Source organism: Bifidobacterium stellenboschense, from assembly GCF_000741785.1.
Lineage (GTDB): Bacteria > Actinomycetota > Actinomycetes > Actinomycetales > Bifidobacteriaceae > Bifidobacterium > Bifidobacterium stellenboschense.
On the sequence record NZ_JGZP01000014.1, the window covers coordinates 1 to 230,686 of the forward strand.

The following is a 230,686-nucleotide window of genomic DNA, read 5'->3' on the forward strand; positions in this document are numbered from 1 at the left end:
TCCATATCGACGGGATGGTTTGGCACCTCGATGTCGGCTCGTCGCATCCTGGGGCTGGAGCAGGTCCCAAGGGTTCGGCTGTTCGCCGATCAAAGCGGCACGCGAGCTGGGTTCAGAACGTCGTGAGACAGTTTGGTCTCTATCCTCTGCGCTCGTCGGAATACTGAGGAGACCTGACCCATAGTACGAGAGGACCTGGGTGGACGAACCTCCGGTACGCCGGTTGTCACGCCAGTGGCACCGCCGGTTGGCTGCGTTCGGAAGGGATAACCGCTGAAAGCATCTAAGCGGGAAGCCCGCTCCAAGATAAGTATTCCCAGGGCCCTTCGGGGCCTGAGACCCCCCATGCAGAACACGTGGTCGATAGGCCGGACGTGGAAGCCCCGCAAGGGGTGGAGCCGACCGGTACTAACGGGGAAGCGCGACACACACATCCCAACCATGTTGGGACGGCATCGACCTCTTTCTGCGAATACACGCGACACGGAGCAACACGAACCGTGGTCACAACAGAACCAATCAACAGCGTCCACCATCCGGTCCCCGAACCACCAGCGTTCAAAGGGGATTCCCTTTGATAATTGAAGATTTGCGGCGGTCATAGCCCAGGAGAGACGCCCGGTCCCATTCCGAACCCGGAAGCTAAGACCTGGCACGGCGATGGTACTGCACCCGAGAGGATGTGGGAGAGTAGCACGCCGCCGCACCACAACGAACAGGACCCCCGGTCGAGCCACACGGCTCCCGGGGGTTTTCGCATACCCGAACCCACCCACCACACGCGCCCCCGCCGGCACGCCGGCGGACCACCCTCCGACGCGCGTGCCGCGCGCCACCTCCCGCCAGCGGGAGGACAACACGCCCCGCCGGCGGGGGCTCCCGGCGAAGCGGGCGGGGGTGGACCGGCACGGACGACCACCACCCGCCACGCGCCCCGGACCACCCTCCGGCGCGCTGCGCGCGCCACCTCCCGCCAGCGGGAGGAACACCACACGCCACGGGCGCGCACACGCACGGCACCTCCGGCGGAGGTGGGAACGAATCTAGCGATCCAGACGGAAGCCTTGGGCGGCGGCCTTGGGGAGGAGTGATTTGCCGCTCACGTCCTGCGTGCCGACCTTGGCGATCTGGTCGCTGAACGCGTCCACCGGGCGGTCTGTGTTGCGCAGGTCGTAGTATTTGTGCACGGTCGCGTCGAAATCATCAATGCCGGACAGCACGGCGGCATCGGAACCAGCCGCCGAATCATCAGCCGGGTACGTGTTTTCGAAGAACTGCATCGTGCGCGGCATGCGCGGCTTCAACGCCGGCTCCTGATCCGGCTTGCCGATTGCGATCGCCAGCACCGGGTACGTGTATTCCGGCAGCTTGCACACCTCGATCAGACCGGGGATGTCGTTGAGCACGGAGCCCAGAATCACGCAGCCGAGGCCCAGCGAGTTCGCGGCGGTCTCCATCGCGTGCAGGGCGAGTACGGCATCGTTTTGCGCCTGCGTGAAACGGTAGCTGGAGGTCAGCGTCCACGCGTCACTGTGCGTGTCGACGCCTTTGCGCTCGGCGATCAGCGCGTTGCGATGTTCGTCGATGATGAACAGATAGAGCAGCGGCGCCTGCGCGATATACGGCTGATGACCGAACTCGGCGAACTTCGCCTTGATCGCCGGATCGGAGATGCGGATCGCCGACCAGTCGTTGAGATACTGGCTGGAGGCGGCGCGCTGCGCGACCGTTTCCAGCGTGATTCGGGTATCGTCGTCGATCGCCTCGTCCTTGAAGGCGCGGATCGAACGGCGGTTCAACAGGGTTTCGATAGTGCTGTTAGTGACCATGGCTCCCATTGTCGTACCGCCGCTGGCCAAGTACAAGTATGACGGGCTCGGGTATGCCGTCAGCTGTAACCCCCCCTCAGTCCGACTGCGTCGGACAGCTCCCCTATCAGGGGAGCAGGCAGGATAAGGCATCTGAACTGCGCCCCCTTCAGGGGGAGCTGGCGCGCGGAGCGCGACTGAGGGAGCTCCTTCCGTCAGTGACGATGCAACCGGTCGACGATCGCTTCAGAGCCGCGGTTCGAGACGTGGGAGACGAACGCGCCAAACGCTGCGGACAGTGCGGTGAACAGCAGTTGCATGAGGAATCCCTGCGGCGCGTCGGCGGCACGGCCGCGACGCATGTTGCGACGGGAGATGCCGTGATTCCAGATGGTCTGGAACAGTTTGCCGCCGACGAATCCCGCGATGGACGGCAACGCCCATTTCACGATCTTGTCGCCCAGGGAGTCGGGGTCGTTCAACCGGTGTTCGCGCATCGCGTCGACCTTCTCGTCGATGCGATGGAACGCGTCGACCATCCGGTCGGCCGACGACGGTCCCGCATGCGCTCCGATACGCTTCTCATCACTCATGCCTACCAGTCTACCGGCGGTTGTCGGCGGCGCCTCGACGAAACGAGCGTACGCTGCAGGATACGCTGCCGGATACGGCCGGATACGCTGCCGGATATGACGGCGTGATGCAACGGTGCACCGCGAAATCGACCATCAATCGAACAGTCGGCGGCGATCCGGTGGAGTCGGGAGCGTTCACGGGCTACAGTGGGAGGCATGAACAATCATCTTTCGGACGGCACTGTGGCCGTCGACGCGTCCCGCGGCGGCACCGGATACCTGGTGCTCCTGCGCCACGGGCAGACCGCATGGAGCCAATCGGGGCAGCACACCGGACGTACCGACATTCCACTGACCGAGGTCGGCAGGCAGCAGGCCGTGGACGCGGGCAAGCGTCTCAAGGCCGCGTTCCCCGGCGGATTCGACGAGGGGTGCGTGTTCTCCAGCCCGCTCGTGCGCGCGCATGAGACGGCCGTGCTGGCCGGTTTCGAGCATCCCGGCACGTTGGACGGCATCGCCGAGTGGGATTACGGATGCGCGGAAGGCCGCACGCGTCAGCGGATCAGCGAACTGGCCGGATTCCAGTGGGACGTGTGGCGTGACGGTCCGCGGTCGCTGCCGGAGTCGATGCAGGGCGACTGGACGGAGACGCTGCCGGACGGTCGGCAGGTGCCGGTGCATGAAGGCCCGGGCGAGACCGTGGAGGAGGCGGCTGCGCGTGCGCGTGGCGCTATCGAAGAGGTGCTGCCGCTGCTCGAGTCGGGGCACAACGTGCTGTTCGTCGCGCACGCGCATATCCTGCGCATCCTCACGTCGCAATGGCTAGGTGTCGAACCGCGGTTCGCGCGCCTGCTGCGGCTCGACACGGCGCACTACTGCGTGCTCAGCAAGTACAAGGGCGACAACGTCATCGAACGCTGGAACTGCTAGCGCCGTCCTGTACTGGATCGGACGACGAGTTGGGCGGACAGCGTGCGGAACCGGTCGTTCGGCGTCCGATCGTGGATGAGGTCGAGCGCCATGCGGGCGGCGATGTGCGCGGTTTCGACCGGGTCCTGCCGGATCGTCGTCAGTCCGATGTCGTCGGCGTAGAAGCTGTCGTCGTAGCCGATGACGGACACGTCGCCGGGCACGGCGAACCCGTTGCGTTCCAGCTGGAAGATGAGCGGCAGTGCGATGCCGTCCTCCTGACAGGCGATGGCGGTGGGCATCGTCGGCAGGCTCATCAGCTGCGTGACCACGTTGCCGATCTCGTAATGGCCGTCCTCGTCGACCTGACATTCGATGGCGCGCGGTTCGACGCCGTTCCTGCGGCAGTAGTCCATGAACCTGTCGAAACGGCCGCGCACGGAGAAGCTAAGAGAGACGTCACGGTTCGTCGTGATGTACGCGATGTCGCGGTGTCCGAGCGTGAGCAGGTGACGTGCGGCGAGCGTCGCGCCCTGCGCGTCGTCGATGGTGACGGATGCGGCGAACCCGTGCTGTTCGGAGTCGGCGGAGTTGATGCCGATGATCGGCACGTCGATCGACGTGAGCTGCGCGGTTTCGGTGGCGTCGATGTCGAACGAGACGACGATGACCGCGTCGGCGTTGCGGCGCACCGGCAGCATCTCGAAGAACTCGCGCCGCTCCTCGATGCTGGAGATCTGGAAGATCGAGATGTCGTAGCCTTCCGCGTGGAGCACGTCGTTGAGCCCTTCGATCACGGAGGCGGTGAACCACATGCGGATGTGGCCGCTCATCAGCACGGCGATGCGCAGCGACCTTCCGGATTTCAGTGCGGCGGCGGAACGTGACAGGGAGAAGTTGAGTTCGTCGGCGAACCTGAGCACGCGTTCGCGGGTTTTCGCCGACACCAGATCGGGTCTGGTGAACGACCGCGACACCGTCGAGATGGAGACGCCCGCCGCCTTGGCGACATCCTGGATGCTGCTGTTCATGCGAACCCCCTTGTCAACGGTTCTTTGCCAACAAATCCGGTGTTAATGGAAACAATCGAAACGTGTCCAGCTTACACGCATGGATCGGGCGAAAACGGGGAACGACGCCCCGCCGTCACCCGATCCATACGTCGCCGGACGCTGCCGGAACATCGCCGGACCGTCAGGACAGGATCCAGACGCTCACGTCCCGCGGCAGCCTGCCGTCGTCGGTCAGGTCAGCGGAGGCGAGCACGATCTCGCCGTCCGGCAGCGTGACCGGTTCGGCGCCGAAGTTCGTGATCGAGATGAGCGTGCGCGTGGCGCCGGCCGCCGTCGCGCCGTCGTCCGCGCTCGCGGCCGGACGGCGGTAGGCGATCACGTCGGCGCCCATGTCCACCCAGTCGAAGGTGGACGTGTCGCCGGTGGCGGTGAGCAGCTTGGCGCGCAGTGCGAGGATCGTGCGGTACAGGCTGAGCATCGACGTGTCGTCATGCTCCTCGACGTCCGCGGCGAAGTCGCGGAACCACAGGGGCTGCGGCAGGTGCGGCGCCGCGGCGGGCGTGCCGTCGGCCTTCTCGCGCGGCGAGAAGCCGAACGACGTGCCCGCGGCGAACCGGTCGCTCCATTCGGCGTGTGCGGCGGGCGTGCCGTCGCCGGACTCGTCCGCGACCCACGGCAGCGGCACGCGGCAGCCGTCGCGGCCCTTGTCGGTGGCGGCGCGGCGCGTGTTGAACGCGGTTGGATCCTCGAGACGATCCCACGGGATGTCCGCGACCTCGAACAGGCCGAGCTCCTCGCCCTGATAGACGTAGATGCCGCCGGGCAGGCCGAACTCCATGAGCGCGGCCGCACGGGCGCGCTTCGTGCCGAGCGCGCGGTCCTCGACATACGTGGAGCCGTCGCGCACCAGCCAGTCGTGTGCGAGCTGGTGGTAGGGCGCGTTCGGCACCTGCGGCAGACCGTAGCGGGTGGGGCTGCGCGGCACGTCATGATTGTTCATCACCCACGTGGTGGTCGAACCGTGCGTGGCCGCGGCCGCGCCGAGACCGCCTTCGATGGCGGCGCGAATCTCGTCCGGCAGCCATGCGGCCTTCGCGAAATCGAAGTTGAAGCATTGGCCGAGCTCGTCGGTGGAGGCGTACAGGTGCTGGTGTTCGTTCACTACCCACGCCTCGGCGACGGCGAAGCGTGGCGGATCGTAGCGGTCGAAGACCTCGCGGCGCCACTCGCGGTAGATTTCGTGCACTTCGCGACGGTCCCACAGCGGGCTGGTGAAGTCGTGGCACAGCTGGTTCTGCACGTCGTTGGCGGCCATGTCCGCGAGGGGCGTGGATTCGAGGTCCTTGGCGAGGCCGTGCGCCACGTCGATGCGGAAGCCGTCGGTGCCGTGGTCGGCCCAGAAGCGCAGGGTCTTGATGAACTCGGCGTGGATGTCCGGATTGTTCCAGTTGACGTCCGGCTGCTCCTTGGCGAACAGGTGGAGGTACCACTGTCCGTCGGGCACACGGGTCCAGGCGGGGCCGCCGAACATGGACTGCCAGTCGTTCGGGGGCAGTTCGCCGTTCGCCCCGCGGCCTTCGCGGAAGATGTAGAGGTCGCGCGCGGGCGAGCCGGGTGCGGAGGCGAGGGCTTCCTGGAAGAAGACGTGCTTGTCGGCGGTGTGGTTCGGCACGATGTCGACGATCACCTTGATGCCGGCGTCGTGCGCGGCGGCGACCATCGTGTCGAAGTCGTCCATGGTGCCGAGGCGCGGGTCGACGTTGCGGTAGTCGATGACGTCGTAGCCGCCGTCGGCGAGGTCGGAGGGGTAGAAGGGGCTGAGCCAGATCGCGTCCACGCCGAGCTTCTCCAGATAGCCGACCTTCTCGGTGACGCCGGCGATGTCGCCGAGACCGTCGCCGTTGACGTCCTTGAAGCTGCGCGGGTAGACCTGGTAGACGACGGCCTGCTTCCACCAGTCGTCGTTGAGATTGTTGGCTGTCATGCGGTGTTCGGGTTCCTTTCCTTGCCGGGTGTGGGCCGGGTGCGGCCTGCGGCGGCGCATCCGCCCGGTGTGGCGGCGCTTGGCGCTGGTCGTGCCGGTTCCTACGGTACGTGCGTGGTGCGTGCGGTGCGTGCGGGCGCGTCACTGCGTTGCGGCGCCGCAAGTACTGCAAACGTTTGCAATACGTAATCATACACCACAGTTCACCCGAGTCGCCATTCGTACACACCGAGTTCGTGTTGATGACGCCGTGCCGTGTCTTTGCGGGCATAGATTGCCGGTGGACCCGATGGGAATCATCGGGGAGGAAGGGAACAATCAACATGAACATGAAGCACATCATCAAGGCCGCCGCCGCGGCGGTGACCTCGGTCGCCGCCCTCGGCGCGCTGACCGTGCCCGCGCTCGCCCAGGACGGCAAGGGCGTGGCCGATCTCTCCCAGCACGGCGCCGCGCAGCGCATCGCCACCATCGGCTCGGTCAACGCCAAGAACGTCATCCTGTTCATCGGCGACGGCATGGGCGATTCCGAGATCACCGTCGCCCGCGACTACCTGCACGGTGCGAACGGCTCGTTCGACGGCCTCGACAAGATCGGCCAGCCGGGCGCGCTCGGCGACGCCGCCGCCGGCACCGGTCAGTACACCACCTTCTCCCTGGGCTACAGCTCCGACAACGGCAAGTACCCGAAGGCCGGCGGCGTGAACAACAACCCCGGCGTCATCACCCCCGTCACCGACTCCTCCGCCTCCGGCTCCAGCTGGGCCACCGGCACCAAGACCTACAACAACGCCGTCGACGTCGACATCTACGGCAACCCGCAGCTCAACCTGTTCGAGCTCGCCAAGGCCAAGGGCATGACCACCGGCAACGTCACCACCTCCGAAATCCAGGACGCCACCCCGGCCGTGCTCGAATCCCACTCCACCGAGCGTTCCTGCTACGGCCCGCAGGGCAAGACCGACGGCAGCAGCAACAACGCCGCCAAGCAGTGCCGCGCCGAGCAGCTCAAAGAGAACGGCGGCATCGGCTCCATCTCCGAGCAGCTGCTCGACACCCGCGCCGATGTGACCATCGGCGGCGGCGCCAAGTACTTCCGCCAGACCGCCCAGGCCGGCGAATACCAGGGCAAGACCCTGTGGGATCAGGCCAAGGCCCGCGGCTTCCAGACCGTCGAGAACAACGTCGACGAGTTCTCCAAGCTCCAGTACCAGGAGAACAAGCCGGTGCTCGCCCTGCTCGGCGACGGCAACCTGCCCACCGAGTTCAACGCCACCCCGGCCCTCGACCAGGCGGCCACCATCAAGCGCGGCGCCCTGCAGTGCAGCGTGAACGAAGCCTGGCTTGGCAACAAGACCGCCGCCGGCAACTCCGCCTCCCTCGCCGACATGACCAACAAAGCCCTCGACGTGCTCCAGGCGAACCCGAAGACCAACGAGAACGGCTTCTTCCTGCAGGTCGAAGGCGCGTCCATCGACAAGCAGGACCACGCCGCCAACGCCTGCGGCCAGATTGGTGAGACCGACGACCTCGACAAGGCCATCTCCGCCGCCCTCAACCACGTCGACCTGTCCAACACGCTCATCATCGTGACCGCCGACCACGCGCACACCAGCCAGATCGTCAACGAGCCTCCGGCCTACGCGCTGAGCACCATCCTCAAGTCCCCGGTCGACGGCGCTGAGATCGTCGTCTCCTACGGCACCGCCACCGCGGTCGACCCGGACGCCACCGATGCCAGCAAGGGCTACAACGACGGCGGCATGGAGCACACCGGCACCCAGCTGCGCATCGCCGCCTCCGGCCCCGGCGCGCAGCGCGTCATCGGCCTGACCGACCAGACCGACAACTTCTACACCATCGGCAAGGCCCTCGGCCTCGCCACCGAGACCGGCGACCAGAAGAACCTGTCCGCCGACGCGAAGGTGAACGTCGTCGCCCGCGACGGCAAGTACTACGCCGACCTCACCGGTTTCAACGGTGATGCGGTCGTCTCCTATGAGCTGCGCGACGGCGCCACCAACCAGGTGATCGCCGCCTCCAACAACAGCACCCCGGTCTCCGGCGTGCGCATCGCCCCCGGCCAGACCACCGAAATCCCGCTCGACCTCGTCGAAGGCAAGAACTACCGCCTGACCGTCACCGGCCGCCAGTCCGGCGCCGTGGCCGCGCCCGCGTTCACCGCTCCGGCCGCCAGTGCCGCCGACAAGGGCAACGGCAACAACAACGGCAACAACAACGGTGGCGTCATCGCCCAGGGCCAGGCCAAGCTCGACAAGGGCGACTCCGCCAACGGCCTGCTCGGCAACACCGGCTCCGCGATCATCGGCGCCGTGCTGTTCATCCTCGCCGTGGGTGCCGCCGCGCTCGCCGTGAAGTTCGCCAAGGCCCGCCGCTGAACCCGGTTCAGTCGGCTCGGCTGATTCGCTCGGCTGAACCGATCGGTTCCGTCTGAACAAGCAGAAGGTGGTCTCCGTCCGGAGAGGACGGAGACCACCCTCGTTTTGTCGTGTGTCGTCCCGCTGTCGCGTCGCGCGGAGTCGGTTCCGGAAGCTTTTGAGTAGCTTGATATCGCACATTATGACATATGTGTCAGGTCTGACACATATGTCATAATGTCGAATATGAGCATTGATAGGGCGGATTTCAAGCGACTGGTCAATCGGATGTCCGGCATGTTCCGAGATTCATTGGGAGGTGGCATCTTGGAACGCTTCGAGGACGTCTCGAAGCTTCTGTTCATCAGGATGTATGCAGAGGAACATGGCCTTGAAGGTCAACTTACGGCTAAACGCAACGAGTCGAGGCGGACCGTTTACGAGCGGGCCCGGGCGCTATGGGAACAAGTGCTGTCCACAGAGAAGGGTCAGGCTCTTCGCGGGACAAGAGGGACCTTCCCGGAGGACGTAGCGGCGGTGGTGCGTTGTCTGTCGCTGTTCGATGACGTTCGGTTGACGAATGTCGACGCGGACGTAAAAGGTGCCGCATATGAAGAACTGCTGCGGGACACGTTCGAGAAGAATGAAAACCAGCAATATTTCACGCCTCGACATCTGATGGAATTCGTTGTGGAAATGGCTTCTCCTGCGCAGGATGATGTGGTGTTGGACCCGGCTTGCGGCTCGGGTGGATTTCTCATTGGCGCGTTGAACCATGCCGATTGCGATGTGCTGGGTTTGGATGTGGACGACCGTATGACATGGGTGGCGCGTATCAATGTGCTACTGCATAATGGCGACCCCTACCATATCGAATGCTTGAAAGGGGCGGGTTCGTTAAGTGATATCGATGTGGTGAATCATGCGCTTCGTGACCGCAAGCCTACGATGATTTTGACCAATCCGCCATTTGGCAGTGATTTGGCTGATGAAGATGTACTGGATACATTCCAAACCGGTAAAGGAAGGAAGACCCGTCGCCGTGGCATTCTCTTCATTGAGCGGTGCATCGACCTGTTGGACGAGGGTGGCGTATTGGCTGTTGTCATCGACGACAGTGTGCTCAACCTGCCGGCCAATCATGATATCCGGGAACTGATGGAAGACCGGTGTGTCATTGATGCGGTCGTCAGCTTGCCGGATGTGACGTTCATGCCGTATTCCACGGCGAAATCGTCGGTGGTGCTCTTGCACCGAAAGCATGAAGGCGAAGTGCAGGGGCGTGTGTTCATGGCGGATGCGGAGAATGTGGGCAATCGCCCGAACGGCGATCCTCTCTACGAGGAGTTCGACGATGCCGAAGGGCGACGTGTGCTGAAAACGGATTTGCCTACAATCCTCGAGGCCTGGAGGCGCTTCAAGCAAGAAGGAGCTGTGCCACGGTCTTATCTGCCATTGGCGTTTGATACTGTGCTGAATAGTTCTATGGGGCTTCGACTGGATGTCAATAGTCATCATCCGTCATCGAAATTGGCTCAGACCATGCTCCAACGGTCGCAGGAGCCGGTGCGGCGCTTGTGTGATTTGGTGGAATTCGCCGCTCGCGATATCGATATGTCGGCCGAGGAAGATGCTGATGCGGTGATTCCGTGGATCGGGCTGGGCGACATCGAAGCGAATACGGGTGATTACGAGGTTTCCAGAATTCCTCGCAAACGCATCAAATCGGCGCCTCATACGTTCAAGGGCGGAGACGTGCTGATTTCACGTCTTCGTCCGAAGCTGAGGAAAGTCATCCGCATACCCGAGGATGCGGATTCCGGGTATTGCTCAGCCGAATTGATTGTGCTGCGACAGTTGCCTGAAGCGGAAGCATTGGTCGATATGGATTATCTTTCGGTCATGCTGCGCTCGGATGTGGTATTCGGGCAGATGGTTCCTCATATCACTGGAATCGGCCGTCCGCGAGTGGGCGTTCCTATGTTGAAGAACGTCCGCATCCCTGTACCGGCTTTAAGCCGGCAGCGTGAGATCGTGGCCCGTTTCCGGGAAGAAGAGCGGAAGAGGCAGGACCTAAAAGCGGAAATCGCGCGTATGCGAATTCGTGAAGAGCAGATGCGCATACACGCATATGAGGATTCGCTTAGCGCGGCGTTCGCGGCATAGGCGTGCCGATTCCTTGCGACATGCGCAGCAAATGCGCGATGTCTGGATCAAGGTCGGGCGCGTTCTCCCGCGTCTTGTGGACGATGCGCCTGACCTTGCCGAAGTTGGTGTCTTTGTTGCCGTTGTTGGTAAGGGGAAGGCCGTTCTCATCGAAGCTGCCGCCGGCAAGCGTCTGTCGCCGGTCCCTTTCGCGGGCGACGGTTATGCCGCGTAGGAAAACTCCATCCAACAGCTGCGGGCAACGCAACCTCAGTCCGGCAAACTCACATGGTCTGAAATCCCAGACAAGATACAACAGCCAATCTTTATCTCGGTCGATTTGCCCGATTGGGGTATCGTAGCGGGCTGAAGCCTCGTCGCTGGCAACATGAGTGGTTTTGATGTCGATGCGTTTATCAAGCTGCCACGTCGCTCCATCGCGGATGAAGCAATCGGCGAATTGATTGACGGTATTGAAAGTGACGCGTTGGTCGCCTTCCGTATCGACAGTTAGGTATTCCGCCAGCAATTCGATGACGGAATATTCGATGAGCAAACTGATTCTTGATCTGAATCCGGTCAGAGCGGAAGGCGCGGTCGGTAGCTCTTCGTTTGGCAATGTGCTCAGCAGCCGTGGCGATACGTCGGAGTTGAATCGGATTTGCAAGGCTTCGAACAGTCCGTTGAGCCTTCGTGCTTCATCATCGTTGATTTGAGTCATGTCTACCAGTATGGCACTGGGGCGAGCGAATTCGCAGGACACTCGGTAGATGCTGTTCAACGCTGACGGCAACGGGTCCGGACTGTATCTGTTCATACTGCCATTCCTGGCCGCGCTGCTCGGCGGAAGCGTGTACGCGGACGAGCGGCTCAGCGGCCGTGTCCGGGCGGTGCTGCCCCGTGAGGGGCGTTCCACGGTGCTGCGCACGTCGATGCTGACCGGAGTGTCGTGGCTGATGGAGCAGATCGTGATGATGGCCGTTTCCGTGGGGTTGGCGGTGCTGCTGCTCGTGAACTGCGGATTGTCCTTCGGGCAAGTGGCGCCGCCCGTGATCGCATTCTTCGCGTTGGCGAAATGGCTCGTCGAGCCTTTTGCCGGCAATTGGACCCGTTACGTGTACTACTTCTGGTATCCGATCAGTCCATCGTGGCACATGGTGCTCGTCCAACAGATCGTTCCGTTCTGCGGATACTGCCTGCTCCTGTTCTGCGCCAACGCCATAGCGTTCTCCCGCACCGACCGACTGGAGGCATAAACCATGCACGCCTTTCGCGCTGCCGTCCCGCACCTCACCGGCCACATTGGACCGCGGCTCCTCCTCATTGCCATCTACGCGGCGGTCTTCTACCAGTTCTTCTGGAGCGTGCCCCACGCGGGCGTGTTCATCGGCATGGTGCGTCCGCTCAACCCCGGCGAGACGATGGACATCTCCGCATGCGTCTACCCGATCGCCTACATGCTCTTCGGCCTGGGACTGCAACTGGAACAGCCGTCGCGGTACCTGTGCGTCCCCGACTACCTCGTCTACGTGCGCAAGCCGCGAGGGCTGGCCCACTATCTTCGCTACCTCGCCGTCATAACCGCATACTGCATCGCGTACACGCTGCCGCAGACGCTCATCACCGCATGGCTCCTCCCGGAAGTGGACCGGGGCGAACTGACACGCACCTCCATCGGTGCCGCGCTGATTCTCATCGCTTTGACGCTCATCGTCAACCTTGCCTACTTGGCGGACATGCGCGGCATCGGCTACGGCATGGCGTGCCTCGTCTATCTGCTTTCCATCGCCTTGCCTCCGGTCAGACAGGCGCTCGGCCACGCCACTGCCGGCGGGTTCGGCGCAGCGGCATGCCTCATCGGCGTACTGGTCTGTGCGAACTGGCTCGCGTTCGAGCACGTGCCCATACGCTGACCGAGCCTCCGGAACGCGACCGAGATCAAATAACCATCATCGTTTTTCATTCATCGACACAGCAAAGGAGCGACGACATGACCACCCACGTGACCGTCACCGACTACAGCAAGACCATCAAAGGCAAGCCCGTACTGCGCGGCGTCAACGCGGCGTTCGAGCACGGCCGCATCTACGGCATCGTCGGCCCCAACGGATCAGGCAAGACCATGCTGCTGCGCGCCATCTGCGGATTCATCCGACCGGATCGCGGGCATGTGGAAATCAACGGGCAGCGCGTGGAATTCAACCGGCGACTGCCGGAACCCGTGGGCGTGGTCATCGAGAACCCCGGATTCGTGAACAGTGAAACCGCCATGCAGAACCTGCGCTATCTCGCGGGCATCAACCACGCGTACGACGGACGGGAAACGCAACGGCTGCTCCGGGTCTTCGGCTTGGAGGAACACCGCGACGAGAAAGTCGGCTCCTACTCGCTGGGCATGCGGCAGAAGCTCGGCGTGATCCAAGCGCTTATGGAACACCAGCCGCTCGTGCTTCTTGACGAGCCGACCAACGGTTTGGACGAACGTTCCGTGGAGGTGTTCCTGGAGGAGATGCTGCGCCAGCGCGAGCAGGGGCGCACCATCATCATCGCCAGTCACCACAGCGACGAACTTAATCGGATCGCCGACGTGCTGTACGCCATGGGCGACGGTGAGCTGCGGCCGAAAGCGTAGAGAACCGGGGTGCCAGCGGGGTGCCGGCGGGGCGGTGAGGGGCGGTGGCTGGAAGTTGAGCGAGGGCAGCTCAAGATTTGTGACGATGTCGGGAATAAAACTTGCGTGATGGAAGTTGAGTGGTGTAGGCTCAAGTTTTGGAAAGGCTGAAGGGCCGGTCCGGAACCGACGGAAGGAATCCGCGGCTGCGGCGTCCGGAACCTGAGCGAAGAACGTAAGAACGAAACAGAACAAAGGAGCACACATTATGGCACGTGCAGTTGGCATCGATCTGGGAACCACGAATTCCTGCATCGCCACGCTTGAAGGCGGCGAGCCCACCGTCATCGTCAACGCCGAAGGCGCGCGCACCACGCCGTCCGTGGTCGCGTTCTCCAAGTCCGGCGAGATCCTCGTCGGCGAGGTCGCGAAGCGTCAGGCCGTCACCAACGTGGAGCGCACCATCTCCTCCGTCAAGCGTCACATGGGCACCGACTGGACCGTCGAGATCGACGGCAAGAAGTGGACCCCGCAGGAGATTTCCGCGCAGATTCTGATGAAGCTGAAGAGGGATGCCGAAGCCTACCTCGGCGAGCCGGTCACCGACGCCGTCATCACCTGCCCGGCGTACTTCAACGACGCCCAGCGTCAGGCCACCAAGGATGCCGGCAAGATCGCCGGCCTGAATGTCCTGCGCATCATCAACGAGCCGACCGCGGCCGCGCTGGCCTACGGCCTTGAGAAGGGCAAGGAGGACGAGCGCATCCTGGTCTTCGACCTCGGCGGTGGCACCTTCGATGTCTCCCTGCTGGAGATCGGCAAGGACGAGGACGGCTTCTCCACCATCCAGGTGCAGGCCACCAACGGCGACAACCACCTCGGCGGCGACGATTGGGATCAGAAGATCATCGACTGGCTGGTCACGGAAGTCAAGAACAAGTACGGCATCGACCTGAGCAAGGACAAGATCGCCCTGCAGCGTCTGAAGGAAGCCGCGGAGCAGGCCAAGAAGGAGCTCTCCTCCTCGACCTCCACCTCCATCTCCATGCAGTACCTCGCCATGACGCCCGACGGCACCCCGGTCCACCTCGACGAGACGCTGACCCGCGCCCACTTTGAGGAGATGACCTCCGACCTGCTCGGCCGCTGCCGCACGCCGTTCAACAACGTGCTGCGCGACGCGAACATCTCCGTCGGTCAGATCGACCACGTGGTGCTCGTCGGTGGTTCCACCCGTATGCCGGCCGTCAAGGAGCTCGTCAAGGAGCTCACCGGCGGCAAGGAAGCGAACCAGTCCGTCAACCCGGATGAGGTCGTCGCCGTCGGCGCCGCCGTGCAGTCCGGTGTCATCAAGGGCGACCGCAAGGACGTCCTGCTCATCGACGTGACCCCGCTCTCCCTCGGCATCGAGACCAAGGGCGGCATCATGACCAAGCTCATCGACCGCAACACCGCCATCCCGACCAAGCGTTCCGAGGTGTTCTCCACCGCCGAGGACAACCAGCCGTCCGTGCTGATTCAGGTCTACCAGGGCGAGCGTGAGTTCGCGCGCGACAACAAGCCGCTGGGCACCTTCGAGCTGACCGGCATCGCGCCGGCCCCGCGTGGCGTCCCGCAGATCGAGGTCACCTTCGATATCGACGCCAACGGCATCGTGCACGTGTCCGCCAAGGACAAGGGCACCGGCAAGGAGCAGTCGATGACCATCACCGGCGGTTCCGGCCTGCCGAAGGACGAGATCGACCGCATGGTCAAGGAGGCCGAAGCCCACGAGGCCGAGGACAAGAAGCGCAAGGAGGACGCCGAGACCCGCAACCAGGCCGAGTCGTTCGCCTACCAGACCGAGAAGCTCGTCGCCGACAACAAGGACAAGCTCTCCGATGAGGTCGCGAACGAGGTCACCGAGAAGGTCAACGCCCTCAAGGAAGCCCTCAAGGGCGACGACATCGAGAAGGTCAAGACCGCTCAGACCGAGCTGATGACCTCCGCCCAGAAGATCGGCCAGGCCCTCTACGCCCAGCAGGGCGCGGCGGATGCCGCCGGTGCGGCCGGCGCTGCCGGTGCCGCGGGCGCCGGTCCCGCCTCCAACGGCGGTGACGACGACGTGGTGGACGCCGAGGTCGTGGACGACGACGACAAGGACAACAAGTAAGGTCCCGTCCGATGGCTGAGTTCAACAAGGACGACTACCTGAACGACCTGCCCGACGCCGACGACGCCCGCGAGGCTGGCTCGTCGGCTCCGGCCGACACCCCCGCCGACGCGGCCGCCGCCCAGAGCGGCACCGCCCCGGCGGGCGATGCCGCCAAGACCGACGCATCGCAGACCGAAGGCCAGACCGGCGACGCCAAGGCCGAAACCGCCTCCGCGGATGACGCGAAGGATGGCAAGTCCGGCGACAAGGACTCCTCCGACACCCTGACCCCGCTGGGCCAGGCCAAGAAGGAGGCCGCCGACTACCTCGAGGCGCTGCAGCGCGAGCGCGCGGAGTTCATCAACTACCGCAACCGCGCCAAGAAGGAGCAGGAACGCTTCCGCCAGCACGGCATCATCGACGTGCTCACCGCGCTGCTGCCCGCGCTCGACGACATCGACCGCATCCGCGCCAACAGCGAGATGGACGACTCCTTCAAGGCCGTCGCCGCGAAGATCGACAAGGCGTTCGAGAAGTTCGGTGTCGAGAAGTTCGGCGAGGCCGGCGAGGAGTTCGACCCGACCAAGCACGACGCCATCCTCCACAAGCCGGACGCCACGGCCGAGAAGGACACCGTCGACACCGTGGTGGAGGCCGGCTACCGCATCGGAGACCGCGTGATCCGCGCTGCCCGCGTCGTCGTCGCCTCCCCGCACAACTGATTGCGGACGCCCTGCGGAGCGACGGTGTTCTCGTCGTCTCTCCACAGGGCGGACGGCGTTTCCCGCTGCTCCCGCTGGCGGGAGCTGGCAGCCGAAGGCTGACTGAGGGTGGTTCCGGTTGAAAGACCACCCTCAGTCTCGCTTCGCTCGACAGCTCCCGCCAGCGGGAGCGGTAATATCGAGCCTTTATACAGACTTCAATACGTACATACAAGACTTCAACACGAAAGGAGACATGAATGGCTGAGAACGAATGGCTGAGCAAAGACTTCTACAAGGTCCTTGGTGTCTCCAAGGACGCCACCGACGCCGAAATCACCAAGGCGTACCGCAAGCTGGCGCGCAAATACCACCCCGACCTCAACAAGACCAAGGAGGCCGAGGAGAAGTTCAAGGACATCTCCGAAGCCTACGACGTGCTGAGCAACAAGGACTCGCGCCAGAAGTACGATGCGATCCGCCAGTTCGGCATGGGCGGCGCCCGCTTCGCCGGCGGCTCCGGCCAGGGCGGCTTCGACGCCTCCGGATTCTCCGACATCTTCGGTTCGATGTTCGGCGGCGGCGCGGGCATGGGCGGCAACGGCTCCCGCATCCGCTTCTCCACGTCCGGCGGCGGCAACCCGAACCTCAACGACATCTTCTCGATGTTCGGCGGCGCAGCCGGCGCCGGCGCGCAGGGCGGCTCGCCCTACGGCGCGTACGGTGACTCCGGCGCGTACGGCGGCTACGAGGAGACCCCGCAGCCCAAGCAGGGCAAGGACCGCAACTCGAAGATCAGCCTGACGCTGCGTCAGGCCGCCAAGGGCGCGACCGTGTCCCTGTCCGTGGACGGCTCCAAGTTCAAGACGCACATCCCCGCCGGCGTGAAGGACGGTCAGAAGATCCGTCTGGCCGGCAAGGGCCATGCAGGCGTCAACGGAGGCAAGCACGGCGACCTGTACCTGCAGGTCAACGTGAAGCCCGACTCCAAGTTCACGATGCGCGGCCACGACCTCGTCATGGACCTGCCCGTGAGCGTCGCCGAAGCCGTCGCCGGCGCGAAGGTCGAGGCGAAGGACATCGACGGCGAGACCGTCACGTTCAAGGTGCCCGCCGGCTCGTCCAGCGGCGCCGAAGTGCGGGTCTCCGGCAAGGGCGTGCAGTCCGGCAACACCCCGGGCGACCTCGTCGGCCGTGTGATGATTCAGGTGCCCGCCAAGCCGGGCCTTGGAGTCAAGCACGCCGCCAAGGAGTTCGACAAGGCCGCCGGCGACTACATCCCGCGGTGAGCCGGTTGTCAGGAGGTGAATGATGGCGAGGATCGCCCGTGAGGTGCGCCAGTTGTATGCGATGTGCGCGGCGGCGATCGTGCTCGGCCGCGCCGATCTCGACGGTGCCGACGACGCCGGCTTCGACCTCGATCTGGCGGTGTTCACCGTCGGTCAGGCGGCGGAGATCGCCGACATCCACCCGCAGACCCTGCGCCAGTACGACCGCGTCGGCCTGGTCACGCCGCAGCGCACGGAGGGCGGTGCCCGCCGCTACTGCCTGCGCGACATCGACCGCCTCGTGCAGGCGCAGCGGCTGAGCCAGTCGGAGGGCATCAACCTGGCCGGCATCACCCGCATCCTCACGTTGCAGGAGGAGAACCGCCAGCTGCGCCGTCAGGTCAGGCGGCTTCAGTCGGCCGGCGAGGAGAGCGTGTTCGCGGCCGGCCGCGACGGCGACATCATCGAAATGCAGCGGTCCAACAGCGCACGCATGTGGCGTCGCGCGATCCGCACGCAGACGCGCGAACTGCCCGGTCGCCCGCATCGTCGCGTCGACGCCGACCCCGATTCCAAATCGATCGTGCTGTGGCGCTGAAACGCGCACGAAACGGCCTCGCGCCACGTCAGTCGACGTGACGCGAGGCCGTTTGCGTCTGCCGCGTTTCACGCCGCGGCAGACGCGCGTTTCACGTGAAACGCTGTGAAACATGGCAGTTGCGTGTGCGGTTCCGTTACTTTCGTGGACGATTCTGTGATGATTCGTGTCGTGTCTGTCGTGTCGATTTGGTGAGATGGAGACCGGAACGACGACCGGCAGCGACACCTGCCGAAACCTCGTCGAATGGTCGAAACGGACGGAGGAATCATGCAGCTCAAAGCCGTGTTCTGGGATCTCGACGGCACGCTCATCGACTCGGAGCCGCTGTGGCATGACGGCGAATTGGAGATCGCCGCGGCGAACAACGGTCACTGGACCGAGGAACTCGGCTGGGAGTGCTCCGGCACGCCGGTGCCCGACGTGGCGCGCCGGATGATCGAACATGGATGCACGCTGAGCGTCGAGGAGATCGACAAGCAGCTCAAGGCCTACGTGTTCGAGCACGAGAAAATGCACATGCCGTGGATCGACGGCGTGCTCGACACCTTGCGCTCGCTCAAGGAGGCCGGAATCCCGACCATGCTGGTGAGCACCTCGCCGCGCCCGATCGTCGAGAACGTGCTCGACGCCGCGCCCGGACTGTTCTCCGGCTACGTGTGCGGCGACGACGACGCCAAGCACAAGCCGTCGCCCGAACCGTACCTGCTCGCCGCCAAGAAGCTCGGCATCGCGCCCGAGAACATGGCCGAATGCGCGGTGTTCGAGGACACGCCCGTCGGCCTCGCCGCGGGTGCCGCGTCCGGCGCGACCGTCATCGCGCAGACCTGCACGATCCGCACCGACACGTCGAACGGTCCGCAGTTCACGTCGGTCGACGGATATGACGGCATCGACGCGGAGGCGATCGACGCGATCGTTCGCCGTCGTCTCGCCGCCCTCGCCGCCGAAGCGTGACACGACGCGCCCTTCCCGCGAAGGCGGGTGGGGGAGAGGTGGAGGTCTTGCGGTGCAGTGCGGTGCGGTGCAGCGGTGCGGTGCGGTGACGCGGTGACGCGGTGATGTACGGTGACGCGCGGTGCGGTGGCGCAGCGCGGTGTGGCACGGTGATGCGGTGTGGCGCAGCGCGGTGTGGTGACGCGGTGACGCGGCCGGAGGCCCGGTTTCCTAGTCGTTTCTTATAGGGGCTGCTGGTATGGTGATGGACGGCTGATTCGCGGCCGTCCGTCCGATACCGGCGGCCCCTTACATATGCAATAGGAAACGCCGCAGCAACTGCGGCACCCGCAATAGGAAACACGGAAATACATGGGTTTTGTACATTTCATCATCGAACTGCTGAAGGATCCGCGCGCGGCCATCGCCGGTTGGATCGCGATGGGCGTTGCGCCCACGCTGGGCTTCATCTTCCTCATCATCTTCATCGAAACCGGCGTGGTGTTCTTCCCGTTCCTGCCCGGTGACTCCCTGCTCTTCGCCGCCGGCGTGTTCGCCGCGCCCGATGCCGCAACCGGCCAGGTCGCGCTGCCGCTGCACTACCTGCTGCCCGTCGTGTGGTGCGCGCCGATCATCGGCGACCAGTGCAACTACTTCATCGGCCACTTCTTCGGCCGTCGCATCATCGCCTCCGGCAAGGTCAAGGCCATGACGCCGGAACGCATCGCGAAGACCGAAGCGATGATTGAGAAGTGGGGTCCGCTCGCCGTGTTCCTCGGCCGCTTCTTCCCGTTCATCCGCACGTTCATGCCGTTCATCTCCGGTATCTCCGGCATGCGCTGGCGTCGATTCACGCCGTTCTCCATGCTCGGCGGTCTCGTCTGGTCGTCCTTGTTCACGCTGCTCGGCTACTTCTTCGGCAACATTCCCGCCGTGCAGAAGCACTTCGAGCTCGTGATTGTGCTCATCCTCGCCGTCTCGCTGATCCCGACGATCGTCGGCCTCATCAAGGCGAAGTTCGGCAAGAAGAAGGGAGCGTCCGACGATGATGCGTCCGCCGGTTCCTCGACCGACGGCCTTCACGTGCCCCACCACGTCGCCGCGGCCGAGTGATCGTCGGGGTGATTGCGACTTCCCGGGCGTGTCGAGTTGCGAAATCCTGAACTCGGGATAGTATTGGTCGAGTTGTCCTGCGGAGCAAGACAACAAACCAAGGGGCTGTAGCTCAGTTGGTAGAGCGCTTCGTTCGCATCGAAGAGGTCGTGGTTTCGATTACCATCAGCTCCACAAACCCTCCGGATTCCACCCCGGAGGGTTTTTCTTTTTGTAATCTTGCCCGCTTATCTGTTGGCAGTTGTCGGCTTCGCCGACCCAAGCTACAAACGGTCCACTGGACCGTATGCTTCACGGCTTGGCCCCGGAGGGTTTTTCTTCACGGCTTGGCCCCGGAGGGTTTTTCTTTTTCGTGATTCCCGGGCCGTTGGCTGCCGGTCGCTGTGCTCTCCCTCCCGCTGGCGGGAGGTGGCGCGCAGCGCCGGAGGGTGGTCGCGGCTGGAGACGCCGTGGTGTCGGAGGGTGGTCGCGGGCCACAATCCGACGCGTCCGCCAGTGCCGGGCTGGTTGGTGCGGGCGAGCCGGTCGGTGCGGGCGCGGGGCCGGCCGTTTTCAGACGTGGGCCGGCCGGTCGTTCAGACATGGGCCGGCCGTTTCAGGATGCAGGCGGCGGGCGCGTGCAGTGCGCGGCTCCCCATACCCCGCTCTCCGCTCTCCGCTTCCTATGCCCCATACTCCGCGTCCTACGTCCCGTGTCCCGGTCGGGTCTGCTCCACAACACGTGCCGGAGAGCCTGTTGTGGAGCGGCATCCCGCCGCGACCCCCGCGAAAACCCCTGTTTCCAGCGTTCCCGGCCCGTAAACCGCGCCACAACTCCCCGGAATCCTGGGTTCCGCTCCTGTTGTGGAGCGGGCCTGCTCCACAACAGCCGCCGGTATCGTTCCCGCCGCGAGTTGTGGAGCAGAAGGGCCCTCATAACGCGCCACAACTCCCGGGACCGCCTCTTGCGACCATGTTGTGGCGCACCGCTGCTCCACAACACCATTCCCGCACAGCGTTGTGGAGCACAGGGACATCCCCAGGTTCAAAGGCCGGCCTCCCGCATCACCCCGGGAGGTCGCTCCCTGTCCGGCCGCTCCTCCCTGGCGTCAGAAATCCCGGATGAAGCCGTTGTTCTCCAGGATTTATGACGCTGGGGGGACTGAGCGTCAGAAATCCCGGACGACGGGGCCGTTCTCCCGAATCCGGGACGCTGAGAAGTGCTCAGCATCCCAAAATCCGGACGAAGCCACTCATCTCCGGGATATATGACGCTGGGAATGACTCAGCGTCAGGAATCCCGGATGAAGCCGCTCGTTTCCCGAATCTGGGACGCTGGGAATGGCTCAGCATCCCAGATTCCGGACGATGCCGCTTATCTTCGGGATTGCTGGCGCCGGGGCGCATATATCGACGTATGTCGTCCTGCTGGTGGCGGAGGTTGTGGCATCCACCCTCGGGGAGGGGGTGCCCGGTGTCTGCCCGCCCGCGGCCACCCTCCGGCGCTGCGCGCCACCTCCCGCCAGCGGGAGGAAGGATATACCGTTGCCCGCGTCATCTCGCTGCGCGCCACCTCCCGCCGGCGGGAGGAGGGTGAGGGATGCGACTCGCGTGGTCTGCCCGCTCGTGACCATCCTCCGGCGCTGCGCGCCGCCTCCCGCCAGCGGGAGGGAGATGGCAGTGTCGGCTCGTGTGTGCAGCTTCGCTGCCGGCGGGAGGCGATAAAGAGAGCGCTCGCTGTCGCTGGTATCCATTCGCACAACGGGACGCGACCTGGCGAGGACGCGAACTGGCGGTGACGTGACCTGGCGGATACGTTTCGGCGGGGACGAGCCCGTGGCTCGCATCCATCCGTACAACGGGACGTGGTGCCGCACCGTAGGGGCCGTAGGGTAGGCTTGTTCCCCGGCGGAATCATGCGGAAATCATGCAAATGCGGAGGTGCATCATGCCCGGAATCGTTCTGATCGGCGCCCAGTGGGGCGACGAAGGCAAAGGCAAGGCCACGGATCTCATCGGCACGAAGGTCGATTACGTCGCCCGTTTCAACGGCGGCAACAACGCGGGCCACAGCGTCGTCGTCGGCGACGAATCGTACGCGCTGCACCTGCTGCCCTCCGGCATCATCAATCCGAACCTCACCCCGGTCATCGGCAACGGCGTCGTCGTCGACCCGGAGGTCCTGTTCGAGGAGATCGACGGTCTTGAGGCCCGCGGCATCGACTGCTCGCACCTGCTCGTCTCCGAAGCGGCGCACATCATCGCGCCGTACCACCGCACGCTCGACAAGGTGACCGAACGCTTCCTCGGCAAGCACAAGATCGGCACCACCGGCCGCGGCATCGGCCCCGCCTACGCGGACAAGATCAACCGCGTCGGCATCCGCGTGCATGACCTGTTCAACGCCGACCACCTGCACGACAAGGTCGAGGCCAGCCTGCACCAGAAGAACCAGATCCTCGTCAAGCTGTACAACCGTCGCGCCATCGACGTGGACCAGACCACCGACGAGCTTTTGAAGCTCGGCGAGCGTCTCAAGCCGTACGTCGCCAACACGGGCCTCATCCTCAACAAGGCGCTCGACGAGGGCAAGACCGTCCTGTTCGAGGGCGCCCAGGCCACGATGCTCGACGTGGACCACGGCACCTACCCGTTCGTCACCTCCTCCAACCCGACCGCCGGCGGCGCCTGCACGGGCACCGGCGTCGGCCCCACGAAGATCACCCGCGTGATCGGCGTCGCCAAGGCGTATGTGACCCGCGTGGGCGAGGGCCCGTTCCCGACCGAGCTGTTCGACGAGTCCGGCGAATGGCTGCGCCAGCAGGGCCACGAGTTCGGCGTGACCACCGGCCGCCCGCGCCGCTGCGGCTGGTTCGACGCGGTCGTCAACCGTTACGCGAGCCAGGTGAACGGTCTGACCGACATCGTGCTCACGAAGCTTGACGTGCTCACCGGCTTGAAGGAGATTCCGATCTGCGTCGCCTACGACGTGGACGGCGAACGCCACGACGACATGCCGACCGACCAGGCCGCCTTCGCCGCCGCGAAGCCGATCTACGAGACCATGCCCGGCTGGGACGAAGACATCTCCGGCTGCCACAGCTTCGACGAGCTGCCCGCCACCTGCCAGGCGTACGTGAAGCGTCTTGAGGAGCTGAGCAACTGCCGCATCTCCGCGATCGGCACCGGCCCGCAGCGCGACCACATCATCTCTGTCCACTCGCTCATCGACTGACGCCGGCCCGTCCGCCGAGCCGATATGGCCGTCACGACCGAACAGCCCGAGTATTTCGCCGAGCCCGATCCGGCGACGCAGGAGATGACCGCCGCGCACGCCCGCTCGTACGCGGCGGGCGTGCCGCATCCGAAGGGCGCCGCCGCCGCGGCCGACCCTCCCGCGATTCCGCTCGCCCCCGCCAAGCGCGTGCAGGCGCAGTTCAACCCGCTCGCCGACGGCATGATCTATCTCGTCGTGTTCGTCGGCGGCTGCGTGGGCACCGCCATGCGCTACGCCCTGTCGCTGCTGCTTCCCGCGCCCGCCGCCGCGCACGGCTTCTTCAGCGCGTTCCACACGGCCACGTTCCTCGCGAACATGATCGCGTGCCTCATCTTCGCGTTCGTCTCCACCTACATGTCGCAGGCCGCGTGGATCCGCAAACGCGTGCGACAGCTCGCCTCGCGCGGCATCGGCATGGGCATGTGCGGCGGTTTCTCCACCCTGTCCGCGATGGTCATCGAGGAGCTCACCTCCATTCACGCCGATCAAATCGGCGGCTTCCTCTTCTATATGTTCGCCAGTTTCGCGGGCGGTCTCATCGTCGCCGCGACGGGCGTGCGTCTCGCGCTGGCGGCGTCCTCGCGCCGCTCCGCGCGCGTCGTCGCCGATGCGCTCGCCGCCGCTTCCGGCGCGGCGGGTCCCGCGCACGCCGCGCCGAAGCGTGACGTCGACGACGTCGCGCTCGCCGACAAGCCGATCATGGTCGGTGTTTCCGATGATTCCGGCGTTCCGGGCGATTCCGGCGACGGTTCCGCGATTCCGTCGTTCGAACCGGCGCCGATCACCGATGAGATTCCGATGGTCGGCGATCCCGTCACCGGCGACGCGCATGGGGAGGCGACGCGATGACGTTCCTGCTCGTCTGCCTGTGCGGCGGTCTCGGCGCGGTGACGCGCTTCATCGTGAACACGTCGGTGCAACGCTGGTGGAACCGCGCGTTCCCGCTGTCCACGTTCATCATCAACGTGATCGCCACGTTCTGCGCGGGCATCGCCGCCGGCGCCTACGCGTCCGCCACCGTCGACCATCACGCGTACCTGCTGTTCGTGACCGGATTCCTCGGCGGATTCTCGACGTTCTCCACCGCGATCAACGAGATGGTATCGCTCACCCGCGCCGGCCGCTACCGCATGGCCGCGTTCTACTGCGCGATGACGATCCTCGTGCCGATCCTGTGCGTGGCCGCCGGCTGGTGGGTCGCCTCCCTCGGCTCGTGACTATCTTGGCCCCCTCTGCGGAGGGGGCTGTCCGCGTCAGCGGACTGGGGGAGAGACAGCGGCCGTAGGCCGCGGGAAAATTGAATCGGCCTTCGGCCGATGACGGATCTCCCGCGGACTGCGGCCGCTTTTTTCTCTCCCTCCGTCATCGCTTCGCGATGACACCTCCCTCGTCAGAGGGAGGCACCCGATTCTGTAACGTGGGCGACATGATGTAATGCCCGCGAAACCAAACGCGGGGCCGCGTCATACTCGGGTAATATGCGGCCCTCACGGTAACTCGCGGGAAACCGGAGCATAACGGCGTGCGCGGTTTGCCTCTCTAGGTTGTGAAGCACATCCAGAGAGGACATCCACATGACAGCCGTGAACATCATCGAACGGCGTCGTCGGATGGGATTGTTGCGCTCGTCGCTCTGCGCGGCGGCATTGACCCTACTGATGGCGTTCTGTTTCACACCACCCAACCAAGCCCAGGCGGCCGAAGCCGTCCCCACCTGCAACCCGTCCGCCACGAACGGATGCGTCAACGGCATCCTGCAGGACGCGTCCAAGAAGCCGATCGCCGGCGTCGAACTGAAGCTCAGCGGCGCGGAAAGCGCCACGACCACGACCGACGCGAACGGCAACTGGGCGTTCAGCGTCGGCAAGGACGGCTCGTACACCGTCACGATGGACGAGTCCGTCGCCAAGGAGCACGGCCTCAAGGCCGCGACCGCCACCGTCAAGGTCGAGAAGAACAGCTTCGACGCGGCCCGCCAGGTGGTCCGCTTCGACAAGCCCGCGCCCGCCGCGAGCGGGTCGGGCGGTTCCGGCTCCGCGTCCGGCAAGTCCGGTTCGAGCGCGTCCGGTTCGACCTCCTCGACCACCGCCTCGTCCGACGCCGGCGGTGCCGGCGCGAACATCGGCGCACGATTCTGGCAGCAGCTCTACTCCGGCGTGATCTTCGGCCTCATGCTCGGCCTCATGTCCGTCGGCATGAACCTCGTCTACGGCACCACCGGACTGAGCTCCTTCTCGCACGGCGAGCAGGTCACGCTCGGCGGTCTCATGGCGTTCGTCGGCACGCAGATCCTGCACTGGCCGCTCGTGCCCGCCGCAATCGCCGCGATCGCGATCGGCGGTCTCACCGGCTGGATCCAGAACGAGATCGTGTGGGCGCCGCTGCGCCGCAAGCACGTCGGCACCATGCAGCAGATGATCGTCACGATCGGCCTGTCGATGGCGTTGCAATACCTGTTCCAGTTCTTCTTCGGCGGCGACATCAAAGGCATCGTCAAATCCGTGCCGAACAGCTTCCAGGTCGGCCCGGTCACCACCGATTCGCCGACGCTCATCTCGGCGGGCATCGCGATCGTCGCGATCGTCGGTGTGAGCCTGTTCCTCTACCGGACGCGACTCGGCCGCGCGACCCGCGCCGTCTCCGACAACGCCGCGCTCGCCGCCGCATCCGGCATCAACGTCGAACAGGTCGTGCGCATCGTGTGGATCATCTCCTGCGCGATGGCCGCACTGTCCGGCGTGCTGCTCGGCGTCTACCTGAACGGCATCTCGTGGAACACTGGCGCGACGCTGCTGCTCCTCATGTTCGCCGCCGTCACGCTCGGCGGCCTCGGCACCGCGAACGGCGCGCTCGTCGGCTCGCTGATCATCGGCGTCGTCGCGGACATGAGCTCGCTCGTCATCCCCAACGACATGCGATACGCCAGCGCGCTGGCGATCCTCATCATCGTCCTGCTGGTGCGTCCGCAGGGCATCTTCGGCAAACAGCAAAGGGTGGGCTGAGACATGGACATCATGACCATCATCACCAACACGCTGGGCGAGCTCATCGCGCCCACCACGGCGGCGTACGCGCTCGCCGCCATCGGATTGAACATCCACTTCGGCATGACCGGACTGATGAACATGGGCCAGGCGGGTTTCATGCTGCTCGGCGCGTACGGTTTCGCGATCACGCAGTCGATGGGCGCGAACCTGTTCACCTCCGTGTGCGCGGCGATCGTGCTCGCCGTGATCTACGCGCTGCTGCTCGGCATTCCGACGCTGAAGCTCGGACCCGACTATCTCGCCATGGTCACGCTGGCCGCGGCCGAGATCATCCGCATCATCGGCCGTTCCACCGCGATGACGAAGCTCACCGGCGGCTCGGCCGGCATCTCGCCGCAGGACTTCACCACGAAGTTCGAGAACCTGTCGCCCCTGCCGGACGATTCGACCACGTTCCTGTTCTGGACGTATTCGAACAACATCGCGAACTCGTGGTGGCTGCGCATCGTCGCCTGGGTGCTCGTCGCGATCGCCGCCGTGCTGTGCTGGCGCTGGTTCCGCTCCCCGTGGGGCCGCGTGCTCAAGGGCATCCGCGAGGACGAGAACGCGATCCGCTCGCTCGGCAAGAACGTGACCGTCTACAAGATGCAGGCGCTCATCATCGGCGGCATCTTCGGCGCGCTCGGCGGCATCATCTTCGTCCTGCCGCGTTCCGTGCAGCCCGATTCGCTGGGACGCGCGGTCACGTTCTACGCGTGGACGATCCTGCTGCTCGGCGGCGCGGCCACGATCTTCGGGCCGATCATCGGCTCCTGCCTGCTGTGGGTGCTGCTCACGTTCGTCAAGGAGCTGATGCGCGGCGCGATTCCCGAAACCGTCATTTCCTCCAACCAGGTCGAATCGCTCGGATGGGTGATCGTCGGCGTCGCGCTGATGTGCCTGGTGATCTTCAGACCGCAGGGTCTGCTGGGAGACCGAAAGGAGCTGGCCTTCAATGTCTGAGAAAACGTCTAAGAGCACGTCCGGAGCGCCCGTGTCCGTGCCGGCGAAGGGCATCCAACCCGGCAAGCCGTTCCACGACCTCGCCAAATGGGCCACCAAGGCCCCGGAGGGCGAGCACCTCATCTCCACCGCGTTCGGCGACAAGGTGAAGGAGGATCTCAAGTTCGTGCACAACGAGCCCGGCGTGCACAAGCCCGATCCGATCCTCGTGGCCGACAACGTGACGCGCCGGTTCGGCGGCATGACCGCCGTCAACGTCAAGCACTTCGAGATCGAACGGCACGGCATCACCGCGCTCATCGGCCCGAACGGCGCCGGCAAGACCACGTTCTTCAACCTGATGACCGGCTTCGACGCCCCGAACACGGGCGCATGGCGGTTCGACGGCAAGGACCTCGCGCACGTGCACCCCGAGCAGGTGGCGCGCATGGGCATGGTCCGCACGTTCCAGCTGACCAAGGTGATGAGCCGCCTCACCGTGCTCGACAACATGCTGCTCGGCGCGCCCGTCCAGCCCGGCGAAGGCCTGTTCCGCGCACTCGTGCCCGGCCTGTGGAAGAAACAGGAGAAGGCGAACGTCGAGAAGGCGGAGGCGCTGCTCGAACGTTTCCTGCTCATCAAGAAGAAGGACGATTTCGCCGGTTCGCTCTCCGGCGGCCAGAGGAAGCTCCTCGAAATGGCGCGCGCGCTGATGAGCGACCCGCAGCTCGTCATGCTCGACGAGCCGATGGCCGGCGTCAACCCGGCGTTGAAGCAGTCGCTGCTCGACCACATCCTGTCGCTGCGCGAGGAGGGCACCACCGTGCTGTTCGTCGAACACGACATCAACATGGTCCGCCACATCGCCGACTGGGTGACCGTCATGGCCGAAGGCAAGATCGTCGCCGAAGGCCAGCCGAAGAGCGTGATGAACGACCCCGCCGTCATCGACGCGTACCTCGGCGCCCACGCCAACATCGACCTCGGCGACGACTCGGTGATGGACCTCAAGGAAAGCGAGGAACACTGACATGACCGCTACAGCATCGGCACCCGCCGCGTCCGCGACCGACACGCGCCCGCGCTCCGAAATCCACGTGGGCGAGCCGGAAGGCGAACCCCTCCTCGACGCCGTCGACCTCGTCGCCGGATACATTCCCGGTGTGAACATCCTCAACGGCGCATCCCTCACCCTCCACGAAGGCGAGATCGTCGGCATCATCGGCCCCAACGGCGCCGGCAAATCCACGCTCCTCAAATCACTGTTCGGACTCGTCCACATCCACTCCGGGCACCTGATCCTGAAAGGCGAGGACATCACCAACCTGCGCGCCGACAAGCTCGTCTCGCTCGGCGTCGGATTCGTGCCGCAGACCGAGAACGTGTTCCCGAGCCTCACCATCGCGGAGAACATGCACATGGGCGCCTACCAGGCGCCGAAGAAGTTCAACGAACGCTTCGACTACGTGTGCTCAATCTTCCCCAGACTGGGGGAGCGCAAGGACCAGCTCGCCGGCTCCCTGTCCGGCGGCGAACGCCAGATGGTCGCCATGGCCCGCGCCCTGATGATGAACCCGTCCGTGCTGCTCCTCGACGAGCCGTCCGCCGGCCTGTCGCCGATGCTCCAGGACGAGACCTTCATCCGCGTGCGCCAGGTCAACAAGGCCGGCGTCTCCGTCATCATCGTCGAACAGAACGCCCGCCGCTGCCTGCAGATCTGCGACCGCGGCTACGTCCTCGACCAAGGCCGCAACGCCTACTCCGGTCGCGGCCGAGACCTGTTGGAAGACCCCAAGGTCATCTCGTTGTATCTCGGCAACCTCGAACAAGAGGTCGAGGCCGAGGGCCAGTGACCCCGTATCCGGCCCCCTCTGACGAGGGGGCTGTCGGCGAAGCCGACTGGGGGAGAGACCCCCGATCGATTCCCCACCGGCCATCGCTCCGCATCACACGTTCATATTCGCTTGAATAGAGAGGAAGCAATCATGAACAGCAAGAAGAAGATCCTATTCACCGCCACGGCGGCCGTCGCAGCCGCCATCATGGCGCTCGCCGGCTGCGGCTCGTCCAGTTCGTCGTCCGGCGCCTCCGGCTCCGGCTCGTCCGGCAAGAAGGACGCGTTCGTGCTCGGCGGCCTGTGGCCCGACACCGGCTCGCTCGCCTACCTGGGGCCGGTGGAGCACGGTGCCGAGAAGCTCGCCGTCAGCGACATCAACGCGGCCGGCGGCGTCCTCGGCAAGGACGTGACCACCACCGACGCCGACACCTCCGACGCGGACCACGCCGATCAGAACACGTCCGCCGTGCAGTCCGTACTGTCGAAGAACCCGTCGTTCGTGATCGGCCCGGCCTCCAGCGCCGTCGTCAAGAACGTGTACAAGACCATCACCGAACAGAAGATCCCGATGCTCTCCATGGGTGCCACCAGCTCCGACTTCTCCGGCCTGAGCCCGTACTTCTTCCGCACTGTCCCTCCGGACACCGTGCAGGGCACCGTGCTCGGCCAGGTCATCGCGCAGGACGGCGTGAAGAACCTCGCCGTCGCGGTGTTCAACGACGAGTACGGCACCGGTCTGCGCGACACGGTCGTCAAGACCGTCAAGGACGCGGGCGTGAACGTCGTCTACGGCGAGAAGGACGCGTTCGACCCGACCGAGACGAACTTCTCGTCAATCGCCACCGCGATCAAGGCGAGCAACCCGGACGCCGTCGCCGTGATCGCGTTCGACCAGACCAAGCCGCTCGTCAAGGCGTTGAAGAGCGCCGGCGTCGACACGCACAAGCTGTACTTCGTGGACGGCAACACGTCCGACTATTCGAAGGTGTTCGACGCGGGGCTGCTTGAAGGCTCGAAGGGTACCATTCCGGGCGTCCAGGCCTCCGACGACTTCCAGAAGCAGCTCGTCGACGCGTACGGCAAGGACATCGACAACTTCACCTACGGCGCCGAAACGTATGACGGCATCATCCTCGCAGCGCTCGCCGCGCAGAAGGGTGGCAGCGCCGACGGCGAAACCATCCAGAAGAACATGGCTGCCGTCTCCGGCGCGAACGGCGGCACCGAATGCACGTCCTACAAGGAGTGCCTCGCCGCGTTGAAGTCCGGCAAGGACATCCACTACAAGGGCGTGACCGGCATCGGACCGTTCAACTCCAGCAACGATCCGAGCTCCGCCAACATCGGCGTGTACAAGTTCGACGCCAAGAACGTGCCGAACTTCGACCACGCGCAGGAAGGCAAGGTTCCGACCAAGTGAGGCCGGTCGGGCAAGCCTGAACAGACGGGCCGAGCTACGAGGCCGGTCGATGCGCTCCGTGCGCACCGACCGGCCTCGCGTCTCTCCGGGCTCTCCGGTCTTTTTCCCCCGGTCGATTCCCGCCTGTTCAGCCTCAGCCGCGGTTGTCGAACATCTGCAGCAGCATCTTGCTCGGCTCGAGCGCGTATACCGTGTGCGGCAGGCGCGCGCTCAGGTAGACGATGCCGCCCGCCGTGAGCTCGACCTCGCGCTCGCCGCCGCCGATGCGCAGCCGTCCTTCGAGCACCTGGATCGTCACGGGCATGGCCGCGGTGTGCTCGCTCAGCGCCTGGTCCTTGTCGAAGGCGAACAGCACGGCGCGCAGCCCGTCCTCGCGCAGCACCGTGCGCGACACGGTCGCCTCCTCCTGGATGTCGATCAGCGAGGCCAGGTCGGCGACGTAGCCCAGATGCGGTTCGACGGTGATGGCGTGCCCTTCGGCATCGCGGCGGCATGTTCCGTGCCCGCCTCCGCACTTGCACTGGTGTCGTGCGGGCTGCGGCTGTGCGGGCTGCTTGGTCTCGCTGGTGGTCTGGGTGGTCTCATCTGCCATGATGCGCTCCCGTTCATCGGTCCTGTCGGACGTATGGTTGTTTCGTCACCGTCCATTATCGGGGCTTCCGATGGCGGAGGCCGGCTGAGGGCGGGGGAAAATACAAAAAGACCGGATCTTTCGATTCCGGCCTTGTCTGTGCCCCCGCAGGGATTCGAACCCTGGACACGCTGATTAAGAGTCAGCTGCTCTAACCAACTGAGCTACAGGGGCGTAGTTGGTTCCTTTCGGAGAGCCCCGAGTGAGAATTGGACTCACGACCTCTTCCTTACCAAGGAAGTGCTCTACCACTGAGCTATCGGGGCGTGGCGGATAGTGGATTCGAACCACTGAAGCACGAAGCGGCTGATTTACAGTCAGCTCCCTTTGACCGCTTGGGAAATCCGCCGATCCGTTCCCTCCGCGGCCAGACCTTTCGGCCCGACCCCATAAAGGCAACCTGAACATAATGGCACGTCATCGTGTATTGCGCAAGTCGGCACGTCGCACGGTCCGTCATGTCGCGCTGGTTCCGTCGTGCCGTCACAGTCGCGTCGTGCCGTCACGGCCACAGCGCCCGTCATCATCGCATTCACGATGATGACGGCATGAGTTCACCTGCACGTGGTCGAACACACATCCTGCGGAAACGAGCGCGGAGTACACCGGATACCGATAACGATGAGGTCCGGCCCCAAGGGGCGGAAGGAACAAAGGAGCGGTCATGCAGAACAGCAACCATTATGATGCGTATCACTACAACACGGCGCACACCGACGACAACCAGTACGACGCCTACATGTACGACGAGTACGGCATCGAACGCTAATCCTCGCCTATTCCTGCGGCATTGTCCGTGGCCAGATCGTCACGGCCGGCCCGCACGTCGTCCACCCACATGACGAACGCCTCGGAAGGCGCGATGCCATGCTGTTCGTCGCAGACGATGGGATCATAGGCATAATGGGCACGGTAGCCGCCGGAGGCCGCATGGTAGCGACCTCGGATCTGGGTCGGACAGTCGTGGTCGTTCGCGAAGCACAGGTCGCGCAGCTTTCCCAAGTCGCCGGTGCCCAACTCCAACACCTGCAATCTGATTGACTGGTCGTCGACCACATCCCGCAGGTATCGGACCTCCCCGTCCACGCGGAAGAACACGTTGAAGGCCGTCATACAACCCTCGATGGATCCGTATATGTACACATCCTCCACGTTGGCGTCGCCGACGGCCTCCAAGGCAAGCGCGACCAGACCTGCCTGGATGTCCATGAAATCGTCTTCGAATACGGCCATGCTGCCCTCCTTGCGGATACCAGCTACAGGTTACAGCAGCATGCCGAGAGTTTGGTGGGCAAGTAGACGGGCTCGGTGACGGGCCTTCGCGGTGTGTGTGGGGCGTGGAATGCGCGTGAACTCGCTGCGCCGGATCATCGGTACGTACCAGTCCAGCGACCGTAATCTGCTGGAGCTCACTGACGAGGAGCTGGAGCAAGCCCTGCAGCTGACGGTGACCGTCGACGGCAAGATCATGCCGACATTGACCGGATTGCTGCTGCTGGGCAAGGAGGAGTCGCTGAAACGTTTCAGCCCGACCCATAGGGCGTTCCGTGAGGCGCTGGTGAACGCGTTCGGCCATCGTGACCATACTCTGCTCGGGCGTGTGCGCGTGCAATTGGACGATGCCTGACCGACCATCGCCAATCCCGGTGGATTCGTGGAAGGCATCAACATCCACAACCTGCTTACCGCCGAGCCTCATGGACGTAAACCTTGCCTGATGGACGCGCTCAAGCGTACGGGGCTGGCCGAAGAACAGGCGTGTGGGCAGGACCATCGAATACGTGCGTCAGGCGGACATCGACCGTGTGAGGTGGCCGGAACTCATCGTGAAATTGGCTGCGGAGCAGCATGGCATCACGCGTGCGGATGTCATGGAGCTGCTGCATATCGATGCCAATCGGGCGTATTGCCAGTTGTCCAAACTTATTAAGGCCGGGAGGCTGAAAGTCGTCGGTCGTGGCCGGTGGGCACGCTATACAGGCATGTAGCGGTGCCGGTTGGCGTCAATGCGGTAGCTCGTCATCGCCGCCAACGCGGCGAGTGTCATATCGGCCATCAGTCGGGCAGGATGGTGCCGATGGAGAACAGCGCCGCGCCGCCGCCGAGGCTGACGCGGCCGTCGCCGACCGTGGCGTGGATGACGCCGCCGCGCGCCGAGGCCTGATACGCGGTGAGCGCGGTCTTGCCGAGGTGTTTGCTCCAGTATGGCAGGATGTGGCAATGGCCGGAGCCACAGACCGGGTCCTCGGGGACGTTAAGCTTCGGTGCGAATGCGCGGGACACGCAGTCGAAGCCCGACCCCGCATCGCCGGCCGCCGTGACGTTGGCCAGCAGGCCGGGCAGGTCCTCAAGCAGCCCCTGGTCGGGATCGAGTCCGCGCACGGTCCGCTCGTCGGGCATCACGCACAGCAGGTCGCGGCCGAGCCACGCCTCGATGGGGCGCACGCCCAACGCCCGTTCCATCGCGTCGGTGACCGGCGTGGGCTTCAGGTCGAAGGCGGGGAAGTCCATCGTGAACACGTCGCCGGCGTGGTCGTCGCCATCATGCCCGTCGCTCCGCCGCCGGGTCACGGTCAGCACGCCGCTCATCGTGCGGAACCGCACCACGTCGGCATCCGGTTCCACGAACCGCAGTACCACATACGCGGAGGCGAGCGTCGCATGACCGCACAGGTCGATCTCGCCGCCCGGCGTGAACCAGCGCAGGTGCCATCCTTCCGGTTCGCGCACGATGAACGCGGTCTCGGAGAACCGGTTCTCCATCGCGATATCCGCCATCAGTTCGTCAGAGGGCCATGATTCCGGCAGACACACCGCCGCCGGATTGCCCTTGAACACCCTGTCCGTGAACGCATCCACCACATACTGCCGCATAGTCATACTTGTCTCCCATTGCTTTCGTCGTCTACCGTCGTCGTCTGCCGTCGGATGTCCGTCGCCATGAATCCCCCAACGGGGCAGGAAGCCGCAAACCCGTCACGCGAACACCAGCTGGACGAGCATCATGTACACGATGGTTCCTCCGGCGACGGACACCAGCATGCTGTGGCGCCACCGATGCAGCAGCACGATGATGAGGACCGCGATCGCCTCGGGCGCTCCATGGGATCCGGAGAGCGGCGACACGTCCTTGAGCGCGTACACCACGAGCAGACCGGTCATCGCATGTGGCAGAACCCTGCCGAGGTAGGTCACGGTTCTGGGCGGTCGGCGTGAATCGGGGAACAGCGTGAACGGCAGGAAGCGGGTGAACATGGTGCCCAACGAGACCGCCGCGATGGTCACGACGGCTTGCCATGTGGTCATGGTCATCATTGTTCCTCTCCGTTCCGGGTGCCGTGCTCGTCGCCCGCGTCTTCCAATCTCGTACGCAATATCAGGAACGTCACCAGCATCAGCGCCATGGCCGGAATCATGAACCGGTCCGGGCCGAACAGCGCCAGACAGATCGCGGAGACCGACAGACCGACCAGCGCAGGCGCATGAGGCCGAGCCGAATCCGCGAGATTCGCGACCGCCGGGTGTGGGCGCGGGTCGCTGTCGTCGCCCTCCTTCCGGTTTCGGTCGTCATCCCACTGTTCGAGGAGAATCGACAGGAACAGGGCGGCGAGCACGAACTCGATGCCCTTGGTGTCGAACGGAAGCACGCCGCCGGCCAGCCAACCCAACGCTATTCCACCGAACCAGTAGGAGCGGCAGAGGACGGAGACGAACACCATGAACCATCCCCGGTCGACCGATGCCGGAATATGAACGCTGGAATCGATGGCGAATGTCTCGTCAATCATCGTGAAGATCAGATACGGTTTTCTCCAGCCCAATCCACGAAATGTGTCCAGCATCGACAGACCGTAGAACAGATGACGCGCGTTGACCATGATCGCCAGCAGGAACGCGGCCCACGGGTCGAACGCGGACAACAGCAGATTCACGGTGACGAACTCCATGGAACCGGCGAAGATGACGTAGCCCATGGCCAGCGGGTACACGATTGGGAATCCCTTGGCATGCATGAGTAGTCCGTAGGATCCGCCGAAAAACAGGAAGCCGGCGGCGATTGGCAGCGTGGGCGGCAACGCGGCCCGGAACGCCGTACGCAACAACGCCATATCGGGGGGATCCTTTCCTTCATTGATGTTCCCGTGCATGTGTCGAACGATCCAGCTGCGCTGGACGTGTCCGATGGCGGCCATCGTATGACGTGCATATACGATAAGTACAATCAAATCCGCTAATGGACACGTAAGCGATGCTTATGCAACGTCTATGATGAACGATTATGGACAACCGGTATCTCGCCCTGCGGCACATCGTCGAATACGGCAGCTTCTCCGCGGCCGCCGACGAGCTGCGATGCAGCCAGTCGGCCGTCAGCCAGATGATCGCATCGCTGGAGAAGGAACTCGACGTCACCCTGCTCAACCGGCAGCGCGGCGGATGCACGCTCACCGAGGAGGGACGCCAGCTCTACCCGCTCATCGAACGCTACGTGGAGGACGGTCTGCGCATCCGCGAACGGACCGACGAGATCCTCGGCCTCGACACCGGCGTGATCCGCATGGGCACCATCGCCAGCATCTCCGCCCACTGGCTGCCCGGGCTCATCAGCGGCTTCCAACAGCGTCACCCGAACGTGCGGTTCGTCCTGCACCAAGGCGACTACACCACCATCCAGGAGTGGATCCACAACGGCACCATCGACTTCGGATTCATCAACCCCGCCGCCGCGCGCGACGTGCAGACCATCACCATCAAACGGGGTGCCATGCTCGCCGTCCTGCCGCAAGGTCATCCGCTCGCAGCACTTGACCGGGTGCCATTGGCCGCGCTCGCCAAGGAACCCATGATCCTGCTGGAGGAGGGGCATTATTCCGAGCCGTTGGAGGCGTTCGCGTCGATCGGGCTCAAGCCGAATGTGCGGTTGCGCATCCACGACGACTACTCGATCATGACCATGGTCGAGGCCGGATTGGGCTTCAGCATCCTCGCCGAACTCATCCTCCACCGCACCAGCACCAACTACCGGATCGTCCTTCGACCCACCGACCCGCCCGTGGACCGCACCATCGCCATCGCCTACGCCGACCGCGACAGGCTCCCTCTCGCGGCCAGGCGATTCATCGAGCACCTGCGAAGCAACATCGACGCGCTGCCGTGAAGGGGTTGCCGGGTTGCCTCTGTTGCCCTCTGTTGCCCGGTTGCGGGGGTTGCTGGAAAACGAAAAACCCCAGAACCACGTGGTTCCGGGGTGATGGCGGAGGATACGAGATTCACAACTTCAGGCCGGCTCCGCCCTACTGCCGCTTGGGGTTTTCGGGATTCGCGCGCTCGCCGTACCACCTCTGTTACCACGTCCACGGCGTGTCGTGACGGGCCCTCACGTCATTCACGGGATGGTTGCGATGGGGTGAGGATGCGCCATGTGCCGCGTCTGTCTGAGCCTTCGCGAGTAATGAGCCCGTTTCCCTTCATCGTCTGAAGCGCACGCCATATCGTGTTATAAGACACGCCCAGCGCGGATGCTGCTTGCCGGTAAGTGAGCGACGGATTGTCTCCAATCAGGTTCAGAAGCGACCGCTCCCTTTCCGTCAACCCATTTACAGTCCCATTTACAGTCCCATTTACAGTCCCATTTACAGTCCCATTTACAGTCCCATTTACAGTCCCATCGGGATCATTTATCTGCTCACTTGGGTCGTTTGCAGTCTCATCTTGGTTATGTTCGTCCTTGCTGTGAACAGATAAATCACCCGCAGCGACGTCGCCTTCCACCCAGCGTACGGGGACGAACGCCTCGAACACGTCGCCGTCGTCGAGCACGGGGTCCTTGCCGGAGTAGGGTTTCGAGTACTTGTACAGGTTGCGCATGCCGCTGCCGAGTTCGTCGGCCAGACCGATGTTGCGGAAGAACTTCGCGATGAACGGGTTCTTGGACACCGGTTTGAAGCTGGTGATGGCGAGCTGGCCTTGGAAGATGGCCTTGGAGGCGTTCTCCGTGTGGATGCCGTCGTTGAGGATGAGGAACTTGGCCGGGTATGGGCTGACGAACTCGCGGTGGATCATCAGGTTCGAGACCAGCTCGCGGATGATGATGTCGCGGGGGCTGACGGTCTGGTCACCCTCCAGCATGAACCGGTCGGGCAGGTAGCGCTTCGCGAATTCGGAGATCTGCGCCTGCGCCTCGATCAGGTTCGTGGTCACGATGAGCCGGTCGTCGTAGCGGTCTAGGTTCTCGCGGCGCACGATCACGTCGGTCTTGTACGCGGGCGCGATGCGTGAGATGACCTCGTCCTTGCCGAGCAGCATCACGGCGGCGAGGTTGAAGCCCTCCTCGCCGGTGTCGTAGTTGACGCCGTACAGGTCGGCGCTGCGCATCAGCTCCATGTCGTCCATCTCGGCCCACGGGTGGCCGGGCGTCTTCAACGCGGCCAGCTTGCGCACGCGTGGCAGCAGGTCGAATCGGAAGTCGGATGGCTTGAGGTACCGGTACACGCGCTGTTCACTGAAGTGGTTCTGCTTGCGGATGTGCATCTGCGCGATCTGCGTCTCGCTGGTGATGCGCCGATCCACGTCGGCAACCCGGTCGTAGATCACGTGCTTGAAGCTGACGACGGCAGGGCCTGCAGGGACCCAGACGCGGATCACGAGCCTGCCGTCGTATTCGATGCGTTCGGTCTCGATGGCGGGCGCGACGTTGAACAGTTTGGGATTGCCGACCACGTTCACCAGATTGCGCTCGATGGCTGTGGCCTGCGACCGATTGACGCCTTCGACGGTGCCGTCGTCGAGCACGCCGAGGTAGATCGATCCGCCGAACCGGTTGTTGAACGAGCACACCGTCTCGAATGCGTCCGCCTCGGGCTGGACGCCGCAACGCTTGAACTCGACAGAGATGTTCTCGCCATGCTCAAGCACGGCGGCAAGTTCCGAAGCATCCATGTCGTCTCCCCGAATCGTCCGTCCGTCCAGTGTATCGCGGGGCTGTCCGTTTATCCCATTAGAACGATGCGCATGCCATGCCGCAAGGCTTAACATGCCGATAGAAGCTATTTTCGGGGGTATCGGCAACAAAAAGGGTTTCCAGATTTCTCTGAAAACCCTGTTGGCGGGGGATATGAGATTCGCAACTTCAGGCCGTAAAATTGGCGGAATCGCAACGGAAACCGGCGTGCCGCTTAACTTGCCGCTCTTCTTCGGCGTGTCGTGGAGGTCCGTAAGTTGGAGTCTGACAGGTGTCAACTTATGTGCCGTTCACTCATCGGACGGCCTTGGCTGCTGTAAAGACTATGGTTGAGGCGCCTTTCTCCCCCTCGGATTGTGGGCTCACTACCCGTTATGCTTAAGAGTAGTTGTCTGCTCAACTGAGGGAGAAGAACAATGGCGTTGAATACCACACAGCTGGAACGCTACTACAATGCGCCCATTGGAGAAGTATATGGGGCGGTGAAACACTATCTGGAATCGGGGCAGTCTCGTTTTGCCTTGAAGAACGTCGATGACCTGTCCTGTTCATGCACGTTCTCATCGGGTATCAGCATGACTACATGGGGTGAGAATCTGACGGCATCGGCTGTGCCCAGCGGGGAGGGCACCATCGTCAGACTCACCGTGGCCGGGAAGCTGGGGTCGACGGCGGCCGGCTTCCAGAACTCGCACAACATCACCATCGCCGACGAATTCTTCTCAGGAGTGTCCGAAACTCTTTCTGCGAATAGGTCAGTAGAAGCGTCGAAGAATCCTGAGCCGCAGATGACGCCTAAAGCAGATGTGACATTATTCGCAGATTCTGCAGAACGTCAGCAGCAGTCTCTGTCGCAGGAGAATCCTATGGCTTCAGAAAGAGAGGTTGACGCCACGGGATCCCTTACTTCGGCAGCGACGCCAGTGGCTGCCGAGCCTGACGCTCCTGTCAATCAGGAGAATCATTCGGCTAAGGTCAGAACAATATGGGAGAAGCACAAGGTCCAAATAATAATTGCTGCAATTGTAGTTGCGGCTCTCGTGTTGATTTCCGTAATTGTGTCTGTTGTATCTCGGAGCCTGCGAAGTGAGGAGCGTCTCTCGGTTATTCAAGAAGTGGTCGCGGCTTGTAATCGAAATAACAAAATCAAAGTTCTATCCGATGGGGATTACTCCGATAATCCTGCTCTACAAATGGTGTGGAGCAGTATTCCCGATAGGGAAATTCTTGAATGCATAGCTGCTAATACTGGAATGAGTGAGAAGACCATAGATACGATAGGGTATTCATCTTCTTCAAAAGATAATTCGTCGGCTCAGTGGAATGACTGGAAAGCCGTATGGACGCTTGACGACGATACAATGTATGCCACGATTACGGTCCAATATCTTGGCGATGATGGAAGCTCATTCAAGAAGAAAGCAACGATAGCTGAGTTTACCAATAATGAAGATCAAGAGACCGGTACAACGAAGGAAGAGTCGGAGCCTCAGCCTTTTACCATTAGTTTAGTGTGCTATGTCACGTCAGGTGATATGGATTTGTCGACGCATACAGAACGTATTGACGGTGTCACGAGCCAGAACTATAGAGACACGGTATGGAAGTCAGGTAAGTCGGTTAGCTGCAATACTGATGATAAAGATTCAGAGGCTGCTGGCGAAAAGAGCACCACTGATTATGAAGCTCTGAAGGCGGCATATGGAGACAGAGCAGATAATACTGAGTATGGTATGGGTGTTCTGTATAGTGAGTGTGCTTCTACCTCGTTCATTCAGATGGGTATGCAGACAATGAGCGAAGGGCAAGCCAAAGAACTGTTGGGTGCACTTGTGTTGTGTCCTGATCATCCAAGAGCGGAAGAAATTAGGCAGAAAGCCGGTGCTGACACAGCAAGACTGACGGAAATTCAGTCTAAGCGTCAGCAAGGTCTTATCAAGGATGATGGAACATATAAGGTTCCTTCTGAAATGTCTACTGGCACGTGGAAGACCATGAGTGAAAAGGTCACGAATTGCTACTGGGAAATGCAGGATGCAAACGGTCAGATTTATGACAATAATTTTGTATCTTCCGGAATCGCTCAGACAATCACGATTCCTAATGGCGTAGCCGGGTTCAGTTCTCAAGGCTGCGGCGCTTGGGAGAAACAGTAGAGGTATAGATTCCTGTAAGTGTGCGAGTAGCGCGAGAGCCGGCCCCCAAGATGCTCGGGGAGTCCGGCTCTCGCTTCCATTTCCCCGGCGGGGTTGGCTTTGCTCGTAACCGTAATCAATGGTGTGGAAGAACAGAAGGGGGCTGGTGCATCAGCTCCTCTTAGACATCGTCCGAAGGCTTCATTCGCAATTGCTGGTCCACTCTGGCGCCTGCCAGTGTGCTGCGAGAGTCGCTTGGGCTACTGAGATGGGAGGAGATGCTTGCGCACTTTCTTCAGGTAGTTCTTTCTGAAGGCACCTACCGGTCCGAAGAAGCGTTCGTCGGTGGTGGTCTGCTCGTGGTTCTCGTATTTGCGGGCGGTCAGTTCGATGGTGCAGATGAGATCGGCTACCTGCGCCAATCGATAATCGATCGGAGAACCTTTCCTGTATACGATGGCTTGCTTCGAGAGCGCGTACTCCACCGCGCCGCGAATGGCTTGCGTGACGAGACTCTGACCGCCGTCGTAGTACACCTTGACGGTATCGAAACGTTGAAACAGTTCGAGATGGTCGAACACGGTGTTGACGATGTCTCGTTTGATGCGCATCCCGAGTTGTTCCAAGGTCGCGTAATCGGCCTTCCGGTAAATAAGCGTCACGTATTGCACCGGCAGCTTGTGGAGCATCGACATGAAATAGGCGAGGAGTCGCTTGCGTTGGCTAATGGCAAGGTGCTGGTAGTCATCGTGTCCATTCAGCAGAGGAGAGGCATGCATGGGGATGTCCGGCAATCCGGCATTGCGGAGCAACTGTTCGTAATCCTCGAAAACGGGGATGACCGGATTGGACTGGTTATGGAATACCAGCGTTAGTGCGTAGTACTCGGACTGGAAGCCCTGCTCGCCGGATTCGTCCGCGAAGATTGAGCCGTCCGCCATCACGCCTCCCCTGAAACGAAAAATGCCGGGGGATTCCCCCGGCTCATGGAAGTCTCACATTGCTGCGGACCTGTGTACTGGATACAGTATCAAATTTTGGCGAGCGCCGCAAAACGCGGTTTTGCTGTGGAAAAATCGAGGGAGAGAGTGGCGCTATGCCTCGAATTCCGCCGTTTTGGCAATGAAAAAGCCCTTTTCCTTTGGGTGGGAAAAGGGCGATGGCGGAGGACACGAGACATCGACCTTTAGGCCGGCTTCGCCTTACTGCCGCTTGGAGTTTGCGGGATTCGCGCGCTCGCCGTACCGCCTTCATTACCACGTCCACGGCGTGTCGTGACGGGGCTTCACGGTGTTGTGAGGCGTGGAATGCGCGTGAACTCGCTGCGTCGATGGCTGTGTTGCGGCATCGCTTTCGCTGAATTCTGCGCTGAATACACTGAATTCAGTTATTCAACACTGAATTCAGCGTGGAGATTCAGAGTATCGCTCTCAGCCGATTGCGGAAGCGCACCTAGTGGGGGCCTGCGGTTTCCTTTCTCGGGTTGCTTGTGAGGCTTTACGATACCCGCACATTAAGCTGCATACCTAGGAACTTGACCGTGAAACCTAGGAAGTCTACTGTGGAACCTAGGAAGTTGCGGGGTTTGGGTTCCTGGGTTGCTTCTCGGACATCGCAGAATGACCGAGCAGGAGGGGACTTCCTACTCACGGGACAACATGCGTCAGGCGATCCTCTCGTATCTGGCAGAGCGGAACAGCGCCAGCACATCCGAACCGGCCAATGCGGCGGGGCGTGTCGTCGAAGACCATTCGTGACTACCTGTCCGGTTTGATGGACGAGAACCTCGTCGAAGGCATCGGGTCCAAGTACAGTCCCAAGCGCCGGTACCGGCTGGTGACGTCCGAGTAGGAGCCGAGACCGTGCCGAATGTTTCTGAACCTGAACCTAGGAAGTTACCTAGGAACCTAGGAAGTGGGTGTGGGTAAGGTTCCTAGGTTCGGTTTGTGGGGATGCCTGCGGGGTGCGGAGTTCTGGCTGTGCGTCTTGGCCTGTTGGCTCTCGTCGAGGTCACTGGTTCTTGTCGCCGGCCTCGTCGAGTTGTTTGTTTCCCGCCTTCCGATTTCCCACACCAACGTGAGGCGGTCCGGCAAGGAAGCGGTCATGGGGGTGGGGAAGGTGCCCCACCCGTGCCACCGGGCGCACCCCGGTGTCATAGCGCCGCTCTCTCCCTCGATTTTTCCCGCAACGTTGATTGCGGTGTTTTTGGCTTCGTCATGTATGGGCGTGGATTGCGTACCGATAAGGCGAGTTCATTGATGCGGGTGACGAATGTGCGAATTGCGGGGCTCGGGTCGGTCGGATAGAGCAGCCCGTAGTGCATGACTATCGGTTCGGGCCAGTCCACAGCTACGTTGACAAGCTGTGGGTGAACGCCGGCCCACATGGGTTTGGAGATGAGTAGGTCGCCGGATTCGGCGCAGTCGTTGAACGTGTCGAGATCGTAGTGGTCGATGTCGATCAGCTCGATGGCAGAGTGGTGTTCCAAGAGATCCCGGACTGTGTCGTTGGCACCACGGTGGCGTTTGAGGATGCGGATGCGCGTGCCTTCCAGATCATCCAGGGTGAGCCGCGCCCGTCTCGCCAGCGCGTGGTCGCGCGGAACGGCTACACACAGCGGTTCGGAGTCAAGGGCGAGGGTGTTGCATGCGCCGTCCCAGTAGCCGGCGTCGAACGCCGTGGAGATCAGGTCGATGTCCTCGCCGAGATGGGCGATGATGTCGTTGATGGCTTCGGAGTCGTCGGGCATCGACACCAGTTCCAGACGGATGTCGGTGTGTTTGCCGGCGTCGCGTTGCCATAGGTCGAGGATGCGGCATCCGGGTCGCAGCATCGAGACGCCGAGACGCACGGAAGCGGAGTTCGTGGCCCCCCGCCTCTGCGCCCGGCGTAGGATCTCCTCGCACTGGCGCACGATCATCTGCTCGTCCTCGACGAACTCCTGGCCGGCCTTGGTTGGTGTGACGCCGCTGCGCGAACGCTCGAACAGCGTCAGGCCGTGTTCCTTTTCGAAGGTGTTGACCTGCTTGACCACCGCCGGTGTGGAGATATGCAGCCGGCGACCCGCCCGGGCGAAGCTGCCGGTCTGCGCGGCGGCAATCACCGCATCCAGACGTCTGTCGTACATCACGACCTCCATGAACCATAAGCGTATATAAACCGCTGTTTTACAAACATTTCAAAGAATACCATAGCTACTGCAACAACCAAACGGAAACATATAAACCAATGGGATATAGGTGAGTATGACATCAATCAACGAATCCGCGATCTTCGACCTCGCATGCGAGGACGATGGCACCGAACGTGAGACCCGACGAGCATTGCATCGTGCGGTTCGCTATAGCGCCGGCCTGACCACGTTCGTCACGTCGCAGGCGTTCTTCCTGACCGGCATGGACACCATGATCGTCAACGTGGCCTTGCCGACCATCACCGCCGACCTCGGCGGCGACATGGCGCTGCAGCAGTGGATGATCGACGGTTACACGCTGCTGTTCGCCTCGCTGCTGCTGCTCGCCGGCAGTCTGTCCGACAAGTTCGGCGCCAAGCGCATGTTCTTCTTCGGCACGGCGTTGTTCGGTGCGGCCTCGCTGCTGAGCACCTTCGCATGGACCATGCTGGTGCTCATCGTAGGTAGGTGTCTGATGGGCGTGGCTGCGGCGCTGATCCTGCCGGCCTCGATGGCGCTGATCAACGAGGCCAACCCCGATCCGCGCCGCCGCGCGTTCGCGCTTGGCCTGTGGGGTGCCGGATCGGCGTCCGCATCCGCGTTCGGCCCGCTGTTCGGCGGCCTGCTCACACCGATCCACTGGAGCCTGATCTTCGCGGTCAACGTGCCGTTCTGCCTGATCGTGCTCGCCCTCGCCCCGAAGGTCGCACCGTCGCCTACCCGCGCCATCTCGTTCGGCCGGATCGGCCAGACGCTCGCGCTGATCGGCCTCGCCGCGCTGGTGGCGGGCGTCATCGAAATCGGCTCCCTGGGCATTTCCTCGCCGGTGACGATCGCACTGCTTGCCGTCGGCCTCGCTGCGCTCGTGCTGTTCGTGCTCGCCCAGGCCAAGGTCAGGCATCCGATGGTGCCGCTAAGCCTGTTCCGCAACGACGGCATGCGCATCTCGCTGATCGTCGGATTCATCATGATCTTCAACTGGTTCGGTATGGTCTTCATCTCCACCCTGTTCCTGCAAGGCGAGCAGGGCATGAGCCCGTTCGCCGCCGGACTGGTGTTCGTTCCCTCGGCGGTGGTGATGGTGCTCACCAACGTGTTCAGCGGGCAGGTCATCAATGCGATGGGCACCCGATTCGCCGTCTCCCTCGGTCTGATCGCCATGGCCGTCGGCTTCCTCGCCGCAGTGTTGGTACCCGCGCCGATGCCCGCATGGGTGATCGCCGCGGCCCTGAGCGTCGTCGGCCTCGGCGGCGCATTGGTTACGCCGGCCCTGTCCGGACTTGTTTTGGTGAGCGTGGACCAGCGACAGGCCGGCATCGCCAGCGCCGTGTTCAACACGTTCCGTCAGGTCGGCGGCGCGATCGGTGTGGCTGTGTTCGGCGTGGTCGCCACCTTCATGTCCTCGCTGGACGGCTCGCTGCGTGCTGTGTTCATCGCGGCCGCCGTATTGCTTGTCATCTCGTTCGCCTACGCCCGTCTGCGTTGGTGCGAACGATGATTCGTGCAGGGGAAGCGGTAGCGATCGGCTCTTAGGGGATGGTCGATTCTCGCATGAGGCCCGACCGTCCCCAAGAGCATCGTATCGCCCGTATTACGCGGCTCGTTCCATAGCGTGCCTGTGTTCGTCGGCTTCACGACGGGCGAGTTCAGCAGATGTCTCACGGGATTGTGCTTGAGCAGTGTCTGGCCGCTCGCGTCGAGCGGACGTTCGTACGCCTCATTGAAGATGCCGCGCAGCAGCTCGAACACGCGGCGCCTGGCCACGGCGCCTTCGCCGGCCTTGCCGACCTTCATGCTCGCGGCCCAGTGGTCGATGTCGTCGTCCGTGACGTCGCCCATCGCCTTGGCTCCCAGCACCGGCAGCAGATGATCCCGCAGATACTGGCGGTACTTCTCCTTCGTGGTCTCCTCGATGGGGTCGCCGTTCGCCTTCACGCGCGTCTCCACGTAATCCGTCGCGTACTCGGCGAACGTGACGCGTCCGGCCTTGCCCTTGTTCTCGTTGAACTTAGGCGACTCCCATGTCCCCTGAACGGCCGCGCGGTAGTTGTCGTCGAGCCATTTGGTCGCCTCGGTCTCGAATCCGATCGGGAACAGCTTGACCAGACCGTCCTTCTGCAGTACGCCCGGCCACTTCGAGAATGCCCACACCGGGACGGGGAAACGTGCCTCGATGCGTTTGGGATGCTTCTTGTTCGGCTTGTACACCCAGCTGCCGCTGCCGGGCCTGCGCCGTCTGCCGCTCGCCATGTTCGTCTGCCGCCTTCCGATGGTCGAATCGAGTTGCCTAGGTGGGCTTCTGAGATGCTCTGGGATGAATGAAGGTGGTACAACTTCGACGTCGGGATTTTCTACTACCCCCGTTACCACCTACGATAGCGGTTCTCAGGGTGTTTCACGGCGGAAGAAGGAATGGGAGAAAGCGGCGAAAACAAGCCAAAATCGTTGAAATTCCGCCGTTTTCGGTATGAAAAAGGGCTTTCAGATTTCTCTGAAAGCCCTGATGGCGGAGGATACGAGACCCTAACCTTCACGCCCTCTCGTTCCTACTGCTGACTGGTGTTTCGCGTTTCGACGGTCCCGCGGACTCATCTTCGCGCTCATTCGACGTGAATGGGTGGGAGCCCGTTTCCGCATCTGGGGCGCTGTGGCGGGGCTTTCGCGGTGTTGTGGCATTGCCTTCGCTGAATTTAGCGTTGATTCAGTGTATCGCTCTCAGCCGATTGCGGAAGTGCTCCTAGTGGGGGTGTGGCTTTCTTTTCTTGGGTTGCTTGTGAAGCTTCAAGATGCCTGCACATTAAGCTGCATACCTAGGAACTTGACCGTGGAACCTAGGAAGTTACCTAGGAACCTAGGAAGTGGGTGTGGGCAAGGTTCCTAGGTTCAGGTGGAGGCTGAGTTCCGTCGGGAGTCCGCGGTTCCCGTCTCCGTCATTGTGCCCACGCCATGTCGGCGCGAGTCTTCGCATTACTTGCGGGATGGCTGCGATGGGGTGAGGATGCGCCATGTGCCGCGTCTGTCCGAGCCAGTGCGTTCGATGAAACCGGCCTCTTGCATTGCGCGGAGAGTTCTCCACACGGTGGTGTACGACACGCTTAGTGCGTTAGCCGCCTGTCGATATGTGATTGATGGATTGTTGCGCAGTAGCTCCAAAAGACGTTGCTCTCTGGTTACAGTTTCATTTACAGTTTCATTTACAGTTTCATTTACAGTTTCATTTGGATTTTTTTCCTGCTCATGGGGATCATGTACAGTCCCGGCCGGGTCGTGCTCGGTCTCATCGTGAGCAGGTAGACCGTCTTCGGCGGTGGTGCCTTCCACCCAACGCACGGGGACGAACGCCTCGAACACGTCGCCGTCGTCGAGCACGGGGTCCTTGCCGGAGTAGGGCTTCGAGTACTTGTACAGGTTGCGCATGCCGCTGCCGAGCTCGTCGGCCAGGCCGATGTTGCGGAAGAACTTCGCGATGAACGGGTTCTTGGACACCGGTTTGAAGCTCGTGATGGCGAGCTGCCCTTGGAAGATGGCCTTGGAAGCGTTCTCCGTGTGGACGCCGTCGCCCAGAATAAGGAACTTGGCCGGGTACGGGCTGACGAACTCGCGGTGGATCATCAGGTTCGAGACCAGCTCGCGGATGATGATGTCCCTGGGACTGACGGTCTGGTCGCCCTCCAGCATGAACCGGTCAGGTAGGTATCGCTTCGCGAACTCGGCGACCTGTGCCTGCGCCTCGATCAGGTTCGTGGTCACGATGAGCCGGTCGTCGTAGCGGTCCAGGTTCTCGCGGCGTACGATCACGTCGGTTTTGTAGGCGGGCGCGATGCGTGAGATGACCTCGTCCTTGCCGAGCAGCATCACGGCGGCGAGGTTGAAGCCCTCCTCGCCGGTGTCGTAGTTCACGCCGTACAGGTCGGCGCTGCGCATCAGCTCCATGTCGTCCATCTCGGCCCACGGATGACCGGGCGTCTTCAACGCGGCCAGTTTGCGTACGCGCGGCAGCAGGTCGAACCTGAAATCGGACGGCTTCAGGTACCGGTACACGCGCTGCTCGCTGAAGTGGTTCTGCTTGCGGATGTGCATCTGCGCGATCTGCGTCTCGCTGGTGATGCGTCGATCCACGTCGGCCACCCGGTCGTAGATCACATGCTTGAAGCTCACAACGGCAGGGCCGGCGGGAACCCACACGCGGATTACGAGCTTGCCGTCGTATTCGATGCGTTCGGTTTCGATTGCCGGTGCGACGTTGAACAGTTTGGGGTTGCCGATCACGTTCACGAGATTACGTTCGATGGCCGTGGCCTGTGAACGGCTGACGCCCTCGACGGTGCCGTCGTCGAGCACTCCGAGATATATTGACCCGCCGAACCGGTTGTTGAACGAGCATACCGTCTCGAATGTGTCCGCCTCGGGCTGGACGCCGCAGCGCTTGAACTCGACAGAGATGTTCTCGCCGTGCCCAAGCACGGTCGTAAGTTCCGCAGTGTCCATGTCGTCTCCCCGAATCGTCCGTCCACCCAGTGTATCGCGGGGTGTTTCGGTGTTTCGATTACTCCATCACGGCGATGCGTATACCACATTGCAGGACTCAACACGCCGATGAGAGCCGTTTTTGTCCAGGCCTCATGGTGTAATATAAGTAAGCCGTGTTGAAACAGCCGCAGGTATGTTTCAACACGGCTTACTTATATTACACCTAAGTCCCGCTTACAGCGGGCCCGGGGTAGAGGATGAAGCAATAACAGCGGCGGTACTTCTCTCGGGTGCTCTTTGAGAGTTGATGACAGTAAAACCCTTCCGCAACGAGGTGGAGGGTGAATTAAAACAATCAACGCAAGACGGAAGGAAAAGCGCGCCGGTCGGGCGCGCCTATGGAAGAAACGAGGGGGATGCGGCCGAACTCCCGGCTGTCGCGATAGCGGCGGTCGGGAGCCTGGGCCAATTCCCCCTCCATACGACACGAGGAAAGGAGGGGGAGAACGGCCGGGCCAGAAGGGTTCCATTGGAACCCTTGGTATGAGCCGTAGGCTAGGCGGCCCAATCGGGGCCGCCGCCGGTCACGGCGAACACCGCAAGGATGCGGAGCCGAACCAGACGCCACTGCCGCGTCGATTCCCGCACCGCCGGCCCCGGCGTCATGACGCACCGGAGCGTCATCCCGCCGGCTTCCGTGCTTGGAAACACGTGTTTGTGATACCACGACCTGTTCGTATATAGCGGCCTCCCTAGTCCGGATGGTTCGTTCGTCGGAGGCGCAGCCGGCGGCATGCCGCCGGCGACAGCGGCAACGCACACGTGCCGCGACTGACCGCAATCGCGCATTGACCTTGAGACCTGAGAAAGGGCCGCGCCTGCGCGCGGCCCCAGTTGGGGAAATGCAAGAGACGAGAACCGTGACTGATCCGTTGAGAGACGGGTGTGACGGCGATCGATCCTGTGAGGAGAAAGGGCCGCGCCTGCGCGCAGCCCCGATTCCGGAAACGCGAGAGAAAGCCGTGACTGATCCGTTGAGAGACAGGCACGATGACAGTCGATTCTGTGGAAAAGAAAAAGGCCGCGCCAGCGCGGCCCGGCTTCGGGAATGCAGGAAAGACAAAACCGTGTCAGGTCCGTTGAGAGACGGGTGTGACGGCGATCGATCCAGCGCAAGAAAAGTAGCCGTCAGGCTAGAAACGTCCGCATCGGCCCGACCGATGCGGCATGAATCCGCGCAGAGAGGCCGGTCGGCGGCGAAACGCCGATCGCCGAGCCCGCGGAAGAAAGGGAACTGCAATGACAGGCAATAGCGAATGGTCGCAATGTCAGCAGCCGAAAAACACGAAACGCAGCAAATGGCATGACGCCGCCTACTGGGCCGCAGTGAACGGGCTCATCGCCGGGAACCCGGCTCAGACGGCAAGCCAGGACGAACAGGGCGCCGACGCCGCGGCGCGATACGTGAGAGCAGAGAGGACAACGCTGTGAGCAATACGAACGACATGCAGGACGACATCGACGAGGCGGAGGCGATGTTCGATCGCCAGCTGGGCGAGCCGGATCTCGTCGCCGGTGCCCCGGATTCCGTCAAGAAGCCGGTCTCGGCTGACGTCATCATCCGCGAGGAGACCGACGCCGCCATCGAGGCGAGCCGGTCGGATATCCGCGAGGACAGTGTGCTGGAGGATGTCGCACGACAGACGGCGATGGACGCGATGCGTCGCATCACCGAAAGGGTCGAGAGGACCGTGAAGTCCGACGGCGGGCGTGGTCGACGCCGCGTTGTGGCCCCGCCGAACCCTTGGACGGCGGCGCAGTGCGCGGCACGGATCATGCCGCTCGGCAAGCTGCTCCTCGACGGCGTCTCCGAGGAGGACTACGTCAAGCTGGTCTCCTACAACAAGGCGAGCGGTCTGTACGAGCCGCTCAACGTCGACAGGCTGGCGGTCTCGTTCAACGCGACCGCCAACGGCAGCTGGCGGCGGGACTTCGAGTGCAACCTGAAGGTGGCCTGCCGGCAGGTGCGCAGGGAGAGCGACCCCGACCTGATCGCCGTCAACAACGGCATCGTCCGGTACTCCACCGGCGAGTTCATGCCCTTCGGTCCGGAGCATGTGTTCACCGGCAAGTCCACAGCCGATTGGACGGACCCCGCCACGCCGCCCTCGGAACCCGTGTTCGACGTGACCACCAACGGGGGCCAGCGCAAGCGGCTCGCCGTGTCGGACGTGTTCAACGGGTTCTCGACGGATCCGGACGTCGTGCGATTCCTGTGGGACGTCGTCGTCATGACGCTGACGCCGCTCAAGCACTGGGACATCGCGCCGATCCTGTACGGCGAGGGAAGCTCCGGGAAGTCGACGTTCATCGACATGGTCACGGGTCTCGTCGGCGTGGAGAACTCCACGCGCGCGCAGCTGAGCACGCTGACCACGCGGTTCGGGATGATGCACATCCTCGACAAGACGCTGGTCGCGAGCGACGACGAGAGCGGGACTTATATCGACGACTCCGGTCCGTTGAAGTCCGCCGTCACCCACGGCGAGGTGAACATCGACCGCAAGAACAAGATGCCCGTCTCGTACAGGCTCGGCTGCATGTTCGTCGTCGGTACGAACTCGTATCCGAAGTTCCGTGACCGGTCCACCGGCATCTGGCGACGCTTCCCGGTGGTGCCGTTCGACCGCGTGGTGCTGCCCAAGGACCGTGTGCCGGAGCTCGGCCGGCTCCTCGCCCGGCAGGACGTCCGCGATTGGATGATGTTCCACATGCTCTACGAGCGGCCGCGGGTGACTGGCGTGTCGCTGCCGGAGGCCGTGGCTAAGGCGAACGCCGAGTTCCGGGAGGCCATCGATCCGGTGGCGGCGTTCTGGGGCGAGTACCGCGACGCGTTCACGCGCGACTTCCTGCCGCTGCCGATGCTGTGGAGCGCGTTCAAGCAGTGGTATTCGCGGGAGTTCGGTGGCCGCGGGCAGCTCAAGAGCTCTCGCAACTTCTACGCCGAACTGCGGTCGCTGGTCTCGCGCGAGATGCAGGATCCGGCGTTGCCGGACAGTGCGAAGTGGGTGGAGACGGCCGACAAGGTGAGCGTCGCCGCGTGGGCCGCGGGCACCGAAGAGGCGATCGGCGACCTGTATCGGGACGAGGGCTTCCACAAGCCGCGCGTCGACCGGGTGATCCTGTCTCCGTCCACCGACCAGCTGGCCTTCTGGCTCTCACCCGTTGACGAGCTGTGGAAGAAGACCCGATGCAAGGGGTTTGTCCGCAAGTCGTTCCTCGTGGCGTACGAGGATCCCGATTCGCCGCTGCACGGCAAGACGCCGCGCGCCGTCTCCGAGGAGCAGAGCAAGGCACGGTCGGCGTCCTACCCGAGCAACGGCCGCGGCTGACCTCACGTCGAGAACCGGGTGTGGCGCACCGCGAGCGCCGCACCCCCACACCGATCAGACAGTGCCCGGCGCACGCCACCGCGCCGGGCTCCGTTCGCACCAACAAACCACACATGCCGGCGGTAAGATGCCGGCGGAAAGACAGCGACATGTCCAAGAACACCACCATCTACGATGCACAGATCAAAGCTGCGATGCGCAAGCTGGAACAGTTGAAACAACAACAGGCACAGGAACAGCACCTGCTCGACATCGCCCCCGAGGTCGTCAAGCGGCTTCGAGGCTCCGAGGTCCACTACGAAGGCACCGGCGACGAGATTCTTAAGAAGGTGATCGCCGATATCGAACGCCTGCGCGAGCTGAAGCGTGAGGAACGCAGCGAACGCGCCAGAGCGGCCGCGGCCCGTCGCGCGGCGAAGAAGAACCAAGCGCCCGACTGGCTCAAGTCGGATGCCGTCAACGTCGTGGTGGACGGGTGCTCGGACGACGATGACCCGCACGCAGACGACTACGCCGACATGCAGGCCATGCTGCACGAGGAGGCGGTTCAGGCCGCCGCCGCGGCTGAAGCAGCCGCGTCTGATGGCGATGATGCCGACAGGCCGATGAGCTGGGACGACATCGTCGGCGACTGATGTCGCAGGTGCAAGCCGGGTCCGAGTCGTCGGACCCGGCCAGCGCAGCTGGGGCGACCGCGCCTTGGCGGAGTCGTCCGCCGGGGCGCGGTTTTTGCTTTCCGCGGGAGAGCAAACCGCGGTGCGGCGGAAAGGGGTCGAGGGGAATCCCCTCGCGAGAGTGATATAGCGGTCAATTCCATTGGCCGCTATATCGCCTGCTCGCCATCCATTAGCATGCGCACTTGCATGCGCAAGAGTATAATGAGAATCGTTATATATAGGCGCATGGGTCAGCTCACGCAAGGGAGCATGGCGCATGCGGTAATGCTCGGAAAGGAGGAGCACTATGGTTCGTTCGATGGCTGCGCAGCGGTCAAGCGCCGGCACGCGGCGCGAGCCCGCGGACCGCCGGCTGACGGTGCGCTTCCCACGCCGTCGGTTCGAGCAGATCGACGTGCTCTCCGCGGGCATCCCGCGCGCCCGGTTCGTGCGCCAATGCGTTGAGGCGAGGCTCGACGAGCTCATGGGCGCACCCCATGAGCCGGTGGCGCAGCCGGCCGATTGGAGTCCGTTCAATGATCGTGAACTCGCCCGGCTCGCGCTGGCGGTGAACCGGATCGGCGTCAACTGGAACCAGTTGGTACGCGCCACCAACGCCGGCAAACCACTGCCGTCCGGCGCGTTCACAGCCGACGACGTGGCGCGCTTCGGTGAAGTGTGGCGCGACATGCGCCGTGTGTTCGCTGATGCCGGCATGCCGATGGGGTATGGCGAGTCGGCCGGGCACCGCAGGAGGCGAGAACGATGAGCTACACGTCGGTCCGTCCCGTGCGCAATATGCCGGCGCTGCTGTCGTATCTGCTGTACGGCTCTAAGGGCTCGGAGAAGTACAAGCGGCATCGCGCCGAGCACACCGATCGTGCGGCGTTCATCTTAAACGACGCCGGCAGCATTCGAGCATTCCGAGAGGAGTCCGACCGGCTGCTACGCAAGCACGGGCGCGACGTTGCAGCATACAGCTACGTGATGTCTTTTGCGCCGGACGAACTCGACGTACACAGCAAGGACGACTTGCGTCGATGCGGTGAACTCGCCTATGAACTCGGGAAGACGATGCACCCGGACTCGGAGAGCCTCGTCGTCGTCCATGACGACGGTGAGGGCGGCTGTGCGCACGCGCACCTCATCATTCTCAACCACGACCACCGGACCGGCCATGCGCTGAGCAAGTACAGGAACGCGCGGACGCTGCACGCGATCAACGACAAGACGATGGACGCGTTCGGCATGGAAACGATGAGCGGGCGCGACTCGTGGTCAGTGCGACGTGAGCGGGTCAAGGAGGGCTCATTCGACAGGTTGCTCGGCGACAGACTCATGCAGGCCGCACAGGCCGCTGATTCGTTCGACGAGTATGTCGCGAAGTGCACGGCGGTGGGCATCACCGTGGACGTCAACTCCGACGACAGCCGCGGCATCACGTACAGGATGACGTACGACGACGGGCGACGCGTGCGCAAGCGACGCCGACGAGCAAGCAGCTTGGCACAAGATTTCACGTTCGATGAATTGGCGGCACTGTTCGCCGCAAGGAAACACAACGAAGACAAGGAAAAGGAGAACACGATGGTGACACAACCAGAGGTCTACGTGGGCAAGTCCAAGAACGCAAGCGTCAACAATCCGGGCAGCGTGAAGCCCGAGGTGTTCGTCGCGTCGAGGATGGCCGATGACGATGACGACAGCACGCCGATCATGGAAATCAGCCGCGGGTGGCTTGAGGAGACATACGACGATCTCATCGGCGCGCGCAACAGGGTGTGTCGCGAACGGATGCGCACACTATCCGACGACGCGGTCTTGAAACGACTCAACGAGCATCGTACTAACGAGGATCTGCTGCGGCGAGACCTTGAGGACGCGAACCTGCGGATGGAGTGGGCGCGCAACCGATTCCGCCAGCTGAAGGCATCACAGCCGGAAAAGGTCCAAGGCCACGATGCTGTCGTTTGGATGCTTGACCTGCTCGTTGACAACAGCCTTCAACGCCGTGACTGGTTCGTACTGGCGGTCACCATGCTGCTGCGTGAGCAGTACGCGCAGCACATCGTTCGCGTGAATCGGCAGATCCGCACGCGGCATGATGCCGAGGTGTATGAGGCTCGTGCAGGGATGTGGTCGGCAGAGAAGCGCGCAAAGGCCGCCCGCGAGGCGCTTGATCAGGCCATGTCGGATACCCTCGTGCGCCGGAATGGCTCCGGCAAGTCGATCCTCAGGATCGCGCCGGTCCTCACGGAGGAGCCGCCACAGGATGATGAACCGCAATTCTGACAATCGCATGACGGCGGCACGTTCGGGGGAAGCCGTCGCGGAGCGCCGGCCGGCCTGTAAGGCGAGGGCGGCGCGGGAATCGGAGTCGACGGAAGGCAATCGAACGAAAGGAATGAAATGAGACCGAGATGATGAAGCTCCCCGGGCGGCAACGCCGTCATGCGGGAGCATGACGAACAATGAGGACCGTGAATCCGCAACATGCGGATTCACGGTCCTCATTTTTTTCTTAACAGCGTAGCTGTCTGCGTTTTTCCCCGATCGGCGGGGACGTTTCCCATGGTGATGTCGGCATGAGAGGAGGCCGACGGTCGGGCGAGACGCCGACCATCTCCGGACGCCCCTCCGGTGGTTCCCGTTTGCTGTCGTACGTTCCCGTCCGTGTGTTCGGGAACGGATTTCGGAACCATGACAAACGGCTTGGTCGCAACGTTTCCAGCCGCATGGTTCCTGAGTTCTTCTTCTTTTCCCACCTAACTTCATAAGGAGAAAAAAAAGATTAAGACATATGCCCAATGCGGAAGGTTGGCCGATCGGGGAACTTGGGAACCAATCTGGGGTTGATGTCCGATAATCGTTGGGATTCCGGCGGTTATGGAGGGTTCCATAATGGCGATTCCTTGGGAGCGAGGGGAACGTATCCGGTTTTCGGGGACCGCGTCCTTCCGTGATCACGTGGTCCCACCTCCACCACGTTGCCATTGTGCGGACCGATGCGCCGATGGCCGTCACGTTGACGGGGTTCATTCCGAATACGGTCTGTTCGGATGGGATGCCGCCCATTCCCGGCATCATCAGGTCTGCGGTGTTGGGGGCCGACACCCGCATCAGCCTGCCAGAGAACGGAACGGGGTATCGTCGTGAAAGGATTCGGCGACCGGCGCAAGTCGCAGGGGATCTGCCGTCGCGTGTCGTCGAACACGTGTGACGCCTACGTGGAGAACAGGGAGGCATGCCGCGATGAACGGAACGACTCATTCGAACGACGACGACCGTCCTGTGGCGGGTATGACGCTGTATCTGCACACACTCGACCATATCGTCGTCGATGCCGATGAGGGTCCCGAAGTCTACGACCGGGCTGCAAGCCACGGTGTGCCGTCCGTGTGGATCTGCACGCAGGGCGGTGACGTCGAGGGGCATGGCTTCACCGATATGACCCTCTCCATCCGTCTGAACAAGTTTGCCGCCACCGGATACCGGGTGCATGCCTACTACGGCGTGCAGGAGCGTCATGCAATGGACTGTCTCGACCGTGCCTGGGATGAGAATATCCCCGTGGAATTCGCGTTGTGAAAAGAGTGGAGGCTCCCTCGTGTTTGGCACGGTCTTCGTTGTTTTTGCATCATGACCGGTCGGAGGGAGCCTCCGGGCCACCCCTCGCGGGATGGAGTCATGCCCTTTTGCGCGGCCTTCGAGTTGTCTCGTTGGGACGATGTTGCGGGCATGGCATACGGTTCCGTCTTTTAGGGCGTTCTTGCGTTGTTTTTGCTATGACGACGTCCACGGAACCATATGCAACTATACGCTCGGAAGGGGGTCGTGTTGCTCGGCGATTCGCCGTGCGGACGTGCAGGTGCATAGGTCTGCTGGTTCTTTGGCATGCGGCCGCGGGGCCATGAGTATATGCGGGCGTCGGTGCTGTGGTGTTCGGGTTGTTGCCGTGCTGGTTTCGTGAGACACACCATTTGGCTCCCCCTCCCTGTGGTATGCTTACAACCAGTTATCAATGCAAACGGAGTGTTAGCGGACGCCGGTGATGTGTTGTCGGCGCATTTCCTGCGTTGGCGTTCCGTGGGTTGAGACGAGAGACATACGCCTGTTGGCAGGCGGGAAGGAAAAGGGAACCATGGTGGCTAAGCATGCGAGTGGCATCCGCAAGCGGGAGTCGCATCGTCCGGTCCACAAGATCATGACGGCGGGCCTGTCCGCGATCATCGCGGCCGGGCTCCTGAGCTCGACGGCCGTGGCGTTCGGCGCGACCGCGAACCCGGACGGTTCGATCACCGTCGAATCCGGCGACACCCTCAGCCAGATCGCCGAGCAGTTCGGCGGCGACTGGCACGACTACACCGGCTACCGGTCCGGCGACCCGAACCTGATCTTCCCCGGCGAACACGTCCGCGACTCCAAGAAGGCCACCACCGAGTGCAAGGTCACGATCGACTGGGCCGCCGAGGCGCAGAGGACGTACAACGGCGACTACGGCGTCGACCCGGTGCGTCATGACACGCTGGCCGGCAGGTACGGCGCCGAGGCGGCCGACAAGGTGCAGGACCTGGTGAACCTGATGGTCGCGGGCTCGTGGGCTCCGGGCCAGCCGCTGCCCGCGGGCTACGAGTCCAACGAGTGCCTTGTCTCCCAGACGACCGACGGCGACGATTCCGGTGCGAACACCGCGAACCCGTCCTCGACGCAGCCCGACACCGCCACGCAGCAGCATCATGCCACCAAGGTGTGGATCGTCGACCGCAACGGCCACTTCGAGCCGGTCTTCCGCGACGTGCTCGTGCACCACCAGGCGGTCACGCAGACCAGGGACCATGCGGCGGTCACCCGCACCGAGAAGGTCAAGGTGCGTGACGCCTGGGACGAGCAGGTGAACCATCCGGCCGAATACAGGACCGTGTACCATCCGGCGCAGACCCACGTCGAGAAGGTGCTCGTCTCCCCGGAGCATACGGTGCATCACGATGCCGAGTACCAGGACAGGGTTGTGGTGGACAAGCCGGCCTGGGATGAAAAGATCGAGACGAAGCCGGCCTGGACGGAGACCGTCCATCATCCGGCGCAGTACGAGGACCGCGTGGTCGTCGACAAAGAGGCGTGGGATGAACAGGTCGTGGATGTGCCCGAGCATACCGAGACCAAGCATCACGAGGCCGAGTACCGGACGGTGCATCACGAGGCCGTTACCCACGAGGTGAACCACCCGGCGGTCACCAAGACCGAGAGGAAGCTCGTCTCGCCTGAACAGCAGATCGAGCACAAGGCCGAGTACAAAACCGTCGTGGACAGGCCCGCGTATGACGAGACCGTCACGGTCAAGGATGCATGGACGGAAACCGTCAAGCATCCCGCCGAGTACAAGGACGAGCCTGTCTACGAGACCCAGACCAAGGTGGTCACGCCTGAACAGACCAAGGTCGTACACCACGAAGCCGAGTATCAGGACCAACCGGTCTACGAAACACAGACAAAGCTAGTCAAGCCTGCTTGGACGGAAACCGTACGTCATTATAAGGTATATGATGCTGATGATCCGTCTTGGGTTCGTTATTTTACCAACAAGGCCGATGTTGATGATTGTCAGTATTCTGAACTTCTAAAAGGTCATGCTACCAGCGTGACATGGTGGGACGAAACCGTTAACCACCCCGCTGAGTATCAGCAAGTCCAGGTCCAGACCGGCACCAAGAAGGTTCTCGTCAAAGCCGCTTACGACGAGACCGTCACGATTCCTGCTGTGACTCAGCAGGTACAGGTTCAGGTCGGCACGAAGAAGGTGCTCGTCAAGGCCGCCTGGACGGAAAACGTCCAGCATCCCGCCGAGACCAAGGTCGTCCACCATGACGCCGTCACCCATCAGGAGCTCGTCAAGGCCGCCTGGACGGAGACCATCCCCGCCAAGTACGAGGAGGTCACCGTCACCGTCAAGCCGGCATGGACCGAGACCGTGGTGGACAAGCCGGCCTATGATGAGCAGGTTCTCGTCAAGGAGGCTTGGACCGAGACCGTCACCGTTCCCGCGACCTATAAGACCGTCCATCATCCGGCGGTGACTCATAAGGAGTCCGTGCTTGTCAAGCCCGCCTATGAGGAGAAGGTCGAGCATCCGGCCGAGTACCGGACGGTGCATCACGACGCGGTCACGCATACCGAGAAGGTCAAGATTAAGGACGCGTGGGATGAGACGATCCCCGCCAGGTACGAGGAGAAGACCGTCACGGACCGCGAGGCCTGGGACGAGCAGGTCCTCGTCAAGGACGCTTGGGTCCAGACCGTCCATCACGCCGCCGAGTACGTGGACAGGACAGTCGTCGTCAAGCCCGCGTGGCGCGAGACGGTCGTGGTGCGCCCGGCGTGGAGCGAGACGGTCCGCCGCGAGTCGGGTCGTCGCTGGGTCGAGCCGACCGGCCACTGGGAGTGGCGCTGAGCCGCAAGGTCAGACATCGCTGATGAAACGGAGTCCCCGTCGAGATAATCCCGACGGGGGCTCCGTTTTCGTGCGATAAGAACGCAACGGGGACGTACTCGATACAGGCGAGGTCGAGGAGAGCCGTCGTATGCCGTTCCTGCTTTGCATCTACAGTAGACGCGTCGAAGCGCTACTGGAGTCCGTCGAACAGGTCTTCGACCTTGATATCGAGTGCGTCTGCGATGTAGTAGAGCGTTGAGATTTTGGGCATGCGCCGCGCCTGCTCGATATAACCGATTGAGACGCGGTCCATGCCGACCAGTTCGGCGAGTTTCTCCTGCGAGTATCCACGCTCGCGGCGCAGGTTCTGTACGCGTCGGCCGAGACGCGTCAGATAGGCTTGGAAACCGTCAGTTTGCATATTGTCGATTGCATGACGTCGGCGGTCGCGAAGCCACTAACTCATAGTTAGCAGTTGCCTGTCTGTGGTGCCCGCTCTCGTGTGTAGAGGCCGCCGAGGGCCTGTCGCTCCTCACGCGTGGGCTTGTATCCGAGCGCAGAGAGCGCGTTGGCCAGCGGAATCGCCTCGCGTTCGATTGCTTCGCCGTCGAGCCACACGTACCAATCGATGGCGTCCTCGGCGTCCGCGTACAGCAGCGACAGCAGCGCCATGAGCGGGTTCGTGCGGATCATGGCGTGGAGCTCCCTGTCGAAACGCGCGCGGGAGACGCCTTCGTCGTCGTTGCCGGTGATGCGCAGCCACAGGCCCGTGGCGTCACCCATAGGGTCGGTGTACCGGTCCTCGAACCGGTTCGTGACGAATCTTGATGCCAGTAAGGCGACCGCGGCCTCAAGACTTTGCGGATGACGCTCCGACGCGATGATGCGCGTGATGAAATCGATGTGCCGTGCGCGGATGCGTTCGGCGATGATCTGGATATTGGCCATGAGGTCGGTCCCTTTCGTTCGGTTCGACGGGTGATGTGCCCGTCCTGTCGAACGTTGGGCCGTCGCGGCGTCGCCGCGGTTTTCCGCTGCTATGGGGGTGGTGGGTGTTGCCTTGTTTTCCATAAGGGTCCACGTGGGGGAAGCGGGGCCTTACGAGGCCGACGATATGAAGGCATGCAATGCGGGGTATTGCGGCATGGTGCCTGTTTCTGGGATCTCGTTCCTTTACGACGTATGGTTTCGCGATGTAGGGAACCGGTCATAAACGTTGTGATTCCAACGATTGTGGCACAGTGGCATGCTGACGGTTCCCTGGTCCTCCAGAATGGACGCCTCCCGCATATCACATATGCATATGTTGTGTTTTCTCTTTCTTATACAACAGAGGAAGTGGTAGAGGAACTCGGGAACCTGGATGCCTGCGCCCTTGATATTCCAACGGTTCCATTGGTTCCGCAACAGGTTCCGGAGTCCTTGTACAGGAACGCCGCCGCCCGATGTGTAACTACCTCTCGCCGTCCGCCGCCACGATGCCGCTCCTCGTGGACGGTGGACAATCGTCGTCTTCCAACGCGCGCCTGATCGTGGAGATGCCGACATGGTAGCTGTCGGCGAGTGGTTGCAGAGTGCGGCCGCGTGACCGCAGCAGGCGTACGTCCTCACGCTGCTGCGCCGTGAGCTTCGGCTTTCGACCACCTTTGCCAGAGGCGTGCGCTGCGGCCAGACCAGCCTTGGTGCGCTCGATGACGAGTGAGCGCTCGAACTCGGCCAACGCCGCCATGAGGGTGAAGACGAGCTTGCCGTTCGCCGAGCTCGTGTCGATTTGCTCGTGCAGGCTCTTTAGTTCAGCGCCCTTCGAGTGGATGCGATCGACGAGATCGAGCAGATTTCTTGTGTTGCGTCCGAGCCTGTCGAGCCGCCACACGACCAGCGTGTCGCCTTCGCGCAGGTGGTCAAGCGCCGCGTCGAGCTGCGGCCTGTGAGCTTTTGAGCCGGAGACGCCTTCATCGGTGAAGATCCTGTCGCATCCGGCGGCGTGCAGCGCGTCGAGTTGGAGCTGTGGGTTTTGGTCAAGCGTCGAGACTCGCGCGTAGCCGATTTTCATATCTTCCTCCTTGCAGCGCAGCGTTATTGATAACCATTCTCATTTTACTCTCGATGTTCTTGCCATCCCATGCTTGGGGTCTGTGGCGCGATTGCCGTTTTTGCCGTTGCATGGCTGCATTTCGGCACATTCAATTCCGGCAACGAGAAACGGCAAGCTTCATGCCCATTTCCGACGGCCTTTCGCGAGTGGGCGGCTTCTCTGCCGCTACACGAACGTATTCCGGCAACATCAGACTCTTTGAACAAGCATCAGAAAAAGGAACTCCGCCCCATCGGGGCGGAGTTCTAGTGTGCTCAGCTTTCATTTACGCATGCCGGGGTAATCCCGCGACTGACCACGCTCATCACGATAGCTGCGAGCGTGCAGTCCTGATCGATGAGCAGCGCTGTCATCGCATGACGAACCGGTTCGGCCGTGTCGCGACCTGCGAGCCAAGCAAGGTACGCGATGGCTGCATGCGGCTGAACGGCGTACATTCTCGGCCATCCGGCCATCGTGTCCAACGTCTTCAGTGCGCATTCAAGTCGGGCGTTGTCGATGCGCGCATCCGGGTCTTTGAACGCACGTGTGAGCAGCGCGGTCATGCCCTCGCGGGCGCGTTCCGACCTCGGGTCGGTCGCGTAGGCGAGCATGTCGTCCACGTTCAGTGTGTCGTCGATGACCGTGGCGATTAGTGCGTCGCGCACTGCGAGTTGCATGCGGATCGCAGTCGCAAGGCGGATCGTGTCGTGCTTGGTGACGATGCCCGCGCGCTGCTCGCGCAGCGCCGCCAACCAGTCCGTGAATGCGGGGCGCAGGTACTTGGCAAGGGCTTCAGCCCGCCCTTCAGCGGTCAGCCGCTCGCCGAGCATCTGCATCTCCTCGTCCAGTTTCTCTTGCGTCGGCGCTCCCTTCGCGGTCTCGGTGATGTCGCTTTTCTCGATGGTTATGACGGTCATGGCTTCTCCTTGTCGAAATGACTTTTATTGGTCACATCAACATTCGCGCCGGCTTGCCGGCGTTTTGGGAAAAGCCATAACCGCGGGTGTTCAGCCCAGTCCGGCAGCGTCGAGCACCTCGTAGCGGTCGTACTTGTCCGCGTCCGGCACCGGTTGCGAGGTGTCCAGCCAGCCGTAGTCGCCAAGCTCCACGTAGCCCGACGCAACATCATCGCGACCGTATTTTGCAAAATCGAAATATATGTCGAGACTACCGTCGAGTATCGCGTGACGCACGTCGGGATCGCGGTTGATTTTGTCGTATCCGTAGCGTTCTTCACGGTCTGGCGTGTTCTCGATGGTGACGTTATTCGGTAGATCGTAGGGCGAATACGCCATGTCATCCAGTTGAAGAATCGCGTTGCACAGCATCAGCGCGTCCGACGCGCCCGGAAGACAATAGTCGATTGCCAGTTCAAGCCGGTCCCAGTCCTCGTCGGTTGCCAAATGCTCCTTCGCCAACGTGGCCAGAGCGTTAAGCTCGTCGAGGTCTTGGTATTCGTAAACCGTCCAATCAAGACGTTTCAGAAGGCCGTCTTTTTCGAAGTCGTGAATCGCGTATTCGTCGTCGGCACCGTGCCATTGGAACACACGCTCGTCCAGAAAACCGTCGAGCTCGTCCTGCGACACTGGCAACGTAATCCAATCGCCACGCATGAAGCCTGCGTTGTACGCGGCGAGATTAGCGACATAGACACGAATCTCATAAGGGGCGATGTGGGACGGAACGATGGACGTCGGGTTTGATTGCATGATGGTTCCTTTCGTGAGATGGAGGTGCCTCGGAAAGGCCATCGGCGGCCGGCAGGCCGTTTCGCCCGCGCGACCGCCGATGTCCGCTTATCGTCGCCGTGTCAACCTTCGACGTACTCTTTCAGGGAGCGGTAGGAGATCAGGAAGATGTGCCCCGACTTGCGGGCCTTGATCCTGCCCTCTCGGATGAGCCGATACACGCTCTTGCAGTTCCTGAATCCGAGCAGCCGTGTGGCCTCGGCCACGGTCACGGACAGTGGTTCCAGTCCCGGATACAGGGTCCGTCTTCTGCCGGTCGTCGTGCTGTCGTCTTGCCTGTATGCTTCCAGTGTTCCTCGGGTCATGGGTGTTCCTCTCCATATGGTGTTCTATGTGTCTGTTCATGCCGGCTCAGCCGGTCGAACCGTTCGCCGCGTCCAGCAGTGCGATCGTGATCTCCGTCTGGACCGGTGGGGGCAGGCGGTTCAGGAGCTTGGGCCGCTGCTCCGGCTTGAGCCCTCTGATGACGGCGAGTCGTGCCGCGGGTTCCATGCCGGTGACGAGGGTCGCCAGCTGGGAGAATGCGTCGTCAGTGTTCGTCGCGCCGCCGGCGCGGTCTTTGGGCGCTGGCTCGTGCGCCGGTTCGGTCTCGCTGTGCGGGGCGAGTCCGGCCGATTCGGCTTCGGCGTTCATTCCCGCCAGAATCTTGCCGGTTTCGTCACTGGTGAGGTGTTGATAGTGCATCGCCGTCCTCACCTGCGTGTGGCCACCCTGCGCCATCACCGCGCGGATGCTGTTCGTGTACGAGGCCGTGCGCGTCAGCGCCCGGTGGCGCAGGTTGTACAACGGCGGGGCCAGGGCGTCCACGCGCGGTACGGCTCTGCGTGCCCTGTAGTAGGCGTTGCGCAGCGTCTGTGATTTGACGTAGGTGTGGCTGCGCTGCCCCGTGAACAGCAGGGCCGCGGGCCTGTCGTCCACGAACCTGTCGAGATGCGCTTGGATGACCGGCACGAGCCACGCCGGGATGCGTTCGTCTCGTATGCTGCCGCGGGTCTTGGGTTTGCCGGCGATGACGATCTTGCTGCCGTCGCGGCTGACCTCTTTCGCGTTCTTGGTGACGTGCACCGTGCCGCCTTGACCGTCCGCATCGAGTGCGATGTCCCGTCGTTGCAGGGCCAACGCCTCGCCGGGGCGCAGCGCGAGCTGTCCGCACAGGTAGATGGTCAGCGCGAGGCGCGGCGGCATCGCGTCGTGGATGGCTTTAAGCTCGTCCATGTCGATGTCGACGTATTCGCGGTCGCTGTCCGGTCTGGGCACTCGGATCCGTATCGGGTTGCGTTCGAGCAGCGTCTGTCCGCTCGCGTCGAGCGGCTTCTCGCACGCCTCGGCGAATATGCCCGACAGAAGCTCGAACACGCGGCGTTTGATGACCGCGCCCTCGCCTGCCTTGCCGATCCTCATGCTGGCCGCCCATCGTTCGATGTCGTCGGGCGTGATGGAGGCCATCGGCAGCGAGCCCAACACGGGCAGCAGATGATCCCGCAGATACTGGCGGTACTTCTCTCGCGTGGTCTCCTCGATGGGTTCGCCGTCTCGTTTGACCCGGTGCTCCACGTAGTCCGTGGCGTACTGGGCGAACGTGACGCGCCGCGCGAGCCCTTCGTTGCGGGCGACCTCGGGCGGCTTCCAGATGCCCTGCTGGATGGCCCGTTCGGCGTCGTTGAGCCATTTCTCGGCCTCGGTCTCGAAGCCCTCGGCGAAGCGCTTCGTGTAGTACTCGGGCAGCATGCCCGGCCACTTGTAGTATGCCTCCACGGGAGGCTTGTATTTCGCTTCGATGTACTTCCGGCCGGATCTGCGGCTCGTCTTCAGTGAGACTGTGCCGAACCGTCTTCTTGCTCTCGCCATTGTCCGCCGCCTTCGTGTGGAACGTATCGTGGATCGTCTGTGGGGGACCGTGGCTCGTCAGTGAATGACGTAAGGTCCGCGGTCCATCTCCCCAAAACCTCGACCGCCGGCTCCCACGGAGCCGGTTCTCCATGCGGGGTATTCGACGGGACGATGGCGAACGGTCATATCCCTTCTGGGGATGTGGCTTATCGGAGAAACGACGTGAAGCATGGCGATGCCATACGAATGTGATGGAATTGTGATGGCGTGAGTGCGCCCGGGCGACGTGAAAAACGCTCACGTATGCGCTCACGTATGGCGAGGGGAAAACGGTCCCGCATGGCCGTTGGCGGAACGGCGACGCCGCCCGCCCAACAGTCCGAAAACGTTGCAATTCCGCCGTTTTCTCGGCATTCCGGCAACAAAAAAGGGCTTCCAGATTTCTCTGAAAACCCTGTTGGCGGAGAATACGAGATTCACAACCATATAGCCCAGAAACGGCGTAATAACGCCGATAACAGGCTTACCGCCTAAGTGCCTTACCGCTTAAATTACCGCTCTAGCGCCTGTTCACGGGTTGGAACCGCGCGGCCTCCACCACCGCCCTCAATGCCTCCAACACTAGCAGCAGCGTACACCGCGACATGGCAAGAAGAAGGCCCGGCGCTCGCAAGCAAGCCACCGGGCCAACCCCTCAGCCGAAGGGATTCACGCCGCCCTAGCCGCGCACCTTCTCCACCGGGATACCCTCATACAGGGCGGTGAGATAGGCGGTAACGGCTCCAAGATCGTCAAGCCATTGTTGCAGCGCGTCCGTCTTGTCGGCGAGCGCTTCCGGTTCCTCGGCGTCCTCGAACAGCCAATAGGCCGTGTCGCCCGGCTGCATGGTCAGCGACAAGAGCGGTCGCGGGTCGCCTTCCGTCATACAGCTTACGGACGCGGTGAACGCGAGATTGAACGGCTCGCAAGCGGTCTCGAACAGCAGCACGTCGCCGTGCGGTTCATCCACGCGGACAACCCAGCCGGGCGCGTGGGCCAATTGCAGCGGGGGGGGGGGGCGATGGTTCCGGCCTTCTCGATGATCTCGCGCGGGGTCATGCCGTCACCTCCACAAGCCAAGCGGCGAGACGCCGCGCCTGAGCGGGGTCGAGGTCGGCCACCACGTCGGTGATGCCCATGCAGCCCATGCGGACTTCCAGCCTTCCGGCGCTCGCGGTCAGCTTCAAGGGGCGTCCGGGGTCGGTCGGGTTGTCGAACGCGAGCGCTTGAACAGTGTGTTTCATCATGGTTCCTTCCAGCCGGACGGCAACCACGATAGAATCGGTATTGCTTCCGGCTAATGCTCTGTTAGGGATTGTGTTATCTGTGAAGCGTCCGGCCCTATGGTGTTCCAGCACCGTGGGGCCATTCTTCTACTTGTTGGCTAGGTTCCTCAGATCGTCGCACTTGAGGGCGTCGGCGAGCGCTATAGCGCGTTCCAGCGGCATGTTTCGCCAATCCTTCGCGCCGCGCTCATAGGCGCTGATAACCGGCTGGGGGACGCCGCTTGCTTCGGCTAGCTGCTCTTGCGTTAATCCGGCTGCTTGTCTGAGTTCCTTCAGGGTCATGGGCTTCACCTCCCTTTTATCTAGTTACATATCTATTATAGATAGTTAGCTATATATCCGCAAGTGGTGGGGTGAGTGTCCCTCCCGCCCCGGTCAGGCGCTCCACAGGGCATAGCGCCCATATCCCCCCGCGATTTTTACCCAAACCGCGAGCAGCCGCACCGGCTCACACGTCATCCAAGCCCATAGACGTATCCGCCTCCACGTCCGCCCCGGTCTCGGCGAGCAGATCACCACCGCTCTCACGTTCCCGCAAGTCCTCCAAGTCCTTCGCGGTCTGAATGAAGATGCGACTGATAGGCGCGATGTCCCTAGCCTGAGTGGTCTCGTCGTCCAAGATGCGCCGCAACCGACGCAACACAAGCCTTAGAGCATCCTCATACGATGGCAGCGGGTCGAGCATGTCCATAAACTCGCCCTCGCTCAAATCGGTTTTCGTATCATGCCGCGTGGCGTTATCCGGCTCCACGCCGTCCGCCTCGGCTTCCGCCTTGCGCTCGCGGTACGCCTTGAACCTACAGGCGTTAGAACAGTACTTGCGCGGCCTACCGCCACCCTTCGCCACGAACTCGCGGCCACATTCAACGCATTTCACAACAAATCCCTTCGTATCAACCTTGTGGAAAATTCGGGCGGGGAGAAAACGGCCCTATGCCCGAGGGGGCCGCGCCGGGGTAGGGGAGGGGCAACCCCCCCTACCCCTTGGCGGTCGTCTACCATTCGCCGCTAGTGCTCAGATCAAGCGTGGTGAACGGCAGCGAGGTCAACGGCGGTTGCGGCTTGTGTTCGAGTTGGGCGCGCGCGTAGGCGTCCGTCTTGTTGCTCTTGAGCCTGTTGCAGCGCCTATGCACAAGACGGCAGTTGCTGAAGGCGAGCGGGTCGCCGCCGCGCGACACCGGCACAAGCTCGTCAACCTCGGCGCTCATAGGGTGAGGCGTCTTCAGCGTCTTGTCTACAGGCTTGCCGCAGATCGCGCACACGTCGTATGCGGCCAACACTCGCTTACGCAGTTGCGAGCGCCGCCAACCGTTGCGCCTTCTCGGATTGCTGCTAGCCATAATCATTAGTCCTTGTCTACTAGATCTAGTCAGTGGCGGGTCGCGAGCGCCGGGGTGGTTCCTCGTCTGCGAGCGCTCGCCGTCTTGAATGGGGCGGGTTACTGTTCGTCGCCGGTGAGCTTGCCCAGTTGGGTGATGATCGCCGCTAGTTGGGCTTGCTGGGTGGCCGCGCGGGCTTCGTCCAATCGGCCCATTGCGGCTAGCCGCATGTTCAACTGTTCGAGGTTGTCGGCGATGCGGCACATGGCTTCCGTCTTGAGTTGGTCTCGGTGGCGCTCGCTGTCCTTGTACAGGCCGTGAACGTCGCCCGCGTGCTGGTATTGGTGAAGCATGGTGTCGGTGCTCATAGGTTCACGCCTCGCTTCTCCAGTTCCGTGGCGGTCTTGTTGAGCCACAAGCCGGTGTTCTTGACCTTGCGGACGGCGAGCAGTTGCCCGGTGGTCAGCTTGGCCCAGTCCTTCACGTCGCCGGTGGTGGTCAGGCTCGCGGCCCACCGCTCCGAGTCGGGCGTCACTTCCGTGGAAGGCGCGGGCGCTTCCGAAGCGGGGGACATGTTGGACGCCATACCCTCATATGAAGTGTCCAATGTGTCCTTTCCGTCCAAAGCGTCCAGCAAATCGGGTTGCGAACCTTCTCCCATACCCTCTCTAGAAGTGTCCAACGTGTCCAAAGCGTCCAATGTGTCCAGCTTCGGCGGTTCCAGCTTCAGCGTCTCCCATATCTTCAGCGTCTTCCACGCTTGGGAGAACGCCGTGAACCGATAGCCGCGTTTGGTGTGGTCGCGGTTGCGGCTCGCCTCCACACCGGCCTTCTTCAGCATCGAAGCCAAGCGTTTCGAGGTCAGGCGTCCGAAGTCGCCCGCCTGTTCGTCGCCCCATTGCTTCGGGTCGCTGTAGGCGAGCGCGTCGCACATCTGCTGAGAGCCGACGAACGGCAGCGTGGCCCACTGGGTAGCCCACAATTCCGCGATGTCCTTCAACAGGACGATGTGCGGTGAATCGTTGGCAAGCCCCATTTCGGCGTCCGTCTTGGCCTGTTCTACGAACTCGGCAGACAGACGGCGCACGGTGTCCAGCCATTCGCCGGACTGGGTTTGAGCGATGCGGGCCAACGGCAACCACACTTCCTTGTACCGGCCCTTGACCGATTCAGGCAGCACCGGGCGCGGCTTGATGGACGCCTTCGCGCTCGCCGCCCATTCGGGTAGGTCGCGTTTCAGGTCGAGATATTCCGCGTCGTCCTCCTCGATCATCTCCCAGTCGGATTCCTCCACCTCATCGGTCGGGTAGAGGAACACCGGGATACACCGTTGCCTTGTGTCGGCTGGAAGGTCGGGGTTGTTGCCCGCGAACACGGCGGGCGCGTGCGTGCTCTTGCGCACCACCTTCCAACCGTGCTTCTTGTCCGGTTCCTGAATCGTGCGGCTGCCGCCCTTCTTATAGCCGGTGTTCACCACGGCGATGAAGTCGGCGGTAAGGGGGTTGTCCTTGCGTAGGCTCCTGTCCGCCTCGTCAACGAGCAGCACATAACCCTGATCGGCCAAGTTGGCGAGCAGCGACGCCGAACTGATCGCGCTCAGCGTCTCGGACTTCGCCCCAAGGTGGGCAATCCATTCCAGCATTGTGGTCTTGCCCGCGCCCGGCATGATGCTTGTCACCAACAGGCGGGGCGTCGTGTACAGATCGCGGTAAACCCACGTGTGCATAATCCACAAGGTGAGCATCCTCAGATCGTCGTCGGTCGCCCCCACATACCTTTTCAGCAAGTGGAACATGCGGTTAGCAAGCTCGCTGGGGTCGAAACCATACCCGCCCTCACTGGACGGTTCGGACGGATAGGACACATTGGACGGATTATTAGGGGTGGGGTCGAACTGGTCGGCCTCCGGCTCCATGTTCACGGTCGCTTTCTCGATCATGCCGCCGCCTTCCACTCGTCGGCGAGCGCCGCCACGGTCTTATCCCAAGACGCGCCCGCCTGAGAGGCGATGAACTCTAGGACGTTCCCGCCCCTGTAGTCCAAGCGTCGGGCGCTCGCGGCCATGCGCTGCCGCATGTAATGGAGGTCTTGCCGGTTGCGGGTCGGCAGCAAGCCGAGCGCAAGCACGCTGTCAATCATCGTGTCGGTCTTGCCGGTGCGGATGATCTTGTGGCCGCGCTTCGGGAACGGCCCGGTGGTGAGCGTCGTCCGGGCGTCGGCGCACAGCAGCGTGGCGGCTTGCAGCATCCTCAGGGCGGGCAAATCGTCGTTCTTGGCGGTGAACGCTATCGAGGTCGGCGCAATCCAAGAGGCATAGGCGCACATGGTCAGGCAGCGGGCCGTGTCGATGGCGTCGTGGGTGACGGTCAGCTTGTAAAGGCCATAGGCGGTCTCCAGCAGATAGTCGGTGGTGGCCTGAAGCACGTAGCCGGGCGTATTGGGGTCGAAACTCTCGCCTAGAATGGTGATTGAATCCTTGGCCCCGACATTCCCGGTGTTGGGGTTCTTTTTTGCTTGCATGGCTTATTCCTCCCCCGCGAACTTGCGCACGCTAGAGAGGTTCACAAGGAACGTGTTGCCGACCTTGCGCGCTCTGATCTTGCCGGTGCGGATAAGCCCGTACACGGTCTTCGTGTCCTTGTAGCCGAGCATGGCCGCGACTTCGGCGGGCTTGGCCGTCAACTGCTGGTATTGAGTACTGGTACTCATTGGAAGTTTCCTTACTTCCGGGGCAAGGTGAAGTAACCGTTTCCAGTCCCTCACGGTGCCTGTTGCATCGTTCAACGAGTTTCGACGCCACCATGTGATGTCAGGCCCTTCGGCACTTATCGGTTTCGGCCTTTTCGGCCCAGCCCCTCGGCTGTAAATCTTCTACCGGCTTCCGCCGCCCTCGGCTTTCCGCTTCGGGGTTCGGGCCGTGCGGCCCGGACTGTTGACTACCAATATAACACCACGAAACGGATTATCTAGTACCGGAACGGAACGTAACGCCGTCCTGTTGGGCCTTGAGCATGACGGGTATCGTATGCCCCTTCATGTTCTGCACCTTGTATTCCTCGGCGTGGTTGGCGTGCGTGGCCGCTACCGTTCTCCAGCCCTTCACCATGTCAGGTGTCGGCGTCTCGCCGTGCCGCTTGGCCTGATCGTATCGTTTGAACGTGTACCCGGTCGCATACGCGCACCGTGCGAGCATGGACATAACCGCCTTGCTGTCGGTCTCTTCCACGCCCTCGATAATCCGGTCTCTGAAGTAGATGAACCGCGAGCGCTCGCGGGTGTCGATGATCTCGCCGCTAATCAGGTACGTGGAACCGTCTCCGGTCGGCCTCCATTCGCCCTTCCACCACGCAAGCATGAAGTCGTGGTAGATGTCCACGAACGACAGCGTGGCCGATTCCCTCAACGTGTGCGTCTCTGGTTCCTCATCCTCGCCGGTCGGCTGTAATGCCGACATGCTGATGTCATCGAACACGGCCCCGATCTCGCGCCATAAGGGCGGTTGCCCTTGAGTGCGCCACTTCAGCGTAGTATCAAACCGCTTCAGGCAGTCATACACCACGTCAAGTGTCTTGTTCAGGTTCTTGGCCTTGTCGTATTCGGGCTTCATGTCGTTGAACTCTTTACGCCCGCCCCTGAGCATGTCGAGCCACACGGTGAGCGCCAACGCCTCGAAACCGGTCAGCAGCTCCAAGGACTGCACGCGGTCGAGCAGTCGCGCCGCCTTCCGCCTGTTCTTGCTGTCGTCCGTCACTATGCCACCGCCTTGATTAGTCCCTGTATGGTGTCAACCTGAACCGTGGAAGGCAGCAAGGCGAGCACTTGGCCCCGCTGCTCATCGTCCAAGCCCCTGAGCACCGTCAACCTCGGTTCCAAGTCCAGCCCGGCCAAGGCGTCGGCGAGCGCCCGCGCCTTCTCGTCACTGGACGGATTGGACGCTTCGGACACGTTGGACGGATTATGAGAGGGTGTGGGGTTGTCGGTCTTGGCGGTGTCGGCGCTCGCCGACGTGCCGCCCATAGAGGCTTCCACCTTCTCCAACAGTCGCCGGTCGGCGTCCTTGCTTGACTGCTGATAGGTCGCCACGGTCTTGATGTTCGTATGCCCGCCCAATCGCATGAGTTGGCCCACGGTCGCGCCCTCTTCCGCGTAATGCGTCAAACCGGTGTGCCTCAGGTCGTGGAAGTCCATGCCCTTCAACGCCGGGATATTCACCGCGTCTATGGCCTTGCTGAAGGCGTTGCGCATGGATTGGCCCCGGACTATGCCGCGAGTGCGCACGCCCGTGAACAACAGGGCCGTGGGCCGCTTATCCACGTAGGTATCCATGTGCCGCCTGATCTCGGCGACCAACGGGGCGGGTAGTTCGATGTCTCTCTTGCTGCTCGGCGTCTTCGTCTCGCCCAACACCGCTACCTTATGTCCGTTCTCGCTGATCTCCTTGGCACTTCGGCGCACATGCAGCAGCGCGGGCGTCTTGTCCAGTTCGAGGTCTCGGCGCTGCAAGCCCAACACCTCGCCTTGCCTCAATCCCAGCGTTCCCGCCAACAGGACGCCAAGACGGAGGTTCGAGGGCATGGCGTCGGCGAGCGCCTGAACCTGTTCGCGCGTGGCAATCACGTACACGTGCTTAGTGGCGGGGCGCGGCACCTTGAACTGAACCGGGTTCACCTTGATAAGCGTCGTGCCCAATTCATCCAAGGGGGCGGTGGCCGCTTCGGCCATGATCGCGTCCAGCAGCTCGAACACGTGGCGGCGGATGCTCTCGCCGCGTCCGTCCTTCGTGACGTTCATGCTGTCGTACCATTCGCGGATATTCGCGGGCTTGATACTGTTCATGGGCAGATCGCCTAGAACCGGGTTCAGGTAGTCGCGTAGGTATTGCGCGTACTTGTCCTTCGTGGTCTGCCGTATCGGCCTGTTGTCGCCCTTGCGCCGGTTCTCCACGTACGCTTGCGCGTAATCTCTGAACAGCACCGTACCGCCCGCGTTCCTAGCCTCCAACACTTCGGGCGGCTCCCACGCGCCAAGGTCGATAAGGCGTTTCGCCTCGCTCAGCCATGCGTCGGCCTGAAGCTCATAGCCTTCATCGAAGTTCCGGTGAATACGCGCCGGAAGATGCGGGTAGCGTTCGCGGGCTTCCACCGGTGGGATGTATGAAGCGTCATAGTAGGTTTGCCCGTGCCTGTTGGTCTTCGTCTCTACCTTGCCGAACTTGCGGCGGCGATTCTTCACCGGCTTCGCCATGACGCGCCTCCCTGATCGTCGGTAAGCCCTTGAGAGCGGTAGAGCGGTAAGCCTGAAACCCTACCGCTCAATTTACCGACCATCTTACCCCGGAAAACGGATTAAAACGGGTCATAACGGCGAGCGCCCGAAATGGCGGAACCCGGCAAAAACGTTGAAATACCGCCGTTTTGGCAATGAAAAAGCCCTTTTCCTTTGGGTGGGAAAAGGGCGATGGCGGAGGATACGAGATTCGAACTCGTGAGGCTGTTACACCAACACGCTTTCCAAGCGTGCGCCATAGACCACTAGGCGAATCCTCCATGTGTTTCCCTGAACTCCTGAACAAGCAAGCTCAGCACACAATTGAGAGAGAATAGCATGGGATTCTCTGATGTGTCCAATCTTGTGCATCGTCGGCGTGTCGCGAGAGCAGCATGAGGGTGTTGCAAGGGTTTGTCGGTGCCGCGCGGCTGTTGCGCGTGGTCGTAGGGGTGATGATTCGATAGGGCGGAATGTGCAATCGGCGTACCGGTGCATCGCCTGTCATCGCCGTTGATGTTTGTTTCCTGTGTGTTCCCGCACCTTCGATCGGAGCGTCAGAAGCCTTCCCATTAACCATCATAGAGTGTGAAGGTTAACGGAATGTGGCGGGCCGTCGGCTGGCCGTCAATCGCGTCTGCGCCGCCGTTCGCCGGGTAGTGAGAGAATAAAGCGCATGACCGAAGTGAAGACGACCGCAAACGCCGCGAAGACCGCGAAAACCGCGAAGAAGGACCCCAAGACCATCGACAAGCTCGCCATGGTCATCACCACCTACAAGCGCCAGAACCTGCTCGCCACCCTGTTCGAGTCGATTCTCGCGCTCGAGCAGGCGCCGTGGCGCGTCGTCGTCGTCGACAACGAGCACTCCGACGAGACCAAGTCCATGGTCGAGGACTTCGCCGCCAAGGTCGCCGCGCAGTGGGGCAAGACCGTCGCCGACCGTTCCGGCAACCAGTCGCGTGTCGTCTACGCGCCGCAGACCGAGAATCTGGGCGGCGCGGGTGGCTTCTCCGCCGGCGTGAAGAAGGCGTACCAGCTCGGCGCGGAATGGTTCTGGGTGATGGACGACGACGTCGCCGTCCTGCCCGACGGCATCGCCAAGCTCGCCCCGTGGACCCGCCGCCACGAGGTCATCCAAGGCAGCCGCTTCGACTACGATGGCGGCCCGTTCTACTGGCAGTACGATTTCCGCATCGGTCTCGGCATCCCGAACCCGATCGCGCCGGCCGCGTTCGGTCGCGCCGGATTCCGCACGATGAACACGCTGTGCTTCGAAGGTGGCCTGTTCAACCGCCGCGTCGTCAAGGAAATCGGCCTGCCCGACCCGCGCTTCTTCATCTACTGGGACGACACGATTTACGGCTACCGTGCAAGCAAGGTCACCGTGCCGATCGTCATCCCCGACGTCGTGCTGCGCCGCACGCGCGAGATCGGCAACTGGGACATCGCCGGCCTGCGCCAGCTCAACTCCACGTCCGACATGAACCGTTACCACATCATGCGCAACCGCGGCTACATGGCCCGCTACTTCATGGTGTACGGCGACTACCGTCCGTTCCTCTTCGGCCTCGGCACGATCGCCACCGCTGCGAAGGAGCTCATCCGCCTCGTCATGGTGGATCGCGAGCATCTGCGGACCGGCGTCGTCCAGATCGCGAAGGGCTGGTGGGATTCCCGCAAGCTCCTGCACGACAATGCCTGGCGTCCGATGCCGTGCCCGCTTCCCGATGTGCTCGACGACTGATTCGAGGCCGATTCAGCGCTGATTGATGCGCGGTGGATGCGGCCAATGTCGGGTCTGATGTCGGGGCGGCTGCGCGATTGGTGATGGCGCTTGATGGCGGTCAGCCGTTAGAAGGGGGTTATGGGGGGTACTCCCCCATAACCCCCTTCTTATAGTTTGTCCTCTTGAATTATGCGACCGTTTGTTGAATTTTCCGGATTTCGTGGCTGGTTGCGCTGTGTGATGTGAACAGTGCGTTGGGTTGGAGTGCGTGGGGTCAGAGCATGCGTGAGGCGGGTGTTAGGGGGTATTAAGGGGGTATCTGACGGGGGTGTAACCATGCACCCGGGACGCGGTTCAACCATGCCCCGAGACATGCGTCAACCATCCGCTGAGACTGGGCGGACGGGGGTGTAACACCTTGCGGAGATACGCCTTGCGGAAATGGATGGCCGTGTTGCGGAGTCCTCGAATCGCGCGGTTTTCTGCGTTTGCCAAGCTCTGGGCAAGCAGGGAATTTGACGAATTGGTGGTTCGCCGGTAGCTATGGAATAGGGGGTACTCGCCTTAATGGGGGGGGTATTGCACGGGGGTAAAACCGAGAAAAGGTTCCACCGTTTGTCTGCCGGGACGTTGTGACTTTAAGGCTTCGTGCATCCTTGCCGCTGCCTGTTCTACACCCCCGTTTTACCCCCCGTTGCATACCCTCGTTCTTACGTCATACCCCCGTTGCCCACGACTCCATAGGCGGACGAATACCATCAATGACGACGCAATGGAACGGGCGTAGGCACGTTGCCTCTTCGTTCCAGCCGTGGTCGCGTTCTCCACGCTTTGCGCGTGCATCGCACATGCTGCAGGTCGGTTACCATCCACAGGGCATGAGCGTGTGAGGAATTCAGGAACGTCGAAACGCGGGAACGTGCGAACCTGGGAATTCGGGAACCTGCGAACTCGGGAATTTGGGAACCCAGGAACCCAGGAACCTAGAGGGGGCTTGGAACGTGTATGGTTTGCGGTGCTTTGTGCATGGTCGAGCGCGTAATGTGCATGGTCGGAAGGGCAATGTGCATGGTCGGGCGGGTAACGTGTAGGCGAAAAGAGCCGACCTGCATGGTGTGGTGCTGAAGGCGCGTTGTCCGGGGTCGTTCACGTCGTGCGACTTCCGCGGAATTCCAAGGGTCGTGGTCCTGCCGATAATCGGCGGAAAGGCTCCCTTCAGAGGCACACCCTACAGGTTCGAGCTGATGGGCTACAGGTTCGCTCCGTTGCTCTACAGGTTCTTGTCTGGACTATACAGGTATCCGTCCGAACCGTACAGGAATGTGCTCAAACTATACAGGTTCGGAAACGGGCGCTATCGCCCGCTGCTTCCAGGACATACTCGCACGTGATTGGCCGGCGTGGCGGGTATGCCGGGGAGGGAAAAGAGCGGAGATGGGGTTGTGCTGTCTTTCTACACGCTGGTGTGACCGGAATCGTGGGATGGACTACTTTGTGAGGCGAGTCCTCACGCGACGTTCTCTCTCGTATATTCCTTCGGGCAAGTATATTCCTTCCGACAATCGACTCCGGTTATCCACCGTCTTATGCACGCTCATCCACCAAGGGCCGGCCCGATTTCACGCCCGCATCCCCAATCGCCTACGCTAAGGCCATGAACGCTGCGACATTATCGACACCATCGACCTCCCTGGGCATTGCGATGAGGCAATTGGCCCTGAACCGGCTCGATGAGCTGCGCAAAGCCATGGATCTGGCGAATAACCATGGCGTCACATTCGAGTGTGGTCTGATTTCGGCCCTCCGGCTGCATGGCGTCGAGCTGCCGCTACTGCCACGCAGGGCCCTTGACCTGGAGAAGCTGCACATTGTCGTGGACGACCCCGCGAAGCGGCGCATTTGGAACGGCGCGCAATGCCATCTGCTGACCAAGCCCGCGTGGCGTTCCATCCCCCAAGAGCATCGGCGCGAGTATTCACCCACCCAGATCATCGAGGGCGTGCATGCCACGCATCCGCTGCTGGTCTGGGCTCAGATGGCGCGGATTCTCGACGAGGATGAGCTGACGGTGCTCGCCGACTCGATGATGCGCCGCAACCAGTCCGACCCGCATTTCACCCCGGATGATTTCAACGCGCTGCTCGAGATCCTGCCGCCCCGGTTCAAAGGCCGCGCGAAATGCCGGAACGCCATGCGACGCATGCGTGAGAACACCGACTCCTCGATGGAGACCCGGTTACGCCTCAGATTGGAGGCCGAACCGTTGCCCGAGCTTCGTACATTGCAGGTCAATCATAAAGTAGCGGTCAATGAGACCGGTGCATCCGTGTACCTGGACATGGCGCTGCCCGATCTGCGTATCGGCATCGAATACGCGGGCCGGCACCACGCCGATCAGTGGAGCGACGACGTGTCCCGCCAATCCGCGCTCACCGCGGTCGGTTGGGAGGTGCTGACCGCGCACAATGACACGTTGAAGGATGCCGAACAGTGGCGTGAGTTCCTGATCCGGCTGACCGCGCTGGTGCTGAGCCAGCGTCAGCGCCAACGATGAACGCCATGTGACCGTCCCGCCGCCGCCGGCTCCGCATGCGCCTATCGTGTCTTGCGTATCCCAAACCAAGCCAAAACCAAACCTCAGGTAGGCCAAATCCATGTTGTTCCAATCCGGCGCGCTGCTGCTCGCCATCATCGGCCCGTACGCGCTCAAGCATCTGCACGTGTTCGGCGACCGCGACTACAAGGTGGCGCAGGGCCTCGTGTTCAACCTGACCCTGCCGTGCGCGATCATCCTTTCGTTCGCCACGAACAAGCATGACATGCGCATGCTGTGGATCGTGCTGTTCGGCTTCTTCGCGTGCGCCGTCCCGCTGTTCGTCGTCTACGCGGGTTCGCGCGGCGACGAGCGCAACTACCGTGCGTTCCAGATGCTCAACGCGTCCGGCCTGAATCTGGGCGCGTTCTGCCTGCCTGTGGTGCAGACGTTCATGGGCGCGTCGGCGGGTCTGCCGGTCATCATGCTGGACATCGGTAACGCGACGGTCGCGACGGCCGGTTCGCTCACGATCACGCGCACGCTGCTGCACATGGACGACAATTTCAAGAGCCTGCCGATGATCCTGCGTCTGCGCAACATCGCGCGTGATTTCCTCGGTTCGATCAGTTTCGACATCTACATGCTGATGCTCGTGTTCATGTTCCTGCACATCACCATCCCGCGGCCGATCGTCACGCTGATCACGCCGTTCGCCAATGCGAACGCGTTCTGCGCGATGGCGATGATCGGCCTGATGATGGAGATTCCGGACAATCGCAAGGACAAGATTGAGCTCGCCAAGGTGATTTCCTGGCGCGCGCTGTTCGGCGTGCTGATTGCGCTCGCCGCCTGGTTCCTGCTTCCGTTCGACATGCGTATCCGCGAGATCATCGTGCTTGGCGCGTTCGCCCCGATCACGATTTTCTCGACGAAGTTCACGGACTCCCTGACCGGCAATGCGAAGCTCGCCGGTTTCTCCCTGACCGTCACCGCCGTCATCTCCCTAATCGTGATGACCGCCCTTCATGCCGCCCTCCCAGGCGCGTGAGTGCGGAACGTGAGCGCGGTCACTCACGTTCCACATTTGTGCCTTCACGTTCCGTGCCTGATTGCGTCGCCTACTCCAGCAGCCAGTCGATGATGTTGATCTGCTTGATGCCGGCGTGATTCCCGTTCCCGATGCGGTCCATGGTGAGTAGGGTCTTGGGATGATTGTCGTTGATGGACTGCAATGGTCTGAGTTCTCGGGAGAGCGTGGATTCGTCCATCACGCTCAACGAGACCTGGTAATAACGGTCGCCTTGCGGGTCCGGCGTGTAGAAGTCCACTTCGGTGGTGCCTACTTTGCCGATGTGGACGGTTCGGTAGCGTCGGAGCAGTTCGAGATAGATGACGTTCTCGATGCGGTGGCCGAGGTCGCCGCCGGTCTTGCCGAGGAACCAGAACCGGAACCCGGGGTCTCCCAGATAGTATTTCTCAAGGGTTTTCAGATAGCTCTTGCCTTTGATGTCGTATCTGTCGGCTCGGAACAGCAGGTAGTTCTCGCGTAGTGCCACGATGTATTCGCCTACCGTTGTGGGGGAGATGCCGCGATGGGTTTGTTTCATGGCGTCTGCGATGCCTTTTATGGAGGTGATGTTGCCGACGTTGTCCGCGAGGAATGAGGCGACTTCGTCGAATGCGATGGTGTCGATGCGAGGATGACGTTGCGCGATGTCCTTGACCAGGATGGTGTTGAACACGCCGCCCAGATAGTCGGCGATATCTTGGTCGTGTTCGAGCGTGGCCGCGTATGGCAGTCCGCCGTACAGCAGATACCGGTTGAAGGACTGTTCGGGGGATTCCGATTGGGGACGGGTGCTGCGGTATTCCTTGAACGACAGGGGGAGCATGCGGAGTTCCACGTATCTGCCGGTGAGTCGTGTGGCCAGTTCGCTGGAGAGCAGGTCCGCGTTCGACCCGGTGAGGTAGAGGTCCACGTCGTCGCGCACGTAGAGGCCGTCGGCGGTGCGCTCGAATTCGTGTACGTGTTGGATTTCATCCAGGAACACGTAGTTCACGACGCCCGGTGCCAGACGGGAGACGATGTAATCGTAGAGGGGTTTTGCCTCGGTGGGATAGTCCTCCTCCAGGCTTTCGAAGTTGATGGCGATGATGCGATTCGGGGCCACTCCTTTGGCGAGGAGCCGTTCTCGGAAGAGTCTGAGCACGGTGGATTTGCCGCAGCGGCGCAGCCCGGTGATGACTTTGATGACATCTTTGTCTCGCCAACGTTCCAGCCAGTCCATGTATGCCGGTCGTTCGATCATGATGCGGTCGTCCTTCCCCTTATGGATGTCGTCCACTGTGGCCTTCGCCAAAACCTATCAGTTTTCTGATAATTATATAGGTTTTTGTGAAGTTCTACCGCTTCAGATAGTAGAACTTTCCTCCCTGCACATCGCCATCCCGCCGTCCTGACCGTCACCCCGCCGTCACCGCCGTCTTCGCCCTGGTCGTGATGGCCCCCTTCGCGCCGCTCTGCCGGGGGACGTAGTGCGCGAGCACATGAGTGCGTGAGCGCGCGTAGGGCGTAGAGCGAGTAGCGCGTATACCCTCCGCGAAAGGTGGCCGGTATATGCCCGTTATTTGCTCCGTAATTGCCTTTTCGGAGCGTCAGGCCCAAGAATCGTTGGAATTCCGCCAAAATTTTATTTGCCTGGTATTTGCTTCCGTTCGCCGCTTGGAGTGTACGGAGGCCCAGAGGGCGCCGAGAGCCGCCGGGCTCCACTCAGAGCACCTTTACCGTCTCGTCTCCCTCCCACCTTATCCGCCTCGCCGGTTAGACTGAACCACGGTTGAAAACGTTGCGATTGCGCCGGTTTGCGTACGAGTCCCGCAGGATCCCGATTGGTCTGTGATGGTTCGGCGAGCGGGCGTCGACGTGTGGTGTGCGGCGGACGGCAACGCCGCCACACGCCGGTCGACGCGATGATCGGCACGGCAAAGGGTGCGTCAAGGAGTCTGCACATGGTGGGAAAGAAACGGTTCGGTGCGCTGGCACATGCGGTGGACGCGCTGGAGCAGGTGCGGGAGCATAGCCCCGCGGAACATGGTCCGGCGGAGCCGCGTATGTCACGTATGGCGCGTGCGGTGCGTGTGACGGTCGCGTCCGTCGCTGCTGCGGCGATGCTGGGTGCGGTGTGCGTCGCGCCGGCCAGCGCGCTCGCCGACGTGAACGCGGATGCCGCGACCACCGCTACCGGCGTGGCATCCGGCGCGACTGCGTCCACCATAAACGGCGCGCAGTCGACGACCGATGCGTCCGTCGCCGGCGCGACCGTCTCCGCCTTTAAGACGCAGACGGTCGCCGATGCCTCCGATGACGCCGACGCGATGCCGGAGAATCCGAACGCCGCCCTGCCGGATAAGGTGTCGTCGGAGATTTCCGATGATGCGACGGTCGTGTCGGAGCAGTATGCGGCGACGCCCGAGGGCGAGTTGAAGGACATCGAGACGGGTGAAACCGTCACCGATCCGAAGATCGTGGGTACGGAGAGTAAGCAGCCGGATCCGTTGGCGAAGACGGATGGCGAGTCGTTCATCCCGGTGAGCGCCGCGGACGTGAAGGAGAAGGTCGCCGCGAACGGCGGTGACGTGAACGCCGACGCCGATGCCACTGACGATGCGAATGGCGCGAATGATGCGGATGGTGCCGGCAATGCGGATGGCAACGGCAATGCGGATGCCGGCGCGTCCGGCAACGCCGATGGCGACGCGACGATGCAGCAGGATGATTCCGCCTCGCAGCAGTCCGTCGACCCGTCCGCACAGCGCCGGAGCGGTGCCGCCGATGGCGCCGCCGGCTCTCGTTCCTCGGTGAAGTTGGCCGCGCTCCAGAACAACGAGTATGGCGCGCACTGGGGGTCGTACAACGGGACGCAGGCGTTCTTCGACGCGCATAATAACCTGTTCGCCCAGCAGGCGAAGGGCGTGATCGACGTGTCGACGTGGCAGGGGACGATCGACTGGCAGGCCGCGAAGAACGCGGGCGTCGAGGGCGCGATCATTCGTCTGAGCTTCGGTTGGGGTAATGGGTTCGACGCGCAGGCGCGCCGCAACATCTCCGAGTGCAAGCGTCTGGGGATCCCGTTCGGCGTGTACGTGTTCTCGTATGCGGAGAGCGCTGCGGACGGCGCGTCCGAGGGCGCGGACGTGGTGAACCTGCTGCGTCAGGCGGGCGTGAATCCGGGCGACTTGAGCTATCCGGTGTTCTACGACTTGGAGACGTGGACGTATACGGGGCATAAGAACCCGACGAATCCGAACGTGTACGACGGCATGGTGAACGCCTGGTATGCGAAGCTGCAGGCCGCCGGCTACAGCAATCTGAGCGTCTACTCGTACACCAGCTTCCTGAACAACGAGCTCAACAGTGCGAGCATCCACGCGAAGACCCGTTGGGTCGCCCAGTACGGTTCGACGATGCAGTACACCGCGTTCCCCACGAACGATCGCGGTTGGCAGTACACCAGCGGCGGCACCATCAACGGCATCAGCGGCCGCGTGGACCTGAACGCGTTCGGCAACTATCAATTCACTCCTGCAGTTCAAATGACTTGGGTTTATCGCTCTGAGGATATTGCTGTCGGAGCGTCGGCCGATTATTCCTCATCGAATATCGATTACAAATGGCAAGCGTACAATTTATCCACTAAACGTTGGAAAACAATTGCCGATTGGACGGGTGCGAATTGGGCGAGTTGGGTCGACTCGTTGGGAGACTATTGGCTTCATCTGGAAGCCCGTGACTCTCGAACTCACAAGATTATCGGATCGCAGACGATCGCTTTCAGGTATGCACCAGGTACCACACGTGTGGCGGCAACATATGCGGGGTGGCAGAACGGCCATGTGCTGCTGGGAGAAAGCTCGAATAATGCGTCCGCCCATTACGAAATGAAAATCTACGATGTGAAACGTAGTAAATGGGTGCAAGGTTTCAAAGGACAGTGGGCGATTTGGAAGCCTAAGAAGGGTATATATTGGACCCATTATGAGGTATATACTTCCGACGGAAGACTTGCGGATACCAAGACGTATGCGTTCGGTGTGTAGATAGAGTTCCCGGCGAAGGCATCCACGCCACTTCAAGTCATGTGCGAGTCGTTCATTAGATGGCAAGGTTCACCGGCATCTGTTGTGGCGTGGCTGACGATGCTGGTGGACCTAACTATGGAATCGTATGCTTTTCAGGAACACTTGCTCATTGTCTGCGATTGCTTTGTTGAAGTCGGCGTACGTCCATTCGCCAGCGTTACCTGGTTGTTGGGGAATGACGATGCCTCGTATATGCACTTGTTGCGTGTGGGATGACGTGTCGGATTCGCCGTGTTCGCCATAGAGGTTCACTCCGGAGGCCAATGTGTAGTCCTTTCGCGTTGTTATATCAGCATCGGTCAGCGGGTGGATGAATACGCCATGAGGAGCGTCGAAGCGGAGCATGTAGGCCAGTATCTGGAATCGGTCATTGCGATTGATATGGGATTTGCCGGACGAAAACTTGGGTGCCCTTTTGTATTTGGCATCGGCGATAATCCGCGGGTTGCCATCTCGTGAGATGAAGTCAGGGTACACGATGTCGTTGCCGTCTTCAAAGAGATGCTGTGTGCCGTAATTGGCCGTATTATTTGGATGAAAGAACCGGTCACGCAACAGTGTCGCGACGTATTCCTCCCATAGCCAGGAACCGTCGAATACCAGTCCGTAGATATGATTCCGTTTCCCTTCGCCGATGGAGATGCGGTGATGCGTGAGAATGTCGAGGCATAGTCGCTGCAGATCCTGGTATCCGGTGTACAACGGGTGTCTCAGCGGATGCGTCGCATTCCACGCGATGATATTCCGTCGGTCCTGCAGCCGGTATTGTGGCGTTGATTGGCGAAGATCGCTGACGTGACGTCTGATGTGGGTCACATCGTCAATGGCCGATGATTCGAGGATGCCGGCAAGCGGGTGCTGCCGAATATATTCGATGGTGTGCCGAATGAGCTCATTCACCGGATTATCCACGTCGAAGTCGCGGACGGTATAGGCGATGTCGCCCGTGAATGGGGTATTGAGCCGGATATGACGGGCGATATCGATGGTGCCGCGGACCCGTGAATCGTTCATCTGCCGACGCACATAGGTGCGGTACAGGCCTTGTCGGCAGGCTTCGTGCAATACGTATGGGAAGGCGAGCATCATCAGATCGTGGATTGCATCCCGGTCGCTGTATGCATTGGGGCATGTGAACACATTGAAATGGAACACCCGTTCCAACATGTAGTGGAGGAAATATGCAGAAGAGTCCTTTTCCGCGAAGCGGGAGTTCATGACGAGTGTCTCCTTGCTGTCGCTGGTGCTGAGAAACCCCATCAGATTGGTTGTGCGAAAACCCGAATCGGATGCGTCGTCGAAGAACGCTTTCTTCTCACCCGCGGTGGCCGTCTCTTTCAAAGGGAATATGATGACACCTTTATCGCGCAAACTATCCAGTGTTGTATTCCTCAGCTCCTTATAAATCCTGGAGTTGAGGAATCCTTCGGGTATTGGGTGTTTTTCCGTTGTGTACGAGGTGTTGTCGATAAGAGAGAATCTGGCCATAGTTATCGTCTATCGGATCAAGATTAATTGGTGGATTGCTTATCTTTCAGGAAGTCATCCAGACTAATATTCGAATCGAGCTTCTCGCCGGTGCCGCGCAGATATTCGATGATGAGCGGGCGTAGTTTATCGGACCATAGATCTTCCTTCGTGAGTTGTCCATCGGCGAGATCGAGGAAGTAGCTGGCGCCGATATGGTAACCACCGTCCAACTTGTAAGAATCCAGTGCGTTGTTGATGTCATTCATCAGCGTTTTGGCATCTTCAGCTTTGGGCTTGTCGTTAAGCATGGCTTGGCTATCTTCAGCTGTGATTTCGATGAAGCGGAAGCGGCGGCGCATGGCGAAGTCGAAGGTATCGACGCTGCGGTCGATGTCGTTCATCGTACCGATGATGTACACGTTGTCCGGAATATAGAATTTCGGGAAGAAGTTGTAGGTATGGTCGTCGTTCCATTCGCCCTGCTTGGATTCGGGAACGTTGGTATCATGCATATTGGCGTACTGGGTTGTGACTTCACCTTTTTCTCCACGATACCCGGGGTCGATGGAGAAGAACAGCTCGCCGAAGATTTTGGAGATATCGCCGCGGTTGATTTCGTCAATGACGAAAACGTATTGCTTGCTTGGATTCCTACGTGCCTTATCGACGAATTCCATGAAGATACCCGGTCGCAGGGCGAATCCGATGTTGTTATTGCCGCGATTGACCGGACGAAGTCCCTCTACGAAATCCGTGTAATCATAACTTGGATGGAACTGCACGAAACCGTATTGTTCATTGTCTCCACCGACAGGTTTGCCGGTAATGGCGTGGGCAAGATGCTGGGCGGTATAGGTTTTTCCCGTTCCCGGAGCTCCGTGAAGAATCACATTACTTGCGGTGACTAACGCCTTTATCTGGGAGGGTAGTTGCCTCGATTCTTTATCTGTAATTGTTGTCGCAATAGATATTACCGTATTTCCACTTCCAATCGCTTGGAATAGCTGTTGTAGATACAGGCATGCGATGAGCGTTGATCGATGTTTAATATACTTAAACAAGAGTTCCTTGCCGAGGATAGTTGTCGATTTTCCTTCGGTTTCTTTGGCTTTGTTTTTATTTGCCTCATTTTCCCAATTGTCAAGGCATTTCATCACATTGCAACCTGGCTTGGCGGAGGCCAATTTGTCAATAATAGAGTCTATGTTTTCCTTGGTTGCAAGTGCTTCCGTTGCTTGCCGGCAGAGCCAAGTTGCTGAATGCTCTTCCTTGGCGTTATAGTTCTTGTTTTCTATTCGATATGCTTTAATGAGCGTATCTTCATGATGCTGCTCTAGATATGTTTTCCAAAATGTCGTCTCGTTTTGTTCTTCGGAGACGTTCCACATTGCTCGTGCTATAAGGTCTCCGGCGGCAATGCCGTCTTTGGTAATGGAGATGGTGAAGGTTATCTGATGCTCGTTGTTTTTGTCTGCCATGGCTGATTTCCTATATCGCAGGGAATGATACGACTCAGTGTAGCGTGTCTCCATAGGTGTAATCGCGGTTTTTGTCGTGGGATGGGCATCGACTGGGCTGCCGTACGTTCGTGCATCTTCTTGCTGGGACAGTTCAACCTAACCGCATGTTTATGGGACGAGGCGCAATGATGCCTGTGTCAAGTTGAGGTGGGGCCGTTCGGGGTGGTGTCATTATTGGGGATGTGATCCGAGGAGGTCTGCCATGGCGAGGTGTGCAAGGGGTGTCGGCGTGCGGTCGAAATGCAACGTGCTTGGACTGTGAAGTGGCCTGATTTTTTGTTCCGTCTCACAGTAGAGACGGAACAAAAATCAAGCCACTTCAATCTGTCCACGCAGCAGGCTGAGAGGTAGGGCTCTGTGCCCACGGAGAGCTGTCTGCCTCCGGCGGACTGAGGGGACCATCAAACCCTCAGGGCTCCTCCTCCCTCGCCTTTCTGAACGCCGCTTCCTCACGGCCGAGTCATTGATATTTAAGTATTTGTTGACTTCGAAGAAGTGGAAGTGGGGACCGATCTGGATGGGTCGGTCGGTGGTTGTTGACCACGTCGAGTTCGATGGCGTCCTTGCCTTCGTTGATGGTGAGGTCGCCGTCGGCGAGCGGGTATTCGCCGGGCACGAGCTTTTCGGTCGATTCGATGGGGTTGTGGATGGGCATGAGCTTCGTGCCGTCGGGGAACGTGGTCTTGACTTCGACGACTTCGAGCGTCTCGGCCACGCCGTCCATCACGTCCTCGCTCTTGAGCAGCGTGCGACCGTACTGCATGAGTTCGGCGACGGTCGGGCCTTCGTGCGCCCGTTCCACGCGCTCGGAGGAGATCAGCGCGATCGCCTCCACATAGTTCAGTTTGACGCCCCGAGTCTTGCGGTCCTCGGCGAGCTGCCTCGCCAAGTACGGCATCAGCTTATCGTCTCCCGTGGTGTAAGTCTCATCAGGCTCCCCTCGTCGCATTAGCATAAAGGAACAAATAAAGTAGAGGCTTCTGCTGTTTTCGTGGGTTAGATCGTCGGTGTTGGTAGTTGGATGTCGAGTCCGCCGCATCTGAGCATGACGAGCGCGATGAGGTTGTCGACGTGGTGGAAGCCGTAGGCCATGCGGATGGTGACCTTGATTCTGTTGTTGAACGCCTCGAGCCTGGCGTTGGAGCATCCCAGTTCGATCGTGCGCAGGATGTCGGGACGGCGCCTCCTGATCTTCCTGGAGAGCTCGACGATCTCGGGGATCCGGCTGTGGGACGCCCAGAACACCCAGTGGTTCAACTCGGTCCTGGCTTGGTCGAGGGGGTGTCCGAGCAGGGTCCTGAGGAGTTCCTTGAGCTGCCATGAACGGTAGAGCTGGCCCCTCGGATCCGTGTTCCTCAACGCGTCGAACGCCTCGCTCCGCCTGCCGGTCAGGTCGTCGGGGTTCTTCAGGATGGCGTATTTGACGCCGCGCATGCGCTTGGCGGCTTCCTCGTCGTGTTCGTGTCTGGTCTGGTTCCACAGGCGTTTCCTGACCTTGTCGAGCGCGCCGGTCATCCAGGAGACGATGTGGAAGCCGTCGAGCACGCGCTGCGCGTTCGGGCAGTGCTCGGCGACGCATGAGTCGATCCAGCGCGCCCCCCGTCGCCGGTGACGACCCTGATGGACTTCTTCTGCTCGTCGGTCAGCGGCCGGAAGAACAGGTCGAACACGTCTTTGCCGTACCCGTCGTGCGCCCAGATCACGCGGTGGCGCTCATGGTCGACGACGACGGTCAAATACGTGTGGCCCTTCCGGTAGCTGGTCTCGTCCACGCCGATCGCGGTGAGCCCGTCGAACGGCGACGGCATCGACGCTTTCAACCGCTCGGCGACCCTATGGGCGATGTCGCCCGCGGTCCTCCACGCGACATGCAGGAACCCGCTGACGGTCTTCTGGTTGGCGACGGTCATCAGCCACGCGCACTCCGACTCGAAGTCACGCGTGAACCTCGAACCGGGCTCCGCCCACGGCACCCGGGCGATCACGACCCCGTATTCCGGGCAGTCCACGCGCGGCATCATGGCGACCAGCTCGACCCGCCAGCAGCCGAAGTCCTGATGCCGCCAGCGGCGCACGCCGCCACCACGGTCATAGCCGCGGCGTCTCCGGCCGCACCTCGAGCATCGGAGCATGCCCTTGCGCGGGCGCACGCGGATCTCGAGCACGGGCACGGGACGCAGCGGCGAGTCGACGATCCGCGCGTCCTCGACCACCATGTTTTTGACGTTGAGGAGCCGGTTGAATATGCTGTTCATCAGGCGCTTTGCGGTTGTTTGTTTATCTTGGTCGAAAACATCCTACCCGGAAAGCGCTCTTCTCTTACTCCCTCAACGACTCAACAACGAACCCACACCCACGAAAACAGCAATAGCGCCATGAAGCATATTCCCTTAGTGAAAACAGTATGTTTCAATTTAAAGACAACTAAGACCTAGAGGGGAGAATAACCTCCAATAATGCCTTAAAAAGGGGCTTAGCATCTTCAATGAGCGGATCTCCGCTATACCGAACCACAGAATTCGCAACAATTTCCTTTGCTCGGTTGATTCTGTCTTCACTAGAATCCCCCAATCCAACTTCAAGACAGAAGTTTGCAAATTTATCAGACCATTTAATAGCCGGATTTCTAAATTTATCAGGAAGAAACTCTCTGCCGAATTCATCAGTCAAAGACTTACAATATACATCTGGATTCAGAGAATTCTCTATTTCATTATCGCCTCTATGAAAACCCATCATAAAAACATCTCTCTCAGGAAGCAAACCGCTTGCTAATATGGCATCGCGCGTCTGCCTGCCAGCACCATCGTTATCCAGAACAGAAATAATTCTGCAAATGTTGCTCTTCTGACGTTTAATTTCATTTATCATTACATGCGTCCCACCGACATCTTGAATCACGATATTATGATGCAAAAGATTATTTGCAAATAAAGTACTCTTCTTTTTTAGAACATTGGAAATAATCCGCACATCAGAAGGCCCTTCAACGAGAACCACAATTTCAGCAGATGACAAATTGTCAGAAACTTGAACCCCAAGAGATTCGCGAATTTTCGCCAATTTCTGCACAGGCTTGGCTGTACTATTCGCAACAAGAACATTCGAAGACACATCTTCCCTATTAACCATAATTGGATTATGCGTCGCAACCAACACCTGCTGAGTATCCGAAAAAATTTCCAGAATTCTCTGCAACTCACGAACTGCATTAGGATGTAAATGAGCCTCAGGCTCATCGACTATCAATAAGTAACTATGTGCAGAGGATTTTTCCGTAGACAGCTCTTGCATTAGAGCAAGCGTGAACAAACTTTTAATACCGTCGCCCTTTTGGTCAAGAGGAGTTAAAAAACCATCATCAATACCAACATCTAGAACGCGGCTGGAAAACGACTCCAAACGATCAGTCAATATATGAACTCGCTTCACCGAAGTCATATATTCACTGACCGAACTCTGAATGGTGCTTTCTATTTCTTCAATAATGGCATTTCTTTTACCATTAATCTCTTCAATCAGTTTATTATATTGAGGATCATCAAACAACGACCTCATTTTTATCGACAGCAGGTTATTCAGCAATCTACGAGCTTGCTCTTCCGTCCTAATCGCAGGTACATATATTACATTTATCTTTTCGGAAATGAATTTAGCTATGCTCTGAGCCTTATTCTCATAGTTCCGCTTACTATTACCTTGTTTTACAATACTAAGAGTGGCCGAATCCCGCCTCAAATCAATTTGAATAGGCAAAGTGCCGTTTGTTCGAATCCCAGTCGATTGGACAAATTCATCAACTTCAGTTTCATTCAAGCTGAAGGTAATCCTAATGCGCGTCGCACCGCTTTTATTTTTTTGCTTTGAGAGCGGGAAGTCGAATTCCCAATCATACCCTTCATCCCCCAATGATTGATGCGAAAAATTGTACCTCTTCCATGGAGAATACACCGATTTACTCCAATCAGAATTTGAGTAATCTGCTCTCAGACGTATTAAATTCATACCGACAACAAGTGCTCTAATGAGGTTTGTCTTACCTTCATTATTGGGACCAACAAGCGTAGTCATACTACCAATTTTAAATGTAGTCTGTTTCCCAATGGATCTATAATTCGAAACAGACATACTTGCAATCTTCATTTAAATTTACTCCTTCTATTTTCCAATCCCAAAGCTATGCGTCTCACAGAAAGGCAGAGTCGCTCTTAAACGGGGCTATACGGCCCCATGAATCTGGAGCCGTTGAGGTGGATTATGTGGTCGGGGGTGTCGGCGCACCGGACTTCGGTCTCCCATGCGAGCTGAGCGCAGTAGCGTTGCATGACCGAACGGTTCGGGAAGCAGGAGACCGGCACCACCTTGTCCCACTGGTCGGCGAACAGATCTGCAACTCGACTTTGCGGGTCACATCCACGGGGCCGTGCGTGCTGGCCGCCTCCATCAGGAACAACCAGCCGCGTTCACCATCCCATGCAATCACATCAGGCGCTTTCTCCCGCGCCCGAAGCGTAATACCCAACTCATCCATCAGCGCGGCGTCCACAACGCCATGCTGATGGTCGGTGTCATCGATGAACGCGACCTGACACCCTGGCGCGAATCTCGGCAGCATCTCCTCCACCATCGCCTTGATGAGCGTGGACTGACCTTGCGGAGACAAGCGGATATCACGGCCGGAAGGCAACGTCACCGGAGTCTTCGGCATATGGCGTCGCTCCTCGGCAAGCGACCGGTACGACGTGTGGGCGGTCAGAAACACATCAAGCTCGGAAGAGAACCGCTCCGTACCGTATTTACGAATCACCTTCAGCGCATCATCGGTCACCCGGTAGTTCCATTTCGGCGAGTTGATCGGCCTATTCGGCTGATCTGCATTCTCCTCCACGAGTCCCGCGATGACGAACTGGTGCAGCGAGAGTCGTCGGATGGTCTCACGTGTGTTCGGCTTATAAGCGACACCGAACTCGTCACGAATCCAATCCATAATCGCGCGAGTGCCCAGCATCGGGTTCTCGGCCTTATCCCAAGAATCTCCATTCCCCAGTTGCAACAATGCGAGAAGCGTCATTGCGCTACGTTCATTGAGCTGCTGGTCACCGAGTTCGAATCGGCGCAGCAGCTCCATGGCCTCGTCGATCAGCTCGCCTTCGCCCATTCGAACAATCCCCCAATCGTCTCGTCAACGAGACTCTGGTCCGGTGCATCGTTGACTGACAGCATACCAGCCAACACGGCGAGCTGTTGCTTCGACGGGCACGGCATCTGCCTCAGATCCGTGGCGTTGACCTGTGTGCTGCCGGACACCTGTCGATACCATTCGTCGACGATCGACGACGACAGCCACAACGTCAGCCCACGTGCGACCGCATCGTCCAGTGGAATCGTCTTGCGCGACGTCCCCTGATGCACGTAATTGAGCTTGTTGTCCACCACGAAATCCACATCGCTATTGAGATACGAGGCATAGATGCGGTGCCGCTGCTCCTTCGCGGAGAACCGGTTCACCATGCAGTAGCCGCCAGCGGGCAACACGACATGCCGATTGTCGGCCGCACCGGTCACCCATTGTGCGCGGTCGCACTCGACCGGATGTTCCATGCGCAGACCATCCTGATTGTCCGCCCAGTACAACGGATGCCCGCCGACCACCTCGTCATCCGACAGCACATCACGGTTCCGGAACCACACCAGTTTGCCGGTGGACACCCACAATCCCTCGTCGGCCATCGTCTTGAACCCGGCAAGACGCGCATCCTGCCGTTGGATGCGCAGGATGCGGTCACGCCCCATGCTGAGCGCACGAAGCGCGACCATCTCCTGCGACTGCCGTTCCAGCGGCGTCGCCGGCGATGCGTCGGGGAACACGGTGACCTTCTTCACCTGCGCGCGCTTCGACACCTTCAGCAGCATGATCTCCTGCAGAATGCCCATATCCTTGAAATGCTCCTGCCGCGAGCCATACACGACCATCGCGTCCAGACTGCATTCACGCAGCATCCACTTGCGGAAATCCTTGAAATAGTCGCCGTTCATCCACGATCGGGGAATGATCGCCACGCACTCACCTCCCGCGGCAAGCGCCTGAATCGCGATGACCAGGAACGCCGTATACAGGTTCGTCACTTTGACGTCGCCACTGTCCATCGCGATGACGGTCGGAGCGATCTTCTTGTACGGCGGATTGAGAATCACCCTGCTGAAGCGAGGCTCCAACGCGACATCGGAGACCGAATCATTGAGAACCATGACATCGTCGCATACCTGACGCAACGACGTTTCGGAAGCCCGCGCCAACGCGGCGTCCCGCTCGATGGCGAGCACGCTGCCACCTGCCGAGAACCGTTTCGCCGTGACCGCGCCCAGAATGCCGGAACCCGACCCGAGGTCGAGGATCCGCTGCGGCTCATCGGATTCCGTGAACAATCCCACCGCCTGCTCGGCGACGGGCATGGGCGTCAGAAACTGCTCCCACTGCTGCTGCCGCTCGGGAACAAGCGACGCCGCGGCCTCGTCTCGGATCTGCGCGATGGATTCGGAATTCATACCCCTCAGGATACCGGCCTTCGGTGTCAACTACTCAGACATCGATGTCGCTCTTCGGACGGTTCGTTCCCTTCGCGCGGGAACCAAACAGAATCACCAGTCCCGGATCAGCAGACGACGAGAGAATCACGGAATACCGTCACCATCAGGATCGGGGTCTTCGTGCCACACAAGGGGTACGGCGGTGAAGTGTGGCGCATGAACGTGCCACACTCCACCGGAATCGGTGGGTGGGCGCGTGAAGTGGCGTGCCGAAGGGGCGAAAACGTACCACAAAAGCCCGCGAAACGCGGTTCCGGCAGATAGTGTGGCTCAGGGCCGCGCCACACTTGGGAGGATTCCGCACTTTGCGGGCTTGTGTGGCACGTCTCTGCTATGAGACGGCTTGTGCCGTCTGTGCTTGATAATACTCGTTCTCGACCTGTTCCGGTGTCCTGTAGCCCAGGGAGGCGTGCAGCCGCTTCGAGTTGTACCATGAGACCCACCGCATCGTCGCATACTCCAGCTCGGCCACACTCCGGTAGGGTTTGTTGACCCAGATCAGCTCGCGTTTGTACGTGCTGTTCGTGCGTTCCGCCAGCGCGTTGTCGTACGAGTCGCCGACCGTGCCGGTCGAGGGGAGCATGCCCGCATCAGCCACGTGCGTGGAGTACACGAGGCTGACGTACTGCGAGCCGTAATCCTAGTGATACAGGCATCGCGGCCACCAGCTCGACCCGCCAGCAGCCGAAGTCCTGATGCCTCCAGCGACGCACGCCGCCTCCCGGTCTATCCATGGCGTCTCCGCCCGCAGCGGGAGCATCGGGCCCCTGCGCGGGCGCACGCGGATTTCGAGCACGGGCGTGGGACGCAATGGCGAGTCGACGATCCGCACGGTCTCGACCACCGTGTTTTTGACGTTGAGGAGCTGGTTGAATATGCTGTTCATCAGGCGCTTTGCGGTTGCTTGTTTATGGCTCTTCGGGTGTTTGTGTGGGTGTGAGTCATCTGTCTGGCTTACTGGTTATTGCGTCCGGGGAGTTTGAGGTTGAGTCCTCCGCATTCGGGCATGACGAGGCCGATGAGGTTGTCGAGTTTGCGGTATCCGTAGCCGATCTTGATGGTGGTCTTGATCTTGTTGTTGACGGCCTCGAGTCTGGCGTTGGATAGTCCGCTGTGGATGGTCCTGAGGATGTCGAAGTGGCGTCTGGCGATCTTCTCGCCGAGCGGGACGAATCCCGGGATGCCTGAGAGGAACGCGTCCGCGGCCCATCGGCGCAGCAGGGGCGCGGCATCCTCCGGCGTCTGTTTGTGAGGATCATCCTGAGTCGTTCCTTGAGTTTGTACGCCTCCCAGAGGGTCTCGTTGGTGTTCGCCACGCACTCCAATTGCGCCTTCTGGCCGGCCGTCAGGTCCGATTCGTTCTTCAGCAGCGCCCACCGGGCGCCCTTAATCGGGTCCTTCGCGCCTTTCCCGGCGACGCCTTTCCTCCTCGCCTCGCGCCATGCGGCGGTGCGGACCTTGTCGAGCGCGTCGGTGGCCCAGCTGACGATGCGGAACCCGTCGAGGATGCGTTCAGCCGTGGGGCACCAGCGGAACGCGCACTCGTCGATCCACCGCGCCCCGTCCCCGGTGGCCACCCGGATGGATGCGCGCTGTTCGGGCGTGAGCTCCCGGAAGAACAGGTCGAACACCCTCTCCCCGTGGCCCTGGTGCATCCAGATCACGCGCCCGCGGTCGTGGTCGACGACGACCGTCATGTACTTGTGCCCGCGCTTGTAGCTGGTCTCGTCCACGCCGATCGAGCGCAGCCGGTCGAACAGGCCGGCGCCCTGCCTGGCGCGAAGCTCGTCGGCGACGCGCCGGCAGACCGGCCCCACGCTCTTCCAGTCGATGCGCATCAGCGCCGACACGGCGCTTCTGGGCGCGTGCACGCTCAACCAGGCGACCTGTCGTTCGAAGTCACGCGTGTATGCGCTTTTCCGTCTCGCCCACGGCACCATCGCGACCGTCACCCCATGCTCCGCGCAGTCGACGCGCGGTGGCGCGTACTCCAGCAGGAGTTTCGCGCACCCGACGTCGAGATGACGCCAACGCCGCGCGGGCAGACGGTCGTACGGCCGGCCATGCCCGCCGCATTCGGCGCACCTGTTCAGGTCCCTCGCGTACGGGCGCACCGGGACGACGGCCACGTCGGCGCCGCCGCGGTCCCGTTCGATGCGGGGCTTGCCGATCACGACGTTGGCGGGCAGGTTGAGCATGCGCTTGAGCGCGCCGGCTGATATGGTGGGCACAGGCGTTCCCCCTGTTCTTCGGTTCTATTTCTTGGCGGAAACAAACCTAACAGGCGAACGCCCCTTCCATACCCACCCACGGAAAGGACCCCGGCAACGACGCCGAGGCCCACAACCTCACCACACAAACTGGCGAAGACTCATTTGTTTGTCGCGACGGTTTTTCCGTTTTTGCAGGTAGACTGTGCGTAGCGCATAGGTATGAATAGATAAGAGGAAGAGAAGATGACCTTCAACACTAGCACACGTGATGCAGGTTTCGCTGCTCCCACGGCGAGCGTTCTCACCGGGCCTATGAACCGGAAGATGCCCACTATCTACTTTGTGCTTCCCTGCTACAACGAGGCCGAAGGCCTTGAGCACACGGCCGAAGTACTGCTCGCCAAGTACCACAGTCTCGTCAACACCGGCGAAATCAGCAAGGCGAGCCGCATCCTATTCGTGGACGACGGGTCGAAGGACGCCACTTGGAGCATCATTCGCAAGCTCCACGAATCCGACGAAACCGTGTTCGGCGGGGTCAAGCTCTCCCACAACCGCGGTCATCAGAACGCGCTGCTCGCCGGGCTGATGACCGCCCTCGCACAAGGCTGCGACGCCGCCATCTCGATGGACGCCGACCTGCAGGACGACGTCAACGCGGTGGACGAGTTCATCCGCAACTTCAAGAACGGTGACGAGGTCGTCTACGGTGTGCGTTCCGCACGCAAGAAGGACACGTGGTTCAAGCGCAACACCGCCGAGGCGTTCTACAAGGTATTCGAATGGATGGGTGCCGAAACCGTCCCCGACCACGCCGACTACCGCCTCATGAGCCGTGAGGCCCTCGACGCCCTCTCCGAATACCATGAGGTCAACCTGTTCCTGCGCGGTATCGTCCCCACGCTCGGCTACCAGACCAGCAAGGTCTACTATGAGCGTGGCGAACGTGAAGCCGGCGAATCCAAATACCCGCTGAAGAAGATGATCTCCTTCGCCATCCAAGGCATCACCTCGTTCTCTACGAAGCCATTGAGCTTCGTCACCGGGGCCGGCATCATCTCCATCCTCGTGGCGGTCGCCATGTTCATCTACGTGCTTGTCTCGCTCGGCTTCGGCCACGCCATCGCCGGCTGGGGTTCCATGATGATTTCCGTCTGGCTCATCGGCGGACTCATCATGGTCTCCCTCGGCATCGTCGGCGAATACGTCGGCAAGATCTACATGGAATCCAAGCACCGCCCGCGGTACCGTATCGAGACCACACTGTAGACGAGAGGCTTCTGTTGTTTTTGTGGGTTAGTTGATGGGGCGGGAAAACACCACCTCCCAACGCGGACGCCAACTTACTAAAACACGCGTCCAGCCGCGCCACGTGCACGATGCGTCCCGCACCGCGCGGCGCGTCAGACGAATCGGCCCCGACATTGGCAACTTGAAACACAGCCTTTCTCGGCTCCGCGACTTCGGCGCGCAAGCGTCTCAACTCGGCGGCCGTCTACTCCGCACTGATTGCGGACCACTTCCCGGCCGCCCAGTCGGCTTTGTTCCGTCACCTGCGCAACGGCTCCGGGGCGATGCCCAGGCTCTGCGCGAACGCGTCCACGGCCTTCGTCTCCGACGAATGATTGGCTCGTGATTCCTCCAGAAGCCTGAGCGCCCTCGCCTGGAACTCCTTCGTGTAACGGGTCTTTCCGGTCATGTTCCTAGTCTCCCATCAATGAGAAAACACGGAACAAAAACAGGTCATATCATGCCTCAATATCAGAAATTGACTATGATGACACCATCCTTTTTGGCCACGCTACCCGGATTCGGCCAGTGGGGCATGGTGGTAGCGTTAATTTCGCTTTTTTTGATTTGAGTTTCCGTTGCACCGTTGTAGGAGACACCTAAAACATCGTTCATGAATTGCGTTTTCACACCCGTTCCATGGGCTGTTGAGAACCCGATTTCGAGCATGGAACGGCCGGTAAGACCGAGCTGGCTTGTGGGATAACAATCCGAGTTGCACTTAGCGGTATGGTTTCCAACGAATACAACGGGTTCATTCGGATGCTCTCCAAGACCCAAAGCGTCGATACGTGTTTTAATTTCTTGTGCGGTCAGCACATCTTGGGTAAAAACCACATTCTCGGTATAAAAAATACGACTTGTGATTAACGCCTGATTCCAACCTATCGCAATGATGAGTACCCATGCCAAAGTTTTTCGTGCATTGATACTGAGCTGGTTCAAAATGGGGAGTTTGACCTTCTCTACACCTGAAATCGCCATCACAGTAGCGAACGAAAATGCCAAGGGGTAGGTCATTTCTGTACGTACTGAAGGATTCCCGCCCAACACAAATGACATGATCATCGGTGAAAGTGCGATAAGGAAGGAGACTACTCCAGCAAAAATGGTAATACGCTTGTTGACTACAAGGATAACCGCTGCAATAAGAACCACAATCGTAGTGAAGGTGAAGAGAGCGCTATAAAAAATCCCGTTCCCGGAATACAGTTCAATCGCGTGCCTGCCGATATTATGAATTATTGTTCGGAGCGAATCTTTCCCCCAGTGCGACTGATCGGTGATGTACGCATTGGTTGTTACTCCCTTAATGTGCATCGCTAGAGAGTTTAACAATTTATAGGAAACATAGGAAATTGCGAAAATCAGTATGCTTCCTGCGAGGAATGTCAAGGATTCTCGTTTTGTTTTTTTCACATGCTCTTTATTTGAATAATTAAGGACGAAGAGGATTGCGGTGCCGGTGATGAAGAATGTTACCATGGCAAGGTACATGGTAAAAGAAACCACGGTGCAGATAATTGCTCCTATAGCAAGGAGCGCTATTTCTTTTCTTCCGGTGGCGGATAGCGCATTGCTCCATTGCATGAGTGCGACGGCAATCAACGTGCTCGCCACAGATATTTCAGGGCCCAGCAGTAGGAAGCCAAGCATTTCCGCAAAGATTGGAGAAGCGACGTAAGGTATTATAAAGAATGCCGGTTGTAACGTTCTGGAATTGTCAGGTCGGCAAATCAGATAAGCCCATATGATTGCGGAAATGCCGAAGAACGTGACCATGGTGAAGGAGGCAAGTGCATTATTATATTGGTACACGCCAAAAATTTTTTTTGTAACCACAAGCCCAAAACGCTCAAGTTCGAACCACGATGTATAAAGCGCCTCCCTATTGTTAATCAAGGCTTGGGTGTCAATGGAAAAAGTATTGCTAAATAATTTTTGCCCAAAAGCTAGCAACAGGAAAAACATTGAAATGGTGATCTGCCCAACGTATTCTTTGATGAACCGAAGAAAACCGGTTATTGAATACTGATACTTCGTTGGAGAAATTTCTGCGGATGCTGCCATCAATGTTACCTTTCTAATCTCAGTCAACCTTTTCCTTTTCTATCATATCCTCTGCATCGATTGCCTGAGTCAATGTGTTGCGCATCATTTCGATGAGTTTTTTTTATGTACGCGGCATCGCATTTGCGTTCACTTCATGTCATATGACTATCTGAGCGGTGTGCTAATGTCTGTCTTCCTTTATCCCTTGACGAGATGCGACGAGGTTTTTGTCTAGCGGCTACCCTGCCGGTATGATTGAGGCTATGGCTGATGAAGTGTTTACTCCTCATAACATCATTGTGACCGGTGGCTGCGGGTTCATCGGGTCGAACTTCGTGCACTACGTGTACAACAACCATCCGGACGTGCACGTCACGGTCCTGGACGCGCTCACCTACGCGGGCAACCTGGAGAACATCAAGGGCATCCTCGGCGACCGCGTGGAGTTCGTGCACGGCAACATCTGCGATGCGGAGCTGCTCGACAGGCTCGTGCCGGGGCATGACGCGATTGTGCATTACGCGGCCGAGTCGCATAACGACAATTCGATCGCGAATCCGGAGCCGTTCCTGAAGACGAACGTGGAGGGCACGTTCCGGCTTTTGGAGGCGGCGCGCAAGTACGACGTGCGCTACCATCACGTCTCCACGGACGAGGTGTACGGCGATCTCGCGTTGGACGATCCGGCGAAGTTCACCGAGGAAACCCCGTACCATCCGTCCAGCCCGTACAGCTCCACGAAGGCCTCGTCGGACCTGCTGGTGCGCGCGTGGCACCGCACGTTCGGCGTCAAGGCTACGATTTCGAACTGCTCGAACAACTATGGTCCGTTCCAGCACGTGGAGAAGTTCATCCCGCGTCAGATCACCAACATTCTGGACGGATTGCGCCCGAAGCTGTACGGCGACGGCCGCAACGTGCGCGACTGGATCCACACGGACGACCATTCGACCGGCGTGTGGACGATTCTGACGAAGGGACGTATCGGCGAGACGTACCTGATCGGCGCGAACGGCGAACGCAACAACATCACCGTACTGCGCGACATCCTCGAGGTGATGGGCAAGGACCCGGACGATTTCGACTGGGTGAAGGACCGTCCGGGCCATGACCGCCGCTACGCGATCGATTCGACAAAGCTTCGTACCGAGCTTGGCTGGGAGCCGACGCACACGGACTTCCAGAAGGGCCTGGAGAAGACCATCAAGTGGTACACGGACAACCGCGCCTGGTGGGAGCCCGCCAAGGCCGCCACCGAAGCCAAGTACAAGCAGCAAGGCCAGTGATCGCATAGGGTGGGGCGAGCGTCTTTCACTCGCCCCACCCTCAGTTGCTTTCAGCGGCAACTCGTTGCAGAAAGTCCAACTTGCAAGCCGTAAACGAGGAGTAATTATGGCATTTGAGTTCGAAAAGGAGCTGAAAGTCACGGAAACGAATATTCCGGGACTTTTGGTGTTTGATCTGCCGGTACACGGCGACAATCGAGGCTGGTTCAAGGAGAACTGGCAGCGCGCGAAAATGACCGCGCTGGGACTGCCGGATTTCGGTCCTGTGCAGAACAACATCAGTTTCAACGCGAAGAAGGGCGTGACCCGCGGCATTCACGCCGAACCGTGGGACAAATACATCTCCATCGCGACCGGCGCGGTATTCGGCGCATGGGTCGACCTGCGTCCGGGTGAAAGCTTCGGCCAGGTCTTCACAACCCGTCTTGACCCGTCGAAGGCGATCTACGTGCCGCGTGGCGTCGGCAACAGCTTCCAGGCATTGGAGGACGGCACGGCATACACGTATCTGGTGAACGCGCACTGGAGCCTCGAACAAAAGAAGACCTACACGTTCGTGAACCTCGCCGACCCGGAACTCAATATCCAGTGGCCCATTCCTCTGGAGGAGTCGGAGCGTTCCGAGGCCGATCTGCACCACCCGATGCTCAAGGACGCCAAGCCGATGGCGCCGAAGCGCACCATGGTCTTCGGCAGCAACGGCAAGCTCGGCCGCGCCATCCGCCAATACGCGGAAGAGCACCAGCTGCAAGGGTTCGAATACCACGACACCGATACGTTCGATATCGCCGACCCGGCCGCCTATGAGGGCATCGACTGGGACCTGTACGGCACGATCATCAACGCAGCAGCCTTCACGTCCGTCGACGCCGCGGAAACGCCGGAAGGACGCAAAGCCGCTTGGCGGTCCAACGTCGTCGGTGTCAGGAACTTGGCGAAAGTGGCGACGGAACACCGCATCACATTGGTGCATATCTCCAGCGATTACGTGTTCGACGGCGACAAGGAAATGCACGTCGAAGATGAGGAGTTCGCGCCTCTCGGCGTGTACGGACAGACCAAAGCCGCCGGTGACGCATTGGTCGACAACGTGCCACGCCATTACCTGCTTCGTTCCAGCTGGGTGATCGGCGAAGGACGGAATTTCGTCACCCGCATGCTCGGCCTCGCCAAAAGCGGTGAACACGCCGAGGCTCCCTCCGACCAGTTCGGCCGGCTTACGTTCACGAGCGATATGGCCGGGGCGATTTTCCATCTGCTCACCAACAACGCACCATACGGCACCTACAATATGACGGGTTCAGGTCGGGTCGCCAGCTGGTATGACATCGCTACCGCGGTATTCAAGGCGGCCGGCGCCGACCCAAGCCGCATCGTCGCCAATTCCGTGGCGGAATACGCGCGCACGCATCATGCCGCTCTGCGTCCGCGCAACTGCTCCCTCAACCTTGGAAAACTTGAGGCTGCAGGTTACCATCCCGCGGATTGGGAAGAACTGCTCGATAATTATCTGGCGAAGGAGCTGGGCAAGTGAAAGGCATTATTCTGGCCGGTGGTTCCGGCACGCGTCTGTACCCGTTGACGACCGTCACCTCCAAGCAGTTGCTGCCGGTATACGACAAGCCGATGATCTATTACCCGCTCAGCGTGCTGATGATGGCGGGTATCAGGGACATCCTCATCATTTCCACGCCGAAAGATCTGCCGAACTTCGAACGCCTGTTGGGTGACGGCTCCCAGTATGGCGTGAACTTTAGCTACAAGGTGCAGCCCTCGCCCGACGGCCTCGCCCAGGCGTTCATCATCGGCGAGGAGTTCATCGCCGGTGAGCCTTGCGCATTGGTGTTGGGCGACAACATCTTCTACGGCAATGGTCTGGGCAAGACGTTGCGTCGAGCCGCGTCCGTGAAACACGGCGCCACGGTGTTCGGCTATTACGTCGACGATCCGGAACGCTACGGCGTGGTCGAATTCGACGAGAACCATAAGGCCATCTCCATTGTGGAAAAGCCGGAACATCCCGCGAGCAACTATGCCGTGACCGGCCTGTATTTCTACGACGACCGCGTGACGGACTTCGCCAAGCAGGTGAAGCCATCCGCCCGTGGCGAATTGGAAATCACCGATCTCAACGAAATGTACCTCAAGGACGGTTCCCTTACCGTTCAGACGCTTGGACGCGGCTATGCATGGCTGGACACCGGCACCATGGACTCCTTGTATGAGGCCGGTGAATTCGTGCGTACGGTGCAGCGTGCGCAGGGTCTGCCTATCGCGGTCGCCGAGGAAATCGCGTTCGAGAACGGTTGGATCTCCCGCGACGAGCTGATGGAAGCCGCCGTCAAGTATGGGAAGTCGCCATATGGGCAGCACCTGAAGAGCGTGGCGGAGAACAAGATCATCAGCAGGCCGTCGGATGACCCGCAGCAGTGAGTAAAGTGAACGTGGAAGGTAAATGATTATGAGCAAAACAATACTGGTCACCGGAGCCGGCGGTTACATCGGTCGCCACGTCGTCAAGGCGTTGCTGGATGCGGGACAGAAGGTCATCGCTTCCGATCTGCGCCTGAACGATGTGGACGATAGGGCCACGAAGATCGAGGCGAACATCTTCGAACCGGATGACGCACTGTTCAGCAAGCTCGGTTCCCCCGATGTCTGCCTGCACATGGCATGGCGGGACGGCTTCAAGCACAATTCCGACAACCATATGGGCGATCTTTCCAACCATTATCGGTTCATCAAGACGATGCTCGACGGTGGGCTGAAGCAGATCGCCGTGATGGGAACCATGCATGAGGTCGGCTATTGGGAAGGCGCCATCGACGAGAACACGCCTTGCCACCCGGCCTCCATGTACGGCATCGCCAAGAACGCCCTGCGTGAGGCGACTTTGATGCTCGCCAAAGAGCATGACGCGGTGGCTCAGTGGATTCGCGCCTACTACATTGTGGGCGATGACGCTCGCGGCAACTCCATCTTCTCCAAACTGCTGCAGGCCGCGCATGAAGGCAAGCCCACGTTCCCCTTCACCACGGGCAAGAACAAGTACGATTTCATCAACGTCGACGAGCTCGCCCGACAGATCGCCGCCGTAGTGTCCCAGGATGAAGTGAACGGCGTGATCAATTGCTGCACAGGTGAGCCGATCACCCTCGCCGAACGAGTGGAAAAGTACATCAAGGACAATAACCTGAATATCAAGCTCGATTACGGTGCGTTCCCCGACCGCCCATACGATTCTCCGGGCGTGTGGGGCGATGCCACGAAGATTCGGCGGATTCTCGCTTCCCGCTGATTGATGCACAATTGAATGAGGCGGTGTCCATATCGTAATGGACACCGCCTCATTGTGTATGTGTTATGGATTATTTGGCGGAACCTCGTACGAACATCCGGCGCACATAGGCAAGAGTCGCCTTGTTGAGACGCAACAGCAGGACAGAGAGCGCCATGATAATCATGAAGTCGACGATGAACAATATATAGGCATTCGCCATACCCATATGGGCGAAATCCAACTTACTGAACACCTGAATGATTACCTGATGATGAACCAGGAAGATCGGATATGAATACTTCGAAATCGATCCGACAACAACGCGAACCGGTTGTATATTAATCCACTGGGCAATCCACACCAACACAAGGAAGAACAATATGCCCACCACGGTTACCGCGATATTGCCGGTCAGGGGATGGAATATCTGCTGAAGCGCGAGTACAACGATGGAGCCTGCTCCGATGTAATGAGGCACCTGCTTGATGTATTTGACGAAATACATGCCGAACAACAGCTCAGGCAAGCGAGTGGTGAGAAGAAGATCCTTCGGCATACCATGCAACTGCAGATTAGCCGCAAGAGTAATCGCATAGCAGGCCAGTGCAATTCCCGCGGTCCAGAATGGGAATCTCTTCACGCCCCAGCGCAGCAAAGGGAAGAAGATATAGAAGATGATGATGAATCCAAGGAACCATTCGCCCAATGTGTAGAATGTCGGAATCGCGGCATTGGCTAAAAACCCGTCAACAGCCAATAGGGAGAATATCAAGCTCCACTTCGGGGCCTGTGCTTCGACGATGGCTCCGTGACACAAAAACAGGTATGCATTTGCAATGATGAAAGCGACCCAGAACATAGGGTAAATCGCCTTGAATCGCTTCCAATAGAATGTACGCAAATCCAAATGCTCAGGCTCATCATGCGTATACATCAACGCGGCACCCGAAATAATGAGGAACAGTGAAACGCCAAGGCCGCCGATATAAATACCGAATGGTTGATTGACGAGTATCGGATGCTGCGTCAAAAAAGGATTGTTGAAATGCGTAATCACAATCAGCACGGCTGCAAGAGCACGCACCAAATCCAAATAGAAGAGTCTCGGCCTATGGGTTTTGATAGGAGCCTGAGTCTGAGACGTCGTCACTTCTTATGCTCCTTCCGTTCCAGCTGGTGCTCATGTGCTTTGACCAAAGTCGGGCCGATCACGGGTGTCCTCTTAATGATGTTCTTGACGATACGCAACACCGTATTGCGGAAACGCTTGCCTTCGGCAACCGCGACCGTGGTTTGGAAGAGGTTCGGCCGAATCCACGGATCGGTAACCGACTTGGTCATTTCACGAAGTTCGTACGAGAGATTCGTAAGCTCGATTCTGGCGAATCGATCAGAGAAGATATACGCCGAATAGTAGCCGTTGCCTTGGGGAACATAGCCATAGGCCCGCTCGATGAAATGCAGCATAGTGCCATCAACCTTGTTCGGCTCTGGTGGGAAATCCTCATATTTCCATTCACGATCCAACAGTCCGTGGAAGGCCTTCGGACGGAACCAGAACATCGTTCCCATAGGCGCGACAGGTTCCTTCATCACATCAAGTGGAATGTTGTCGAAGCCGAGATCTTCGAGGATCTTCTTCGTTCCCTCGAAATTAGGTCCCCACGGGAACGTGTAGCTGGGGAAGTAGTCGGCATGGTTGGGAGGTGTGGGCATGGCGATGCCGAGACGCGGATTGTCTTCAAACAGCTTGACCACGTTGCTCACGTACTCTTTCGAGGCAAGAATGTTCTCGAAGCATTTGTAGGCGAAACCATCACCAATGCTATAGGGCGAGAGCTGCGTCACCTTCTTATCATGGGCGAAGCATACGTAGTCATATTGCATGAGATCCTTGCCGCCGCCAATCAACAGCGCGCTGACATCACGGCCGCGGTTCTGAATCAGACGCACATCAACATGGTACGGCAATCCGCTGCAGCGGCTCTCGACCACATGCTTGTTCTCTTCCGAACCGACGGTGATGATCACGTCGCAGCCTTCAGGCATCGATCGAATATAGCCAATGGTTTTGTCGAGCAGATCCATGTAATACACGTGAATCACTAATGCGATGCGTCGCTGTTGAGGAATCGAGACGCCCATTGACTGTGGCAATACATAGTCGAGATGCAGATTCTTCTGCAAATCAGCCATATTCATCGTGCGAATGGCGTTCTGCCAAATCAGGTCGGTGTCGTAATCGGTATGGTCACGGAGATACTCGAAAAGATCGAGTGCGGCGTTGCCGACCGCCTGTGTCATAACGTCACGATACTCGTGGAAGAAGGAACGACGCTTGAAAATCGGGCAGCGCTTTTCCGCCACCAAAGTTTTCGCAGCATATGTGATGGGGCCAGAGGAGAACCCCTCCAGATCGTCCGTGTTCACATACACGTCCCATTTGAATCCCTTATCAGCGAAACGCTTGGTGAACAGCGACTCGTGAAGACCGACCGAGTCGAAGTAGTTGTTGATTGCCGGCATATTATCCCAATACTCGCGGAACGCCTGACTGGTGTGCAGACTCTTGCGGTAGGCGTGGAAATGCGATTGGATGTGCTCGGGGAGATAGCCGAAAGGACTGCGTCCAAAGGGATCGTTCGGTACCTTATGGAATTTGGTAATGCCCCAGAAGTCCAGATCTCGCTGATCCATTGCTTCGAACATTTCAGCGAACGGGTAGACCGGGCCCATGATAGTCGCATTGAACAATACGATTTCGTCGAACTCCGAGAGTTTGTCCCAACCGTAGGAGTCCAGAGCGGTTTTATACGCCCACACGTCAAAGCCTTTGTTCTCGCGAACGATGAGCTTATCGGTGTAGGTCAGAAATGTAGCCCGACCTTCCTCATTCAGCTTGCCGTTGACTACAATGGCCATTTCGGAGAAGAACGGCTTGAACCCATTCAGCAGTGTTGGAACATAATCATCTACTACGCCATCTTTATCGTAGAAGAAGAAAATGCCCAAGCGTTTGCAGGTGTCTTCGTGAATACGCATGATTCGATTCTCCTAAAAATAAATCATTTGCGAGATTTGATACGGGATATTGAGAATATTGAGGTATGTCCTGACAGGACGCCTGATAACTCGTCTCTGCAAGCCCTCGTTTTGCTGCTGAAGCTCGTGGATTATCTGACGCAGTTGTTCGACATCATGGGCATAGGATTCCGAACGCGCTTTGAACAGCGTGACGAGGTCAATATTCGTCTGCAACGCTTCTTCCAATTCATGTTGGCGCTGCAATAGACGACCGCACTGATCCTGCCGTTCGAAATATGCCTGAGTCATATTCGATAGTTCGACGGATGTTGGTACCGGAGCAGGGGAGGCTGTTCGTTCTCCATCGATGAATGCATACAAGGCATCGAAATGCGCGTCGATGCGTGACTGAATGTTGGAAAAATCAAACGCGTGTGATAATCCATGGCATTCTGCACGGTCGCCTTCAGCAGCTTTGCATCGGTGACATAATAATCATCGAAGCCAAGCAGATGATAGAGATCCTTTGTTTTCTTCGTTTGTTGGTAATCGAAACTGACGATTGTCTTGCCGAAAACTGAAGCGGTGACCGAGCCGTGCAGACTCGTACCGATATACAGGTCGCAGTTGGCGAGAATGCCGATGATCTGCAGTAACGAAAGCGGCTTATCCGGTAGCAGTGCTTCAAATGGAAGCGCTGCGCTGATTGAGCGCAAAGCGTTTTCATCACCGTGGGTATAAGCCAGTGGCAGCAGCACCACACGGTAGCCCGCGTCGTGAACCGTGTTAAGCGTATCGACCACATCGGCAACGGCATCTTCGGGAATAAACCGATTGCAATGGAACACGGCGTAGTGGCCCAGTTCCGGGAACACCTCTTCCTTCGCTGCGTTCAGTTGTTGCTGTGAAGCTATCGATTTCAGGGAGAAGCCGGTATCCGGTACAAGATGAATGCGAGCATCATCAATGTCGATATCGCGTAGCACATCGGCAGAGAATTCGTTTCTCACGCTGATATAGTCAACGCCATCGATGAGCATATGTGCCGCATCGGCGCCTGAATCGAAGACGAATGGAATGCCCGGGGCGTTCCACAGCAGCGGTACCCCATACTTCAATTTCATGAATGAGGGAATCATCCACACTTTATCCATCGGATACTGGGTGAATGTCGTACTGGAGAAATCGCGTTTCTGTCCGAAACGATGCCAGTGGATGATTTCACCGCCTCCGACGATAATCGCATCAAACGGATGTTCCTGATGCATATGCTCCAAATCGTCCAGCGAATGTACCAGAGAGTTTTCCACAAAACTCTCCTGGGCCTCGAACGGGGAGAACAGCACCACTTCGCCTTGATATCCTCGTCGTGTCAGCTCGTTCCGGCATACTAGTGGGAACAGATGATCGCCATAATTCGGGATGTCGAACACTCCGCAAAGCGCTATACGAGACATGTCGGTTTCCTCCTGTAGCTCTTACTCGTTCACCGCTACGCAGTGATGACGGAGAACTGCATGGCCGTATCATTGAGTATGCCGTTCTCGCCGTTATGCTCGTTACGGATTGCAAAATACGCGCAGTTGTCGTCATTGGTGAAGGCGACATATTCGATACGGTCCGCATCGTCCTTGTCGTCCACACGCAAAGTGGCGAACAGACGGTATTCGCCATTGTTCATCAGATTCAATGGGATGGAGAAATGAACCGTATGATGACCAGGCTGGATGGGAGTCCCCTTGCCGTTGGTCTGGCTATCGATGTCGTAGACCTGACCGCCGCGGCGCGCGTCTTGGAGAATGACGCCGAGATAGGCGGGAACCTGCTCGTTGAACTGATACTCGATGTCGAAATCGTAGTCCTGCGAGCCGTCCACAATGGTGTTCCCGTGGTTCAGCACCTTAAGAACGGGGACGCGGGAGTTCAAGCCGGTGGGATGCTTGTGCTCCTGCTTGGACTGGGTCTGGAAAATGGTATTGTGCTGTGCGTTCTCCAGACTGTATTGGTCCGCGACCTTTTTGGGATCACCGGATTCGGCCACATAGCCTTCCTTGATGAGTACGGCCTTGTTGCAGTATCGCTTCATTGATGCCATGCTATGGGTCACCAGAATCACCGTTTTGGACGGATCCTCTTTGACGCTTTTGAAGAACTGGTCGCACTTCTTCTGAAATGCCTCATCGCCCACTGCGAGCACCTCGTCCAGCACCAGAATATCGCCCTGCGCCTTGATCGCCACGGAGAACGCGAGACGTACCTGCATACCGCTGGAGTAGTTCTTCAGTTTCTGATCCATGAAATCACCCAGTTCGGCGAATTCCACGATGTCATCATACATGGCATCAACTTGCGCATGGCTGAAACCGAGCAACGCACCGTTGAGATACACGTTTTCACGACCGGTCAGTTCCGGATTGAAACCGACACCCAACTCGATGAACGGCACCAATTTGCCGTTGACTTCGACCGAACCGTGTTCCGGCTGATAGATTTGCGAGATGATTTTCAACAGCGTTGATTTGCCGGAGCCGTTGCGTCCGACAATACCGAAGAAATCGCCGCGATGCACTTCGAATGAAATATCGTTGAGTACGTGCTGCTCCGTGTACCCTTTAATGCCTTTCGTCCAATTAAGGAACGCCATTTTCAGTCCGGTAGCCTGTTCGGTGGGAAGCCTGAAGGACTTGGATACATGGTCGACACGCAGCACGACATCGCCGTCGCTCATCACGTTTTGTTGCATATCAGTCATGGTCTACAGTACCTCCGCGAATCGGGCACTATGCTTGCGGAACACTGTGATTCCGGCGAATAGAATAACTACGGTCAAAATATATGGAAGAATCGAAAGCACCGGGGAACCCACAAACGTCCATACGGTAGGTATGTCCTCAGGAGACAGCAGGTTGTGGCGCACATCCATAATCGCCTGCGTGCTGGGGACCATCATCATATATTTGGCCGCCCAAGCGAATTCCGGTGCACGCTGACCCACCATGCTTATTGGGTAGATAATCGGGGTGGCGTAGAACATCGCCTGCATCAGTACTTCCCAAATATGAGCCACATCACGGAAATATACGTATAAGGTGCTCAACAGCAAAGCGATTCCGAGGGCAAGCAGATACAATTGAAGGATGTTGAGCGGTACCAGCAACAATCGCCATGTGTAGTGGGCGTGGGAGAAGAATCCGAAGCAGATGACGACTACCAGATTGATGCCAAGGGAAATCATCGATCCCATGGTGTTCGACGCCACAATGATGTAACTGGGGAAATGGACCTTACGCATCAAATCACCGCGGTCGACGATGCCACGCATGCCCGTGGTGGTCGCCTCATTGAAGAACGACCACAAGCAGGTGCCGCATAGCAACGAGATGGCGAAAGTCGGAGTTCCATCCGAGAACTTCAGGAATCGGACGAACACCACATACATCACCGCAAACAGCATCAACGGTTTAAGAACCGACCAAGCCATGCCCAGGAACGACCCTTGATACCGGAGCTGGAAGTCGGTTTTCACCAGTTCCTTGAACACAACCAGCGAATACCGGTATTTGGACTTCAATCGTTGTAGAGGATTACCCATAGTAACGACAGTATAGCAAGGGACGGGTATCTGCCGCTGGGATGCCCCGGCCCGTCGTGCAAGAAGAATGTTCGGTTAGCGAGACAAGGATTGTGCCGGATAGGCATAATCCTGTTCGAAATAACGCTCGCTACTTCACATCGAAGAAAGTGGTGTCGTCGGCCAGGTAGTTCTTGCCGGCGGTCATGTCGTACTGGACGAGACGGTACTCCTTGAGCAGCTGCTTTTGTTCCTTGGAGAGGCTCCTGCGCCTGATGGGATTGCCGTTGCCGTCCAGATACGTGGTGGACGTGTCATCGGCGAATCCGCCCGCGCCGAGTACCAGACGCTCCACGGCAGGCAGATCGGCGCGCACGGCGGACAGGAACTGCAGATACGGGGAGATCTTCGCGTTCATGTGCTCGCTGGCCAGCGTCATGAAATAGTTCGGCGACGTGTAGTTCGTGTTGGCCGTGGCAGGATCGAGCTTTACGCCGGAACCGGCCGCGCCGGACGCCTGGTTCGACCAGATGAAATAGTCGGTCTCGTGCAGGGCGAGCGTGTTGTTCTTGTCCGATGCGGCGGTCACGTAGTCGCCGGAGAGATGGTCGCCGTAGAAGATCACGGTGACCGGCTTGTCCATGGCGTTCAACTGATTCAGGAAATCCGCCGTCGCCTGATCGGTGATGTTCACGCCCTTCATGTACGTGTTCACCGCATAGCGCTCGTCATCCCCAAGATTCTCGGAGACGTTCGCCCAGTCGAACTGATTGTCGCTATACCAGCCGCTGTGCGGGGAATGATTCTGTATCGTGACCAGCTGCAGGAACTGCGGATGCTGTTCCTTGTTGACTTGATCGATTACGTTCTGATAAGCAGCCGCATCGCTCACATACGGGTTGCCGTCGATCGTGTCCTGATGGGCGATGGCCGGGGCGCTGTCCAACGTATAGAGGTGGTCGAAACCGAACTTCTTGTAGACCGAATCGCGCAGATACATGTTTTTGTAATACGGGTGGAACGCGGTGGAGCCGGTCTTGCCGTAGTGCGCGTTCCAAATCTGGTTGAACGAGTACGGGCTCTTTTGATGGGGGACGAGCTCCTGGTACATGGACTGCATCGAATCGTCGAACAGCGCGAGGTCCAGACCGGTCAGCGTCTGGTATTCGATATTCGCCGTCCCCCCCCCGTAACCGGGGGAGAGCATGAGGCCGGAGGTCGTGGAATCCTTGACGGCACGGATGTTCGGCATCGGATCTTCAAGTACGCTGATGCCGGGTACGCGCGTCGGATCAGAGAACGTCTCCGACAAAATCATGATGACCGTGCTGTCGGTGAGATTGTTCACGCGCGTCCGGTTCGTGGTCTGCGCCTGCTTGGCGTACTTCTTCGCCAGCGCCTCCATCGTCTCCCGATTGTAGCCCTCCGGCTTGTCCATGATCTTCGGATGCGTGAGACGAAGGAAGTTGATCGCCGCGCCGTTGTTCGTCGCGTCACCGGTAACGCTCCACGGCTGCGGAGAGTCGCCCCAGCTTTTCGCCCACTCATACCACCACGCGCCGGGAATGCTCAACGTCCACGTGAACGAGCACAGCAGCGCGATGCTCGTTCCGGCGGCGACGAGACGTGTGACATTGCCCGCGATGGTCTTCACATTGCGGAAAGGGCGCCACCAGTGGAACGGGATTACGCAGCGGCGGCCATCCACGAGCTGGAGAACCAGACAGATCACGGTCAGCCAGACGAGCATCGTGATCGTGCCGTCGACCAGCGGCTGGCTGTCCTCCGGAATGAACGAGGCGATTTCGCCGCCATTGCCGCTGAAGATGAAACTCAGGTCCGAAGGGATGATCGGCTCGTTGCGCAGGTCCATCTTGATGCTGTTCGCCACTGCGTACACGCTCATCACGATTGCAAAGACGGCCGTCGCCACCCAGAACCGGTTCAGTACGAATACGAGCACCAGATAAATCATGCCGAGTGCGCAGAAGTTGAGTAGCCAGTTGAGCTTGATGGTGTCGTCTGTGCCGTCGCCCGACAGCCACATCTGCGCGACGAAGCGCGTCAACTGGCCGTTCACGCTGTTGAGGGCCTTCGTGGTGTCGTCCACCGCGTTCGAATCGTCGTACGAAGGCTCCGAGTACATGCCCCACTGGATGAAGATCGTGGCGGCGGCGGTCATCAGCGCCATGACGACGACGTACAGGGTGTACGGGCACTTCGGGCGTTTCCTCCACAGGTCGCGCAGTGGTTTGAGTGCCGCGAGCAGCAGTCGGATCGGAGGATTCGTGACGGCGACGAACGCGTCCGAAGCCGTGATGGACGCGATGGAGGCAATCATGGCATCGGACGCGGCATCGGTTATGGTCGTATGCGTGCGGCGCCTGAAATCGACGGAGCCAAGCATCGCGGGATGTGTGGATACGACCAGATGCTCGGCCTCCGTCGGCTGTTTCTGCTCCACGGAGACGACGTCCACGCCCTTGCCCTGATTCTGTGGTTCGTCCACGTGCTCCACCTGTTCCTATCCGGCAACGTACCGGCACATTGTAAACGCAGGTTCAGGACGAATTCACTCGATGTTCACATGACCTCGGCCGTATGACCATATACAGAATCCCAGCAATTGTCTGAATCGTTCGGGCAGAATTATTCAATTGCACGCGCTGCTGCGTGGTCGAAGGTCAGCCGTGGCAGTTGCTCCCATTCGGTAGCATCGGAAGGGACGTATTCAAACAGTTCGGCGCCGTTGTGCTCGAGTCGGTGGAGCATGTGTCCGTTATTGAGGATTATTTTCAACGACGGGTTGATTTCAGTCTCTTCGTCCTTGAATGCTTCGTCGTAATTCTCGCGTGCGGCGGTCATCGCATACTCTTCCCAGACGGTTCTTCCCGTCTCCCCGTTGACGGTGAACACGACGGCTTCTACCGCCTTGCTCGACTGCTTCCACGTTGCAAGGAGTCCAGCGTTTTCTTGAGTGGATTCACGGTGTGTCCACCCATATGGCGCCCTTTCTGTCCCTAGACAGCCCTGCTCTGAGACTGTCACGTTGCTTGGAAGATAGCACACGTAATTCAACCTATTCTTGGAATGTCATTTGTTTTGCCACAAGCAAAATCGTTGTCGTGCGATCTCTGGCATAGTCATACTCAGGCAAACAAGATGCCTCTGTATTATGAGAATCGATTCAAAGCCAATAAAATTGCTGTAGCTGGTTCTATTGTTTTGTCGGCAAAGGAGCGGCTGTATGTCGATTGAGTGAGAAGAGGATATTGTCGACCCGTTTCAATAATTCATCATAGGTAATGATATCGGATATGTCGGAATAGCGCCGCTTCATAATTTCAAAATCTGCACGCTCTTCTTGTGATAAATCGTCGCGTCCTATCAGGACTATTCCTCTTGGATTTGTCAGATTCAGCTTCATATCATCGGGGATTTGAGAGGAATATTTGGTGCCTAATAACTGTTCCCCGCTGGCTCCCCACCGAACAAGATTATGAAGATATTTTTCCGTTTGCATGATTGCACCTTCGGTTTCATGCCCTAAAAGATAGTTATCTCTGTAGCGGCCTCTTCTGACAAGGGAATGTGCAAACGGTTTCTTGATTTCCAATACGTCGATAAAGCCGTTTGCATCGACCAAGAGCATATCAATGCGCCGTTGCGACGACTCGGTTGATATTGAATCAGGTATGGTGACCTGATTGATTAAGGTGATATATTGTGGATAAATTAATAAGAATAACTTTGACACCTCAGTCTGCCATGTCGCTTCGGGATAGCTGTCCGCGTCGGCCAGCATAGCTTTCAGCGTATCGCGGATGTAGACAAATTTTGATGTTTCCATCTCCGTAAGCGTTGAGGGAAGGGCTGGGGTAGTGGGGACTGTTGTTTTTCTGCGTATCCTACGCCAAGCGGCCTCAAGTCGTTGCTCTGTATCAGGTTTGCAGGGAATGTAATCCGATATCGCTCGTGCTATGCAGGCCTCAGAATACCGGCGTAAAATATTTCGTGTAGGGAACTGCGAAAGCAATTCGAGAAAGATCTGCTTCGGAATTGCGTTTTCCGAGCTTCCCCCTATAATAATTGGCCCATCGATAATGCTGTCTATTTTGGCGAATATGGATATATTGTCTACGGTAGTAAATAGCTTTCTTTCGAGTCTAATGTCGTTGGAGATTAGTAAATCATGATGAAGTTCAAGTATGTGCGCATTGATTTTATAATACTCTCCCTCGATTGTTCCGATTTTGAAATAAGCAGTGTCGTCATATTCATCGTTGATTTCAGGAGTGTCTTCCAGATTATATTTATCTGCTGCTGCAAATGAAAAAGTTCGCGCAATGGTGATAATGCCGCTGTTGGACAGTCTTTCGGCAATCCAATCTGTTCCATTGATTGGAGAATAGGCAAGTATTATATTGTTGTTTATAACAATAAATCTAATGCTAGTGGTCATGACCAATCATATCTTCCACTATTGCTTATTGCATGTTCTTGATTTTATGGTCGTAGACGTGCTTTTCGAGTAGGCGGATGTGCTGGGTGACGGCGCACTCCAGACGTTGCTTACGCGTGATTTTGCCGAGCAGTTCGTTGAGTTCCGCTTGGTCGGCGGTGTGCTGCGTCTGGCTTTCCGGGGTGCGGAAGTCGGGGGCGGTGCGCTGCTCGTTGACGGCGCCGACCATCGTGTAGTAGCTGCGCATCGGCAGGATTCCCTTGTCCAGGCAGAGGCGGAAGTTGTGGGCGCCGGCGGCGAAGTTGTCATGGTAGAAGCCGAAGCTGCGCTCCTTGTGCGTGACGGAGCCGGCGGATTGCAGCCAATTGTACAGGTTCACGTTCAGGTCGACGACCTTCTTCATGCGCGAGTACAGGTCGCCGGCGACCATCACGTCCTGCGCGTACATGCCCTCCGGGAAGCGCACGCCGTCCCACAGTTCGCGACGGTACAGGCGGCACCAGTTCGCCTCGTTGAAGTAGCGGGCCTCCGTGCTGTGGCCGAGCTTGTCGCCGATCAGTCGCAGGCTCTTGCAGAACACGGTCTGGTAGGCGCGCAGCGGCTCGGTGAACACGGTCACGTGCGCCGGCTCGGCCGCGCCTTCCGCCGCCTCCGCGGCCACGTCGTCGATCTGCGAGACGCCGAACTGGCGCCACCGCGCCTTGCTCATGTCCGCGCCCGTCGAGAGCAGCGCATGCAGCAGCAGTTCGATGTTGCGCCGGTCGAGGATGTCGTCGTTGTCGGCGAACGCGATGTACGCGCCGTGCGCCGCGTCCAATCCCGCGTTCTGCGCCTTCGCGATGCCGCCGTTCTTCTGATGGATCACGCGCACGCGGTTGTCGCGGCGCTGGTAGTCGTCCAGAATGCGCGGGCTCGCGTCCGTCGCGCCGTCGTCGACGAGGATGACCTCCAGATGCGGGTACGACTGGTGGAGAATCGAATCCACGCAATACCGCAGATACTCTTCAGCGTTGTACACCGGCACGATGATGGAGACAAGCGGATGCTGCGTGGAACCCTGCGGCATGATGGAATCGGGCCTTCCCGTGAAAAACAATATTGTGTGGACACGTCCAGTATAACGAGAGATACGTCGGGCACGTCGGTGAGGAATTCGCAATATAGCATGCTCGGTAGGATGGTACGAAACGCACATGGACGGTGAAAGGTTTGAAGCCATGGTGGATAATACGCTGGAGAACAAGTACCCGGATCTGGTGATCGTGGGCGCGGGCCTGTTCGGTCTGACGGTCGCGCAGCAGGCGGCGGAGCACACGGGCGTGCGCGTGCACATCATCGACGTGCGCGATCATATCGGCGGCAACGCGTACTCGTACTTCGACGAGGAGACGGGCGCGGAGATCCACAAGTACGGAGCCCACCTGTTCCACACCTCCAACAAGCGCGTGTGGGATTACGTGAACCGTTTCACCGAGTTCACCGACTACGTGCACCGCGTGTACGCGACGCATGACGGCGTCGTCTACCCGCTGCCGATCAACCTGGGCACGATCAACCAGTTCTTCGGCAAGGCGTACACGCCGGCCGAGGCGCGCGCGGTGATCGAGGAGCAGGCCGGCGAGCTGGCCGGCACCGATCCGCAGAACCTCAACGACAAGGGCATCCAGCTGATCGGCCGCCCGCTGTACGAGGCGTTCATCAAGAACTATACGGGCAAGCAGTGGCAGACCGATCCCTCGGAGCTGCCCGCGTCGATCATCAAGCGCTTGCCGGTGCGCTTCAACTACGACAACCGCTACTTCAAGGACACGTGGGAGGGTCTGCCGAAGGACGGCTACACGAAGTGGATGGAGCGCATGATCGACGATCCGCGCATCACCGTGGAGCTGGGCATCGACTTCTTCGACGAGTCGCAGCCGTACAACAAGAAGGCGCTGCAGGCGGCGGGCGTGCCGGTCGTGTACACGGGTCCGATCGACCGCTACTTCGACTACGAGCTGGGCGATCTCAAGTGGCGCACCGTGAACTTCAAGGAGGTCCGCTACGACGAGGGCGACCACTTCGGCTGCCCGGTCATGAACTTCTCCGACGCGGACGTGCCGTACACCCGCGCCATCGAGTTCAAGAACTTCAACCCGGAGCGTCGCGAGCAGCAGAACCCGAACAAGACCGTGGTGTGGGAGGAGTACTCCCGCTTCGCCGAGCGCGGTGACGAGCCGTACTACCCGATCAACACGGACGCCGACAAGAAGCTGTACGCCGAGTACGAGGCGAAGGCCAAGGCCGAGCCGAAGACCGTGTTCGGCGGCCGTCTCGGCACGTACAAGTACTACGACATGCACAACGTGATCGACACCGCCCTCACCGCCTATGAGGAGCAGGTCGCCCCGCTCCTCGCCGATTCGGCCAAGTAGGCCGGTTATGCGATGACTGTCTCCTTGGTCCGAATTCCGCCGGGCCAAGGAGACAGTCATCATTGCAGTGCGCTCAGATCCACGGTGAACGGCAATGTCGCCGGCAGCTGTTCGGGGGCGATGAACGTGCTGTGCCTTGCGTCTCAGCGTGTCTTGCCGCTTTTCCGTGAATGGGTGTAACGTTTTTCTCTTTTTGCGAGGTGCAATCGTAACGTTTTGCGGAATGGGGCGTGATTGCATGGATGTATTGTTTTCTCCGCCTCCTTATTTTCAGTATACTGAAAATAAGGAGGCGGCATGGTTGTGGATTATATTGCACGTGAGAAACTGATGTCTGCGCTGGAGAGTCACCGGAATACGCCCGAAATCAAGGTGCTCACTGGTGTTCGTCGCTGCGGCAAGAGCACGCTGCTGGATCGGTATGCGCAATCATTGCTGGATCAGGGGCTGCCGGAGCGCAACATCTACCATCGTCGCTTCGACTCCTTCGATACGCCCATCGGGTACTCCGCCACGGACCTGTACGACGATCTCCGCCGTGCGTTTGACACCGCCGGGTCGGGGCCGTTCGTCGTGCTGCTTGACGAGATCCAGGACGTGCCCGGCTGGGAGCAGGTCGTGCGGCGGTTGCACACACGCGCCGACACGGACGTCTACATCACAGGATCGAACGCAAGACTGCTGTCCGGCGAACTCGCCACGTACCTGACCGGACGATACGTCGAAATCCCCGTGTACCCGCTGTCCTACGACGAATACGCGACGCATATGGCGAAACGGCGGCCCGGCGCGAGCGAGGATCTGCTGTTCGCCGACTACATGATGTTCGGCGGCATGCCGGGCCTCTACGCAACCGGAACCGTCGAACCGGACCGCGCGCGGGCAGGCGAGGTGCTCGACGCCGTCTACGAGTCCGTGGTGGTCAAGGACGTGGCGCGACGTTACGGCATCCGCGACCTCGCGACGTTGGAGAAGCTGAGCCGGTACCTGTTCGCGACCTCCGGCAACCTGTTCTCCACCAACAATGTGGTGAACACGCTCAACAGCGCCGGACTAAAGGTGACATACGCCACCGTCGACAACCAGATCGACGCGTTGGAGAAGGCGTTCATCGTATACGGGTGCGAACAGTCGCGCATCCGCGGGCGGCAGCTGCTGCGACCGCAACGCAAGTACTATCCCGTCGACAACGGGTTCCGCAACCTCGCCAACGGCTTCAACGGGGCGGACCGTGGCGCGCAGCTCGAAGGCATCGTCTACATGGAGTTGCGCAGACGCGGCTGGAACGTGACCATCGGAGCGTTGCCGGGCGGCGAAATCGACTTCGTGGCGCGGCGTGGCGCGGAACGGCAGTATATTCAGGTCACGTTGAACATGACGGAGGAGCAGACGCGCGAACGCGAGTTGACGCCGTTGCGCAAGCTCGACGACGCATTCCCGCGGACCGTGCTCACCCTCGACCGGTTCAGCGAAGGCGTCACCGAAGAGGGAATCCGCATCCTCAACGCGATGGACTGGTTACGGAAGTGACGACGGGGCTTTTGCCCGCCGGAAACAGCCGAACCGAAACCGGGCATAATGATCGGAGCGGATTCGGCTCTTTTCTTTGAAACAAACTGACGGTAAACTCGCGGGCTATGTCTGACGAGAAGAGCACAAGCAGTATGGGCGCGGCCGGCGCGCCCGGTAGTAGTAACGCCGGCGCCTCCACCGGTACCTCCTCCACCTTGGAATCCGTCGAATCCCTCGACGCCGGCAACGAGATGGACCGTGGCCTCAACAACCGCCACGTGCAGTTCATCGCCATCGGCGGCACCATCGGCACCGGCCTGTTCCTCGGATCCGGCAAATCCATCGCCCTGACCGGCCCGAGCATCGTGTTCGTGTACATCGGCGTCGGCCTCGTGATGTTCATGCTGATGCGCGCCATCGGCGAGATGATGTACCGCGACCCGAGCCAGCACACGTTCATCAACTTCATCACCCGCTACCTCGGCAACGGGTGGGGCAAGTTCGCCGGGTGGTCGTACTGGATCGTGCTCGTGCTCATCGGCATGACCGAGATCACCGCCGTATCCACGTATTTCATCACGTTCTTCAACACGTTCGACATCGACCTGACGCCATGGAAATGGCTCATCGAACTCGTGTTCCTCGTCGTGCTCGCCACCATCAACCTCATCGCCGTGAAAGCGTTCGGAGAAGCCGAATTCTGGTTCTCGATGATCAAGATCACGCTGATCTGCGCGATGATCGTCACCGCCGTCGTCATGGTCATCGTCGGCTACCACTACGGCGCGGTGCACATCCCCGGCCACGACGGCGTCTCGCCCGCCGGCACCGCCAGCCTCGCCAACCTGTTCCACGACTTCTCCATCGCGCCCAACGGCTGGCTCGCATTCCTCATGAGCTTCCAGATGGTGTTCTTCGCCTACGAGGCCATCGAATTCGTCGGCGTCACCGTGTCCGAAACGCAGAACCCGCGCAAGGTGCTGCCGAAGGCCATCAACGAAATCATCATGCGCATCCTCATCTTCTACGTGGGCGCGCTCGTCGCCATCATGTGCATCGTGCCGTGGACCTCGTTCACGCCGAACAAGGACGGCTCCTTCGCATCCCCGTTCATCATGGTGTTCCAGTACGCCGGACTCAACTGGGCATCCGCGCTCGTCTTCTTCGTCGTCATCACCGCCGCGTCGTCGTCGCTCAACTCGCTCCTCTACTCGGCCGGACGCCACCTCTACCAGCTCGCGAGCGAATCCGACTCGCCCGCGTTCTCGAAGATCGGCGTCGTGTCGAAACGCCGCGTGCCGGCGCGCGCGATCCTGATCTCCGCCGCATGCGTGCTCATGTCGCCCGTCATCAACGCGTTCCCGCAGGTGCACAGCGCGTTCGTGCTGTTCTCGTCCGCATCCAGCGCGGTGATCATCTTCATCTATATTCTGACGATGGTCGCGCACCAGAAGTACCGTCGCTCCGCCGACTTCATCAGCGACGGATTCATCATGCCCGCGTACAAGTTCACGAACACCTTCGCCATCGTGTTCTTCGTGTTCATCTACGTGACGCTGTTCCTCGCGTCCGACACGATCGGCTCCGGCATCGCCGGACTCGTGTGGCTCGCCGTGTTCGGCGGCTACTGCCTGCTTCACGACCGGTTCCAGAACCGTGACCTCAAGGCCGCGTTGCGGCGTTGACGCCCGTCATGTCGCCGTTTGTGCGGTGTTGCATGAGTGGGAGTATGGAAGCCCGCCCGGTGGTTCCCACCGTGGCGGGCTTCCGTGTTCGTTGCGTGGGTGCGCACGTCACGTGTGTCACGTGTAAGCGCTGACACGTCCGGGAAAGAGGGCAGATTCTGTATGAGATTTCACAGTGTGACACGCCGTCCGCTGGTGGTTGCGGCCGCGGGAAGCACGCTGGTGCCGGAAGAGCTGGTGATGACCACCCCCAATCGGCTACGCCGACAGCCCCCGCCAGCGGGGGCCGAGAAACGGGCGACGGTGGCGGCGCTGTTGCGGCGGCCACTGCGACTGGCGGTGGTGTGCGGACGGTGCGGAGCACGGGAGGCGCGCACGACACCCACCCTGACCCCGACCTCGGCGACCAGCTGCGCGACGTCAGCGACTAGGAGAGCGGTACTGGCTTTGCGCCCCCTTTAGGGGGAGCTGGCGGCCGCAGGTCGACTGAGGGAGTATCCGGACCTCAGTCCGGCCGTGAAAATCGGCCCTCTCTAACGGGACATCGCCGTCAAGCAAACGCCAGCGGCGTTTGTAGGCGATGTGCGAGCCGGCCGGCGAGCTGATATATGGTCAGCCGAAGGCTGTCCATAATTGTCGGACGGTTGGCCCGCGTAGAGATCTGATTCCTGGCCCCCTCTGACGAGGGGGCTGTCCGCGGAGCGGACTGGGGGAGAGATAGCCGGAACGTGCCGTTTGCAGCAGTTGCCGTCCGCCACGCCATCAGATACGATTTCAGACGTGAGGAAGATCGTTCTCCTCCGGTTCGTCTTCGTATTGTTTGATAGCAATATGCAATTTGTTTTGCGCTCTGCAGATTAAATCGTGAATCAACATGGGGTTATTCTCTTGGAATGTATCCAAAGAATCCAATGCGCTATGGGCATAATCTGAATCCTGTCGAGAGGAAATGGTAAATGAAAGATTTCGCATGACTTGGGATTCCGATGCGACTATGGAATATAAAAGAAGGAAATTGATGAAACCAAATTCTATGCGGTCCATATTTCTGATAGTATTGATTGTGATTGGCGTATCGTCATTCATTGATTTGATGACATAGGCAACGTCATCGGCTTTGAAGAAATGCGAAATTCTTGTGTTGAATATATAGTTGCCGATATAGGAAACGGTGTTATCAATGTCGGTGGATAACATGTCATATGTTATAACGTTTAAGTGGTTATAGTATTGCCTGTAAAAAGTAGCAATCTGCCTTTCACTTGAATGGGTCCGCATATCATGGGCGCACTGGAAAATTGCATCGCAAAGGATGCCTTTGGATGGAAGATTGTCAAAAATCGCTTCAACGATAATGGGGCTTCTATTGTTTTGCGCAATTTGCAGGAGGCATTGTTCGAGCGCTGTGCCAAAGAGTTCGCTGGGTAACCTGTCTATCCATCTTGAGGCCTCATGCGCATTTTCCCAAGAGTGGTTTGTGAGGATATCGGTTATGAGTCGAAGTGTATTTGCGCGTAGCTCTTGACATGTTTTCTCGTCTTCGGTGTAGTCGTAGAGCGTAGAGTTCGTAGTTTGTACCGCTTCTATAGCTTCTTCGATATTGTCGCTCATTGTGACGATGCGGTTAGCTGCTGTCGTGACAAATAATGCCATTTGGTTTATTCTGTTTGTGGTATCTCCATGAAAGAAGTTAATATGATTTCTGTCAACTGGAAGCGGATGACCATAGATAAGGTCTTTGCACTGTGTCGGATGTTTCGAACATATGTCAAGCCATAGTTGTAAATCTGCATTGCGCTCTACCTTGCTTAAAACGAGTATTTTAGTAACCTCTGTATCTTCCGATTGCTCAAGCGCGGAAGACATCATTGAATCAAACAATCGCCACTTACTTAATGTATAATCTCGAAGATTGGCAATCTTTTTGCTTATGGTTTTCGTAGATTGCCATGGACTTTTGGCTGAAAAAAAGATTGTAGAGGTTAAAATACCTAATTTCACTAAGGACTATATTCCAGTAGGTGACTTGATCGGACGTTGTGAGGAATTTTCTTGCGAACCGGTCTATTGGATTAGTTTGGCCCGTTTTTATATATTGTGAGTAATGATATACGTAATTGTTTTTATATGCCTTCTCGATTTGATACTCCGCATATTGTTGAGCGATTTTTGAAGAATCGCCTCTAATCCAAAGTAAGGAAAGACAGCCGTTGACTGTTAATAGGAGACATAGTACGCAAAAACAGTATAGAGATGTCCATAAATAGAACAATGGGGATTTGGTGTCAAATTTCAGCAGTCCAGATTTTGCTATTAGGGAGGGCATTTTGACTGTTGAGGAAATCGGTAATATGTAAAGAAGTGTGAGTGCTATTCCAAATGTTTTGGATTGAATGAGTTGAAAACCTATATGCTCATTGAGCAGTATTTTACTTCGATTGGACATGAGGTAGGTGTCATTGTCATTGTCCTTGACGAACGAGTTAATGAATGAGATTGATAGCGAAATTAGTGCTGTCAGCCCCATGGTGAATTGCAATGTGCTTTGAAGATAACGTTCGTCTGATGGCAGTATTTTATCAAATACTACTTTTGGAATATCTGTAATTACGGCTGCTGTGATGCAAAATATAAAAATAGCCCTAATGTTCATATCGGATAATATATATTTCATTCTGGCGTAGAATTTATATCTTCTCAGTCCATTAATGCAATATGCCGTATTTCGCATTATTTCTTTAATAAATGGAATGAAGATGCATAGGAAAATAAATGGTGAAATTATTTTCACATACTCGGGGAGTGAAGATAGTCCTTGTATCATTAATTTAATGACTTGTGATAGATTGTTTATCATACTTTCAATACTTCATTCGTTTTTGTTTATTGATTTGGGAGGTTTTGAGGTGCTATGAGGCGAAGGACGCCGTAAATCAGTAGCCATAATCCTAAGATGACGCACAGTGCCGAAGCGCAAAAGAACGGGAGGATGATTAGGCCGTCCGCATTATTGGCGGCACAGAACGCGCACAATGCTGCTATTACACTCAATACTATTATAGCGATTTTCCTCAGCCAGCCCATCTCGGTGCGAATCAGCATCCCCGCAATCACCGCTGCGATGGCGAATCCGACTGTGACTCCAGCGACTATCTTAGGGTGCTGATTCGTATACTGAATGAAAGACAATTGTGAATTGCCGCACGTGACGTTATACAGCATCCACAGCTGGAACGGCAAAAGAGACAATGCCGAATACCGTGGAATGCGGAGCATCCTAGTCGCCGTGCTGCTCTCATCACGTGGCGCGATGAAGAACGTGACGCCGAGCTGGGCGAGTATCATCGTGCGGAACAGGATGCCGGCTGGAGTGTTGGGCAGCGCTGTGGCCGTTGTGGTGGACGGTGACAGAATTGTTACCGTTGTTAAATGCGTCAACGATGCATACAGCACCAATAGCACCATTTGAATGGCGAAGAACGTCACCATTGGAATGATGTTACGGAGACGGGGAATCAGCAGTCCGGAGACGTAGGTGATACGTTCCGGCGCATCCTCCGGCTCCTCGTCATCGTGTTCCCGCATGTGCAGTGACGTGAAGAGCTCCGTATCGCTGATGATGCTTTGTTCATCGCCTTCGTAATGATCACGTACGAGAACAGGACGTACATCCTTGGCGAAACGATGAACCAGAAATGTGGATGAGCGTAGCCATATGTACGGCTTGTTGAATTCCCTGAACAACATCATGGCGAGGGTGATTCTGCCGGCTTTGACGACGAATGCGCGGACGGAGGCAAGACAAGACTTGAAGCCGGCGATTCTGCCGGCTTTGTTCTCGGACTGGGTGCCGGGTCTCGGTTTTGGTGCCGTTTCCTGGTCTATCGCCTTATTGATTTGATGGATCTCATCTCGTACGCCGTCCAATCGTTCGTATCGTGAAAGAGTGAACTGATATGTGCGTCTTCCGGACGTCTGTGCGGGAATGAAGACAAGAACGGGATAATGCTCCTTGAATTGTTGCAATAGATCCTGATACTGAAACAAGATGGACAGACGATACTTCAGATCGTCCAGATTTTCGGCGCTCTGCTGCGCCGCGTTGTGATGGACACAGTCGCCTCCGAGCAGTGGACCATTCGGAGCCTGCAGAATCCTTTTAAACTCTGTTTCTCGTCGATTTGGCGCCACGGTCCCATAACGGTCTTCCTCATAGTGCCGTATCGCTCCCAGCGCGTCCTTATCCTTTTCCTTATTGGCCGCGTCCTTCCAAGCGGCCACACTGTCCGCAGATATCAGATAGTTGTCATCGAGATGCCAGAAAAACGCATCGAAATCGGCATAGGACCGTTCTATCTGCGCATTCCTGTCTGCCGTCGGCAGGTTGCCGCCCAGATTGAAAATGTGGTCCCAGCCATGGTAGATCTCATTGAGTTCCCCGACCGGCAGCTTCTTGTGATAGCTGAGTTCGTATCTTGCGGAAAGGAAATACGCGGCAATTAATGCGGCGAAAGCATTATTGGCTCCGCGGTGCGTCATATATGAGCCATCGCCGTCGGAAGCGCACATATAGTCGGTGGCGACGTACCTTCGAATAAGAAGCAGCGGAAGAGGAACCAGCTCGCCCTCGTCGAGTCGTCCCAAACCGCAATCCTGTGCAATGCCCTGCACGACAGACCAATCGATTTCGAATGTCCAGGTTTCATCCTGTCGGCCCAGATTGCTGATATCGATGGTACGGCGCTGCTGTTTCAGCCAAGGCCGCTCCCTATCGAACGGAACATGTCTGTCGCTATAACGGAGACACTCATCCACTTGCAGCCTGTATAGGAACTCCATTTCCTTCGACGACAGCAACGACTGGCAATGCTCGGACATGTATTCTCCGGAAGCAAAATGCTCGAATTGGGCGACCATGCCCCCTCCTTTCCTCATACGCTCCCCTTTTTTTCCAATTGGGAGGCGCATGACCGCGGCGACTTCTGCGCTGATACATAGGCTTCTCTGCCTATTGGGTGTTGATGGGTGCTGATGAGCACCGATGCCTAGACGGTCACCGTCTCATTGAGTGGCATGCCGCAGACAAGGTGACATACCGCTCAATGAGTATCTGTGTGCTGCAGGGTCTTCCCGCTACAGAGTCTTGTACGCGTTGAACGGCAGTTTTGCGATTTCCTCTCCACGCTTCCTACGGATGCGCACTGTCTCGATGCAGGAATCCAACAAACCGGATTCATCAGTGCTTCGCCGAGTCATGGGTTTCGGCGTAGTTGTCTGATTGTTCGACACGGTCGCATACTTCAATCCCGGACGATAATGCTGGCTCCGCTGCCACCGGCGCATAGGGTTGGTGATTCCTGAAGTGGTCATGGTCTCTTTCCCCGTCATACGTGTCTTTAAAATTAAGACTCGAGGATACCACAACATATGGGCAAAATTGATAACATAAGCGATTCTTCATCTTTATGCAAGGTTGCGGGATAGACGGCGTGTCGTTGCCTTGCTTGGCGGTGCTCTGGGGGTGCTTGGCGAGCCGAACTGTGCGATGATGGGAGCATGAGTGCAATTGCAGTGAAGCAGGGACAGCAAGAACCGCAGGAACGGCAGGAGTTAGGCGGTGAATCGCCGAATATCGTTCGGTTCGCAGGGAAGGCGCGCGTGCCGCGGCTCGGCATGGGGACGATGGCGCTCGCCATCGAAGGGCGGCCCGACCGCGAGACCGCGATCGCGACGATTCACGCCGGACTCGACGCGGGCGTGCGGTACCTCGACACTGCATGGTCGTACTATCTGCCGTCGGCGCTGGGAGTGGACGGCACGGGGGGGCCGGGCGACTTCGGGTATGGCGAGAAGCTCGTGCGCGACGCGCTCGCCACATGGGACGGGCCGCGCGACGAGGTGCTCGTCGCCACGAAGACCGGATATCGGCGGACGATCGAGGTGCCGGGCGAGGACGCGGCGCCCCGTCAGCATTTGCAGGCGGAGGGGAGCCGGTACGGGTGGATGGCGGATTCGCGGCCGGAGACGATGATTCGTGACGCGAAGGAATCCGCGCGGCACCTCGGTGTGGACGCGCTCGACCTGCTGTATTCGCACGGGCCGGACCCTGCCGTGCCCTACGAGGACCAGGTCGGCGCACTGAAGACGCTGCTTGACGAAGGCGTGATCCGCTATGCGGGCATCTCGCGCGTGAACAACGAGCAGATCGACGTGGCGCGTCGGATTCTCGGGAGCAAGCTCGTCGCCGTGCAGAACCAGTTCTCGCCGTCGCACCCCGATCCGGAGCACACGATGGAGCATTGTGCTTCGCTCGGGCTCGACTTTGTCTGCTGGTCGCCGCTCGGCGGGTTCCTCGACCCGTTCGACAGCCACGCCTACGACCCGTTCCGCGCGGTCGCCGCGGCGCGTGGCATCTCCTACCAGCGGGTAGTGCTCGCATGGGAGCTCACGCGCTACGGCCGGCTGTTCACCATCCCCAGCGCCCGCAACCCGCACGAGATCCGCGACTCCTTCGCCGCGGTCGACCTGCAGTTGTCTGACGAGGAACTGGCGACGCTCGCGGCGTTGGACTGAGGCCCGGTGGCGATGGCTTGGTGACGACCGGGCTAATGGGCGCAGCTGAATGGGTGTGGCATGCTCCTTGCTCCCTGATGTAGGGGGGCTGCCTCGACTCGCGCCGTTGGGGCGTGGGCACCGTGGACTTTGCTCCCCCACGGATGTGGGGGGAGCTGTCCGGCCTTCGGCCGGGTTGAGGGGGAACCGGGCTACGGCCCCTAGACGCATGACCGTTTTCCGTGCGAACCTGCATGGTTTGACGGCGAACCTGCATGGCTTTGGTCCAAACCTGCATGGTTCGGACCCGAACCTGTAGGAATTTGAGCCGAACCTGCGGGGTCGGGCTTGGTGGATGGACCTTTCCGGGATGTTGTGCTGATTCAAGAACGGCGGAATTCCGCGGATTATGCGTTGCTCAGTCGAGGGTGATCGCCCTGTCTTCAGGAGGGGTGTACGCAGGTTCGCGGAATAAACCTACAGGTTAGGTGCGAAATCCTGCAGGTTGCATCATGATTTATACAGGTCCCGCTCCAGACCGTGCAGGTTCGGGGAGAACCGTGAGGGTTTCGTCTCGCGCCTGACGTGGGGTTCCGCGTGATTGCCCCCTCAGTCCGCCTGGCGGCGTCCAGCTCCCCCGCAGGGGGAGCGGGGAAGGATTCGCGTCTGCCCGGGGGGGAGCTAGGAAGGAACCGTACCTACACCGAGGGGAGCTAGGAAGGAACCGCGCTTACCTCCGCAAATAAGAAAACGGCACGAACCATGATTACGAGCTGAACAACCACTGCGCGTACCCCCATACGTCTGCTGTGACGTTGTGGGCCCGTAATGCTGTACCTCTTGACTGATTCGTGCCGTCTGAAATTATCGATTGGTGTGTGGGTGAGCCGGCACCGGTGTTCAGCCGCTGCCGACTACTCGGCTATCTCAGCTGTGGGAACGGCTGGTGGCGGTGTACTGGAATGCGCCGTGCACGAGCGCGGCGGTGAAATGCATGCCGCACATGCCGGCCTCTTCCGCTTCATGCGTGCATCCTGCGATACTGCATAGATTACGAGTCATCATGTTCCCCTTCCTTGGGCCTTCAGCTTCCGTGCCGTGGTGGCCGCCAGCCTCCGTGCCAACGTTTCAGCGTCCAATATACGCTCGATATCGTCCAAAATCTAGGAAAGTGGGTGGTTGTGTAAGCTATGTCACATTTAAATAACGGTTTTGGGCGTGTCGAGATAGTTTGTCTGCTATTTCGGGTTGTTGGCTGAGGCTTGGCGCAGTGCGTGTCGGCGAGGTTGGGAATTGGGGCGTTGCCGGCGCGTGTTCGGCGCGTATTTGGCGCGTGCCGGTGGGAGGGGAATCGTCGTCATCCGAGTTGTTTGCGGGGTAAATTGTTGATAGTGAGAGATATATTGGTTGAGAAAATGGGTGAAGTGCGCAAGGAAAGGGACGACGATGGGGTTTGAGGAAGAAGCAGTGGAGGAGCTGTACTCCAAAGTGTGGAGTCATCGGTCCGCGATGCAGCGCGAACTCAACCGCGGCGCCCACGGCGAGGTCTTCGCACTCCGCCAGCTCGCCTTCCACGGAGAGATGACGCCGTCGAAGCTGGCCGAATTGCTGCGGGTAAGCTCCGGGCGGGTTTCGTCGGTGCTGTCGTCGTTGGAGAAGAAGGGATTCGTCACGCGCAAGCCCGATCCGGACGACCGTCGCGTGGTGCGCGTCGCGCTCACCGACGCCGGGCGTGCGGAGATCGAGTGCGACATGGAGAAGATGCGTTCGGCCGTGCGCTGGATCTTCTCGCAGATGGGGGAGCGGCGCACGCGCGAATTCGTCGAGCTGATGCGCGAGTTCATGACGTACATGTCGATCTGCAACCCCGGTGGGCCGAGGCCCACGCCGGAAGAGGTGCGCAAGGCGTTCGAAGAGAACGAGTAGGGCGCCCATCCGCCCCCCCCCCCGTTGCCCCGTCTTTCCGCCCGCTTCCGTGCGATGCGGTGTAGGGGACACGCCGTTGGGTTTGGAAATATCTTATAGTGTAAGTAATTTATGAGGCAAAGATAAATCAATCGGTCGGTGCCGGTGACACCCCCTCAGTCCGCTTCGCGGACAGCTCCCCCCTCAAGGGGGAGCAGAGATTGAGAAGTGCGACGCCAAGTCCAGCGTGACGGACGGCTTTCCCTCAAGGGGGAGCAGAGTGCGGGGTGGCGGTATGCCTCCTTCGCTCGGCGGTGGTCTCTCCCCCGGCGCTTCGCGCCACCTCCCTCGTCAGAGGGAGGCTGCTTCTCATCGAGATGAGGTGGGGAGAGTGCCGGCTGTCTCCCTCGTCGGAGGGAGGCCGAGGCGCGGACTCACCGAGCCGTGGCCGCCGATTGTGTTGTCAGTCAGATAAGGGGAATTGCAGATCATGTTTCGTGTGATGAGATATCTATCCAAGGGGGAGGTCGGGCAGATGCTCGTCGCCCTCGTGACCATCGTGGGGCAGGTCTTCTTCGACCTGAAGCTGCCCGACTACATGTCCGACATCACCACGCTCGTCGAAACGCCGGGCAGCGAGATGGAGGACATCTGGATCGCCGGCGGCAAGATGCTGCTCGTCTCGCTCGGTTCGGTCGCCTGCGCCGTCGTCACCGGCTTCATCGCCGCGCGCGTCGCCGCCAGCTTCGGCCAGCGTCTGCGCTCGCTCGAATTCGCGAAGGTCGAATCGTTCGGCCCGGCGGAGATGAGCCGCTTCTCGACCGCGAGCCTCATCACCCGCTCCACCAACGACATCACGCAGATCCAGATGTTCATCACGATGGGCCTGCAGCTCATCGTCAAATCGCCGATCATGGCCGTGTGGGCCATCGCGAAGATCGCCGGCGACGGCTTCGAATGGACGCTCGCCACCGGCATCGCCGTGGTCGTCCTGCTCGTCGCCATCGTCGTCCTCATGGCGATGGTCATGCCGAAATTCAAGGCCATGCAAGCCCTCACCGACGACATCAACCTCGTCGCCCGCGAAAACCTCACCGGCCTGCGCGTGGTGCGCGCCTACAACGCCGAGGACTACCAGGAAGCCAAGTTCACCAAGGCGAACAAAGCCCTCACCGACACGCAGCTGTTCACCAACCGCGCGATGGCCGTCATGATGCCGCTGATGAACACCGTGATGAACGGCCTCATGCTCGCCGTCTACTGGATCGGCGCCTACCTGATCGACGCGGCCGCCCTCACCGACAAGCTCACCGTGTTCTCCAACATGGTCGTCTTCTCCAGCTACTCCGTGCAGGTCATCATGAGCTTCCTCCTGATGAGCATGGTGTTCGTGCTCTGGCCGCGCGCCGACGTGTCCGCGCAGCGCGTCATGGAAGTCCTCGACACCGACCCGCTCGTCACAGACGGTGCGGACACGCCCGCCGACGTGACGCGCCTCGGCCAAGACGCGCACGGCGTCGTCGAATTCCGCGACGTGAGCTTCACCTACCCGGATTCGCGCGAACCGATCCTCGAACACGTCACGTTCACGGCGAAACAAGGGCAGACGGTCGCGTTCATCGGCTCCACCGGCTCCGGCAAGTCGTCGCTCATCAACCTCGTCCCGCGTTTCTACGACGTGTCCGCCGGTCAGGTGCTCGTCGACGGCGTCGACGTGCGCGACTGGAACGTGACCGACCTGCGCGACCGCATCGGCTACGTGCCGCAGAAATCCGTGCTGTTCAAAGGCACCGTCGCGAGCAACATCGCGTACGGCGATGATGGGCGTATGGCGGCGGGACACGGCGACGCGTCGTGCGCTGGTACCGCCGGTGTGCGGGCGGCGGCTGGCGCCGCCGAACCACCCTCCGGCGCTTCGCGCCACCTCCCGCCAGCGGGAGGCAGTGGAATGGGCGGTCGTTCTCTCCCGCCAGCGGGAGGCGGTGGGATGGACGGTCGGTCCCTTCCACTGGCGGGAGGCAGTGAGGCGGGCACCGTCGCCGGCGACGCGGCTTCCGGCCCCCGCCGGCGGGGACTGTCCGCGACGCGGACTGGGGGTGGTCCCCGGAACCAGACCGTCGATATGGCTCGGGTCAGGGCTGCGGCGGACGTGGCGCAGGCCACGGAATTCGTCTCGCGGATGGACGGTGGATTCGACGCAGCCATCGCACAGGGCGGCTCCAACGTGTCCGGCGGACAGAAGCAGCGACTCTCCATCGCACGTGCCGTCTACCGCAATCCGGAAATCCTCATCTTCGACGACTCGTTCAGCGCGCTCGACTTCAAAACCGACCGCGAAGTGCGCGACGCGCTCGCGACCCATGCGAAAGGCGCGACCAAGCTGATCGTCGCGCAACGCATCGGCACGATCATGAACGCGGACCGGATCGTCGTGCTCGACGACGGCAAGGTCGTCGGTCAGGGCACGCATCGCGAACTGCTGAAGGACTGCGACGTGTACAGGCAGATCGCCGAATCCCAGCTCAGCCAGACCGAGCTGACGGCGTGAGAGGCGGGCGGCCGTGACCTCCAGTCACCCCCTCAGTCGCGCAGAGCGCGACAGCTCCCCCTGAAGGGGGAGCAAGGAAAGAGGGAACCTGCGCCCCCTTTAGGGGGAGCGGGGAAAGAGGATTGCGCCCCCTTTAGGGGGAGCTGGCCGGCCGGAGGCCGGACTGAGGGGGTGCCTCGGCGGCAGCCGCTTTATATAGCGGTATCGGCCTTCGGCCGATTCGATTTGCCCGCGGCCTGCTGGCCGCTCGGGTCTCTCCCTCCGTCATCGCTTCGCGATGACACCTCCCTCATCAGAGGGAGGCTAGACGACAGACTTTGTGAAAGGAATGGAATAATGCCAGGACCTATGGGACATGGCGGGCCGGGGCGCGGTGCCGTCGAGAAACCGCAGAACTTCGGGGAGGTGATGGGCAAGCTCGTGCGGTATTGCAGGAGCTACATCCCCGTCATCATCATCGCGCTCGTGCTCGGCGCGACCGGAACGATCTTCCAGATCATCGGACCGGACAAACTCAAGGACATGACCAACGAGCTCGTCAAGGGCCTGCCCGCGATGGTCCACGGCCGTCCGGTCATGGGTGCCGTCGACTTCGACGCGGTCTCGCGCATCGGATTCACGCTCGTCGCACTGTACGTCGGGTACGCGGTGTTGAGCTACGTGCAGAGCTGGCTGATGGCGAACGTCACCCAGCGCACCGCCCAGCGCCTGCGCGAATCGATCTCGCAGAAGATCAACAAGCTCCCATTGAGCTACTTCGACAAAGTCAGCTACGGCGACGTGTTGAGCCGCATCACCAACGACGTCGACGCGATCGGCCAGACGCTCGGTCAGTCGCTCGGCTCGCTCATCACGTCCGTCACGCTGTTCGTCGGCGCACTCGTCATGATGTTCTACAACAACGTCATCATGACCCTGTGCGCGATCGGCGCGAGCCTCGTCGGCCTCGTGCTGATGATGGCGATCATGAAGGCGTCGCAACGCTACTTCACCCGCCAGCAGGTCGCGCTCGGCCAAGTCAACGGCCACGTCGAGGAAATGTACTCCGGACACCTCATCGTCAAGGCGTACAACGGCGAGGCCGCCGCGATCCGCGACTTCGAACGCTACAACGCGGACCTCTACGACTCCGGCTGGAAGTCGCAGTTCCTCTCCGGACTGATGATGCCGCTCATGCAGTTCATCGGCAACTTCGGCTACGTCGTCGTGTGCGTCGTCGGCGCGGCGCTCGCGATGAACGGCGACATCGAATTCGGCGTCATCGTCGCGTTCATGATGTACATCCGACTGTTCACGCAACCACTCTCGCAGTTCGCGCAGGCGTTCCAGAACCTGCAACGCTGCGCCGCCGCATCCGAGCGCGTGTTCGGCTTCCTCGAAGAGCCGGAGATGACCGACGAAAGCGCGAAACCGGCGCTGCTCGGCGCTCGCGCCGACGCGCCGGTACGCGGCGACGTGACGTTCGACCACGTGCGCTTCGAATACGAACCCGGCAAGCCGATCATCAACGATTTCAGCGCCGACGTGAAGGCCGGACAGAAGGTCGCGATCGTCGGGCCGACCGGCGCGGGCAAAACCACCATGGTCAACCTGCTCATGCGCTTCTACGACATCGCCGGCGGGCGGATCGCGATCGACGGCGTCGACACGGCGAGCGTGCCGCGCTGGAACGTGCACGAACAGTTCTCGATGGTATTGCAGGACACGTGGGTGTTCCACGGGACCGTGCGCGAGAACATCGCGTACTCGAAGCCGGGCGTGACCGACGAACAGATCCGCGAGGCGTGCCGGGCGGTGGGGCTCGACCACTACATCATGTCGCTGCCCGACGGGTACGACACGGTGCTCGACGAGAACACGTCGCTGTCCGCCGGGCAGAAGCAGCTCCTCACCATCGCGCGCGCGATGGTGCAGGACGCGCCGATCCTGATCCTGGACGAGGCGACCTCGTCCGTGGACACGCGCACCGAGGAGCTGATCCAGAAGGCCATGGACGCGCTCACCGTGGGGCGCACGTCGTTCGTGATCGCGCACCGGCTTTCGACGATCCGCGACGCCGACATGATTCTCGTGATGAACCACGGCGACGTGATCGAACGCGGCACGCACGAGGAGCTGCTCAAGGCCGGCGGGTTCTACGCGGACCTGTACAACAGCCAGTTCGCGCCGGTGGCGTGAGATTGGCGGGGCGGGTCGCCTGATGACGGAGCGTCCGGTGCGTCGCCGCTTGCAGCGACGCACCTTCGTACGCCTTTGCGGGGCGCGCCTTGCGGACATACGCGTCAGGTGCTTCGCGCGAGGATAGCCTGAGGATGGCGGAATCAGGCGTAGATGTTGCGGGGGCGCATGTCCTCCGGAAGGCCTTCGAGCAGGGTCTGGACGGAACCCTCCTCGAAGACGGAACGGATGCCGGCGGCCAGCAGCGGCGCGACCGACAGAACCGTCATGTTCGGCAGGCGCTTCTCCTCCGGCACCGGCACCGTGTCCATCAGGACGATTTCGCGCGCGCCGCACTGTGACAGGCGCTCGACGGCCGGACCGGACAGCAGTCCATGCGTCGCGACCAGCGTGACCGAGCGCGCGCCGGCGCCGCGCAGGGCGTGCACCGCCTCGCAGATCGTGCCGGCCGTGTCGATCATGTCGTCGACGACCACGCAGTCGCGGTCGAGCACGTCGCCGATGATGCCGTGCGCGACGGCATGGTTCGGGCGCGTCGTGTCGCGCGTCTTGTGGATGAACGCGAGCGGCAGGTTGCCGAGCTTCGCCGCCCAACGCTCCGACACCTTGATGCGGCCCGCGTCCGGCGAGACGATCGTCGTGTTCTCAAGCGGCAGATGATTGTGCACGTAGTCGATGAGCACCGGCGTGGCGGTCAGATGATCGACCGGCGCGTTGAAGAAGCCCTGCTCCTGGGAGGCGTGCAGGTCGACCGTCATGATGCGGTCGGCACCGGCCGTGCGGAACAGATCGTAGATGAGACGCGCGGTGATCGGCTCGCGGCCCTGATGCTTCTTGTCCTGACGGGAGTAGCCCATGAACGGCGCGACCACGGTGATCGTGCGGGCGGAGGCGCGCTTCAGGGCATCGATCATGATGAGCTGCTCCATGATCCACTTGTTGATCTTGCCGGAATGGCATTGCAGCACGAACACGTCGGCGCCGCGCACCGGCTCGGTGAACCGCACGTACATCTCGCCGTTCGCGAAATCGTAGGCGGTGGTCTCCAACACCTTCGTGCCCAGACATGCGGCGACCTGATCGGCCAGTTCGGGGTAGGCGCGGCCGGTGACCACCGCCATACGCTTGTCCGGAGTGCCTTCGAGCAGCGACGTCATGTTTCTCGTACCCGTCCTTTGTATGTCGTTTTCTCTCGCATCGCGCACATGGCCGGGCCCGCGGACGGGCGGTGCGGCGGGCGCACGATGAACCTCAGTCAAGTGTACTAGGGGATAGGAAGAAGGCGGGTTGTCTCGTGGGGCGGCAGCGGGGTGGTTGCGAGCGGGGTCGCGGGGGTGGTTGCGGGTCGGCTGCGGAGACCGCGGCGGTTGCGGCGGTTGCGAGAGGTACGGGGGATATGGGGGATGCGGGTGGGCTGCAGGAGCGGCTGCGGGGCGGATATGGTGCGGAAACGAGAAGGAGGTCGTGGAACCGGTTGGGTTCCACGACCTCCTTCATCGACGGTCGGTGTGTGCGTGCGCTACCGGCCGTCGTGCGCGTTATCGGCGTGCACCGGCCATCGCGGATCGGTCGCGCGTGACGGCCGATGTCACTACATGACCGATGTCACTGGCGCGGCGGCAGCGGCAGGCTCGGACCGCCCTGCTGGCCGTACTGCTGCGGCTGCTGCGATGCCGGTGCGGCGGGAGCCGCCGGGGCGCCGTAGCCGGGCTGCGCGCCGTACTGCGGCGCGGCAGGTGCCGGGGCGGCCGGAGCAGCACCGTACTGCGGCTGCTGACCGTAGGCCGGCTGGGCGGCGGGCGCGGCGCCCGGAATCGGCGGGACCGCGGCGGACTGCGGACCGTTCGCCGCGAACTGCGCCTGAGCCGCGGCGGCCTGCGCCTGCGCGGCGGCGCGCACCTTGGCGGCCTGTTCCTTCGCGGCCTGCGCGGCAGCCAGAGCGGAGGCGGACGGCACTCCGGAGGACGGGTACTTCTTGAACCAGCGGCCGTTGCAGCCGGCCACGTAGTCGACGACCTCCTGCGGCGTGGGCTGGACGGTGCCGCCGGCGAACAGCTTCCACACGCCCTGCATCGACATGATCACGGACGGGCCGAACGAGTTCGCCACGGCCTCGACCAGATACGCCCAAATGCCCATCACGAGGAAGTACCAGAGCGCGGGGCCGATGGTCACGGCGCCCTTGGACGAATCGTCGCTATAGCTGAGCGTCACGGTGCAGAACAGGATGCCGGCGATCAGCCAGAACACCATGACGGCGACGGGCATCTTCCAGCTGTGGCCCCACCCCTTGAACGCCGGATCGTACAGATTGCGGGCGGAGGCGCGCAGCGCCACGTAGAACAGGAGCACGAGAATCACCAGGAACAGCACCCACACGATCCACGGCTTCATGATCGCGTCGATGGGAAGCTTCTTGCCGAACAGGCTCACGTTGATCGGCAGCTGGCTCGGAATCGACAACGTGATCGCGCCGAACGTGCTGATGACGAACAGCCACGTGCCGAGCATCAATGCCATGATCGGGAAGAACAGGATCAGCTGGCCGGTATTCGTCTTGAAGGTCGCGATGAGCAGGATGACGATGCCCATGATGGTGATGAGCGCGATCTGCAGGTTCACCACCTCGATGAACGAGCGGACGAATCCGCGGGTGCGGTGGTGCCAGCGCCACGCGGCCGTGAACACGTTCGTGGAGTCGGGGGCGTACTGCGCGAGCATGTAGCCGAATCCCGCGCCGAGGAACGTCAGCAGGAACATCATCAGGAACGTGCGGAACGTGCCGGCGGAGAAATAGCCGCGCAGCTCATCGCCGACGCCGAGCGGCGCGCGGAAGATGGCTGCGATGAGGGTGAACACCGCGGCGGCGACCACGCCGGAGAGCGCCGAGCTGATGATTCCCGCCCACTTGAAGCGAATCGCTCCCTTGCGGGCCAGCAGATACGCGCCGAACGCGGCGCCGATGATTAGCGCGATGCCGGTCAGTCCCAGAGGAATCGACACGGCGGCCTCGGCGGAAGTGGAGCCGGCTTCCGCGGCCTGAGGGGCGACGCTTCCGGAGATACCGAACGCGACGTTGAGCAGCAGATAGTGGAAGAAGTTGGGACCATCCACGCCCACGAACTCGCCGAACGGGTTGTAGGAGGAGCTGAGTCCGTTGAACAGGGACATGCCGGATTCCTCGCTGGCGGAGGTCATCTGCGTGAAGGCGATCGCCGGGAAGATGGAGAACACGATCGCGGCGAGCAGGCCGAAACCGGCGGATGCGAAGATCGCCTGGATGTTGCGCGGGCTGACCATCTCCTTGACCAACGGGTCGGCGGTGATCGGCTGGACGTTGATCGGAGTGGCGCCGGACGGCGTGCCGTTCACTCCGGGAGCGGCCATCGGCTGCGACGGGGCGGCGCCGGCGGACGGCGAGAACTGGCGGGCCGACGGCGTGGCCTGCGGCATCTGCACGCCGGGCGCCGGGGCGGCGCCGCGCTGGCCGATGACGGTCGCGTCATAGGAGGGCTGGTTGGACTGGGCGGCGGCCGGCTGCTGGGCTCGGCCCGGCTGCGCCGCGTTGGCGGCGGCGATCGCCTGGCCGCACGCGGGGCAGAATTTCGCCCCTTCGCGCACGCCCGCTCCGCAATGAGGACAGAACATGAGAATCCCTTCTTTCTGCTCGGCTTCTCTGGTCGATAGTCCTTTATTCTAGTGGTGTTTGCCGGAGGTGGGGAAGATGCCCGTTCCGTGGGCGGTTCGGGGGAGTGTGGAACGGTGTGGGCGGCGTGCGGGCGGGCGTGCGGTGATGCGTGAAGCCGGGCGTGTGGCTGGCGTGTGGCGATGCGTGCGGCTGGCGTGTGGCGCAGCCGTGCTGTCGCGGCTCGGCGTTACCCTTGTGAGGTTGCTTTGTTGGGGTCATAGGCGTGTTCGGCATATCGTCGCGCGCGCATGCGACCCGGATGATGCAGCACGCATACACACTCCTGCCACGGAAGGTCCGTGGCCACATAGTCCGAAGGAGGTGGGTGATGTCTGCGCATAAGTACGAACTGATGTTCATCGCCGATCCTGAGCTGAATGAGCGTGATCTCAAGAAGCTGACCGAGCAGTACCTCGAGCTGGTCACCAAGGAAGGCGGTTCCGTCGATGAGCCCGATTTCTGGGGCCGTCGCAAGCTCGCCTACGAGATCAACGGCAAGACCGAAGGCAACTACGTCGTGGTGACCTACGCCGCCGAGCCCGCTACCAGCGATGAGCTCGACCGTGTCCTCAACCTCAACGAATCCGTGATCCGTACGAAGATCCTTCGTAAGGACGTCAAGTAAGCGTTTGAAGTCGACCGACTCCCGCGGCGGAACCTCGCCGCGCGGGGACGGACGCAAACAAGTGTCGAAATGCCGAGGCGCCGGAACGGCGCTGACGTAGGAAGGCGGCCATCATGGCAGGCGAAACCACGATCACCATCGTCGGCAACCTCACCGCGGATCCGGAACTGCGCACCATCGGTTCCGGCGCGACCGTGGCGAGCTTCACCATCGCGTCGACGCCGCGCACGTACAACCGCCAGTCCGGCCAGTTCGAGGACGGACAGGCGCTGTTCATGCGCTGCTCCGCATGGCGTGACCTCGCGCAGCATTGCGCGCAGTCCCTGCACAAGGGCATGCGTGTGATTGCGCAGGGTCGCCTCCAGCAGCGCTCCTACCAGGCGAATGACGGATCCAACCGCACCGTCGTCGAGATGACGGTCGACGAGATCGGCCCGTCGCTGCGTTACGCCACCGCCGAAGTGACCCGCCAGTCGTCCGGCAACGGCGGCTTCGCAGGCCGCAATCAGGGCGGCTACGGCGGCAACGGCGGTGGTAACGGCTACGGCCAGAACGGCGGTGGTTACGGCCAGAACGGCGGTAACGGCGGTTATGGCAACGGTAACGGCGGCAATGGCGGCGGCTACTCGGGTGGCAGCGGCTACCAGGGTGGCGGTTCCAGCTTCGGCGGCGGCCAATCCGGCGCGCCCGCGGGCGGACAGCAGCCTGCCGCGGATCCGTGGAGCAGCGGCTCCGACTCGGGCAACAGCTTCTCCACGTTCGGCGGCTCCTCCGATTTCGGCGGCGGCTCCGACGACGATCCGGAGTTCTGAGTCCCGTCCGGGCACATTCCCGCTCATCGACGCATAACGACACATAACGTAACGACGCACACGGTCTGCACGACCGCACGATCCGCGCGATGCCGGCGGACGATCGATTCCGATCACAGCCGGCCGCGCCAAGCGAAACACATCACATCGTAAACAAGGAGAACATCATGTCCCGCAAGAGGCCGCAACCGCCGGTCAAGCCGTTCAAGAAGAAGCCGAACCCGCTGAAGGCGGCGAAGGTCACCGAGATCGATTACAAGGACGTCGCGCTGCTGCGCAAGTTCATCTCCGATCGCGGCAAGATCCGTTCCCGTCGCATCACCGGCGTGACCGTGCAGGAACAGCGCAAGATCTCCAAGGCGATCAAGAACGCCCGCGAGATGGCCCTGCTGCCGTACGCCACTTCCGGCCGCTGAGTTCTAGGAGGCATCTGAAATGGCTGAAACCAAGGTTATTCTCACCAAGACCGTCGCGAACCTCGGCCACTCCGGTGACGTCGTCACCGTCAAGGCCGGCTACGCCCGCAACTACCTGCTCCCGCAGAAGCTCGCCTTCGCGTGGAACAAGGGCGCTGAGGCCCAGATCGTCGCCATGAAGCGCGCCCGTCTGGCCCAGGCCGTCGCCACCCGTGAAGACGCCGTCGCCGCCAAGGAGGCCATCGAGGGTTCCGCCGTCGAGATCGCCGCCAAGGTGTCCGAGTCCGGCAAGCTGTTCGGTGGCATCTCCAAGGAAGCCATCGCCATGGCGCTGCTCGACAAGGCCCCGGTCGACCCGAAGGCTATCACCGTCGAGACCATCAAGACCACCGGCGAATTCCCGGCCACGGTCCAGCTCCACCCGGAGATCTCCGCGAACTTCTTCGTGAAGGTCGTCGCCGAGTGACGTTTCCGGCGGTGGTCATCGGGTGAGTTATCGATGGTCGCCGCCGGCCCCCATCAGACTGACTTGATCTGATTGAAGTCAGTGAAGTCATTGAAGTCTGAGCTTAAGCACTGAGAACCCCGTGCCGCGCGTGAGTGTTGTTCACGCGGGGCACGGGGTTCTCGTATGTTGCGGGGTTGTGGTGTTGTGGTGTTGTGGTGTTGTGGTGTTGCGGATGGTGTGGGGCTGCGGATGTTGTGGGGCTGCGGATGTTGTGGGGCCACGGGATTGTGATGCTGCGCTCGCTTGGGTTTGCGTCGGTTCCGTGCCAAGGTTGGCATGATGGCGATGCGTGGGACGGCCTTGGCGTCGGTTGCGTGCCATGGGTGGCGCGGAAACGACGCTCCGAAGGGGCTTTGTGTCAGTTCCGTGCCAAGGTTGGCGCGGTGGATACGCATAGGGTGGCTGTTGCGTCGGTTACGTGCCAGTAGTGGCGCGGGTGCGACGCTGGAAGGCTTGATTGCGGCTGTGTTGCACCAAGGCTGGCGCGGTTCCGACGGTATTGGCGCGGTTCCGACGGTTCCGCGCGGCTTCGGCTGTTCAGGTATGGCGACTTGGCGTGCCGGGGTGGGCTTGCGGTATGGGACCGCCGGGAGATGGAAGATGAGGCTGACCGAAATCGTGCTGTTCGAGGACTCGGCATATGGAAGCATGGCTGTTGTGAGGCGCAATCGAAAAAACAGCTATGCCATCAGGCATCAATGTGATGATTATGTGAAGAGCGGTTCCTGAGGTGTCTGAGACGGATCGTGCGGGACGCACAGGCGGCGAATCGGCAAGTTTGAAAACGTTGGAATTCTGGGCGACACGCCGAGGGTTGCGTCGGAATCAAATACGAGTATATTTATCACTCGTTGCAAGGAACACTTCAACAACTAACCAACGCCCCTGTAGCTCAGTTGGTTAGAGCAGCTGACTCTTAATCAGCGTGTCCAGGGTTCGAATCCCTGCGGGGGCACAGACAAGACCGGAATCGTAAGATTCCGGTCTTTTTGTATTTTCAACCACCCTCAGTCGGACTCCGTCCGACAGCTCCCGCCAGCGGGAGCGAGCTATAGGAACCAAACGTGGTGTTTTAGAATTCCCGGGCGTGGTGCGGGTGCTGTCGCAGGACGGTTGATGGTTCTCACTGGTGGGAGCGAAAAGGGGTTGGTAATGTGTGCTCGTTTCAACCACCCTCAGTCGGACTCCGTCTGACAGCTCCCGCCAGCGGGAGCGGGAAGGGACGGCGTTGAAGACCTTCCCGGACTTCTCGCTGGTGAGAGCGGGGAGGGTGGGCGCTGACGGCCTTCCTGGACTTCGTTTGAGGCTCCTGTCGGAGGGGGCCGGAAGGTGGGATGACGGGGTTGGCCGGTTCATCCCTCGGCGTATGCTTGGCTCGTTTGTTTGTCTCCCGCCTTTCGGGCGGCCGCATCATCAATCCAGACAAGAACAAGAAGAAAAGAAGAAGCAGTGGAATACTCCCTCTTTACCAAGCTGGCCGCCGAGTTCTTCGGCACCGCCATCCTGATGATCTTCGGCAACGGCTCCGTCGCCAACGTCGAGCTCAAGAACACGAAGGGCCACCACGCCGGCTGGCTCAACATCGCCATGGGCTACGGCTTCGGCGTCATGTTCCCGGTGCTCATGTTCGGAGCGGTCTCCGGCGCCCACATCAACCCGGCCATGACCCTCGCGCAGGCCATCAACGGCATGTTCCCGTGGAACGAGGTGCTGCCGTACATCATCGCGCAGCTGCTCGGCGCCGCGCTCGGCCAGTTCATCGTGTACCTCACGTACTACCCGCACTACAAGGACACCGATGACGCCGAGGCCATCCTCGCCACCTTCTGCACCACCGACGCGGACAACAAGAAGCTCAACTACTTCCTCAACGAGATGTTCGGCACGCTCGTGCTCGTCTTCGGCGCGCTGTGCTGCCTGATGGACCCGTGGGGCGTGAAGGACCCGGCCGCCGCCGCGATCGTCGTCGGCTTCATCGTGTGGGGCCTCGTCACCTCCATGGGCGGCCCGACCGGCCCTGGCCTGAACCCGGCCCGCGACCTCATGCCGCGCGTCCTGCACGCCATCCTGCCGATCCCGTCCAAGGGCACGTCCCGTTGGAACGAGGCGTGGATTCCGGTCGTCGCCCCGATCGTGGGCGCGATCGTCGGCGCCTGGCTGTTCAAGGCGTTCTTCGCGTGACGAACAGCCTAGTGGGCTGTTCGCGGCAATGATCGGCGAAACGTCGCGAACGCTGCATGAACAGGGCGTGACACGTAGTCGCACATAATAAAACCGGCCCGTCGGCTCCCGCGTATTGCGGGGCGACGGGCCGGTTTCGTTATGTGGTTTTCCCTCCTTCGGTCCGACTGCAGCGGGTGACTGAGGGGGCACCGGGAGTGGGGATGAAGCTACGTTCCAGCTATCTCTCCCCCAGTCAGCCTTCGGCTGACAGCCCATCCTGTCTTGAGGTCAGCCTCCGGCTGGCTTTCTATTGGCTCGCCTGTCGGCTCGCACATCGCCTACAAACACCTCTGGCGTTTGCTTGATGGCGATGTCCCGTCAGAGGGGGCCGGAGATCCAAGCCGCCGGCTCGGGTGCCTCGATGCCCCCTCAGTCCGGCTTCGCCGGACAGCTCCCCCTGAAGGGGGCGCAAAAGTTCTCGCTGGCATGCATGCACCATGCCAGCCTTGCAGTTTCCTCTGAAGGGGAACGCAAAGGACCGGGTGCCGGGGCTGAGGGTAGTGGGGGGTCAGTGCTCGAGGAAAATCTGGGGAGCCTTGGCGAAGTTGTTGGCGCAGTGCTCGCCGCAGAAGTAGTAGGTCTTGCCCTCGTACTCGCGGGTGATCGCGTCCGCGTTCACCGCGACCGTCATGCCGCACACCGGATCGGTGGCGGTCTCGCCCTCGGTGGGGGCGGCGTGGTGCATGGCCATGTGGTCGTGGTGCATGTGGTTCATTTCCATGGTGTTCTCCTTGGTTGTGGTTGATGGGGAAGCGCTGGTGGTGAGGGAGGTACGTTCGTCGATGATGACGCGGGGGATGAGGTCGGCGGCGGCGATGCCGGCGCTGTCCGTGTCCGTATCAGACACCCCCTCAGTCGGCTTCGCCGACAGCTCCCCCTCGGAGGGGGAGCGGGAAATAACTGCTGACGGCTGGATGGGGGAGGCCGACGGCTCCTCAGCTCGGGAGGCATCGGTGTCCGTATTGGTGCTGGCTCCGTCTCCGGACACCCCCTCAGTCGGCTTCGCCGACAGCTCCCCCTCGGAGGGGGAGCGGGAAATAACTGCCGACGGTTGGATGGGGGAGACCGACGCCTTCGCTCGGGCGGGCGTGGCGCGGTCGGAACTGGCGGGGTAGGGGTCCTTTAAGGCCGTGTCGCTCAGGGTGATGCGGTTGAGGCGGTTGGCGTTGAGGACTAGGCAGACGGAGCTCAGGGCCATCGCGAGACCGGCGATCATCGGGCTCAGCAGCCATCCGGTGAACGGGTAGAGCACGCCCGCCGCGATCGGGATGCCGATCACGTTGTAGCCGAACGCCCACCCGAGGTTCTGCCGGATGTTGCGCATCGTCGCCTGCGAGAGGTTGATCGCGCGGATCACGCCGCGCAGGTCGCCGCTCATCAGCGTCACGTCCGCGGACTGCATCGCCACGTCCGTGCCGGTGCCGATCGCGAATCCCAGATCCGCCTGCGTGAGCGCGGGCGCATCGTTGATGCCGTCGCCGACCATCGCGATCAGACCCTCATGCGGCTCATGCTGCAGCCGTTCGATCCAATACGCCTTCCCGTCGGGCCTGACCTGCGCGATCACCGTGTCGATGCCGACCTCGCGCGCGATGCCGGCCGCCACCTCGGCCTTGTCACCGGACAACATGACCGTGCGGATGCCGGCTGTGCGCAACGCGGCCACCGCCTCCTTCGAACCGGGCTTGACCGTGTCGCGCTCGTAGCTGGGCCGGCTCCAATCCGCGGAATCCGCGTCGGCCACGCCGCGTGTGATCGTGCCGGTCTTGTCGAACACGACCGTGCCGATTTCGCGCGCCCGCTCCAGCGCCTTCGCGCTGGTCACGAGCACGCCGTTCGTCGCACCCACGCCGGTCGCCGCCGTGACCGACAGCGGCGTCGCGAGTCCCAGCGCGCACGGGCATGCGATGATGAGCACGCTCACCGCCGTGACCAGCGCGTGCGCGAGCTTCGGATCCGGGCCGAGCGCCAGCCAGATCGCGAACGTCCACACGGCGATGATGAACACCGCCGGCACGAACACGCGGGCGATGCGGTCGGCGAGACGCTGCACCGGCGCCTTCGTCGCCTGGGCGCGCGCCACCATCGCGACGATCTGCGAGAGCACGGTGTCGCCGCCGGTCTGCGTGACGCGCATGAGCAGATTGCCGCGCAGCACCACGGTCGCACCGGTAAGCATAGACGGGCGGGCGGGAGCGGAACCCTCGGAAGTCGTGGCATCGCCGTCATCGTCGGCGAATGTGTATGGTTTGGAGGGTGTTGTGTGGGGTTCGGCGTCGAAAGTGTATGGTTCGGCACCCGACGTGCAGGAATCCGGGCCGGATGTGTAGTCGATTTTTGCGAACGTGCGGGGTGTGGTCGTGAAGACCGGGGTTTTGCGCACCGGACGGGATTCGCCGGTGATCATCGACTCGTCCACTTCGGCCTCGCCCGCGACGACCACGCCATCGGCCGGGATGCGTTCTCCCGCCTTGATTACGAGCAGGTCGCCGGGTTCCACCTCGTCGATATCGACGTCATGGAACGCGCTCGGATTGAGCCAGCTTTCGTCCGTCCGCGAAGGGGTCTTCAGGACCGGGGCGTGCAGGTTCGCATCGGAATACTGCACGTTGCCCTCGGAATCATGCACGTTGGATGCCGAACCATACACATTGCCGTCCGAACCATGCACAATACCTTCGGAATCATGCACGTTCGTCCGGGCCGCGGGGTCTCCGGCTCCCGAAACCTGCGTGGCGGCCTCTTCGGCCCCCTCAAGCCGGTGCGCGACGCGCGGGCGGAGCTTGATGAGGCTCTGCACCGCCTTGCCGGTGCCTTCGCGCGCCTTCGTCTCCAGCAGGCGGCCGACGAGCACAAGCGTGATGACCACGCCCACCGATTCGAAATACGGTTCGCGCGAGCCCTCCGGCAGCAGCCACGGCGCGATGCACACGAGCAGACTGTACAGGTAGGCGGCGCTCGTGCCCAGCGAGACGAGCGAGTTCATGTCCGGCGCGCGATGGCGCAGCGCGGGGAAACCGACCTGGTGGATCGGCGCGCCGCAGTAGAACATGACCGGCGTGATGAGGATCGCCTGCCACCACGGGTTCGTGAGCCAGTCCGGCAGCAGCATGTGGTTCGCCATGTGGATCATCATCACCACGAACACCGGGAGCGTCAGCACCGTGCCGATCGCGACCAGACGGGTGAGGTTGCGGATCTCGTTCCGTCGTTCCTCGGCTTCGCGCGCCTCGTTCGCCGCGTAATCCGTCGCGGAGACGTCCGACGGCGTATCGGCGCTGCCGAGGGACGGTGCGCCCGCCATGCCATGATGCGCCGTGCGCCCGGCCACGTCGGCGGCGGGCGCACCCGTGGACCCGGCTCCCGCTCCATCCGTTTCGACGGCACTTGCCGCTTCGCCGGCGCCCGTCCCGTCGCCCTCGACGCGCAGCAGACCGTGCACCATGTTCATGCCGCAGGCGAACGGGTAGTCGCCGGCCGGCAGCGCGGGCAGTTTCACTTCGGTGGCCGTGTTGCCGGGCAGCATCGCGTCGAGTCCCAGGTCGCCGAACACCACGTGCGATGTGCATTCGCCGGTCTCCTGCCGGTCGAAGTTCAGGGTGATCGGCATGCCGGCGCGCATCGTCACCACGTCGGGGGAGTAGCCGCCCTTCACGGTGATGGTGGCGCGCTGGACGCCTTCGTGCAGCTCGCCGGCCACGCCCTTGCGCTCGCCGAAGAAGAACCTCAGGATGAGCCACGTCGCGAGCGCTGCGACGACCAGTGCGGCGACGCACGTGAAGATGTTCAGTTCCATGTCCGCTCCTCGTTCTCGTCTCAGTCCATCGTATACCGCATCACAGTGTATACCCAATACCCCTATGGGGTATATACTGGATGGTGTTTCCGGACGGCGAACGGCACGGACCCGCTGGCACGGACCCGCTGGCACGGCCCGACGCGGAATGGCGGGACGATGGAACGGCGGGTCGATGGAACGACAGCGGCGCGGTGATGAAAGGAGACTCGCGATGCACGGCTACGGCGATGACAAGACGAAGGTGCTGGCGCGGTTGAAGCGCATCGAAGGTCAGGTGCGCGCCATCGAGCAGATGGTGGATGACGGCAAGTACTGTATCGACGTGCTCACGCAGATCTCCGCCGCGAATTCGGCGCTCAAATCCGTGGCGCTGTTGCTGCTCGACGACCATCTCAATCATTGCGTGCGGCAGGCGTCCGCCGAAGGCGGCGACGTCGCCGACGAGAAGCTCGCCGAGGCGTCCGCCGCCATCGCCCGCCTCGTGCGTTCGTGACGAGGGCGCGCCGTACCCTATGGGATATGAGTGATTCAGGATTCCGCGCCACCGGCCCCGCCGACCTGCACAACGAGCCCATCGATTTCGCCGCGCTCGACCCGCGCGAGCAGCTGTGCGCCCTGCTGCGCGAGCGCGTCGCCGGCAAGCCGTTCTCCGAACTGTACGCGGTGACGCTCGACCATCACGGTGCGGCCGTGATGGGCCACGTCCTGCTCGACACGTTGGAGGACGCCGGCTATTCCATCGACGATTACGATGCGGTCGGCGCGCTCACCGCCGCCTCCGTGCCGCTCGTCGGTTCGATGATCCAGGCCGCCGCCTCCCGCGGCGAGAACCTCGACGGATTCGTCATGGACTTCGTGTTCCCGTCGATCAAGGGGCCGTCGATCAAGGGCAAGCGCGTGCTGCTGCTCGACGCGTGGCTGTCCGAGAAATCCTACGTGCAGACCAGTTCGCTCGTCACATTGCGCAACGGCAACGAGCTGAGCCTCGACTTCTCGATCGTCGAGCATGAGGGCGCGAGCGTCGTGGCCGTCGCCTCGCTGGTCGGCGGCGTCGGCAAGGGCGCGGACGAGCACGAGATCACCGTCATCAGCCCGGTCGACGGTGCGCGGCACGAGGTGCCGTTCATTCAGGTGTTCCACGAGTCGGATCTGGCGGAGTAGGTCGGCGGCGGAAACCCCCTCAGTCCGGCATAGCCGGACAGCTCCCCCTAAAGGGGGCGCAGAGTAATCGTGTGAAGACGAAAGCAGATATGCATCCTCGTAATCCTATTGATGTCGAAGGCGAGCGGTCCGGGGAGCCGGTGTTCCGCGAAGTGGGCGTCGGGCCGTGGGCCGAGGCCCATCTCGGCGAGCCACGGCCGGACGATCCGTCGTCGCCGCTGTATGCCGACCGCCTCCGCTACGACCCGAAGCTGCTCGACCAAGGCGACCGGCGCAACGTGCTCGACCGCTACCGGTACTGGACGGTCGCCGCGATCAAGGCGGACCTGGACGCGCATGGACGCCACGATTTCGAGGTCGCCATCGAGAACTGGACGCACGACTTCAACATCGGCTCGATGGTGCGCACCGCCAACGCGTTCCAAGCGCGTCGCGTGCACATCGTCGGGCCGCACAAGTGGAACCGCAACGGCGCGCTGATGACCGAACTGTACCAGCACATGGAGCACCACGCGTCGATCGCGGCGATGGTGCGCTGCTGGCGCATGCGCATCGCCGGCGAGATCGCGGCGGAACGTGCGCGCGCCGCGGCGGCCGCGTTCCACGCGCACGAGACCGCCGCACGCGCGACGGCCGCCGTGCGTGACGCGACGGACATGACGGTCGCGGCGGACGGCGCCGTGGCGCGTCCGGCCGACGTGCGCGCCGCGCAGGCGCCGTTCCTCGCGGAACTCGACGCCGCTGAGGCACGCATCCGAGAGCTGGAGGCGGCGCGCGTCGTCGCGATGGACATCGTGCCCGGCGCCGTGCCGATGGAGCGGTACACGTTCCCGAAACGCTGCCTGCTGCTGTTCGGCGCGGAAGGTCCGGGACTGACCGAGACGGCGCTCGATCTCGCCGACGACGTCGTGTACATCTCGCAGTTCGGTTCGGTGCGTTCGATCAACGCGGGCGCGGCGGCCGCCGTCGCCATGCACAGCTGGATCGCGCAGCACGCGGTTTGTGCCCCGCGCGCATGACGGGTAAAGTGCGTGGTGGGGGGAGTGCGGAAACGCCGAAGACGCTGTTGTTGATTTCGACGATTCCCGCTATTCCCGTCAGGAGATGAACGCAGGGATTCCTGCAGGAAGAACGAGAATCATGATGAAGCAATCGAAGCGATCATGGCGTATCGGCATCGCGGTGCTTGCCGCCGCGGCGACATTGGGCGTCGGCGCGCCCGCCGCCTGGGCGGCCGACGGCGATGCGGCCCTCGAACCGGCTCCGGCGACGACGCTCGCCGCCACGCCCGCGCCGGCCGCCGATCAGGCCGACAGCTGGCAGGCCAAGCTCGACGCCGCCAACGACGGTGACACGGTCACGCTGAGCGGCACCATCGCCGACAGCCTGGTCGTCAAGAAGAAGATCACCATCACCGCCGCGGAAGGCACCGTGTTCACCGGCAGCCTGCGCATCAACGCCTCCGGCGTGACCGTGAAGGGCGTGACGTTCACGCTCGACCCGGCCACGAACAAGAACGCGCAGAACGTGATCGTCAGCAACAAGGCGACCGGCGTGACCATCACCGGCAACACGTTCGTCATCGCCGCGGGCGACCCGGCGACCGGCGCCTCGCAGAACAAGGACTGGCAGCCCAGCTCCGTGTGGCTTGAGGGCGGCGCGAACGGCACCGTCATCAGCGGCAACACGTTCAAGCTCGGCCAGGTCGTCAACAACTCGGCCGTCGGCGTGAACATCGTCGGCAACGGCACGAACCCGATCAGCGGCACCAAGATCGAGAACAACACCGTCACCGCCGGCCCGATTTCCGGCAACGGCGCCTCCGGCTCGATGATGTTCGTCGTCGGCAACGGCAACACCGCGGCCGGCTCCTACGGCATCACCGACACCACCGTCACCGGCAACACGGTGAAGAACGCCACCGGTTTGTCCGCTGACAAGTCCAGGGTCTACGGCGTCGCCGTCACCGCCACGAAGAACACCACCATCAGCAGCAACACGATCGAAGGCTACTTGGCCGTCTCCTACAGCGTGTGGCCGAGCCAGGGCCCGAACGACGGCGTGACCATCAGCGGCAACACGCTCGACTCCTACGCCGGCGTGTTCCTCGGCGACAAGGTCACCGAGAAGGGCCTGACCGTCAAGGGCAACACCTTCGGCGAGAACACCCAGATTCCGGTGGTCGACCAGCACGCGAACGCGGCCGTCACCGATCAGGACGGCGTGGCGTACGGTTCCGTCGCCGCCGCGCTCGCCGCGGGCGCGACCACGGTCACGCTGCTGCACAACGTCGCCGAGGACGTGACGATCGCCGCCGGCAAGACCGTCACCATCGACCTCAACGGCTACACGCTCACCAACAAGACCGCCGACACGATCGTCAACAACGGCACGCTCACCGTCACCGACTCCAGCGCCAAGAAGACCGGCGTCGTCGACAACGTGACGCACGGCAAGGCCGCGGTCAAGAACACGATCGGCGCGACCGCCACGCTGGACGGCGGCACGTTCCGCCGCTCCAAGGAGGCCGGCTCCGACCCGAAGAACAACGGCGGTAACTCGTTCTACACGCTGCAGAACATGGGAACGATGACCATCAACGACGGTGTCACCGTCGAATCCAAGCTCGCCGACGGCACCCCGTCCAAGTTCTCCAGCGTCATCGCCAACGGCTTCTACAACGGCATCAAGGACAACCCGGACGAGAAGACCGCCGAACTCACCATCAACGGCGGCACCATCACCGGCGGCCTGTACATCAAGAACGACGAATACGGCAAGCTGACCGTCAACGGCGGCACGATCACCGGCACATCGGCGGCCGTGCTCAACTACGGCACCGACGAGATCGCCGGCGGCACGCTCACCGCGACGAACGACAAGGCGCGCGTCGTATGGAACATCCGCATCGACAAGTCGGCCACCAGCGCGCCCGGCAAGCTGACCGTCAGCGGCGGCACCATCACCGCGACCGGCAGCCAAACCGCGATCTACCAGGATCAGAGCCAAGGCACCGGCGCGATCGCCATCACCGGCGGCACCGTGCAGGGCCCGATCTCCCAATCCGATGCCGATGCGGATGCGGCCGACGCCGGATTCGCCATCAGCGGCGGCACGTTCACCGTCAAGCCGGACGCCGGCTACCTCGCCGACGGCTACGAGGTGACGGAGAACGCCGACGGCACGTTCGGCGTGAAGAAGACCACCCCGGAGCAGCCGACCAAGCCGGAGAACAAGCCGGAGGCGAACAAGCCCGCCTCCAAGCCGGCGAACAAGCTGTCCGCCACCGGCTCCAGCGTCCTGCAGATCGCCGTCGCGGCGATCGCGCTGCTCGCCGTCGCCGGCGGCATGACCGCCGTCTCGCGCAAGCGTCGCTGAATGCGACGGCGCACCGGAACGCGAGTGACGTGACGGTGCGCCGGGACGTGACCGGACGATAGGAAAGGCCCGGTGCCGTGATGCACGGTACCGGGCCTTCGCGTGTCATAAATTGCTCGTATAGTTAGGCGCATGCCTACATTCACACGCGAAGAAATCGTGCATTTGGGCGATCTGGCCCGAATCGCGCTCACCGATGAGGAGATCACCCGTCTGCAGGGCGAGCTGAACGTCATCGCCGATTCCATCAACAAGGTCCAGGAGGTCGCCTCCGACGACGTCGAACCGACCGCCAACCCGGTCCCGCTTGAGGCGTACCTGCGCCCGGACGTGCCGGTCACGCCGCTGACGCAGACCGAGGCGCTCGCCGGCGGCCCGAAGACCGAGGCCGGCATGTTCGTCGCGCCGCGCATCCTGGGAAGCGAGGAGTGAGCCGATATGACCGAAGCAACCAACGAACTCGTCAAGCTGTCCGCCGCCGAGATGGGCGCGGCCATCAAGAAGGGCGACGTCTCCAGCCGTGAGCTGGTCGACGCGCACCTCGCCGTGATCGAGGCCGCCGAGCCGAGCATCAAGGCGTTCCTCAAGGTCTCCGGCGACGTGGCCCGCGAACAGGCCGACGCCTTCGACGCGAAGTCCGCGGACGAGAAGGCCGCCCTGCCGCAGCTGGCCGGCGTGCCGATCGCCATCAAGGACATGATCGTCACCAAGGGCATCGAGACGACCGCCGCCTCGAAGATCCTCGAAGGCTGGGTTCCGCCGTACGACGCGACCGTGATCGAGAAGCTCAAGGCCGCCGGCATGCCGATTCTCGGCAAGACCAACCTGGACGAGTTCGCGCAGGGCTCCTCCACCGAGCACTCCGCCTACCAGACCACCCACAACCCGTGGGATACCGACCGCGTGCCCGGCGGTTCCGGCGGCGGCTCCGCCTCCGCGGTGGCCGCGTTCGAGGCCCCGCTCGCCCTCGGCACCGACACCGGCGGCTCCATCCGCCAGCCGGGCGCGCTGACCGGCACCGTCGGCGTGAAGCCGACCTACGGCGGCGTCTCCCGCTTCGGCGCGATCGCCATGGCCTCCTCGCTCGACCAGATCGGCCCGGTCTCCCGCACTGTGCTCGACTCCGCGCTGCTGCAGGAGATCATCGGCGGCAACGACCGCCGCGACTCCACCTCCATCCCGGAGGGCCCGCGTCCGATGGTCGCCGCCGCGCGCGAAGGCGCGAAGCGCGACCTCAAGGGCGTGAAGGTCGGCCTCATCAAGGAGCTCAGCGGCGACGGCTTCCAGGCCGGCGTCTCGGCTCGCTTCAACGAGGCCGTCGACAAGCTCAAGGAGATGGGCGCCGAAGTCGTCGAGGTCTCCTGCCCGCGCCTCGAATACGCGCTCGGCGCGTACTACATCATCATGCCGTCCGAGGTCAGCTCCAACCTGGCCCGCTACGACGGCATGCGCTACGGCCTGCGCGTGATGCCGCCGGCCGGCGTGCCGCAGACCGCCGCCAACATGATGGCCTACACGCGTGAGGCCGGCTTCGGCGACGAGGTCAAGCGCCGCATCATCCTCGGCACCTACGCGCTGTCCGCCGGCTACTACGACGCCTGGTACGGCTCCGCGCAGAAGGTGCGCACACTTATCATCGAGGACTTCAAGAAGGCGTTCGAACAGGTCGACGTGCTCGTCTGCCCGACCAGCCCGACCACCGCGTTCAAGCTCGGCGAGAAGACGTCCGACCCGCTGGCCATGTACATGAACGACATCGCGACCATCCCGGCGAACCTCGCCGGCGTGCCCGCCATGTCGATCCCGGCCGGCCTGTCCGACGACGGCCTGCCGGTCGGCTTCCAGTTCATCGCGCCGCAGCAGCGCGACGAGGTCATGTACAAGCCCGCCGCCGCGCTCGAAGCCGCGCTCGAAGAGGACTGGAACGGTCCGATCTGGAAGGACCTCAAGGCCCCGTGGCTCGACGGTCTCGCCGGTTCTGCCAAGTGACCCGCATCGGAAGGAACAGGAAAGCAACATCATGGCTGAAAAACTGATGAAGTACGCCGATGCCACCAAGAAGTACGATGTGGTGTTCGGCCTGGAGACGCACGTCGAGCTGTGCACGAAGACCAAGCTGTTCTGCCCGGCCGAAGTAAGCTTCGGCGGCGAGCCGAACACCCAGCTCACCCCGGTGAGCCTCGGCCTGCCCGGCTCGCTGCCGGTCGTCAACAAGACGGCCGTCGACTACGCGATCAAGCTGGGTCTCGCCCTGCACTGCGAAATCGCCGAGTGGAGCCAGTTCGCCCGCAAGAACTACTTCTACCCGGACATGCCGCGCGACTACCAGATCTCCCAGTACGACAAGCCGACCAACGGCAACGGCTACCTGGACGTCGAGCTGGAGGACGGCACCGTCTTCCGCGTGCCGATCGAGCGCGCCCACATCGAGGACGACGCCGGCAAGAACACCCACGTGGGTGGCGCCGACGGCCGTATCGAAGGCGCCGACCACTCGCTGGTCGACTACAACCGCGCCGGCGTGCCGCTCATCGAGATCGTGACCAAGCCGATCGAGGGCGCGGGCGACCGCGCTCCGGAGATCGCCGGCGCGTACATGCGCGCCATCCGCGACATCGTGCGCGCGCTGGGCATCTCCCACGCCCGCATGGAGCAGGGCAACATGCGCGCCGACGTGAACGTGTCGCTGCGCCCCTCCGCGGACGCCCCGTACGGCACCCGTTCCGAGACCAAGAACGTGAACTCGTTCCGTGGCATCGAGAAGACCATCCAGTACGAGATCCGCCGTCAGGCCGCGCGCCTCGACGAAGGCAAGGAGATCCTGCAGGAGACCCGTCACTGGGACGAGGCCACGCAGACCACCGCTGGCGGCCGTCTCAAGTCCGACGCCGACGACTACCGCTACTTCCCGGATCCGGATCTGGTCATGCTCCACATCACCAAGGAGCACATCGCCGAGATGGAGGCGCAGATGCCGGAGATGCCGCGCGAACGCCGCAACCGTCTCAAGGCCGAATGGGGTCTGACCGACCTGCAGCTGCGCGACATTCTCAACGCCGACGCCCTCGACCTGATCGAGGAGACCGTCAAGGCCGGCGCGACCGCCGGCGGCGCGCGCAAGTGGTGGCTCGGCGAGCTCTCCCGCGAAGCCAACGCGAAGGGCGTTTCGCTCGAAGAGCTGCCCGTCACCCCGGCCGACGTGGCCGAGGTCGAGAAGCTCATCGCCGACGGCAAGCTCAACGACAAGCTCGCCAAGCAGACCATCGCCGGCGTGCTCGCCGGTGAAGGCACGCCGGACGAGGTCGTCAAGAAGCACGGCTACAAGATCGTCGAGGACTCCGGTGCCATCGAGGCGGCGGTGGACGCGGCGTTCGAGGCCAACCCGGACGTCGTCGAGAAGCTCAAGAGCGGCAACATGAAGCCGATGGGCGTGATCATCGGCGCCGTGATGCGGGCGACGCGCGGCCAGGCCGACGCGAAGGCCGTCACCAAGATCGTCATGGGCAAGATCAAGGGCTGATTGGCTGGTTCGGTCGGCTGAAGGGGTCGAGCGGGAAACCGCTCGGCCCCTTTGTCATGTGAGGAGAAGGGGCATCGCATGGATAGCTGCGTCTGTGGCCCCCGATGCGGCGGACCGGGACCACCCTCAGTCGGCTTTGCCGACAGCTCCCGCCGGCGGGAGCAAAGGGTGAGGTGCGGAAAAGCGGTCAGGGGGCTTTCAGGGTTTATGCAGACGAGTAGGATAGTTTCGTCAATGATTGGTTTCAATGAGGCGATACCGATCAGGCGAACGAATGCGAGGGATTGGACAAGGAAATGACTGAGCACACGGAAGCAACGGTGGCCGAGCCGCGGCGAGACCTGCCGGAGCGCATCGTGATTCCGCCCATCCGCGGCGAAATGGTGCATCTGCGTCCCGCCACCGTGGAGGATCTCCCCAAGCTCGACGAGCTGGAGGCCTTCAGCGGCGCCACCAAGATCACCGGCAAGGATGCGGCCGCCGAACGCGCCGTCGTCCACGCGTGGGTCCGTCGTTCCGTCGCCTGGACGGAAGGCCGGGCGCCCAGCGAATCCGGCGTGGGTGATCCGGAATCCCGTCGCACGATGGCGTGGGCGTTGCTCACCGACGCCGACCACGACATGGACCACAAGACCGACGCCGCATCCACCGGCAACGTCATCGGCATGATCTTCCTCATCGACATCGACGGCTGGTCCAAGTCCGCGCGCATCCAGGTCATCCTCGGCGAGGACTACCGCGGCCGCGGCTACTCGCGTGACGCGATGCCGCGCGTCATGACCTACGGTTTCGCGCCCGAACCCGCCGGCCTCGGCATGCACCGCATCTGGGTGGCCGTGCCCGAGCAGAACTCGCGGTCCGTGTCCGTCTACCAGTCGCTCGGATTCGAGCCGTCCGGCACGTCGCGCGACGCGCTGTGGGATCCGGTCAGCGGCAAATACCAGGACCTCATCGTCATGGACACGCTCGTCGACGAATACGATCCGATCCGCTCGCTCGACGCGTTCGGCATGCACGTCATCGAGGACAATCCCGGCGTGAAGGAGGCGCTGAGCGCGCGCGAACACTCGATCGCCATCCAGCAGCGTACCGACGGCGCGGCGCAGGACGCCGACGCGGACCGACGGGACGCGCGGCGCACCGCCGCCACGGACGCGCCGAGTCGCGACGACGCGCACCACATGACGCCCGACGAGGCGCGCGCACGCCTCGGACTGCCGCCGAAGCACACGGAACCGGCGACGGCCGCGCACGCCGCCGAACCGGACGAGGAAAGCAACTGGCCGTACGGGCAGAGCGAACGCAAGACGTCCAAGGACGCGTGGTGGCGCACGCTCGGCCGCGGGCGCAAACGCGAGTCGGAGAAATGACGGCAACGACGGATAGGGCGGGCTACCGCTACAGTGGTAGCCGGTAGAGTACGACAGAACGAGACGGGCCGCATCGGCGACGGGATTGCCGCGATGCGGTCCGTTGGTTTGCGAGGGACGGTGCGGCACGGAGCCGCGCCGGACCGGACGACCCAAGCATCGAAGGACAAGCGATAGACATGAGTGCCGAGGATCTCGACAACTACGAAACCGACGCCGAACTGGCGCTGTACAAGGAATACCGCGACGTCATCAAGCTGTTCACCTACGTGGTGGAGACCGAGCGCCGCTTCTATCTGGCGAACAAGGTGGACTTCAACGTGCGTTCCGCCGGGCAGGACGTCTACTTCGACGTGCAGCTCACCGACGCGTGGGTGTGGGACGTGTACCGTCCGAGCAGGTTCGTGAAGAACGTGCGCATCGTGACGTTCAAGGACGTCAACGTGGAGGAAGTGCAGAAGACCGACATCGACATTCCGGACGACATCCACTGACGGCATCCACCGACGATACAGGTGCGGCGCGAAGGGCGCGGCACGGGATGCGACGCTGGGTGTGCGGGCTGGTTGTGCGCCGATGCCTTTTCCTGGATGCCGGAGCGCATTGAGAACGTGCACAAGTTGGGGCATATGTGAGGAAATGCACAGGAGCGGCGTGCGGTTCCGGGCGCTCCGGTAGGATATGCGTGATTTTTGTTTTAAGGAGATGAACGTGACCGACAAGCAATCCGTGGTGATCATCGGCGGCGGCCCGGCGGGCCTGACCGCGGCATGGGAGCTCATCAAGGACGGCGGCGCCGACAAGTATGACGTCACCGTTCTGGAGGAGACCCGCGAATTCGGCGGTATCTCGCGTACCGTGAAGCATAACGGCAACCGCATGGACATCGGCGGCCACCGTTTCTTCTCGAAGGACGACCGCATCATGGACTGGTGGAAGGACGTCCTGCCGCTGCAGGGCGCGCCCTCCTACGACGACAAGAAGCTCGGCCGCGAGCACGACATGGAGCCGGGCGGCCCCGATCCGGAGAAGGAAGACAAGGTGATGCTCAAGCGTCACCGCGTCTCCCGCATCTACTGGAACCGCCACTTCTTCGACTACCCGATCTCCCTGAGCCCCAACACGCTCAAGGCGATGGGCTTCAAGCTGACCATGGTCGCCGGCTTCTCCTACCTCAAGTCGATGATCCACAAGCTCCCCGAAGACAATCTGGAGAACTTCTACATCAACCGCTTCGGCCGCAAGCTGTACTCGATGTTCTTCGAGGGCTACACGGAGAAGCTGTGGGGACGCCACCCCTCCCAGATCTCCGCCGACTGGGGCGCGCAGCGCGTCAAGGGCCTGTCCATCCTGGGCGTGCTCAAGAACGCGTTCCAGAAGCTCATGCCCAAGAAGCGTTCCAACGCCGAAGTGGAGACCTCCCTCATCGAGGAGTTCTGGTACCCGAAGTACGGTCCCGGCCAGCTGTGGGAGACCGTCGAGCACAACTGCGAGGCCGCCGGCGTCAAGGTCGTCACCGATGCGAAGGTCGTCGAGGTCCGTCAGGACGGCGGCCACATCACGTCCGTCGTGACCGAGGATTCCGAAGGCAACCGCAAGGAGCTCACCGCCGACCAGTTCATCTCCTCGATGCCGGTCAAGGACCTCGTCAACGCGATCGACGCCGGCCGCGAGTCCGTCGACGGCACGCACGCCCCCGCCGACATGGTCGAGGTCGCCAACGGCCTGCCGTACCGCGACTTCGTCACCGTCGGCCTGCTCGTCAAGCACCTGCGCCTCAAGAACACCACCGACATCCCCACCCTCGGCAACCCGCCGATCGTGCCGGACTGCTGGATCTATGTGCAGGACCCGGGCTACAAGGTCGGTCGCCTCCAGATCTTCAACAACTGGAGCCCGTACCTCGTCAAGGACGTCGACGACACCGTGTGGATCGGCCTCGAATACTTCTGCGAGGAAGGCGACGCCTTCTGGAACATGAGCGAGGAGGAGGCCACCAAGTTCGCCATCGCCGAGCTCACCCGCATGCACGTCATCGCCGGCCCCGCCGACGTGCTCGACTCGCACCGCGAACGCGTCAAGAAGGCGTACCCCGCCTACTTCGACACCTACTCGCGCATGGACGAGCTCGTCGAATACCTCGACGGATTCGGCAACCTCTACTGCGTCGGCCGCAACGGCCAGCACCGCTACAACAACATGGATCACTCCATGGCCACCGCCATCGAGGCCGTCGGCAACATCAAGTCCGGCAAGACCTCGAAGAAGAACGTGTGGTCCGTCAACACGGATAAAAGTTATCATGAACAGAAGTAGTCGGTAGACGCATCCCGTTGAAGCCCCCTCGGTTCTCCGAGGGGGCTTTTGCGTTGGTCGGCTCGACGTTGTAGAGTGAGTGCAGTTCGCGGGCATTGCATTGCGGCGAACGTTTCGTAGCGGCCGAGGCCGCAATCACATTTCAGGCGCGTGCCGGTGCGGTATGCCGTAACGGTGGGCGCTGTGGAAAGGTAAGAACACCGTGGCCAATAGCCAGAATCTTGAGGATATGAAGCTGCCGGAGCTCAAGGAGCTCGCCAAGCAGATGGGTCTGCGCGGTACGTCCACCATGCGCAAGCCGGAGTTGCTCGCCACGCTGCAGGCGGCCCGATCCGGCGGTGCGGCCCCCGAAGGCGTCACCGTGCGCGCGCCGAAGAAGACCACGAAGGCCGCGAAGTCGACCGCCAAGAGCGCGAAGATCGCGGCGAAGACCGGCGAGCAGACCGCCGCCGAGCCGAAGACCGCCGCGACCGAGCAGGCCGCCGCCCCGGCCCCCGTCGAACAGAACGCCGCCGCACAGAACGCCGACGCGCCCGCGGCACCCGCCGAGTCTACCGCCGACAAGACCGCGGAATCCGCGATCGACGCCATCGACTTCCCCGCGCCGAAGTCCCGTCGCAATGCGCGCAAGGACGATGCCGAGGACCGTCCGGCCCGCCGCGACCGCCGCACCAACGCCGCGGCCGACACGCCGCTCATCGACACCACGCATCTGCTCGACACGCTCGACCTCGGCAAGGCGACCGAGGAGCCGGAGCATCCGCGCGGCCGCCGCCACACCATCGACGAGAACGGCGACGAGATCATCGTCGCGAACGTGCGTCGCCGCCGTCGCCCGTCCGAGGAGAAGGAGCCGCAGGAGGAGGTCGTGCGCGACCTCGACGACATCCTCGCCACGCTCCCCACGCAGGACAACGCGCCGCGCAAGGACGACGACGAGGAGCCGCGTCGTGGCCGCAACGACCGCGCCAATCGCAACGACCGTCGCGACCGCGGCGACGCGCGCGACGATCACGCGGATCGTCGCGGCCGTCGTCTGCGCGGTCGCGGACGCGACTTCGACGAGCGCGACGACCGCCGCAACAACCGTGACGACCGCCGCGACATGGACCGCAACGACCGCGACGTGCGCGACCTGCGGTTCGACGATCGCGGCGACCGCAACATGCGCGGCGACCAGAACGATCTCGTGCCGGTCGCCGGCATCGTCGACGTGCTCGACTCCTACGCGTTCGTGCGCACGTCCGGCTACCTGCCGGGCCCGAACGACGTGTACGTCTCGATGGGACAGGTCAAGGAGTACGGCCTTCGCAAGGGCGACGCCGTGCATGGCGCCATCCGCGCGCCGCGTGAGGGCGACCGCCGCAACCAGCGTCAGAAGTTCGTGCCGCTGCAGTCCATCGATTCGATCAACGGGATGACCGTCGAACAGGCGCTGAACCGCCCGCAGTTCAACAAGCTGACGCCGCTGTACCCGCAGGAGCGCCTCAAGCAGGAGACCACGCCGAACAAGCTGACCGGCCGCATCATGGACATCGTCTCGCCGATCGGCAAGGGCCAGCGCGGCCTGATCGTCTCCCCGCCGAAGGCCGGCAAGACGATCACGCTGCAGAACATCGCCAACTCGATCACCGCGAACAACCCGGAAGTCCACCTGATGGTCGTGCTCGTGGACGAGCGCCCCGAGGAAGTCACCGACATGGAGCGCACCGTGCAGGGCGAGGTCATCTCCTCGACCTTCGACCGCCCCGCCTCCGACCACACCACCGTCGCCGAACTCGCCATCGAACGCGCGAAGCGACTCGTGGAACTCGGCCAGGACGTGGTCGTGCTGCTCGACTCGATGACCCGACTCGCGCGCGCCTACAACATCGCCGCGCCCGCCTCCGGCCGCATCCTCTCCGGCGGCGTCGACGCGCAGGCCCTGTACCCGCCGAAGAAGTTCTTCGGCGCGGCCCGCAACATCGAGAACGGCGGCTCGCTGACCATCATCGCCTCCGCGCTGGTCGAAACCGGCTCCAAGATGGACGAGGTGATCTTCGAGGAGTTCAAGGGCACCGGCAACATGGAGCTGCGCCTGTCGCGCGAACTCGCGGACAAGCGACTCTTCCCGGCCATCGACATCAACGCGTCCGGCACGCGCCGCGAGGAGCTCATCACTGCGCCGCAGGAACTGCCGGTCGTCTACCGACTGCGCCGACTGCTCGGCGGCATGGAGCCCGAGCAGGCGTACCAGACGCTCGTGCCGCGCCTCAAGAAGACCGCCACGAACCGCGACTTCCTCGCCGCGATCGTGCAGCAGACCGGCGGCGGCACGGTCAACGGCAACTGAGTGGGGGAGTCGGTTGGCTGGTCGGCTGATGTCTGATTGGCCGACCGACTGACCACCCCCAGTCGGCTTCGCCGACAGCCCCCGCCAGCGGGGCGGATGTCGAACGAGCCGGACCGGGACAGCCTTTATCCGCGACAGCCCCGCGCCGGGGGCGGATGACCGCCATTCCACAGCCCTGTTCGTAACTGTGTTACGGACGGGGCTCGTTCGTTTCGGGCCGATTACCGGTGAGTACACCGCGTTTCCGCGGGTTTTCGGGCGTCACCGGGCGGTTACACGGGAACAATGTGGCCGAATCACGCGACTCGTACCGTCGGGAACCAAGATTCAAGCGAAACGGTTCATACGAATCACAGCGAGAATCCCGACATCACCAGTCGTGGACACCATCTGCAATCCCGGCCATCCGGTCGGGGAATCCCATCGCAACGATCGCCGCAACCGTGTCGAACCATCGACACGGCGGCGATTGGCAGCAATCGGCAGGCGGCGTCACGGCGTATAGAGAGGAACGTGATGAGGTTATGAAGCAGGTACGAACGAAGAAGACACATACGCGGATCATGGCGTTGACGGCGCTGGTCGCCGCCGCATCGATGGCGCTGGCGGGCTGCGGTTCGTCCGGGTCGAGCGCGAGCGGCGATTCGGGCGGCTCCGGCACGTTCCTGGCGGCCGGACTGTTCCCGTCCACCGGCTCGATGGCGTACATCGGACCGTCCAACGTGGCGACGCTGAAACTCGCCGTGGAGGACATCAATGCGGCCGGCGGCGTGCTCGGCAAGGACGCGTCGAGCACCACCGCCGACACCTCCGACGCGGACCACGCCGACCAGAACACGGCCGCCGCGCAATCCGTGCTCACGAAGAACCCGTCCGTCGTGATCGGCCCGCCGTCCAGCTCCGTCGTCAAGAACAGCTACAAGCAGGTGACCGCGGCCGGCGTGCCGATGATCTCCAACGGCGCCACCTCCACCGCGTTCAGCGGACTCGACAAGCTCTTCTTCCGCACGATTCCGCCGGACACCGTGCAGGGCGCCGTGCTCGGCCAGGTCATCGCCCAGGCGGGCGTGAAGAACCTCGCCATCACGGTGTTCAACGACGAATACGGCACGTCGTTGCGTGACGTGGTCGTCAAGACCGTCGAGGACGCGGGCGTGAACGTCGTCTACGGCGAGAAGGACACCTTCGACCCGACCGAGACGAACTTCTCGTCGATCGCCACCGCCGTGAAGGCGTCCAACCCGGACGCGGTGCTCGTCATCGCGTTCGATCAGACCGTCTCGCTCGTCAAGGCGTTGAAGACCGCCGGCGTCGACACGCACAAGCTGTACATGACCGATGGCAACACCGTCGACCATTCCGAGGACTTCGACGCGGGGCTCCTCGAAGGCACCATCGGCACCATCCCGGGCGCGCATCCGACCGACGAATTCCAGGCGCGCGTGAAGAAGATCGATCCGAAGGTCAAGGACTTCACCTACGCGGCCGAAACGTATGACGCGGTGGTGCTCGCCGCGCTCGCCGCGCAGAAGGGCGGTGCGACCGACGGCAAGACCGTGGCCAAGAACCTGCCCGCCGTGTCCGGCGTGGGCGGCGGCGAGAAGTGCGACTCGTACAAGGCGTGCCTCGCGCTGCTGAAGGACGGCAAGGACATCCAGTACAAGGGCCAGGCCAGCATCGGACCGTTCAACGACGCGCACGACCCGTCCACCGCGTCGATCGGCATCTACAAGTTCGGCGCCGACAACAAGCCGGTGTTCGACCACGCGCAGGAAGGCTCCGTGCCGAAGGCGTGAGGTTTCGGGAGTTTGCGGCCGTAGTGAGTTCCGCGGACGTAGACGTAATGGACAGGGGGTGGGTTCCGGACGACGTTCCGGAACCCACCCCTCGTCGTGTCGGAATGATGTCTCGGCGTACGTTTGCGACGGTATTTCGGGCGACCATCGTCGCAACGTACGCTGAGGAATCGTCAGTGTACGTTGGCGACGATGAAATCGGAAAATACCGTCACGAACGTACGCTACGTATGGGCGGGGACGTGTGTCACCCACGTGTAATGGAAACGGGCGGCCACAACACGGGCCGCTCACGCCGCGAGGTCGCTGAGCGCGTCGATTTCGGCGTAGTAGCGGTCCGGGTCGAGACCGTCGACGGTGGCGACGTTGGTCATGTGGACGCCGTCGAGGCCGCCGTGCGCGACGATTGTCTCCAACGTCTCGCGATGCCACGCGGACTTGAGATACGGGTCGATCGCCGGCTGCCCCATCGCGCGCATCGCGCAGACGAGCGCGTGCGCGCCCCAGTTCGACGTTCCGGACACGATGAGCTCGTCCGTCGCCACACGGCACGCGATCTTCTCGCCATGGTCGACGACGCCCTCGATCGCGTATTCGGCGACGCGGCCCATGCCGATCTCGTTGCCGCCGTCGCCTACGCCGATCGTATGCAGTTGCAGCTGCGTGAGCCGGCTCAGCGGCGCCGTCCACTCGGTGATGTCGATGCCGCGCATGTTGCGCGGATGGCCGTCCGCCGCGGGCCCGACGCGTTCGATGTAGATGATTGTGTCGATGTTGTTCGCCTTCGCCAGATCGATGACGCCGTTCATCCAGCCGTCGAACCGGTCATGCACCGGCGCGATGAGGATATGGTCGTCCGGCAGCATCGTCGCCGCGCTCGGCCGAATCACCGGTTCGCAGCAGTCGTCCGTGACGAGCCACGCGTCGCCGCCGATCGCGCGCAACGCCATGCACACCTCCAGCGCGCCCAGCGGGCCGTCCGTCTCGGCGGCCGGCACCTCGGCCTTCGGGATGTAGAAACCGGTGACGACGAGTGCGCGCGCCGGTTTGCCGGTGACGAGCTGGCGCGCCGCGCGGAACAGGTCGCCGCGCGAGAACGTCATCAGCGTCTCCGAGCCGCGGCCCACGTCGCGGCCCGCCAGGTTCGCGATGCGTGCGATGCGCGGGTAGAAGCGCCAGCTCGCGAGATTCGCGATTGAAGCGGTATTGCTGTCCATGATGATTCCCTTCTCTTGTGGTGTGTGAGATGCTCCGGTCAGCGGACCTCGCCCAATTGATCGTCGAAGGCGACCGTGTCGCCGGGTTTGGCCTGCTGGTGGACGGTTCCGGCGATGGGGGCGTCGATTTCGGTCTCCATCTTCATCGCTTCGACCACGACCACCGGATCGCCGGCGGCGACCGTCGCGCTGTCATCGACGAGCCAACGGACCACCGTGCCGGTGATCGTCGAACGGATCGCGCCGGCCGGTCGCGCGTCGGCGGCGGTCGCACCCGCGACGCCGGACGCGGGTGAGCCGGAACCCGCGGAACCGGCCACGCCGATTGCGCCGCCGATGCCGCCGACGCCCGCGAGCGACGCGGCGAGCGTGGCGGGCAGGCCGAGCCGCATGCGCCTGCCGTCCAGCTCGATCCACGCGTTGACCGGCCGCGGCGCGACGCCGCGCGCGCGGGAGCGCCGGACGCGAGCGTCGCGGCGTCCGTGCGCGGCAGCAGATCCTCCTCGATCCATCGCGTGTAGACGCGGAAACGGTCGGGGGAGGGGACGGCGGCATCGCGCACATCTGCGGTATCGCGGGAACTGCGTGTGACGGCGGTGTCACGTGCACCGGCGGGCATCGCGGTGAAATCGGGGTCGTTGATGACCGTCTCGTCGAACGCCTTGACCGTCGGAACGCCGTCGATCTTCAGCTCGGCGAGGGCGCGACGCGCGCGTGCCAGGCACGCGGCGCGCGTCGGCGCCCACACGACGAGCTTCGCCAGCATCGAATCGAACTGGTCCGGCACGATCGAGCCCGCCGCGACGCCCGTATCGAACCGGATGCCGGGACCGCTCGGCGCGCGCAGGCCGTCGATCGTGCCGGGGAACGGGACGAACCCGCGCGACGGATCCTCCGCGTTGATGCGGAACTCGATCGCGTGGCCGCGGGGCGCGGCGTCGGCATCCACGACGTCGCCGACGCTCGCGCCCTCGGCGATTGCGAACTGCGCGGCCACCAGGTCGACGCCGTTCGTCACTTCGGTGACCGGATGCTCCACCTGGATGCGCGTGTTCACCTCCATGAACGACATCGTGCCGTCCGGATCGACCAGAAACTCGACCGTGCCGGCGCTCGTGTACCGCGCGCGCTCGCAGATCGCGACCGCCGCGTGCTTGAGCCGGTCCTCGGTTTCGGGCGTGAGGAACGGGGCGGGCGCCTCCTCGATGAGCTTCTGATTGCGGCGTTGCAGCGAACAGTCGCGCGTGCCGACCGCGACCACGCGGCCATGCGCGTCGCCGAGTACCTGCACCTCCACGTGACGCGGGCGGGCGAGGAAACGCTCGATGAAGCAGTCGCCGTTGCCGAACGCGACCTCCGCCTCATGCGTGGCGGAGACGAACGCCTCCTCGACGTCCTTGAGCTCGTGAACGACCTTGAGACCGCGACCGCCGCCGCCGTACACGGCCTTGATGGCAAGCGGCAGGCCATGCTCGCGCGCGAACGCGACCACCTGCGCCGGGTCGTGCACCGGTTCCGTCGTGCCCGGGGCCATCGGCGCGCCCACTTCGGCGGCGATATGGCGGGCCTCCACCTTCGAGCCGAGCATGCGGATCGTCTCCGGGCTCGGGCCGATCCACGCAAGACCGGCGTCGATGACCGCCTGCGCGAAATCCGCGTTCTCGGAAAGGAAACCGTAGCCGGGGTGCACGGCGTCCGCATGGGCCTTGTTCTTCGCGATGTCGACGATCTTCGCGATGTCGAGATACGTGGTTTTGGAGGTCGCGCCGTCGAGCGCGTAGGCTTCGTCGGCGAGATGGACGAACAGGGCGTCCGCGTCCGGGTCGGCGTAGACGGCGATGGCCGTGCGGCCCGTGTCATGGCACGCGTGGATGATGCGAACCGCGATCTCGCCGCGGTTCGCGACGAGGACGCGGGAGATGCGGGAGCGGGTGGCGGTTGGTGTGGCGGTTGGTGTGGTGGGTGGTGTGGTGGGTGTGGGTGTGGTGGGTGCTGGTGTGGTGGATGTAGCGGGCATCGGAAGGTGCTTCTTTCGCGGGGGTGTGACATGGGCTGGTGCTGTGGGCGGAATCGGCCCCCTCTGACGAGGGGGCTGTCCGCGAAGCGGACTGGGGGAGAGACCGGCTGACCGGTGCGGCGGTCTACCCCTCAGTCCGGCTTTCGCCGGACAGCTCCCCTGTCAAGGGGAGCCGGGTTGTGGGCGGGGGTGTTGATGATGAAGCGGACTTGGGTGCCGGGCGGGAGCTGTCCGGCGGTGACGAGAGCCGCGCGGGTGAGCACGGCGATCACCGGGTAGCCGCCGGTCACCGGTTGGTCGCGCAGGAAGATGAGCGGCAGTCCGTTGCCCGGCACTTCGATGCTGCCGGGAATCGTTGCCTCGCTCTTCAGTTCGGCATGCGGGTCGCGGCGCTCGATGGTGGGGGAGGCGAGTGATGCGGCCGGTGTGGCGGGTGCGGTGGGTGATGCGGCGGGTGCGGCTGACATGTGCGGCGCGGACGCTGGGATCGGCCCCCTCTGTCGAGGGGGCTGTCGGCGAAGCCGACTGGGGGAGAGCACGGACGGTACGGCCGATGTGGCAGCTGGTGCGGAGGCTGCCGCTGGTACGGAAGACGGTGCGGCGAGGCGGAGGCCGACGCGGTTCGACTGGGCGGTGACGGTCCACGTGGTGCCGAGGAACGTGGCGATGCCTGCGTCGGTGAACCAGTCATCACGCGGGCCAAGGGTGACGGCGAGCTCGGTGGGGGCGGGTGCGGCGGTTCCGGTGGCGGTGCTAGTGCTGGTTCCGGTGGCGACGCGCGGCAGGTCGTCCGGCCACGGCTGGGGCAGGCCGATTGTGGTGACAGGGGAGTGGAGCCGGGAGACGGGGCGGACGGGGAGGAGGTCGCCGTGCTTGAGCGGGGCGGGCCCGATGCCGCTCATCGTGTCGGTGGAGGCGGAATCGAGGATCGTGGGGACTTGGAAGCCGCCGCGCACGGCGATGTAGTTGCGCAGGCCCGCGGTGGGCGTGCCGATCGTCACGGTCTCGCCGTCGCGCAGCAGGAACGCCTCCTGACGGGTGATGGGGAAAGCGGGTTGCGGGGTGCGGCGGATGCCGGTCCGATGACCACCCCCACCCGCTTCGCGGGAGCATCCGCCAGCGGGGGTGGGATCGGCGGCGGTAATTGTGATGGGGACCGGGGCGCCGGTGACGGCGATGGTGAGGTCGCCGTGGGCGGTGAACGAGGCGTTGCCGGCGGTCAATTCGATGACCGGGGCGTGCGCGGGGTTCCCGACCAGTTCGTTCGCCAGACGGAAGGCCCGCGGGTCGGCCGCGCCCGAACCGGTGACGCCCATCTCGGGCGCGTTGCGGCCCTCGTCTTGGAACGTGGCGAGAATGCCGGGATTGACGACTTCAAGGGCGGGGGCAGAGGAAGTGGCAGATGCGGTACGGGTGGGGCTGGCCAACTGACCACCCCCACCCGCTTCGCGGGAGCATCCGCGATTATGGACGGCCTTCGGCCGACTGTGCATTGGCTCGCCTGTCGGCTCGCACATCGCCTGCAAACGCCCCCGGCGTTCGCTATACGGCGATGTCCCGCCAGCGGGGGCGGAGAAAGGGGCGTTGTGCATGGTCGAGCCGTCAACCTGTACGGTCGAGGGCGCATCGTGTAGGGTTTCCGATGCATTGTGTAGTTTTTTCGGCACAACGTGTGGGGTGTCAGGCTGAAGAGCGCGCTGGATCGTGGCTTCGGCGCGGGTCGGTGTGAAGCGGACGGTGTCGCCGGGTCGGAGGAGCGCGGGCGGATCCATGGCATCGTTCCACATCGGGACGGAGGTCCTTCCGATGAGCTGCCAGCCGCCCGAACTGGCTCGCGGATAGACGCCGGAGAACGTGCCGGCGAGCCCCACCGACCCCGCGGGAACGGCCAAACGCGGCGCTTTCCGGCGGGGTACATCGAAGATCGGATCGCCGTCTACGAGGTAGTCGAAGCCGGGGGCGAACCCGCCGAACGCGACCTTCCACGGGTGCCCGGAGTGCCGTGCGACCACCTGTTCGAGGCTGATTCCGAGCAATTTGGCAACGTTCCCAAGATCCTCGCCGTCATACACGACCGGAATCTCCACGACCCGCGAATCACGGGTCTTCAGCGCCCCACCGTGCAGGTTCGTGATTTCCGACTGCAGGATGCTCCGGAAATCCTGCACATCCGCACGGGAATCCTGCACATCCGTCCCCAAACCATGCACGTCCGTCCCCAATTCATACACGTTCGCATGGGAACCATGCATATTCATCGCCGCAAGCAGCGGATCGAACGCCACATACACCGTGCGCGCCGCTGGCAGCACCGTCGTCACCGCCGCAAACGGCATCATCTCGCCCCCGCCGGCGGGACATCGCCGTATAGCGAACGCCGGGGGCGTTTGCAGGCGATGTGCGAGCCGACAGGCGAGCCGATTCGCAGTCGGCCGAAGGCCGTCCGTAATCGCGGATGCTCCCGGCGTGAGCCGGGTGGGGGTGGTTGCGGCGGAATCACGACAACTTCCGCGAAAAGCCGACCGTGCTGTGTCCACGGCCGCATCGATCGCCGCGTACAAACGCAGCGCGGCGTCCAGGTCGGCACATTCGACGATCATCGCCGATTCGCCGCACGGTAGGAACCGCAGCGCGGCGGTCGTGGCATTGGCTTCAGTGTCGGCCTCCGTACCGGTCTCAGTGCCGGTCGCAACGTAGCCCCCTGCGTCGGTCATCGCATCCACCGTCCCCTCACGCCGCGAACGGACGGATCGTCACGCCGTCGGCGGTAAGGCGCTTGCGGACGGCCTTTGCAAGCGCGACGGCGGCAGGTGAGTCGCCGTGCACGCACACCGAATCCGCGTGGATCGGCACCGTCGTGCCATCGATCGCCTCGACTGTACCGTCGGCCACCATGCGCGAGACGCGCGCGGCGACCGCGTCCGGATCGGCGATGACCGCGCCCGGCAGGCGGCGCGAGACGAGCGTGCCGTCGGGCGTGTACGCGCGGTCGGCGAACGCCTCGCGGAACACGCGCAGTCCGGCGGCCTCGGCCACGCGGCCCACCGTGGAACCGGGCAACGTGAGCAGTGCGAGCGCGGGGTCGACGGCGAGGATCGCCTCGACCACCGCCGTCGCCTGCGACTCGTCGGCGACGATCCGGTTGTAGAGCGCGCCGTGCGGTTTCACGTACCGCACGCGCGTGCCGGCGGCCTTCGCCATGCCTTCCAGCGCGGCCAGCTGGTACATCACGTCCGCGGTGAGTTCGGCGGGCGCGACGTCGACGTACCGGCGGCCGAATCCGGCGAGATCGCGGTAGGCGACGTGCGCGCCTACCGCGACGCCGTTCGCCGCCGCGTTTTCCAGCGTATGGCGCATCACGCTCGGGTCGCCGGCGTGGAAGCCGCAGGCGATGTTCGCACTGGAGACGACGGTGAGCAGCGATTCGTCGTCGCCGAGCTTCCAGCGTCCGAAGCTTTCGCCCATGTCGCTGTTCAGATCGATGGTGGTCATATCTGTTCGTCCTTTCCGATGCCGCGCCGGTCACACCATGTAGTCGAGGTCGCGCTTCGAGGTGATGAGCATGTGGCCGGGCGCGTGCGTGATCGCGAACGGCGGTTTCGATGCCATCGCGGCGGCCTGCGGGGTCACGCCGCACGCCCAGAAGACCGGCACGTCGCCGTCTTCGAGGATTGGGGCGTCGCCGTAGTCGGGGTGCATGAGGTCGGTGACGCCGATCGCTGCCGGGTCGCCGACGCATACGGGCGCGCCGTGCACGGACGGGTAGTAGCCGGAGATGCGCACCGCGTCGGAGACCTGCGTGGACGGGATGCCGCGCATCGAGACGACCATGTTCGAGTGGAACGCGCCGGCCGGGCGGCAGACGATCGACGTGTCGTACATCGGCACGTTGCGGCCGGCGGTGATGTGCCGCACCGGCACGCCCGCCTCCATCAGCGGGAATTCGAACGTGAAGCTGCATCCGATCACGAATGTGACGAGGTCGTCGCGCCAATAATCGGTGATGTCCGGCACCTCGGCGACGAGCTCGCCGTGCTCCCACACGCGGTAGAGCGGCACGTCGGTGCGGATGTCCGCGCCGGGACAGGTGGCGGGCTCGGTCTCGCCCGCCTCCATCACCTCGAGCAGCGGGCATGGTTTCGGATTACGCTGCGCGAACAGCAGGAAGTCGAAGGCGAGGTCCTTCGGCAGAATCATCAGGTTTGCCTGCGCGTAGCCTTTCGCGATGCCGCAGGTCGGGCGCACGAGTCCGTCGCGGAAGGCGAGGCGCGCGGCCTCCGGCGTGGAATCGGCGTTCGGTGCGGGTGTCGCGGTGGTGGTTGCGGTTGTGGCTCCCATGGTCGCTGTGGTTTCCGTGATTCCGGTTTTGTCTGCGGTTTCGGTCATGACATCCCCCATTCCTATGCTGTCCGCCACGATAGGGCCGTGCCGCGTTACGGTTCATGTCCGTTTGTGACGGTTGCGTTTCCGCCGTGCTACAGTCGCTGTTCCACGTGAAACAATGCGCGGTTAGGTTGGTCGGGAAAGCGGAAGCCGTGCCGGTCGTGTGCGATCGCGGCGGTTTCGCCGGCCCCCGGAGATGCCGGGGTGTCGTCACGGTGATCGTGAACGGTCACGGAGAAAGGGGAATGTGATGAGTTCGATCGTGTTGGGCATGGGCAACGGCAAGGCGATGTTCGGCGATGAGAAGGTGAGCGACGCCGACCTCATCACGTTGGTCGACCCGAACGGGCTCAACATCAACGCGTTCGACCTGAGCGTGCTGCGCGGCGACGGCATCTTCGAGGCGACGACCGTATGGAAGGGCTACCCGGTCTCGCTGGAGAACCATCTGCGCCGTCTCGCCCAGTCCGCCGCGATGGTCGACCTGCCCAAGCCGAACTTCGACGCGATCACGCGCGGCGTCGAACAGGTCATCGACGCATACGACGACCCCGAACCCGGCCCGCTGCTGCGCATCATCGTCTCGCGCGGCCTCGATCCGGACACCGGCGTGGGCAAGGCGTCCGACCGCACGCCCACCGTCTTCATCTTCCTCGACGCGAAGGGCACGCTGCACGAGACCGACCCGATCACGATGGCCTCGATGACCCGCGGCTACCCGTCCGACATCACCGAACGCGCGCCGTGGCTGCTCAACGGCGCGAAGACGCTCAGCTACGCGTTCAACTGCGCCGTGCACCGCGAGTGCGCGCGCCGCGGCGTCGGCGACGCCGTGCTCTACACCGAGGACGGCTACACGCTCGAATGCCCGAACTCGTCGATCGTGGCTCGCTACGGCGACACGTTCGTGACCCCCGACCCGTCGATCGGCATCCTCAACGGCACGTCCCAGCGCGAACTGTTCGCATGGGCGCGCCAGGAGGGCAAGTCCATCGAATACCGCAAGCTGCCGATCGCCGAACTGCGCGAGGCCGACCGCCTGTACATGACGCATGGTGGCTGGATCATCCCCGTCAACGAGCTCGACGGCCGCACACTCGACTATTCGGCCGACGAGATCGCCCAGGCCAACGAGGCGATCCATTCCGGCCGCACCCACGACGACGCCCTCTCCATCGGCCCCGATTACCGGTACTGAGGGTTCCCGGCCGTTCGGGAGTGTTGCGCCCCTGAGGGGGAGCTGTCCGGCATACGCCGGACTGAGGGGGTGTTCCGACAGACCGGGTGGAGTAAGGTAGCTCGTATGACTGAAACGACGAGCACGACCGCATCCGAAGACGGCGGCGACTGGCTGAGCGCCACCGTCACCCGCAATCCCGGCGAACACGCCACCGTCATCGACTCCGCGAAGGCCGCGGAGAATCCCGAGACCGCCGAAACCGTGGCGAAGATCAAAGCGCTGCGCCAGTCCATCGACAACGTGGACACGGCCATCGTCTCCCTGCTCGCCGAACGCTTCAAATACACGTCGCAGGTCGGCGTGCTCAAGGCGCGCGCCGGCTTCGCGCCCGCCGACTACAAGCGCGAGGACTACCAGATCGAACGTCTCCACCGCATCGCCGTGGCCGCAGGCCTCGACCCGGACATCGCCGAGATGTACCGCGAATTCGTCGTCACCGAAGCGAAGAAGCGCCACCAGCGCATCGCCGAAGCCGGCGGCGACCCGGGCGTGCTGGACGTGTTCGCCTGATATGAGCCATCGGCGGAAGGCGCTGGCGTGCGCGATCGCGCTCGCCGTCGCATCATCGCTCGTTCTGGGCGGCTCCGTCGCCGCGTCGCTCGCCGGCACGCGCACCGCCGTCCCATCGCTCGACGGCCGTGACGTGTTCACCGTGACCGGATCGGACGGCGCCGACGGCGCACTGTATCTGGTGAACGATTCGGCGAACGGTGACGCATCGTCGCAGTCGACGGCCGAGTCCGCATCGTCGCAGTCCGCGGCGCGCACGGTGACGCGCGTGCCGGCAGGCGTGCGCGAACTGCCGATCGCCGCGCACGTCACCTACTCGCTCGACGGTCCGAACGTGGGCCGTGCCGCCATCGCCGGCGCAAGCGGCCTCGTCGGCGTACACGTCACACTCGAAGCCGAAACGCTCGGCGATGACCTGCCGCGCGCCGCACGCTCGCAACGCATGCTCGTCACGTTCACCGTGCCGACACGCGTCGCCGACGACGTGAACGTGGGCGACGGCGCCGTCGTCACCACGAACGGCTCGAACACGGTCGTCGCCGCCGTGATGCGCGTCGGCGAACGGCTCGACTGCTACATGACCGCGAAGAAGTTCACGATGGGCGACGTGACCGTCGTCTCCGCCGACGACGTGGCCGCGCTCGCCGATACCGCCGCCGCGATGGGCGACGGGTCGATCGACATGGGAGGTGCGAGCGGTGCCGGGTCGGGGTCCGCGGGCATCGGCACGGGTGGCGGCACGGGTGGCGCCGGCGCGCATCAGGACCTCATCGACAAGCTCACGAAGCTGCGCGACCTCGAACGGTCGCTCGCCTCCAGCACGATCGCCGCGAAACAAGCCGACTACGACAAGGCGTTCGCCGCCTACATGGCCGCCTACGTCGGGTCGTACACGAACCACCTGTCCGGGTCGATCGGATCGAGCACGCAGCTGACCGCGCTCATGGGCACGGCCGGCGAGCTCAGCGGCGACACCCCGCTCGCCGCCGCCGTCCTCGACGAGGCGAACGCGACCGACGCGCTCGCCTCCGCGCACCAGCACACGGGCGCCGCCGACGCGATCGACCAGGTGATCCGCATGGTGCGCGCGCAGGGCACCGACGGTCTTGCGGACACGCTGCGTCGCCGCGCCGGCGAAGAGACCACCGAAGGCGCGAAGGCGTATTCGGCCGGACAATCGCAGCTGTCGCAGGCGATGATCCCGTATTCGATGGCGTACACGGACGCGTATACGAAACACCTGAGCGAACTGACCGGCGGTACGTCCGCGGGCGCTGCCGCGCATGCGGACGAGGCGAACGCGGCGACCGCGAAGGAGTTCGCGGCGGGTTCCGGCGGCGCGCATGCGGACGACGTCGCGAAGGTGGATGCGGCGATGGCCGCGCTCGCCGCCGCGCGCGAACGCACCGGCGCCGGCAGCGCGTACCGGCAGGTGCTGTTGCGGTTCGCGGGCGAGTTGAGTGGAGCGGATTCCGGTGGCGTCGGTGTTGCGGGCGGTGCGGATTCCGGTGGTTCCGGTTCGGGTGGTTCGGGTGTCGGTGGTGTCGCTGGTGTGTCCGGTGCCGTGGCTGCGGGCCGGTTCGTCGGTCGCGGCATGGCCGGCGACGATTCGCTCGTCGCGCGCGCCGAAGCGTCGCGGTCGCGGCGGCAGGCCGCGGCCGAGCGGCGCGCCGCGAAGGCGTCGAGCGGCGACGTGACGACCACGGTGATCGACGAGAACGCGGGCAAGACCGATGCCGGCGACGTGATGAAGTTCGCCGGCGGCGTGCCGGGGGTCGGCGGCAAGTCGGGTGCGGCGGCGGGAGTGGCATCGGGAACGTCGGCGTCCGGTGGTTCCGGTGGCTCCGGTTCGGGGAACTCGGCTGGTTCGGGCGGTTCGGCGGGTGGCTCGTCCGCGGGTTCCGGTTCCGGGGCGACGTCGTCCACGGCGTCAGCGTCCGCACTGGCGCAGCTGTCACCGTATATCGGCATGGACGGTGCCGCCGGTGCGACGGGCTCGACGGGCGGTGTCGGTGGTTCCGGCACGCGTCTTGTCAACGACACCACGCAGCTCATCGACGACGCCACCGCGTTCGGTGACGCCGGCACGCTGCTGCGTTCGCTGCTCGCCGATACGACCGTGCAGGCGAAGCTGGGAGTGGGCGGCGCGTCGGCCGCGGGAACCGCATCTACGGACGCCGCCACCCGTTTCCTCATCATCGAGCCGGGTGTTTGAACCGGGTGTTTGAACCGGGCGGCTGTGGCGGACGGCTGTGTCGCCCTCCCGCGGGTCCGCGGAGAGGGCCCATGGTGCGGTGAAATCCCCATGGTGCGGTGAAACTCCCATGGTGCAATCGCCGAAAACCGCGGAATTCCGCCGTTGTGGAGAAAGTGTGTTACCGCACCATGGGAGTACAAGAGGGGCTCCGACCGGATGTGGCCGGAGCCCCTTGGTGGGTACTCGCGCGGGAGACCGCTGCCGCTTGCGCTGCTACTTGCGCGGCTTCTTGGCCGGGGGTTCGCCGAGCTCGGACTGCTCGACGATGATTTCGGCTGCGGCTTCGGTCTCGGCCTTGGCCTCCTTGGCGGCGTCCTTCGCGGCTGCGGCTGCGGCCTCGACGGTCTCCTTGGCGGCCTTGACGGCTGCAGCTGCGGCGGCGAAGTGGATCTTGCCCACCACGCGGCCGGCCTCGGCGATGTCGTCCAGCGCGCCGGCCAGCGATTCGCGCACGTCGTCGGCCACGCCCAGCGTGACGGACAGGATCGGCGTCTTCATCGAGACCTTCGCCTTGGACTTGATGCCGCGCAGCGCGGCCAGCGCCTCGCCGGCGTGGTTCAGCAGCTCCGGGGCCACCTTGAACGCGGCCGCTTCGTACACGTCCGGGGTCGGCCATGCGGCGCGGTGCACCGAACCGGAACCGGCGTGCATCCAGCTCCACACCTCTTCGGTGGCGTACGGCAGGAACGGCGCGAGCAGGCGGGTGAACGCGTCGAGGCCGAGGCCCAGCGCGGTGCGCGCGGACTTGACGGCCGCCTCGCTCGGCACGTGGCCGGTCGCGTCGGCGGTGCCGTAGGCACGGTTCTTCACCAGCTCGATGTAGTCGTCGCAGAACTGCCAGAAGTAGTTCTCGATGGCCTCAAGCGCCTTGGAGTGCTCGTAGTTGTTCAGCGCGGCGGTCGCCTCGCGCACCACGAGCGCCATGCGGGCCATGGCGGCGCGGTCGAGCGGCTCGGTCACGTCGGCCGGATCCCAGACTGCCTCGGCGCCCTCGGAGACGTGATGGTTCTCGTCCTCGCGGCCGATGGCCAGTGCGAACTTCGTCGCGTTGAGCAGCTTGATCGCGAGGCGGCGGCCGATCTTCATCTGGCCTTCGTCGTAGGTGGCGTCGAGGCCGAGGCGCGCGGCGGCGGCCCAGTAGCGCACCGCGTCGGCGCCGAACTGCTCGATCGGCTTGTTCGGCACGACGACGTTGCCCTTGGACTTCGACATCTTCTTGTGGTCCGGGTCGAGGATCCAGCCGGAGAGCGTCGTGTGCTTCCACGGCAGGCACTTGTTCTCGAGGTGCGCGCGGTCCACGGAGCTGAACAGCCAGGTGCGGATGATGTCCTGGCCCTGCGGGCGCAGATCCATCGGGAACGTGGCCTTGAACAGCGCCTGGTTCTCCTCGCCGGGCTCCTCCCAGCGGGTCACGATCTGCGGGGTGAGCGAGGAGGTCGCCCACGTGTCCATGATGTCCTTCTCGGCGGTGAAGCCGCCGGGCACGTCACGCTGGTCCTCGGTGTAGCCGGCAGGCACGTCGGTGGTCGGGTCGATCGGCAGGATGTCCTCGGACGGGGTGATCGGGTGGTCGTAGTCGGCCGAACCGTCCTCCTTGACCGGGTACCACAGCGGGAACGGCACGCCGAAGAAGCGCTGGCGGGAGATCAGCCAGTCGCCGTTGAGGCCGTGCACCCAGTTCTCGTAGCGCACGCGCATGAAGTCCGGGTGGAACTCGAGCTCGCGGCCGCGCTCGATGAGCTCGGCGTTCAGCTTCTGGTCGGTGCCGCCGTTCTTCAGGTACCACTGGCGGGAGGTGACGATCTCGAGCGGCTTGTCGCCCTTCTCGTAGAAGTTCGTCATACGCTTCGTCGGCGTCGGCTCGCCGTCCAGATCGCCGGACTCGCGCAGGTGGTCGACGATGATCTTGCGGGCGGAGAACGTGGTCTTGCCTTCGGTCTCCTCGAAGATGGCCTTGCCGCCTTCGTCCTCGATCCAGTCCGGCACGTCCATGATGATGCGGCCGTTGCGCTGGATGATGGAACGGGTCGGCAGGTTCAGGTCACGCCACCACTGCACGTCGGTCACGTCGCCGAAGGTGCAGCACATGGCGATGCCGGCGCCCTTGTCCATCTCGGCGGCCGGGTGCGCGAGGATCGGCACCTTCACCTTGAACAGCGGGGAGTACACGTACTGGCCGAAGTACTGCTTGTAGCGCTCGTCGTCCGGGTGCGCGATCAGCGCGCCACAGGCGGCCAGCAGCTCGGGGCGGGTCGTCTCGATGTAGATCGGGGTGCCGTCCTCGAAACGGAACGCGATCTTGTGGTAGAAGCCCGGGTATTCACGGGATTCGAGCTCGGCCTGGGCCACGGCGGTCTGGAAGGTCACGTCCCACAGGCCCGGGGCGTCCTTCTGGTAGGCCTCGCCGTGCGCAAGGTTGCGCAGGAACGCCTTCTGGGCCACGCGGCGCGGGTGCTCGCCGATGGTGTGGTAGGTCTGCGACCAGTCGATCGACAGGCCCAGCTTGCGCCACAGCGCCTCGAACAGCTTCTCGTCCTCGGCGGTGAGCTTCTCGCACAGTTCGATGAAGTTCTGGCGGGAGCACGGCACCTGATCCTTGGCGTCGATCTTCTTGCCATCGGTGCCTTCGAACGGCGGCTTGAAGTCGGGATCGTACTTGAGGGAGGTGTCGACGCGCACGCCGTAGTAGTTCTGCACGCGGCGCTCGGTCGGCAGGCCGTTGTCGTCCCAGCCCATCGGGTAGAACACGTCGAAGCCCTGCATACGCTTGAAGCGGGCGATCACGTCCGTGTGCGTGTAGGAGAACACGTGGCCCACGTGCAGGTGACCGGACACGGTGGGCGGCGGGGTGTCGATGGAGTACACGGCCTTGCGGTCGCGGGTGTCGTTGAACTTGTAGGTGCCCTGTTCGTCCCAGACGGCACGCCACTTGTCTTCGAGGCCGTCCACGCCCACGCGGTCGGGCAGCGGGGTGAGGTTGGCCGTGATGGATTTGGCTTCAGTCATACACGCGAGTTTATGCGGCTTAGGTGACAACGCCTACTGTTTTGCGAGGTTCTTCAGCGGCAGTCGCGTATCGGTGAGCTGGGTGGGGTAGCCGCTCAGCGTCTTGCGCGCGACGACCGCGTTGCGCTTCGCGTACAGCCAGTCGCTGGCCGCGTCCTCGCTCACCGTGCGCGCGTACGTCTTCAATCCGTTCGCGTAGTCGGTCGCGTTCGCGGCCGTCGCCGCCGCCGCGTACTGCGACTGCGCGTCCGCGTTCGTATAGTGCGGCGTCGAGTCGGGCGTCGAGAAGATCGCCGATCCGTCTTCGCCGTCGAGTTCGGTGAGCATGAGCTGGAAGTCGCGTGACTGCGCACGTTGGTCGAGCTGGTCGTCGTCCAGCGTCTCGACGGTGACCTTCACGTTCTGGGCGTTGTACTGGTCGGCGATCGCCTGCGCGAGCGCCTGATAACGGGTCGGGGCGACGAGCTTCACCGTGCCGACATAGCTGGAGTAGAAGTAGCTCATCATCGACTGGCCCTTCGCACTGTCGTACGCCAGCACGGACGTGAGATCCTCGTAGCCGGGTTCGAGCGGCCCGATCGGTCCGCCGAGCACCTGCGCGACGTCCGCGCGTCCGTTCGCGAGCGCGGACTTGTCGAGCATGAGGCGCATCGCCTGACGCGCCTGCACGTCGGAGAGGATCGAGTCGGCGTCGTTGTTGTACAGCAGTGACACTTTGCGCGTGCTCGCGCCGGTCGCCGTCGTGAACGACGAATCGTCCTTGAGTGTGTCGGCGGAGACGGCGGAATCCGGCAGGATCATGTCGAACCCGCCGAAATCGGCCTGCTTCATCAACGTGTCGTCGTCGGCGAAATACTTGAGCGTGATGGTGCCGATTTTCGCGCCGCCGCCGGAACGCGCCTTGAGCGTCATCACGCCGTCCTTGAACGACGAGACGGTGAACGGGCCGGAACCGGCGGTCTGCTTCGCGTAGTTCACGTTCGCGTCCGCATCGTAGACGATGCCGAGGCGGCCGGTGAGCGTGCGCGTGAGCGTCGGATCCGGCTCGCTGAGTGTGATGACCACCGTCGTCGGATTCGGATTCGTGACGGAGGCGAGACGCTTGAACTTCGCGTCCGCATCCGGCCACTTGCCTTCCACGGCCTGCTGGATCGACCATACGGCGTCGGTCGAGTCGAGCGTGTCGCCGTTCGCGAACGTGAGACCGGAACGCATCGTGAGCGTCAACGTCTTGCCGTCCGCCGACGTCTCCCACTTCGACGCGAGACCGCCGGTGATCTGGTTCTTGTCGTCCACGTCGAGCAGCGTCTCGTACACGTTGCCGATGAGCACGCGGCTCAGGCGGTCGGACTGCGTGCCGGACGCGGTGCGGATGTCGAGCGAATCAGGCACGCCGGTCAGGCCGATCGTCACGGAGTCGCCCGACGATGCGCCGCCGCCGAGACCGGGGACGACGCTGCGATGCTGCACCAGCGCCCAGCCGATCCACACGAGCGCGGAGAGCGCGATCGCGACGCCGAGGAAGACGCCCCAGCGCGCAAGCTCGCCGAGGGTGTTGCCGTTTCCGTGTGAGGTGTGGGATGCGCGTGTGCCGTTGCCGTGATTCGCCATGTGGCTCAGTCTACGCGTGATGGGGAATTCCAGTTCGTCGGTTGCTGTGCGTCGACCACCCCCAGTCAGCCTGTGGCTGACAGCCCCCGCCGGCGGGAGTGGAACCGCTGGAACCGCCATGCGAAGTGACAGCCCCCGCCGGCGGGGACAGGGAGAGGACCTGGTTACGCGACGGACGGTGCGGACGGGCAGGTGGCGGCGAGCGGGCAGTCGGCGCAGTCGGGCGTGCGCGCGTGGCAGATCGCGCGTCCGAACAGGATGAGACGGTGGCTCAGATCCGTCCACTCCTCGGGCGGGAAGCACGCGGTGATCTCCTTCTCGACGGCCACCGGATCGGGGTGACGTTCGCGCCAGTCACTGCGCCAGCGCAGGCGTCCGGTCACGCGCATCACGTGCGTGTCGACGGGGAATCCGGGCACGCCGAACGCGTTGCCGAGCACGACGTTCGCCGTTTTGCGGCCCACGCCCGGCAGGCTCGTGAGTTCCGCCATCGTGCGTGGCACTTCGCCGCCGAAACGCTCGTCGAGCGCGGCGGCGAGTCCCAGCAGATGCTTCGTCTTGGACCGGTAGAAGCCGAGCGGGTGGATGATGTCCTCCACGTCCTCGGGATTCGCGACGGCCAGCGCGGCGGCGTCCGGATAGCGGGTGAAGAGCTCCGGCGTGACCGTGTTGACGCGTTTGTCGGTGGTTTGCGCGCTCAGCACCGTCGCGATGAGCAGTTGCAGCGGCGTCGAGAAGTCGAGCGCGCACTTCGGTTCGGGGAACAGTCCGGTGAGGATCGCGTATTCGTCGTGCATGCGGGCGATGCGGGCCCGTTTCGATTCGCGTGGCATATCGGGATGCTCGGATGATGGGGGAATCAGTGTGATCGATGTGACTGGTGTGATTGGGCTGGAGCGGTGACGGACCGGACCGGTCACTCGTCCTTCGGCGCGTTGCGCGCGGCGGACTTGGCGGCCGACTCCTCGGACTCCTCGTCCGGCGGGTCGAACCGGTAGCCGACGTTGCGCACGGTGCCGATGAGATGCTCGTATTCGCCGCCGAGCTTGGCGCGCAGACGACGGATGTGCACGTCGACGGTGCGCGTGCCGCCGTAGTAGTCGTAGCCCCACACCTCCTGCAGCAGCTGCGCGCGCGTGAACACGCGGCCCGGATGCTGCACGAGATACTTGAGCAGTTCGAACTCCTTGTACGCCAGATCAATCGGGCGGCCGTGCAGGGAGGCGGTGTAGCCGTTCGTGTCCACGATGAGGTCGCCGGAACGGATCTGGCCGTCCTCGGTGGTCACGCCCTTGTCGCCCGCGGCGGCGTTCGCGCTCACGGCGGGCGCGTTGCCGCGTTCGGAGACGAGACGCAGACGGCCCTCGACCTCCGCCGGCGATGCGGTCGAGACGACCACGTCGGCGATGCCCCACTGCGAGTTGACGACGGTGAAGCCGCCTTCGGTGAGGATCAGTACGATCGGCGTGGATAGTCCGGACGCGTGAATGAGATTGCACAGGGTCTTCGCGGTGGCCAGATCGTCACGGGCGTCGAGGAACAGAATCGTGTTCTCCGGCATCTTCACCAGGCTCGCCGCGTCCATCGGCAGCACGCGCACGCGGTGGGAGAGCAGAGCGAGCGACGGCAGCACGGACGCGGGGTTGCTTGCGAACGTCATCAACGTCAGATCAGTCACGTCTTGCCCCTCTCATGGCTCGGGCGCATGGTTCGGACGCTGGTCGGACCGGAAAACCTCACCGGGGCGATGACGTCCGTTGCGGGAATGACCGAGCCGGTCGTGCGCCGGATCGGAGATTCGTGATGGAAACCCTTACGAATACTGCGCCTCATTCTACGCGCACAGATGGGACACATGATGTTAACTTCTATGACAACAAGAGGCAATATGCGTACGAACTTGTGCCGGAAACCGCGGTTTCCGTGGGGCTATGGGGGCCGGTGAGAGCTGACGAGGGAGAATCGTCGGTGGCGGACGGGTCGCACAACGGTCCCGTCGGAAAATCCGCTGCGAAAATCATGGAAATTGCGATGGAAGACCATCCACCATGTGGTCATGTCCACTATGCGGTCTCTTCGCATTCTGGCGCGCATGGGCCGCGCGGTTGAGCGGCCTTCATCTCCCTCCCGCCGGCGGGAGGTGGCGCGCGGCGTCGGAGGGTGGCCGCGGACCGGAGGTGGCGCGCGTGGGGCTGCATCCGGCGCGGCGGGTAGGATTGGTGCGGTCAACGAGGTCGAGTTGTGGATTCGGGAGTGTGGATATGAACGGCGAAACCGTCAGCCAGTGGAACGCCAAGCGCGGGGCGATGCTCGGCGTGCAGGTGTTCGCGTACGCGTTGCTTATCGTAATCGGCGCCGTATGGGCCTTGGCCGACACCGGTGCCGGCATCATCGCGATGATGATCGCGACTGTGCTGCTGGCGGTCGTGCTCGTGCTGTTCCACGTGTACTGGCCGTTCCGCGCGACCATCATCGATCGTGTGATCGGACTGGTCGCCGGAGCACTGTCGCTCGTATTCGTCACCTTCCCCGCAGCAGGAAAACTGTTCATGGTGAACGACGATTCCCGCGCCGTCCTGTTCGACGCCAACTCCGCCGAAATCCGCTGGGCGGCCGCCGTCGCCGGACTGCTCGTCGTCCTCACCATCGTCTCGTTCGGACGGCAGATGCTGCGCGAGGAGCGTTCTCACCTCATCCGCGCCCTGTCGCATTGCGTGACCGGCGGTGCTGCGGCGATCTCGCTGGCCGGCTGGTTGTTCTTCCCCTACGTGGTGGCCGGGGCAATCACCGCGCCGACGATCCTGTTCGCGGGCGTGGTCGCGGTGATGGTGCTGTTCGCGCTCGTGCTCGCCTACGCTTCCGTGTGGTGGCTCAGGGAGCTTGACGCCGATCCGGCGCAGCGCGCCCCGTGGATCGGCGTCGCGCTGCTGCCCGTCATGTTCTTCGGACTCGTCTCCTTCGCCGCCGCCCTGTTCCTCCAGATCGTCGGCTGAGAAGCGATTCGCGCACGATCTCTCCCTCCGTCGCCTTCGGTGCCTCCCTTGTCAGGGGGAGGGGGAAACCGGCACTCAGAACGCGATGATGCCCAGGTGCTCGAGCAGCACCTTGACGCCGATGAGAATCAGCACGACGCCGCCGGCGATCTGCGCCGGAATCTGCCAACGGGAGCCGAACACGCGGCCGATGTAGATGCCGGCAATCGAAAACAGGCCCGTCACCACACCCATCGCGGCGACCGTGAACGCGATGTTGATCTTCATCAATCCCAGGCTCACGCCGACCGCGAACGCGTCGATGCTGCACGCCACCGCAAGCGGCAGCATGTGCTTCCAGTCAAAGTCGGGGGTCTCCTTCGCATCCTCCTCAGGCTCCTCGAACGCCTCGCGGATCATGTTGCCGCCGATCACGGCCAGCAGGATGAAGATGATCCAATGATCCACGCTCGTCACATAGGAGGCGAACGTGGAGGCGGCGAAGATGCCGAGCAGCGGGAACAGCGCCTGGAAACCACCGAACCACAGGCCGCATTTGAGGGCGTCCACGAACCGCGCCTTCTTCACGGTCAGGCCCTTGCCGATGGACACGGCGAACGCGTCCATCGCGACGGAAACGGAAATCAGCAACGATTGGATGATCATCGAAATCATGGTGTGTGCGTGAATGGTTCATCCCGCGGCGGTTCTCCGCCGTCCCGCAGGATGGGCCTCGACCAGCGTTCCCACACGCCGCCTACGCCTAGGTGAAATTACGGTACTCGATTATATACGGGATTACAGGGCTCTTCGCATTGTGGCGTGTGACTGTGTGGTCGTTTGACCGTGTGGCTGTGTGGCTGTGTGGCCGTGTGGCTGTGATTTCCGTCTCTCCTCCTGCCGGCGGGAAGTGGCGATTATCCGCAGATGTACTGCGGATGATGAGCATTCCCCTCCCACTAGCGGGAGGCGGCGCATGGCTCCGGAGGGTGGCCGGCGATGGCATACCGCCGTCGTGTCCGGCCGATACCGGCGGTGTTCGTTGACGTAGCCACCTCCACCCGGTTCACGCCGGGAGCCCCGCCGGTGGGGCAAAGGAATCGTGGTGCTGTGGTGCCGGACCATACGGCTGCAGCTTTCTTATCTTCCTCCCGCTGGTGGGAGGTGGCGCGCAGCGCCGGAGGGTGGTCACGAGTCGGAGTCCGATGCGTCCGCCGGCATGGGACTGGTTGTTCGCGCGTGGGCCGGTTGTTTCGGATGTGGCCGGTTCATTTCGGTTATGGGCCGGCCGTTTCGGTTAATGGGGCTGGTCGTTTTCGGGGCGTGTGCGGCGGATGCGCGCGGCGCGTGGCTCCCGAACCCGCGTCCCATCCGGTACTGCTCCACAACACGCGCCGGAGAGCCTGTTGTGGAGCGGCATTCCGCCGCAACTCCCGCGGAAACCCCTGTTCTCAGCGTTCCGGGCCCGTATGGTGCGCCACAACTCACCGGAATCCCGGTTCCCGCCCCTGTTGTGGAGCGGGCCCGCTCCACAACAGCCGCCGGTATCGTTCCCACCGCATGTTGTGGAGCAGCCGGGCCCTCAAATCGCGCCACAACTCCCACGAACCGCCTTCCACGGCCGTGTTGTGGAGCGCCACCGTGCCACAACACGATCCCCGCATGCCGTTGTGGAGCACCGTCACCCCTACGACCGCCCCACGGCATGAATTCCGCACGTCGTGTAGTGGAGCATCGCCGCGCCCCGCGGCACGAATCGACACAGCGAGTGGAGCTCGAAAACGCCCCCTGGCCCGAGAACACCCCCCGGCTCGAGAACGCCCTGGCCCGAGAACGCCCCCGGTCCAAGAACGCCCCCGGTCCAAGAACGCCACCTGGCCTGAGAACGTCCCAGCCCGAGAACGCCCGGCCCGAAGGCTGCCCACCGCATCACCCCAGGCGTTCGCCACCGGCGTCACAAATCCCGGAGAACAGCCCCATCGTCCGGGATTCCTGACGCTGGGAGCGTCTCAGCGTCACAAATCCCGGACGAAGCCGCTCATCTCCGTAATCCGGGACGTTGGGAGCGGCTCAGCGTCCCGGGTTACGGACGACGCCGCCCGTTTCCCGAATTGGGGACGTTGGGAGGGGCTCAGCGTCCCGGGTTACGGACGAAGCCGCTCATCTCCTGAATCCGGGACGCTGGGAGAGGGCTCAGCATCCCGGATTACGGACGAGGCCGCTCATTTCCCGAATCTGGGACACTGGGAAAGGCTCAGCGTCCCGGGTTACGGATGATGCCGCTCATTTCCCGAATCTGGGACACTGGGAAAGGCTCAGCGTCCCGGGTTACGGATGATGCCGCTCATCTCCTGAATCCGGGACATTGAGCGCGGAACTCAGCGTCAGAAATCCCGGACGACGGGGCCATTCTCCGGAATATGTGATGCTGAGAGCGTCTCAGCATCCCGGATTACGGATGATGCCGCCCGTTTCCCGAATTGGGGACGTTGGGAGCGGCTCAGCATCCCGGGTTACGGACGAGGCCGCTCATTTCCCGAATTGGGGACGTTGGGAGAGACGTTGGGAGCGGCTCAGCATCCCGGATTACGGACGAGGCCATTGTTCTCCGAGATTTGTGACGCCGGGGCGGATATCGGCGGATATCGTCCCGCCGTGGCGGGACCACCCTCCGGCGCCGCGCGCCACCTCCCGCCAGCGGGAGGGAAGAAACGAGGAGCTGCTCGTGCGCGTCGCCTCCTTCCGGTGGGAGGGGATGGCATGCCGCCAATCCCTTTGCCCCCGCCGGCGGGGCTCCCGGCGTGAGCCGGATGGGGGGGTGGGCGTCAACGACACCGCCAGTATCGGCCGGACACGACGGCGGTATGCCATCGCCGACCACCCTTCGGCGCTGCGCGTCGCCTCCCGCCAGAGCGGGAGGCGGATGGGGAGAGCCAGAGCCGCATGGGGCGTACACGTCCAAACACGACGAGTCGGTTGAGAGGTCATGGTTTGGGGCCATGGGAATCGCCGGCAACAAACGACTGAGGGGTAGCCGGATGCTTGGATCCGTGCTACCCCTCAGTCCCGCTTTGCGGGCCAGCTCCCCTGCAAGGGAAGCCTAATCAATCGGCGTCACTTGGCGGAGTTGGCGAGGCGCTCGCGCGCTTCCTTGATCTCCTTCTCGGCGACGTCCGCGCCGGTCCAGTAGTCGCCCGGGAGGACTTCCTTGTTGGGCTCAAGGGCCTTGTACTGCTCGAAGAAGTGCTTGATCTCCTTGAGGTGGTACTCGTTGACGTCCTTGACGTCCTGGATGTCGTCGTAGCGGACGTCGGCCGGCACGCACAGCACCTTGTCGTCGCCGCCCTCTTCGTCCTCCATGTGGTACAGGCCCACGGCGCGGCACTCGATGACGCAGCCCGGGAACACGGAGTTGCGGACCATGACGAGCGCGTCCAGCGGATCGCCATCCTCGCCCAGCGTGCCCTCGATGTAGCCGTAATCATCCGGGTAGCCCATGGCGGTGAACAGCTCGCGGTCCAGGAAGACGCGGCCCGTCTCCTGGTCGACTTCGTACTTGTTCTTCGAACCGCGCGGGATCTCGACCACGACGTTGAAGGTTTCAGCCATTTTCGGTTTCTCCTTGATTGGTTGTTGTTCGCTAATCACCTTACCGCGAAACACGCGGCGGACGTAACCCGGGCCGGCCCGCATCGGACGGGTCGGCCCGGGTCACGCGGCGGACGGAATCACTCGCCGTACTCGTGCACGACGGTGAACACGTGCGCGACGTCCGCCCACGGGGCGAGCGAGACGAAGTTGTCCCAGCTCCAGGCGAAGTCGCGGCCGGTCAACTCGTCGCGCAGGTGCGCGCCCCACTTCGGATCGACGTCGAACTCGGGCATCTCGAAGTGGACCATCGCCTGATGCGCGTTGTGGCAGTCGAGGTTGACGACCACGATCAAGGTCTCCGGCTTGCCGGACTTCGTCAGGTTGGCCGGCGTGTGGCGGGCGAATGCGAGGATGTTTGGGTCGCTGGTCTCCAGCACGTGCAGGTTGTGGTAGCTGAACGCCTCCACGTGCTCGCGGCGGATGCGGTTCAGTGAGGTGAGCAGCTCGGCGATGCCGAACTTGTCGGCCTCGGACCAGTCGCGCACCTTGATCTCGTACTTCTCGTTGTTGCGCTGCTCCTCGAAGCCGTCGCGCTGCTGGTTCTCGATCAGCTCGAAGCCGTTGTAGATGCCCCAGCTCGGCGAGCCCATCGCGGCGAGCACGGCGCGCACCGCGTGGCCGGCGATGCCGTTGTCGCGCACGTAGGCGGTGAGGATGTCCGGCGTGGTCGGCCAGAACGTGTTGTGCTGGTAGTAGCCGTCGTCGCCGTTCGTGGTGCCGAGGTACTCCTCCAGCTCCTCCTTCGTGTTGCGCCACGGGAAGTAGCAGTGCGACTGGGTGAAGCCCACGTAGCTCAGCGCGCGCATCATGCCCGGGCGGGTGAACGCCTCGGCGAGGAACAGCACCTCCGGATGCTTCTTCGTGACCGCGGCGATGACGTCCTGCCAGAAGCGCACCGGCTTCGTGTGCGGGTTGTCGACGCGGAAGATCGTCACGCCCGCCTCGATCCACAGATCCATGACGCGTTCGACCTCGCGTTCGATGCCCGGCATATCCGCGTTGAAGTCGATCGGGTAGATGTCCTGGTACTTCTTCGGCGGGTTCTCGGCGAACGCGATCGTGCCGTCCGGCTTGGTGCGGAACCAGTTCGGATGCGCCTTCACCCACGGGTGGTCGGGCGAGCACTGGAGAGCGAAGTCGAGCGCGACCTCCAGACCCAGCTCATGCGCCTTCGCGCACAGGGCCTTGAAGTCGTCCATCGTGCCGAGCAGCGGGTCGACGGTGTCGTGGCCGCCGAGCGAGCTGCCGATGCCGAACGGCGAACCCGGATCGTCCGGGCCGGCGTTCAGCGAGTTGTCCTTGCCCTTGCGGTTCGTCACGCCGATCGGGAAGATCGGCGGCAGGTACACGATGTCGAAGCCCTCGGCCTTCGCGCGCTCCAGGCCGGAGACGGAGGTCTTCAGCGTGCCCTGCACGATCTTGCCGGTCTCCTCGTCCACGTACGCGCCTTCGGAACGCGGGAAGAACTGGTACCAGGCGGCGAAGCTGGACTTCGGGCGCTGGACCAGGAAGCGCTGCGGGGCGCTCTCCGACAGGCCGTCGCGCAGCGGGTTCGTCTCATGCAGCTCGGCGACCTCGGCGGTCGTGGCGGCGGCGAGACGATCCTCGGGGGAGAGGGTCTCGTCGGCCATCGTCTTCGCGGCGGCCTCGAGCACCTTGCGCTGGGCGGCCTTGAGCTTCGCGTCCGGGGTGTGCGCCCAGCGGTCGAGCAGCTGCGCGCCGGAGATCAGCGCGTTCTCGACGTCGTCGTTCACCTTCACCTTGATGGTGGCGTCGTGCAGCCAGGAACGGTAGGTGTCCTCCCAGCCTTCGACGGTGACGGACCATTCGCCCAGCTGACGCTTGATCTGCGCGAACTCCGGCTCCCACGGCTTCACGTCGGAGTGCTCGCCGCAGGTGAGGGTCACGGCCCAACGGTCGAGGCCCGGGTTGACGCAGGTCATCGGGATGCGCTGCATCTCCTTGCCGCGGTGGTTGCGCACGACAGCGGTGGCGCCCACCTTGGTACGGCCCTCGATGAACACCTGCGCGGTGACCTCGAACGGCTCGCCCAGCTCGACGCGCGCCGGGTACACGCCGCGCTCCTCGTTCGGCGTGACGTCCAGGATGTTGATGCGGCCGAACTGGCCCGGTTCGGTGACCGGAATCGACTGCGCCGGAGTCTCGCCCACGACGGTCACCGCGACTTGGGTGGGCTTCGCGGCCTTGCGACGGCGCGCGGTGGTCCTCTTCCTCGTGGTCTTGGTCTTGGCGCCCTTCTCCGCCTCGACCTCGTTCTTCTCCTCTGCCTTCGTATCGGCCATGGCGTTGTTCATCTCGCTGCTGGTCGTCTTCGACATGGCGACCTCCTCCTTACTTCTCACGCGTATCGCGCGGCCATGATGTGGTGCGGTCGCACGACTTGGATGTGCCACGGCACCCATTGTAGGGGCGGGTATGCCGGAAATACAGCCTTTTCGGCCCGTCGCGGTGGATAACCCGGTGGACGGGCGACAACGTTTGTGGACAACCCGGCCGCGGGCCACCCCGAATCGGCGGAATGTGGACAAGCAAACGTTTGAACTTATCCACAACACGCCCGGCGGCGGGGGCTCCGACCACAGGCCCCGGAAAACCGTTGGCGTGAAGCCGAAACCGGCCATGATGAAAGGCGTCCGTCCACCGGTTGCGGCGGACGGCGACGGCAGGGTGCGCGCGACGTCCGCGCGTACCCGGGACAGGGAAGGACCAAGAACATGACCGACGATCAGACCACGCAATCACATGGTGAGATTCACGCGGAGAACCGCACCGGAATCCCCGCACGGGGAGGACCGCGCGACGGCACGGGAACATCGCCGCGCACGATCCGCGCGCGCCTCGCCGCGGCCGTCGCGACGGCCGCGATGGCGCTGGCGGCGATGCTGGCGGCTGCGCCCGCCGCGCTCGCCGCCGGAACGATGCAATGGGCTCCGGAACACACGTATCTGACATACGACGCCGACGGCAAGCGGGGACTGCGCATCGGCGCGCTCACGCGCACCGGCGACGGGCGTCTCGTCTACTGCATGGAGGCCGGCAAGGACGCCGAAACCTCCTACTCGTCGTCGCGCATCCGCGAGGACGGCGAGGCTGCGCGACGCGTCGGCTGGCTCGCCGACCACTACCGGGAGCATCGCGACGCGCGCACCCACGCCGCCATCGGCGTGCTCGTCCACGAGCATTTCGACGCCGATCCGGGCGCATGGCAGCGCCACTACGCCGCCATCCTCCAACAGCATCCCGGATTGGACGCGCGCGCCGCCGAACTCTGGCAGGAGGCGGAGTCGCGCGTGCCGGCGGGCATCCGCGTCGAATCCGACATGGTCGACGGCATCCGCAGCGGATGGGTCGACGTGGGCGTGACCAACGCGCGCGGCGAGCACATCGCCGGCATCCGCTACGAACTGCGCATCGAAGGCCCCGCGCTGTTCGACGCGGCCGACGGCGGCGCGGCGGCCGCGGTCGTCAGCGGCACGACCGACCTCAAACCCATCCGGCACACGTGGAACGCCACCGGCGCCGGCGACGTGAAGGTACATTCCAGCTACGATGCTCCGCGCGTCGAACAGTTCGTCAGCAATCAGGACTACATCGGATTCGGCCGGCAGGAAAGCGTCTCCAACGTCGGCGTCGCCTTCCGCGTGCGCAAGGACTTCACGCCGTCGATCGCCACCGTCGCCGCGGCGAAGATCGTCGACGCCGGGCAGGAGGTCGCCGATCAGGTGACGTCCGGCGTGAGCGGCGACGACAGCCACTGGCCGGCCGGACTGGAGCTCGTCGCGCGCGGGTACTACTTCGACGACATCCCCGCCGACCGTCTCGTCGACCGCATGGAACCGAAGGACGGCGAAAGCATCGAGGACTTCCTCGCACGCGTGAAACGACGCGGCTACGAGCCCGCCGCATGGGGGAGCGCGACGTTCACCGGTCCCGGACAACAGGCGACGGTCGCGGCGGTCGACGGCGACGGCGAACCGTATCGCACGCCCGCGCGCGGCGGCATCGGCACCTGGGTGTGGGCGATCGACGCGTCGAAGCAGAGCGACACGGCGAAGGAATACGTGCTCGCCGACGTGGTCACGCCGTTCCTCGACGCCGCCGAAAGCAACTCGAACCGCGCGAAGGTGGAGGTCGAATCGACCGTCACCGAACATGCGGCGCAGGTCGGCTCGCACCTGAGCGACACGATCACGGTGAGCGGATTCCCCGACGGGCACGGCACGTTCGCCGGCGACGAGACCTACAGCATCGGCGCCGACCAGCCAATCGCACAGGTGAGCGTCTGGTGGTCCGGCGACCCGGACGACCCCGCGAACGACGACGCATACGAGCCGAAAGGCGCCGAAGAGCCCGCCGAGGACGCCAACCATCGGCTCATCGGAACATGGGAGTATCCGGCCGTCAACGGGCGGATACGCGTAGGCGCCGGCACACCCGACGCGCACGGGAACCCGGTCGAAATCACGGCGGAGACCCACGGCTGGTACGTGTTCGTATGGAAATTCGCCGGCGACGACCGCGTCATGCCCGCCGCCAGCCGCTACGACGACAAATGGGAGCACACGCGCGTGACCATCGAGGAGCCGGAGGAGCCCGAGGAACCGTGCGAGCCGGAGGAGCCGTGCGAACCGGAGGAACCTTCCGAGCCGGAGGAGCCGATGCCCGTGACCGGCGTGGACGTGGGACTCGTGTTCGGCGTGAGCATCTGCGCGCTCGCCGTCGGCGCATTCATGCTCGCGGTGATCCGGCGGCGAAGCCTGTAGGGCGTGCCGGCGACCACCCCCAGTCGGCTACGCCGACAGCCCCCGCCGGCGGGGGCAGGAAATGGTCGCCCGCACCCCGCTGGCTCTCGTTGGCGGGGGATGGCCGCTGGTTACCGCTGACTCTCGTTAGCGGGGCGGGGGATGGTTGACGGCGTCTCACTGGCTCCCGCTGGCGGGAGCTGTCATGCGGAGCATGACTGAGGGTGGTCTAACCCATTTCCCCGTACGAAACACAGTCCTCAAAGGCCCCGGCCGGATATAATGAAAAACGCTAGGAATCGTTGTGATTCCTAGCGTTTTATCGTGGTAGCGGGGCATGGATTTGAACCATGGACCTCTGGGTTATGAGCCCAGCGAGCTACCGAGCTGCTCCACCCCGCGTCGGCTTGTCTGTGCGACAGCTCTATCTAAGATACCGGCGAATCGGAATACGTCAAATCGTGGGCGCGTCGGCGTGTCGGGAAGCCCGGTGGGCCTTCCGGCATGGCGAGCAGCGATAGCGTCGCGAGCGTCGCAGTGGGGAAACGCATGTGTCGCAAGGCGTATTCCGTTTCCCTGCAAGCGTGGGGACTATGCGTGGTCTGATAATCCGCGATAAGAAAGAAGTATGGCGCGGGGGAGCCGGCGACGTGCGGCAAATCCGCGTTGCGGCCATAATGAAGACATGCCTATCAAGATTCCCAGCGGCCTGCCGGCCAGAGCCATCCTCGACTCGGAGCGCATCTTCGCGCTCGAGAAGCCCGAGGCGGAGCGTCAACGCGTCCGCCCGCTCAAGCTGGTGATCCTGAACCTCATGCCCAAGAAGATCGAGACGGAGACCCAGCTGCTGCGTCTCATCTCGAAATCCCCGCTGCAGGTCGAGGTCGACTTCATGAAGACCTCGACGCACGAGTCCACGCACGTGTCGGCCGACCATCTGCTCAAGTTCTACGAGAACCTCGACGCGTTCGCCGACAACTACTATGACGGCTTCGTCGTCACCGGCGCGCCGGTCGAGCACATGCCGTTCGAGGAGGTGGACTACTGGGAGGAGTTCAAGACGATCCTCGACTGGGCGTCCACGCACGTGTTCTCCACCATGTACCTGTGCTGGGGCGCGATGGGCGCGCTCTACCAGCGCTACGGCGTGCGCAAGGTCGACTACGCCGAGAAGGTGTTCGGCGTGTTCCCGCAGTATCTGCAGGACGAATACTGCTTCCTGACGAACGGCTTCGACGAGATCGCGCTGCAGCCGCACTCCCGTCTCGCCGGCGTCGACGAGCGCGACGTGCGCGCCAACCCGGATCTGCAGATCCTCACATGGGGACCGGAGTCGGGGCCGGGGCTCATCGCCACGCGCGACTTCTCCGAGGTGTTCGCGCTCGGGCATTGGGAGTACGGCAAGTACACGCTCGCCGAGGAGTACGAGCGCGACATGGCGAAGGGCATGAGCAACGTGCCGTTCCCGAAGAACTACTTCCCGCACGACGACCCGTCGATCGAGCCGCTGTTCGCGTGGCGCGCGCACGCGAACCTGCTGTGGCGCAACTGGCTCAACTGGGTGTACCAGACCACGCCGTACGACCTGACGGAGGTGCCGCAGCTGCGTGCCGAGAAGCGCCTCGGCACGGACCGGTCGATCCGTCATGAGCCGGGAGGGCCGCGCAAGGACGGGTTCGCGCCGTTCGCGCACGACGGCTACGGCGTGATCCGGGGCTGAGCCGGGGCCGGTCCGGCCGAACCGGCTGGTCCGGGGTGGCTTGGGGCCGGCTCCTTGGTCGTCATGGGTTCATTTTGCTCGCGATGCGGATGTTGTGTGACCACTATGCGGACGTATGGATGGTCACAATATGGCAACAGATTGCTTCCGCAAAACCGTTTGGAAAAGCCGGAAAGCCGCGTCGTTCCAACGTTGTAATACGACAACACGCCGGTGCCGCGGCCATTTGGTTTTGTCCCAAGACGGGCTAATAATCACTCTTCAGTCATTCGGGGTCGAATGCCGGTCCGGCTCCACGCCGGCCCGACGGCTCCGATGAGGGAAGACGGAAGACGAACGTTACCGATACGTCACATTCGCCGACCCAGTTGGTCTAAACTGACACCTGACTAGAAGAAGCAGGAGGCGCGAATGATTGGTGCTGCACTCAACTCGCTGACGTTGGCGAGTGCCACGCAACCGGAGTATCCGAGCATCGACGATTTTCTCCCTCCGGAACTGCTGTTCCAGGGAACCCCGTTCGCCATCAACCGAATCATCCTGGTCCGCATTCTTGCGACCATCATCATGCTGATCGTGCTCGGCGTCACTGCGCACCGTGTGAAGCTGATCCCGGGACGCTGGCAGGGCGCGGTCGAATGGCTCATCGAATTCGTGCGCGACCAGATCGTCTACCAGGTGATGGGCGAGCTGCGCGGCAAGCGCTACGTGCCGATGATCACCACCGTGTTCTGCACGCTGCTCGTGTTCAACCTGTGCGGCATCATCCCCGGTTTCAACATCGCCGCCTCCGCGACGATCACCCTGCCGCTGGTGTTCGCCATGTGGTGCTTCTGCCAGTACTGGATCGCCGGCATCCGCGAGAAGGGCCTCGGCCACTTCCTGCGCGACGAGCTCTTCCCGAAGGGCGTGCCCGCGCCGATCTACATCCTGCTGTCGCCGATCCAGCTGCTCGAGCTGCTCGTCATCCGCCCGTTCTCGCTGACGATCCGACTCTTCGCCAACATGGTCTCCGGCCACCTCATCCTCGGCCTGTGCCTGTCGGCCACCCAGTTCTTCCTCATCGACATCGCCAACAAGGCGATGGCGCCGTTCGGCGTGATCACCTTCGCCGCCGGCATGTTCATGTTCCTGTTCGAGGCGCTGGTCGCCTGCCTGCAGGCCTACATCTTCGCGATCCTGACGACCGCGTACATCAATATGAGCTTCCCCGAGGCCGACTGACCCAGGGACAACAAACTGTTGCTATCACGGCAATAACCAGAAAGGAAACAACCATGGATATCGTTACCCTCGCTGCGGTTGCGGGCAACCTGAACGTCGTCGGCTACGGCCTCGCGGCCATCGGCCCCGGCATCGGTCTGGGCATCCTGATCGGCAAGACCATCGAGAGCACGGCCCGCCAGCCCGAGCTCGGCGGCCGCCTGCAGACGCTGATGTTCCTTGGTCTGGCGTTCGTCGAGGTGCTGGCGCTGCTCGGCTTCGTCGCCGCCTTCATCTTCCAGTGATCGATAGCCCATCCGAAACGAATCCCAAGGACATGAAAGGAGGAAGACGTTATGGTGACTGAAGCAGCAAACGGTGTCTCGCTGTTCCTGCCGGAAACCTACGACGTGGTGTGGTCGCTGATCATCCTCGTCATCGTCGCCGTATTCTTCTACAAGTTCTTCCTGCCGAAGTTCCAGGCCGTGTTCGATGAGCGCGCCGCCAAGATCGAAGGCGGCATCGCCAAGGCCGAGCAGGCCCAGAAGGACGCCAACGCCGCCAAGGCCAAGTACGAGGCCCAGATGAGCGAGGCCCGCGTCGAGGCCGCGAAGATTCGCGACGACGCGCGTGCGGAAGCCTCCCACATCGTCGCCGACGCGCGCACCCGCGCCGAGGCCGATGCGGCGCAGATCACCGCCAACGCCCAGCGTTCCCTCGAATCGCAGCAGCAGCAGGCCCTCGTCTCCCTCAAGGGGGAGGTCGGCACGCTCGCCACCGCGCTGGCCGGCAAGATCCTCGGCGCCAAGCTCGAGGACAAGGACGTGCAGTCGTCGATGATCGATTCGATGCTCGACGATCTGGACGCCAAGAAGTGAACATCCGCAACGAGAAAGGGAGGTGACCATGCGAGGAGAGGCATCTCGTATTGCAGACCGCGAGTCGCGTGATTCGCTGGCCCCGAAGCTTCGCGACACCCGTGAGGACGCGTGGCGGATCGGCAACGAACTGTTCACGATCACCCGTGTGCTGGATGACAACATCGCGCTCGAACGTGCGCTGACCGACCCGTCCCGCCCGGTCGCCGACAAGGTGGCCGTGCTCAAGGAGATCGTCGGCGACCGCGTGCATCCGATGACGATGGAGATCCTGACCGATCTGGTCGGTCGCACGTGGAGCAAGGCCCGCCACATCGCGAACGCCGTCGAGGACTTCGGCGTCGACGCGATGATGTACTACGCGGACGCCACCGGAGCGACGCTCAAGGTGTCCATCGAACTGTCGCAGCTGAACTCGGCGCTGCTGACTCTGCCGGTCGTGCGTGCCAAGCTGTACGACGATCAGGCCACGAGCCAGATGCGCGTCGCGCTGTTCCGCCAGCTGTTCGGCGGCAAGGGCCTCAACAAGGTCACGATGCGTCTCGCCGAGCACGCCACGTGCAACCTGCGTCGCCGCCGCTACCTGGAGACCATCCAGTGGCTGATCAACAAGTTCTCCCGCCACATGGGCGAGTCGATGGTCACCGTGACCACCGCCACCCCGCTGGTGAAGGAGCAGATCCTGCGACTGGTGAAGATCTACACGGCGAAGGTCGGACGCCCGGTGCACATCAACGCCGTGGTCGACCCGTCCGTGCTGGGCGGCATGCGCATCCAGGTCGGCGACGAGGTCACGGACAACACCGTGGTCGCGCAGCTCGAACATCTCCACCGCACGGTGAAGGCCGGCACGAACTGAACACGCCACGTGCGTCGGGATGGGGCCCTTCCCCTTCCGCAAGCGCCGCGCGGCTGAATACACAAGCAAAGACTTGCACTGAACAATGAACCAAATGAAGGAGTGATCATGGCAGAACTGACCATCGATCCCGCCTCGGTACGCAAGGCCTTGGACGACTTCGTGTCGTCCTACCAGCCGAGCGACACCCCCACCCAGGAAGTGGGCTATGTCGCCACGGCCGGTGACGGCATCGCGCACGTGACGGGGTTGCCTGGTTGCATGGCCAATGAGCTGCTGACGTTCGAAGACGGCACGCTCGGCCTGGCGTTCAACCTTGACGCCCGTGAGATCGGCGTGGTTATCCTCGGCGATTTCGCTGGAATCGAGGAAGGCCAGGAAGTGCGCCGCACCGGCGAAGTGCTCTCCGTGCCCGTCGGCGACGGCTACCTCGGCCGCGTCGTGGACCCGCTGGGCAAGCCGATCGACGGCCTCGGCGCGATCAAGAGCGAAGGCCGCCGCATCCTCGAAGCCCAGGCTCCGGACGTGATGCACCGCCACCCGGTCGACGAGCCGCTGTCCACCGGCCTCAAGGCCATCGACGCGATGACGCCGATCGGCCGTGGCCAGCGCCAGCTCATCATCGGCGACCGCCAGACCGGCAAGACCGCCATCGCGATCGACACGATCATCAACCAGAAGGCGAACTGGGAATCCGGCGACCCGAAGAAGCAGGTGCGCTGCATCTACGTCGCGGTCGGCCAGAAGGGCTCCACCATCGCCTCCGTGAAGCAGAGCCTCGAAGACGCGGGCGCCATGGAGTACACCACCATCGTGGCCTCCCCGGCCTCCGATTCCGCAGGCTTCAAGTACATCGCCCCGTACACCGGCTCGGCCATCGGCCAGCACTGGATGTACAACGGCAAGCACGTCCTCATCGTCTTCGACGATCTGTCGAAGCAGGCCGAGGCGTACCGATCGATCTCCCTGCTGCTCCGTCGTCCGCCGGGGCGCGAGGCCTACCCGGGTGATGTCTTCTACCTGCACTCCCGTCTGCTCGAACGCTGCGCGAAGGTCTCCGACGACCTCGGCGGCGGCTCGATGACGGGTCTGCCGATCGTCGAGACGAAGGCGAACGACGTGTCCGCCTACATCCCGACCAACGTGATCTCCATCACCGACGGTCAGATCTTCCTCCAGTCCGATCTGTTCAACGCCAACCAGCGTCCCGCCGTGGACGTCGGCATCTCGGTCTCCCGAGTCGGCGGCGCCGCGCAGACCAAGGCTCTCAAGAAGGTCTCCGGCACGCTGAAGATCTCCCTGGCGCAGTACCGTTCGCTGGAATCCTTCGCCATGTTCGCGTCCGATCTGGATGCGGCGTCCAAGGCCCAGCTGACCCGTGGCGCCCACCTGACCGAGCTGTTGAAGCAGCCGCAGTTCCATCCGTACTCGATGGAGCAGGAGGTCGTGTCCGTCTGGACCGGCACCCACGGCAAGCTCGACGACCTCGACCTGAAGGACGTGCTGCCCTTCGAGCAGGGTCTGCTGGACTACCTCGATCACAACACCGACATCCTCAAGACCATCCGCGAGACCGAGGACTTCACCGCCGACACCGAGGCGGAGCTGGCCAAGGCCGTCGATGCGTTCCGTGCGACCTTCGTGTCGTCCGCCGGCAAGCCGCTGGTCGACAAGAAGCCGGACGTGTCCAAGGCCGCCCCGGTCGAGCAGGAAAAGATCGTGGCGGGAGAGAAGTAAGCCATGGGCTCGCAACTCGCATTGAAATCACGCATCCACTCCACCGAGTCGTTGGAGAAGATCTTCAACGCCCAGGAGATGATCGCGTCTTCGCACATCGCCAAGGCCCGTGACGTCGCCTTGAACGCGAAGCCGTACACCGATGCGATTTTCGATGCCGTGCAAGCGTTGGTGGCACACACCCATATCACGCATCCGATCGCGGTGAAGGACGAGAACAACCCGCGCGTGGCCGTTCTCGCCCTCACCTCGGATCGTGGCATGGCCGGCCCGTACACCTCTTCGATCATCCGCGAGACCGAGTCGCTGCTGGCTCGTCTCGAGGATGCCGGCAAGAAGCCGGAGCTGTTCGTGTACGGGCGTCGCGGTTCGACGTACTACAAGTACCGCAACCGCGACGTCGCGGCCACATGGGAGGGCGACACCGACCAGCCCGGCGTGGAAATCGCTGAGACGATCTCCAACGCTCTGATGGACGCCTACATGAAGCCGGCGGACCAGGGCGGAGTCTCCGAACTCTACATCGTCTACACCGAGTTCATCAACATGGTGGTCCAGAAGGTTCGCGTGCTGCGCATGCTGCCCGTCGAGATCGTGGGCGCGCCGACGGCGCGCGCGTCCGAGGAGGAGTCCTCCGATTCGGACGACATCTCGCCGCTGTACGCCTTCGAACCGAGCCTGGACGAGGTGCTGGATGCGATTCTGCCGAAGTACATCCAGTCCCGCATCCACGAGTGCCTGCTGACCGCCGCCGCCTCCGAGACGGCGAGCCGCCAGAACGCCATGCACACGGCTACGGACAACGCACGCAATCTGATCGACGACCTCACGCGCAAGCTCAACGCCTCGCGTCAGGCCTCGATCACGCAGGAACTTACCGAGATCATCGGCAGCGCCGACGCGCTGAATACAAAGGAAGAGTAGGAACGCACTATGGCTGAGAATCAGACCACTGTGGCTTCCGAGAGCAACGGCGAGCCGATTCACGGACGCGTCACCCGAGTCCAGGGTTCGGTCATCGACGTTGAGTTCCCGGTGGGCCATCTGCCCGACATCTACAACGCCCTCAAGGTGACGATCGTCAACACGGGCGCCAAGGAGGAAGGCGAGGCCAAGTCGACCACGATCACCCTCGAGGTCGAACAGCACCTCGGCGACTCCACCGTGCGCTGCGTCGCACTGAAGCCGACCGACGGCCTGGTGCGCGGCGCCTCCGTGTTCGACACCGGCGCGCCAATCTCCGTGCCGGTCGGCGACGTGACCAAGGGCCACGTCTTCGACGTCGCGGGCAACGTGCTCAACAAGAAGCCGGACGAGACCATCACCGTGACCGAGCGTTGGCCGATCCACCGCAACCCGCCGGCGTTCGACCAGCTGGAGTCCAAGACCCAGATGTTCGAGACCGGCATCAAGGTCATCGACCTCCTGACCCCGTACGTGCAGGGTGGCAAGATCGGTCTGTTCGGCGGCGCAGGCGTCGGCAAGACCGTCCTCATTCAGGAGATGATTCAGCGCGTGGCGCAGAACCACGGCGGCGTCTCCGTGTTCGCCGGCGTCGGCGAGCGTACCCGTGAGGGCAACGATCTGATCGGCGAGATGGACGAGGCCGGCGTTCTCGAGAAGACCGCCCTGGTCTTCGGCCAGATGGACGAGCAGCCGGGCACCCGTCTGCGCGTGCCGCTGACCGCACTGACCATGGCCGAGTACTTCCGCGACGTGCAGAACCAGGACGTGCTGCTGTTCATCGACAACATCTTCCGCTTCACGCAGGCCGGTTCCGAGGTGTCCACGCTGCTGGGCCGTATGCCTTCCGCCGTGGGCTACCAGCCGAACCTGGCCGACGAGATGGGCGCCCTCCAGGAGCGCATCACCTCGACGCGAGGCCACTCCATCACCTCGCTGCAGGCCATCTACGTGCCGGCCGATGATTACACCGACCCGGCTCCGGCCACGACCTTCGCCCACCTCGACGCGACGACCGAGCTTTCCCGTGACATCGCCTCGAAGGGCATCTACCCGGCCGTGGATCCGCTGAGCTCCACGTCGCGAATCCTCGATCCGCGCTATGTCGGCCAGAAGCACTACGAGTGCGCCAACCGCGTCAAGGCGATCCTGCAGCGTAACAAGGAGCTGCAGGACATCATCGCCCTGATCGGTATCGACGAACTCTCCGAAGAGGACAAGACCACCGTCAACCGCGCCCGCCGCATCGAGCAGTTCCTCGGCCAGAACTTCTACGTTGCCGAGAAGTTCACCGGTCGCCCGGGCTCCTACGTGCCGGCCGACGAGACCATCGAGGCCTTCACCCGCATCTGCGACGGCGTGTACGACGACGTCCCGGAGCAGGCGTTCTCCGGCATCGGCGGCATCGACGACCTCGAAGAGAAGTGGCACAAGATGCAGAAGGAACTGGGTGCGTGATGGCAGGATCGGAAAAGACCACGATGAAGGTGAACATCGTCGCGGCCGACCACCCCGTGTGGCACGGCGAGGCGAAAAGCGTGACCATCCCCGCCTCCGAAGGCGGCATGGGCATCCTGCCGAACCATGAGCCGGTGCTCACGGTCATCAAGCAGGGTACGCTCACTGTGGTCGAGCCCGACGATGCCCGTCACACGTTCGAGGTGACCGACGGATTCATCTCCTTCGACTCGAACAAGCTGACCGTCGCGGTCGAACGCGGCCACGACGTGCAGTACTCCGGTCCCGAGCAGTGAGTTCGGAGACTATTCGCCTCCGCTGATTCGCTGATTCGGCATCGCGAAGCCCTCTTCAGGATTCAAGGAATCCCGAAGAGGGCTTTTTCGTCCCATGGTGCGGCAACACACCTTCTCCATATCCCCGGAATCATGCGGTTTTCGGCGACCGCACCATGGGAGTTTTACCGCACCATGGGAATTGCGCCGGGGAGATGGACAAGGTGGGATAGGGAGGATACGGTACAGTGAGCCGTTATGCGCATTCTTGTGGCCGACTGCTCGGCGGAATACTCCGGACGACTTAATGCATCCCTGCCGTTCGCCAGGCGCGTCCTGCTCATCAAGGCGGACAACAGCCTGCTGATCTTCTCCGAACTCGGCTCGTACAAGCCGCTGAACTGGATGACCGCCCCCTGCACGATCCGCGAGATCGTCCCGGATACGGGGGTAAGGGACGGCGATGACATCACCGACGGCGAGCATGACGGGCCCGTGCCGCAGAAGGTGCTGCGCGTCACGGCGGACAAGTCGTCGGACATCCTTGAAGTCACGCTGTACCACGTGTATTCGGACGAAAGCTATGATCTGGGCGTCGACCCCGGTCTCGTCAAGGACGGCGTCGAGGATCATCTGCAGCGGTATCTCGCCGAACAGATCCACCGCATCGGCGAAGGCGCGAAACTCGTGCGCCGTGAATACCCGACCGCCATCGGCCCGGTCGACATCATGGCGCTGAACGCGGACGGCGAACACGTCGCCATCGAAATCAAACGCCACGGCGGCATCGACGGCGTCGAACAGCTCACCCGATACTGCGAACTGCTGAACCGCGACCCGCTGCTCGCCCCCGTGCACGGCATCTTCGCCGCGCAGACCATCACCCCGCAGGCGCGAGTCCTCGCCGAAGACCGCGGCTTCCGCTGCCTGATCCTCGACTACGAGGAGATGAAGGGTACCGAAGACGACTCCCTGCGCCTGTTCTGACCACGCCGTGATGGCGCGTCGGCGGCGTTGCTCCTCGGTCGACGTGCCTTCGCACGCCTTCCCTCGGTGCGCCTTGCCGCCACGCGCATCGCGGACGGTGGCGCGTCACGGCCCGGTTCCAACACGAAGCCCCCCTCTGACGAGGGGGCTGTCCGCGGAGCGGACTGGGGGAGAGATATCGTGAACCGTCACGTTCCAGCTATCTCTCCCCCAGCCTCACTCCGTTCGGCAGCCCCCTCATCAGAGGGGGCCGACACGTGGAATGCGACCTCGCTATCCTCCGATCAGTAGGCGCCGAGGATATCGATGACGAAGACGAGGGTCGAATTCGCGGGAATCGACCCTTGGGCGGTCGAACCATACGCCTTGTCCGGCGGGATGATGAGCAGCACCTGCGAGCCGACGGTCTGGCCGCGCAGACCCTCCTGCCAGCCGGTAATCACCTGATGCTGGCCGTTCGTCGAATCGCTGTACAGGTCCGCGTCGAGCGTCGTGTTCTTCGTCCACGAGGAGTCGAACTGCGTGCCGTCGGTCAGCCAGCCCGTGTACTTGACCACGGCGGTGTTGTTCTCGGTGAGCTCCTTGCCCTTGCCCTTGACGAGCGTCTGCACGACCAGAGAATCCACGGAGCCTTGGCCGTTCATGTCGATGGACGGCTTGCCGTTCTTCGCGCGAGTCACCTTCGGCAGGTTCGCCGGCACGTCGGTCACCACGTCGCCGGTGGCCTTGGTCAGATCCTTGGAACGGGAGACGAGCGTGTAGGCGAGCAGGTAGGACGTGCCGGAGCTGTTCGAGTCGTTGACGCCGAACACGATCGTCGAGTTGAGCTTCAGGCCCACCATCTTCGTGTACGGCGGAATCTGCTTGAGATTCGAGTCGGACAGCTGAATCGAGCAGTCGGGCGTGTTCTTCTCCCACGAGCTCATCAGCTCGGAGCCGTCCTTCGCGTTGACCGCGATGCCCTGGGCGCACACGCGGTCGCCCTTCTCGATGGTTTCGCCGTTGCCCTGCTGCACGACCGCATACGTGTTGTTCTGCACGGTCATCGGCGTCTTGAACTTGAGGGTCGGCTTCGAGCCGAGGTCGCCGGTCGCGGTCACGCCCGCGATCTGGTCCATCTTCGTCGACGAGGAGCTGGAGGAACCGGAGGACTTCGAGGAGTCCTTCGAATCGGAGTTCGAGCCGCCGCATGCGGCGAGCGTCGCGCACATGGCCAGCGAGCAGACGGCGGCCAGTGCGGTGCGGATAACGGAATGGGAAGTGTTGCGCATGGGCACCACCCTAGCCGTCAACCGCGATTTTGCCGTCGCTCCCACCGGACTTTCAGGCCCGGATTGTAGAATGGTGGTCATTATGAGTGTTGAGGAATCCAAGAACGGAAGCGAGCGCGCGGACGGAGCCGAACGCAAGGGCGGCCGTAGCCCGCGCGATCGTCGCCGCGCCACGATCATGCGCGGTGTCGTCACGCCGCTCGTCGGCCTGCTGGCCGTCGCGGCGATCGTCGTCGGCGTGCTGAACGCCACGATCTGGCAACCGAGTCGCATCATCACCGCCGATGCGAAGGTGAACGGCTCACGGTACATCGTCACCGACCCGAATGTGCTGGGGCTGGTCGACAGCGTCGTGGAGATGAACGTGGACGCGGGCGGCAATGGTGACGTGTGCATCGCCGTCACGTCGTCGAAGGACGCGTCCGGCTGGCTGTCCGGTTCGTCGTATACGCGGCTGACCGGATTGTCCGACTGGTCGACGTTGTCGACGCAGAAGGCGTCCGGCGGCCAGGACGAGGGCGCTTCGGGTGATGCTTCCGGTGATTCGTCCGATGCCGACGGAGCGTCCGCGGATGTCGCATTCAAGGACTCCGACATGTGGCGTTCCGTCAAATGCGGCAAGGGCGAGGTGTCGATGAAGGCGACGCAGGCCACCTCCACGGACGTTGCGATCGTTGATCTCGGCGAGAAGAGCGGTGCCGCCGACGTGTCGTTCACGTGGACGCGCCAGACGCTGCCCGACTATGCGACGCCGCTGTACTTCGTCGGCGGACTGCTCGTCGTGCTCGCCGTGTTCACCGCCACCGTCTTCGCGATGCCGCCGCACAAGCGTCGCAAGCGCCACGTCGAAAGCGCTCCGGTCGAACCCGAGGAGGAGGTGTCGTTCGGCGCCGCCGTCGCCGGCAGTTTCGGCATCAGCCCGAGCTACGAGCCGAAGACGAAGCGCGGCGGCCGTCGCCGTCGCCACGCCGTCGGCGCCGATACGGGCACGATGGAGCCGATCAAGGTGGAGTCGCCGGTCGTCGTCGATCCGTCGTCGCGCAATCTCGTCGCCGACGCGGCTGGCGTGACCGGTGCCGCCGCCGCGCCGGAACCGGCCGCGGCGCCGCAGCCGTCCGTCAACGACGAGGCGACGTCCGTGATCTCGCCGGACGAGCTGCAGGCGTATTTCGCGCGTCTCGCGCAGGAGGTCGGCGACGGCGATACGACATCCGTCGGCGGAACCGCGAACGACACGAACGAGGAGGACAACCGATGACACGCAAGGGAACCATTGCCGCGAAACTCACGGCGCTCGTCCTGTCCGCCGGCATGCTCGTCTCGCTCGCCGCGTGCGAAGGACAGGTGCCGAAGACCTCGACCGCGGAATCCGCGGACCGCACGCCCGATCTGACCGTCGCGCAGGAGAAGAAGATCCGCACGAGCATCCTCGACGTGATCGACGCGGCGAACCAGTCGAAGAGCACGGACGGTCTCGACGCGCGGCTGACCGGACCGCAGCTTGAGGTGCGTGTCAGCGAACTCGCCATCGCGCAGGCCACCGGCACACTCGACGCGAAGGCCGCGATCCCGCGCAAGATCACGCAGACCGTCATTCCCGTCGACGACGGATGGCCGCGCACCGTGTTCACGATCACCACGACCACCGAGGATCAGCAGTCGAAGCGACTGCTCGTCATGACGCAGGATTCCGCCCGCCAGAACTACAAGCTGTGGGGTGTGGCCCGACTGTTCCAAGGCGCGAAACTGCCGAAGTTCGAAGTGCCGAAGCTCGGCACCGAAATGGGCACCGCGAAGGATGCGAAGCTCGTCGCCACGCCGGCGGACGCGGTGGCCTGGTACACCGATCTGCTCAACAACGGCGACTCCAGCAAGTACAAGGACAAGTTCGCCGACGACCTGTTCCGCTCCGACCTCCAGAAGCTGGACGCCACCGTGCAGCAGGGCATGGAGGCGAACAAGGGCACGCAGGAGCAGGAGTTCACCGTCGCCAAGGACCAGCTGAAGATCATGCGGTCCACGGATGGCGGCGATCTGGTCGTCGCGCGCATCGATTCGACGTGGACGCGCCAGGCGGGCGAGGGGCGCGAATCGCTGCCCGCCTCGGACGCCGAGAAGGCGCTGTTCGGCGACGGCAAGGCCACGAGCACGATGAAGGTCACCTACGTGAATGTGATCGCCATGTACATCCCGCCGGCCGGATCCACCGGTGCCGCCGCGAAGATCACCGCCGTCGGCGCCGAACGCCAGCCGGTCAAGGTCGAAGCCTTGTAGTGAACGCTGTAGGCGAATCGGGGATGCCGTCACTAAGATGAGTGACGGCATCTTTTGTATGTTGGAATGACGTTGCACAATCACATTGGAGGCGTGGCATGGCCGATCAGCCGAAGTTCAATCCCGGAGTCTCACTGGCGGGGGCCGTCGATCTCGAAGCGCTCGCACATCAGGTGAAGGCCGAGCCCGGACAGGCGGGCGGCGCGCCCGCGGCCGGCGGCTACGTGATCGACACGACGGAGAACACGTTCCAGGCGATGGTCCAGACCTCCGCCACGTTCCCGATCCTACTGCTCCTGTGGATTCCCACCGACGACCGGCTCTTCCCGATGGCTCGCGCGCTCGCCGACGCGGTGAATGCGATGAACGGCCAGATTCAGCTCTCCCGCATCGACATCAACGAGAACCCGTCGATCGCCCAGGCGTTGCAGGTGCAGGGCGCGCCCGCCCTGTTCGCCCTGATCGGCGGCCGCCCGATGCCGCTGCTGCAAGGCCTGCCCTCCGATGACGAGCTCACGCAGATCAAGGAGCAGGTATTGCCGAAGATCGTCGCGATGGCGCAGCAGGCCGGTGTGACCGGCACCGCGCCGTATTCGGGCGACCCGTCGGCGGAGGGCGCCGGCGCGGACGGCGCGGGTGCCGCCGCGGCCGCCGTCGTGCCGCCGGAGCACCAGGAGGCGCACCAGCTGGCGCAGGCCGGCGACTACGCGGGTGCCGCCGCCGCGTACGGCAGGGTGCTCGAATCCGATCCGAACGATGCGCTCGCCGCGCGCGAACGTGCCAAGGCGCTGCTGCTCGCGCGTTCGGCCGACGCCGACGTGCGCGAGGTGCGCGCCGCCGCCGCGGCCGCGCCGGATGACGTGGAAGCGCAGCTCGCCGTGGCCGACATCGACATGATCGGCGGGCAGATCCAGGACGCGTTCGACCGCCTGCTCGACTTCGTGGCCGCCGGTCACAAGGCCGACATCGAGCCGGTGCGCAAGCGCCTGCTCGAATACTTCGCGATTCCCGAGCCGACCGACGCGCGTCTCAAGGCCGCCCGCCGTCGCCTCGCCACGCTCATGTACTGATTTCCGTGGAATCGGCCCCCTCTGACGAGGGGGCTCCCGGCGAAGCCGGGTGGGGGGAGAGATTACGTATGTCTCTCCCTCCGTCCGCCTTCGGCGGACACCTCCCTCATCAGAGGGAGGCATGATCGGCCGTTCACTCCATGCGGTTTTTGCCGAAGAACTGTTGGAATTGGGGGCCGGTGGCGGCGAGTTCGCGTTCGAAGTCATCCTTCCACTCGCCGAACGGCCGGCCCGCCAATCCGTCGTTGTTGAAGCGCGGCTGATCGGTGATTTCGGTGACGCAGAACTTCGGAATTGTGAGGTTCGTAACGGGTGTGGCGCGTTCCGCCTCGGCGACGATGAGCGGCGCGTTCGCCCCGCCGAACACGTCCACGCTCCACCCGTCCTCGGCGATCCATACGGAATAGCGGTTCTTGATGATCGGCTTGCCGCCGCGTCGCACCAGTTCGACGGCGATGCGCGTGTCGATCTCCCGTTCCGCCTCGTAGCGGGTTCCGCCCACGGACGGGCCCTTCACGGTGACGTAGGCGCGTGTGAAATCGTCGCAATGCTCTTCGAGCACTTCGCGCGGATCGAGATCGGGCGTCATGTCGAGCGCCACGCGGCGGGTCTTCAGCCGCACACGCAGCGCGTAATTGTCCTCGTAGACGAAATAGCTTTGCACGATGAGGGCGGGCGTATCGCCGTCATCGTATTCGGGGGGCAGTTCCCTGCAGAAGAACCTCCGCTCGAACTCGAATTCGTTCACAGTCTCGGACATAACCCCAGTGTAGCTTTTGCCGGCCGGTTTGCGGGCCCGCAATCGCCCGAATACGGCCGAGATGCCTCACATGCGTGACGGCGGATTCCTCATCCGCGGCGTGGCATGGGCCCGCCGATGGGTTATACTGTTATCCGCGTCGGGCCGTGCTTAAGCCCCGGGCTCCATTTTTTGCCGCCGCGAGCGGCCCTTGCGCCGACAGGCGCTTTCACGGTTCGGCGCTTCTTCTTCGTTCTTATCCGGTGTTTTCCTGCTTGTCCGCTCCGGAGTCCTTGGTATTTACCCCCACTTTCCTTTCCGGGGGTCTCTGGCGTCGTCCGACCGTTTGCGGCTCCGCTACTCCAGTTTGCCGCGACGCCAGAGGTTCGCGGCGTGGTGGAAGTCCTTGGCGGTGACGAACAGGTTCGCGGCCGTGTGCATGAGCCGCGCCGCCTTGCCGGCGTTCGATTTGGCATCCAGCGTGGCGGCCTGTCCGGCGAGATGCTTCGCCTCGATGCGCAATCCCAACGCCACCACGTCGGTGAACGCGGCCGCGCGTTCCATCGCCACGGCGAAATCGCCGGTGAACGCACCGGACAGGATCGAATCGGCGAGACGCGCGATATCGTCCTCAGTGGGCGCCTGATCGACGCCGGCGATTGCGGAGGCGGACGTCGCGACCGGCTCGCCGACGCGCCACAGTCGCGCGATCGCGTCACGATGCGTGCGCATCCACGTGCGCAGCATGTACAGGCGCCACAACACGCCGGGCAGTGTGTCCGCCGGCGAGGAGCTCCACAGTTCGGCGATGTCGTCCACGCCTTCGCGTTCGACGACGGTGAGCACGCGCGCGACGACCGCCGGATCCTCGCTGTGGCGCACGCGATCGAGCAGGGCGGAGGCGGAGGAGTGGGCGATCTCGTTGACGATGCCCGGATCGCTGCCACCCGCCATCTGTTCGAGCAGGGCGGGGGCGAGCTGGCCGGGGCGCGACGGGCGCGGCGCGGAGCCTGGCGTGGGCACGAAGCCGGAGCGGGAGGCGAGCACGGAGCCGTTGCCCGTGTTGCCGGTTCCTGCGGCGGCGTAGTTGGCGGACCTAGTAGACAAGCGGAATGACCTTCTGGATATCGATGATGCGGGGGCCCTTCGGTGTGGCGACGGCGAACAGCGCGAGCGCACTGCCGGTGGGCATGTAGGGCGACTTGGCGATCAGACGCTTCGCGAGCGAATCGGAGACGCACAAGGCGCGCAGATGGTCGAATATACCACCGATCACCGGCCGATGCATGCAGATCGCGGCGGGGTTGCGGTGTTTGAGCGCATAGTCGATCTCGGACTTGAAGCACTCCCATGCGGCCTGCGGGTCCGCGGCGAACGCGTCCTCGGTGAGCGGGTCGAGCTTGATCATGTCGCGGCCGGTCTGCCAGGAGAACGTCTCCAGCGTCTCCATGCAGCGGATCCACGGCGAGGTGGTGAGACGCACCGGGTTAAAGCAGGCGAGTTCGTGGCTCAGGGCGAACGCGGCCGCGGCTCCGCGCGGCGTGATCGGGCGGTTCGCGTCCGTGCCCTTCCAGGATTTGCGGGCCTCCGCCTTGCCGTGACGGATGAGGATGACCGGCACCGCGTCGGCCGCGCCCTCCTGGAGACGGTCGATGAACAGGGCGAGGATCTCCTTGTCCGTGGAATGGGTGAGCTTCTTGCGCGCCTTGTCCGGGGTGAGCCAGATCACGTCGTCGATTTCGCCCACATCGGCGCGGTGGACCGGGCCGAGCGCCGCGGTGCGCTTGAGCTTGTCGACGGGGGAGATGGCGGTGGCCATCCAGAAGCGGATGTGCTTCGTGTTCACGTTGGGCGCGTAGTTCTTCGTGTGTCGCTGCTTGCTGCCCTCCTCGGACTGCGGGTATTCGACGTCGCCGAGGTAGGGGCCGAGCGCGACGGGCACGCCGGTCTCCTCGCCGATCTCGCGCACGGCGGCGTGCATATGCGATTCGTTCGGGTCGACTTTGCCTTTCGGCCAGCTCCAGTCGTCGTATTTCGGGCGGTGGACGAGACAGACTTCGATGTCGTCGAACCGCGGGGTGCCGAAGGTGGCGGTTGCGGGTGCCGCCGCGGTGTCCGCGGAGATGTCTGCGGGGGCCGCGGTCGTTGCGGTTGCTGATGATGCTGATGATGCTGCGGCGTCGGTTGCGGCCGCGGTCGTGATCACGGAGGAGCCTTCGTCGGCGCGTCGTCGCGCAACGTCGTCAGGGAGCCGGCGACGTCGGTAGAGGATGCCTCCTGCCGCTTCCACGATCTTGCTCATTTTCTTGTTCACCCTTCGATTGTACGCAGGGTTGCGTGCGGGGGCTCGCGTAGGTCTCTACGTAGTTTTTCCGCTGCAACGACGAAGGCCGACCCGTTGTGGGTCGGCCTTCGCTTGCGTTAACGTTCACAAATTCCGGTTTCCATCATACGCCGCTTTGCGGCGATTCGTCGCGCCGGTGGCCAAAGGTTCCACCGGCGCGACCGGCATGCGAACGTCGGGCGGCGAATCTCATACGGAATCCGTCGCCCGACTGCGCCGTCAGCTGTGGTTGCCGCGGCGACGCGTGTGCCTGCGGATCAGGTACTCCTGGCAGTCCACCAGCGGGCGTCCCTCCTCGTCCTTCGAGTGGCGCTCGTAGGAGCCGTCCGGCAGCATGTGCCAGCTGGAGGTGGAATCGGCCATCTGCAGGTCGATGTAGTCCAGCAGCTCCTGAATCTGCTCGGGCGCGGTGATGCGCACCAGCGCCTCGACACGACGGTCGAGGTTGCGGTGCATCAGATCGGCGGAACCGATCCACACCTCCGGGCCGGACAGCGGGCCCTCGCCGATCTGCGGGCCGTCCGCGTTGCAGAACGCGTAGATGCGGCTGTGCTCGAGGAAGCGGCCGAGGATCGAACGCACGCGGATGTTCTCGGACAGGCCGGGAACGCCGGGCTTGAGTGAGCAGATGCCACGCTCGACGATGTCGATCTTCACGCCCGCCTGCGAGGCGCGGTACAGGGCGTCGATGGTCTTCTCGTCCACCACGGAGTTGACCTTGATCTTGATCCACGCCTCCTTGCCGGCGCGGGCGGCGTCCTCCTCGCGGCGGATGCGCTGAATCAGGCCGGTGCGGATGGTGCGCGGCGCGACGAGCAGACGGTGGAAGCTCGACTTCGGCGCGTAGCCGGACAGCTGGTTGAACAGGCGGGTGAGATCCTGCCCGACCACCGGGTCGCAGGTGAGCAGACCCAGATCGGTGTAGATGCGGGCCGTCTTCGGGTTGTAGTTGCCGGTGCCCACATGGCAGTAGCGACGCAGGCCGTCGGCCTCCTGACGCACCACCTCGATGAGCTTGCAGTGGGTCTTGAGGCCCACGATGCCGTACACGACGTGCACGCCGGCGCGTTCCAGCTTGCGAGCCCACGCGATGTTCGCGTCCTCGTCGAAGCGGGCCTTGATCTCGACCAGCGCCAGCACCTGCTTGCCGGCATGCGCCGCGTCGATCAGCGCGTCGATGATCGGCGAGTTGGAGCTGGTGCGGTAGAGCGTCTGCTTGATGGCCAGAACCTTGGGATCCGCAGCAGCCTGCGCCAGAAACGCCTGAACGGACGTGGAGAACGAGTCGTAGGGGTGATGCAGCAGGATGTCGCGCTCGCGGATCGCGGCGAAGATGTCCTGCGCACGGCTCGACTCGACCTCGGCGATCTGACGGTTCGTGGTCGGGATGAACGGGCGGTTCTTGAGGTCCGGACGGTCGATGCCGCCGAGCTCGAACAGCACGGTCATGTCGAGCGGGGCCGGCAGGCGGTACACCTCCTCCGGCGTGACGCCGAGCTGGTCGGCGAGCAGCTGGGAGAGGAACGGGCTGGTCTGGTCGGAGATCTCGAGGCGGATCGGCGGTCCGAAGCGACGGCGCAGCAGTTCCTTCTCCATCGCGTTGAGCAGGTTCTCGGCATCATCCTCTTCGACGTCGATGTCCTCGTTGCGGGTGACGCGGAAGGAGCGGGCCTCCTTGATGATCATGCCCGGGAACAGGGATTCCAGATGGGCGATGATGAGGTTCTCCATCGTGATGAACCCGTAGCGCTCCTCCTTGGACTCCTCGTCGGTCATGTCGTCGACCGGCACGAGACGGTTGAGGTTGCCCGGGATCTTCACGCGCGCGAAGTGGGACTTGCCGGAGGCAGGGTTCTCGACGATTACGGCGAGGTTGATGGAGCCGCCGGAGATGTACGGGAACGGGTGGGCCGGATCCACGGCGAGCGGGGTGAGCACGGGGAACACCTGCTGGCGGTAGTAGCGCGACAGGCGCTCCTGCTCGGCGGTGGTGAGCTTGTCCCAGCTGAGCAGCACGATGTGCTGTTCAGCGAGGGCCGGGAACAGCTCGTCGATCACGTAGTGGGCGTGCTCGTTCTGGAGCGCGTGCGCCTGCTCGCTGATCGAGCGCAGCAGCTGGCGCGGGCTCAGGCCGGCGGCCGAGGGCACGGCGATGCCGGAGTCGATGCGGCGCTTGAGGCCGGCCACACGGACCATGAAGAACTCGTCGAGGTTGTTGGCGAAAATCGCCGCGAAGCTGGTGCGTTCCAGCAGCGGCTGGTCCTTGTCTTCGGCGAGTTCGAGGACGCGCTTGTTGAACTTGAGCCAGCTCAGCTCGCGGTCGAAGAAGCGGTCGGTCGGCAGCGGGGCCTCGCCTTCAAGGGTCTCGCGCCGATCGTTCTTGTCGGTTTCGGCGATGTGCTCTGCGATTTGGCTTCGCAGGATCGCTTTCGATGGTGCGTCAAAAATCTGTGCCATGATTGTCATCCTAGGCCTTGAGACGGTTGGGTTGCGAGTATACGCGCCAAAGTTCAACGCGAGTTCACATTTTGGGCGTCGCCCGGCAGACGGGCGATGGTGTTGTGAACGGTAACGCGTGGTCGCGTGGCCGGCGGCCGCATGGTGGACGCGGTTCGCCGGCCGCACGTGGGCGCCCGGTCTCGCGACCGTCCGTTCCGTGACCGTCTCGCGTCGCGAACGTCTCACATCGCGAACGAGACGATCGCCGGCAGCACGCCGATAAGCACGAACGCGGGAAGGAAGCACAATCCGGTGGGCGCGAGCAGACGCACCGAGAGGCCGGCTGCCGCCTGCTCGATGGCCGCCGTCTCGTCCCGTCTGTACCGCTCGATGGCGAGCTCCAGCCGCGCCGTCGGCGAGACGCCGTGCGTCCACGCCTCGCCGAGACAGTCGCGGATTGATGCGAGGGACGGGTCTTCCGTTCCGGCACCGACCCACGCCTCATGCCAGGTCGCGCCACGCGTGAGCGCGTACCCGGCCGCTTGCAGGCACGCGGGCAGATCCCGTGCGAACCGGTCTTTCCGGAATCCGGCGGGCGGTACCTGCCGGACCGGGGAGCACGCCCTGGCATGCGCGTTCCGTCGCATCCGCCCATCGCTTCCCTCCTCGGCGAGCGCCTCCCCCACGGCGATCAGCGCCCCGGGAATGGACGCGCCTTGCCTGAGCGTGGCGTGGAGCATGGCGAGCGTGATCGGCAGGTCGACGTTCCGCCTCTCGTCCGTGCGCCGTCGCCGCACGCGTGCGCCGGCCCCATCCGCGTTGCAACCATGGCCGTCGCCCGTACCCCCGCCCGCATCGTTGAACGTCGCCAGCAGTCGGTGTGTCCACGCCAGACCCGCCATGTACCACAATCCGCCCAATCCCAGACACAGCAGACCCTGCGGCGAACCGAACAGGAACGCGACCGGCCGAGCCCCCAGCAGCTCGCCGAGCGCCACGGTCACGGCAGGCAGCGCGGAGAGCAGCCGTATCGTCGCCTTCGGCATCGCGAACGTCTGTCGTTTCAGCTCGGCGGCGCGACGCGCCCGACGCTGGTCGTCGGCCACCGCTTCCAGACAGTGCGACAGTGCGCATCCCGTGCGCTCGCTCAACCGGCATGCGGCGGCGAGATGTCGCGCGGCCGTCGCGACATCCGCCTCGGACTCGTCGGTTGTGGCGCGCATGCGCAGCACGGTCGCGGCGCGCGCGGCGGTCACGCGCGGCGTCGCGAACCGTACGCCGCCCTGCTCCTCGAACGCCTCGGCGGCGTCGCCCCCGCCTTTCACGCGTGCGATGACCGCGGCGATCGTCGCGTCGATGCCGATGCGCGGCGGCAGACGCGCGACGGGGGCGACCGGCGCGCCGTGACCCTGCCGGTCGCCGCGCGCGCCGTCCGGCGCCCTGTCTACGCCGCCGTCGCGTATGCCGTCGCGCGTGCTGTCGCGTATGCCGGCGCGCTTCGTGCCATGCGCGCTCTCCGCTCTGAAGACGCGCATGAGGATTCGTGTCATGACGGGCATGACGACCGGTGTGATGACCGCGATGACCGCGAATGTCGCGATCGTCGCGATGAGCGGGCCGATGGTGTTCCATGCGATGCTCATGTCAGCCTCCATCGATCCGCGAATCGTGGCCAATGCGGCGCGTACGACGGTTGCCCCGAACCCGTCCATACGGCCAACGGCAGTCCGGCCGGCACGCCGCCACCGTGCGATGAGCCGGCCGTCGTCCCGTCAGACGGGTTGGCGGCAGCCCGGTCCGCCGCCCCACCTGCGACCGTGTCCCGCGTGACTCCCAGCAGCCCGATCTGCGCGATATGACGCCGCCCGTCGACGCGCTCCAGGTGGAGGACCGCGTCGAACGCGTCGCGGGCGAGCAGGGCCGTCGCCTCGGGGGCGAGACCCGCGAGCAGACCGAGCGCCACCAGACGCGACGGCACGCGTGCGACGCCGTCGGCATGCAGCGTGGTCATGCCGCCGTGATGGCCGGAATTGTAGGCGCGCAGCAGGTCGGCGATCTCCTCGCCACGGCACTCGCCCAACACCACGCGGTCGGGCCGCATGCGCAGCGTCGCCTTCACCAGCTCCGGCAATCCGACCGCGCCCGCGCCCTCCACGTTCGCTTCGCGCGTGACCATCGACACGTGGTCGTCGATCGGCAACGCGCCCAGCTCGCGCACCTCCTCCACCGTGACGACGCGCTCCGTGGGCGCGCACTCGGCGAGCAGCGCCTTGAGCAGCGTCGTCTTGCCGGCACCCGTGCCGCCGGTGATGAGCAGCGTGGCGCGTCGCACGACCAGGCCGCGCAGCACGGGCAGCCACGACGCTGGGAACAGCCCCCGGCGGCACAGGTCCGGCAGTGTGGCGGCGGTCCGGTCCGGCAGACGGATCGACAGGGATGCGCCATACGGCACGATCGGCGGGATCACCGCATGCACGCGGACGCCGTCGCCGCTGGACGCGTCGGCGATGGGGCGCGCGTCGTCGAGACGACGGCCGAGCTGCGCGCACAGCCGTACCGCGTAGTCGCGTACGGTCCGCGCGTCGCGGAACGGTATGCGCGGACGGCGCTCGCGCATGCCGTCGCCGTCGTCCGCCCAGACCCGCCCGTCGCAGGTCACTGCCACGTCGGTGACCTGCGGGTCGCGCACGATGGTTTCGAGCGGTCCGAACGCGATCGCCGTGCCGTCCACCGCCATGCCCGTCACATGGTTGCCGCTCATGATGGCCTCCGTTTCTCGCTCGGCGCGCGGATTCCCGCCGCGGCGAGAATTCCGTCGGCCAGCGCGTCGACCACGCGACGATTGCGTTTCGGCACTGCGCGGATGCCCAATCCGGCGAGCATGTCCGAGCACAATGACGGCGCGCAGCGGACAGGTCCCAGCACGTCCTCGCCGAGATAGGCGACGGCCTCCGCCACCGCCACCGAGGAGGCGGATTGCCGTCGCGCGACGCCGCGCGGTTCGACACCGACGATGATCGGAGGCTCCGCGGAGGCATCCGTCATGTCGGTTCGTCCCGCCCGCTTGGCCCGGCCGCCCGTGGCGTCCTCCGCGGCGCCACGCAGCCGGTCGAGCAGGATGGCGTGCGATTTCGCGCGCGCCATGCCGAGCACGGACAGGTCCACGACCATGACTTGCCGGGCGGTGGCGAAACCGGGTATATGGCCGATGACCGAGCCGCGGCCCGCATCCACCAGCACGACATCGTTCGCCTCGGCCAACGCGCCCGCCGTCGCCTCCAATTCCCACCATTCCGGATTCGCGCCACGCCACGGCGTGTGAGCGAGCACGCGTATGCCCTCCCATTCGGGAATCTCACGGTTCAGGGCCTCGCCCTCGATGTGGCCGAGCGGCGCATCGAGATCCTGCAGGGTGAGTCCCGGCTCGTGCTCGATGCCGAGGAGCACATCGAGTCCGCCTCCGTCCAGATCCGCGTCGAGCAACGCGCAGGTGACGTTTCGGGAGGACAGGGCCAGTCCGACGAGCGCCGTGAGCGTGCTCGTGCCGATGCCGCCGCTGGGTGCGGAGAACACGACGAGATTGGCGGGGGCGACGGTGACGCCGGACTGTGGCCGCGACGGTGCCTCCGCATGGGAATCCGTGCGTGCGGGGACGTAGCGTCGCGGCGTCGCCCGCGACCGTGCCGCGTGCTGGGGCGGCGTCCGCGGGGTCATGGGCGATGGGTCATGCGGTGCGGCGGTTCCGTCTACGGGACGTGCCGGCACGGTGATGACCCGTGTGCGGGGTCGCGGCGGAGAGGATGCCGGGAGGCGTGCCGGCAGCGGAGGCGATGCCGGTGGCGTGCGGCGTGACGGGGCCGGTGCCGGTGGCGCACCGGCCGGCGCGGGGGACAGGTGGTGTCGCGGCTTCGGCCGGTGGGCCGAGGTGGCGACACGCGCGATTGCCGGGGGAGGAGGCGCCTCCGGCGACGGGTTCATGGTCATGGTTCGCGTGCTCATGGTTCGATTGAACCGGGTCGGGGCAGCGGGACACAACCTGTACGGGCAATGTGGACAGAGCCTACCGGCAGACGGCGTGTCGGGAGAGATTATCCACAATTCCGGCGGAATCGGCGGCGGTTATCCACAATCTTGGGTGACGGTTATCCACAATCGGGCGGTGTGGCTGTAGGAAAGGAGAACGGCCGGGCTGCATCCGTACCGTGGACGCTGTTGCGGCCTGGCGAGATTCATGCCAGGTCTGCGGGATGCTTGCCGGAGCTTCGTATCAACTTACCAGAACTTCGTATCAACTTATTATCGGTGGTAAGTAAGTACGAAGTTGGTGGTAAGTAGATACGAAGCTGATGCGAAGTCGGGTGGTGGATTGCCGTTGCCGTGATGTCGTGAGAAGAATCAGACGACACGCCGCCGTGCTGTCCGAATCGCACATGACGACACATGCAAACGTTCCTAAACGCACAGGACGCGCCAATCCGGTGCGGTTCGAGTGCGCGAACGACCAATTGCGCAAAGAAACGAACAAGGTTCCTTCCCAAGTTGCGCATGGTCGCTGATGCGCCTAGATTATGAACTACAAGGAAAACCGAACAGAGCAGAGCCCACAAAGAGTAATGGTCACGAGGACTGATACGTTGGACGGGCATTGGAAAGACTTACCGTTGCAACGATGATGTTGTGTTGAGATTCTGCTCCTAGGTTGGACTTGTCGAAAAGGCCCGCTCCGGCGGGCCTTTTCGTTTGCTCCGGAACTTTCGGATGGAAGTCGTCCCAGTCGATGCCCGTGCCCTATAGGCCGTGTTGCCCGGGGGCTATAGCCCGGACAGGCAGCTTGTGATATCACATGTCGTGTTGTCCACAACGATGTGGACGACACGCCCGGGATGTGGATAACCAGGGGGTACTGACCACATTGCCCGGAACGCGTTGCGCGCTTCGGGGCCCATCGCGCACAGTGGAACCACCGATCGGTCCATAACTCAATATCGTGTCTCCTCCGGCGTTCGCGCCGACTTTCACGTCAATCCTTTGGCAGCTGCCACCGTGACCGCCAGTCACCCGATTCCACCCCGGCCTAGGCCACTCCACCCGACATATCCACCATTCCCCAACCATTCCACCCGACACTCACCCGACCTCATCCGCCATCTCAAGAAAGGAACTCCCATGAACACCGACATCCCCGTCAACGGCGAGGGACAGGCCGGCATCTTCGCATACGCCCGCGCTCGCGCCGAACGCCTGCGCGAGACGTGCCGCGCCCGCCTGTGCGTCATGGACGCGCGCATGCGCACGCTCGCCGCGGAACCCGAGGAGGGCGCCGCCACCGCCGAATACGCGGTCGTGCTGGTCGCCGCCACCGGATTCGCCGCCCTGCTCGTCGCCATCCTCAAATCCGATGCCGTGCGCAAGCTGCTGCTCGACATCGTCAAGAAGGCGCTGATGATGGGAGGCTGATCGCCATGATCGCACGATATTCACGCCGTCGCGCCAGACGGCCGCCGCCGGACAAAGCCGCCGATCCCGGCGCGGTCACGGCGGAGTTCGCCACGGTGCTGCCCGCCGTCGTGGCGCTCGCCCTGCTGCTGCTCGCGCTCTCACGCACGGTGATGGTGTCCATCGGATGCCAGGACGCCGCCTCGGCCGCAGCCCGTACCGTGGTCGCCGCCGGCGACGCCGCCGACCCGGCGTCGGCCGCTCATGCCGTCGGCGGCGGAGACATCACGGTGCAGGTGAGTCGAGACGGCGACCGCGTGACCGTGACGACGCACTGCCCGGTCATCCCCGATCCGTTGGGCGTCCTGCCCACGCGGGTTGAAGGTCGTGCCGTGGGGGTGATCGCATGAGCCGCATCACCATAAGGAATCATGGGACGGCTCGTCGGGGCGCGGACGGACGCGCCATGCGGCGGCCGCACGGAGTCGCGTTCGCCCGCGCGGACGAAGGCTCCGGAACGATGGCTGGCGTCGCGCTCATCATGCTCGTCGCCGTGCTGCTGTCCACCGCAGCGACCGCCGGACACCTGCTGGCACGTCGTGCCGTCGCCCGCTCCGCCGCCGACCTGGCCGCACTGTCCGCTGCGTGACGGCGATGCCGAGCCGTGCGCCGTCGCGGCGGTCGTCGCCGCGGCGCACGCCGGCCGTCTCTCCTCATGCGCGACCGACGCCACGGCCAGCGGCGGCGACGCCGGCGACGTGACCGTGCGCGTTGCGCTCGCCACCGACGTGCCGTTCATGCCGGAAATCGCCGTCGACGCGCGCGCCGGACCGGTGCCGTGCGACGGCTGACGCCTCGCACGTGTCATGTGACGCGGTCCGCCGGACATGTCCCGTCGCGGCTTCGCCCGCACTGGCGGTTCCGTTCTCTTTCCGGTTATCGTGAAAGGTATGACGGAGAGCATGGATTACGGCGTGGTCGCGATGGTCGGCAATCCCACGTCCGACAAGGGCAGGGGAGCGGCGGTCGACGAGCGCGTGCGCGGGCTGTTGACGGAGGCGGGCGAACGGTACGGGTTCGACGTGATCGACCTGACCGGCGACAGTTTCGACGACTCCCTCGCCAACGCGCGTGAGCACATCGACGGCTATGACCATCTCGTCGTGGTCGGAGGCGATGGCATGATCGCTCTCGGCGCGAACGCGGTCGGCTCCAGCGGCAAGCCGCTCGGCATCGTCGCCACCGGTTCCGGCAACGATTTCGCGCGCGGGCTGAAGCTGCCGGTGAACCGCATCGACACGGCGGTGGAAGGCATCGTCGGCGCGATCGTACGCGGTTCGCACATCGATGTGGACATGGGGCATGTGACGGCGCTGCCCGGCGCCGTCGCCACCGACCCGACCACCGGCGAGGAGACGGAACCGTCGCAGGAGGTACGTGCCGGGATGGCTCCCTCCTTCGACCGCTACTATGCGGGCATGCTGTCGTGCGGATTGGATGCGAGCATCAACGACCGCGCCAACCATTCGCGGCTGCCGGGCGGCTCGCTGCGCTACTTCGCGGCCGTACTCGTGGAGGTCAGGCATCTCAAACGGTACGGCTACCACGTGAAGGCCACGCTGGCGGACGGTACGACGGAGGAGCTAGACATCATCTCGCCGATGCTCACCGTGGCGAATTCGCGGCATATCGGCGGCGGATTGGAAGTCTCCCCGTATTCGCGGTTCGATGACGGTCTGCTTGACCTGATCTGGATCGACCACATGCCGAACGCGGTGGAGATCGCCGACGCGATTTCGAAAGGCTACAACGGCAAACTGCTCGGTTCGAAGATATTCGGCTGGAAGCGCGTGCGCGACATCGAGATCACGCGCGCCGCGGAAGGCGACGAACCGCCAGTGCTCATGGCGGACGGCGAGTACATCGGCCGGCTGCCGGTCACGGTGAAGGCGTGCGACCGCGCGTTGCGCGTGCTCGTGCCGCCCGCAGTCGCCCGGCTCCAGGAGCGTGAGCATGGCGAGAATCGCGTGCTCGCCATGCTGAGGCGGGATGGACGCGACCCGGTCACCGGGGAGTTCGTCTAGCGTGCGACCGTCGGCGCCGTCGCGTCCGATGCCGACTCCGCACCCGGTGCGGTCGTCGCGTCCGGAATGGCGGATGGGTATGCCGCGATGTAGCCGGTGAGGTGCAGGGTCTGTGCGATCACGCTCTTCACCGTCGTGTCCGGCGTTTCCGGGTGGGATCGCAGCAACGAGATGAGGCCCACGATCAGCGTGAAGAACGTCTCGTGCACGTTCGTGATGGGCAGGCCGTGACGCATTTCGAAGTCGCGTACCGTGGTCCGTTCGAACATGTCGGCGATGCGGTCGGCGATGCGGTCGATGAACCGGATGTACAGTTCGGCGTTGCCCTCGTGAATCATGCGTGCGGAGAACGGGCTCTCGTCGGCGATCAGCGCGCGGGTGAGACGCACGACGTCGTCGAGCGCCTTGCCGATGTTGCCGGTCTCGCGGGCGGCGTCCCACGCGGACAGCTTGGCCAGGATGTCTTCGACCACGTCGTCGAGGACGGCGTCCGCCACCGCGTCCTTATCGGGGAAGTAATGGTAGAACAGCGATCTGGTCATGTGGACTCGTCCGGCGATGTCGCTCACGGTGATTTTGGAGAAGCCCTTCTCCAGACAGATCTCCCTCGCGGCGCGCACGATCGCGAGCCGTCTCGCGTCTCCCTTGACCGTCGTTGTTGACGTTGTGTCAATGCTCATACATCCCAGTGTATGCGCGGCATCACGGCGGACACGCGCGGTAGCGAACCGGTTCGTTGGACATTGGCTGCTCGTGCGGCTGTGCGTGCGCTCGTGTTGCGGTCGTGCGCGTGGCCGTCGAATGGCTGCTCGTGCGGCCGTGCGGCGTGCGTGGCGTGCGCCGGTTGGGATAGATTAGAGGACAGTGCAATGGACGTCCGTCGGTGCGCCGGCCCGCTGTATGCGATGCGGGCGCGGCCCGGACGATCCGATCGGAAGAAAGTAGGAACCAGCGATGGCTTTGGCGCTATACCGCCGTTATCGACCCGACACCTTCGCGGGGGTGATCGGTCAGGACCAGGTCACGGTCCCGCTCATGCGCGCCCTCGACGAGGGCAAGCTCACGCACGCCTACCTGTTCTCCGGCCCGCGAGGCTGCGGCAAGACCAGTTCGGCGCGCATCCTCGCCCGATGCGTGAACTGCGCGAAGGGCCCCACCTCGCATCCGTGCGGCGAATGTGAATCCTGCAAGGATCTCGCCACCGGCGGCCCCGGCTCCATCGACGTAGTGGAGATCGACGCCGCCTCGCACAACGGCGTGGATGACGCCCGCGAACTGCGCGAACGCGCCGGATTCGCCCCCGCACGCGACCGCTACAAGATCTTCATCCTCGACGAGGCCCACATGGTCACGCCGCAGGGCTTCAACGCGCTCCTCAAGATCGTGGAGGAGCCGCCGGAGCACGTCATGTTCATCTTCGCGACGACCGAGCCGGACAAGGTGATCGGCACGATCCGCTCGCGCACCCACCACTACCCGTTCCGACTCGTGCCCGCCGAAGTCATGGGGCCGTATCTGGAACAGATCTGCGAGAAGGAACACATCACGGCGGAGCCGGGCGTGCTCAAACTGGCGATGCGCGCCGGCGGCGGCTCCGTGCGAGACACGCTCTCCGTGCTGGACCAGCTCATGGTCGGCGCGGTGGACGGCGTGATCACGCACGACGCGTCCGTGGCGTTGCTCGGCTTCACGCCGGAGGCGCTGATCGGCGAGGCCATCGACGCGGTGATCGACGCGAGCGGCGGGAACCTGTACGGCGTGATTCAGAAGGTCGTGGTCGGCGGATTCGACCCGCGCCGGTTCGTCGAGGACCTGCTCGCCCGCGTGCGCGATCTGCTCGTGCTCACCTTGGCCGGCGACCGTGCGGAGACCGTGCTCTCCGACACCGCCGAAGTGGAGGACATGGACGATCTGCACCGTCAGGCGGTGGCGCTCGGACTGTCTCAGCTCACCGCGATGGCGGACATCATCAACGCGACACTCGGCCAGATGACCGGCGCGATCTCGCCGCGCATGCGCTTGGAACTGTTGGCCGCGAGACTGCTCGCCGGCCGTGAGAACGGTTTCGCGGCACCGGTGGCCAGTGTCGGTGCGCCGGGTGCCGGTATGCCGGGTGCCAGTGCTACGTCCGGTTCCGGCGCGGGGACTTCTGTCTCCGGTTCCGGCACCGCATCCGGCACGACCGGTGCGCGTGGCGGTTTCGCCGGAGCGACGTCGGGCTCGCGTGGCGGCGGTTTCGCCGGTGCCGCCCGCAACCAGCATCACGATGCGGCAGACGGCCAATCGCAGGATTCGGGGCGGTCCACCGCCTCTACGAGTCAGGCGGCCGGTAGCGGTTTCGCGGGGTCGGCCCGCAACCAGCACCCCGAAACCGGTAGTGTCGTCGTGCAGGGCGCGACCACGGGAACGCCCGGCCGGTCTTCGTCCGGCGTGACCGGGGCGGAAACGACGACCGCACAACCCGCCGCGCAGCCTTCCGCACCTGTTCAGTCTTCTGCGACCGTACAGCCTTCCGCGCCCGCCCAGCCCGACAACCGCACGCCCGATCAGAAGTGGGATGCGATGCTCTCCTCGCTGCCCGAGGATGTGCGCCGCTACGTGGCTCGCGACAGGGCGCGCATCAAGTTCGTCCCCACCTATGCGAAGACCGGCCGCCCGCGCGTGTGGCTGCGCTTCGACACCGCGTTGAACAAGTACGCGTTCGCGCTCGCCGTGGCCTCCGAGCCGGTGGACGGCACGAACAAGGTGGTGTCGATCGTGCGCGCCGAAGTGCGCAAGCTGTTCGGCCCGCAGGCCGATCTCGCTCCCACGCCCACCACGGACGACGGTCAGAAGACGCCGCCGTTCAGCAAACTGTCGCAGGGCGAGCAGCAGAAGATCAAGGCTCAACTGTTGCAGGAGAACCTGCAGGCGGCCGCCGCGAAGGCGCAGTCCGGCGAGACGAACGCCGGTGGCGCCAAGGAAGGGGCGCGTGAGCAGTCCGCGGCCTCCTCGGCACCCGACCAGGCGGAGGACGACGACAGCCACCGAGGCGCGGCATCCGGTCCGGCGTCGCCCGGCACCTCGGCGCGAACCGCATCCGTGAACGACGACCCATGGGCGCAGCCGGCGACGACATCGCGGGATGATGACCCGTGGGCGCATCCTCTGCCGAAGCAGGGTGGATCGTCAGCGGCTCAGGAACCGGAGCATCACCGCAAGCAGGTGGCGGTGCCCGATTTGAGCGACGACACGGACCCGTGGGCGCAGCCCGCGCCCGCTGCGACGAACGACCGGAGAGCACGGTCCGCGGCCGCGTCGGATTCCGCCGATCCATGGAATACGCCGCTTCCGGCGAACGGCGGCTTTGCGAACGGGGGCCGGTCGGCTCCCGTCATGGGACAAAACGGCGGACAACCCGCGGTACGCGATCCGGGCGCGTCGAACGGGCCGGCGGAACCGGTCGAACCGGACGACCCGTGGAAGGACGTGCCGCCGCCGGCCGAACCCGATGATCCGTGGAATGCGTCCATGCCGGCGCGGAACGCGGGCGGCATGGGGAACGGCTCCGCGGCATCGCCGCAATCCGGCATGCCCGGTATGTCCGGTGTGCAGTCCGGGCAGGACGGGCGGGCGAACGACCCGTGGAACACTCCGCCGGTGCAATCCGCGGGCTCCGCGAAACCGCAGGTAGACGCGGACGATGACGAGTATTCGATGGACGACGAATCGCTCGGCAGCGCCGTGGCGATGAACCGCGACGAACTGCGCAGACTGTTCGAAGTGAAGAAGGTCGAGACGTTTGCGGCCGATGACCCGCGCAACCCGCGCAACATGCACGCCGCGCCCAAGCACGACGAGTAGATGACGGAAGGAAGATGACCACATGGCATTGGCGTATGACGGCGCGATTCAGCGTCTCATCGACGCGTTCAACAAGCTGCCTGGCATCGGGCCGAAGGGCGCGCAGCGCATCGCGTTCTATCTGCTCAGCGCCGACGAGCAGGAGGCGGCCGACCTGACGGACGCGATTACCGAAGTGAAGGCGAAGGTGCGGTTCTGCGACGTGTGCGGCAACGTGTGCGAGGCGAGTCCGTGCCCGGTGTGCGCGGACCCGCGCCGCGACCATACGGTGATCTGCGTGGTCGAGGAGCCGAAAGACGTGATGAGCATCGAGCGTACGCGCGAATACCGAGGCCTCTACCACGTGCTCGGCGGCGCCATCAACCCGATGGCGAACGTGGGCCCCAGCGATCTCAATATCGCGAAACTGCTGGAACGGTTGAAGGACGACACGGTCAAGGAGATCATCCTCGCGCTCGACCCGAACATCGAGGGCGAGGCGACCACCACGTATCTGAGCCGGCTGCTCTCACCGCTCGGCATCAAGGTGACGCGTCTCGCCAGCGGTCTGCCCGTCGGCTCCGATCTCGAATACGCCGACGAAATCACGCTAGGCCGCGCCCTATCCGGCCGCCGCGAAGCCTAACTACTTAACCTATTCGCCCCCGCTGGCGGGGGCTCCCGCGGAGCGGGTGGGGGTGGTCTTAGCGGTGGTCTCGCCAGCGGCCTCAGCGGCGGTCTCGCAGCTCTCCCCGGCCTCCAGCGGATCATTCGCGCTCCCGCGCTCAACCGGCCGATCATACGGCCAGAACGCGGCATGCCGCATGATGCGCATCCCATCGCGCCGTCGCAGCGGAATCGTCGCCAACCATCCTGCGAATAGCACGGCGGCTCCTACGCCGATGCCGATCATGCGCCCGTCGTGCACGTCGCCCGGTTCGGGGGCGGGCAGGGGGATGGCGACGCGATGGCCGGAGATGAGCAGTCGGTGCGTGTTCACGCCGTACGGCGTGCAGGTCATCAGGGTGACGCGGTCTTCGCCGGGTACGATCTTCAGTTTGGAAGTGTCGTTCGGCAGGATTACGGAGATGCGGTCCACCTTGTAGCCGAGCGTCTCGCCCATCACTTCGATGTAGAAGAAGTCGCCTTTCTTGACTTCGTCGAGACGGGTGAACATCATCGCGTTGACGAGGCCGCGGTGGCCGGTGATCACTGAGTGGGTGGATTCACCGCCGACGGGCAGCGACGAACCGTACAGATGGCCCGCGCCGGAGGCCAATGCCTTTTCGGACGTGCCGTGGTAGATCGGCAGGTCGATGGACTGCTTCGGCACTTTGATGGAGCCCATCACGCCGTCGCCGGAGTCGAGCAGCGACTGGTATTCCTTGTCTTTGCTGGATGCGGAGTCGTCGCCGCTTGCGCGTGAGCCGCCGGTGGCGGCGGTGAACGGGTCGACCGCCTCGCCAAGCACGGGTTGGCCGGATTGCGCGAGCTTCGCATTGTAGGCGCGTGCCGCGGCGAGCGCATCCTTCGCTTTCGGGTATGGCCAGTTCGCCACGTTGCGTGCGGTGGTGGCGGTGGTGGCGGCGAGTTCGGTGCCGGATTTGAATTGGAGGACGAACGGGAACGCGGCGACGACGACGGCGGCGACGAGCAGCAGGATGGTGATGATGCGCATCGCGAGCAGGTTGCGTGCGAGGCGGCGGCGTTCGGCGGTGAGGTCGGTGACGTCGATGGCGGCGGCGAACGGTTGCGGAGTGAACGGTTCGGCAGGGGCCGTGGGCTCCGTGGAAGACGTGGTTTTCGCGTGGGCCGTGGTCTCCGCGGATGCCGTCGTGATGGTGGCGGGCCGTGCGGTCTTCGCTGTGGGCTTCCGAGTATGTGTGTGGGGTGCCTCACGATGACTGCGATGCGATGTCGTCCGATTGTCTGCGTGATTACCCATGCCTGATGCGCCTTGTATGTTCTGTTCCGTTCCTTTGTCTGTGGTCATGGTACTCCCGGGCTGAGGCATGTTGAGGCATGTGAGCCGGCGCACGGAAAGTCCGGTTTTGTGCGGATGTGAGCGGTTCATGGGGTGCCATGTGGTGGCTCTTGCCATATCGAATTTGCTGACAGTGTGTCAACAATCGAACCGGTTCGCCGGCGTGGGGTCGGCGTGTCGATGTGTGAACGATAACGATTTGATAACAATTTGCCGCCCTGTTTTCGCGAGGGGGGGGGGTGATTTCCGCCAAATTCTAATGGTATACCGTTCTACCAAACCAAGATTCGGACCCATGTTCACTGTTTGACACGGCTATGGGGAAGAGGGTAGTAAGGCCAATAGAGCGGATTTTCACCGGTCGACGTATCGCATTGCGAGGTTTTGTGGGTCGCCGGTTCGGATTCGCGAGTGAGGTAGTGAAGAGCAGTAAGGCAGTGATTATGCACAGCAGGTCGCAGAGGACGCGCCGCGCAGACCGTGGATCGGAAGACATATCCGGTAGTCGCATGCGTGGCATGGTGCGCAATATCGTATGGGCTTTCTGCGCCATCGTGGCGGCGATCGCGATGATGTTCGTCGGTTCCGCCCCCGCCATGGCCGACAACACAGCCATCGGCATCGCCGACGCGAGCGGCAACACCGGTGCGGGAACGTCCCAGCAGGCTACCGGCGATGCGGCCGGTGACACCGGCGCCGCCACGAACGGCACGCAGAACGGCGGTGCCTCCGGTGCTGACGGTTCCACGACGCAGAACGGCACCGGTTCCGGGAACGTTGATTCCGGCGCTTCCGATGCAGGTCAGTCAGGTTCGACCGATTCCTCCGCTACCGGTACGGATGATGGAGCTTCCACCGATGCCCAGTCGGATGATTCCGCCGCCGCGACGGCTGATGCGGATGCGCAGGCCAGTGCGCAATTCGTGGCCGATCTGAAGAGTGCATGCGCTGCGGGACAGACCGAGCGGGTCATCACCGTGACCGCCGACATCGCCATCACGGAGACAGGCATCGTACCCCAGTGCGACCTCGTCATCGTCTCCGACGGCAATCCGCACGCCATCACATGGAGTGGCAGCGGGTCGGTGCTTCAGCCGCAAAACGGCCGTACGGTCACCATCGGCAAGACCGACGACGCCACGGCCAACAACCTCACGTTCACCAACAACGGCAATGCCAAGACCAATCCCAGTGGTGCAACCAACCCGCTGTTCCACAGCTACGGCACCGTGATCATCAACGGCGGCACGTTTAAAGACAGCGCATCCGGCCGCGGCGCCATCGTGTTCAACGACGGTACGCTGACCATCAATGGCGGCACGTTCGAGAACAACAAAGCCACCGGCGGTGATGGTGGTGGAGTGGTGTATCAAAGTTCTCATACCACCATCATCAACGGCGGCACGTTCGCGAACAATGTGCAGGACCAGGGTGATTGCGCAGCCGATGATCCCTCGGGCAGCAAGTGCAGGCACGACAATGAGCAAGCTGGTGGCGGAGCCATCCACGTTGATGCCGGAACCTTGAACATCACGGGCGGTGACGTGCGTTTCGAGGGCAACCATTCCAAGGCTTGGGGCTGGATGAACGGTGGCGGCGCCATATATATCAAGGGAACGCTCTGGATTAAGAATGGCGCGGATGGCCGTGCGCCTCAATTCATAGGCAACTGGTCCGGTGTGCTGGATACCCAGTACACGTCCGACCATAAGCTCCCCGTCGGTGGTGCCGGTGGCGCGATTTTCGTGCAGAATAGCGGGTCCACCGCATACTTCATGGGCGGCAGATTCGAGAACAACACCTCCGGATATTTGGGAGGCGCCGTCTACACCGAAGAGGATTCGACCTCATACGTCGGCAAGACAGTCGCATACAAGAATATCGCCGGACACTTCGGCGGTGGCCTGTGGCTGTGCCCGTCCGGTGAAGGCGAAGCCTCCAAAGGCGGCAACATCGCCATGTTCGGCAATTCGGTCAGCAAATCCATTGACGCGAATACGGACAACGATGAGCCGTACCATGGCGACGCCTACTTGCCGAGCTGGAATCACACCCCGGTCTCCGGCACGTACGATGCGAACAACACCGACGGTACCGAGGCCGGCGCCGATTTCGCGATGATGAACCCAGCGTGGAAAAACAAGGGCGACCGCAGCTTCGTGCTCATGGACACGTGGTTCACCGACCGTAGCGAATCCGCCGTGGACTGGTATCAGGACGGCATTCCGGTACGCGAGGCCAGCGGATACGAGGACGGATACCAGAACCCCGGCGCATATGCCTCCCATGGCGCCAAGGCCGGTGCATTGGCTGTGACGAAGACCGGTGGCCGATACGAAACCGATACGCCGAAGAAGCGTATCGATATGGATGCCGATCACACCAACACGCTGGTATTGACCAAGAACGGCACCCAGAATGCCTACAAGACCGGTGTGGCGCTGACGGCTATCGTGAAGGACAACAACCAGAACGGTTCCGTGGACGACGAGGAGCAGTCGGCGAAGGATGCATCGGCAGTGTCCTTCACCAACAACGCCGCGCGTCTGTCCGGTGGCGCGTTCGGCACAAACGGCACGGTGAAGTTCTCCACGCCGTACACGGCTTCGTGGAGCAAGGTGAAGGCCGGTACCACGACGCCGCTCTCGGGTTCGGAGTGGACGTTGTCCACCACCGGCACCGGCGCGACGGCCGAAGCCGCCGCCGCGAATGCCGATTTGGGTGGTCCGTACAACCCGGACTACTTCCCCGGCATGTGCGAAGTCGACAAAAAAGGCAATCTCACTGATGCCGGCACCGCCGCGTGGAAGGCCGGTCGATGCTGGAAGACGGAGACGACCAGCGAGACCAAGGACGGTGTCACGACGTTCACGGTGACGCGTTCGGCGCGTGTGCTCGACAACACGACCGCGAGCGACGTCTCCACGGACAGCACGAAGGCGTCCGGCGCCACGTATGTCGGTTTCGACAACAATCCGGAGGCCGGCGGCTTCGACCTCAACAACCTCCACAACGGTACATACACGCTGGAGGAAACGAAAGCACCATCCGGTTACCAGCAGGAGATGAACACCGACGGTACGGCCAAGACGTACACGTTCAAGGTGAACAACGCGCAGGCCCATTGGGACAAGAACGGCGATGGCCAAGTGTCAGGCGACGAGACGGACACCGATATCAGCATCGGCAACAAGCCTCTGCATGATCTCGCATGGACGAAGCGCGACTCGTTCCTGTCCAGCCAGATCGGCGGCTCCACGTGGACGCTGACCCCGAAGGACGGTACGGCCACGAAGATCACCGATTGCAAGGCGGATTCCGCGGACAAGTGCGTCGCCGAGAACGGCGCCGCCTACCACGATTCCGATCCCACGGCCGGTGGATTCCTCGTGACCGGTCTCAGGAACGGCGCATACACGTTGAAGGAGACCGCAGCCCCCACCGGCTACTGGGCTCCGGACACGTCCGTCTCCTATCAGGTGACGGTCACCGATAGCGGTGTGACCATGTCCAAGGTGAAGGACGGCAAGACGACCGCCATGGAGACGAACGACATCTTCAACACGCGCCCCGGCATCAGCTGGACGAAGGCCGACGCGAGCGACACCTCGAAGCTGCTCGGCGGTTCCGAATGGACGATCCGCGGCCCGCTGAAGATGGAGAACGGCAAAGCCACGGAAATCAGGAACGTGACCAAGACCGCGACCGTCACCGACTGCGTGAGCGAGACCGGCGACACCACCGACCAGGCCTGCGACAAGCAGGTGAACAAGCTCGACGGCGATGCCCCGACCTATGCGGACGTGGATCGCATCGAAGGCCAATTCACCGTGCTCGGCCTCACCGCGCCCACTGGCGAGGACGCGAAAGACGGCGTCACGTACACGTACGAGCTGACCGAGAAGACCGCGCCGAAGGACTACGTGAAGTTCGGCAAGACCTACACGTTCACCATCGCCGCCGGCCAGGCCGATTCGAAGATCGTGCTCTGCCCGGCCAACGGCAGCGCCTCCAAGGACGGCTGCATCGCCGGAACGAACACGCTCCTCAACGCCAAGACCGTGGCCTCTCTGCCGCTCACCGGCGGCTTGGATGCGCGTGACTGGCTGCTGATCGGCGGCGTCACGGCGGTCGCCGCAGCGTTGGCGCTTGCCCTCGTCAACGAGTACCGCAAGAGGAAGGGGCTCGCCTGACAACTCTTCGCCCCGCCGGGTGGGAGTTGGCCATCGTCGATGGTTCCTTTCACCCGGCAGAGGCACCGTGGGGGATCGGACGAATCGTCCGTACTCTCGTTTCGCCCCCGCTGGCGGGGGCTGTCGGCGAAGCCGACTGGGGGTGGTCGAGGCCGCTCATGGTTGGCCCGACTCCGTAAATCGTAGCCGTTCATAGAGGAAACCAAAGAAGGAAGGAATCATCTCATGAAGATGAGGAAACTGTTCGCCGGTCTCGCCGCCGCGGCGACGCTGCTTGGAGGCATGGCGTTCGGGGCCGGTACCGCGAATGCCGCGTCTCGGGTGATCGACACCGACGTCGTATTCCAGTTCATGGCCGACGACGCCGATCAGTGGGCGAATCGCGAGGTCAAGTACTACAAGCTCGCCGATTATGTGGACTACACCACGTCGGGTCCTTTCGGCGTGCAGACAACGCAGACCGCGAACAAGACGGCGATTAAATCCGCACTGGATGCCGCGGTCAAGGGCACCAAGCTCGACGGCCAGGTCCCGTCAGCCGACAGCGGAACCGATCTGATGGCGTGGGCGCTGCAGCAGGGCGCCCTGGATAGCGAATCGACGCCGTGGACCGGTTCCACCCGCAAGTTCGCGGACGCGCTCGCCGCCGATGCGAAGGTCACCGGTGACGCGACGAACTTCACGACCATCACGTGGCCGACGTATCAGGGCGGGACCTCGCAGGAGGGCCACGGATACAAGAACCGTTGGGTCAGACTGCCTGCGGGCGTCTACCTGTTCGTGGACACGGTGAAGAACACCGATGTGAACGATCAGGGTTCAAGCAAGAGCACCATCCAGAACGGCACCGAACAGAACAGCGGTGACGTCGATAATACGGTCGGCGGCAAGGTCGTCACCCAATCCGCGCCGATCGTGCTCGCCTCCGGATACGTCAAGGACGGCCAGATCAAGAACTGGGCGCAGCCGGAGGACGGTACCGGCTTCAACACCATCGACTTCAAGAACCATGTGACCCCGGTCATCAAGACGTATGACGACAAGGACGGCACCGTGTCGAGCTCGCAGTACGTGCGGTACACGCTGGGCTCCCAGCTGCCGTCGTTCACCACCGGGTTCACCGACTACCAGTTCTCCCTGAAGGATTACCCGGGTGCGGGCCAGGAAGTGAACCTCAACGGCTTCCTGGGTGATGACGGCCAGCCTGTGGAATCCAACACGGGCGCCTACACGGTCAAGATCTACGACGTCGACGCGAACGGCGGCAAGACCGGCGACGGCACCACGCTGACGGCCGGCGACGCCACGTTCACGGTGACCACGTCCACCACGCAGCAGGGACAGCAGCTGAACCCGGTCGTCGCGGGCGCGGCCGATGACGCCGCATGGTTCGACTTCGATTTCGCCAAGCTGGTGCAGTCCGCCGACTATCAGACCAAGTACGCCGGCAAGTACGTGGAGATCACGTATGCCGCGAAGATCACCGCCACGCCCGATCAGAACGGTGATACGCCCGCCGTGACCAACAAGGTCGAGGTCAACGACAACAACGCGAAGGCCACCGATCAGACCAAGCTCACGCTCGGCAAGTTCGGCTTCGTCAAGAAGGCGGCGGACGGCACCGCGCTGGCGGGTGCGGAGTTCACCATCAGCGCCGCCGATGATGATGCTAGCGACAAGACCGTTCCGGTCACCCCGGCCGATGCGGTCCAGACCTCCGACAAGGACGGCAAGGTCACATTCACCGGTCTTGCCGACGGCGTGTACAAGGTCACCGAGACTCGCGTGCCCGACGGATTCCTCCAGCAGGTGCACGCCGAGTTCGAGGTCACCATCAAGGGCGGCAAGGCCGTGTACTTCAAGCACGCCGACCTCTACGGTCTCTCCCAGGACTCCGGCAACGCGGACCTCAACGGCGACGAGATCACCGACTATTCGGTGATCAACGTGCGCAATGTGACCGAGCTGCCGAAGACCGGTGCGGCGGGCATCGTCCTGTTCGCCGTGGTCGGCCTGCTGCTCGCGGGCGCGGCCGGCACCGTGTTCGCGAAGTCCCGCGCCACCAAGCGCGCCCTGCACGCGTGACGGTTCGCACGGCAATGTAACCCGTGCCGGTAAGCGGCGCGGATGAAACGGAAGGCCCGACGGTTCAGAACGAATGAACCGTCGGGCCTTCCACGAAGGAGAGAGGAGGAATCCGTCCGGCTACCGTAGCCCGGCGATGGTGCGGCGCATCTGATGATAAGCGCCGTGTTCACGCAGGTAATCACGCAGATAAGGGAGTTTGAAATCGACGTACCCGTATGAGGACTGGTAGATGATGTCCTCCTTGATGAGCTGCGTACGGTACACGTTCGCGTAGATTAGCCCGCGTTCCAGTCGTTTCGCGATGACGCTCGTGGATGAGGGGCCGTCGTCCTGTGCCATCGCAAGCAGGTAGTCGCGGCTCATGGCGGACAGTTTGTCCACGGCCGGTCCGTGCACCATATCACCGAGTTTGATCTTGGCTTGAGCTATGCCGCGTTCCGCCGCCGTGATGGTGATGTCGTTGTCGTCCGCCTGCGGTCCGGCTTCGGAAGCGCGCCACGTCCAATACCCGACGAGTTGAATCATGAGCGGGTATCCGTTGGTGGCTTGAGCGAGACGGTCGAGCACGTTTTCGGAGGCGTGCTTGCCGTTGAGAGCGATGGTGGTCGCAAATGCCTGACGCACATCGTCGAGGGCGACATCCCCCAGATGCCTCCGCTCGGCGCGACGGAGGAACGTGAGGACATTATCGTTGATGACATCCTCCACCATGGAGGGAAGACCCGCGAACACAAACGCGATATTGCGTTGTTCCCGAATCAGATGCTGTACGGCGGTGGCCAGCGCCCGTATCTCCTTGATGCTGGAGGCCTGGACTTCGTCAAGCGTGATGAGGATGCCCAGATGGTGTTTTTCCAATCGGTCGAGCCGTTGTGACATCACTCTGCGGAAGTCAAGAGCCCGTTCGGACGGTGAGAATTGGATGGATCCCAGATTCAACGAGGCGTCCACCGGCGTGCCGGGAATCGTCAACGACCCGGATGGCATGGTGATAGCGCCGACACGCGGTTTCCCATCATCCTGCAATGCTCCGATCAGCCGGTTGAGAAAGCCTGATTCCGCCGTTTCGTCGATGACGAGCCATCCTTGCTTGCGGGCGATGTCGCCGAGCGCATTCAACATGACGGTTTTGCCGACGCCACGGGCCCCGGTGACGTACATGAGTCGCCCCGGCGCTCCGACCCCGTCGTCTAGGGCGTATGAGAAATCCTCGAGGTCTTCCTTGCGTCCGACCAACACCGGAGGAGTCATGCCGGCGGTGGGTTTGAACGGATTGCTCATGAATGGACTCCTATCATGCGATTAAAAATATAAAAGATATAAAACTTATAAAAAAGTATAATGGCCGTTGTAATCGAATTCACGGGTAAGCGGTCGTCGCGTCTCGGAAAGAGGACATAGCGGAGCGTCAGGGAGGTGCATGAGAAAACGGAAGGCCCGACGGTTCAGAACGAACCGTCGGGCCTTCCGCGAAGGAGAGAGAGGAAGAAGAAAGGTTGTTCAGTTATGGTTATGGGGCAGGAAGGGGTTCGGTCCCAGCCGGTTCGCTTTCGTCCGTCCGATGGTCTGTTCCGTCGTGGCGGCCTGTCGTTTGCCGGTGACTACATATAACCTCGTGAACCTGTATGCGATGATGCGGGACCCATGGAAGAGCGATGCGATTCACTGGGGAAAACCTGCGAGGCGCAAAGCCGGCCGGATGTTTCCGTCGATTCGTCATATCGTCAGGCTGTTCGCGTCAAGTAGGAAATCATAGACGCTCATCGTGAGTATGCCGCGGTCATCCCTCGCGGGTTTGACGACATCCCGGACGAGTATGATCTTCTTGAAGCTGTCATCGATGCCGAGCAATGAGGCTTTCTCTTGGGTGATCTTTTCCTCGGTGGGCAACTGGTAGGCGGATTGGATGTAATAACGTTGGCTGCCCAGATTCGCCACGAAGTCCACTTCCAACTGCTTGCGGTACTGTTCGCCATCGTGGCGGCTGCGTTGTTCGACCACGCCCACATCGACGTTATAGCCGCGCGTGCGCAGCTCGTTGTATACGATGTTCTCCATGATGTGCGTCTGCTCGACCTGGCGAAATCCCAGACGGGCGTTGCGCAGTCCCATGTCCTCGAAATAGTATTTCTTCGGGCTGCCGATGTACTTACGACCTTTGACATCGTATCGACGCGCCTCCTCGATGATGAATGCCTCTTCAAGATAGCCGATGTATTGCGTAATGGTGTTCACGCTGATGCTTGAGTGCAGCACGCTGTCGAAGGTGGCCCTGATTCTGGAAGGGTTGGTCAATGCGCCGATCGACGATGCCAGAACATCCGTCAGGTCATCCAGCTCCTGTGATTTGCGTAGGCCGTTCCGTGCGACGATATCTTTGAGATAGGTCTCCGAGAACAGGCTTTCCAGATACCGTGTCTTCTGTTCGTCGGTGCGCATGGACAGGGTGAGGGGCATGCCTCCGAACATCACGTATTCCGCCCATCCGTGCTGCGCATCGCCGTCGTATGCCTGCATGAACTCCGCGAACGACAACGGGCGTACGCGAATTTCGTCGCCGCGTCCGCGGAACTCGGTCATCACGTCGGTGGAGAGCATCCTCGAATTGCTGCCGGTCACGTACACGTCCACATTGCGCATGCGTAGCAGGCCGTTGAGCACGCCGTACAGTCGTGGAGGTTCGTCGCCGTGCATCTCCTCGTTCGAAATCGCATACTGTACTTCATCGAGCAGCACGTAGTACCGGTCGGTGGGGTTCGTGATCCTCGATTTCACATATGCGTACAGCCGTTCCGGATCGCGCATGTCCGCGTAGGCCATGTCGTCGAGCACGACCTCGACGATATGGGTGTCGTCTACGCCTTGCGAGCGGAGATAGTCTTCGAACAGTTCGAACAGCAGGAACGTTTTGCCGCAACGTCTTGCTCCGGTGACTACCTTGATCATGCCATTGCCCATACGCGCAATGAGCTTGTCCAGATACCGGTCTCTGGAGATACGCATGAGGGTCTCCTTCCCAAGGCAATATCCTGCGATTGAAAATCAGCGGCATATGCGTCAACTATTTTCAATAAGATTATATTCTATTGAAAATTTTTGTCACATGCGTCGAATGTATTCAATAGTGTGCTGATGGGGCGGGGATGGGGGCAAGGGCCGCATAGTCCACGCATGAACGGAAGGCCCGACGGTTCACAACGAACCGTCGGGCCCTTTGAGAAGGAGAGAGAGGAAGAAGAAAGGTTGTTCAGTTATGGTTATGGGGCCGGAAGGGGTTCGGTCCCAGCCGGTTCGCTTTCGTCCGTCCGATGGTCTGTTCCGTCGTGGCGGCCTGTCAGTCAGAATAACGCGGCATCTACGATTTTCCCGTTGACGGTTTTGGGCATCACCGCGTCATTCAGGAACACGACGGCACCATAGCGTGAGAACACTCTGCCGAATTCCTGCGGGTGATTGCCGTAGTAGATCATCGCGCAGCTCATCGGCGCTCCCTTGGTGTCCTCATTGCCGTTGATGACGAAATGCAGACGGGTATCGTAGAGGAAGCACACGGCGGAAGCCACCGGATACACGTATTCCTTCCAGTGCGCGGTATTCGTGGCTACCGGTACCAGCGCCATGACCTCCGAGCCATTGCGTGCCGCTTCGGCGATCCGGACGAACCAATCGGCGATCGTGGTGCCATGTTCTTTATCCCGCCCATATGGAGGATTCACATAGATGCGTGGATAATCCCACGAATCCCGAAGTCCGTCATGCTCTGGCAGACGATACTCGACTCGGGCGTTCACAGTGGAATACTCGTTCGAACAAGGATCCAAATCGATGGTGCCGCCGAACACTTCAGTGACCGCATCGACATATTTCTGCGGGGTGCACCAATGTTTGGTGACGGATACCGGTTGTCTTCCTGCGGTCACTGAACAAGATCCTTTACTGTGATTGTTCCTTTGCGGCGAGCGTCTTCAACATGGTGAAGAGCTGTTCCAGCGTACCATTCTCGGGGGTGATGATATTGAACCATCCTGCGATGAGCTCGCGGTTCTCCGCGAAGTATCGCGTGAGTGCGGCATCGGCTTTGGCCGGCATCACGGTTTTGGTGAATGTGCCTTGTCTGTCTATGACGCAATGTCTGAACGCATCTCGCACGTCCGCCATCGAATCCTCACCGTCGGAGTCTTCTTGCCCATCGTCGCGAACCAACACCTCGCGGATGAATGTGGAAAGACCCTCGTCCGTGAGAAACAGGAGCCAGTCGTAGGCGTCGGCGAG

Annotated in this window: 177 protein-coding genes, 7 tRNA genes, 2 rRNA genes and 7 pseudogenes (1 of these 193 cut by a window edge); 96 read left to right on the plus strand and 97 right to left on the minus strand. The window is 62.5% G+C overall.

What is annotated here, in order from left to right; translation table 11 throughout:
• Positions 1-432 (plus strand): 23S ribosomal RNA (locus BSTEL_RS06575); the annotation flags it as partial.
• Between the two features lie 158 nt (positions 433-590).
• Positions 591-707: ribosomal RNA gene (rrf, locus tag BSTEL_RS06580) — 5S ribosomal RNA — on the plus strand.
• 336 nt (positions 708-1,043) lie between these two features.
• Here rrf and BSTEL_RS06585 read toward each other — a convergent pair.
• Both BSTEL_RS06585 and BSTEL_RS06590 read right to left on the minus strand, forming a co-directional pair.
• Positions 1,044-1,829, minus strand: coding sequence for a nitroreductase family protein (locus BSTEL_RS06585; protein WP_034528611.1), 786 nt, complete (start codon positions 1,827-1,829; stop codon positions 1,044-1,046).
• 194 nt (positions 1,830-2,023) lie between these two features.
• Positions 2,024-2,401, minus strand: a complete 378-nt coding sequence (locus BSTEL_RS06590) for a DUF4235 domain-containing protein (protein ID WP_034528614.1) — start codon at positions 2,399-2,401, stop codon at positions 2,024-2,026.
• Positions 2,402-2,599: 198 nt separating this feature from the next.
• Between BSTEL_RS06590 and BSTEL_RS06595 the strand changes: the two genes are divergently transcribed.
• On the plus strand, positions 2,600-3,313 hold the full coding sequence (locus tag BSTEL_RS06595; protein ID WP_034528617.1) for a histidine phosphatase family protein: 714 nt from the start codon (positions 2,600-2,602) through the stop codon (positions 3,311-3,313).
• On the opposite strand, the gene BSTEL_RS06600 is transcribed toward BSTEL_RS06595, so the two are convergent.
• Together BSTEL_RS06600 and BSTEL_RS06605 are read right to left on the minus strand one after the other, a co-directional pair.
• Positions 3,310-4,323, minus strand: a complete 1,014-nt coding sequence (locus BSTEL_RS06600; RefSeq protein ID WP_034528620.1) for a LacI family DNA-binding transcriptional regulator — start codon at positions 4,321-4,323, stop codon at positions 3,310-3,312. The two genes, BSTEL_RS06595 and BSTEL_RS06600, sit on opposite strands and share 4 nt — an antisense overlap.
• 163 nt (positions 4,324-4,486) lie before the next feature.
• Positions 4,487-6,289, minus strand: a complete 1,803-nt coding sequence (locus tag BSTEL_RS06605) for a glycoside hydrolase family 13 protein (RefSeq protein WP_034528621.1) — start codon at positions 6,287-6,289, stop codon at positions 4,487-4,489.
• Positions 6,290-6,612: 323 nt separating this feature from the next.
• Here BSTEL_RS06605 and phoA point away from each other — a divergent pair, with 323 nt between their 5' ends.
• On the plus strand, positions 6,613-8,688 hold the full coding sequence (phoA, locus tag BSTEL_RS06610) for an alkaline phosphatase (protein WP_034528625.1): 2,076 nt from the start codon (positions 6,613-6,615) through the stop codon (positions 8,686-8,688).
• Positions 8,689-8,913: 225 nt separating this feature from the next.
• Positions 8,914-10,833, plus strand: a complete 1,920-nt coding sequence (locus BSTEL_RS06615) for an N-6 DNA methylase (RefSeq protein WP_034528628.1) — start codon at positions 8,914-8,916, stop codon at positions 10,831-10,833.
• Here BSTEL_RS06615 and BSTEL_RS06620 read toward each other — a convergent pair.
• Positions 10,811-11,533, minus strand: a complete 723-nt coding sequence (locus BSTEL_RS06620; RefSeq protein ID WP_156963205.1) for a hypothetical protein — start codon at positions 11,531-11,533, stop codon at positions 10,811-10,813. The two genes, BSTEL_RS06615 and BSTEL_RS06620, sit on opposite strands and share 23 nt — an antisense overlap.
• Positions 11,534-11,582: 49 nt before the next feature.
• On the opposite strand from BSTEL_RS06620, the gene BSTEL_RS06625 reads away from it, so the two are divergent.
• The 18 genes from BSTEL_RS06625 (at position 11,583) to BSTEL_RS06710 (ending at position 30,654) form a co-directional block, all read left to right on the plus strand.
• The gene (locus BSTEL_RS06625; protein ID WP_051922920.1) at positions 11,583-12,068 is read left to right on the plus strand and encodes a hypothetical protein; all 486 of its coding nucleotides are present in this window, start codon (positions 11,583-11,585) and stop codon (positions 12,066-12,068) included.
• A gap of 3 nt (positions 12,069-12,071) precedes the next feature.
• Positions 12,072-12,725 (plus strand): hypothetical protein, encoded by a 654-nt coding sequence (locus tag BSTEL_RS06630; protein WP_051922921.1) that lies wholly within the window; start codon positions 12,072-12,074, stop codon positions 12,723-12,725.
• A gap of 77 nt (positions 12,726-12,802) precedes the next feature.
• Positions 12,803-13,444 carry an ABC transporter ATP-binding protein gene (locus BSTEL_RS06635; RefSeq protein ID WP_034528637.1) on the plus strand — a complete coding sequence of 214 codons (642 nt, stop codon included), beginning with the start codon at positions 12,803-12,805 and terminating at the stop codon, positions 13,442-13,444.
• A 247-nt stretch (positions 13,445-13,691) separates the two neighbouring features.
• Positions 13,692-15,575, plus strand: a complete 1,884-nt coding sequence (gene dnaK / locus BSTEL_RS06640; RefSeq protein WP_034528639.1) for a molecular chaperone DnaK — start codon at positions 13,692-13,694, stop codon at positions 15,573-15,575.
• Positions 15,576-15,586: 11 nt separating this feature from the next.
• Positions 15,587-16,279: a nucleotide exchange factor GrpE gene (gene grpE / locus BSTEL_RS06645; RefSeq protein ID WP_034528641.1), complete on the plus strand. Its 693-nt coding sequence runs from the start codon at positions 15,587-15,589 to the stop codon at positions 16,277-16,279.
• Between the two features lie 239 nt (positions 16,280-16,518).
• Entirely contained in the window at positions 16,519-17,547 is a 1,029-nt protein-coding gene (locus BSTEL_RS06650; RefSeq protein WP_034528645.1) for a DnaJ C-terminal domain-containing protein, read from the plus strand.
• Between the two features lie 22 nt (positions 17,548-17,569).
• Positions 17,570-18,124 carry a heat shock protein transcriptional repressor HspR gene (locus tag BSTEL_RS06655; RefSeq protein WP_034529079.1) on the plus strand — a complete coding sequence of 185 codons (555 nt, stop codon included), beginning with the start codon at positions 17,570-17,572 and terminating at the stop codon, positions 18,122-18,124.
• Positions 18,125-18,394: 270 nt separating this feature from the next.
• Positions 18,395-19,081, plus strand: a complete 687-nt coding sequence (locus BSTEL_RS06660) for an HAD family hydrolase (RefSeq protein ID WP_034529081.1) — start codon at positions 18,395-18,397, stop codon at positions 19,079-19,081.
• Positions 19,082-19,432: 351 nt separating this feature from the next.
• The gene (locus tag BSTEL_RS06665; protein WP_051922922.1) at positions 19,433-20,173 is read left to right on the plus strand and encodes a DedA family protein; all 741 of its coding nucleotides are present in this window, start codon (positions 19,433-19,435) and stop codon (positions 20,171-20,173) included.
• Positions 20,174-20,274: 101 nt separating this feature from the next.
• Positions 20,275-20,347, plus strand: a tRNA-Ala gene (locus BSTEL_RS06670).
• A 1,753-nt stretch (positions 20,348-22,100) separates the two neighbouring features.
• Entirely contained in the window at positions 22,101-23,387 is a 1,287-nt protein-coding gene (locus BSTEL_RS06675; protein ID WP_034529083.1) for an adenylosuccinate synthase, read from the plus strand.
• 24 nt (positions 23,388-23,411) lie between these two features.
• On the plus strand, positions 23,412-24,278 hold the full coding sequence (locus tag BSTEL_RS06680; RefSeq protein WP_051922923.1) for a fluoride efflux transporter FluC: 867 nt from the start codon (positions 23,412-23,414) through the stop codon (positions 24,276-24,278).
• The gene (locus BSTEL_RS06685; RefSeq protein ID WP_034528648.1) at positions 24,275-24,646 is read left to right on the plus strand and encodes a fluoride efflux transporter FluC; all 372 of its coding nucleotides are present in this window, start codon (positions 24,275-24,277) and stop codon (positions 24,644-24,646) included. Before BSTEL_RS06680 ends, BSTEL_RS06685 begins: the two co-directional genes overlap by 4 nt.
• A 357-nt stretch (positions 24,647-25,003) precedes the next feature.
• Positions 25,004-26,431 carry an ABC transporter permease subunit gene (locus BSTEL_RS06690; RefSeq protein ID WP_034528651.1) on the plus strand — a complete coding sequence of 476 codons (1,428 nt, stop codon included), beginning with the start codon at positions 25,004-25,006 and terminating at the stop codon, positions 26,429-26,431.
• 3 nt (positions 26,432-26,434) lie between these two features.
• On the plus strand, positions 26,435-27,418 hold the full coding sequence (locus BSTEL_RS06695; RefSeq protein ID WP_034528654.1) for a branched-chain amino acid ABC transporter permease: 984 nt from the start codon (positions 26,435-26,437) through the stop codon (positions 27,416-27,418).
• Positions 27,411-28,427 carry an ABC transporter ATP-binding protein gene (locus BSTEL_RS06700; protein WP_084686155.1) on the plus strand — a complete coding sequence of 339 codons (1,017 nt, stop codon included), beginning with the start codon at positions 27,411-27,413 and terminating at the stop codon, positions 28,425-28,427. Before BSTEL_RS06695 ends, BSTEL_RS06700 begins: the two co-directional genes overlap by 8 nt.
• Position 28,428: 1 nt before the next feature.
• Positions 28,429-29,250 (plus strand): ABC transporter ATP-binding protein, encoded by an 822-nt coding sequence (locus BSTEL_RS06705; protein WP_034528655.1) that lies wholly within the window; start codon positions 28,429-28,431, stop codon positions 29,248-29,250.
• Between the two features lie 132 nt (positions 29,251-29,382).
• Positions 29,383-30,654: an ABC transporter substrate-binding protein gene (locus BSTEL_RS06710; protein ID WP_034528658.1), complete on the plus strand. Its 1,272-nt coding sequence runs from the start codon at positions 29,383-29,385 to the stop codon at positions 30,652-30,654.
• Between the two features lie 133 nt (positions 30,655-30,787).
• Here the strand turns inward: BSTEL_RS06710 and BSTEL_RS06715 are convergent, their stop codons facing one another.
• From BSTEL_RS06715 to BSTEL_RS06735, 5 genes are all read right to left on the minus strand, one after another.
• The gene (locus BSTEL_RS06715) at positions 30,788-31,246 is read right to left on the minus strand and encodes a cupin domain-containing protein (protein WP_238567646.1); all 459 of its coding nucleotides are present in this window, start codon (positions 31,244-31,246) and stop codon (positions 30,788-30,790) included.
• A 139-nt stretch (positions 31,247-31,385) separates the two neighbouring features.
• Positions 31,386-31,459, minus strand: a tRNA-Lys gene (locus BSTEL_RS06720).
• Between the two features lie 20 nt (positions 31,460-31,479).
• Positions 31,480-31,551: transfer RNA gene (locus BSTEL_RS06725), tRNA-Thr, on the minus strand.
• A gap of 1 nt (position 31,552) precedes the next feature.
• Positions 31,553-31,634, minus strand: a tRNA-Tyr gene (locus BSTEL_RS06730).
• A gap of 416 nt (positions 31,635-32,050) precedes the next feature.
• Positions 32,051-32,518, minus strand: coding sequence for a hypothetical protein (locus BSTEL_RS06735; RefSeq protein WP_034528659.1), 468 nt, complete (start codon positions 32,516-32,518; stop codon positions 32,051-32,053).
• Between the two features lie 97 nt (positions 32,519-32,615).
• On the opposite strand from BSTEL_RS06735, the gene BSTEL_RS12750 reads away from it, so the two are divergent.
• Positions 32,616-32,912, plus strand: coding sequence for a hypothetical protein (locus tag BSTEL_RS12750; protein ID WP_238567647.1), 297 nt, complete (start codon positions 32,616-32,618; stop codon positions 32,910-32,912).
• Between the two features lie 133 nt (positions 32,913-33,045).
• Positions 33,046-33,273 carry a type IV toxin-antitoxin system AbiEi family antitoxin domain-containing protein gene (locus BSTEL_RS12755; RefSeq protein WP_051922925.1) on the plus strand — a complete coding sequence of 76 codons (228 nt, stop codon included), beginning with the start codon at positions 33,046-33,048 and terminating at the stop codon, positions 33,271-33,273.
• 67 nt (positions 33,274-33,340) lie between these two features.
• Here the strand turns inward: BSTEL_RS12755 and BSTEL_RS06745 are convergent, their stop codons facing one another.
• From BSTEL_RS06745 to BSTEL_RS06755, 3 genes are all read right to left on the minus strand, one after another.
• On the minus strand, positions 33,341-34,165 hold the full coding sequence (locus BSTEL_RS06745) for a PhzF family phenazine biosynthesis protein (protein WP_202962074.1): 825 nt from the start codon (positions 34,163-34,165) through the stop codon (positions 33,341-33,343).
• Between the two features lie 96 nt (positions 34,166-34,261).
• Positions 34,262-34,597 (minus strand): branched-chain amino acid transporter permease, encoded by a 336-nt coding sequence (locus tag BSTEL_RS06750; RefSeq protein ID WP_034528664.1) that lies wholly within the window; start codon positions 34,595-34,597, stop codon positions 34,262-34,264.
• Positions 34,597-35,478: an AzlC family ABC transporter permease gene (locus BSTEL_RS06755; RefSeq protein WP_238567648.1), complete on the minus strand. Its 882-nt coding sequence runs from the start codon at positions 35,476-35,478 to the stop codon at positions 34,597-34,599. Before BSTEL_RS06755 ends, BSTEL_RS06750 begins: the two co-directional genes overlap by 1 nt.
• 86 nt (positions 35,479-35,564) lie before the next feature.
• On the opposite strand from BSTEL_RS06755, the gene BSTEL_RS06760 reads away from it, so the two are divergent.
• Positions 35,565-36,443 carry a LysR family transcriptional regulator gene (locus BSTEL_RS06760; RefSeq protein ID WP_034528666.1) on the plus strand — a complete coding sequence of 293 codons (879 nt, stop codon included), beginning with the start codon at positions 35,565-35,567 and terminating at the stop codon, positions 36,441-36,443.
• Positions 36,444-36,667: 224 nt separating this feature from the next.
• On the opposite strand, the gene BSTEL_RS06765 is transcribed toward BSTEL_RS06760, so the two are convergent.
• Entirely contained in the window at positions 36,668-38,224 is a 1,557-nt protein-coding gene (locus BSTEL_RS06765) for an RNA-binding domain-containing protein (protein WP_034528669.1), read from the minus strand.
• Positions 38,225-38,662: 438 nt separating this feature from the next.
• Between BSTEL_RS06765 and BSTEL_RS12150 the strand changes: the two genes are divergently transcribed.
• Positions 38,663-40,402, plus strand: coding sequence for a hypothetical protein (locus tag BSTEL_RS12150; RefSeq protein WP_156963206.1), 1,740 nt, complete (start codon positions 38,663-38,665; stop codon positions 40,400-40,402).
• 239 nt (positions 40,403-40,641) lie between these two features.
• On the opposite strand, the gene BSTEL_RS06775 is transcribed toward BSTEL_RS12150, so the two are convergent.
• Together BSTEL_RS06775 and BSTEL_RS06780 are read right to left on the minus strand one after the other, a co-directional pair.
• On the minus strand, positions 40,642-41,322 hold the full coding sequence (locus BSTEL_RS06775) for a DUF3800 domain-containing protein (protein ID WP_034528675.1): 681 nt from the start codon (positions 41,320-41,322) through the stop codon (positions 40,642-40,644).
• 1,211 nt (positions 41,323-42,533) lie between these two features.
• A complete protein-coding gene (locus tag BSTEL_RS06780) occupies positions 42,534-43,520 on the minus strand; it encodes a LysR family transcriptional regulator (protein ID WP_238567649.1) in 987 nt (328 codons plus the stop codon).
• 106 nt (positions 43,521-43,626) lie between these two features.
• On the opposite strand from BSTEL_RS06780, the gene BSTEL_RS06785 reads away from it, so the two are divergent.
• Positions 43,627-45,051: an MFS transporter gene (locus tag BSTEL_RS06785; RefSeq protein ID WP_051922928.1), complete on the plus strand. Its 1,425-nt coding sequence runs from the start codon at positions 43,627-43,629 to the stop codon at positions 45,049-45,051.
• Here the strand turns inward: BSTEL_RS06785 and BSTEL_RS06790 are convergent.
• Together BSTEL_RS06790 and BSTEL_RS06795 are read right to left on the minus strand one after the other, a co-directional pair.
• Positions 45,021-45,803 (minus strand): tyrosine-type recombinase/integrase, encoded by a 783-nt coding sequence (locus tag BSTEL_RS06790; RefSeq protein ID WP_051922929.1) that lies wholly within the window; start codon positions 45,801-45,803, stop codon positions 45,021-45,023. The genes BSTEL_RS06785 and BSTEL_RS06790 overlap by 31 nt on opposite strands.
• Positions 45,804-46,520: 717 nt before the next feature.
• Complete coding sequence (locus BSTEL_RS06795; protein ID WP_034528678.1) at positions 46,521-48,041, minus strand: RNA-binding domain-containing protein; 1,521 nt, start codon at positions 48,039-48,041, stop codon at positions 46,521-46,523.
• Between the two features lie 1,281 nt (positions 48,042-49,322).
• On the opposite strand from BSTEL_RS06795, the gene BSTEL_RS06800 reads away from it, so the two are divergent.
• The 7 genes from BSTEL_RS06800 (at position 49,323) to BSTEL_RS06830 (ending at position 58,519) form a co-directional block, all read left to right on the plus strand.
• Positions 49,323-49,514 carry a hypothetical protein gene (locus BSTEL_RS06800; RefSeq protein ID WP_034528681.1) on the plus strand — a complete coding sequence of 64 codons (192 nt, stop codon included), beginning with the start codon at positions 49,323-49,325 and terminating at the stop codon, positions 49,512-49,514.
• The gene (locus BSTEL_RS06805) at positions 49,511-51,415 is read left to right on the plus strand and encodes a DNA primase family protein (RefSeq protein ID WP_034528684.1); all 1,905 of its coding nucleotides are present in this window, start codon (positions 49,511-49,513) and stop codon (positions 51,413-51,415) included. The genes BSTEL_RS06800 and BSTEL_RS06805 overlap by 4 nt, the downstream gene beginning before the upstream one ends.
• A gap of 149 nt (positions 51,416-51,564) precedes the next feature.
• Entirely contained in the window at positions 51,565-52,050 is a 486-nt protein-coding gene (locus BSTEL_RS06810; protein ID WP_034528687.1) for a hypothetical protein, read from the plus strand.
• A gap of 328 nt (positions 52,051-52,378) precedes the next feature.
• Entirely contained in the window at positions 52,379-52,840 is a 462-nt protein-coding gene (locus BSTEL_RS06815; protein ID WP_034528690.1) for a hypothetical protein, read from the plus strand.
• On the plus strand, positions 52,837-54,363 hold the full coding sequence (locus BSTEL_RS06820) for a relaxase/mobilization nuclease domain-containing protein (RefSeq protein ID WP_034528692.1): 1,527 nt from the start codon (positions 52,837-52,839) through the stop codon (positions 54,361-54,363). The genes BSTEL_RS06815 and BSTEL_RS06820 overlap by 4 nt, the downstream gene beginning before the upstream one ends.
• A 960-nt stretch (positions 54,364-55,323) precedes the next feature.
• Positions 55,324-55,659: a hypothetical protein gene (locus BSTEL_RS06825; protein WP_034528695.1), complete on the plus strand. Its 336-nt coding sequence runs from the start codon at positions 55,324-55,326 to the stop codon at positions 55,657-55,659.
• A gap of 553 nt (positions 55,660-56,212) precedes the next feature.
• Positions 56,213-58,519, plus strand: coding sequence for a LysM peptidoglycan-binding domain-containing protein (locus BSTEL_RS06830; RefSeq protein ID WP_034528697.1), 2,307 nt, complete (start codon positions 56,213-56,215; stop codon positions 58,517-58,519).
• 172 nt (positions 58,520-58,691) lie between these two features.
• On the opposite strand, the gene BSTEL_RS06835 is transcribed toward BSTEL_RS06830, so the two are convergent.
• The 19 genes from BSTEL_RS06835 to BSTEL_RS06925 form a co-directional block, all read right to left on the minus strand.
• Complete coding sequence (locus BSTEL_RS06835) at positions 58,692-58,922, minus strand: helix-turn-helix domain-containing protein (RefSeq protein ID WP_051922930.1); 231 nt, start codon at positions 58,920-58,922, stop codon at positions 58,692-58,694.
• A gap of 47 nt (positions 58,923-58,969) precedes the next feature.
• Positions 58,970-59,449, minus strand: a complete 480-nt coding sequence (locus tag BSTEL_RS06840; RefSeq protein WP_034528700.1) for a hypothetical protein — start codon at positions 59,447-59,449, stop codon at positions 58,970-58,972.
• A gap of 505 nt (positions 59,450-59,954) precedes the next feature.
• Complete coding sequence (locus BSTEL_RS06845) at positions 59,955-60,554, minus strand: recombinase family protein (protein WP_034528702.1); 600 nt, start codon at positions 60,552-60,554, stop codon at positions 59,955-59,957.
• Positions 60,555-60,850: 296 nt separating this feature from the next.
• A complete protein-coding gene (locus tag BSTEL_RS06850) occupies positions 60,851-61,495 on the minus strand; it encodes a hypothetical protein (protein ID WP_034528705.1) in 645 nt (214 codons plus the stop codon).
• Between the two features lie 90 nt (positions 61,496-61,585).
• Positions 61,586-62,287 carry an antirestriction protein ArdA gene (locus BSTEL_RS11450; protein WP_051922931.1) on the minus strand — a complete coding sequence of 234 codons (702 nt, stop codon included), beginning with the start codon at positions 62,285-62,287 and terminating at the stop codon, positions 61,586-61,588.
• A gap of 101 nt (positions 62,288-62,388) precedes the next feature.
• Positions 62,389-62,631, minus strand: a complete 243-nt coding sequence (locus BSTEL_RS06860; protein ID WP_034528707.1) for a helix-turn-helix domain-containing protein — start codon at positions 62,629-62,631, stop codon at positions 62,389-62,391.
• Between the two features lie 46 nt (positions 62,632-62,677).
• Complete coding sequence (locus tag BSTEL_RS06865; RefSeq protein ID WP_084686158.1) at positions 62,678-64,174, minus strand: site-specific integrase; 1,497 nt, start codon at positions 64,172-64,174, stop codon at positions 62,678-62,680.
• A 700-nt stretch (positions 64,175-64,874) separates the two neighbouring features.
• Positions 64,875-65,165, minus strand: a complete 291-nt coding sequence (locus tag BSTEL_RS06870) for a hypothetical protein (RefSeq protein ID WP_034528712.1) — start codon at positions 65,163-65,165, stop codon at positions 64,875-64,877.
• Positions 65,166-65,250: 85 nt separating this feature from the next.
• Positions 65,251-65,442: a hypothetical protein gene (locus BSTEL_RS06875; RefSeq protein WP_034528715.1), complete on the minus strand. Its 192-nt coding sequence runs from the start codon at positions 65,440-65,442 to the stop codon at positions 65,251-65,253.
• Between the two features lie 126 nt (positions 65,443-65,568).
• On the minus strand, positions 65,569-65,763 hold the full coding sequence (locus BSTEL_RS06880; RefSeq protein ID WP_034528718.1) for a helix-turn-helix domain-containing protein: 195 nt from the start codon (positions 65,761-65,763) through the stop codon (positions 65,569-65,571).
• Positions 65,764-65,929: 166 nt separating this feature from the next.
• On the minus strand, positions 65,930-66,358 hold the full coding sequence (locus tag BSTEL_RS06885; RefSeq protein ID WP_034528722.1) for a hypothetical protein: 429 nt from the start codon (positions 66,356-66,358) through the stop codon (positions 65,930-65,932).
• Positions 66,359-66,476: 118 nt separating this feature from the next.
• Complete coding sequence (locus tag BSTEL_RS12880) at positions 66,477-66,827, minus strand: HNH endonuclease (protein WP_034528725.1); 351 nt, start codon at positions 66,825-66,827, stop codon at positions 66,477-66,479.
• Between the two features lie 92 nt (positions 66,828-66,919).
• Positions 66,920-67,168: a hypothetical protein gene (locus tag BSTEL_RS06895; protein WP_034528728.1), complete on the minus strand. Its 249-nt coding sequence runs from the start codon at positions 67,166-67,168 to the stop codon at positions 66,920-66,922.
• Positions 67,165-68,739 (minus strand): DUF3631 domain-containing protein, encoded by a 1,575-nt coding sequence (locus BSTEL_RS06900; RefSeq protein WP_051922932.1) that lies wholly within the window; start codon positions 68,737-68,739, stop codon positions 67,165-67,167. Before BSTEL_RS06900 ends, BSTEL_RS06895 begins: the two co-directional genes overlap by 4 nt.
• Entirely contained in the window at positions 68,736-69,320 is a 585-nt protein-coding gene (locus BSTEL_RS06905) for a hypothetical protein (protein WP_034528731.1), read from the minus strand. Before BSTEL_RS06905 ends, BSTEL_RS06900 begins: the two co-directional genes overlap by 4 nt.
• A gap of 3 nt (positions 69,321-69,323) precedes the next feature.
• On the minus strand, positions 69,324-69,509 hold the full coding sequence (locus tag BSTEL_RS06910) for a helix-turn-helix domain-containing protein (RefSeq protein WP_034528732.1): 186 nt from the start codon (positions 69,507-69,509) through the stop codon (positions 69,324-69,326).
• Positions 69,510-69,762: 253 nt separating this feature from the next.
• Complete coding sequence (locus BSTEL_RS06915; RefSeq protein ID WP_034528734.1) at positions 69,763-70,551, minus strand: hypothetical protein; 789 nt, start codon at positions 70,549-70,551, stop codon at positions 69,763-69,765.
• The gene (locus BSTEL_RS06920) at positions 70,551-72,044 is read right to left on the minus strand and encodes a tyrosine-type recombinase/integrase (RefSeq protein ID WP_034528736.1); all 1,494 of its coding nucleotides are present in this window, start codon (positions 72,042-72,044) and stop codon (positions 70,551-70,553) included. Before BSTEL_RS06920 ends, BSTEL_RS06915 begins: the two co-directional genes overlap by 1 nt.
• Before the next feature lie 214 nt (positions 72,045-72,258).
• Positions 72,259-72,346, minus strand: a tRNA-Ser gene (locus tag BSTEL_RS06925).
• 479 nt (positions 72,347-72,825) lie between these two features.
• On the opposite strand from BSTEL_RS06925, the gene BSTEL_RS06930 reads away from it, so the two are divergent.
• From BSTEL_RS06930 to BSTEL_RS06940, 3 genes are all read left to right on the plus strand, one after another.
• On the plus strand, positions 72,826-73,812 hold the full coding sequence (locus BSTEL_RS06930) for a glycosyltransferase family 2 protein (RefSeq protein ID WP_051922958.1): 987 nt from the start codon (positions 72,826-72,828) through the stop codon (positions 73,810-73,812).
• Positions 73,813-75,448: 1,636 nt separating this feature from the next.
• On the plus strand, positions 75,449-76,348 hold the full coding sequence (locus BSTEL_RS06935; protein ID WP_084686160.1) for a DUF559 domain-containing protein: 900 nt from the start codon (positions 75,449-75,451) through the stop codon (positions 76,346-76,348).
• A gap of 100 nt (positions 76,349-76,448) precedes the next feature.
• A complete protein-coding gene (locus BSTEL_RS06940) occupies positions 76,449-77,378 on the plus strand; it encodes an AEC family transporter (protein WP_034528741.1) in 930 nt (309 codons plus the stop codon).
• Positions 77,379-77,448: 70 nt separating this feature from the next.
• Here the strand turns inward: BSTEL_RS06940 and BSTEL_RS06945 are convergent, their stop codons facing one another.
• Positions 77,449-78,639, minus strand: coding sequence for an ATP-binding protein (locus tag BSTEL_RS06945; RefSeq protein WP_034529105.1), 1,191 nt, complete (start codon positions 78,637-78,639; stop codon positions 77,449-77,451).
• A 700-nt stretch (positions 78,640-79,339) separates the two neighbouring features.
• On the opposite strand from BSTEL_RS06945, the gene BSTEL_RS06950 reads away from it, so the two are divergent.
• Positions 79,340-81,427: a glycoside hydrolase family 25 protein gene (locus tag BSTEL_RS06950; RefSeq protein ID WP_420796395.1), complete on the plus strand. Its 2,088-nt coding sequence runs from the start codon at positions 79,340-79,342 to the stop codon at positions 81,425-81,427.
• 111 nt (positions 81,428-81,538) lie between these two features.
• Here the strand turns inward: BSTEL_RS06950 and BSTEL_RS06955 are convergent, their stop codons facing one another.
• The 13 genes and pseudogenes from BSTEL_RS06955 to BSTEL_RS12780 form a co-directional block, all read right to left on the minus strand.
• Positions 81,539-82,957, minus strand: coding sequence for an McrC family protein (locus BSTEL_RS06955; protein ID WP_084686161.1), 1,419 nt, complete (start codon positions 82,955-82,957; stop codon positions 81,539-81,541).
• A 23-nt stretch (positions 82,958-82,980) separates the two neighbouring features.
• Entirely contained in the window at positions 82,981-84,417 is a 1,437-nt protein-coding gene (locus BSTEL_RS11785; RefSeq protein WP_202962075.1) for an McrB family protein, read from the minus strand.
• A gap of 351 nt (positions 84,418-84,768) precedes the next feature.
• Positions 84,769-84,978 carry a hypothetical protein gene (locus tag BSTEL_RS13010; RefSeq protein WP_420796399.1) on the minus strand — a complete coding sequence of 70 codons (210 nt, stop codon included), beginning with the start codon at positions 84,976-84,978 and terminating at the stop codon, positions 84,769-84,771.
• Positions 84,920-85,357 carry an urease subunit gamma gene (ureA, locus tag BSTEL_RS13105; protein WP_338010575.1) on the minus strand — a complete coding sequence of 146 codons (438 nt, stop codon included), beginning with the start codon at positions 85,355-85,357 and terminating at the stop codon, positions 84,920-84,922. The genes BSTEL_RS13010 and ureA overlap by 59 nt, the downstream gene beginning before the upstream one ends.
• 98 nt (positions 85,358-85,455) lie before the next feature.
• Positions 85,456-86,004, minus strand: a complete 549-nt coding sequence (locus BSTEL_RS12885) for a transposase (protein WP_084686162.1) — start codon at positions 86,002-86,004, stop codon at positions 85,456-85,458.
• Positions 85,971-86,714 carry a helix-turn-helix domain-containing protein gene (locus tag BSTEL_RS12890; RefSeq protein ID WP_274518541.1) on the minus strand — a complete coding sequence of 248 codons (744 nt, stop codon included), beginning with the start codon at positions 86,712-86,714 and terminating at the stop codon, positions 85,971-85,973. Before BSTEL_RS12890 ends, BSTEL_RS12885 begins: the two co-directional genes overlap by 34 nt.
• Positions 86,715-86,883: 169 nt before the next feature.
• The gene (locus BSTEL_RS11800; protein ID WP_084686163.1) at positions 86,884-88,602 is read right to left on the minus strand and encodes an ATP-dependent nuclease; all 1,719 of its coding nucleotides are present in this window, start codon (positions 88,600-88,602) and stop codon (positions 86,884-86,886) included.
• A 65-nt stretch (positions 88,603-88,667) separates the two neighbouring features.
• A pseudogene (locus BSTEL_RS06985) lies at positions 88,668-89,617 on the minus strand (BsuBI/PstI family type II restriction endonuclease).
• Positions 89,599-91,005, minus strand: coding sequence for an Eco57I restriction-modification methylase domain-containing protein (locus BSTEL_RS06990; protein ID WP_034528747.1), 1,407 nt, complete (start codon positions 91,003-91,005; stop codon positions 89,599-89,601). The pseudogene BSTEL_RS06985 and the gene BSTEL_RS06990 overlap by 19 nt, the downstream one beginning before the upstream one ends.
• 37 nt (positions 91,006-91,042) lie before the next feature.
• Positions 91,043-91,135 (minus strand): annotated as a pseudogene (locus BSTEL_RS11805) (nucleotidyltransferase domain-containing protein); the annotation flags it as partial.
• 250 nt (positions 91,136-91,385) lie between these two features.
• Positions 91,386-91,687 (minus strand): annotated as a pseudogene (locus BSTEL_RS06995) (integrase core domain-containing protein); the annotation flags it as partial.
• Positions 91,688-91,933: a hypothetical protein gene (locus BSTEL_RS07000; RefSeq protein WP_238567669.1), complete on the minus strand. Its 246-nt coding sequence runs from the start codon at positions 91,931-91,933 to the stop codon at positions 91,688-91,690.
• A gap of 55 nt (positions 91,934-91,988) precedes the next feature.
• Positions 91,989-93,278 carry an ISL3 family transposase gene (locus BSTEL_RS12780; RefSeq protein ID WP_051922936.1) on the minus strand — a complete coding sequence of 430 codons (1,290 nt, stop codon included), beginning with the start codon at positions 93,276-93,278 and terminating at the stop codon, positions 91,989-91,991.
• 294 nt (positions 93,279-93,572) lie between these two features.
• On the opposite strand from BSTEL_RS12780, the gene BSTEL_RS07010 reads away from it, so the two are divergent.
• Positions 93,573-94,529, plus strand: a complete 957-nt coding sequence (locus BSTEL_RS07010; protein ID WP_034528749.1) for a glycosyltransferase — start codon at positions 93,573-93,575, stop codon at positions 94,527-94,529.
• Between the two features lie 280 nt (positions 94,530-94,809).
• Here BSTEL_RS07010 and BSTEL_RS12160 read toward each other — a convergent pair whose 3' ends face one another.
• The gene (locus BSTEL_RS12160; RefSeq protein ID WP_156963209.1) at positions 94,810-94,959 is read right to left on the minus strand and encodes a hypothetical protein; all 150 of its coding nucleotides are present in this window, start codon (positions 94,957-94,959) and stop codon (positions 94,810-94,812) included.
• Between the two features lie 62 nt (positions 94,960-95,021).
• Entirely contained in the window at positions 95,022-96,620 is a 1,599-nt protein-coding gene (locus BSTEL_RS07020; protein WP_051922937.1) for a glucosyltransferase domain-containing protein, read from the minus strand.
• Positions 96,621-96,865: 245 nt separating this feature from the next.
• On the opposite strand from BSTEL_RS07020, the gene rfbB reads away from it, so the two are divergent.
• The 4 genes from rfbB to BSTEL_RS07040 all read left to right on the plus strand — a co-directional run bounded on the left by rfbB (position 96,866) and on the right by BSTEL_RS07040 (position 101,186).
• A complete protein-coding gene (gene rfbB / locus BSTEL_RS07025) occupies positions 96,866-97,888 on the plus strand; it encodes a dTDP-glucose 4,6-dehydratase (protein WP_034528752.1) in 1,023 nt (340 codons plus the stop codon).
• Between the two features lie 106 nt (positions 97,889-97,994).
• The gene (locus tag BSTEL_RS07030; protein WP_034528755.1) at positions 97,995-99,422 is read left to right on the plus strand and encodes a sugar nucleotide-binding protein; all 1,428 of its coding nucleotides are present in this window, start codon (positions 97,995-97,997) and stop codon (positions 99,420-99,422) included.
• Positions 99,419-100,321, plus strand: coding sequence for a glucose-1-phosphate thymidylyltransferase RfbA (gene rfbA / locus BSTEL_RS07035; RefSeq protein WP_034528757.1), 903 nt, complete (start codon positions 99,419-99,421; stop codon positions 100,319-100,321). Before BSTEL_RS07030 ends, rfbA begins: the two co-directional genes overlap by 4 nt.
• Before the next feature lie 28 nt (positions 100,322-100,349).
• The gene (locus BSTEL_RS07040) at positions 100,350-101,186 is read left to right on the plus strand and encodes an NAD-dependent epimerase/dehydratase family protein (protein WP_034528761.1); all 837 of its coding nucleotides are present in this window, start codon (positions 100,350-100,352) and stop codon (positions 101,184-101,186) included.
• A 70-nt stretch (positions 101,187-101,256) separates the two neighbouring features.
• Here the strand turns inward: BSTEL_RS07040 and BSTEL_RS07045 are convergent, their stop codons facing one another.
• From BSTEL_RS07045 to BSTEL_RS07080, 10 genes are all read right to left on the minus strand, one after another.
• A complete protein-coding gene (locus tag BSTEL_RS07045; protein ID WP_034528764.1) occupies positions 101,257-102,318 on the minus strand; it encodes an acyltransferase family protein in 1,062 nt (353 codons plus the stop codon).
• Complete coding sequence (locus tag BSTEL_RS07050) at positions 102,315-104,210, minus strand: rhamnan synthesis F family protein (RefSeq protein ID WP_034528767.1); 1,896 nt, start codon at positions 104,208-104,210, stop codon at positions 102,315-102,317. Before BSTEL_RS07050 ends, BSTEL_RS07045 begins: the two co-directional genes overlap by 4 nt.
• 12 nt (positions 104,211-104,222) lie before the next feature.
• Complete coding sequence (locus tag BSTEL_RS12785) at positions 104,223-104,501, minus strand: hypothetical protein (protein ID WP_238567653.1); 279 nt, start codon at positions 104,499-104,501, stop codon at positions 104,223-104,225.
• Complete coding sequence (locus BSTEL_RS07055) at positions 104,498-105,649, minus strand: polysaccharide pyruvyl transferase family protein (protein WP_238567654.1); 1,152 nt, start codon at positions 105,647-105,649, stop codon at positions 104,498-104,500. Before BSTEL_RS07055 ends, BSTEL_RS12785 begins: the two co-directional genes overlap by 4 nt.
• A gap of 35 nt (positions 105,650-105,684) precedes the next feature.
• Positions 105,685-106,944 (minus strand): ABC transporter ATP-binding protein, encoded by a 1,260-nt coding sequence (locus BSTEL_RS07060; RefSeq protein ID WP_034528770.1) that lies wholly within the window; start codon positions 106,942-106,944, stop codon positions 105,685-105,687.
• A gap of 3 nt (positions 106,945-106,947) precedes the next feature.
• Positions 106,948-107,784 carry an ABC transporter permease gene (locus BSTEL_RS07065; RefSeq protein WP_034528772.1) on the minus strand — a complete coding sequence of 279 codons (837 nt, stop codon included), beginning with the start codon at positions 107,782-107,784 and terminating at the stop codon, positions 106,948-106,950.
• 130 nt (positions 107,785-107,914) lie between these two features.
• Positions 107,915-110,272 carry an LTA synthase family protein gene (locus tag BSTEL_RS07070; RefSeq protein WP_338010577.1) on the minus strand — a complete coding sequence of 786 codons (2,358 nt, stop codon included), beginning with the start codon at positions 110,270-110,272 and terminating at the stop codon, positions 107,915-107,917.
• A gap of 140 nt (positions 110,273-110,412) precedes the next feature.
• Positions 110,413-110,679 (minus strand): hypothetical protein, encoded by a 267-nt coding sequence (locus tag BSTEL_RS07075; protein WP_034528775.1) that lies wholly within the window; start codon positions 110,677-110,679, stop codon positions 110,413-110,415.
• 301 nt (positions 110,680-110,980) lie between these two features.
• Positions 110,981-112,225, minus strand: a complete 1,245-nt coding sequence (locus BSTEL_RS11815) for a Shedu immune nuclease family protein (RefSeq protein WP_084686167.1) — start codon at positions 112,223-112,225, stop codon at positions 110,981-110,983.
• A gap of 25 nt (positions 112,226-112,250) precedes the next feature.
• Positions 112,251-113,291: a glycosyltransferase family 2 protein gene (locus tag BSTEL_RS07080; RefSeq protein ID WP_034528778.1), complete on the minus strand. Its 1,041-nt coding sequence runs from the start codon at positions 113,289-113,291 to the stop codon at positions 112,251-112,253.
• Between the two features lie 151 nt (positions 113,292-113,442).
• Between BSTEL_RS07080 and glf the strand changes: the two genes are divergently transcribed.
• The 3 genes from glf to BSTEL_RS07095 all read left to right on the plus strand — a co-directional run bounded on the left by glf (position 113,443) and on the right by BSTEL_RS07095 (position 117,836).
• Entirely contained in the window at positions 113,443-114,639 is a 1,197-nt protein-coding gene (gene glf / locus BSTEL_RS07085) for a UDP-galactopyranose mutase (protein WP_034528781.1), read from the plus strand.
• Positions 114,640-114,942: 303 nt separating this feature from the next.
• Entirely contained in the window at positions 114,943-116,169 is a 1,227-nt protein-coding gene (locus BSTEL_RS07090; protein ID WP_420796396.1) for an ATP-binding protein, read from the plus strand.
• 107 nt (positions 116,170-116,276) lie between these two features.
• Positions 116,277-117,836: an amino acid permease gene (locus tag BSTEL_RS07095; RefSeq protein ID WP_034528787.1), complete on the plus strand. Its 1,560-nt coding sequence runs from the start codon at positions 116,277-116,279 to the stop codon at positions 117,834-117,836.
• Between the two features lie 774 nt (positions 117,837-118,610).
• Here the strand turns inward: BSTEL_RS07095 and BSTEL_RS07100 are convergent.
• Together BSTEL_RS07100 and BSTEL_RS07105 are read right to left on the minus strand one after the other, a co-directional pair.
• Entirely contained in the window at positions 118,611-119,837 is a 1,227-nt protein-coding gene (locus BSTEL_RS07100; protein ID WP_156963210.1) for a hypothetical protein, read from the minus strand.
• An 882-nt stretch (positions 119,838-120,719) separates the two neighbouring features.
• Entirely contained in the window at positions 120,720-122,753 is a 2,034-nt protein-coding gene (locus BSTEL_RS07105) for a DUF308 domain-containing protein (RefSeq protein WP_034528792.1), read from the minus strand.
• A 756-nt stretch (positions 122,754-123,509) separates the two neighbouring features.
• On the opposite strand from BSTEL_RS07105, the gene BSTEL_RS07110 reads away from it, so the two are divergent.
• A complete protein-coding gene (locus tag BSTEL_RS07110) occupies positions 123,510-124,409 on the plus strand; it encodes an aldo/keto reductase (protein ID WP_238567665.1) in 900 nt (299 codons plus the stop codon).
• 906 nt (positions 124,410-125,315) lie between these two features.
• Here the strand turns inward: BSTEL_RS07110 and BSTEL_RS12445 are convergent.
• Positions 125,316-125,453, minus strand: coding sequence for a hypothetical protein (locus BSTEL_RS12445; protein WP_169741214.1), 138 nt, complete (start codon positions 125,451-125,453; stop codon positions 125,316-125,318).
• 381 nt (positions 125,454-125,834) lie between these two features.
• Here BSTEL_RS12445 and BSTEL_RS07115 point away from each other — a divergent pair, with 381 nt between their 5' ends.
• The 3 genes from BSTEL_RS07115 (at position 125,835) to BSTEL_RS07125 (ending at position 131,019) form a co-directional block, all read left to right on the plus strand.
• Positions 125,835-126,314, plus strand: a complete 480-nt coding sequence (locus tag BSTEL_RS07115) for a MarR family winged helix-turn-helix transcriptional regulator (RefSeq protein ID WP_034529138.1) — start codon at positions 125,835-125,837, stop codon at positions 126,312-126,314.
• Between the two features lie 577 nt (positions 126,315-126,891).
• The gene (locus tag BSTEL_RS12165; RefSeq protein ID WP_420796400.1) at positions 126,892-128,841 is read left to right on the plus strand and encodes an ABC transporter ATP-binding protein; all 1,950 of its coding nucleotides are present in this window, start codon (positions 126,892-126,894) and stop codon (positions 128,839-128,841) included.
• 336 nt (positions 128,842-129,177) lie between these two features.
• The gene (locus BSTEL_RS07125) at positions 129,178-131,019 is read left to right on the plus strand and encodes an ABC transporter ATP-binding protein (RefSeq protein WP_034528794.1); all 1,842 of its coding nucleotides are present in this window, start codon (positions 129,178-129,180) and stop codon (positions 131,017-131,019) included.
• Positions 131,020-131,162: 143 nt separating this feature from the next.
• On the opposite strand, the gene BSTEL_RS07130 is transcribed toward BSTEL_RS07125, so the two are convergent.
• Both BSTEL_RS07130 and BSTEL_RS07135 read right to left on the minus strand, forming a co-directional pair.
• Complete coding sequence (locus BSTEL_RS07130) at positions 131,163-132,176, minus strand: ribose-phosphate diphosphokinase (RefSeq protein ID WP_034528797.1); 1,014 nt, start codon at positions 132,174-132,176, stop codon at positions 131,163-131,165.
• A 448-nt stretch (positions 132,177-132,624) separates the two neighbouring features.
• The gene (locus BSTEL_RS07135) at positions 132,625-134,667 is read right to left on the minus strand and encodes a zinc-ribbon domain-containing protein (RefSeq protein WP_084686169.1); all 2,043 of its coding nucleotides are present in this window, start codon (positions 134,665-134,667) and stop codon (positions 132,625-132,627) included.
• Between the two features lie 368 nt (positions 134,668-135,035).
• On the opposite strand from BSTEL_RS07135, the gene rpsF reads away from it, so the two are divergent.
• The 6 genes from rpsF to BSTEL_RS07165 all read left to right on the plus strand — a co-directional run bounded on the left by rpsF (position 135,036) and on the right by BSTEL_RS07165 (position 139,249).
• Positions 135,036-135,332, plus strand: coding sequence for a 30S ribosomal protein S6 (rpsF, locus tag BSTEL_RS07140; RefSeq protein WP_034528800.1), 297 nt, complete (start codon positions 135,036-135,038; stop codon positions 135,330-135,332).
• Between the two features lie 113 nt (positions 135,333-135,445).
• Complete coding sequence (locus BSTEL_RS07145; protein ID WP_034528802.1) at positions 135,446-136,144, plus strand: single-stranded DNA-binding protein; 699 nt, start codon at positions 135,446-135,448, stop codon at positions 136,142-136,144.
• 167 nt (positions 136,145-136,311) lie between these two features.
• Positions 136,312-136,560, plus strand: a complete 249-nt coding sequence (gene rpsR / locus BSTEL_RS07150; RefSeq protein ID WP_034528805.1) for a 30S ribosomal protein S18 — start codon at positions 136,312-136,314, stop codon at positions 136,558-136,560.
• A gap of 19 nt (positions 136,561-136,579) precedes the next feature.
• On the plus strand, positions 136,580-137,026 hold the full coding sequence (gene rplI / locus BSTEL_RS07155) for a 50S ribosomal protein L9 (protein WP_034528807.1): 447 nt from the start codon (positions 136,580-136,582) through the stop codon (positions 137,024-137,026).
• Positions 137,027-137,949: 923 nt separating this feature from the next.
• Positions 137,950-138,023: transfer RNA gene (locus tag BSTEL_RS07160), tRNA-Lys, on the plus strand.
• A 494-nt stretch (positions 138,024-138,517) separates the two neighbouring features.
• Entirely contained in the window at positions 138,518-139,249 is a 732-nt protein-coding gene (locus BSTEL_RS07165; protein WP_034528809.1) for an MIP/aquaporin family protein, read from the plus strand.
• 550 nt (positions 139,250-139,799) lie between these two features.
• Here the strand turns inward: BSTEL_RS07165 and BSTEL_RS13020 are convergent.
• Positions 139,800-142,490 (minus strand): HAD-IC family P-type ATPase, encoded by a 2,691-nt coding sequence (locus BSTEL_RS13020; RefSeq protein ID WP_476574991.1) that lies wholly within the window; start codon positions 142,488-142,490, stop codon positions 139,800-139,802.
• A 240-nt stretch (positions 142,491-142,730) separates the two neighbouring features.
• Positions 142,731-143,087, minus strand: a pseudogene (locus tag BSTEL_RS13025) (cupredoxin domain-containing protein); the annotation flags it as partial.
• A gap of 214 nt (positions 143,088-143,301) precedes the next feature.
• Here BSTEL_RS13025 and BSTEL_RS07175 point away from each other — a divergent pair.
• The 12 genes and pseudogenes from BSTEL_RS07175 to BSTEL_RS07230 all read left to right on the plus strand — a co-directional run bounded on the left by BSTEL_RS07175 (position 143,302) and on the right by BSTEL_RS07230 (position 158,963).
• Positions 143,302-143,583 carry a metal-sensitive transcriptional regulator gene (locus tag BSTEL_RS07175; protein WP_034528815.1) on the plus strand — a complete coding sequence of 94 codons (282 nt, stop codon included), beginning with the start codon at positions 143,302-143,304 and terminating at the stop codon, positions 143,581-143,583.
• 26 nt (positions 143,584-143,609) lie between these two features.
• A complete protein-coding gene (locus BSTEL_RS07180) occupies positions 143,610-144,251 on the plus strand; it encodes an orotate phosphoribosyltransferase (RefSeq protein WP_034528818.1) in 642 nt (213 codons plus the stop codon).
• A gap of 89 nt (positions 144,252-144,340) precedes the next feature.
• Entirely contained in the window at positions 144,341-145,270 is a 930-nt protein-coding gene (locus BSTEL_RS07185; protein WP_034528821.1) for a TrmH family RNA methyltransferase, read from the plus strand.
• A 121-nt stretch (positions 145,271-145,391) separates the two neighbouring features.
• Positions 145,392-147,629 (plus strand): polysaccharide lyase domain-containing protein, encoded by a 2,238-nt coding sequence (locus BSTEL_RS07190; protein ID WP_034528824.1) that lies wholly within the window; start codon positions 145,392-145,394, stop codon positions 147,627-147,629.
• A gap of 132 nt (positions 147,630-147,761) precedes the next feature.
• On the plus strand, positions 147,762-148,061 hold the full coding sequence (gene gatC, locus BSTEL_RS07195; RefSeq protein WP_034528827.1) for an Asp-tRNA(Asn)/Glu-tRNA(Gln) amidotransferase subunit GatC: 300 nt from the start codon (positions 147,762-147,764) through the stop codon (positions 148,059-148,061).
• A 6-nt stretch (positions 148,062-148,067) separates the two neighbouring features.
• Entirely contained in the window at positions 148,068-149,618 is a 1,551-nt protein-coding gene (gatA, locus tag BSTEL_RS07200; protein ID WP_034528830.1) for an Asp-tRNA(Asn)/Glu-tRNA(Gln) amidotransferase subunit GatA, read from the plus strand.
• A gap of 31 nt (positions 149,619-149,649) precedes the next feature.
• Entirely contained in the window at positions 149,650-151,149 is a 1,500-nt protein-coding gene (gene gatB, locus BSTEL_RS07205) for an Asp-tRNA(Asn)/Glu-tRNA(Gln) amidotransferase subunit GatB (RefSeq protein WP_034528832.1), read from the plus strand.
• 296 nt (positions 151,150-151,445) lie between these two features.
• Positions 151,446-152,234, plus strand: a pseudogene (locus BSTEL_RS07210) (GNAT family N-acetyltransferase); the annotation flags it as partial.
• A gap of 464 nt (positions 152,235-152,698) precedes the next feature.
• On the plus strand, positions 152,699-153,013 hold the full coding sequence (locus BSTEL_RS07215; protein WP_033494454.1) for a DUF2469 domain-containing protein: 315 nt from the start codon (positions 152,699-152,701) through the stop codon (positions 153,011-153,013).
• Positions 153,014-153,230: 217 nt separating this feature from the next.
• A complete protein-coding gene (locus BSTEL_RS07220; RefSeq protein WP_034529146.1) occupies positions 153,231-154,835 on the plus strand; it encodes an NAD(P)/FAD-dependent oxidoreductase in 1,605 nt (534 codons plus the stop codon).
• A gap of 202 nt (positions 154,836-155,037) precedes the next feature.
• Entirely contained in the window at positions 155,038-157,167 is a 2,130-nt protein-coding gene (gene rho / locus BSTEL_RS07225; RefSeq protein ID WP_034528838.1) for a transcription termination factor Rho, read from the plus strand.
• Between the two features lie 524 nt (positions 157,168-157,691).
• Positions 157,692-158,963 (plus strand): ABC transporter substrate-binding protein, encoded by a 1,272-nt coding sequence (locus tag BSTEL_RS07230; RefSeq protein WP_034528841.1) that lies wholly within the window; start codon positions 157,692-157,694, stop codon positions 158,961-158,963.
• A gap of 290 nt (positions 158,964-159,253) precedes the next feature.
• Here BSTEL_RS07230 and BSTEL_RS07235 read toward each other — a convergent pair whose 3' ends face one another.
• The 5 genes and pseudogenes from BSTEL_RS07235 to BSTEL_RS07255 form a co-directional block, all read right to left on the minus strand.
• Complete coding sequence (locus BSTEL_RS07235; RefSeq protein ID WP_034528844.1) at positions 159,254-160,180, minus strand: glutamate cyclase domain-containing protein; 927 nt, start codon at positions 160,178-160,180, stop codon at positions 159,254-159,256.
• Positions 160,181-160,218: 38 nt separating this feature from the next.
• Positions 160,219-162,101, minus strand: a pseudogene (locus BSTEL_RS07240) (acetyl/propionyl/methylcrotonyl-CoA carboxylase subunit alpha).
• Positions 162,102-162,328: 227 nt separating this feature from the next.
• Positions 162,329-164,911: a 5-oxoprolinase subunit B/C family protein gene (locus BSTEL_RS12170; protein WP_051922940.1), complete on the minus strand. Its 2,583-nt coding sequence runs from the start codon at positions 164,909-164,911 to the stop codon at positions 162,329-162,331.
• 16 nt (positions 164,912-164,927) lie between these two features.
• Positions 164,928-165,689 carry a LamB/YcsF family protein gene (locus BSTEL_RS07250; RefSeq protein WP_034528845.1) on the minus strand — a complete coding sequence of 254 codons (762 nt, stop codon included), beginning with the start codon at positions 165,687-165,689 and terminating at the stop codon, positions 164,928-164,930.
• A 30-nt stretch (positions 165,690-165,719) separates the two neighbouring features.
• Positions 165,720-166,535, minus strand: coding sequence for a putative hydro-lyase (locus BSTEL_RS07255; RefSeq protein ID WP_034529153.1), 816 nt, complete (start codon positions 166,533-166,535; stop codon positions 165,720-165,722).
• Between the two features lie 295 nt (positions 166,536-166,830).
• On the opposite strand from BSTEL_RS07255, the gene BSTEL_RS07260 reads away from it, so the two are divergent.
• The 3 genes from BSTEL_RS07260 (at position 166,831) to BSTEL_RS11465 (ending at position 170,545) form a co-directional block, all read left to right on the plus strand.
• A complete protein-coding gene (locus BSTEL_RS07260) occupies positions 166,831-167,778 on the plus strand; it encodes an aminodeoxychorismate lyase (RefSeq protein WP_034528849.1) in 948 nt (315 codons plus the stop codon).
• A gap of 105 nt (positions 167,779-167,883) precedes the next feature.
• Positions 167,884-168,330 (plus strand): chorismate mutase, encoded by a 447-nt coding sequence (locus tag BSTEL_RS07265; protein ID WP_084686170.1) that lies wholly within the window; start codon positions 167,884-167,886, stop codon positions 168,328-168,330.
• Between the two features lies 1 nt (position 168,331).
• Positions 168,332-170,545, plus strand: coding sequence for a hypothetical protein (locus tag BSTEL_RS11465; RefSeq protein ID WP_051922941.1), 2,214 nt, complete (start codon positions 168,332-168,334; stop codon positions 170,543-170,545).
• A 255-nt stretch (positions 170,546-170,800) separates the two neighbouring features.
• Here BSTEL_RS11465 and valS read toward each other — a convergent pair whose 3' ends face one another.
• The 4 genes from valS to BSTEL_RS07290 form a co-directional block, all read right to left on the minus strand.
• A complete protein-coding gene (valS, locus tag BSTEL_RS07275) occupies positions 170,801-173,593 on the minus strand; it encodes a valine--tRNA ligase (protein ID WP_034528852.1) in 2,793 nt (930 codons plus the stop codon).
• A 33-nt stretch (positions 173,594-173,626) separates the two neighbouring features.
• The gene (locus tag BSTEL_RS07280; RefSeq protein ID WP_051922942.1) at positions 173,627-175,204 is read right to left on the minus strand and encodes an ABC transporter substrate-binding protein; all 1,578 of its coding nucleotides are present in this window, start codon (positions 175,202-175,204) and stop codon (positions 173,627-173,629) included.
• A 164-nt stretch (positions 175,205-175,368) separates the two neighbouring features.
• Positions 175,369-176,037, minus strand: a complete 669-nt coding sequence (gene nth, locus BSTEL_RS07285; RefSeq protein ID WP_034528854.1) for an endonuclease III — start codon at positions 176,035-176,037, stop codon at positions 175,369-175,371.
• An 83-nt stretch (positions 176,038-176,120) separates the two neighbouring features.
• Positions 176,121-176,864 (minus strand): winged helix-turn-helix transcriptional regulator, encoded by a 744-nt coding sequence (locus BSTEL_RS07290; RefSeq protein ID WP_034528857.1) that lies wholly within the window; start codon positions 176,862-176,864, stop codon positions 176,121-176,123.
• Positions 176,865-177,465: 601 nt separating this feature from the next.
• Here BSTEL_RS07290 and BSTEL_RS07295 point away from each other — a divergent pair.
• A complete protein-coding gene (locus tag BSTEL_RS07295) occupies positions 177,466-178,197 on the plus strand; it encodes a hypothetical protein (protein ID WP_034528859.1) in 732 nt (243 codons plus the stop codon).
• A gap of 75 nt (positions 178,198-178,272) precedes the next feature.
• Here the strand turns inward: BSTEL_RS07295 and BSTEL_RS07300 are convergent, their stop codons facing one another.
• The 3 genes from BSTEL_RS07300 to BSTEL_RS07310 form a co-directional block, all read right to left on the minus strand.
• Positions 178,273-178,842 (minus strand): manganese efflux pump MntP, encoded by a 570-nt coding sequence (locus tag BSTEL_RS07300; protein ID WP_034529162.1) that lies wholly within the window; start codon positions 178,840-178,842, stop codon positions 178,273-178,275.
• Positions 178,843-181,290: 2,448 nt separating this feature from the next.
• Entirely contained in the window at positions 181,291-181,785 is a 495-nt protein-coding gene (locus BSTEL_RS07305; RefSeq protein ID WP_034528863.1) for an inorganic diphosphatase, read from the minus strand.
• A gap of 119 nt (positions 181,786-181,904) precedes the next feature.
• Positions 181,905-184,130: an alpha-1,4-glucan--maltose-1-phosphate maltosyltransferase gene (locus BSTEL_RS07310; protein WP_034529166.1), complete on the minus strand. Its 2,226-nt coding sequence runs from the start codon at positions 184,128-184,130 to the stop codon at positions 181,905-181,907.
• Positions 184,131-184,562: 432 nt separating this feature from the next.
• Here BSTEL_RS07310 and BSTEL_RS07315 point away from each other — a divergent pair, with 432 nt between their 5' ends.
• Positions 184,563-186,611, plus strand: coding sequence for a hypothetical protein (locus tag BSTEL_RS07315; RefSeq protein WP_051922943.1), 2,049 nt, complete (start codon positions 184,563-184,565; stop codon positions 186,609-186,611).
• Between the two features lie 304 nt (positions 186,612-186,915).
• Here the strand turns inward: BSTEL_RS07315 and BSTEL_RS07320 are convergent.
• Positions 186,916-186,992, minus strand: a tRNA-Met gene (locus BSTEL_RS07320).
• A 283-nt stretch (positions 186,993-187,275) separates the two neighbouring features.
• Between BSTEL_RS07320 and BSTEL_RS07325 the strand changes: the two genes are divergently transcribed.
• From BSTEL_RS07325 to nucS, 10 genes are all read left to right on the plus strand, one after another.
• Positions 187,276-188,310, plus strand: a complete 1,035-nt coding sequence (locus tag BSTEL_RS07325) for a homoserine O-succinyltransferase (RefSeq protein ID WP_034528865.1) — start codon at positions 187,276-187,278, stop codon at positions 188,308-188,310.
• A 411-nt stretch (positions 188,311-188,721) separates the two neighbouring features.
• Positions 188,722-189,534, plus strand: a complete 813-nt coding sequence (gene atpB / locus BSTEL_RS07330) for a F0F1 ATP synthase subunit A (RefSeq protein ID WP_034528867.1) — start codon at positions 188,722-188,724, stop codon at positions 189,532-189,534.
• A gap of 53 nt (positions 189,535-189,587) precedes the next feature.
• On the plus strand, positions 189,588-189,818 hold the full coding sequence (atpE, locus tag BSTEL_RS07335; RefSeq protein WP_034528870.1) for an ATP synthase F0 subunit C: 231 nt from the start codon (positions 189,588-189,590) through the stop codon (positions 189,816-189,818).
• 54 nt (positions 189,819-189,872) lie between these two features.
• Positions 189,873-190,391, plus strand: a complete 519-nt coding sequence (locus tag BSTEL_RS07340) for a F0F1 ATP synthase subunit B (RefSeq protein WP_193788492.1) — start codon at positions 189,873-189,875, stop codon at positions 190,389-190,391.
• A gap of 28 nt (positions 190,392-190,419) precedes the next feature.
• Positions 190,420-191,250, plus strand: coding sequence for a F0F1 ATP synthase subunit delta (locus BSTEL_RS07345; RefSeq protein ID WP_034528877.1), 831 nt, complete (start codon positions 190,420-190,422; stop codon positions 191,248-191,250).
• A gap of 108 nt (positions 191,251-191,358) precedes the next feature.
• Positions 191,359-192,987, plus strand: coding sequence for a F0F1 ATP synthase subunit alpha (atpA, locus tag BSTEL_RS07350; protein ID WP_034528879.1), 1,629 nt, complete (start codon positions 191,359-191,361; stop codon positions 192,985-192,987).
• A 3-nt stretch (positions 192,988-192,990) separates the two neighbouring features.
• Positions 192,991-193,911, plus strand: coding sequence for a F0F1 ATP synthase subunit gamma (locus tag BSTEL_RS07355; RefSeq protein ID WP_034528880.1), 921 nt, complete (start codon positions 192,991-192,993; stop codon positions 193,909-193,911).
• 9 nt (positions 193,912-193,920) lie between these two features.
• Positions 193,921-195,408 (plus strand): F0F1 ATP synthase subunit beta, encoded by a 1,488-nt coding sequence (gene atpD / locus BSTEL_RS07360; protein ID WP_034528882.1) that lies wholly within the window; start codon positions 193,921-193,923, stop codon positions 195,406-195,408.
• The gene (locus BSTEL_RS07365; protein WP_034528884.1) at positions 195,408-195,704 is read left to right on the plus strand and encodes a F0F1 ATP synthase subunit epsilon; all 297 of its coding nucleotides are present in this window, start codon (positions 195,408-195,410) and stop codon (positions 195,702-195,704) included. Before atpD ends, BSTEL_RS07365 begins: the two co-directional genes overlap by 1 nt.
• Before the next feature lie 237 nt (positions 195,705-195,941).
• Positions 195,942-196,670 carry an endonuclease NucS gene (gene nucS, locus BSTEL_RS07370; protein ID WP_034528886.1) on the plus strand — a complete coding sequence of 243 codons (729 nt, stop codon included), beginning with the start codon at positions 195,942-195,944 and terminating at the stop codon, positions 196,668-196,670.
• Between the two features lie 284 nt (positions 196,671-196,954).
• Here the strand turns inward: nucS and BSTEL_RS07375 are convergent, their stop codons facing one another.
• Positions 196,955-197,941: an FKBP-type peptidyl-prolyl cis-trans isomerase gene (locus tag BSTEL_RS07375; RefSeq protein WP_034528888.1), complete on the minus strand. Its 987-nt coding sequence runs from the start codon at positions 197,939-197,941 to the stop codon at positions 196,955-196,957.
• A gap of 82 nt (positions 197,942-198,023) precedes the next feature.
• Here BSTEL_RS07375 and BSTEL_RS07380 point away from each other — a divergent pair, with 82 nt between their 5' ends.
• The 3 genes from BSTEL_RS07380 to BSTEL_RS07390 all read left to right on the plus strand — a co-directional run bounded on the left by BSTEL_RS07380 (position 198,024) and on the right by BSTEL_RS07390 (position 201,285).
• Positions 198,024-199,199, plus strand: a complete 1,176-nt coding sequence (locus tag BSTEL_RS07380; RefSeq protein WP_034528891.1) for a hypothetical protein — start codon at positions 198,024-198,026, stop codon at positions 199,197-199,199.
• On the plus strand, positions 199,196-200,215 hold the full coding sequence (locus tag BSTEL_RS07385) for a DUF8094 domain-containing protein (protein WP_034528893.1): 1,020 nt from the start codon (positions 199,196-199,198) through the stop codon (positions 200,213-200,215). Before BSTEL_RS07380 ends, BSTEL_RS07385 begins: the two co-directional genes overlap by 4 nt.
• 98 nt (positions 200,216-200,313) lie before the next feature.
• Entirely contained in the window at positions 200,314-201,285 is a 972-nt protein-coding gene (locus tag BSTEL_RS07390; protein ID WP_034528896.1) for a co-chaperone YbbN, read from the plus strand.
• A 133-nt stretch (positions 201,286-201,418) separates the two neighbouring features.
• Here BSTEL_RS07390 and BSTEL_RS07395 read toward each other — a convergent pair whose 3' ends face one another.
• The 7 genes from BSTEL_RS07395 to BSTEL_RS07425 all read right to left on the minus strand — a co-directional run bounded on the left by BSTEL_RS07395 (position 201,419) and on the right by BSTEL_RS07425 (position 210,521).
• Positions 201,419-202,045, minus strand: coding sequence for a CYTH domain-containing protein (locus BSTEL_RS07395; protein WP_034528906.1), 627 nt, complete (start codon positions 202,043-202,045; stop codon positions 201,419-201,421).
• A 336-nt stretch (positions 202,046-202,381) separates the two neighbouring features.
• Positions 202,382-202,978, minus strand: a complete 597-nt coding sequence (locus BSTEL_RS07400) for a hypothetical protein (RefSeq protein WP_238567666.1) — start codon at positions 202,976-202,978, stop codon at positions 202,382-202,384.
• A 142-nt stretch (positions 202,979-203,120) separates the two neighbouring features.
• Positions 203,121-204,326, minus strand: coding sequence for an NUDIX hydrolase (locus tag BSTEL_RS07405; RefSeq protein ID WP_034528915.1), 1,206 nt, complete (start codon positions 204,324-204,326; stop codon positions 203,121-203,123).
• 261 nt (positions 204,327-204,587) lie between these two features.
• Positions 204,588-206,825, minus strand: a complete 2,238-nt coding sequence (locus tag BSTEL_RS07410; protein WP_034528917.1) for an RNA degradosome polyphosphate kinase — start codon at positions 206,823-206,825, stop codon at positions 204,588-204,590.
• A 224-nt stretch (positions 206,826-207,049) separates the two neighbouring features.
• The gene (locus tag BSTEL_RS12800) at positions 207,050-208,450 is read right to left on the minus strand and encodes a hypothetical protein (protein WP_193788493.1); all 1,401 of its coding nucleotides are present in this window, start codon (positions 208,448-208,450) and stop codon (positions 207,050-207,052) included.
• Positions 208,447-209,568, minus strand: a complete 1,122-nt coding sequence (locus BSTEL_RS07420) for a TadA family conjugal transfer-associated ATPase (protein ID WP_156963214.1) — start codon at positions 209,566-209,568, stop codon at positions 208,447-208,449. Before BSTEL_RS07420 ends, BSTEL_RS12800 begins: the two co-directional genes overlap by 4 nt.
• Positions 209,565-210,521: a CpaE-like family protein gene (locus BSTEL_RS07425; RefSeq protein WP_051922945.1), complete on the minus strand. Its 957-nt coding sequence runs from the start codon at positions 210,519-210,521 to the stop codon at positions 209,565-209,567. The genes BSTEL_RS07420 and BSTEL_RS07425 overlap by 4 nt, the downstream gene beginning before the upstream one ends.
• Before the next feature lie 1,452 nt (positions 210,522-211,973).
• Between BSTEL_RS07425 and BSTEL_RS07430 the strand changes: the two genes are divergently transcribed.
• From BSTEL_RS07430 to BSTEL_RS07445, 5 genes are all read left to right on the plus strand, one after another.
• Entirely contained in the window at positions 211,974-212,264 is a 291-nt protein-coding gene (locus tag BSTEL_RS07430) for a DUF4244 domain-containing protein (protein ID WP_034528927.1), read from the plus strand.
• Positions 212,265-212,269: 5 nt separating this feature from the next.
• On the plus strand, positions 212,270-212,653 hold the full coding sequence (locus tag BSTEL_RS07435; RefSeq protein ID WP_034528933.1) for a TadE family type IV pilus minor pilin: 384 nt from the start codon (positions 212,270-212,272) through the stop codon (positions 212,651-212,653).
• Positions 212,654-212,709: 56 nt separating this feature from the next.
• Positions 212,710-212,892, plus strand: a complete 183-nt coding sequence (locus BSTEL_RS11470) for a hypothetical protein (protein ID WP_051922946.1) — start codon at positions 212,710-212,712, stop codon at positions 212,890-212,892.
• Positions 212,843-213,094: a hypothetical protein gene (locus tag BSTEL_RS07440; protein ID WP_051922947.1), complete on the plus strand. Its 252-nt coding sequence runs from the start codon at positions 212,843-212,845 to the stop codon at positions 213,092-213,094. Before BSTEL_RS11470 ends, BSTEL_RS07440 begins: the two co-directional genes overlap by 50 nt.
• A gap of 99 nt (positions 213,095-213,193) precedes the next feature.
• On the plus strand, positions 213,194-214,327 hold the full coding sequence (locus tag BSTEL_RS07445) for a diacylglycerol/lipid kinase family protein (RefSeq protein WP_034528935.1): 1,134 nt from the start codon (positions 213,194-213,196) through the stop codon (positions 214,325-214,327).
• Between the two features lie 83 nt (positions 214,328-214,410).
• Here BSTEL_RS07445 and BSTEL_RS07450 read toward each other — a convergent pair.
• Positions 214,411-215,007: pseudogene (locus BSTEL_RS07450) on the minus strand (TetR/AcrR family transcriptional regulator); the annotation flags it as partial.
• Positions 215,008-215,281: 274 nt separating this feature from the next.
• On the opposite strand from BSTEL_RS07450, the gene BSTEL_RS07455 reads away from it, so the two are divergent.
• Positions 215,282-218,170, plus strand: coding sequence for a DNA polymerase III subunit gamma and tau (locus tag BSTEL_RS07455; protein WP_034528939.1), 2,889 nt, complete (start codon positions 215,282-215,284; stop codon positions 218,168-218,170).
• A gap of 22 nt (positions 218,171-218,192) precedes the next feature.
• Positions 218,193-218,795, plus strand: coding sequence for a recombination mediator RecR (gene recR, locus BSTEL_RS07460; RefSeq protein ID WP_034528942.1), 603 nt, complete (start codon positions 218,193-218,195; stop codon positions 218,793-218,795).
• Positions 218,796-218,804: 9 nt separating this feature from the next.
• Here recR and BSTEL_RS07465 read toward each other — a convergent pair whose 3' ends face one another.
• Positions 218,805-220,142, minus strand: coding sequence for a class C sortase (locus BSTEL_RS07465; RefSeq protein WP_420796397.1), 1,338 nt, complete (start codon positions 220,140-220,142; stop codon positions 218,805-218,807).
• 509 nt (positions 220,143-220,651) lie between these two features.
• On the opposite strand from BSTEL_RS07465, the gene BSTEL_RS07470 reads away from it, so the two are divergent.
• Positions 220,652-224,326, plus strand: coding sequence for a prealbumin-like fold domain-containing protein (locus BSTEL_RS07470; RefSeq protein ID WP_156963215.1), 3,675 nt, complete (start codon positions 220,652-220,654; stop codon positions 224,324-224,326).
• Between the two features lie 225 nt (positions 224,327-224,551).
• Entirely contained in the window at positions 224,552-226,411 is a 1,860-nt protein-coding gene (locus BSTEL_RS07475) for a SpaA isopeptide-forming pilin-related protein (RefSeq protein WP_034528949.1), read from the plus strand.
• A 120-nt stretch (positions 226,412-226,531) separates the two neighbouring features.
• On the opposite strand, the gene BSTEL_RS07480 is transcribed toward BSTEL_RS07475, so the two are convergent.
• The 4 genes from BSTEL_RS07480 to BSTEL_RS07495 form a co-directional block, all read right to left on the minus strand.
• Entirely contained in the window at positions 226,532-227,695 is a 1,164-nt protein-coding gene (locus BSTEL_RS07480) for an ATP-binding protein (protein ID WP_051922948.1), read from the minus strand.
• 435 nt (positions 227,696-228,130) lie between these two features.
• Entirely contained in the window at positions 228,131-229,417 is a 1,287-nt protein-coding gene (locus tag BSTEL_RS07485; protein WP_034528952.1) for an ATP-binding protein, read from the minus strand.
• A gap of 335 nt (positions 229,418-229,752) precedes the next feature.
• On the minus strand, positions 229,753-230,334 hold the full coding sequence (locus BSTEL_RS07490) for a DNA N-6-adenine-methyltransferase (RefSeq protein ID WP_034528955.1): 582 nt from the start codon (positions 230,332-230,334) through the stop codon (positions 229,753-229,755).
• Between the two features lie 13 nt (positions 230,335-230,347).
• Positions 230,348-230,686: the final stretch of a hypothetical protein gene (locus tag BSTEL_RS07495; RefSeq protein ID WP_034528958.1), read on the minus strand. 819 nt of this gene lie beyond the right edge of the window; only the last 339 of its 1,158 coding nucleotides appear in the window; its start codon lies beyond the right edge, outside the window; it ends in the stop codon at positions 230,348-230,350.

Coding starts and splice junctions, on each gene's coding strand:
- BSTEL_RS06585 (WP_034528611.1), bottom strand. CDS start 1,829: ATGGTCACTAACAGCACTATCGAAACCCTGTTGAACCGCCGTTCGATC.
- BSTEL_RS06590 (WP_034528614.1), bottom strand. CDS start 2,401: ATGAGTGATGAGAAGCGTATCGGAGCGCATGCGGGACCGTCGTCGGCC.
- BSTEL_RS06595 (WP_034528617.1), top strand. CDS start 2,600: ATGAACAATCATCTTTCGGACGGCACTGTGGCCGTCGACGCGTCCCGC.
- BSTEL_RS06600 (WP_034528620.1), bottom strand. CDS start 4,323: ATGAACAGCAGCATCCAGGATGTCGCCAAGGCGGCGGGCGTCTCCATC.
- BSTEL_RS06605 (WP_034528621.1), bottom strand. CDS start 6,289: ATGACAGCCAACAATCTCAACGACGACTGGTGGAAGCAGGCCGTCGTC.
- phoA (WP_034528625.1), top strand. CDS start 6,613: ATGAACATGAAGCACATCATCAAGGCCGCCGCCGCGGCGGTGACCTCG.
- BSTEL_RS06615 (WP_034528628.1), top strand. CDS start 8,914: ATGAGCATTGATAGGGCGGATTTCAAGCGACTGGTCAATCGGATGTCC.
- BSTEL_RS06620 (WP_156963205.1), bottom strand. CDS start 11,533: ATGACTCAAATCAACGATGATGAAGCACGAAGGCTCAACGGACTGTTC.
- BSTEL_RS06625 (WP_051922920.1), top strand. CDS start 11,583: ATGCTGTTCAACGCTGACGGCAACGGGTCCGGACTGTATCTGTTCATA.
- BSTEL_RS06630 (WP_051922921.1), top strand. CDS start 12,072: ATGCACGCCTTTCGCGCTGCCGTCCCGCACCTCACCGGCCACATTGGA.
- BSTEL_RS06635 (WP_034528637.1), top strand. CDS start 12,803: ATGACCACCCACGTGACCGTCACCGACTACAGCAAGACCATCAAAGGC.
- dnaK (WP_034528639.1), top strand. CDS start 13,692: ATGGCACGTGCAGTTGGCATCGATCTGGGAACCACGAATTCCTGCATC.
- grpE (WP_034528641.1), top strand. CDS start 15,587: ATGGCTGAGTTCAACAAGGACGACTACCTGAACGACCTGCCCGACGCC.
- BSTEL_RS06650 (WP_034528645.1), top strand. CDS start 16,519: ATGGCTGAGAACGAATGGCTGAGCAAAGACTTCTACAAGGTCCTTGGT.
- BSTEL_RS06655 (WP_034529079.1), top strand. CDS start 17,570: ATGGCGAGGATCGCCCGTGAGGTGCGCCAGTTGTATGCGATGTGCGCG.
- BSTEL_RS06660 (WP_034529081.1), top strand. CDS start 18,395: ATGCAGCTCAAAGCCGTGTTCTGGGATCTCGACGGCACGCTCATCGAC.
- BSTEL_RS06665 (WP_051922922.1), top strand. CDS start 19,433: ATGGGTTTTGTACATTTCATCATCGAACTGCTGAAGGATCCGCGCGCG.
- BSTEL_RS06675 (WP_034529083.1), top strand. CDS start 22,101: ATGCCCGGAATCGTTCTGATCGGCGCCCAGTGGGGCGACGAAGGCAAA.
- BSTEL_RS06680 (WP_051922923.1), top strand. CDS start 23,412: ATGGCCGTCACGACCGAACAGCCCGAGTATTTCGCCGAGCCCGATCCG.
- BSTEL_RS06685 (WP_034528648.1), top strand. CDS start 24,275: ATGACGTTCCTGCTCGTCTGCCTGTGCGGCGGTCTCGGCGCGGTGACG.
- BSTEL_RS06690 (WP_034528651.1), top strand. CDS start 25,004: ATGACAGCCGTGAACATCATCGAACGGCGTCGTCGGATGGGATTGTTG.
- BSTEL_RS06695 (WP_034528654.1), top strand. CDS start 26,435: ATGGACATCATGACCATCATCACCAACACGCTGGGCGAGCTCATCGCG.
- BSTEL_RS06700 (WP_084686155.1), top strand. CDS start 27,411: ATGTCTGAGAAAACGTCTAAGAGCACGTCCGGAGCGCCCGTGTCCGTG.
- BSTEL_RS06705 (WP_034528655.1), top strand. CDS start 28,429: ATGACCGCTACAGCATCGGCACCCGCCGCGTCCGCGACCGACACGCGC.
- BSTEL_RS06710 (WP_034528658.1), top strand. CDS start 29,383: ATGAACAGCAAGAAGAAGATCCTATTCACCGCCACGGCGGCCGTCGCA.
- BSTEL_RS06715 (WP_238567646.1), bottom strand. CDS start 31,246: ATGGCAGATGAGACCACCCAGACCACCAGCGAGACCAAGCAGCCCGCA.
- BSTEL_RS06735 (WP_034528659.1), bottom strand. CDS start 32,518: ATGGCCGTATTCGAAGACGATTTCATGGACATCCAGGCAGGTCTGGTC.
- BSTEL_RS06745 (WP_202962074.1), bottom strand. CDS start 34,165: ATGACTATGCGGCAGTATGTGGTGGATGCGTTCACGGACAGGGTGTTC.
- BSTEL_RS06750 (WP_034528664.1), bottom strand. CDS start 34,597: ATGACCATGACCACATGGCAAGCCGTCGTGACCATCGCGGCGGTCTCG.
- BSTEL_RS06755 (WP_238567648.1), bottom strand. CDS start 35,478: ATGGCCGCCATCGGACACGTCCAGCGCAGCTGGATCGTTCGACACATG.
- BSTEL_RS06760 (WP_034528666.1), top strand. CDS start 35,565: ATGGACAACCGGTATCTCGCCCTGCGGCACATCGTCGAATACGGCAGC.
- BSTEL_RS06765 (WP_034528669.1), bottom strand. CDS start 38,224: ATGGATGCTTCGGAACTTGCCGCCGTGCTTGAGCATGGCGAGAACATC.
- BSTEL_RS12150 (WP_156963206.1), top strand. CDS start 38,663: ATGGCGTTGAATACCACACAGCTGGAACGCTACTACAATGCGCCCATT.
- BSTEL_RS06775 (WP_034528675.1), bottom strand. CDS start 41,322: ATGGCGGACGGCTCAATCTTCGCGGACGAATCCGGCGAGCAGGGCTTC.
- BSTEL_RS06780 (WP_238567649.1), bottom strand. CDS start 43,520: ATGGAGGTCGTGATGTACGACAGACGTCTGGATGCGGTGATTGCCGCC.
- BSTEL_RS06785 (WP_051922928.1), top strand. CDS start 43,627: ATGACATCAATCAACGAATCCGCGATCTTCGACCTCGCATGCGAGGAC.
- BSTEL_RS06790 (WP_051922929.1), bottom strand. CDS start 45,803: ATGGCGAGCGGCAGACGGCGCAGGCCCGGCAGCGGCAGCTGGGTGTAC.
- BSTEL_RS06795 (WP_034528678.1), bottom strand. CDS start 48,041: ATGGACACTGCGGAACTTACGACCGTGCTTGGGCACGGCGAGAACATC.
- BSTEL_RS06800 (WP_034528681.1), top strand. CDS start 49,323: ATGACAGGCAATAGCGAATGGTCGCAATGTCAGCAGCCGAAAAACACG.
- BSTEL_RS06810 (WP_034528687.1), top strand. CDS start 51,565: ATGTCCAAGAACACCACCATCTACGATGCACAGATCAAAGCTGCGATG.
- BSTEL_RS06815 (WP_034528690.1), top strand. CDS start 52,379: ATGGTTCGTTCGATGGCTGCGCAGCGGTCAAGCGCCGGCACGCGGCGC.
- BSTEL_RS06820 (WP_034528692.1), top strand. CDS start 52,837: ATGAGCTACACGTCGGTCCGTCCCGTGCGCAATATGCCGGCGCTGCTG.
- BSTEL_RS06825 (WP_034528695.1), top strand. CDS start 55,324: ATGAACGGAACGACTCATTCGAACGACGACGACCGTCCTGTGGCGGGT.
- BSTEL_RS06830 (WP_034528697.1), top strand. CDS start 56,213: ATGGTGGCTAAGCATGCGAGTGGCATCCGCAAGCGGGAGTCGCATCGT.
- BSTEL_RS06835 (WP_051922930.1), bottom strand. CDS start 58,922: ATGCAAACTGACGGTTTCCAAGCCTATCTGACGCGTCTCGGCCGACGC.
- BSTEL_RS06840 (WP_034528700.1), bottom strand. CDS start 59,449: ATGGCCAATATCCAGATCATCGCCGAACGCATCCGCGCACGGCACATC.
- BSTEL_RS06845 (WP_034528702.1), bottom strand. CDS start 60,554: ATGAAAATCGGCTACGCGCGAGTCTCGACGCTTGACCAAAACCCACAG.
- BSTEL_RS06850 (WP_034528705.1), bottom strand. CDS start 61,495: ATGACCGTCATAACCATCGAGAAAAGCGACATCACCGAGACCGCGAAG.
- BSTEL_RS11450 (WP_051922931.1), bottom strand. CDS start 62,287: ATGCAATCAAACCCGACGTCCATCGTTCCGTCCCACATCGCCCCTTAT.
- BSTEL_RS06860 (WP_034528707.1), bottom strand. CDS start 62,631: ATGACCCGAGGAACACTGGAAGCATACAGGCAAGACGACAGCACGACG.
- BSTEL_RS06865 (WP_084686158.1), bottom strand. CDS start 64,174: ATGGCGAGAGCAAGAAGACGGTTCGGCACAGTCTCACTGAAGACGAGC.
- BSTEL_RS06875 (WP_034528715.1), bottom strand. CDS start 65,442: ATGATGAAACACACTGTTCAAGCGCTCGCGTTCGACAACCCGACCGAC.
- BSTEL_RS06880 (WP_034528718.1), bottom strand. CDS start 65,763: ATGACCCTGAAGGAACTCAGACAAGCAGCCGGATTAACGCAAGAGCAG.
- BSTEL_RS12880 (WP_034528725.1), bottom strand. CDS start 66,827: ATGATTATGGCTAGCAGCAATCCGAGAAGGCGCAACGGTTGGCGGCGC.
- BSTEL_RS06895 (WP_034528728.1), bottom strand. CDS start 67,168: ATGAGCACCGACACCATGCTTCACCAATACCAGCACGCGGGCGACGTT.
- BSTEL_RS06900 (WP_051922932.1), bottom strand. CDS start 68,739: ATGATCGAGAAAGCGACCGTGAACATGGAGCCGGAGGCCGACCAGTTC.
- BSTEL_RS06905 (WP_034528731.1), bottom strand. CDS start 69,320: ATGCAAGCAAAAAAGAACCCCAACACCGGGAATGTCGGGGCCAAGGAT.
- BSTEL_RS06910 (WP_034528732.1), bottom strand. CDS start 69,509: ATGAGTACCAGTACTCAATACCAGCAGTTGACGGCCAAGCCCGCCGAA.
- BSTEL_RS06920 (WP_034528736.1), bottom strand. CDS start 72,044: ATGGCGAAGCCGGTGAAGAATCGCCGCCGCAAGTTCGGCAAGGTAGAG.
- BSTEL_RS06930 (WP_051922958.1), top strand. CDS start 72,826: ATGGTCATCACCACCTACAAGCGCCAGAACCTGCTCGCCACCCTGTTC.
- BSTEL_RS06935 (WP_084686160.1), top strand. CDS start 75,449: ATGAACGCTGCGACATTATCGACACCATCGACCTCCCTGGGCATTGCG.
- BSTEL_RS06940 (WP_034528741.1), top strand. CDS start 76,449: ATGTTGTTCCAATCCGGCGCGCTGCTGCTCGCCATCATCGGCCCGTAC.
- BSTEL_RS06945 (WP_034529105.1), bottom strand. CDS start 78,639: ATGATCGAACGACCGGCATACATGGACTGGCTGGAACGTTGGCGAGAC.
- BSTEL_RS06950 (WP_420796395.1), top strand. CDS start 79,340: ATGGTGGGAAAGAAACGGTTCGGTGCGCTGGCACATGCGGTGGACGCG.
- BSTEL_RS06955 (WP_084686161.1), bottom strand. CDS start 82,957: ATGGCCAGATTCTCTCTTATCGACAACACCTCGTACACAACGGAAAAA.
- BSTEL_RS11785 (WP_202962075.1), bottom strand. CDS start 84,417: ATGGCAGACAAAAACAACGAGCATCAGATAACCTTCACCATCTCCATT.
- ureA (WP_338010575.1), bottom strand. CDS start 85,357: ATGCCGTACTTGGCGAGGCAGCTCGCCGAGGACCGCAAGACTCGGGGC.
- BSTEL_RS12890 (WP_274518541.1), bottom strand. CDS start 86,714: ATGAACAGCATATTCAACCGGCTCCTCAACGTCAAAAACATGGTGGTC.
- BSTEL_RS11800 (WP_084686163.1), bottom strand. CDS start 88,602: ATGAAGATTGCAAGTATGTCTGTTTCGAATTATAGATCCATTGGGAAA.
- BSTEL_RS06990 (WP_034528747.1), bottom strand. CDS start 91,005: ATGAATTCCGAATCCATCGCGCAGATCCGAGACGAGGCCGCGGCGTCG.
- BSTEL_RS07000 (WP_238567669.1), bottom strand. CDS start 91,933: ATGAACAGCATATTCAACCAGCTCCTCAACGTCAAAAACACGGTGGTC.
- BSTEL_RS07010 (WP_034528749.1), top strand. CDS start 93,573: ATGAACCGGAAGATGCCCACTATCTACTTTGTGCTTCCCTGCTACAAC.
- BSTEL_RS12160 (WP_156963209.1), bottom strand. CDS start 94,959: ATGACCGGAAAGACCCGTTACACGAAGGAGTTCCAGGCGAGGGCGCTC.
- BSTEL_RS07020 (WP_051922937.1), bottom strand. CDS start 96,620: ATGGCAGCATCCGCAGAAATTTCTCCAACGAAGTATCAGTATTCAATA.
- rfbB (WP_034528752.1), top strand. CDS start 96,866: ATGGCTGATGAAGTGTTTACTCCTCATAACATCATTGTGACCGGTGGC.
- BSTEL_RS07030 (WP_034528755.1), top strand. CDS start 97,995: ATGGCATTTGAGTTCGAAAAGGAGCTGAAAGTCACGGAAACGAATATT.
- BSTEL_RS07040 (WP_034528761.1), top strand. CDS start 100,350: ATGAGCAAAACAATACTGGTCACCGGAGCCGGCGGTTACATCGGTCGC.
- BSTEL_RS07050 (WP_034528767.1), bottom strand. CDS start 104,210: ATGCGTATTCACGAAGACACCTGCAAACGCTTGGGCATTTTCTTCTTC.
- BSTEL_RS12785 (WP_238567653.1), bottom strand. CDS start 104,501: ATGACTCAGGCATATTTCGAACGGCAGGATCAGTGCGGTCGTCTATTG.
- BSTEL_RS07055 (WP_238567654.1), bottom strand. CDS start 105,649: ATGTCTCGTATAGCGCTTTGCGGAGTGTTCGACATCCCGAATTATGGC.
- BSTEL_RS07060 (WP_034528770.1), bottom strand. CDS start 106,944: ATGACTGATATGCAACAAAACGTGATGAGCGACGGCGATGTCGTGCTG.
- BSTEL_RS07065 (WP_034528772.1), bottom strand. CDS start 107,784: ATGGGTAATCCTCTACAACGATTGAAGTCCAAATACCGGTATTCGCTG.
- BSTEL_RS11815 (WP_084686167.1), bottom strand. CDS start 112,225: ATGACCACTAGCATTAGATTTATTGTTATAAACAACAATATAATACTT.
- BSTEL_RS07080 (WP_034528778.1), bottom strand. CDS start 113,291: ATGCCGCAGGGTTCCACGCAGCATCCGCTTGTCTCCATCATCGTGCCG.
- glf (WP_034528781.1), top strand. CDS start 113,443: ATGGTGGATAATACGCTGGAGAACAAGTACCCGGATCTGGTGATCGTG.
- BSTEL_RS07095 (WP_034528787.1), top strand. CDS start 116,277: ATGTCTGACGAGAAGAGCACAAGCAGTATGGGCGCGGCCGGCGCGCCC.
- BSTEL_RS07105 (WP_034528792.1), bottom strand. CDS start 122,753: ATGGTCGCCCAATTCGAGCATTTTGCTTCCGGAGAATACATGTCCGAG.
- BSTEL_RS07110 (WP_238567665.1), top strand. CDS start 123,510: ATGGGGACGATGGCGCTCGCCATCGAAGGGCGGCCCGACCGCGAGACC.
- BSTEL_RS12445 (WP_169741214.1), bottom strand. CDS start 125,453: ATGATGACTCGTAATCTATGCAGTATCGCAGGATGCACGCATGAAGCG.
- BSTEL_RS07115 (WP_034529138.1), top strand. CDS start 125,835: ATGGGGTTTGAGGAAGAAGCAGTGGAGGAGCTGTACTCCAAAGTGTGG.
- BSTEL_RS12165 (WP_420796400.1), top strand. CDS start 126,892: ATGTCCGACATCACCACGCTCGTCGAAACGCCGGGCAGCGAGATGGAG.
- BSTEL_RS07125 (WP_034528794.1), top strand. CDS start 129,178: ATGCCAGGACCTATGGGACATGGCGGGCCGGGGCGCGGTGCCGTCGAG.
- BSTEL_RS07130 (WP_034528797.1), bottom strand. CDS start 132,176: ATGACGTCGCTGCTCGAAGGCACTCCGGACAAGCGTATGGCGGTGGTC.
- BSTEL_RS07135 (WP_084686169.1), bottom strand. CDS start 134,667: ATGTTCTGTCCTCATTGCGGAGCGGGCGTGCGCGAAGGGGCGAAATTC.
- rpsF (WP_034528800.1), top strand. CDS start 135,036: ATGTCTGCGCATAAGTACGAACTGATGTTCATCGCCGATCCTGAGCTG.
- BSTEL_RS07145 (WP_034528802.1), top strand. CDS start 135,446: ATGGCAGGCGAAACCACGATCACCATCGTCGGCAACCTCACCGCGGAT.
- rpsR (WP_034528805.1), top strand. CDS start 136,312: ATGTCCCGCAAGAGGCCGCAACCGCCGGTCAAGCCGTTCAAGAAGAAG.
- rplI (WP_034528807.1), top strand. CDS start 136,580: ATGGCTGAAACCAAGGTTATTCTCACCAAGACCGTCGCGAACCTCGGC.
- BSTEL_RS07175 (WP_034528815.1), top strand. CDS start 143,302: ATGCACGGCTACGGCGATGACAAGACGAAGGTGCTGGCGCGGTTGAAG.
- BSTEL_RS07180 (WP_034528818.1), top strand. CDS start 143,610: ATGAGTGATTCAGGATTCCGCGCCACCGGCCCCGCCGACCTGCACAAC.
- BSTEL_RS07185 (WP_034528821.1), top strand. CDS start 144,341: ATGCATCCTCGTAATCCTATTGATGTCGAAGGCGAGCGGTCCGGGGAG.
- BSTEL_RS07190 (WP_034528824.1), top strand. CDS start 145,392: ATGATGAAGCAATCGAAGCGATCATGGCGTATCGGCATCGCGGTGCTT.
- gatC (WP_034528827.1), top strand. CDS start 147,762: ATGCCTACATTCACACGCGAAGAAATCGTGCATTTGGGCGATCTGGCC.
- gatA (WP_034528830.1), top strand. CDS start 148,068: ATGACCGAAGCAACCAACGAACTCGTCAAGCTGTCCGCCGCCGAGATG.
- gatB (WP_034528832.1), top strand. CDS start 149,650: ATGGCTGAAAAACTGATGAAGTACGCCGATGCCACCAAGAAGTACGAT.
- BSTEL_RS07215 (WP_033494454.1), top strand. CDS start 152,699: ATGAGTGCCGAGGATCTCGACAACTACGAAACCGACGCCGAACTGGCG.
- BSTEL_RS07230 (WP_034528841.1), top strand. CDS start 157,692: ATGAAGCAGGTACGAACGAAGAAGACACATACGCGGATCATGGCGTTG.
- BSTEL_RS07235 (WP_034528844.1), bottom strand. CDS start 160,180: ATGGACAGCAATACCGCTTCAATCGCGAATCTCGCGAGCTGGCGCTTC.
- BSTEL_RS12170 (WP_051922940.1), bottom strand. CDS start 164,911: ATGACCGACGCAGGGGGCTACGTTGCGACCGGCACTGAGACCGGTACG.
- BSTEL_RS07250 (WP_034528845.1), bottom strand. CDS start 165,689: ATGACCACCATCGATCTGAACAGCGACATGGGCGAAAGCTTCGGACGC.
- BSTEL_RS07255 (WP_034529153.1), bottom strand. CDS start 166,535: ATGGGAGCCACAACCGCAACCACCACCGCGACACCCGCACCGAACGCC.
- BSTEL_RS07260 (WP_034528849.1), top strand. CDS start 166,831: ATGAGTTCGATCGTGTTGGGCATGGGCAACGGCAAGGCGATGTTCGGC.
- BSTEL_RS07265 (WP_084686170.1), top strand. CDS start 167,884: ATGACTGAAACGACGAGCACGACCGCATCCGAAGACGGCGGCGACTGG.
- BSTEL_RS11465 (WP_051922941.1), top strand. CDS start 168,332: ATGAGCCATCGGCGGAAGGCGCTGGCGTGCGCGATCGCGCTCGCCGTC.
- valS (WP_034528852.1), bottom strand. CDS start 173,593: ATGACTGAAGCCAAATCCATCACGGCCAACCTCACCCCGCTGCCCGAC.
- BSTEL_RS07280 (WP_051922942.1), bottom strand. CDS start 175,204: ATGGCGAATCACGGCAACGGCACACGCGCATCCCACACCTCACACGGA.
- nth (WP_034528854.1), bottom strand. CDS start 176,037: ATGCCACGCGAATCGAAACGGGCCCGCATCGCCCGCATGCACGACGAA.
- BSTEL_RS07290 (WP_034528857.1), bottom strand. CDS start 176,864: ATGACGTTCGCAAGCAACCCCGCGTCCGTGCTGCCGTCGCTCGCTCTG.
- BSTEL_RS07295 (WP_034528859.1), top strand. CDS start 177,466: ATGAACGGCGAAACCGTCAGCCAGTGGAACGCCAAGCGCGGGGCGATG.
- BSTEL_RS07300 (WP_034529162.1), bottom strand. CDS start 178,842: ATGATCATCCAATCGTTGCTGATTTCCGTTTCCGTCGCGATGGACGCG.
- BSTEL_RS07305 (WP_034528863.1), bottom strand. CDS start 181,785: ATGGCTGAAACCTTCAACGTCGTGGTCGAGATCCCGCGCGGTTCGAAG.
- BSTEL_RS07310 (WP_034529166.1), bottom strand. CDS start 184,130: ATGGCCGATACGAAGGCAGAGGAGAAGAACGAGGTCGAGGCGGAGAAG.
- BSTEL_RS07315 (WP_051922943.1), top strand. CDS start 184,563: ATGACCGACGATCAGACCACGCAATCACATGGTGAGATTCACGCGGAG.
- BSTEL_RS07325 (WP_034528865.1), top strand. CDS start 187,276: ATGCCTATCAAGATTCCCAGCGGCCTGCCGGCCAGAGCCATCCTCGAC.
- atpB (WP_034528867.1), top strand. CDS start 188,722: ATGATTGGTGCTGCACTCAACTCGCTGACGTTGGCGAGTGCCACGCAA.
- atpE (WP_034528870.1), top strand. CDS start 189,588: ATGGATATCGTTACCCTCGCTGCGGTTGCGGGCAACCTGAACGTCGTC.
- BSTEL_RS07345 (WP_034528877.1), top strand. CDS start 190,420: ATGCGAGGAGAGGCATCTCGTATTGCAGACCGCGAGTCGCGTGATTCG.
- atpA (WP_034528879.1), top strand. CDS start 191,359: ATGGCAGAACTGACCATCGATCCCGCCTCGGTACGCAAGGCCTTGGAC.
- BSTEL_RS07355 (WP_034528880.1), top strand. CDS start 192,991: ATGGGCTCGCAACTCGCATTGAAATCACGCATCCACTCCACCGAGTCG.
- atpD (WP_034528882.1), top strand. CDS start 193,921: ATGGCTGAGAATCAGACCACTGTGGCTTCCGAGAGCAACGGCGAGCCG.
- BSTEL_RS07365 (WP_034528884.1), top strand. CDS start 195,408: ATGGCAGGATCGGAAAAGACCACGATGAAGGTGAACATCGTCGCGGCC.
- nucS (WP_034528886.1), top strand. CDS start 195,942: ATGCGCATTCTTGTGGCCGACTGCTCGGCGGAATACTCCGGACGACTT.
- BSTEL_RS07375 (WP_034528888.1), bottom strand. CDS start 197,941: ATGCGCAACACTTCCCATTCCGTTATCCGCACCGCACTGGCCGCCGTC.
- BSTEL_RS07380 (WP_034528891.1), top strand. CDS start 198,024: ATGAGTGTTGAGGAATCCAAGAACGGAAGCGAGCGCGCGGACGGAGCC.
- BSTEL_RS07385 (WP_034528893.1), top strand. CDS start 199,196: ATGACACGCAAGGGAACCATTGCCGCGAAACTCACGGCGCTCGTCCTG.
- BSTEL_RS07390 (WP_034528896.1), top strand. CDS start 200,314: ATGGCCGATCAGCCGAAGTTCAATCCCGGAGTCTCACTGGCGGGGGCC.
- BSTEL_RS07395 (WP_034528906.1), bottom strand. CDS start 202,045: ATGTCCGAGACTGTGAACGAATTCGAGTTCGAGCGGAGGTTCTTCTGC.
- BSTEL_RS07400 (WP_238567666.1), bottom strand. CDS start 202,978: ATGGCGGGTGGCAGCGATCCGGGCATCGTCAACGAGATCGCCCACTCC.
- BSTEL_RS07405 (WP_034528915.1), bottom strand. CDS start 204,326: ATGAGCAAGATCGTGGAAGCGGCAGGAGGCATCCTCTACCGACGTCGC.
- BSTEL_RS07410 (WP_034528917.1), bottom strand. CDS start 206,825: ATGGCACAGATTTTTGACGCACCATCGAAAGCGATCCTGCGAAGCCAA.
- BSTEL_RS12800 (WP_193788493.1), bottom strand. CDS start 208,450: ATGAGCATCGCATGGAACACCATCGGCCCGCTCATCGCGACGATCGCG.
- BSTEL_RS07420 (WP_156963214.1), bottom strand. CDS start 209,568: ATGAGCGGCAACCATGTGACGGGCATGGCGGTGGACGGCACGGCGATC.
- BSTEL_RS07425 (WP_051922945.1), bottom strand. CDS start 210,521: ATGACCCCGCGGACGCCGCCCCAGCACGCGGCACGGTCGCGGGCGACG.
- BSTEL_RS07430 (WP_034528927.1), top strand. CDS start 211,974: ATGAACACCGACATCCCCGTCAACGGCGAGGGACAGGCCGGCATCTTC.
- BSTEL_RS07435 (WP_034528933.1), top strand. CDS start 212,270: ATGATCGCACGATATTCACGCCGTCGCGCCAGACGGCCGCCGCCGGAC.
- BSTEL_RS11470 (WP_051922946.1), top strand. CDS start 212,710: ATGCGGCGGCCGCACGGAGTCGCGTTCGCCCGCGCGGACGAAGGCTCC.
- BSTEL_RS07445 (WP_034528935.1), top strand. CDS start 213,194: ATGACGGAGAGCATGGATTACGGCGTGGTCGCGATGGTCGGCAATCCC.
- BSTEL_RS07455 (WP_034528939.1), top strand. CDS start 215,282: ATGGCTTTGGCGCTATACCGCCGTTATCGACCCGACACCTTCGCGGGG.
- recR (WP_034528942.1), top strand. CDS start 218,193: ATGGCATTGGCGTATGACGGCGCGATTCAGCGTCTCATCGACGCGTTC.
- BSTEL_RS07465 (WP_420796397.1), bottom strand. CDS start 220,142: ATGACCACAGACAAAGGAACGGAACAGAACATACAAGGCGCATCAGGC.
- BSTEL_RS07470 (WP_156963215.1), top strand. CDS start 220,652: ATGGTGCGCAATATCGTATGGGCTTTCTGCGCCATCGTGGCGGCGATC.
- BSTEL_RS07475 (WP_034528949.1), top strand. CDS start 224,552: ATGAAGATGAGGAAACTGTTCGCCGGTCTCGCCGCCGCGGCGACGCTG.
- BSTEL_RS07480 (WP_051922948.1), bottom strand. CDS start 227,695: ATGAGCAATCCGTTCAAACCCACCGCCGGCATGACTCCTCCGGTGTTG.
- BSTEL_RS07485 (WP_034528952.1), bottom strand. CDS start 229,417: ATGCGTATCTCCAGAGACCGGTATCTGGACAAGCTCATTGCGCGTATG.